This is a genomic window from Paraburkholderia sp. RCC_158 (assembly GCF_041355255.1).
Taxonomy (GTDB): Bacteria; Pseudomonadota; Gammaproteobacteria; order Burkholderiales; family Burkholderiaceae; genus Paraburkholderia; species Paraburkholderia graminis.
Genome location: NZ_JBFUPM010000008.1, coordinates 115,344 through 346,029, shown reverse-complemented (window position 1 = coordinate 346,029; position 230,686 = coordinate 115,344). Strand labels below are relative to the sequence as shown.

At 63.4% G+C, this 230,686-nt stretch carries 196 protein-coding genes, 6 pseudogenes and 1 riboswitch (1 of these 203 running past the window's edge); of the genes and pseudogenes, 89 read left to right on the top strand and 113 right to left on the bottom strand.

Features of this window, described 5'->3' with window-relative positions; all coding sequences use genetic code 11:
- Window positions 1-73 precede the first annotated feature (73 nt).
- The 6 genes from AB6809_RS18615 to AB6809_RS18590 all read left to right on the top strand — a co-directional run bounded on the left by AB6809_RS18615 (window position 74) and on the right by AB6809_RS18590 (window position 3,991).
- The gene (locus AB6809_RS18615) at window positions 74-598 is read left to right on the top strand and encodes a helix-turn-helix domain-containing protein (RefSeq protein WP_371026922.1); all 525 of its coding nucleotides are present in this window, start codon (window positions 74-76) and stop codon (window positions 596-598) included.
- A gap of 86 nt (window positions 599-684) precedes the next feature.
- Window positions 685-1,596: a PhzF family phenazine biosynthesis protein gene (locus AB6809_RS18610; RefSeq protein WP_029969362.1), complete on the top strand. Its 912-nt coding sequence runs from the start codon at window positions 685-687 to the stop codon at window positions 1,594-1,596.
- Window positions 1,593-2,111, top strand: coding sequence for a RidA family protein (locus AB6809_RS18605; RefSeq protein WP_044021598.1), 519 nt, complete (start codon window positions 1,593-1,595; stop codon window positions 2,109-2,111). The genes AB6809_RS18610 and AB6809_RS18605 overlap by 4 nt, the downstream gene beginning before the upstream one ends.
- A 79-nt stretch (window positions 2,112-2,190) precedes the next feature.
- Entirely contained in the window at window positions 2,191-2,811 is a 621-nt protein-coding gene (locus AB6809_RS18600; RefSeq protein ID WP_006050987.1) for a transporter substrate-binding domain-containing protein, read from the top strand.
- Between the two features lie 133 nt (window positions 2,812-2,944).
- Complete coding sequence (locus AB6809_RS18595; RefSeq protein WP_371026926.1) at window positions 2,945-3,301, top strand: cupin domain-containing protein; 357 nt, start codon at window positions 2,945-2,947, stop codon at window positions 3,299-3,301.
- 309 nt (window positions 3,302-3,610) lie between these two features.
- A complete protein-coding gene (locus tag AB6809_RS18590) occupies window positions 3,611-3,991 on the top strand; it encodes a hypothetical protein (protein ID WP_029969354.1) in 381 nt (126 codons plus the stop codon).
- A 309-nt stretch (window positions 3,992-4,300) separates the two neighbouring features.
- On the opposite strand, the gene AB6809_RS18585 is transcribed toward AB6809_RS18590, so the two are convergent.
- From AB6809_RS18585 to AB6809_RS18575, 3 genes are all read right to left on the bottom strand, one after another.
- The gene (locus AB6809_RS18585; RefSeq protein WP_371026921.1) at window positions 4,301-5,320 is read right to left on the bottom strand and encodes an aldo/keto reductase; all 1,020 of its coding nucleotides are present in this window, start codon (window positions 5,318-5,320) and stop codon (window positions 4,301-4,303) included.
- An 81-nt stretch (window positions 5,321-5,401) separates the two neighbouring features.
- On the bottom strand, window positions 5,402-6,268 hold the full coding sequence (locus AB6809_RS18580) for an NmrA family NAD(P)-binding protein (protein WP_371026920.1): 867 nt from the start codon (window positions 6,266-6,268) through the stop codon (window positions 5,402-5,404).
- Window positions 6,269-6,330: 62 nt separating this feature from the next.
- Entirely contained in the window at window positions 6,331-7,644 is a 1,314-nt protein-coding gene (locus AB6809_RS18575) for a serine hydrolase domain-containing protein (RefSeq protein ID WP_371026919.1), read from the bottom strand.
- Between the two features lie 288 nt (window positions 7,645-7,932).
- Here AB6809_RS18575 and AB6809_RS18570 point away from each other — a divergent pair, with 288 nt between their 5' ends.
- The 9 genes from AB6809_RS18570 (at window position 7,933) to AB6809_RS18530 (ending at window position 18,226) form a co-directional block, all read left to right on the top strand.
- Window positions 7,933-8,865, top strand: a complete 933-nt coding sequence (locus tag AB6809_RS18570) for a LysR family transcriptional regulator (protein ID WP_044021605.1) — start codon at window positions 7,933-7,935, stop codon at window positions 8,863-8,865.
- Window positions 8,866-9,188: 323 nt separating this feature from the next.
- Window positions 9,189-9,509 carry a hypothetical protein gene (locus AB6809_RS18565; protein WP_006050994.1) on the top strand — a complete coding sequence of 107 codons (321 nt, stop codon included), beginning with the start codon at window positions 9,189-9,191 and terminating at the stop codon, window positions 9,507-9,509.
- 78 nt (window positions 9,510-9,587) lie between these two features.
- On the top strand, window positions 9,588-9,782 hold the full coding sequence (locus tag AB6809_RS18560) for a hypothetical protein (protein WP_371026918.1): 195 nt from the start codon (window positions 9,588-9,590) through the stop codon (window positions 9,780-9,782).
- Between the two features lie 137 nt (window positions 9,783-9,919).
- Window positions 9,920-10,951: an acetamidase/formamidase family protein gene (locus AB6809_RS18555; protein ID WP_006050995.1), complete on the top strand. Its 1,032-nt coding sequence runs from the start codon at window positions 9,920-9,922 to the stop codon at window positions 10,949-10,951.
- A 139-nt stretch (window positions 10,952-11,090) separates the two neighbouring features.
- Window positions 11,091-13,466: an acetamidase/formamidase family protein gene (locus AB6809_RS18550; protein WP_371026917.1), complete on the top strand. Its 2,376-nt coding sequence runs from the start codon at window positions 11,091-11,093 to the stop codon at window positions 13,464-13,466.
- A 136-nt stretch (window positions 13,467-13,602) separates the two neighbouring features.
- Entirely contained in the window at window positions 13,603-14,505 is a 903-nt protein-coding gene (locus tag AB6809_RS18545; protein WP_029969342.1) for a polysaccharide deacetylase family protein, read from the top strand.
- Between the two features lie 166 nt (window positions 14,506-14,671).
- The gene (locus AB6809_RS18540) at window positions 14,672-15,433 is read left to right on the top strand and encodes an ABC transporter substrate-binding protein (protein WP_254597473.1); all 762 of its coding nucleotides are present in this window, start codon (window positions 14,672-14,674) and stop codon (window positions 15,431-15,433) included.
- A gap of 59 nt (window positions 15,434-15,492) precedes the next feature.
- Window positions 15,493-17,196 (top strand): amino acid ABC transporter permease/ATP-binding protein, encoded by a 1,704-nt coding sequence (locus AB6809_RS18535; RefSeq protein ID WP_371026916.1) that lies wholly within the window; start codon window positions 15,493-15,495, stop codon window positions 17,194-17,196.
- A gap of 13 nt (window positions 17,197-17,209) precedes the next feature.
- Complete coding sequence (locus tag AB6809_RS18530; protein WP_371026915.1) at window positions 17,210-18,226, top strand: alpha/beta fold hydrolase; 1,017 nt, start codon at window positions 17,210-17,212, stop codon at window positions 18,224-18,226.
- Between the two features lie 125 nt (window positions 18,227-18,351).
- Here AB6809_RS18530 and AB6809_RS18525 read toward each other — a convergent pair whose 3' ends face one another.
- Window positions 18,352-19,431 (bottom strand): LacI family DNA-binding transcriptional regulator, encoded by a 1,080-nt coding sequence (locus AB6809_RS18525; RefSeq protein WP_232292323.1) that lies wholly within the window; start codon window positions 19,429-19,431, stop codon window positions 18,352-18,354.
- Window positions 19,432-19,773: 342 nt separating this feature from the next.
- Here AB6809_RS18525 and AB6809_RS18520 point away from each other — a divergent pair, with 342 nt between their 5' ends.
- The 3 genes from AB6809_RS18520 to AB6809_RS18510 all read left to right on the top strand — a co-directional run bounded on the left by AB6809_RS18520 (window position 19,774) and on the right by AB6809_RS18510 (window position 23,600).
- Window positions 19,774-20,976 (top strand): CaiB/BaiF CoA transferase family protein, encoded by a 1,203-nt coding sequence (locus tag AB6809_RS18520; RefSeq protein WP_371026925.1) that lies wholly within the window; start codon window positions 19,774-19,776, stop codon window positions 20,974-20,976.
- A gap of 158 nt (window positions 20,977-21,134) precedes the next feature.
- Window positions 21,135-22,496: an MFS transporter gene (locus AB6809_RS18515; protein WP_371026914.1), complete on the top strand. Its 1,362-nt coding sequence runs from the start codon at window positions 21,135-21,137 to the stop codon at window positions 22,494-22,496.
- Window positions 22,497-22,610: 114 nt separating this feature from the next.
- The gene (locus AB6809_RS18510) at window positions 22,611-23,600 is read left to right on the top strand and encodes a D-2-hydroxyacid dehydrogenase family protein (RefSeq protein ID WP_107708285.1); all 990 of its coding nucleotides are present in this window, start codon (window positions 22,611-22,613) and stop codon (window positions 23,598-23,600) included.
- On the opposite strand, the pseudogene AB6809_RS18505 reads toward AB6809_RS18510, so the two are convergent.
- The 3 genes and pseudogenes from AB6809_RS18505 to AB6809_RS18495 all read right to left on the bottom strand — a co-directional run.
- A pseudogene (locus AB6809_RS18505) lies at window positions 23,579-23,866 on the bottom strand (CoA transferase); the annotation flags it as partial. The gene AB6809_RS18510 and the pseudogene AB6809_RS18505 sit on opposite strands and share 22 nt — an antisense overlap.
- A 48-nt stretch (window positions 23,867-23,914) precedes the next feature.
- Window positions 23,915-25,600: a hydantoinase B/oxoprolinase family protein gene (locus AB6809_RS18500; protein WP_371026924.1), complete on the bottom strand. Its 1,686-nt coding sequence runs from the start codon at window positions 25,598-25,600 to the stop codon at window positions 23,915-23,917.
- A gap of 59 nt (window positions 25,601-25,659) precedes the next feature.
- A complete protein-coding gene (locus AB6809_RS18495) occupies window positions 25,660-27,699 on the bottom strand; it encodes a hydantoinase/oxoprolinase family protein (RefSeq protein ID WP_371026913.1) in 2,040 nt (679 codons plus the stop codon).
- A gap of 312 nt (window positions 27,700-28,011) precedes the next feature.
- Here AB6809_RS18495 and AB6809_RS18490 point away from each other — a divergent pair, with 312 nt between their 5' ends.
- The gene (locus tag AB6809_RS18490; protein WP_044021608.1) at window positions 28,012-28,947 is read left to right on the top strand and encodes a LysR family transcriptional regulator; all 936 of its coding nucleotides are present in this window, start codon (window positions 28,012-28,014) and stop codon (window positions 28,945-28,947) included.
- A gap of 79 nt (window positions 28,948-29,026) precedes the next feature.
- Here AB6809_RS18490 and AB6809_RS18485 read toward each other — a convergent pair whose 3' ends face one another.
- The 6 genes from AB6809_RS18485 to AB6809_RS18460 form a co-directional block, all read right to left on the bottom strand.
- Window positions 29,027-29,926, bottom strand: a complete 900-nt coding sequence (locus AB6809_RS18485; RefSeq protein ID WP_371026912.1) for an MBL fold metallo-hydrolase — start codon at window positions 29,924-29,926, stop codon at window positions 29,027-29,029.
- Window positions 29,927-30,004: 78 nt separating this feature from the next.
- Complete coding sequence (locus AB6809_RS18480; RefSeq protein ID WP_006051010.1) at window positions 30,005-30,964, bottom strand: hydroxymethylglutaryl-CoA lyase; 960 nt, start codon at window positions 30,962-30,964, stop codon at window positions 30,005-30,007.
- A 42-nt stretch (window positions 30,965-31,006) separates the two neighbouring features.
- Window positions 31,007-32,374: an MFS transporter gene (locus AB6809_RS18475; protein ID WP_107708291.1), complete on the bottom strand. Its 1,368-nt coding sequence runs from the start codon at window positions 32,372-32,374 to the stop codon at window positions 31,007-31,009.
- Between the two features lie 72 nt (window positions 32,375-32,446).
- Complete coding sequence (locus tag AB6809_RS18470; RefSeq protein WP_006051012.1) at window positions 32,447-33,262, bottom strand: enoyl-CoA hydratase-related protein; 816 nt, start codon at window positions 33,260-33,262, stop codon at window positions 32,447-32,449.
- An 863-nt stretch (window positions 33,263-34,125) separates the two neighbouring features.
- Window positions 34,126-35,244, bottom strand: a complete 1,119-nt coding sequence (locus tag AB6809_RS18465; protein WP_029969333.1) for an FAD-binding oxidoreductase — start codon at window positions 35,242-35,244, stop codon at window positions 34,126-34,128.
- Between the two features lie 107 nt (window positions 35,245-35,351).
- Window positions 35,352-36,743, bottom strand: coding sequence for an MFS transporter (locus AB6809_RS18460; RefSeq protein ID WP_029969331.1), 1,392 nt, complete (start codon window positions 36,741-36,743; stop codon window positions 35,352-35,354).
- 120 nt (window positions 36,744-36,863) lie between these two features.
- On the opposite strand from AB6809_RS18460, the gene AB6809_RS18455 reads away from it, so the two are divergent.
- Entirely contained in the window at window positions 36,864-37,733 is an 870-nt protein-coding gene (locus AB6809_RS18455; RefSeq protein ID WP_006051015.1) for a LysR family transcriptional regulator, read from the top strand.
- Window positions 37,734-37,757: 24 nt separating this feature from the next.
- Here AB6809_RS18455 and AB6809_RS18450 read toward each other — a convergent pair whose 3' ends face one another.
- Window positions 37,758-38,543 (bottom strand): IclR family transcriptional regulator, encoded by a 786-nt coding sequence (locus AB6809_RS18450; RefSeq protein WP_006051016.1) that lies wholly within the window; start codon window positions 38,541-38,543, stop codon window positions 37,758-37,760.
- 192 nt (window positions 38,544-38,735) lie between these two features.
- Here AB6809_RS18450 and AB6809_RS18445 point away from each other — a divergent pair, with 192 nt between their 5' ends.
- A complete protein-coding gene (locus AB6809_RS18445) occupies window positions 38,736-40,019 on the top strand; it encodes an MFS transporter (protein ID WP_029969330.1) in 1,284 nt (427 codons plus the stop codon).
- A 4-nt stretch (window positions 40,020-40,023) separates the two neighbouring features.
- Entirely contained in the window at window positions 40,024-40,470 is a 447-nt protein-coding gene (locus AB6809_RS18440) for a type II 3-dehydroquinate dehydratase (RefSeq protein WP_006051018.1), read from the top strand.
- A gap of 12 nt (window positions 40,471-40,482) precedes the next feature.
- Here AB6809_RS18440 and AB6809_RS18435 read toward each other — a convergent pair whose 3' ends face one another.
- Window positions 40,483-41,403 carry a helix-turn-helix transcriptional regulator gene (locus AB6809_RS18435; protein ID WP_006051019.1) on the bottom strand — a complete coding sequence of 307 codons (921 nt, stop codon included), beginning with the start codon at window positions 41,401-41,403 and terminating at the stop codon, window positions 40,483-40,485.
- Window positions 41,404-41,636: 233 nt separating this feature from the next.
- Between AB6809_RS18435 and AB6809_RS18430 the strand changes: the two genes are divergently transcribed.
- From AB6809_RS18430 to AB6809_RS18385, 10 genes are all read left to right on the top strand, one after another.
- Window positions 41,637-42,791: an ABC transporter substrate-binding protein gene (locus AB6809_RS18430; protein ID WP_307253906.1), complete on the top strand. Its 1,155-nt coding sequence runs from the start codon at window positions 41,637-41,639 to the stop codon at window positions 42,789-42,791.
- Window positions 42,788-44,362, top strand: a complete 1,575-nt coding sequence (locus tag AB6809_RS18425; protein ID WP_029969327.1) for a sugar ABC transporter ATP-binding protein — start codon at window positions 42,788-42,790, stop codon at window positions 44,360-44,362. Before AB6809_RS18430 ends, AB6809_RS18425 begins: the two co-directional genes overlap by 4 nt.
- Complete coding sequence (locus AB6809_RS18420) at window positions 44,346-45,299, top strand: ABC transporter permease (protein WP_029969325.1); 954 nt, start codon at window positions 44,346-44,348, stop codon at window positions 45,297-45,299. Before AB6809_RS18425 ends, AB6809_RS18420 begins: the two co-directional genes overlap by 17 nt.
- Entirely contained in the window at window positions 45,296-46,267 is a 972-nt protein-coding gene (locus AB6809_RS18415; RefSeq protein ID WP_029969322.1) for an ABC transporter permease, read from the top strand. The genes AB6809_RS18420 and AB6809_RS18415 overlap by 4 nt, the downstream gene beginning before the upstream one ends.
- A 56-nt stretch (window positions 46,268-46,323) precedes the next feature.
- Window positions 46,324-47,394 (top strand): 2,3-butanediol dehydrogenase, encoded by a 1,071-nt coding sequence (locus AB6809_RS18410; RefSeq protein WP_029969320.1) that lies wholly within the window; start codon window positions 46,324-46,326, stop codon window positions 47,392-47,394.
- A 4-nt stretch (window positions 47,395-47,398) separates the two neighbouring features.
- The gene (locus tag AB6809_RS18405) at window positions 47,399-48,307 is read left to right on the top strand and encodes an NAD(P)-dependent oxidoreductase (RefSeq protein ID WP_029969318.1); all 909 of its coding nucleotides are present in this window, start codon (window positions 47,399-47,401) and stop codon (window positions 48,305-48,307) included.
- A gap of 29 nt (window positions 48,308-48,336) precedes the next feature.
- Window positions 48,337-48,621 (top strand): YciI family protein, encoded by a 285-nt coding sequence (locus AB6809_RS18400; protein WP_006051026.1) that lies wholly within the window; start codon window positions 48,337-48,339, stop codon window positions 48,619-48,621.
- A 20-nt stretch (window positions 48,622-48,641) separates the two neighbouring features.
- Window positions 48,642-49,505 carry an intradiol ring-cleavage dioxygenase gene (locus AB6809_RS18395; RefSeq protein WP_029969316.1) on the top strand — a complete coding sequence of 288 codons (864 nt, stop codon included), beginning with the start codon at window positions 48,642-48,644 and terminating at the stop codon, window positions 49,503-49,505.
- Window positions 49,502-50,581, top strand: coding sequence for a maleylacetate reductase (locus AB6809_RS18390; RefSeq protein ID WP_006051028.1), 1,080 nt, complete (start codon window positions 49,502-49,504; stop codon window positions 50,579-50,581). The genes AB6809_RS18395 and AB6809_RS18390 overlap by 4 nt, the downstream gene beginning before the upstream one ends.
- Before the next feature lie 70 nt (window positions 50,582-50,651).
- On the top strand, window positions 50,652-51,722 hold the full coding sequence (locus tag AB6809_RS18385; RefSeq protein ID WP_006051029.1) for an SDR family oxidoreductase: 1,071 nt from the start codon (window positions 50,652-50,654) through the stop codon (window positions 51,720-51,722).
- Between the two features lie 10 nt (window positions 51,723-51,732).
- On the opposite strand, the gene AB6809_RS18380 is transcribed toward AB6809_RS18385, so the two are convergent.
- Window positions 51,733-52,632: a LysR family transcriptional regulator gene (locus AB6809_RS18380; RefSeq protein WP_029969312.1), complete on the bottom strand. Its 900-nt coding sequence runs from the start codon at window positions 52,630-52,632 to the stop codon at window positions 51,733-51,735.
- 101 nt (window positions 52,633-52,733) lie between these two features.
- On the opposite strand from AB6809_RS18380, the gene AB6809_RS18375 reads away from it, so the two are divergent.
- Entirely contained in the window at window positions 52,734-53,597 is an 864-nt protein-coding gene (locus AB6809_RS18375; protein WP_029969310.1) for an SDR family oxidoreductase, read from the top strand.
- A gap of 47 nt (window positions 53,598-53,644) precedes the next feature.
- Here the strand turns inward: AB6809_RS18375 and AB6809_RS18370 are convergent, their stop codons facing one another.
- The 7 genes from AB6809_RS18370 to AB6809_RS18340 all read right to left on the bottom strand — a co-directional run bounded on the left by AB6809_RS18370 (window position 53,645) and on the right by AB6809_RS18340 (window position 64,707).
- Window positions 53,645-54,922 carry an FAD-binding oxidoreductase gene (locus AB6809_RS18370; protein WP_029969308.1) on the bottom strand — a complete coding sequence of 426 codons (1,278 nt, stop codon included), beginning with the start codon at window positions 54,920-54,922 and terminating at the stop codon, window positions 53,645-53,647.
- 103 nt (window positions 54,923-55,025) lie between these two features.
- Window positions 55,026-56,597: an ABC transporter substrate-binding protein gene (locus AB6809_RS18365; RefSeq protein WP_006051033.1), complete on the bottom strand. Its 1,572-nt coding sequence runs from the start codon at window positions 56,595-56,597 to the stop codon at window positions 55,026-55,028.
- Between the two features lie 241 nt (window positions 56,598-56,838).
- Window positions 56,839-58,866 (bottom strand): hydantoinase B/oxoprolinase family protein, encoded by a 2,028-nt coding sequence (locus tag AB6809_RS18360; protein ID WP_029969306.1) that lies wholly within the window; start codon window positions 58,864-58,866, stop codon window positions 56,839-56,841.
- Window positions 58,867-58,897: 31 nt separating this feature from the next.
- A complete protein-coding gene (locus AB6809_RS18355) occupies window positions 58,898-60,937 on the bottom strand; it encodes a hydantoinase/oxoprolinase family protein (protein ID WP_029969304.1) in 2,040 nt (679 codons plus the stop codon).
- Between the two features lie 52 nt (window positions 60,938-60,989).
- Window positions 60,990-62,324 carry an FAD-binding oxidoreductase gene (locus AB6809_RS18350; protein ID WP_029969302.1) on the bottom strand — a complete coding sequence of 445 codons (1,335 nt, stop codon included), beginning with the start codon at window positions 62,322-62,324 and terminating at the stop codon, window positions 60,990-60,992.
- A 65-nt stretch (window positions 62,325-62,389) separates the two neighbouring features.
- The gene (locus AB6809_RS18345) at window positions 62,390-63,826 is read right to left on the bottom strand and encodes an aminotransferase (protein WP_307253894.1); all 1,437 of its coding nucleotides are present in this window, start codon (window positions 63,824-63,826) and stop codon (window positions 62,390-62,392) included.
- Window positions 63,823-64,707, bottom strand: a complete 885-nt coding sequence (locus AB6809_RS18340) for an aldo/keto reductase (RefSeq protein WP_029969297.1) — start codon at window positions 64,705-64,707, stop codon at window positions 63,823-63,825. Before AB6809_RS18340 ends, AB6809_RS18345 begins: the two co-directional genes overlap by 4 nt.
- 162 nt (window positions 64,708-64,869) lie before the next feature.
- On the opposite strand from AB6809_RS18340, the gene AB6809_RS18335 reads away from it, so the two are divergent.
- Entirely contained in the window at window positions 64,870-65,601 is a 732-nt protein-coding gene (locus AB6809_RS18335) for an IclR family transcriptional regulator (RefSeq protein WP_029969294.1), read from the top strand.
- Between the two features lie 28 nt (window positions 65,602-65,629).
- On the opposite strand, the gene AB6809_RS18330 is transcribed toward AB6809_RS18335, so the two are convergent.
- The gene (locus AB6809_RS18330; protein WP_029969293.1) at window positions 65,630-66,553 is read right to left on the bottom strand and encodes a LysR substrate-binding domain-containing protein; all 924 of its coding nucleotides are present in this window, start codon (window positions 66,551-66,553) and stop codon (window positions 65,630-65,632) included.
- Window positions 66,554-66,655: 102 nt separating this feature from the next.
- Between AB6809_RS18330 and AB6809_RS18325 the strand changes: the two genes are divergently transcribed.
- The 5 genes from AB6809_RS18325 to AB6809_RS18305 all read left to right on the top strand — a co-directional run bounded on the left by AB6809_RS18325 (window position 66,656) and on the right by AB6809_RS18305 (window position 72,580).
- Window positions 66,656-67,801 (top strand): FAD-binding oxidoreductase, encoded by a 1,146-nt coding sequence (locus tag AB6809_RS18325; RefSeq protein WP_029969292.1) that lies wholly within the window; start codon window positions 66,656-66,658, stop codon window positions 67,799-67,801.
- On the top strand, window positions 67,785-68,087 hold the full coding sequence (locus AB6809_RS18320) for a (2Fe-2S)-binding protein (protein ID WP_029969291.1): 303 nt from the start codon (window positions 67,785-67,787) through the stop codon (window positions 68,085-68,087). The genes AB6809_RS18325 and AB6809_RS18320 overlap by 17 nt, the downstream gene beginning before the upstream one ends.
- Window positions 68,084-69,553, top strand: a complete 1,470-nt coding sequence (locus AB6809_RS18315) for an NAD(P)/FAD-dependent oxidoreductase (protein WP_029969290.1) — start codon at window positions 68,084-68,086, stop codon at window positions 69,551-69,553. Before AB6809_RS18320 ends, AB6809_RS18315 begins: the two co-directional genes overlap by 4 nt.
- A gap of 68 nt (window positions 69,554-69,621) precedes the next feature.
- Window positions 69,622-70,416, top strand: a complete 795-nt coding sequence (locus tag AB6809_RS18310; RefSeq protein WP_006051045.1) for an ABC transporter substrate-binding protein — start codon at window positions 69,622-69,624, stop codon at window positions 70,414-70,416.
- A gap of 205 nt (window positions 70,417-70,621) precedes the next feature.
- Window positions 70,622-72,580: a phosphatase PAP2 family protein gene (locus AB6809_RS18305; protein ID WP_029969288.1), complete on the top strand. Its 1,959-nt coding sequence runs from the start codon at window positions 70,622-70,624 to the stop codon at window positions 72,578-72,580.
- 69 nt (window positions 72,581-72,649) lie between these two features.
- On the opposite strand, the gene AB6809_RS18300 is transcribed toward AB6809_RS18305, so the two are convergent.
- The 7 genes from AB6809_RS18300 to AB6809_RS18270 form a co-directional block, all read right to left on the bottom strand.
- Window positions 72,650-74,206: a DHA2 family efflux MFS transporter permease subunit gene (locus tag AB6809_RS18300; RefSeq protein WP_029969287.1), complete on the bottom strand. Its 1,557-nt coding sequence runs from the start codon at window positions 74,204-74,206 to the stop codon at window positions 72,650-72,652.
- Window positions 74,207-74,311: 105 nt separating this feature from the next.
- Entirely contained in the window at window positions 74,312-75,652 is a 1,341-nt protein-coding gene (locus tag AB6809_RS18295) for an HlyD family efflux transporter periplasmic adaptor subunit (protein ID WP_029969285.1), read from the bottom strand.
- Between the two features lie 46 nt (window positions 75,653-75,698).
- Window positions 75,699-77,201, bottom strand: a complete 1,503-nt coding sequence (locus tag AB6809_RS18290) for an efflux transporter outer membrane subunit (RefSeq protein ID WP_029969284.1) — start codon at window positions 77,199-77,201, stop codon at window positions 75,699-75,701.
- A 37-nt stretch (window positions 77,202-77,238) separates the two neighbouring features.
- Complete coding sequence (locus tag AB6809_RS18285; RefSeq protein WP_029969282.1) at window positions 77,239-77,676, bottom strand: MarR family winged helix-turn-helix transcriptional regulator; 438 nt, start codon at window positions 77,674-77,676, stop codon at window positions 77,239-77,241.
- A 151-nt stretch (window positions 77,677-77,827) separates the two neighbouring features.
- On the bottom strand, window positions 77,828-78,265 hold the full coding sequence (locus AB6809_RS18280; RefSeq protein ID WP_006051051.1) for a MarR family winged helix-turn-helix transcriptional regulator: 438 nt from the start codon (window positions 78,263-78,265) through the stop codon (window positions 77,828-77,830).
- Window positions 78,266-78,367: 102 nt separating this feature from the next.
- Window positions 78,368-80,236: a serine hydrolase domain-containing protein gene (locus AB6809_RS18275; RefSeq protein WP_029969281.1), complete on the bottom strand. Its 1,869-nt coding sequence runs from the start codon at window positions 80,234-80,236 to the stop codon at window positions 78,368-78,370.
- A gap of 283 nt (window positions 80,237-80,519) precedes the next feature.
- On the bottom strand, window positions 80,520-81,308 hold the full coding sequence (locus AB6809_RS18270; protein WP_029969280.1) for a phytanoyl-CoA dioxygenase family protein: 789 nt from the start codon (window positions 81,306-81,308) through the stop codon (window positions 80,520-80,522).
- A 165-nt stretch (window positions 81,309-81,473) separates the two neighbouring features.
- Here AB6809_RS18270 and AB6809_RS18265 point away from each other — a divergent pair, with 165 nt between their 5' ends.
- The 5 genes from AB6809_RS18265 (at window position 81,474) to AB6809_RS18245 (ending at window position 87,268) form a co-directional block, all read left to right on the top strand.
- Window positions 81,474-82,571 carry a LacI family DNA-binding transcriptional regulator gene (locus AB6809_RS18265; RefSeq protein ID WP_006051054.1) on the top strand — a complete coding sequence of 366 codons (1,098 nt, stop codon included), beginning with the start codon at window positions 81,474-81,476 and terminating at the stop codon, window positions 82,569-82,571.
- 108 nt (window positions 82,572-82,679) lie between these two features.
- Window positions 82,680-83,690 carry an ABC transporter substrate-binding protein gene (locus tag AB6809_RS18260; protein WP_006051055.1) on the top strand — a complete coding sequence of 337 codons (1,011 nt, stop codon included), beginning with the start codon at window positions 82,680-82,682 and terminating at the stop codon, window positions 83,688-83,690.
- A gap of 83 nt (window positions 83,691-83,773) precedes the next feature.
- A complete protein-coding gene (locus tag AB6809_RS18255; RefSeq protein ID WP_029969278.1) occupies window positions 83,774-85,336 on the top strand; it encodes a sugar ABC transporter ATP-binding protein in 1,563 nt (520 codons plus the stop codon).
- A complete protein-coding gene (locus AB6809_RS18250; RefSeq protein ID WP_310034291.1) occupies window positions 85,326-86,306 on the top strand; it encodes an ABC transporter permease in 981 nt (326 codons plus the stop codon). Before AB6809_RS18255 ends, AB6809_RS18250 begins: the two co-directional genes overlap by 11 nt.
- Before the next feature lie 5 nt (window positions 86,307-86,311).
- Window positions 86,312-87,268, top strand: a complete 957-nt coding sequence (locus tag AB6809_RS18245) for an ABC transporter permease (protein ID WP_029969275.1) — start codon at window positions 86,312-86,314, stop codon at window positions 87,266-87,268.
- A 36-nt stretch (window positions 87,269-87,304) separates the two neighbouring features.
- On the opposite strand, the gene AB6809_RS18240 is transcribed toward AB6809_RS18245, so the two are convergent.
- Window positions 87,305-88,267 carry a zinc-binding alcohol dehydrogenase family protein gene (locus tag AB6809_RS18240; protein ID WP_029969274.1) on the bottom strand — a complete coding sequence of 321 codons (963 nt, stop codon included), beginning with the start codon at window positions 88,265-88,267 and terminating at the stop codon, window positions 87,305-87,307.
- On the bottom strand, window positions 88,264-88,548 hold the full coding sequence (locus AB6809_RS18235; RefSeq protein WP_029969273.1) for a hypothetical protein: 285 nt from the start codon (window positions 88,546-88,548) through the stop codon (window positions 88,264-88,266). The genes AB6809_RS18240 and AB6809_RS18235 overlap by 4 nt, the downstream gene beginning before the upstream one ends.
- Before the next feature lie 95 nt (window positions 88,549-88,643).
- Between AB6809_RS18235 and AB6809_RS18230 the strand changes: the two genes are divergently transcribed.
- The 3 genes from AB6809_RS18230 (at window position 88,644) to madM (ending at window position 90,906) form a co-directional block, all read left to right on the top strand.
- Complete coding sequence (locus AB6809_RS18230; protein ID WP_029969272.1) at window positions 88,644-89,471, top strand: helix-turn-helix domain-containing protein; 828 nt, start codon at window positions 88,644-88,646, stop codon at window positions 89,469-89,471.
- 257 nt (window positions 89,472-89,728) lie between these two features.
- Window positions 89,729-90,124 (top strand): malonate transporter subunit MadL, encoded by a 396-nt coding sequence (gene madL / locus AB6809_RS18225; protein WP_006051063.1) that lies wholly within the window; start codon window positions 89,729-89,731, stop codon window positions 90,122-90,124.
- A gap of 14 nt (window positions 90,125-90,138) precedes the next feature.
- The gene (gene madM, locus AB6809_RS18220; RefSeq protein ID WP_006051064.1) at window positions 90,139-90,906 is read left to right on the top strand and encodes a malonate transporter subunit MadM; all 768 of its coding nucleotides are present in this window, start codon (window positions 90,139-90,141) and stop codon (window positions 90,904-90,906) included.
- A 45-nt stretch (window positions 90,907-90,951) separates the two neighbouring features.
- On the opposite strand, the gene AB6809_RS18215 is transcribed toward madM, so the two are convergent.
- The 11 genes from AB6809_RS18215 to AB6809_RS18165 all read right to left on the bottom strand — a co-directional run bounded on the left by AB6809_RS18215 (window position 90,952) and on the right by AB6809_RS18165 (window position 103,066).
- Window positions 90,952-91,866, bottom strand: a complete 915-nt coding sequence (locus AB6809_RS18215) for a LysR family transcriptional regulator (protein ID WP_006051065.1) — start codon at window positions 91,864-91,866, stop codon at window positions 90,952-90,954.
- A gap of 132 nt (window positions 91,867-91,998) precedes the next feature.
- Complete coding sequence (locus tag AB6809_RS18210; RefSeq protein ID WP_006051066.1) at window positions 91,999-92,166, bottom strand: hypothetical protein; 168 nt, start codon at window positions 92,164-92,166, stop codon at window positions 91,999-92,001.
- 48 nt (window positions 92,167-92,214) lie between these two features.
- Window positions 92,215-92,412, bottom strand: coding sequence for a hypothetical protein (locus tag AB6809_RS18205; RefSeq protein ID WP_006051067.1), 198 nt, complete (start codon window positions 92,410-92,412; stop codon window positions 92,215-92,217).
- Window positions 92,413-92,876: 464 nt separating this feature from the next.
- Window positions 92,877-93,080: a hypothetical protein gene (locus tag AB6809_RS18200; protein WP_029969270.1), complete on the bottom strand. Its 204-nt coding sequence runs from the start codon at window positions 93,078-93,080 to the stop codon at window positions 92,877-92,879.
- A 36-nt stretch (window positions 93,081-93,116) separates the two neighbouring features.
- Complete coding sequence (locus tag AB6809_RS18195) at window positions 93,117-95,954, bottom strand: nitrate reductase (protein ID WP_051153987.1); 2,838 nt, start codon at window positions 95,952-95,954, stop codon at window positions 93,117-93,119.
- A 13-nt stretch (window positions 95,955-95,967) separates the two neighbouring features.
- Window positions 95,968-97,257 carry an NAD(P)/FAD-dependent oxidoreductase gene (locus tag AB6809_RS18190; RefSeq protein WP_371026910.1) on the bottom strand — a complete coding sequence of 430 codons (1,290 nt, stop codon included), beginning with the start codon at window positions 97,255-97,257 and terminating at the stop codon, window positions 95,968-95,970.
- On the bottom strand, window positions 97,254-97,601 hold the full coding sequence (gene nirD, locus AB6809_RS18185; RefSeq protein WP_006051071.1) for a nitrite reductase small subunit NirD: 348 nt from the start codon (window positions 97,599-97,601) through the stop codon (window positions 97,254-97,256). Before nirD ends, AB6809_RS18190 begins: the two co-directional genes overlap by 4 nt.
- Before the next feature lie 396 nt (window positions 97,602-97,997).
- Window positions 97,998-98,378 carry a DUF3579 domain-containing protein gene (locus AB6809_RS18180; RefSeq protein ID WP_029969264.1) on the bottom strand — a complete coding sequence of 127 codons (381 nt, stop codon included), beginning with the start codon at window positions 98,376-98,378 and terminating at the stop codon, window positions 97,998-98,000.
- 6 nt (window positions 98,379-98,384) lie between these two features.
- Window positions 98,385-99,770: a sigma-54 dependent transcriptional regulator gene (locus AB6809_RS18175; RefSeq protein WP_029969263.1), complete on the bottom strand. Its 1,386-nt coding sequence runs from the start codon at window positions 99,768-99,770 to the stop codon at window positions 98,385-98,387.
- On the bottom strand, window positions 99,760-101,700 hold the full coding sequence (locus AB6809_RS18170; protein ID WP_310034297.1) for an ATP-binding protein: 1,941 nt from the start codon (window positions 101,698-101,700) through the stop codon (window positions 99,760-99,762). Before AB6809_RS18170 ends, AB6809_RS18175 begins: the two co-directional genes overlap by 11 nt.
- On the bottom strand, window positions 101,690-103,066 hold the full coding sequence (locus AB6809_RS18165; RefSeq protein WP_006051075.1) for a 2-hydroxycarboxylate transporter family protein: 1,377 nt from the start codon (window positions 103,064-103,066) through the stop codon (window positions 101,690-101,692). Before AB6809_RS18165 ends, AB6809_RS18170 begins: the two co-directional genes overlap by 11 nt.
- Before the next feature lie 597 nt (window positions 103,067-103,663).
- Between AB6809_RS18165 and AB6809_RS18160 the strand changes: the two genes are divergently transcribed.
- The gene (locus AB6809_RS18160) at window positions 103,664-104,671 is read left to right on the top strand and encodes a sulfonate ABC transporter substrate-binding protein (RefSeq protein WP_029969261.1); all 1,008 of its coding nucleotides are present in this window, start codon (window positions 103,664-103,666) and stop codon (window positions 104,669-104,671) included.
- Window positions 104,672-104,733: 62 nt separating this feature from the next.
- Here AB6809_RS18160 and AB6809_RS18155 read toward each other — a convergent pair whose 3' ends face one another.
- The 11 genes from AB6809_RS18155 to AB6809_RS18105 all read right to left on the bottom strand — a co-directional run bounded on the left by AB6809_RS18155 (window position 104,734) and on the right by AB6809_RS18105 (window position 115,072).
- Entirely contained in the window at window positions 104,734-105,207 is a 474-nt protein-coding gene (locus AB6809_RS18155; protein WP_029969260.1) for a VOC family protein, read from the bottom strand.
- Between the two features lie 284 nt (window positions 105,208-105,491).
- On the bottom strand, window positions 105,492-105,917 hold the full coding sequence (locus AB6809_RS18150) for an organic hydroperoxide resistance protein (RefSeq protein WP_006051078.1): 426 nt from the start codon (window positions 105,915-105,917) through the stop codon (window positions 105,492-105,494).
- A gap of 181 nt (window positions 105,918-106,098) precedes the next feature.
- Complete coding sequence (locus tag AB6809_RS18145) at window positions 106,099-106,665, bottom strand: TetR/AcrR family transcriptional regulator (protein WP_029969258.1); 567 nt, start codon at window positions 106,663-106,665, stop codon at window positions 106,099-106,101.
- Between the two features lie 128 nt (window positions 106,666-106,793).
- Window positions 106,794-107,060: a hypothetical protein gene (locus AB6809_RS18140; RefSeq protein ID WP_029969256.1), complete on the bottom strand. Its 267-nt coding sequence runs from the start codon at window positions 107,058-107,060 to the stop codon at window positions 106,794-106,796.
- Between the two features lie 79 nt (window positions 107,061-107,139).
- Entirely contained in the window at window positions 107,140-107,982 is an 843-nt protein-coding gene (locus AB6809_RS18135; RefSeq protein WP_006053140.1) for an IclR family transcriptional regulator, read from the bottom strand.
- A 70-nt stretch (window positions 107,983-108,052) separates the two neighbouring features.
- On the bottom strand, window positions 108,053-109,594 hold the full coding sequence (locus tag AB6809_RS18130) for an AMP-binding protein (protein WP_029969253.1): 1,542 nt from the start codon (window positions 109,592-109,594) through the stop codon (window positions 108,053-108,055).
- A gap of 26 nt (window positions 109,595-109,620) precedes the next feature.
- Entirely contained in the window at window positions 109,621-111,402 is a 1,782-nt protein-coding gene (locus AB6809_RS18125; RefSeq protein ID WP_029969251.1) for an ABC transporter permease subunit, read from the bottom strand.
- Window positions 111,403-111,413: 11 nt separating this feature from the next.
- A complete protein-coding gene (locus AB6809_RS18120; RefSeq protein WP_029969249.1) occupies window positions 111,414-112,514 on the bottom strand; it encodes an ABC transporter ATP-binding protein in 1,101 nt (366 codons plus the stop codon).
- Window positions 112,515-112,523: 9 nt separating this feature from the next.
- A complete protein-coding gene (locus AB6809_RS18115) occupies window positions 112,524-113,585 on the bottom strand; it encodes an ABC transporter substrate-binding protein (RefSeq protein WP_006053144.1) in 1,062 nt (353 codons plus the stop codon).
- Between the two features lie 104 nt (window positions 113,586-113,689).
- Window positions 113,690-114,451, bottom strand: coding sequence for an enoyl-CoA hydratase/isomerase family protein (locus tag AB6809_RS18110; RefSeq protein WP_006053145.1), 762 nt, complete (start codon window positions 114,449-114,451; stop codon window positions 113,690-113,692).
- A gap of 300 nt (window positions 114,452-114,751) precedes the next feature.
- Window positions 114,752-115,072 carry a hypothetical protein gene (locus AB6809_RS18105; RefSeq protein WP_310034307.1) on the bottom strand — a complete coding sequence of 107 codons (321 nt, stop codon included), beginning with the start codon at window positions 115,070-115,072 and terminating at the stop codon, window positions 114,752-114,754.
- On the opposite strand from AB6809_RS18105, the gene AB6809_RS18100 reads away from it, so the two are divergent.
- The 3 genes from AB6809_RS18100 to AB6809_RS18090 all read left to right on the top strand — a co-directional run bounded on the left by AB6809_RS18100 (window position 115,064) and on the right by AB6809_RS18090 (window position 116,641).
- Window positions 115,064-115,258: a hypothetical protein gene (locus AB6809_RS18100; RefSeq protein ID WP_310034309.1), complete on the top strand. Its 195-nt coding sequence runs from the start codon at window positions 115,064-115,066 to the stop codon at window positions 115,256-115,258. The genes AB6809_RS18105 and AB6809_RS18100 overlap by 9 nt on opposite strands.
- A 229-nt stretch (window positions 115,259-115,487) precedes the next feature.
- Window positions 115,488-115,895, top strand: coding sequence for a hypothetical protein (locus tag AB6809_RS18095; protein WP_029969247.1), 408 nt, complete (start codon window positions 115,488-115,490; stop codon window positions 115,893-115,895).
- A 119-nt stretch (window positions 115,896-116,014) separates the two neighbouring features.
- Window positions 116,015-116,641, top strand: coding sequence for a dihydrofolate reductase family protein (locus AB6809_RS18090; RefSeq protein WP_029969245.1), 627 nt, complete (start codon window positions 116,015-116,017; stop codon window positions 116,639-116,641).
- Between the two features lie 34 nt (window positions 116,642-116,675).
- Here AB6809_RS18090 and AB6809_RS18085 read toward each other — a convergent pair whose 3' ends face one another.
- Window positions 116,676-117,578: a LysR substrate-binding domain-containing protein gene (locus AB6809_RS18085; RefSeq protein WP_029969244.1), complete on the bottom strand. Its 903-nt coding sequence runs from the start codon at window positions 117,576-117,578 to the stop codon at window positions 116,676-116,678.
- A 97-nt stretch (window positions 117,579-117,675) separates the two neighbouring features.
- Between AB6809_RS18085 and phnA the strand changes: the two genes are divergently transcribed.
- From phnA to AB6809_RS18070, 3 genes and pseudogenes are all read left to right on the top strand, one after another.
- Window positions 117,676-118,905 (top strand): phosphonoacetate hydrolase, encoded by a 1,230-nt coding sequence (phnA, locus tag AB6809_RS18080; RefSeq protein WP_029969242.1) that lies wholly within the window; start codon window positions 117,676-117,678, stop codon window positions 118,903-118,905.
- Between the two features lie 51 nt (window positions 118,906-118,956).
- The gene (locus tag AB6809_RS18075; RefSeq protein WP_029969241.1) at window positions 118,957-120,246 is read left to right on the top strand and encodes an MFS transporter; all 1,290 of its coding nucleotides are present in this window, start codon (window positions 118,957-118,959) and stop codon (window positions 120,244-120,246) included.
- 421 nt (window positions 120,247-120,667) lie between these two features.
- Window positions 120,668-120,940 (top strand): annotated as a pseudogene (locus tag AB6809_RS18070) (cation transporter); the annotation flags it as partial.
- 243 nt (window positions 120,941-121,183) lie between these two features.
- On the opposite strand, the gene truB reads toward AB6809_RS18070, so the two are convergent.
- From truB to AB6809_RS18025, 9 genes are all read right to left on the bottom strand, one after another.
- Window positions 121,184-122,122, bottom strand: a complete 939-nt coding sequence (gene truB, locus AB6809_RS18065; protein ID WP_006053157.1) for a tRNA pseudouridine(55) synthase TruB — start codon at window positions 122,120-122,122, stop codon at window positions 121,184-121,186.
- 111 nt (window positions 122,123-122,233) lie between these two features.
- On the bottom strand, window positions 122,234-122,599 hold the full coding sequence (gene rbfA, locus AB6809_RS18060) for a 30S ribosome-binding factor RbfA (RefSeq protein WP_371026909.1): 366 nt from the start codon (window positions 122,597-122,599) through the stop codon (window positions 122,234-122,236).
- Between the two features lie 278 nt (window positions 122,600-122,877).
- Window positions 122,878-125,826: a translation initiation factor IF-2 gene (infB, locus tag AB6809_RS18055; RefSeq protein WP_029969240.1), complete on the bottom strand. Its 2,949-nt coding sequence runs from the start codon at window positions 125,824-125,826 to the stop codon at window positions 122,878-122,880.
- Window positions 125,827-125,920: 94 nt separating this feature from the next.
- A complete protein-coding gene (gene nusA / locus AB6809_RS18050; RefSeq protein ID WP_006052963.1) occupies window positions 125,921-127,396 on the bottom strand; it encodes a transcription termination factor NusA in 1,476 nt (491 codons plus the stop codon).
- Window positions 127,393-127,851: a ribosome maturation factor RimP gene (gene rimP, locus AB6809_RS18045; protein ID WP_006052964.1), complete on the bottom strand. Its 459-nt coding sequence runs from the start codon at window positions 127,849-127,851 to the stop codon at window positions 127,393-127,395. Before rimP ends, nusA begins: the two co-directional genes overlap by 4 nt.
- A gap of 482 nt (window positions 127,852-128,333) precedes the next feature.
- On the bottom strand, window positions 128,334-130,241 hold the full coding sequence (gene rluB, locus AB6809_RS18040; protein ID WP_371026908.1) for a 23S rRNA pseudouridine(2605) synthase RluB: 1,908 nt from the start codon (window positions 130,239-130,241) through the stop codon (window positions 128,334-128,336).
- Window positions 130,242-130,305: 64 nt separating this feature from the next.
- The gene (gene scpB, locus AB6809_RS18035) at window positions 130,306-131,460 is read right to left on the bottom strand and encodes an SMC-Scp complex subunit ScpB (RefSeq protein ID WP_029969238.1); all 1,155 of its coding nucleotides are present in this window, start codon (window positions 131,458-131,460) and stop codon (window positions 130,306-130,308) included.
- A 337-nt stretch (window positions 131,461-131,797) separates the two neighbouring features.
- Window positions 131,798-133,027 carry a pyridoxal phosphate-dependent aminotransferase gene (locus AB6809_RS18030; RefSeq protein WP_029969236.1) on the bottom strand — a complete coding sequence of 410 codons (1,230 nt, stop codon included), beginning with the start codon at window positions 133,025-133,027 and terminating at the stop codon, window positions 131,798-131,800.
- 331 nt (window positions 133,028-133,358) lie between these two features.
- Complete coding sequence (locus tag AB6809_RS18025) at window positions 133,359-134,261, bottom strand: LysR family transcriptional regulator (protein ID WP_006052968.1); 903 nt, start codon at window positions 134,259-134,261, stop codon at window positions 133,359-133,361.
- A gap of 408 nt (window positions 134,262-134,669) precedes the next feature.
- On the opposite strand from AB6809_RS18025, the pseudogene AB6809_RS18020 reads away from it, so the two are divergent.
- Both AB6809_RS18020 and AB6809_RS18015 read left to right on the top strand, forming a co-directional pair.
- Window positions 134,670-135,065 (top strand): annotated as a pseudogene (locus AB6809_RS18020) (transposase); the annotation flags it as partial.
- 383 nt (window positions 135,066-135,448) lie between these two features.
- Window positions 135,449-135,703, top strand: a complete 255-nt coding sequence (locus tag AB6809_RS18015) for a hypothetical protein (RefSeq protein ID WP_006052970.1) — start codon at window positions 135,449-135,451, stop codon at window positions 135,701-135,703.
- A 320-nt stretch (window positions 135,704-136,023) separates the two neighbouring features.
- Here AB6809_RS18015 and AB6809_RS18010 read toward each other — a convergent pair whose 3' ends face one another.
- Window positions 136,024-136,347 (bottom strand): hypothetical protein, encoded by a 324-nt coding sequence (locus AB6809_RS18010; protein ID WP_006052971.1) that lies wholly within the window; start codon window positions 136,345-136,347, stop codon window positions 136,024-136,026.
- A gap of 267 nt (window positions 136,348-136,614) precedes the next feature.
- On the opposite strand from AB6809_RS18010, the gene AB6809_RS18005 reads away from it, so the two are divergent.
- The 3 genes from AB6809_RS18005 to AB6809_RS17995 all read left to right on the top strand — a co-directional run bounded on the left by AB6809_RS18005 (window position 136,615) and on the right by AB6809_RS17995 (window position 138,328).
- A complete protein-coding gene (locus AB6809_RS18005) occupies window positions 136,615-137,334 on the top strand; it encodes a YdcF family protein (RefSeq protein WP_006052972.1) in 720 nt (239 codons plus the stop codon).
- Window positions 137,335-137,592: 258 nt separating this feature from the next.
- Window positions 137,593-137,838: a hypothetical protein gene (locus AB6809_RS18000; RefSeq protein WP_006052973.1), complete on the top strand. Its 246-nt coding sequence runs from the start codon at window positions 137,593-137,595 to the stop codon at window positions 137,836-137,838.
- A 232-nt stretch (window positions 137,839-138,070) separates the two neighbouring features.
- Window positions 138,071-138,328, top strand: a complete 258-nt coding sequence (locus tag AB6809_RS17995) for a hypothetical protein (RefSeq protein WP_006052974.1) — start codon at window positions 138,071-138,073, stop codon at window positions 138,326-138,328.
- Window positions 138,329-138,443: 115 nt separating this feature from the next.
- Here the strand turns inward: AB6809_RS17995 and AB6809_RS17990 are convergent, their stop codons facing one another.
- Complete coding sequence (locus AB6809_RS17990; protein ID WP_006052975.1) at window positions 138,444-138,734, bottom strand: putative quinol monooxygenase; 291 nt, start codon at window positions 138,732-138,734, stop codon at window positions 138,444-138,446.
- A gap of 604 nt (window positions 138,735-139,338) precedes the next feature.
- Between AB6809_RS17990 and AB6809_RS17985 the strand changes: the two genes are divergently transcribed.
- On the top strand, window positions 139,339-140,649 hold the full coding sequence (locus AB6809_RS17985) for an EAL domain-containing protein (protein WP_035570127.1): 1,311 nt from the start codon (window positions 139,339-139,341) through the stop codon (window positions 140,647-140,649).
- Here the strand turns inward: AB6809_RS17985 and arfB are convergent.
- The gene (arfB, locus tag AB6809_RS17980) at window positions 140,646-141,050 is read right to left on the bottom strand and encodes an alternative ribosome rescue aminoacyl-tRNA hydrolase ArfB (protein ID WP_029969227.1); all 405 of its coding nucleotides are present in this window, start codon (window positions 141,048-141,050) and stop codon (window positions 140,646-140,648) included. The two genes, AB6809_RS17985 and arfB, sit on opposite strands and share 4 nt — an antisense overlap.
- Window positions 141,051-141,189: 139 nt before the next feature.
- On the opposite strand from arfB, the gene AB6809_RS17975 reads away from it, so the two are divergent.
- A complete protein-coding gene (locus AB6809_RS17975) occupies window positions 141,190-141,831 on the top strand; it encodes a VC0807 family protein (RefSeq protein ID WP_029969224.1) in 642 nt (213 codons plus the stop codon).
- Window positions 141,832-141,933: 102 nt separating this feature from the next.
- Here AB6809_RS17975 and AB6809_RS17970 read toward each other — a convergent pair whose 3' ends face one another.
- Genes AB6809_RS17970 through recC form a run of 3 tightly spaced genes read right to left on the bottom strand, consistent with a single transcriptional unit; the run spans window position 141,934 to window position 151,360 of the window.
- The gene (locus AB6809_RS17970; protein WP_371026907.1) at window positions 141,934-144,252 is read right to left on the bottom strand and encodes an AAA family ATPase; all 2,319 of its coding nucleotides are present in this window, start codon (window positions 144,250-144,252) and stop codon (window positions 141,934-141,936) included.
- Complete coding sequence (gene recB, locus AB6809_RS17965; protein ID WP_371026906.1) at window positions 144,249-147,950, bottom strand: exodeoxyribonuclease V subunit beta; 3,702 nt, start codon at window positions 147,948-147,950, stop codon at window positions 144,249-144,251. Before recB ends, AB6809_RS17970 begins: the two co-directional genes overlap by 4 nt.
- Entirely contained in the window at window positions 147,947-151,360 is a 3,414-nt protein-coding gene (gene recC / locus AB6809_RS17960; RefSeq protein ID WP_029969221.1) for an exodeoxyribonuclease V subunit gamma, read from the bottom strand. Before recC ends, recB begins: the two co-directional genes overlap by 4 nt.
- Window positions 151,361-151,604: 244 nt before the next feature.
- Here recC and AB6809_RS17955 point away from each other — a divergent pair, with 244 nt between their 5' ends.
- Entirely contained in the window at window positions 151,605-154,250 is a 2,646-nt protein-coding gene (locus AB6809_RS17955; RefSeq protein ID WP_029969220.1) for an FUSC family membrane protein, read from the top strand.
- Between the two features lie 93 nt (window positions 154,251-154,343).
- Here AB6809_RS17955 and AB6809_RS17950 read toward each other — a convergent pair whose 3' ends face one another.
- Window positions 154,344-154,577, bottom strand: a complete 234-nt coding sequence (locus AB6809_RS17950; RefSeq protein ID WP_029969219.1) for a hypothetical protein — start codon at window positions 154,575-154,577, stop codon at window positions 154,344-154,346.
- A 245-nt stretch (window positions 154,578-154,822) separates the two neighbouring features.
- On the opposite strand from AB6809_RS17950, the gene AB6809_RS17945 reads away from it, so the two are divergent.
- From AB6809_RS17945 to AB6809_RS17935, 3 genes and pseudogenes are all read left to right on the top strand, one after another.
- Window positions 154,823-155,560, top strand: coding sequence for a saccharopine dehydrogenase NADP-binding domain-containing protein (locus tag AB6809_RS17945; protein ID WP_006052934.1), 738 nt, complete (start codon window positions 154,823-154,825; stop codon window positions 155,558-155,560).
- Between the two features lie 15 nt (window positions 155,561-155,575).
- Window positions 155,576-156,250 (top strand): annotated as a pseudogene (locus AB6809_RS17940) (saccharopine dehydrogenase C-terminal domain-containing protein); the annotation flags it as partial.
- Window positions 156,251-156,272: 22 nt separating this feature from the next.
- Entirely contained in the window at window positions 156,273-157,583 is a 1,311-nt protein-coding gene (locus tag AB6809_RS17935; RefSeq protein ID WP_006052937.1) for an FAD-binding oxidoreductase, read from the top strand.
- Between the two features lie 49 nt (window positions 157,584-157,632).
- Here AB6809_RS17935 and AB6809_RS17930 read toward each other — a convergent pair whose 3' ends face one another.
- A complete protein-coding gene (locus AB6809_RS17930) occupies window positions 157,633-158,100 on the bottom strand; it encodes an Lrp/AsnC family transcriptional regulator (protein ID WP_006052938.1) in 468 nt (155 codons plus the stop codon).
- A 132-nt stretch (window positions 158,101-158,232) separates the two neighbouring features.
- Here AB6809_RS17930 and AB6809_RS17925 point away from each other — a divergent pair, with 132 nt between their 5' ends.
- Complete coding sequence (locus tag AB6809_RS17925) at window positions 158,233-158,865, top strand: cysteine dioxygenase (RefSeq protein WP_371026905.1); 633 nt, start codon at window positions 158,233-158,235, stop codon at window positions 158,863-158,865.
- A 73-nt stretch (window positions 158,866-158,938) separates the two neighbouring features.
- On the opposite strand, the gene AB6809_RS17920 is transcribed toward AB6809_RS17925, so the two are convergent.
- The 4 genes from AB6809_RS17920 to AB6809_RS17905 form a co-directional block, all read right to left on the bottom strand.
- On the bottom strand, window positions 158,939-161,650 hold the full coding sequence (locus AB6809_RS17920; RefSeq protein WP_029969214.1) for a mechanosensitive ion channel family protein: 2,712 nt from the start codon (window positions 161,648-161,650) through the stop codon (window positions 158,939-158,941).
- A 188-nt stretch (window positions 161,651-161,838) separates the two neighbouring features.
- Window positions 161,839-162,486, bottom strand: a complete 648-nt coding sequence (locus AB6809_RS17915; RefSeq protein ID WP_006052941.1) for an NAD(P)-dependent oxidoreductase — start codon at window positions 162,484-162,486, stop codon at window positions 161,839-161,841.
- Window positions 162,487-162,649: 163 nt separating this feature from the next.
- Window positions 162,650-163,105 (bottom strand): Rrf2 family transcriptional regulator, encoded by a 456-nt coding sequence (locus AB6809_RS17910; RefSeq protein ID WP_006052942.1) that lies wholly within the window; start codon window positions 163,103-163,105, stop codon window positions 162,650-162,652.
- Window positions 163,106-163,228: 123 nt separating this feature from the next.
- The gene (locus AB6809_RS17905; protein ID WP_006052943.1) at window positions 163,229-163,705 is read right to left on the bottom strand and encodes a hypothetical protein; all 477 of its coding nucleotides are present in this window, start codon (window positions 163,703-163,705) and stop codon (window positions 163,229-163,231) included.
- 210 nt (window positions 163,706-163,915) lie between these two features.
- Here AB6809_RS17905 and AB6809_RS17900 point away from each other — a divergent pair, with 210 nt between their 5' ends.
- On the top strand, window positions 163,916-164,497 hold the full coding sequence (locus tag AB6809_RS17900) for a DJ-1/PfpI family protein (RefSeq protein ID WP_029969212.1): 582 nt from the start codon (window positions 163,916-163,918) through the stop codon (window positions 164,495-164,497).
- 117 nt (window positions 164,498-164,614) lie between these two features.
- On the top strand, window positions 164,615-164,941 hold the full coding sequence (locus AB6809_RS17895; RefSeq protein WP_006052945.1) for a hypothetical protein: 327 nt from the start codon (window positions 164,615-164,617) through the stop codon (window positions 164,939-164,941).
- Window positions 164,942-165,114: 173 nt separating this feature from the next.
- Here the strand turns inward: AB6809_RS17895 and AB6809_RS17890 are convergent, their stop codons facing one another.
- Complete coding sequence (locus AB6809_RS17890) at window positions 165,115-166,815, bottom strand: ATP-binding protein (protein WP_029969211.1); 1,701 nt, start codon at window positions 166,813-166,815, stop codon at window positions 165,115-165,117.
- 418 nt (window positions 166,816-167,233) lie between these two features.
- On the opposite strand from AB6809_RS17890, the gene AB6809_RS17885 reads away from it, so the two are divergent.
- The 3 genes from AB6809_RS17885 (at window position 167,234) to AB6809_RS17875 (ending at window position 169,637) form a co-directional block, all read left to right on the top strand.
- Window positions 167,234-168,436, top strand: a complete 1,203-nt coding sequence (locus tag AB6809_RS17885; RefSeq protein ID WP_371026904.1) for an ammonium transporter — start codon at window positions 167,234-167,236, stop codon at window positions 168,434-168,436.
- A gap of 89 nt (window positions 168,437-168,525) precedes the next feature.
- A riboswitch (Fluoride riboswitch) is annotated at window positions 168,526-168,631 on the top strand.
- Window positions 168,632-168,706: 75 nt separating this feature from the next.
- Window positions 168,707-169,087: a fluoride efflux transporter CrcB gene (crcB, locus tag AB6809_RS17880; protein ID WP_029969207.1), complete on the top strand. Its 381-nt coding sequence runs from the start codon at window positions 168,707-168,709 to the stop codon at window positions 169,085-169,087.
- A 76-nt stretch (window positions 169,088-169,163) separates the two neighbouring features.
- Window positions 169,164-169,637, top strand: coding sequence for a PRC-barrel domain-containing protein (locus AB6809_RS17875; RefSeq protein ID WP_006052949.1), 474 nt, complete (start codon window positions 169,164-169,166; stop codon window positions 169,635-169,637).
- 123 nt (window positions 169,638-169,760) lie between these two features.
- On the opposite strand, the gene AB6809_RS17870 is transcribed toward AB6809_RS17875, so the two are convergent.
- Complete coding sequence (locus tag AB6809_RS17870) at window positions 169,761-170,039, bottom strand: YqjD family protein (protein ID WP_029969205.1); 279 nt, start codon at window positions 170,037-170,039, stop codon at window positions 169,761-169,763.
- A gap of 235 nt (window positions 170,040-170,274) precedes the next feature.
- Between AB6809_RS17870 and AB6809_RS17865 the strand changes: the two genes are divergently transcribed.
- Window positions 170,275-170,727, top strand: a complete 453-nt coding sequence (locus AB6809_RS17865; RefSeq protein WP_029969203.1) for a DUF3597 domain-containing protein — start codon at window positions 170,275-170,277, stop codon at window positions 170,725-170,727.
- A 66-nt stretch (window positions 170,728-170,793) separates the two neighbouring features.
- Here the strand turns inward: AB6809_RS17865 and arsN2 are convergent, their stop codons facing one another.
- Window positions 170,794-171,228, bottom strand: coding sequence for an arsenic resistance N-acetyltransferase ArsN2 (arsN2, locus tag AB6809_RS17860; protein WP_029969200.1), 435 nt, complete (start codon window positions 171,226-171,228; stop codon window positions 170,794-170,796).
- Between the two features lie 39 nt (window positions 171,229-171,267).
- Window positions 171,268-172,530 (bottom strand): MFS transporter, encoded by a 1,263-nt coding sequence (locus AB6809_RS17855; protein WP_029969199.1) that lies wholly within the window; start codon window positions 172,528-172,530, stop codon window positions 171,268-171,270.
- A gap of 304 nt (window positions 172,531-172,834) precedes the next feature.
- Between AB6809_RS17855 and arsH the strand changes: the two genes are divergently transcribed.
- The 8 genes from arsH to AB6809_RS17815 all read left to right on the top strand — a co-directional run bounded on the left by arsH (window position 172,835) and on the right by AB6809_RS17815 (window position 185,176).
- Window positions 172,835-173,536: an arsenical resistance protein ArsH gene (arsH, locus tag AB6809_RS17850; RefSeq protein WP_310035342.1), complete on the top strand. Its 702-nt coding sequence runs from the start codon at window positions 172,835-172,837 to the stop codon at window positions 173,534-173,536.
- 9 nt (window positions 173,537-173,545) lie between these two features.
- Window positions 173,546-173,896, top strand: coding sequence for an ArsR/SmtB family transcription factor (locus AB6809_RS17845; RefSeq protein ID WP_371026903.1), 351 nt, complete (start codon window positions 173,546-173,548; stop codon window positions 173,894-173,896).
- A 64-nt stretch (window positions 173,897-173,960) separates the two neighbouring features.
- Window positions 173,961-174,476, top strand: a complete 516-nt coding sequence (locus AB6809_RS17840) for an arsenate reductase ArsC (protein WP_029969196.1) — start codon at window positions 173,961-173,963, stop codon at window positions 174,474-174,476.
- Window positions 174,477-174,478: 2 nt separating this feature from the next.
- Window positions 174,479-175,552 carry an ACR3 family arsenite efflux transporter gene (gene arsB / locus AB6809_RS17835; protein ID WP_029969194.1) on the top strand — a complete coding sequence of 358 codons (1,074 nt, stop codon included), beginning with the start codon at window positions 174,479-174,481 and terminating at the stop codon, window positions 175,550-175,552.
- 464 nt (window positions 175,553-176,016) lie between these two features.
- A complete protein-coding gene (locus tag AB6809_RS17830; RefSeq protein WP_006052958.1) occupies window positions 176,017-176,853 on the top strand; it encodes an IclR family transcriptional regulator in 837 nt (278 codons plus the stop codon).
- A 429-nt stretch (window positions 176,854-177,282) separates the two neighbouring features.
- Window positions 177,283-178,710, top strand: coding sequence for an MdtA/MuxA family multidrug efflux RND transporter periplasmic adaptor subunit (locus AB6809_RS17825; RefSeq protein WP_035570098.1), 1,428 nt, complete (start codon window positions 177,283-177,285; stop codon window positions 178,708-178,710).
- A gap of 18 nt (window positions 178,711-178,728) precedes the next feature.
- The gene (locus tag AB6809_RS17820) at window positions 178,729-181,851 is read left to right on the top strand and encodes an MdtB/MuxB family multidrug efflux RND transporter permease subunit (RefSeq protein WP_029969190.1); all 3,123 of its coding nucleotides are present in this window, start codon (window positions 178,729-178,731) and stop codon (window positions 181,849-181,851) included.
- A gap of 4 nt (window positions 181,852-181,855) precedes the next feature.
- Window positions 181,856-185,176 carry an efflux RND transporter permease subunit gene (locus AB6809_RS17815; RefSeq protein ID WP_029969187.1) on the top strand — a complete coding sequence of 1,107 codons (3,321 nt, stop codon included), beginning with the start codon at window positions 181,856-181,858 and terminating at the stop codon, window positions 185,174-185,176.
- A 44-nt stretch (window positions 185,177-185,220) separates the two neighbouring features.
- Here the strand turns inward: AB6809_RS17815 and AB6809_RS17810 are convergent, their stop codons facing one another.
- From AB6809_RS17810 to AB6809_RS17800, 3 genes are all read right to left on the bottom strand, one after another.
- Window positions 185,221-185,685: a hypothetical protein gene (locus tag AB6809_RS17810; protein WP_006051081.1), complete on the bottom strand. Its 465-nt coding sequence runs from the start codon at window positions 185,683-185,685 to the stop codon at window positions 185,221-185,223.
- Between the two features lie 22 nt (window positions 185,686-185,707).
- Complete coding sequence (locus AB6809_RS17805) at window positions 185,708-186,268, bottom strand: peroxiredoxin (RefSeq protein ID WP_006051082.1); 561 nt, start codon at window positions 186,266-186,268, stop codon at window positions 185,708-185,710.
- A gap of 157 nt (window positions 186,269-186,425) precedes the next feature.
- Window positions 186,426-187,760 carry an EAL domain-containing protein gene (locus tag AB6809_RS17800; RefSeq protein WP_029969186.1) on the bottom strand — a complete coding sequence of 445 codons (1,335 nt, stop codon included), beginning with the start codon at window positions 187,758-187,760 and terminating at the stop codon, window positions 186,426-186,428.
- Window positions 187,761-188,058: 298 nt separating this feature from the next.
- Here AB6809_RS17800 and AB6809_RS17795 point away from each other — a divergent pair, with 298 nt between their 5' ends.
- Together AB6809_RS17795 and AB6809_RS17790 are read left to right on the top strand one after the other, a co-directional pair.
- Window positions 188,059-189,897 (top strand): bifunctional diguanylate cyclase/phosphodiesterase, encoded by a 1,839-nt coding sequence (locus tag AB6809_RS17795; RefSeq protein ID WP_006051084.1) that lies wholly within the window; start codon window positions 188,059-188,061, stop codon window positions 189,895-189,897.
- A gap of 91 nt (window positions 189,898-189,988) precedes the next feature.
- Window positions 189,989-191,446: an HDOD domain-containing protein gene (locus AB6809_RS17790; RefSeq protein ID WP_029969185.1), complete on the top strand. Its 1,458-nt coding sequence runs from the start codon at window positions 189,989-189,991 to the stop codon at window positions 191,444-191,446.
- Between the two features lie 154 nt (window positions 191,447-191,600).
- On the opposite strand, the gene AB6809_RS17785 is transcribed toward AB6809_RS17790, so the two are convergent.
- The 15 genes from AB6809_RS17785 to AB6809_RS17715 form a co-directional block, all read right to left on the bottom strand.
- On the bottom strand, window positions 191,601-192,998 hold the full coding sequence (locus tag AB6809_RS17785) for an HDOD domain-containing protein (protein WP_029969184.1): 1,398 nt from the start codon (window positions 192,996-192,998) through the stop codon (window positions 191,601-191,603).
- Between the two features lie 307 nt (window positions 192,999-193,305).
- Window positions 193,306-194,100: an ABC transporter substrate-binding protein gene (locus AB6809_RS17780; protein WP_029969183.1), complete on the bottom strand. Its 795-nt coding sequence runs from the start codon at window positions 194,098-194,100 to the stop codon at window positions 193,306-193,308.
- A gap of 299 nt (window positions 194,101-194,399) precedes the next feature.
- The gene (astE, locus tag AB6809_RS17775) at window positions 194,400-195,452 is read right to left on the bottom strand and encodes a succinylglutamate desuccinylase (RefSeq protein ID WP_029969182.1); all 1,053 of its coding nucleotides are present in this window, start codon (window positions 195,450-195,452) and stop codon (window positions 194,400-194,402) included.
- Window positions 195,436-196,776 (bottom strand): N-succinylarginine dihydrolase, encoded by a 1,341-nt coding sequence (astB, locus tag AB6809_RS17770; protein ID WP_029969180.1) that lies wholly within the window; start codon window positions 196,774-196,776, stop codon window positions 195,436-195,438. The genes astE and astB overlap by 17 nt, the downstream gene beginning before the upstream one ends.
- Window positions 196,777-196,785: 9 nt before the next feature.
- A complete protein-coding gene (gene astD, locus AB6809_RS17765) occupies window positions 196,786-198,249 on the bottom strand; it encodes a succinylglutamate-semialdehyde dehydrogenase (protein WP_029969178.1) in 1,464 nt (487 codons plus the stop codon).
- 2 nt (window positions 198,250-198,251) lie between these two features.
- A complete protein-coding gene (astA, locus tag AB6809_RS17760; protein WP_006051091.1) occupies window positions 198,252-199,289 on the bottom strand; it encodes an arginine N-succinyltransferase in 1,038 nt (345 codons plus the stop codon).
- On the bottom strand, window positions 199,286-200,362 hold the full coding sequence (aruF, locus tag AB6809_RS17755; protein WP_029969176.1) for an arginine/ornithine succinyltransferase subunit alpha: 1,077 nt from the start codon (window positions 200,360-200,362) through the stop codon (window positions 199,286-199,288). The genes astA and aruF overlap by 4 nt, the downstream gene beginning before the upstream one ends.
- A 68-nt stretch (window positions 200,363-200,430) precedes the next feature.
- Window positions 200,431-201,666 carry an aspartate aminotransferase family protein gene (locus AB6809_RS17750; RefSeq protein WP_371026902.1) on the bottom strand — a complete coding sequence of 412 codons (1,236 nt, stop codon included), beginning with the start codon at window positions 201,664-201,666 and terminating at the stop codon, window positions 200,431-200,433.
- Between the two features lie 141 nt (window positions 201,667-201,807).
- Window positions 201,808-202,857, bottom strand: coding sequence for a GlxA family transcriptional regulator (locus tag AB6809_RS17745; RefSeq protein ID WP_006051094.1), 1,050 nt, complete (start codon window positions 202,855-202,857; stop codon window positions 201,808-201,810).
- A 49-nt stretch (window positions 202,858-202,906) separates the two neighbouring features.
- Window positions 202,907-203,698: an ABC transporter ATP-binding protein gene (locus AB6809_RS17740; RefSeq protein ID WP_006051095.1), complete on the bottom strand. Its 792-nt coding sequence runs from the start codon at window positions 203,696-203,698 to the stop codon at window positions 202,907-202,909.
- A 44-nt stretch (window positions 203,699-203,742) separates the two neighbouring features.
- The gene (locus AB6809_RS17735) at window positions 203,743-204,456 is read right to left on the bottom strand and encodes an ABC transporter permease (protein ID WP_029969172.1); all 714 of its coding nucleotides are present in this window, start codon (window positions 204,454-204,456) and stop codon (window positions 203,743-203,745) included.
- Between the two features lie 4 nt (window positions 204,457-204,460).
- Window positions 204,461-205,150, bottom strand: a complete 690-nt coding sequence (locus tag AB6809_RS17730) for an ABC transporter permease (RefSeq protein ID WP_006051097.1) — start codon at window positions 205,148-205,150, stop codon at window positions 204,461-204,463.
- A gap of 325 nt (window positions 205,151-205,475) precedes the next feature.
- The gene (locus AB6809_RS17725) at window positions 205,476-206,429 is read right to left on the bottom strand and encodes a patatin-like phospholipase family protein (RefSeq protein WP_006051098.1); all 954 of its coding nucleotides are present in this window, start codon (window positions 206,427-206,429) and stop codon (window positions 205,476-205,478) included.
- Between the two features lie 47 nt (window positions 206,430-206,476).
- Window positions 206,477-207,028: an outer membrane protein assembly factor BamE gene (gene bamE, locus AB6809_RS17720; RefSeq protein ID WP_310034362.1), complete on the bottom strand. Its 552-nt coding sequence runs from the start codon at window positions 207,026-207,028 to the stop codon at window positions 206,477-206,479.
- 610 nt (window positions 207,029-207,638) lie between these two features.
- The gene (locus AB6809_RS17715; protein ID WP_029969164.1) at window positions 207,639-208,616 is read right to left on the bottom strand and encodes an ABC transporter substrate-binding protein; all 978 of its coding nucleotides are present in this window, start codon (window positions 208,614-208,616) and stop codon (window positions 207,639-207,641) included.
- A 179-nt stretch (window positions 208,617-208,795) separates the two neighbouring features.
- Here AB6809_RS17715 and AB6809_RS17710 point away from each other — a divergent pair, with 179 nt between their 5' ends.
- Entirely contained in the window at window positions 208,796-209,761 is a 966-nt protein-coding gene (locus AB6809_RS17710; protein WP_371026923.1) for a LysR family transcriptional regulator, read from the top strand.
- On the opposite strand, the gene AB6809_RS17705 is transcribed toward AB6809_RS17710, so the two are convergent.
- From AB6809_RS17705 to AB6809_RS17690, 4 genes are all read right to left on the bottom strand, one after another.
- On the bottom strand, window positions 209,749-211,350 hold the full coding sequence (locus AB6809_RS17705; RefSeq protein WP_006051103.1) for a rhodanese-related sulfurtransferase: 1,602 nt from the start codon (window positions 211,348-211,350) through the stop codon (window positions 209,749-209,751). The two genes, AB6809_RS17710 and AB6809_RS17705, sit on opposite strands and share 13 nt — an antisense overlap.
- On the bottom strand, window positions 211,347-211,955 hold the full coding sequence (locus AB6809_RS17700) for a cysteine dioxygenase (RefSeq protein ID WP_029969158.1): 609 nt from the start codon (window positions 211,953-211,955) through the stop codon (window positions 211,347-211,349). Before AB6809_RS17700 ends, AB6809_RS17705 begins: the two co-directional genes overlap by 4 nt.
- 193 nt (window positions 211,956-212,148) lie before the next feature.
- Window positions 212,149-212,997, bottom strand: a complete 849-nt coding sequence (locus AB6809_RS17695) for a class II aldolase/adducin family protein (protein ID WP_029969156.1) — start codon at window positions 212,995-212,997, stop codon at window positions 212,149-212,151.
- Window positions 212,998-213,008: 11 nt separating this feature from the next.
- Window positions 213,009-214,085 (bottom strand): LLM class flavin-dependent oxidoreductase, encoded by a 1,077-nt coding sequence (locus AB6809_RS17690; protein ID WP_371026901.1) that lies wholly within the window; start codon window positions 214,083-214,085, stop codon window positions 213,009-213,011.
- A 316-nt stretch (window positions 214,086-214,401) separates the two neighbouring features.
- Between AB6809_RS17690 and AB6809_RS17685 the strand changes: the two genes are divergently transcribed.
- Complete coding sequence (locus AB6809_RS17685) at window positions 214,402-215,397, top strand: LLM class flavin-dependent oxidoreductase (RefSeq protein WP_006051107.1); 996 nt, start codon at window positions 214,402-214,404, stop codon at window positions 215,395-215,397.
- A 65-nt stretch (window positions 215,398-215,462) separates the two neighbouring features.
- On the opposite strand, the gene AB6809_RS17680 is transcribed toward AB6809_RS17685, so the two are convergent.
- The 7 genes and pseudogenes from AB6809_RS17680 to AB6809_RS17650 form a co-directional block, all read right to left on the bottom strand.
- Window positions 215,463-216,233: an alpha/beta hydrolase gene (locus AB6809_RS17680; protein ID WP_029969154.1), complete on the bottom strand. Its 771-nt coding sequence runs from the start codon at window positions 216,231-216,233 to the stop codon at window positions 215,463-215,465.
- A 165-nt stretch (window positions 216,234-216,398) separates the two neighbouring features.
- Window positions 216,399-217,802 carry an NAD-dependent succinate-semialdehyde dehydrogenase gene (locus tag AB6809_RS17675; protein ID WP_029969152.1) on the bottom strand — a complete coding sequence of 468 codons (1,404 nt, stop codon included), beginning with the start codon at window positions 217,800-217,802 and terminating at the stop codon, window positions 216,399-216,401.
- 97 nt (window positions 217,803-217,899) lie between these two features.
- Window positions 217,900-218,706: a helix-turn-helix transcriptional regulator gene (locus tag AB6809_RS17670; protein WP_029969150.1), complete on the bottom strand. Its 807-nt coding sequence runs from the start codon at window positions 218,704-218,706 to the stop codon at window positions 217,900-217,902.
- Between the two features lie 277 nt (window positions 218,707-218,983).
- Window positions 218,984-219,067, bottom strand: a pseudogene (locus AB6809_RS17665) (oxidoreductase); the annotation flags it as partial.
- Between the two features lie 14 nt (window positions 219,068-219,081).
- Window positions 219,082-220,239 carry an alkene reductase gene (locus AB6809_RS17660; protein WP_371026900.1) on the bottom strand — a complete coding sequence of 386 codons (1,158 nt, stop codon included), beginning with the start codon at window positions 220,237-220,239 and terminating at the stop codon, window positions 219,082-219,084.
- A gap of 162 nt (window positions 220,240-220,401) precedes the next feature.
- Window positions 220,402-221,091, bottom strand: coding sequence for a type 1 glutamine amidotransferase domain-containing protein (locus tag AB6809_RS17655; RefSeq protein ID WP_371026899.1), 690 nt, complete (start codon window positions 221,089-221,091; stop codon window positions 220,402-220,404).
- 162 nt (window positions 221,092-221,253) lie between these two features.
- Entirely contained in the window at window positions 221,254-221,559 is a 306-nt protein-coding gene (locus tag AB6809_RS17650) for a DUF4148 domain-containing protein (protein ID WP_029969147.1), read from the bottom strand.
- Between the two features lie 175 nt (window positions 221,560-221,734).
- Between AB6809_RS17650 and AB6809_RS17645 the strand changes: the two are divergent.
- Together AB6809_RS17645 and AB6809_RS17640 are read left to right on the top strand one after the other, a co-directional pair.
- Window positions 221,735-222,052, top strand: a pseudogene (locus AB6809_RS17645) (5'/3'-nucleotidase SurE); the annotation flags it as partial.
- 240 nt (window positions 222,053-222,292) lie between these two features.
- Window positions 222,293-223,741 (top strand): sialidase family protein, encoded by a 1,449-nt coding sequence (locus AB6809_RS17640; protein WP_029969145.1) that lies wholly within the window; start codon window positions 222,293-222,295, stop codon window positions 223,739-223,741.
- Window positions 223,742-223,828: 87 nt separating this feature from the next.
- Here AB6809_RS17640 and AB6809_RS17635 read toward each other — a convergent pair whose 3' ends face one another.
- Window positions 223,829-224,338: a DUF2867 domain-containing protein gene (locus AB6809_RS17635; protein WP_029969144.1), complete on the bottom strand. Its 510-nt coding sequence runs from the start codon at window positions 224,336-224,338 to the stop codon at window positions 223,829-223,831.
- 129 nt (window positions 224,339-224,467) lie between these two features.
- Window positions 224,468-225,748, bottom strand: a complete 1,281-nt coding sequence (locus tag AB6809_RS17630; protein WP_371026898.1) for a hypothetical protein — start codon at window positions 225,746-225,748, stop codon at window positions 224,468-224,470.
- 366 nt (window positions 225,749-226,114) lie between these two features.
- On the opposite strand from AB6809_RS17630, the gene AB6809_RS17625 reads away from it, so the two are divergent.
- Window positions 226,115-226,858, top strand: coding sequence for a hypothetical protein (locus AB6809_RS17625; protein WP_310034380.1), 744 nt, complete (start codon window positions 226,115-226,117; stop codon window positions 226,856-226,858).
- Between the two features lie 258 nt (window positions 226,859-227,116).
- On the opposite strand, the gene AB6809_RS17620 is transcribed toward AB6809_RS17625, so the two are convergent.
- Window positions 227,117-228,265 carry an alpha/beta fold hydrolase gene (locus tag AB6809_RS17620; RefSeq protein WP_029969140.1) on the bottom strand — a complete coding sequence of 383 codons (1,149 nt, stop codon included), beginning with the start codon at window positions 228,263-228,265 and terminating at the stop codon, window positions 227,117-227,119.
- Between the two features lie 541 nt (window positions 228,266-228,806).
- On the opposite strand from AB6809_RS17620, the gene glgC reads away from it, so the two are divergent.
- Window positions 228,807-230,072, top strand: coding sequence for a glucose-1-phosphate adenylyltransferase (gene glgC / locus AB6809_RS17615; RefSeq protein WP_029969138.1), 1,266 nt, complete (start codon window positions 228,807-228,809; stop codon window positions 230,070-230,072).
- 90 nt (window positions 230,073-230,162) lie between these two features.
- Window positions 230,163-230,686 carry the 5' end (the start) of a glycogen synthase GlgA gene (gene glgA, locus AB6809_RS17610; RefSeq protein ID WP_006051119.1) on the top strand. The gene runs 937 nt beyond the window's last position, so only the first 524 of its 1,461 coding nucleotides appear in the window; its start codon is at window positions 230,163-230,165; its stop codon lies off the right edge, out of view.

Genomic DNA, 230,686 nt, shown 5'->3' with positions numbered 1-230,686 from the left:
GTCTACGTGACGGGAGACGCGCTGCGCAAGCTTGATACCAAAGTCGGCTTGCTCGGGCGAATTCCGCCGGCGCATGCGCACACCCATCCTCGCGTGTCAAACCTCAGCCATTCGCGCCTTACAGGACCTCTCGCTGCGCAACGATCTGAGCGACTATGGCAACGCAGCCGTTCGCCAGGCTTTGTCATCGGCCTTGCTGATGCAGTGCATCGGCGAGATCGTCACCGGCAAGACGATGTCGGGCACCTCGCCGCGTGAACATGGCATGGCGCTGGTCGCCGATCTCGAGGCGTTTGTCACTCGCCATGCCGATCAGGCCATCCCGCTCGATACGCTGGAAGGACGCTTCGGCATTTCACGCCGCCACATCACGCGCTTGTTCCGTGAAGGCACCGGCATGTCGATCGGCGAGTTCCAGCAACGCACGCGCTACGAGAATGCCTGCCGGCTGCTCGCCGAAACGGATCTGCCCATAGGCGAAGTTGCGTTTCGCGTTGGGTCCGAAAGCGGCGCGGCGCTCGCGCGTGCGGTGCGACGCATTGGTGGCCATTCACCTTCGGCTCTGCGCACTACCATGGCCCGTTCGGTCAAGAAGTAAGGCCCATAGGGCCGCGCGCCACCGCGCCGATCTCCGTAATCTGACCGGATGGAAACAGATTCCCGGTCAGACGGGTTTGAACGGTCATGCAAGAACGTCACATAGTCGAACTCGTAAGCGTGTTCGCCGCCGGTCCCGGCGGCGGCAACCCGGCGCCCATCGTGGCCGACGCCGCCGGCATGTCCGACACGCAAATGCAGGCAGTGGCCCGGCGCTACGGTCATGAAAGCGGCTTCGTATTGCCGGCGCCCGCCGGTTCCGGCTGCGACTACGAGTTTCGCTTCCGGGTCCCCAACCACGAAATGTCGATGTGTGGCCACGCCACCATCGGCGCAGCGTGGCTGCTCCACCTGACCGGCCGCTTGCAGCGCGACCGGCTCGTCGTCCTGACGCGCAGCGGTCGCGTGTCGATCCGTATCACGGGGCGGGCGGGCGACGGCACCGTGGTCGAGATATCCCAGCCCGCTGGCCGTATCGAACCCTTGCCGGACACGCCAACCCTGCGCGACGACATCCTCGACGTGTTGGGCATCGACGCCGCGCAGCTTGCGCCGCTGCCAATCCAAAACGCCAGCACGAGCCGGGTCAAGACCCTGATTCCGCTTGCCAGTCCCGCGCATGTCGACGCCCTTCGGCCGCGCTTCGAGAGAATCGAGGCGCTGTGCGAGCAGCTCGGCTCGACCGGGCTCTATACGTACGCCACGTTCGACGCAGACCGTCAGATCTTCGACGCCCGGCAATTCCCGCGTGCCTCGGGTTATCCGGAAGATCCGGCCACCGGAATCGCGGCCTCCGCGCTGTCGTTCGGCCTCCTCGCCAATGGCATGGTCGAACCGTCCGCGCGCCTCATTACGATTCGCCAGGGACGCGCAATGCAGCGTCCGTCGCAGATATCCGTGCACTTCAATCACGAGACAGGTTCCACACGCGAGGGTCTGGACGGCTGCTGGCTCGCCGGCACAGTCCGGTTCGAAACAGACCTTGGCGCGGCGTCATGACGACCCGGTTGCTGGCGCGGATTGCGCAACTTGGCCTGACTTTGCCACCCGTGCCATCAGCACGAGGTGCATACGTGGGCGCGGTCGTCCACGACGATGTTGTGTACGTCAGCGGCCAGGTCAGCCGTGTCGGCGACGCGATCATCGCCGGTCCGGTCAGTGCCGACACGCGGCCCGATGTCTTGCGGCACGCAGCGCGCACCTGCGTGTTGCGTGCGCTGAGCGCGCTCGTCGCGACGCTGCCGCATGCGACGGCGATCGACCGCATTCTTTTTTTGCGCGGCTTCGTCAATGCCGTACCCGACTTCGCGAATCACAGTCAGATCCTGGACCATGCCTCAGCCCTTCTCCACGACATCTTCGATGAAAGCGGCCGGCATGCGCGCTCGGCACTCGGCGTCGCCAGTTTGCCGGAGAACGGCCTGCTCGAAATCGAACTGGTGGTCGCGCTCGCGCCAAGGTTTCGCATGGGCCGGCCAAAACGCGCTGGCCCCCGTCACGAGAACGGACGCTGACGCTGCACCCGTTCACCAAGGCACCGGACCGGCCTCGACGCGCTGGCCCGGCACGATCACCCAGCGTATAGGAAGCACCATGAACCGCCGTCAACTGTTGCAACTCGGCGGCGCAGTCGGGCCCGCCATGCTGCTGTCCCGTTCCGTGCAGGCAGCCGACGCCGAACTGGTCGTCGGCTCCAACGTTGGCGCTCCGCCATTCGCATTCAAGCAGGGCGACACCTATTCCGGCTTCGACGTGGAAGTGTGGGATGAAGTCGCGAAAGGCCTGAACCGCACGTGGCGCCTGCAGCCCATGGAGTTCGGTGCGCTGATCCCCGCACTCCAGACACATAACATCGACGTGATCGTGTCGCAGCTTTTCATCAAGCCGGAGCGCCGGCAGGTCATCGATTTCTCCGATCCGTACTACAAGAGCGGACTGATCGCGCTCACGCGTATCGACAATACGACGATCTACTCGGCGGGCGACCTCGCCGGCAAACATCTCGGCACCGAAACTGGTACGGTCGCCGTGGGCTACATCAAGGAGCACATCAAGGACGCCACACTGGAACAACTGCCGAGCATCAACAACGCACTTCTCGCGCTGGAAGGTAACACCAGACGGAACCATCAGCCGCGCGAACCGCGCGAAGACGAACTAGCCGCGAGCTCGCACAAACTCTTTTCCTCACCGACCGACCATCGAATTTTTTGATTGGAAAGGCAGATTGATATGAGCACGACGACTGAAAATCTTGCATCTATGGACGGCAAGTTTTGTCTTTCCCGAGCAGATGGACCGTTCGAAGCAGACCCGTTCCGCGACTGGCTGATCGCGCGACTTTGGTCTGGTCGAAGCGACCAACGGCGCCTACGGCGGTCAGATCACCCGCGCGAAAGAGCTCGGTCGTACCACCGGCCCGCACTGGCACCCGATGACGTTCCAGATGATTTACGTGCTGAAGGGCTGGGTCAAGTTCTGGTACGAACGTGAAGGCGAATTAATGCTCAAGGCCGGCGACTTCGTGTATCATCCGCCGCGTGCGGCGCACGACCTCCTGGAATACAGAACGGACTGCGCGCAGATGGCCCCCCCCTTGATACCGACATACGCCGCTTTTTCACAGCCTCCGGGCTTCGTCCACTGCGCCAACGAGTTTTCGAAACCGGTAAGCGCACGCATCGTACTTTTCCTTCATGGCTAACTACGCGGGTCTGATACGCCGAAAGCCGGTGCACGCGCTGAAAAACGAATAGTGCAATGCCAGGACGCTAAAGACCTGTCGTCCATAGCCGATATTCAGTCACCGCGCGACCGTAGAACGTGGGTAAGTCCGGGCAAATACGCCGACTCCACCGCAAGCCTTTGACCCGGATTTTCCGCCGGCCCCACATCCCTAAACTGGAAACTATCAATGCGTCTCGTCCCAATTTTAGCCATCTGCGTCGTCCTTCTCTCAGCGTGTGCGGGAGCTCCGACCACCAATCCACTACCCGCCGACCGCGGACACGAAGTGGGCACGGTGCTCACTGCCGGTGTAAGCGATCTGCAGATCGATGCAGGATCGTTCGACATTTCTGCCGAAGCGAAGCAGGAAGTCGTCGGGGCATTCCGTGCCGAGTTGACGAAGATCGGCGTGCCCGTCGCTGCGTCCGGTGCGCCGGTCGTTCTTCACGTCACGGAATTCAAGACGCGGCCCGCCGCGGCACGAATCATGTTTGGTGCACTGTCCGGCAGCGACCACATCAAGGGAACAGTGACGGTCGCGGGAGCCACGTTTGAGGTGGCCGACACAGGCGTCACCATGATGGGCGGCCTGGGTGTCGTCGCGAGAAACGTGGGCAAGCAAACGGCAGACGGCGTAGGACAACTCGCCGGTGTGGCCACCCGATAGCAGGCGGAACATTCGCGCGCGGTCAGCGCATCCGCAGACCGCGTATAACCGTTGAAGACACGATGAGAAGGAAGCCGTCACCGGACATAAGGCATGCGCAAACCGAATCGTCGGTCGATGCGGCGATGCTTCGACGGGCGCTCGCTCTGGGGAACGTCCCGACAGTCCTCATGAGGCCGCAGTCGCCCCTTCCGGTCGGCCAGCCGCGGACTTCGAGCGGCGGCTATTCGAGGATGAGCTGCCGCACACGGCCACAGGCACTCCCCATTCAACCGCCTCGCGCAGGCAAGATTCCGGACGCCCCGCCACTCATCCGCAGATGCGATCCCGGTCATGCAAGCGTTGCATCCAGGAGGGAAAGGGAACCGACGGCTCAGATACTTTATCGAGCCGCGCACACTGTTCGGCGGTTAATGCGAAATTCTGTGCGTCGAGGTTGGCTGCGAGTTGCTCGCACGTGCGGGCTCCGACGATGACAGAAGTGATCGGCTCGCGCGCAAGCAACCAGCCCAATGAGACTTGAGCCGGCGTGGCCGCCAGTTCGTCGGCGACTTCACGCAATACTGCGAGGATCGGCTCCGCCCTGACTAGATCGACCGGCGGAAAGTCGAGTTTCGCACGCCGCCCGGCAGCTTCGCCATTCTGCGCGTACTTGCCGCTCAGGTAGCCACCTGCGAGCGGACTCCAGACCAGAAGGCCCATTCTGTTTGACGCGGCAACCGGCATGATTTCGTGTTCGATATCCCGGCTCGTCAGCGAATAGTGCACCTGATTGCTCACGACATGAGCCCGATCGGTACGGGACGTTATGCCGACGGCTCGCTCGAGATCGGCTGCACTGAAATTGCACACGCCAATGTGACGGACCTTGCCTTGGGTGACGAGATCGTCCAGCACACGAAGCGTCTCGTCGAGCGGAACGAGCGCGTCACGGTCATGCAACTGGAACAGGTCGATGTGATCGCGACCGAGTCTCTTCAGGCTTGTCTCGACCGAGCGCATGATGTGCGAGCGGCCCAATCCCACTTCGTTCTGGCCCGTGCCGGTGCGTAACCGAACCTTGGTCGCGACGAGCATTCGATCTTCGTCCAGCCCCAGCGCTTTCAGCACATGACCCACGACCTCCTCTGAGCGGCCCTGCGAGTAGGCGTCCGCCGTGTCGATCAGATTGACGCCGCGCTCCACGGCCATCGCGACGAGCCGGGCGGCCTGATCGCTGTTCAAGCCGGCAATATTGCCCCAGATGCCCGAGCCGGCACCGAAAGTCATTGCGCCCAGGCTCAGCCGTGAAACGCGTAGGCCAGTTCTGCCAAGCGTGCTGTATTCCATCGTGTATTCCTTGTTTGAACGAAAACCTGATGCATCGGTAGAGCAAGGCCCTGAGTCCACGCGCCCCGCTATCGGCTCTGGTCAGGTTCGACGCGACACCAGCTCGCCCAGAACGGTCTCCAGTTCGACGTGGCCGCGCAAGATTCCATCGGAACTGTTTTCGAAATCGATCCAGCCTTCGTTGAAGCCGTCCAGCATGCGCATGCGCGGTAGAGGATGCTTCATGCCCTGCGTGCGGAACAGCGCTTCCCACGTCTGCCTTTCGACGACTTCCGCACGTACCTGACGACGCAACACGCCGGCGAAAGCCGCTGCGAGATCGTTAGGACTCGCCCGGCGTGGACCTTCAAGCTCGACGACGCGCACTCCGCGCCACGTCTGCTGCAGCAGTTCGGCAGCAACGCGGCCCACGTCCGCGGTGGCGACCATCGGCACCGGCTTGTCGAGCGGCTGCAGGTAACTGGCGATGACGCCATCGTCGCTTGCACACGCAACATCCCATGCGGCGTTCTCCATGAACCAGCCAGGCCGAAGGAACGTCACGGGCATCGGCATCTCGCGCAGCGCCTGCTCCATCAGCGTGCGTTGAGTGAGCAGGTTGACTTCGTCGGCCTGTGCGCCGATCGTCGAGAGGCAAACGACCTTGTCGGGCCGTGCCTTCAGTAGTGCTGCGGACACAGCCTCAATCACTGTGCGCGCTTCCGGAAACCCGGGCTCCGGATCGAACTCCGAAGGCGGCAGGATGAAAACGCCCGTCGCGCCTTCGAACGCGGCGGCGAGCGACGAAGCGTCTTCCATGAAAGCCGTCGCGATCTCGCAACCTCGCTCTGCCCACGCCTGTGCCCGCGTCGCATCGCGCACGACTGCGCGCACCGGCTGACCGGCAGCCAGCAGTTCGCGGGCCAGTGCGCCGCCCACCTTGCCGGTGATTCCTGTGATTGCATACATTGCTCGTTCTCCTGTGTGGATATATCGGGTGACGCAGCGTCGACGTGCCGACGGCCAATCGCTCACGCGCGACGCAAACCGTCGTAAAACGCCTGCTCGAACTGTCCGTAGAGGTTCACTACGCGCGCATCGTAGAAGGGCAGCATCTGCGTAAAGAGTGATCCGGCGACACGCTTGACCGGATCCATCCAGAAGTAGGTGTTCAACAATCCGGCCCAACTCACGCTGCCTGCGCTTCGTCCGTGGGGTCCTTGTTCTGTATTGATGTCGAACGACAGCCCCCACTTGTGCGCGGCGCCCGGAAACTGATCGAAGCTGTTCGACCACGACGGCTGCGCCGTCCTCATTTCCGTGACCTGCAGATCGCCAATGTGATTGCGGAACATCGTCGCGACGGTGTCGCCGCGTAGCACGCGTTCGCCGCGATATGTGCCGCCGTTCAACAGCATCTGCAGGAACGCCATGTAGTCGCGCGGCGTGCTGAAGAGCCCGCCTCCGCCCATGAAAAATTCGGGGCGCTGATTGATCTCGAACGGCTCGGGCGCGAGTGAGCCGTCCGCCTGACGCCTATGCATGGTGGCGACGCGCTGCTTCTGCTTGCTGCCGATGAGAAAGCCCGTGTTGCGCATGCCCAGTGGATCGAAGATGTGCTCGCGGAAGTAGACTTCCAGCGACTGATCGGTCACGGCCTCGACCAGTTTGCCGACCCAGTCCATGCTGATGCCGTACTCCCAGCGCTCGCCCGGCTCGAACTCCAGCGGCGCCGCGAATGCACCGTTCATCGAATAGCCGATGTCCGGCATGCCCGTTACCCTCTCGTACCGGCTGAGCTCGTCGCTCCAGATGCTGTACGTGAAGCCGGAGGTATGCGTGAGGAGATGGCCCACGGTGATCGCATTGCGCGCAGGCCGCAGCCTGGGCTGCCCGGAGACGTCGAATCCGTCGAGGATTTGAGGCGACTTCAACTGCGGCAGGATGTCGCCCGCAGGTTGATCCAGCCGCAGTCGGCCCTGTTCGATGAGCTGCATGCACGCGGTTGCGGTGATCGCCTTTGTCATCGACAGGAGCCAGAAGACTGTGTCAGGACTAATGGCCTCGCCAGTGCGGGCGTTCGCGCGGCCACACGCTCCCTCGTAAACCAGTCCGCGGTCGGTTGCGCCCATGGCGACAACAGCGGCAACCGTGCCGTCGTCCACCGCCCGTTGCAGGCATTGATCGATCGAACTGTAGGCCGGGTGATGCGCCAGCGCGGCGTCGCCACGAGCGCGCTGCGATACTGCCCGCGCGTCGCGGCTCGCGACGCCACCAAGTGTCGCGAGAGCCAGCAGGCTCGACGCTCCCTTCAGAAGACGGCGACGATCTGTTTGAACTGCCATTTTTCGTTTCTTCCCGAATGAGTGAATGAAGCGCGGCATCACAGTGCATCAGTGATTGGCGAAAAACGCGCGCTGTGAGCGGTTCCCGTTGAGGCGTCCAGCGGATGTCTCGGTGACACGTATTCTGGACAAGCACAAAACAAAACAAAATGACATGGATGTCATCAGATAAGTGACAATGAGTCACCTATTTGGCATGATCAACGGAGACTCCAAACTGCTGCGCGGCGCAGCGTTCGCTTTCACCTGGTCGATCGCGCTGCGCCACGCGCATTAACTCGAGTAACCATGAGATCCAGTAGCGAGAAGCTTTCCGGCAGCATTAGCGTGTTCGCCGCCGTAGTGGATGCGGGAACGTTTGTGGCCGCTTCGGAGGTGATAGGAATGACGCCGCCGGGCGTCAGTCGGGCGATTGCGCGGCTGGAAAAAAGGTTGAACATCCGGCTCTTCAGCCGGACAACGCGCTCCGTCTCCCTGACTGAAGAGGGCCGCCGCTTTTACGAGCAGGTCATGCCCCATCTCGCCGGATTGGAAGAAGCAGCGGCCGCTGCGGCAGGTGGCGCGTCCGCTGTGCGTGGAAAGCTGAGAATCAATCTGGATCCTGTCGTCTACCGGACCATTCTCGGGCAACAACTCGATGCGTTCATGGACGCACACCCGGAACTCGAAATCGAGTTCATCGCGCGAGACAGTCTTGGCGACCTCGTCATGGACGGCTTCGACCTCGCCGTGCGATTCGGCGAACCCAAAGCGTCTACCCTGATCGCGAGAAAGCTGCTCGACACCCGCATCGTGACGGTCGCAGCGCCCTCGTACATCGCCCGCTGGGGACGGCCGTCAAGACCCGAGGACCTGGAAGGTCGAAGCCACCGATGCCTTGAATTTCGCAACCCGGAGACAGGCAAGCCGTTCCAGTGGGAATTTCATCGCAAGCGAAAACGCATTGTGGTCGACACTCAGGGACGACTCACGGTCAACGACCCGGGCGCCTTGCTCAACGCATGTCTCGCCGGTTCCGGCATTGCGCAGATGTTGCTGCTCGGCGCCGAGCCCCTGATTGCCGACGGCCGGTTAATCAATCTCTTTCCCGAATGGGTAGACGAACGGTATCCGTTATACGTCTACTACGCATCGCGGCACCACGTGCCGGCAAAGACCCGCGCTTTTCTTGACTTCGTGATCGAGCTGACGCGCAATCACTCGCGCCTCGGCACGCGCTAGCGCTGTTGCGGCGTACCTCGGCACGAACGTCTATCGCCGGACCTCGTCAAAACCTGGCAGCGCCCGTCCGTTGAGCAGGTCATGCGGGAGTTCGGCAATCTCTACGACGCGTACGACGCAGTCGGGTACGTGCCGAAGCTGGCCCCGGAGCGCTCTGCAAACAGGCATGCAGAAAGGAAGTCTGGTCCTGGGGCATTCACGTTGTCTGTCGGCACGGACAGACGTTCCACCGCGCGGCGTCCGGCACGTGGATTGCTGCATACGTAATAAGAATGCGGCCAACGGCTGCATCCCTATTCTCTATCACTAAGGAGGCAGAAATCATGAGCAAGGCAACGAGCGCGTTACTCGCGGCTGTCGCCGCACTCACGCTGTCCGGCGGCGCCTACGCCCAGGCCGCCGGTGGCTCCAGCGGTAACGGTTCGACAGGCAGCACGGCTAGCCCCGCAAACCAGGTGAATAGTGCAACGGGCGGCTACGGCACACCGGGCACCACCAATTCGGACAGCGGCATGTCGGGGCGTCCCAACTCGGGTCTGCCGAGCAGCGTCAACAGCGATTCGACTTCCGGCGCTACCGCACCCGTGGGTGGCAACAACACCTTGGCGACGCCGAGTGTGAAGTCGCCGGCATCGGGTAAGTAGAAGCAATTTCGTTGACTATCGGTGGCGATGAAGCCACCGTCGGGACCCGCTGTCGCGGTCTGGCACGAAATGAGACTGTTGCCCGCGCGACAGCGGGCCGCCCCCCGCGTCGTCGTGAAATGCCCCCATTTCGCATCGAAGGCGGCGGTCGATGATCTGTTACTCCTCAAGCTCGATCCTTCCTACCGCAGCGAACTGCTGCGCCGTTGCGGCGCAAAGGCGCATATCGAACTGCCGCTGCGCGCGCGTTCGCTGAAGTCGCTACTGAAGTAAGTCAGGGCCGGTAGACGTGATTCGCTCATGCACAAGCTTTTGTGCGCAGCCGCCCAAGTCGTTGCATTTTGTCGCCCGTACGATCTGCCATCGGTAGCGCCGCACCGACCGCATACTCTTACGGAGCCAAGCCAAGCATGCTTCACGAACTGCCAGCCATTACACGGAATGTCCACTGGGGCTACTTTGACGCGGCGCTAGCGCCCGCACTGATCGTCGAGAGCGGCGACTTCGTGCGCGCCGAAGCAATCACGCATCATGCGGGCGACGCACCGGACCTGATGATGGACGACACGGTGCGGGCGCTTTACGACACGATTCCGGAATCTGACCGGCAACCTGGTGTGCATCTTATGACGGGGCCGATCTTCGTGAGAGACGCAAGGCCCGGCGACCTGCTCGAGGTGCGTTACCTGCAAATGAACCCGCGCTTCAATTACGGCTCGAATCTCGCCGCGCACTGGGGTCATCTGTTTACCGACTTCGACAAAGAGCGCGTCACGATCTATGAACTCGATCAGACGTCCAATACGGCTCACGCATTGTATGCATACGACTACCCGGGAAAATATCTGGTGCCGGGCAAACGATCGGAGGTTCGGGACTGCTGCCGCGAACTCGCGCTCGAAGGCATTCGTGTGCCGGTGCGCCCTCACCTGGGCACTGCAGGCGTCGCGCCCGACGTGGCTGGCCGCGTGAGCACCGTGCCTCCCGGCGCGCATGGCGGCAATATCGATAACTGGCGCATCGGCGCTGGATCCACCATGTATTACCCGGTCGCGGTGGACGGCGGTCTCTTCTCGATTGGCGATCCTCATGTATCGCAAGGCGATGGCGAGATTAGCGGCACCGCAATTGAGGCCTCGCTCAATGTGATGTTCCAGATCGTGCTGCGGCGGGACTTTACATTTCCTTCACCGCTGCTCGAGACACCGGATTACTGGATCGTCCACGGTTTCGATGAAGATCTGAATATCGCAACCAGAAACGCTTCACGCGACATGTTGCTTCTGCTTACCGAACGGCAAGGCTTATCACGCGACGACGCCTATTCGCTGATGAGCGTTGCGGCCGATTTCTCCGTGACGCAGGTGGTCGATGGCCGTCAGGGCATTCACTGCAAAATCCCCCGCAGCATTTTTCCTCCGAAGAAACAACCTCGCGCGTGAGCTGTGCGTGCGCGCTACGGCGGTGCGTCCACGCACTGCCGTAGCGCAGCGCTGCGGCGCCAACCGGGCTGTTATCGATGGCACGGACATTGCCCTTGAACAACTCGACTGACGTTCGTCAGCGTACGGGAGCCTTGGGTTGGATCTACAGCGTTTCACCACCGAGTCATACGCCGAGACAGATCGCCTGCGAGCATGGAAAGCGGAGCTGGGCCGATTTGGCCTGCGTTCCGGCGCGCCTGGGGCAGCCGCGCCCCACTTGCATGGCACGATCAGGTCACGCACGTCGACCAACGGCTTCGAGTTGATCGCACTCGCCGCTTTCGCGCAAACCATCGAACTCAACGTCGACGGCGCCGACAGTCTCCTGATCGCGCTGCATATCGACGGCTGCCTGACGCTTGTCGCCGACGGTGCGAGCGAGAGCGTTGCTACCGGCGATATCGTCTATGCTTCCTCGCGCGAGGAAGCGCTCCTGTCGTTCGCGTCAGACTTTCGAGCGTTTGTGATCCGCGTGCCCCGCGCTGCGATCAACGCACGTCTTCTTACACCGTTTTCATTGCGTGCCGGGCGGTTGCCAGGAGACGCCGGTATCGGCCATGTGTTTTCCGGCTTTCTGCGCTCGGTTGCGGAAAGCGTGGAAACGTTGTCGCTCGACGAGTTGCGTCCGCTGGAACTCGCGCTTGCGGAGTTCCTCGTCGCGTCTCTCGTCGGTCATGACAAGGAAGGCAGCTTCAGTGGCCTCACTCCCTCTCAAGCCGCCCTTTTTTCGCGGGTGTGCCGAACCATCGAGGCCAATTTAGCGGATCCGGATCTGGGGCTGACATCGATAGCAAAACAGGAGCGCGTCTCGCCGCGTTATCTACAGAAGCTATTCGAAGCCGTCGGACAGAACTTCTCGACTTATCTGCGCTCGCGCAGGCTGGAGCGTTGCCGCGCGGATCTGGTCAATCCTCTATACGAAAAGCTTTCCATTGCCGATCTCTGCTTCCGCTGGGGTTTCAACGACGCTGCGTATTTCAGCCGCGCCTTCCGGGAGCAATATCGGGCATCGCCGCGCACGTTCCGGCACGAAGCGGGTCTCGAACTGGCGCGCCATCTCGTGCAGCGTATCTCGCGCGGCTTGCCCGTCAACGCGGGGAACCTGCTCGTACATGCACAACTCGCCGGCCAGGGTGCCGTTCAGGAAACCGCGGACGAGCCGTACTTTACGACGCAACCCGAAGCTCCTTCCCCATCGCCCACCCGCGAGTCCAGCAAGCCGCGTCATCATCTATTGCGCGCGACGGCCAATACAATTCATTGGGGTTACTTCAGTCACGATCTGAAGCCCGTGCTGGAAATCGACAGCGCAGACACCGTGACTATCGAAACACTCACGCAACACGCGGCGGATGACTGGGAGCGGATGGTGCGTGGCGATCCTGGCGCAGAAAGCGTGTTCCACTGGACCGCCGCGCGCAAGAACGTGAACCGCCGCGGCGCGGGTCCCATGGACGCGTCCATTTACGGACGTGGCGCAGGAGAAGGCTTCGGCGTGCACATCTGCACCGGACCTATCGCCGTGCGCGGAGCGCAACCCGGCGATGTGCTGGAAGTGCGCATCCTCGACATTCACCCGCGGCGTTGCGCCAATCCAAAATTCGCCGGCCGTGCGTTCGGCAGCAATGCTGCCGCGTGGTGGGGATTTCACTATCGCGAGCTGTTGACCCAGCCGAAACCGCGCGAGGTCGTCACCATCTATGAGCTCGATGCGGACGCAACCGACAGTGAGACCGCCTGCGCCCGCGCCGTCTACAACTTCCGCTGGACGCCGCAGCGTGATCCTTTCGGCGTGATGCATCCGACAATCGATTATCCTGGCGTGCCGGTCGATCATTCGACAGTGGTCGAGAATCACGACATCCTGAAGAATGTCCAGATTCCGGTGCGTCCGCATTTTGGCGTGATCAGCGTCGCGCCGCAGCAGGATGGGCTAATCGATTCGATTCCGCCTTCCACCTTCGGCGGAAATCTCGACAACTGGCGCGTCACCCGCGGCGCTAGCGTGTTCTTGCCGGTCGGGGTGCCCGGCGCCCTCCTCTCCATTGGCGACCCGCATGCGTCGCAAGGAGACTCGGAACTCTGCGGCACCGCGATCGAGTGTTCGCTCACCGGCGAATTCCAGGTCGTGCTTCACAAGAAAGAAACGCTCGGCAACGAGGTGTACGCCGACCTCACGTATCCATTAGTAGAAACCGCAGACGAATGGGTACTCCACGGCTTCAGCTATCCGAACTATCTGGCCGAGTTCGGTACGAGCGCGCAAAGCGCCGTGTACGAGAAATCCACGCTCGACCTCGCGATGCGCGACGCTTTCATCAAAACGCGGCGCTTCCTGATGACGACCAAGGGCCTGTCCGAGGACGAGGCGATTTCGCTGATCTCAGTCGCGATCGACTTCGGTGTCACCCAGGTGGTAGACGGCAATTGGGGGGTGCACGCGATCATCCGGAAATCGCTGTTCTCCGCGTGACGTAGCAAGCGACGGCCTCGATACGCGCGCGTACAAGAGTTTGTTCGCAGCAAGCTCGATGCGGCGATTTTGGCTTCCGTACGATGGGTCCTGACGTGAACACAGGCGTACGCGCCGTTCGACAGGACACTGCACCATGGATTCTCCCGCATATCGCGCGCTGGCCGGCCACGGGCGCTTTGATTATTCGCCGATCGGCGGCCGCCCCGTGTATCGCTGGCCCGACGGTTCCCGCCTCGCCGTCTACATCGGTTTCAACATCGAACACTTTGCGTTCGGCGAAGGACTTGGCCCGACCATCGGTCCAGTGATGCCTGAGCCAGACGTACTGAATCACGCATGGCGCGAGTACGCCTTGCGCGTGGGAGCATGGCGCTGTCTCGATCTGTTCGATGAGCTCGCACTGCCGGTAGCGGGCATCATCAATACGGCGCTCTATGATCACTGCCCTGACCTGGTCGCCGCGTTCGCCCAACGTGGCGATGAACTTGTCGCCCACGGCCATACCAATTCAGAGAGACAGGCAACGCTGTCCGAGGCCGAAGAACGTGCGCTGATCGTGGCATGTCGCGAGCGGATCGCCGCGGAAAGTGCACAGCAGCCAGCGGGCTGGTTATCGCCATGGTTGTCCGAGAGTCATGTCACCAGCGATCTCGTGGCGGAAGCGGGTTACCAGTACACGCTCAACTGGTGTCACGACGATCAACCCACGCGCCTCGTTACACGCAACGGTCAGCCGCTGTGGGCAATTCCGTATCCGGAAGAAGTCAACGATATTCCAATGATCCTCGCGCGTCAGATGGACGCCAGATCGTTCGCCGATCTGGTGATAGATCACTTCGAGGAGATGCTGCGGCAATCCGCCCGCGAGCCGCTGGTGATGGGCATTGCCTTGCATGCGTACCTGGCAGGACAGCCGCACCGCCTGCTTCACTTGCGGCGGGCGCTCGAGCATATCGTCCGCGCGCGCGACGAAGGCCGGATCTGCATCACTACGCCGGGTTCGATCGCAAGTCACATGGACTTCCTTGGCCACTGACTCCCCCTCTTCCCGCATCGCCATATCAGCCGTTTAACCGATGTTTTGTTCAACCTCATCAAGGTTCGCCATGTTCATGCCAAAAGCATTCAAGCTTCTCTTATGCGCTGTCACCAGCCTTCTTCTCGCACAAGGCGCGTCCGCGCAATCGTGCGAACCGTCCAAAGTGGCTCAGAAATATCCGTCGCTGGCCGGAAAGACCATCAAGATCGGCGTCGATCCGGAGTCGCCGCCTTATGCATTTCGTGACAGCAAGGATTTCAACAAGATTATCGGCGCCGATGCCGACATGGCTCGCGCCGTGTTCGATTGCGCGGGCGTGAAAACGGAGTTCTTCACCGCCGGCTGGCCCGGGCTGCTGCCGGCCCTGCGCGCCGGACAGATCGATGTCATGTGGGACTTGCTGTACTACACGCCCGAACGCGCGAAGGAAACGACTTTCGTCACGTATATGCAGGCCGGTACCGGCGGCCTGGTGGCCGCCGGCAACCCGAAAAAAATCGATGACATCTCAAAGCTCTGCGGCCTCACCGTCACAGCAGGCATCGGCACAGTCGAACTCACGATGGCGCAAGCGCAGGCCGCGAAGTGCAAGGCCGAAGGCAAATCCGACGTGACCATCATGACTTCAGCCGATATCGCCTCGGGTGCGCGCCTCGTCGCCAGTCATCGTGCCGACGTGATGATGTACGACCTCGCGCTCGTCGACGGTCTCGCGAAACAGAACCCGCAGCTCTATACCCGCGGCTTCATGGTGACGAGCGGCATGAAGATCGGCGTGGGCGTGAAAAAAGGCAACGCCGACATGATCGCTGCGGTGTCCGATGGACTCAGAATCATGCAGGCCAATCAGACTCAGAAGAAAACGTTCCAGCAGTACGGCGTGGATCCGTCGCTGGAAATGTCGACCACGTTGCTTACTCAATAAAGGCTGCCTGCGCGGCACACCGTCCAGTGTGTCCGTAGCGTCATGAATCAGGTTCTGACATGAAGGCATCGCGTATCAAACAAAACGTCGTCGGCACGCTCGTTGCGGCCGCCATGCTGGTCTTTCAGCCGGCCATGGCGGCCGGCCTGAATGGCGTCCAGGTGCTCGACGGGTTCAGGGAACTGGCGGGTTATGTCGGCTCGCCGTTCCTGCTCGGCGGCGCGTGGATCGCGGTGAAGATCACGCTGATAGCAATGTCGATCGGGCTCATGCTCGGCCTCGGCCTTGCACTGATGCGGCTCTCGCGATTCAGGACTTTGAACTCGGCGGCGTGGGGCTATATCTGGTTCGTGCGCGGCACGCCGCAACTGCTGCAGCTCGTATTTATTTTCGATGCGTTGCCGCTGATCGGTCTGCGCTTCGACGAAGTCTCGACTGCTGTTATCGGCTTCGCACTGAACGAGGCGGCGTTCAGCGCCGAACTGTTTCGTGCCGGCATTCTGTCGGTGAACCGCTCGCAGTCCATCGCGGCCGCGGCGCTCGGCATGGGACCGTTGCTGACATTACGCCGCATTATCCTGCCGCAGTCCATGCGTGCGGTGATCCCCGGCCTCGCCAACGACACCATCGGCATGTTGAAGCTAACGTCGATCGCCTCGGTCATTTTCGTCAACGAACTCACCTTTCGCTCACAACAGATCGTCGGCCAGAACTTCAAGTTTTTTACCGTGTTCGGCGCTGCGGCGGTGATCTATCTGTTCCTCACGAGCGGAATTTCACTGGTTCAGGTGTGGCTCGAACGCATCTTCGATCACGAGCGCGACCGGAAACTCACATTCTCGTGGTTCGGACTGCGCGTTTCGACGCCCGATGCGAAACCGCCCGGCGCTCCGGATGTCGCGCCAGTCGCCGCTCAGGAGATGGAACCGAATGGTCACGCGTGGATCGGCACGCTGCTGCCCGCAGAAAGCCGCACGCCCCGGCGTCGCGACGAACCGTTTGTCGCATGCAGGAACGTCTGGAAGTCGTATGGCAAACGCGAGATTCTGCGGGGCGTCGATCTGTCGATTGCGCATGGCGAAGTGGTCGTCATTCTGGGTCCGAGCGGCTCAGGCAAAAGCACGCTGCTCAAGCTCATCAACCATCTGGAACCGCTCGACTGGGGAACGATCAAGGTCGATTCACGGTATGTGGGTTATCGGGAAGTGCCGGGCGGCGGCGGCACGGTTCGGCCTCTGCACAACCTCGCACGCGCACGCGCCGAAGCGCGCGTCGGCATGGTATTTCAGCACTTCAATCTGTTCAGTCATTTGAGCGCGCTGGACAATATCGTCGAAGCACAGCGGCAGGTCTATGACGTGCCGCGCGCCGAAGCACAAGCGCTCGGCCGCGACCTGTTGAAAAGCGTCGGCCTCGCCGCCCATGCGGATTTTTTGCCGCATCGGTTATCAGGCGGACAGCAGCAGCGGGTGGCGATTGCGCGGGCGCTCGCGATCAAGCCCAAGCTGATGCTGTTCGACGAGCCCACTTCGGCGCTCGATCCAGAACTTGTCGGAGAAGTGCTTGGCGTGATGCGTGGCCTCGCCGATGCCGGCATGACGATGATCGTGGTCACCCACGAAGTCCGCTTTGCCCGCGATGTCGCCGACCGCGTCGTTTTCATGGATGGCGGCGAAGTCATCGAGCAGGGGACGCCGCAGCAGGTCATCGACAACCCGGTTCACGAGCGCACCAGAAAATTCCTTAACGTCGTCGCTAATTGAATATGAGGCTCTCATGACGGACTTCGAAACTTTCAACCTTGGTCGCGTCGTGCTGCAGTCCGGCGCGACGCTGCCCGACATGCTGCTCAGCTACAAGACCTATGGCCGGCTGAATGCGGCACGCGACAACGCGATTGTCTACCCGACGTTTTATAGCGGCAGCCATCTGGACAATGAATGGTTGATTGGCGAGCACATGGGACTCGACCCGCGTGAGTACTTCATCATTGTGCCGAACATGTTCGGCAACGGCGTATCGAGTTCGCCGAGCAACAATCCGCCGCCTTATGACCGTGGACGCTTTCCGCGCGTCACGCTATACGACAACGTCGCGATGCAATATCGCCTTGTGACCGAGAAGTTCGGCATTGAGTCGCTCAGGCTCGTCACCGGCTGGTCGATGGGCGCGATGCAGGCGTTCCACTGGGCGGCGATGTATCCGCGAATGGTCGAGCGCATTCTGCCGTTTTGCGGAGCGGCACGGTGCTCGCGGCACAACTCTGTGTTTATCGAAGGGCTCAAGGCACCGTTGCTGCTGGACCCTGCATTCCACGACGGGTTCTACGACACACCGCCCACGCGCGGAATGCGTGCCGCTGCCCGTGTGTTTGCGGGCTGGGGATTTTCGCAGGCGTTTCTGCGCCAACGGCTCGACATGGAAGCAATGGGATATGGCTCCCTGGAGGACTTCATTACCCACTTCTGGGAGGGCGATTTCCTGAAGAAAGACGCGAACAACATCCTGTCAATGATGTGGAGCTGGCAACACGGCGACATATCCGCGAATTCGCTCTATAACGGCGATTTCGATCTGGCGTTGGGCAGTATCACCGCCAGGGCAATCGTGATGCCCGGGCGCACCGATCTATATTTTCCGCCGGAAGACAGTGAGTATGAAGTGTCGAAGATGCCCAATGCACTGCTGCGGCCTATCGAGTCAGTCTGGGGGCATTTTGCAGGCGGCCCAGCGGCCAATCCCGTCGACGTCAAGTTCATCGACAATGCAGTAAGGGAAATTCTGGCTATGTAACGCTCCTGGAACATATCGACCTATCCGCTGATGATCGAGCAGTTCGCTTGCCGGAACTCAGGAGACTCGGAGACCGTTAAGTTGATGATGCAGCGGTTCGCCGGAACGCCAGGGGGAACGGTACTTCAGTGCCGTATGCGCGGTGCCGCGCACGAGCCTCGCATCACCAGTTCCGCGTCCACCGTCAATCTTCGTCGCGGCAGTTTTGGGTTGTCCAGCCGCTCCATCAGGAACCTCCCCGCCGCCTTGCCCAACTGGTCATGACTCCAGCGCACCACGGTGAACGCAGGCGTGGCGAGAAGCGCAACGTCGCTGTCGGCCCCCGCGATGACCGATAGGTCTTGCGGTACCACAAGTCCGCATTCCCGCGTCGCCTGCATTACACCGGGAAGCAGTGACGTTCCGCCGGCAACGATGGCCGTGGGCGGCTCGGCCAGCTCGAGCAGATGGCGTGTCTCTGTATAGCCGGCGTCGCGTGCAAACGTGGCGTGTCGAATCAATTCCGGTTCCAGCGTCAGCCCGCGCTCGTTGAATGCATCGCCGAACCCCTTCAGGCGGCTTTGAGTCGGATGCACGCCTGGCTCGCCAGAAATGAGTGCAATGCGACGATGCCCAAGGTCGGCAAGATGATGCACCGCTTGCCGAACACCCGCGGCATGGTTGACCGTGACCGAATCGAGCTCGGCAGGCATCTCACGGTCCAGCAGCACGACTGGAAACTGCACCTCGCGCAGCATTGTCAGAAGGGCCGGGTCTTCTTCCGACGAGGTAGCGATAACGAGGCCATCAATCCGCCTCTGCTGGAATCCGAGCAGCAGTTCCAATTCCCGCTTGATGTCGTGATAGCTGGACGCAACCATCAGTGAGAACCCAAACCCCTCGATCTCCTTCTGCATCGAGTCGACGAACATACTCAGCACGGGCACGGTGAAGTCGCGCATCACGCAGGCGAATGTCATCGACCTGTGATTGCGCATGCTTTGGGCCACCATGTCCGGCACATAGCCGAGTTCGACGATGGCCGCCTTCACGCGCTTGCGCGTATCCTCGCGGACGTTCGGGTGCGCGTTTATCACGCGCGAGACGGTTCCGAGACTTACGTCGGCCAGAAGCGCTACATCACGGATTGAAGGCTTGCGCTCGTCGTCAGAAGCCGTATCCGCCGAAGTCCGGCGTGGAGAAGTGCCTTTCGATTCTGTGCTCATTGGTTGGAACAGGCCTTTGTCAAGCCATTGGAAGAAGCGCCTTGGACTCACTCGCCCGGCCTGCCTCGGTACGAGCTTGCGGCTTTTGCCAGCGTGGCTCCTGCCCGCCGGTTTGCCGTGCGGCATGAAACGTTCCCAATGTTCCGGGCTCGGCCGGCTTTGTCAAGCAGGCTGTAAAAAGCCGCTTTTCCAGGGAACCACCGCCTTGACAACGATAATTGACGCTCTATATTGGAAACGTTTCATTGAAGATCCGCATCGAGTGCAAAAGCTGCTTCTCTTCAGATCTTTTATTTTGGAAACGTTTCATTTCAATAGCGAGACACCGTGACGGGCATTACCATGACTGAACAACGAAGCACCCGAGGGCTCCCGCTCGAAGACATCTGTGTGGTGGAGATTGGGCACAGCCTTGCGGCACCGTACGCGGGCATCATCCTGGCTCACCTTGGCGCCCGGGTCGTGAAGATTGAGAACGCTGCCCAGGGAGATTACGCCCGCGGATGGGGGCCGCCCTTCATCGACGGCGCGTCCGCGCTCTTTCACGCAATGAACCACGGCAAGCAAAGCATCAGCGCCGATTTTGGCGACCCGGCCTGCGCGAGATCGATTCGGGACTTCATCGTCGAGAATGCGGACGTGGTCCTTCAGAACCTGAGGCCCGGCAATCTCGACCGTTATGGCCTGGGTGCACAGGACCTGACGGAACTCTGTCCGTCGCTCGTCTATTGCAACCTTGGAGCCTTCGGAGCCACAGGCCCTTTGCGCAACAAGCCCGGTTACGACCCGTTGGTGCAGGCCTATAGTGGAATGATGAGCATCGTCGGACATGCAGACGATGCGCCCAGCCGCGTCCCCGTTTCGATCAACGACATGGGCACGGGGATGTGGGCCGTCATTGGAGTTCTGGCCGCGCTGCGAGATAAAGGCCGTGACGACCCAGAACGCGGTCGGATTGTCGACGTGTCGCTCTATGAAACCGCCCTCGCCTGGATGACGGTACCTCTGTCGGACTGCCTCGCCGGCGGTCCGGAGCCCACCCGCATTGGTTCCGGTAGTCCGAACATCGTGCCTTATCAGGTCTTCGACTGCACCGATGGCGCAATCCTCGTCGCCGCGGGTAATGACACGCTGTATCGGCGTCTGTGCAATGTCATGGACCTGCCCTCGCTCGCCGACGATCCTCGATTCTCCACCAACGGAGACCGCGTTCTGAACCGGAAGGTGCTCATTCCGCTTCTCGAAGCCAGGTTCGCGCAGAAGCCCGCGGGAGACTGGCTTAATGCGCTCGAGGCCGGATCGATTCCATGCGGCCCGTTGCAAACGGTCGATCGCGTGGTCACGAACGAACAGACCGCGTCTCTCGACATTCTGCGCCGGACACCCGACGGACGCACTACGACCGTCGCGCTTCCCGTTTCTTTCGACGGCCGGCGCCCACCGTTGCCCGGCAATACACCGGGGCTCGGCGAACACAACCATCTGCTGATCAGGACGCCGGCACACGACCGTGCTGACGACCTGTTGCGGCAGGAAAGCGATTGACGCCAGTTGCATCCTCAAAGAGGCAGATAAAGACCCAGGTAAACGCCGAAGTGAAGGTCCGGATAACGATTCAATAGAGTTGCACACACACTTCCATCAAGGATTCCCGGACGTCGGCCTCATGCGGCAGGCGAACCGGGACAATCAGGAGACAGCAATTGAGCCAGACCTTTCTTGAACCCACGCCGGCGCCATCGGACGAACTGCCGGCCGTCACGGCCGTGAGCGCGGATGAACACAAGCTTTATCTCCGCGTCGCGCTTCGCATCGTGCCGCTGCTCTTCGTTTGCTATGTGGTCGCATTCCTCGACCGCATCAACGTCGGCTTCGCGAAGCTGCAAATGCAGGACGCCCTTGGTTTTAGCGATGCGGTATATGGTCTGGGCGCGGGCATCTTCTTTCTTTCGTATTGCCTGCTCGAAGTGCCCAGCGCTTTGCTTCTGAAGCGCATGGGTGCGAAGAAAACCATCGCCCGGATCATGATCTGCTGGGGGATTGTGGGGATGTGCACGGCATTCGTCACCAACGTGACCGAGTTTTACATCGTCAGGCTGCTGCTGGGCGTATTCGAGGCGGGCTTCTTTCCTGGCGTTATTTTCTATCTCAGCTCCTGGTTTCCGGAGAACCGGCGCGGCGTCATCATCTCCTGCTTCATGGTTGGATTCCCCATCGCCGGTCTTGTCGGCGGTCCCGTTTCCGGCTGGGCGATGACGGGGCTGGCGAACGTCGCGAACATGGCGGGATGGCAGTGGCTTTACATCGTCGAGGCACTGCCCGCGGTCGCGCTCGGCATCCTCACGCTCTTTATCCTCGACGACAACATCGACAAAGCCAAATGGCTGAGCGACGCGGAAAAGAACACGCTGCGGGAAGGCTTCCGGGTCGAAACCGAACGCAAGCGCAAGAACCACCAGGACGGGCACGGCACTCTTGCGCAGGCTCTCGCGGACCCGAAGGTCTACATGCTTGCGTTCATCGACTTTGCGTTTGTTTGCGGCACCTATTCCGTCACGTTCTGGTTGCCGACCGTCATGAAGAGTTCGGGCATATCCAATCTGTCGCAACTCGGGTGGCTATCGGCCATTCCTTACGGAATGGGCGCGCTGGGAATGATCGTTATCAGCCGAAGTTCCGACCGGATGCTCGAGAGGCGCTGGCATGCAACCATCGCCGGCGTGATAGGCGCGATAGCGCTTCTGCTGGTATCGCAGTCGATGAGCTCGGCCGTCGTGACCCTCGCGCTGCTGACCGTCGCGTGCGTCGGCATCTTTTCGATAAACGTGCTGATCTGGTCGATTGCTGCCGACTATCTTCACGGTTCTGCCGCGGCAGCGGGCAGCATCGCGTTCGTGAACTGCATAGGTTTGCTTAGCGGGTTTTGCAGCCCATTCGTCATCGGATGGTTGAAGACAATGACAGGCACGCTCAATAGCGGCCTCTACGTCATGACGGCCGTTCTCTTTCTTGGAATCGTCGTCATGTTCGCAGGATTCAAGCCCAGGGCGGTCATGTCAGCGTAGACGCCCCAGAGGCCGCATCCAGACCTAAGCAGCAGCAACCGGCCTGTTTTCCCTGAACGATTCACCGGGTGGGCCTTCGCAAGCCCATCCAGGATCAACGGTAAAGAAACTCTCATGCACAAAATCGCCATCCTCGACGACTATCAGAATACATCGATGAAGTTCGGTAACTGGCACGGTCTACGTGAGCATGCCGAAATAACGGTCATCACCGACCATATCGACAATGAAGACGCTCTGGTCGAACGGCTTGAGCCGTATGACATTCTGTGCGTCATGCGGGAACGGACCTGGTTTCCGGGAAGCGTCCTCTCGCGACTCAAAGGCCTCAAATTGCTGGCAAGCACCGGGCCGTGGAACGCCGCGATCGATATCGAAGCCGCGGACGAACTCGGCATCACGGTCTGCGGGACGGCCTCGTCGCTCACCGCCGCGGCTGAACACACATGGGCGCTGATTCTGGCCGCGGCACGCCACATCCCGACAGAAGTAAGCTCGTTCAGAAACGGAGGATGGCAAGTTACCGTCGGCCGGGACCTGAACGGCAAGACGCTCGGTGTGCTTGGACTAGGCTATTCGGGAAGCGTGACCGCACGCGTCGCACAGGCCTTCGGCATGAAGACAATCGCATGGAGCCAGAACATGACTGCGGAGTCCGCGGCGAGCCATGGGGCTCAGTACGTATCGAAAGAAGAATTGCTCGCCTCCAGTGACATTCTGTCTATTCACGTTCGCCTTTCGGAGCGCACACGCAATATGATCGGTGAACACGAGCTTTCTCTGATGCAGCCTCACGCGCTGCTCGTCAACACCGCGCGCGGCCCGATCGTCAACGAGCAGGCTCTGATTGCCGCGTTGAACCGCAAGCAGATTGCGGGTGCCGCCATGGACGTATTCGATGTCGAGCCATTGCCCGCGAATCATCCATACCGGACCATGGACAACGTCATAGCAACTTCACATATCGGCTACGTCACCGAAGGTTCTTACGAGTTCTACTATGGCGAATCGGTGGAAAACATCCTTGCCTGGATTGAAGGCAAACCGATTCGCACGCTGACCGCAGCGAAGCGGGAAATCAGCTACCAGACGGTTCCCTCCTGACAAGGTAATCTACCGGAAAAAGCGGCGGTGTCCCGCCGCCTTTCTTCGACAGGCAGGCCGACAAACGTAGCTGCACCGTCTTGTGTCGTCCGCTGGATATCGAGCGCCCTTGTCTGTTCGTGCGCGACCACCTGATCGACCGTTTGAATCGGGCCACAAGAAATACCGGCCTCGTCGAGGCGTTCAAGCCAGTAAGCAGCGGCCTTCTTGCCGAAGGTACGCTGCAACAGGTCGATAAGTTCTACACGGTTACTCACTCGTCGAGTGGAAGCTGCCTGGTCATCTGCATACTCCGTTTATATGCTGTCACCGGCTTACGTTGCCTCCACGGCGACTTCATATTTCTCCGGCTGGATCGGCCCCAGGTCGAGCTGATAGATGCGGACTGCCGCCTCGCGACTGATGTAGCCGTCGGCAACATCGGCGAGCACCCGCGCGCGCTCGCGCTGCCGTGGCTCGCCGAAACCGCCGCTGCCTGCCGGCTGCACGACGACCCGGTCATTCCGGTAGACCACCGTCTGGCCGCCCTTTGCAGGTACGGCCACCTCCTGGCCGTCCGCGCGCCGTACCTTGCACAAAAACGGGCTGCCGGCGAGGCCGCCAAAATGTCCTTCAGGCGCCGTATAACCGCGCTCTCCCGAGACCGTAAAGGTGGCTTCGTCATATTCGACCCGGTACACGCGGCGAGAGGTCAGCCCACCGCGCTGCCGGCCGGCGCCACCCGTATCCGATACGAGCGACCACTCTTCCACCAGCAACGGCGATGTCCGTTCGATCATCTCGATCGACTGGCTGCCAGCGTTGCCGACATAGACCCGGATCCCGCTGACCCCGTCCTTGTCTGCCCGCGCACCCATGCCGCCGGCGTGAACGTCATGCATCGTGACGAATTTTTCTCCAGTCTCCGCCACTCGCCTCTGATTCGTATCGCGTCCGCTAAAGATTCCCGCGCAGGCCGCGCAGTTGCTTTGTCCGAGGATGCGATCCGGGACGGCAGGCGCAAGAGCCTTGAGAAGAAGGTCGATCACTCGCGGCGAGGTTTCGGTGTTGCCCGACACGACAGAGGCCGGGTACTCGCAATTGAGGACACTGCCTTGCGGAGCAATGATGGTCACGGGCCGATAGCAGCCCTGGTTGATTGGAATGCTCAGGTCCGTCAATGCCTTGACTGTGAACCAGGTGCTGTTGCAGGTGACTGAAAACGGACAATTGATCCCGCCGCGCACCTGAGCGCCTGTCCCCGTGAAGTCGAAGATAATGTGGTCGCCCTTCACGGTAACGTTCACCTTCAGGAGCGGTCGCTCGTGCTTCCATCCTGGCGCCTCGATCGGGTCGAGGAATTCCTCAGCTTCATAGACGCCGTCCGGGATCTTCGCAATCTCCGCGCGGATGAGCCTCTCCGAATGGTCGAGACTCTGGCTCATGACTTCGCGCAATGCATCGGCGCCATATTTCGCCACCAGCTCGGCAATGCGCCGATCGCCCACGTACGTGCCGGCGTACTGCGCCTGGATATCGAGCCTTAATTCATGCGAGTTTCTGCTGTTGCGCGTGAGTATTTCCAGTACGTCGCGCACCGGCTCGTCGTTCCGGTACAGCAGAACCGGCGGAATCCGGATTCCCTCGGCGAAGACGTCCCACGTCGCAATCGCATAGCTGCCCGGCGACTGACCGCCAATATCGGTCCAGTGGCCACGCGTCATCACGAAGGCGACGATCTCGCCGCCGACAAAGACAGGGCGCGTGAACTGCACATCCGGCTGGTGATTGCCGCCCCCCACGTACGCGTCATTGCTGACGATCACATCGCCAGGCCGCAGATTGTCGCGGCCGATCGCCTCCACCGACACGCGCGTGGAGATCACGGCCGAACCCAGCATCGTTGGAATGTCGTTGCCTTGAGCCACGAGTTGCATATCCGCGTCGAAGATTGCGGCCGACGAGTCGCCACTCGCATGCATCAGCGGACTTCCCGCCGTGCGCATCATTGCAATCTTCATTTCGCGCGCAACCGCATACAGGCTGCTACGGATGATTTCGTATGTCACGATGTTCATGTTCAGGCCGCCAGTTCGATCACAAGGTTCAGGTCGTCGTCGACGCGTGCTGTATGCGATTCTTTCAGGACCGCGCAACTGCTGTGCTCTTCGATGACGGCCGGGCCGTCGATCTGGGCGCCGACCGGAAGCCGGCTGCGAGCAAAGACCGGCAGCGCCCTGACAGTTCCATCGATGTACACATCGCGTGTTCGCACAGGAGTAACCGCTGCTTCCTCATCCGAATGCGCGACGCCGCCTTGCCAGCCGCTCGTCGCAATGAGTTGCAGCCGCAAGTTGGCGACCATGATCGGCTTGTCCTTGCTTACGAAGTTCCATAGACGCTGATGCGCCGCCTCGAAGTCGCTCGCGAGCGCAGCGCACGATGTGCCTTCCGGGACTTCCACCGTGATGACATCCGGTTGACCGACGTAGCGGCAGTCCGCGAGACGCACAGCGCGGGTCGCATTTGCCTCGACACCGTGGCGCCCTGCTTCGCTTCGCCCGAGCGCAAGCAGTTCGCTGAATTCCGCGTGCAGTCTTTCGTCGCCGAGCTTGGCGAGGTCGCATTCGACCGGGCGTTGATAGTCGTACTGCTGGTCGGCGACCATCATGCCGAACGCGCTGAAGAGGCCCGGCAGCGGCGGAATCACAACGCGGCGAATCCCCATTTCATGAGCGAGGTCTACCGCATGTACAGGGCCCGCGCCGCCATAACAGATGTACGAGAATTCACGCGGGTCGTAACCCCGCTCCACCGTCATGATGCGAACCGCCTGCGCCATCAGTGCGTTGGCGACGGAGCGAACCGCCTGCGCCGCCTCCGGCACGCTCATGCCCAAAGGTTTGGCAATGACTTCGTCGACGACGCGCCACGCCGCCTTGGCGTCCAGCTTGAATTCGCCCCCGAGAAAATTGTCCGGGTCGATATAACCAAGCACGAGATTGCAGTCGGTGACGGTCGGTCGGGTACCGCCGCGGCCATAGCATGCGGGACCCGGGTCGGCGGCGGCGCTCTCGGGTCCGATGCGTACGCCGCCACCCGCGTCGATCCAGACGATGGAGCCGCCGCCCGCACCCACGGAGTCGATGTCGATGCTGGGAGAGCGCACTGTGTAGCTGTGCAACAGGCTTTTGTTCCGGATCTCCGGTCTGAAGTCGCGGATGAGCGAAACGTCGAACGTCGTGCCGCCCATATCGCCAAGAATCGCATTGCGCAGGTTGCCCCGCTCGCAATTGCGGATTGCGGCGCTAACACCGCCCGCAGGCCCCGACTCGAGCAGCACGATCGGACGGTCAGCGACGCGCGCCGGGCTCGCGAGCCCACCGTTGGATTGCATGAACAGAAACTTGCCGGCAAAGCCAAGCTGCGCAAGCGCATCCACCAGACGGCCGATGTAGCGCCCGCACACCGGTCCGAGCATTGCGTTAATGACGGTCGAACTGGTCCGCTCGTACTCCATGGCTTCAGGGTTGACTTCGTGCGAGGCGCACACGAACCGGTCCGGCAGCATTTCCCGCAGCGCGCCAACGGCAGCCATTTCATGCTCGGGATTGACGTGCGCGTGCAGGAAACACACAGCGACCGCTTCAACGTCTGAGTCACGGATGCGCGCGGCGATCTGCGTCAGTTCCTCGTGCGAGAGCGCTGTCTCGACGCTCCCATCGAAACGCAGGCGCTCCGTTACCTCAAGTCTCCAACGACGCTCGACCAGCGCCCTTGGGTTGTCGAACAGCAGGTCGTACAGGTCGGCACGGTCGTGACGGGATGCACGCCTCAATTCAAGAATGTCCCTGAACCCGCGCGTGGTGACCAACGCAGTTTTCGCGCCCGTGCCTTCGACCACCATGTTCGTGGCCATTGTCGTTCCGTGGCCAAGGAATGAAATATCGCCGCTCTTCGAGCCTGAGATTTCGAGAATCCTTCGAAAACCTTCGACCGTCCCCAGGACGCGGTCTTTAGGCGTCGTCGGCACCTTGGTCGACCACACTTTTCCGGTCGAGTCGTCCACCATGACGACGTCGGTGAAGGTCCCGCCGACGTCTATTCCTATTCGTTTCACGCTTCGTTGTCTCCGTTGACAAACATGAGCCTCCTCGAATACCGGTCGGACGTCGACGAGCCATTCGCGGAATGAGCCTCCCGGCGCCGTCTGCATGCATCGAGGCGGAAATCGCGAGTACACTGCGCGACAGTGATTCGCGTGAGTTATCGCCTGGCGTCGAATGCATCGTGTGATCCGTCCGAATACGTTGCATCGACGTGCGCGCCTTGCAGATCGCGTACTCGTCCACCGGCAGGTCCAGTGTACTGATGCGTCGTCCAAGGCAGATAATGAAAGGTTTGAATCAGGTGAACGTCTGAGGTTATATCCGTGATAACCAGTAACGATGCGATTCTCAGGCGCCTTCGGGGAGCCCACATTGCGCTGCTGATCGCGCTCGACGACCACGGGTCTTTGCGCAAGGCAGCGCAGCAGATCTCCTTGTCGCAGCCGGCGATAACCAAATCGCTGCAAGAGCTCGAAGCCATATTCGGTGTTGAACTGTTTTCCCGCTCGCCACGTGGGATTGTTCCCAACGACCTGGGGCGATGCGTGATACGTCACGCACGAACGCTTCGGGCGGACGTCGGAACGATGCGCGATGAGATGGCGGCAATCCTGCGAGGCGGCGGCGGAACACTCGCCGTTGGCGCAGTGATGGGCTCGTTGCCGGTGTGGCTGGCGCCTACTGTAAAAGCGCTACGCGAGAGTCAGCCCGATACCTCGATCGAGGTATGGGAAGACAACAGCGCGCGGCTGCTCGCCATGCTCGACCAGCGGCTGCTGGACCTCGTGATCGGGCGGTCCAGTGTCAGCGTTCATCCGGAGGCCTACGACTTCATTCCGCTAGAGGTGGAAGAGATATGCGTGGTGGTAGATGGCGCCGACCCTCTGGGCGATAGAACCGGCGTGCAACTAGCCGACATTATTGGTAACCCGTGGATCGTTCCGCAGGCAACACTGCCGATGCGGTCACTCTTCGAGCAGCTTCTCGATGACGAAGGTCTCGGCTTTCCACGCTACGCGATGGAAACCTCGTCCACCTTCGCCACACTCGCTCTGCTCCAGACCGGAGGCGGCACGGTGGGCCTGATACCTCGCAAGGTCGCGGAGTATTTCGCGGTGGGCGGGCTCGTAAAGATATTGCCGATTTACATCGAGCGGCGTGGAGCGCCATACGGCATTGCAACGCGTCGTGGCGCCACGCTGACGCAACCTGTGTTGAAGTTCATCGAACTTTGCCAGAGCCGCATCGCACAAAAGTGAGGGGCGGTTATTCACGGCTAATCCCGGCTCACGATAGGCGCACGCAATCTGCGTCTTGCGCGCGCATGCCCTCTACTGCTTATTCCTTGTCGAAAGCAAAGCGGAAGCTGTCACCGTGGCTCACCACGCGACCGGCCGTTGGCGACGGGAAGTGAGCCGTCAGGATTTTCGTTGACGTGTCCGCGTAGCGGCTCATCACACCCAGCCGCGCCTGATGGGCCAGCCCGGCGTCGAAATCCGCCGCGTTCGGGAGCGAAGGGTCGACAAACTGGATTGGATGGTGGATCACGTCGCCGGTCATTACGGCATGTTCGCCATGCTCATGCCCGACATGAATCAGCACATGGCCCGCAGTGTGGCCCGCTGCCGGAGTGAGCCACACGTTCTCGCCGAGTTCGTGCTCGAACGAATGGTCCATTTCGACAAACTTCGCCTGGCCGTGTTCGACGACAGGCAGCACGCTATCGACGAACGAGCCGCGATTCACCGGCAATTCAGGATTCGACTGATGCAGTTTCATCAGATGGTCGTACTCGGTGCGCGAGAAGATGTATTTCGCACGCGGGAAGGTGGGGACCCAGCGGCCATCTTGCAGACGAGTGTTCCAGCCGACATGATCGGTGTGCAGATGCGTGCACATCACGTAGTCGATGTCTTCCGGACGGATGCCCAGCGCCGCCAGGTTATCGAGGTATGGCGTCTGCAGGTTGCTCCATGCCGGCATCGACGGACGTTGCTTGTGATTTCCGTTGCAGGTATCCACAAGAATGGTGTGATGGCGCGTTTTGACAACGTAGCTGTGGAAGCTGAGATACAGCTTGAGCTCGGTCGGTTCGATCAGGCGCGGACCGAGCCAGCTGCGCTGCTCCTTCACGAAGTCGCGCTCGACCGTGGGGAAAAGCCAATTCGGTTCAAACTCCAGGCTATCGATCTCGCTGAACTTGCTGATCTCGACGTCGCCGATTTTCTGCACGTGCACTGCGTTCTCCTTCTTCCGCTTCAAAAACATTTCATGCCGGGGCGCGGACCGACGCGCACACGTGGCAATGCATTACCGTCACTGCCCCGCCGGGAGCATCTCCGCCTCGCGCAGATCGAATGTCTTGGGAACGCCTGCTCGCGCAATGGCACCCGTGAACGGCTCACCTGGTAACCAGCCCGCAATCGTCTCCCTGATTGCAAGCAGCGCATCGATATTTATGCCCGTATCGAACCCTTCGGATTCCAGGAGAAAAACAGTGTCTTCGGTATTGATGTTCCCAGTGGCATTCGGCGCGAACGGACACCCGCCAAGACCGCCTAGCGAAGAGTCGAAGCTGCGCACACCGGCATCGAGCGCGGCGACGACATTGGCAAGACCGAGGCCCCGGGTGTCGTGGAAATGACAGGCGACCGGCACATCCCTGGTGATCGCGAGAACCTCGCGCATCAGCGCCTTCACCTGGCGGGGATTCGCATAACCGACCGTATCGGCAATCGTGATCTCGTCAGCGCCTGCTTCGAGGAGTGTTTCCACGAGACCGAGCACCCCGCTTTCTTCGACGCGGCCGGAGATCGTGCAGCCGAACGCGGTCGCCACGCCCGCGCCGAGCGTGATTCTGCGCGCTGTGCGTTCAACGGTGTCGCGCTCGAGGACAATCCGCGCGAAGTCTTCCACTGACTCCGCCGTCGTCCGGCGCACATTTTTCAGGTTGTGTTCGTTACTTGCCGACAGCACGTAATGCACCTTGCTCAGACCGACTTCAAACGCGCGTTGCGCCCCCTTCAGATTCGGAACCAGCGCCGCAGCGTGCAGTCCGGTTATATCGAGCGCGCCCCGAGCCACTTCCACTGCATCGGCAAACTGCGGGACGATTTTGGGAGGCACGAAGGACGTCACTTCGATTTCGACCGAGCCGGCCTCCACCATTCGCCGGCACCACTCCAGCTTCTGCTCTGTCGACAGAATCGTCCGGACCATTTGCAGGCCATCGCGCAGCCCTACTTCCCGCACTGTCACCTTTTCACGCGTCGTCATTCCTGAATCTCCTTTGTCACCAGATGACCGCATGGGCATCTGTCAAAGCATTACGTTCGCTGCTGCGGAGTCGTCCAGCCTGTCAGCGGCAAGCTCCTCGAGCGACCTGGCACCCGTCGTTTTCGGAGCGAGCACAATTGCAGCAAGCGCGCCGATGAGCATGAGCAGGGAGATGGCGCCGAGTCCTCCAGCCATGCTGTTGGTCGCCGTCTTGATCGAGCCGATGATCATGGGACTGACAAACCCTCCGAGCAGACCGATACAGTTCACGACGGCGACTCCGCCTGCTGCTCCGCTGCCGCGGATGTAGTCCGTCGAAATCGCCCAGATCAGAGGATTGGGCGCAAGAATCCCCGCCGTCGCGATCGAAAGCGCCACCAGCGACCATGCAAGGCTGCCGTGAATCAGACCCGCCGCAAACAGACCGAGGGCACCGATAATCATCGTGATGCCGCAGTGCCAGCGGCGCTCCATCGTGCGGTCGGAGTTCCAGTTCATCCCGATCAGCGCAATCCAGCTCACGAAGTACGGAATGGCCGAATAGATACCGATTTCTAGCGGACTCGTCAGCCCCGTACTCTTGATCAGCGTGGGTAACCAGAAGCCGATCGCAAACACACCCGCAATCTGTGCAAACCAGACGAAGCCCATCACATACACGCGTGGGTCGCGAAGTGCATTCATGAAGGTGTGTTCCGCGTGCGTCCCGCTCACACCTGAACTGTGCTTCAGGTCCGCGAGAATTTGCGCCTTCTCGGCGTCACTCAGCCACTTTGCTTTTTCGGGGCCGTCGTCCAGGAAGAAAAATGCGGCAATGCCAAGGAAGCTTGCCGGCAAGCCCTGTACGATGAACATCCATTGCCAGCCATGCATGGCGCGGATGCCCTCCATGTGCGTCATCAGCCAGCCGGACATCGGGCCGCCAAGCAACCCGGCTATGCCCGTTGCACAAGTGAAGATAGCAATGGCTTTGGCACGGCGCTCGACGGGGTACCAGCGCGTCAGATAGAAAATGATGCCCGGATACAGACCGGCTTCGGCAAGACCGAGCAGAAAGCGTACGGTGTAGAAATGCGACGGGAGGGTCACGAATGCGGTCGCCGCAGCCAGGATACCCCACAGAACCATGATTCGCGAGAAGGTCCGCTTTACGCCGATTCTCGTCAACAGAAGGTTGCTCGGCACTTCCATCAGCACGTAGCCGAGAAAGAAAATGCCTGCGCCAATGCTGTAGGTGAAGTCGCTGAAGCCGACGTCGTGTTTCATGTCGAGCTGCGCGATTCCGACGTTCACACGGTCCAGGAAAGCGAACACGTAACAGAGGAACAGGAAAGGAATCAGGCGCCGCGTGATTTTTCGATATGCTTGCTCTGCCAGCGGACTAGCCGCGGCACTGATGGGCGAGTTCATGCATGTCTCCTCCGGCGAAAGGCCGGTTAGTTGGCCGCCACGCGCGACTGGCGGCTTTCCTGTGCGGTGCGGCTAGCGTCCCTTGAAGACAGGCTGCCGCTTCTCGTTATATGCACTGATACCTTCAAGACGGTCTTGCGTCGGGATGAGCCGGTTGTAGGCTTCTATTTCGATGAAGAGACCCGTGTTCAGATCGCTTTGCATCCCGAGGTCGATCGCCTTCTTCGCCTGCGCAACTGAAAGAGGTGCGCTCGTGCAGATGTCACGGGCGGCTTCGATCGCGCGTGCCAGCACCTGGTTCGGCTCGTACAACTGGTTCACGACACCCCACGCGAGCGCTTCTTCCGCTGAGAACTTCGAGCCGCGAAAAATCAGTTCTTTCGAGCGTCGCGTACCGATCGTGCGAGGAAGCTGCTGGGTACCACCGCCCCCCGGCATGATTCCGCGTTTCACCTCTGTAAATCCGAAGACGGCCTGATTCGATGCGTAGGCGAAATCACACGCCAGCAGCAGTTCGAGGCCGCCTGCAACTGCCGATCCATTGACGGCGCAGATAAGCGGAATCGGGCAATGGGTGATTGCGCGCACCATGCGTTCGAACAGATAGTGCTGCGTGCCGAACTGCTCGTCCGTCATGCCTTCGCGTTGCTTGAGATCCGCTCCACCGCAGAAGGCCCGCTCACCCGTACCCGTGAGAATCGCGCAACGATATTGAGTGGGGTCGACCTCCAGCGCACCGAAGACCTTGATCAGCTCCTGGCCCATTGGTGTGCTGATTGCGTTCGACACTTCTGGACGGTTCAACCGGATCACGAGAATCTGGCCATCGATTTCTTCAAGCGCCAACGTCCTGATCGTGGCCGGGTCGAGGTGTTGAGCTATCTTCAATGTGACTCCTGATGCGTATCTATCAATGAAAAACTGCACCGGCGAGACGTGGGCTGCTCACCGCTCCGATGCCTGTCACTACTGGATGCGGGCAGCGCTGAGCGCACCGGCGCCGGATCGTTTCATGTTGTGAGCGGATCAGCAGGCCGGAACCATTTCCGTGATATCGGTAAGCTGCACGGTCACGGACTCGGCGACTGATAGCCGCGCCTCGCACTGACAATCCGAGTGTACTGATGCGCCCTATGTGCGGGTAATGAAACGTTGCAATCACGTGAACGTAATAGGTTATATCCGTGATAACCAGTAGCGATGGCCCGGCACTGGCAAAGAATCTTTCCCCGTCTATCGGACAAGTGCGACGAAAACCGGCGTATCGCATGCCGCACGGGCCGCATCGAAGTCAGCCGCCGCGCGATCGTACTCAGCTATTGGTGAGTCCATTTCAGCCTTAAGCGCAGGCGTAGAGGTAGGCGTAGGAACGTAGTTCATCTGCTGAATTTGCCGTCCAGCACGGCACTTGTTCTTGAGCCTAACAATGCAGCGTGTTCGCGCACCGCTGCTTATGTTGAAGTGCTGCGTTGCTCATGATTTTCCGCTCTCAGTTTGCCACCGGCACGGCGCTCATGATCGCCACGCTCGTTACCTTCGGTTTTCACGGCCGCGACGATCGCGTTCGTCATGGTTTGGTTTTCCTGGCGTGCCTCAGTCCAGGATTCAATCCAAAACCGGATGCCGCCGGATAGACGACGTCCGGTCTCCCGAGCAAAGGTTGAGCGGAGCGGGCGGCCGCGCGGCCTCGGCAAGTTCATCCACCGAGGCCGCTTCATGGCGATGCGCCTGGGCAGACGTCAAAGCATTGCTTAGCCGACAAAGCGCTCTGAGCGATAGGGGTCCAATAGCTTCACAGTCACGCCGTCAAGCAGTTCCGTGGTGATCAGTTGCGACAATCCGGCTGCCAGACTAATGCCTGCGTTCGTCGTAATAGAAAGCACGCCGGGAAGTTCTTTAGAGCGGCTCACGACAGGCAACCCGTCAGCCGGAATGACGCGACGCGTTTCGGTGACTTTCTCGACAATGGCGTTCTTCAAACCTGGTAGCACTCGGGCGGCGACACGCACGAGCTCCTCCGGGTCGGGCGTGCTTGGATCTCCAACGGGTGAACCGGAGAAGTGCTTGGCGATGACCACGCGACCGTCGATGCGCTGAATCGCATGAACGTGTGCGCCAAGAATGACCGAATCGAAAAGCCGCGGCAACGGCGCGAGGTGGACGACGCTGCCCGTGCTGTGGATGAGCGGTGCCTTAAGCCCCGTACCTTCGACGAGCTCCGGGTTCGCAATGCCGCCCGCGAAGATGAGAATATCGGCCTCGCGCTTGCCACTTCCGCTCCGGATTTCGTAACCGCCCGCCGTCTTCGTAAAGCCCTGATACGCGTCGTGCGGCGAATACTGCGCCCCGTGTGCGACCGCGGCCTCGAGCATCATTGACGTCAGTTGCACAGGCGACATCATCCCTTCGTCAGGCGTGTAGAAAATATCCGTCTCGGCGCCTGGTTCAAACCCCGGCTCAATGTCGCGTGCCTCGGCCGTGGTGACGCGATAAGTCGGGCTGCCCCACCGCAGGCGCCGGTCGAGTTCCGCCGCGAGTTCCGCTGCCTCAGCGGTATCCGGCTCGGCGCTTTGCAAGCAGCCAGACCAGCGGATCGGCAGACCGTCGATCTCGCTTTGCAGATAACGCCAGCACAAGTGCGACAGTCGATGCAGATTGAAGTAATGCTGCGCGCCGACTTCGCCGAGCGAGTCCGCGTTGCGGAACTTCGTCTGGTTCGTAATCCACGCGAAGGATCCCGATGTCGCGCCTTTCGCGACCTCGTGCTTGTCGAGCACGGTCACGCGCGCGCCGCGTTTCGCGAAATCATAAGCGAGCGTGGTGCCGATGATGCCTGCACCGATGATGACCACTTTAGGTGCCGAATTCATAGAGTGCCTCTTTTCGTTGATGCAAATAGCGTTGCCAAGGTGAGATTCTTAAAATTTGAGTTTCCGTGGCTCCCCAGTGTCAAGGAAGGCTGCGCCGTTCCTACCGGTCAGCTGCGAGCCTCTCTTCGCTGCAGAGCGTGTTCGCCGGCGCTCGCGTCCACCGTCGGAGCGTTTGCCGCGCCAAGCGACACATGACGGGTCTCGGGAGCCATGCGAGCAGATACGAGCAGGCCAACCAGGCTGATCCCGCCCGCGATAAGCAGACCAGTCGCGCTTCCGAAATGGACGAGTACCGTAGGAAGGAGGAAGGTTCCTGCCGCGGCTCCGATGCGGCTCGCAGACATGGCGAGTCCCATACCGGTTGCTCGAAGGTCAGTCGGGAAAATCTCGTTCGGGTAGATGAACTGCAGCCCGGAACCGGCAGCTTCGGCCACCGTGAAGAGAATGAATAAACCAATCGCAACAGTGGCAATGCCCGACATCGGCGTCGCGAGAAGAAACAGCGCGAGCGTTGCAAGAACGAATGAGGCAAGACAAAGCGTGCGTCGACCGACCCGGTTGACGACGAACATGCCGATCGCGGTTCCGACGATCGCAAACGAAATGATTACGAGCGAGCCGGCGAGTGGCCTGGTGACGCCGAGCGACTTCAGCAACATCGGTTGAAACGTCTTGATTGCGAACGAGGGCGCAATCTGGCACATCCAGAAGATCGAGCAGAACACCAGCATGCGCCCATAGCCCCGCGAAATCAGTTCGCGGATTTTTGACAGTCCGAGGCCACGCCTTGAAGTGCTGACACGCGTCTCAGCAACGAGCGCATCAAAGTCAACCTGGGGCCCAAGATGCTGTTCCACGATGCCACGCGCCGCCTCTACCCGTCCTACGGAAATCAACCAGCGCGGCGACTCGGGGATGTTAAGGCGCAGCAGCAGGAAAAGTGCTGAAGGGATGGCAGCGCTCGCAAGAATGTAGCGCCATACACCGCTTTCGCTACCGCTCACGATCAAACCCGTTGCAAGGCTTAACGTGTATCCGACCCAGAGCAGAAGCACGAGGCTCGCGAGAACCGGCCCGCGAAGCTTCCGGGGCAGGAATTCAGCTGCGAGCGCGGTGGCGATGGGATAGTCCGCGCCCAGCGCAACCCCCATGATGAAACGAAGGATGAAGAGCGTCGTCACGTCATGCACGAACAAGTGCGCGAGTGAGCAGATAACGAATACGGCGAGATTGAGCACATACATCTTCTGGCGGCCGAAGCGGTCCGTCATTGGTCCGAAAACGACGCCACCCGCGAACATGCCAATGAGGCTGGACGCGCCGATCAGACCGATCTGCAGCGCGCTCAGCGCGAGATCCTTTGCAATGAACGGCAGCGCTACAACAATGATCCCTAGCAAATAGCCGTCACAGAACGGCCCCCCTGCCGCCACAACGGCAATCCTCCTGTGGAAGCGGCTCGTAGGTAAATCTTCGATGCCGACGAGTGTCTTTGCCATATGTGCCTCCAAACGTTGCGGAATCAGATGACGGAGATGTTGTTCTGTTCGAGTAGGCTAAGGTTCGGCACAATATCGGTCAATGTCGGATTTTATTCACCGAATATCGAAGGACTAGATATGTTGTTTAGCGAGGAGATCAACACATTCCTGGCGGTGGTCCGCTCGGGAAGCCTGCTTCAGGCGGCCGAGATCGTATCCACGACGCAGTCGACTGTCTCGTATCGGATCCAGTCCCTCGAACGCCGGATAGGACATCTGCTGTTGCTGCGCTCGCGGGGAGCGCGGGGCATATCGCTGACCGCCGAAGGTGAGCGGTTTCTCGACATTGCCGAGCGCTGGAAAATGCTCGAAGTCGAGGCTGAGCAACTTCAGGGCAATCAGGTAAGACACCTTGCCGTCGGTTCGGTCGACGCGGTTGCGATCAACGTCCTTCCGCCGTTCATCGCTGCGCTCTGCGACGAGACACCGCCCGTTCGTCTGCACATGGAAAGTTCGCGCTATTTCCAGCTCGCTAACCGCGTTGCATCTGGTCACCTGGACGTAGCCTTCACACTGACCCCGTCCGAACACGTCGACCTTGTCTCAAGAAAGCTCCGCGATTACGCGATGCTTGTGGTCTATGCTGCGTCGGGTAAGACATCTTTGCCTGAAGCGCTCGACATGACGGATCTCGACCCATCGAGAGAAATTCATTTGCCGTGGTCGCCTCAGTTCGATTTATGGCGCATTCGGCGCGGGTTTTCGCGGCACGTAAATTGGGTTGAGAAAGCACACATGCTCGCGCCGATGCTCAGAAATGCGGCGTGGGCAATCGTCCCGAGTTTTTTGACGGCGCCATTGGCGAAGGAGACCGGATGCACGATCCACCGGATCGCGGTAGATCCCCCCGAGCCCCTTTCTCTTTTCATGATTTCGCGCAAACAGAGTAGCGACGCAACCAGACGTCACGAGCAACTCATCGAAATGGCGCTCGCCGCCCTCGACTGATTGGGTGATTTTTCGAGGAGTCGATCACCCCTTCCCAAGCGGCGGCCGACCAGGAAACCCGGCCATGTTACTCAACTGCGCAAGTTCGTTCGCAGCCTCGCGCAGCGGCACCGAGTACTCGTGAATCTTCTCGGCGGTCAGCCGCACCCGCGGCCCCGCCAGACTGATCACGCCCACGCAGCGCGAGCCACTCACCACGGGCACCGCCACCGCCGACATGCGCGGCGCAAACACCTCGTCGATCATCGCGTAGCCGCGCACTCGCGCAGCGTGCAGGAAACCGAGCAGTGCCTTGATCGTGGTCGGCGCATTCGGCCCGAACTCGTTCGGCTGACCGAAGCCCTGCTTGATAACCAGTGCCACCGCCTGCTCGTCGGTCATTGTCATGAGCCACGCGTGACCGGTCGACGTGCATGACAGCCGCGCTGCGTGGCCCATGTCGGGATCGTAGCGAAAGCCGACGCGCTGCCCGTCCGCCTTGCCGACCCAGATAATGGCGTCACCGTCGACGAGCGACAGCCGCGCCAGTTCGCCGGTCTTTGCGGCGACGCGCTCGATAATCGGCTGGGCGATATCGGCAATGCCGGTGAGGCTCAGAAACTCGAGTCCGTTCGACGTCATCCGCATGGTCAGGATATAGCGGCTGTGATCGACGAGCTGCCGCACATACCCGCCTTCGACGAGGTCCGTGAGCAGACGGTGGCACGTGCTGCGCGGCAGGGACAAGGCGTCGGCAATCGCCACGAGGCCTGCGCCCTCGCCTTGCGAGGCCAGCCAATCGAGAATCCTGAGACCGTTCTTCAGCGACATGTCGCGTCCGCTTCCATCATGTGAAAAGCAGTTCCAGCGTGGAACGCCTCGTTTGGAGAGCGCAAACAATAGCATTTGTTCGTCGCCAGAACGAACGTTTCAACACATCGGGATTGAGGAGACAACATGTCGTCGTTCGCAGATTCAGACTCAGACGTGGCCGCGGGGAAACAGTCCGCGCAGGCCCATTTGATGGCGCGCCGCGCGGTAGCGGGCGCAACCGTCGGCACCGCACTCGAATGGTTCGACTTCGCGCTGTATGGCGTGGTCGCGGCCACGATCTTTCCAAAGCTGTTTTTCCCTTCACTCGACCCGACCGCGTCGCTGCTCGCATCGCTGGCGAGTTTCTGGGCGGGGCTCGCCGCACGGCCGCTCGGCGCGGTGATCTGCGGGATGCTCGGCGACCGCTGGGGACGTCGCAAGCTGATGCTGATCACTGTCTCGGTGATGGGCGTGTCGTCGTTTCTGATGGGCTTGCTGCCCACTTACCAGCAGGTCGGCATTCTCGCGCCGACGTTGCTGGTGTCGCTGCGTATCATCCAGGGCTTCGCGCTCGGCGGCGAATCGACCGGCGCGCAACTGATGGCAGTGGAGCACGCATCAGCCAACCGGCGCGGCTGGTATTCCGGACTGCTTGGCATCTGCTCGCCGCTCAGTCAGATTCTCGCCAATCTGTCGCTCTTTACGATGGCCGCCCTGCTTTCATCGGACGACTTCAACGCCTGGGGATGGCGCGTTCCGTTCCTCGCAAGTTTTGTCCTCGTGCTGCTCGGCATCTACATCCGCAGGAAGGTCAGCGAGACACCGGCCTTCGAGGCGCTCAAAAAGACGGGCGCTCCGGTGCGCGCCGCCAATCCGCTCGGCACCGTCTTCAGGTATCACTGGCGCACCGCCCTTCGCCTGACGCTGTTCTTCTGCGGCCCCGCTGCGCTCTTCTATCTGATCGTGGTCTTCTCGCTCAGCTACCTGACGAAACATTTGGGCGTGCCCAAGCAAACCGGCTTCATGCTGCTGATGGTTGCAAATGTCTGCGCGATTGCCGGCGCGCTGCTGGGCGGCTATCTGAGCGATCGGATCGGACGCAGGCGTGCGCTGATGATCGGCTCGTTCTGCACGCTGATCTGCTGCCTGATCTATTTTCCGGTTCTGAACCAGAACTCGATTGGCATGACGATGGCGGTGATGGGCGCCTTCCTCGGCTTCACACAATTTCAGAGCGGCATCCAGCCGGTCTGGTTTGCCGAGTCCTTTCCGACCGAGGCACGCTACACCGGCTCTGCCCTATCGTACTCGGGCGCCAACCTGCTCACCGGCGGGCCGATGCCGATTGTCGCGGTGGCGCTGCTCAATGCATTTCACGGTTCTCCGTGGGCCATCGTCGCGGTGTGCGGCTCGCTGAACCTGCTCTCGTTCCTGATGATCGCGATATCGCGCGAAACCAGAGGCACCGCGCTCGAAAGCTCTTCTACACATTGAAACCATGACCCGCAAACTCTATATCCTCAACGGCTCCAATCTGAACATGCTGGGCGCAAGAGAGCCCCATATTTACGGCAGCACCACGCTCAAGGAGATCGAACAGAACTGCCTGACGTTGGCCGACACGCTCGAGTTCGACTGCGTATTCCGTCAGACCAACAGCGAAAGCCAGTTGATCGACTGGATTCAGGAAGCATTCCTGCAGGACGCCGCGCTCATCATCAATCCGGCGGGCTTCTCGTTCGGCCGGATTCCGGTGCTCGACGCAGTCAAGCTGATTCGCCGGCCGGTGGTGGAATTGCACATCACCAATATCCATAAGCGCTCGGAAGAATACCGTCACTCGACCATTTCGGTGGCGGCCACCGCCGTGATCTGCGGGGCCGGCGCAAACGGCTATTTGCTGGCGATCCGCGCAGTCGACGATCTGTGGGGCAGCCCGACTTAAGCCAGTCCTTTCTTATCCGCGATGTCCTGCTTTCGGTGCCCGTGCTTTCCGAAAAGTATCGAGTACCGTGGCAGCCGGAAATGGAATGGCATCGACGTGGCCGGTTCTCATCAACGCCTCGATACGCTGCGCCGTATCCGTCGACGGCGCGGGCGTATAGACCATGATGCGCATGCCGGGCGCGTCCGGCACCTCGAGCGACAGTGCATCGAGTTCGAGCACGCCTGCAACAGGGTGCTCCATAACCTTGCGCCAGTCGCTTCGCTTGAGCACCTCATGCTCCGCCCACCAGCGGCAGAAGTCAGCATCGGTATCGTTCAGTTCTTCGACGAGATCACGCAAAAACACTTCACCCGACGGGCGAAGAATATAGTCGCCGCGAAACTGCGCAAGCACGCATTTTGCGTAGGCGTCCCAACCTTGAAAGAGCGAGCGCGCACCGTCCTGCTGGAACGTGAACCACAGCAGATTGCAGCGGCCCGCAGGCATCTTGCGGAAGTCGGTAAACACACGCACCGCCGCTTCGTTCCACGTCACATAGTTCCAGTTGCCGTCAACCACGTAGGCCGGCATGTTGCCGAGCTGATCGAGCATGCGTCGAACGGTATCTGTCACGTTTTGAGCAATCGGATACGGACCGGGCGGCGTGTAGTGGTTAGCCAGTTCGAACAGATGTGTGCGCTCGTGCGGCGATAGCTTCAACGCATTCGCAAGACTTTCGATCGTCTTGAACGACACGTTCACTTCCCTGCCCTGTTCGAGCCACGCATACCAGGTGACGCTGATGCCGGCGCGCTCGGCCACTTCTTCGCGCCGCAGCCCCGGCGTCTTGCGACGGCTGCCGCTTGGAAAGTCGATGTCCTCCGGTCGAAGACGGGCGCGACGCGTCCTCAGAAAATCGGCCAGTTCGTTCAGACGCTGCTGCTTTTCCATGTTTCGTGTCCTCCTGCGTTCCCTGTTACTGCCATTACTAGTAATGGCAATTGCTAGATGCGCTCCGTCAACCATGCGACATTGGCGCCGTCGGGAAGCACGCTGTATCCAGCATCGGTAACGCCAGATTATAGAACTCGTTACCCGCGTAGGTGCCAGCCAGCCGCGTCGAAAATTGGCGGCCACAACGCGTGCGTCTCCCGACAGATATCAGAACATTTACGGAGACATTCATGCGTCGTTCGACCCGCTTTCACCGTGCGAGCGTATTCGCCGCCGCGGCCTTCATTCTGACAGTTTCGTGTGCCGCGCGTGCGGATTACACCGGTGCGCCGCGTACGTTTCTGTTCAATCCCGCCGTGCAGATTCCGTTCGCCGACACGGCGAAGTTCAAGAAGAAGCCGCCCTATGTGATCGGCTTTTCGAATGCGGGACTCGGCGATAGTTGGCGCGTCGTGATGCAGCACTCGCTGATGAAGGCGGCGGCCGACCATCCCGACCAGATCAGGCAACTGCTGATCACAAACGGAAACATGGACGACGCGAAACAGGCCGCCGACATTCAGGACTTGATCTCGCACGGCGTGGATCTGCTGATTGTCAGCGCGAATACGCAGAAGGCACTCGACCCCGTTGTCACGCGTGCGATGAAACAGGGCATACCCGTCGTGATGGTCGACCGGCGCATTTCATCCGACAACTTTATTTCGTTCGTGACGGGCTCCGACGCGATGATGGGCCGCGTGTGGGCGCAATGGATCGTCGAGAAGTTGCATGGCAAGGGCAACGTCATCATGCTCGCAGGCCAGGCGGGGTCGAGCGTCAGCGCTGACCGCGAGGCGGCCGCGCATCAAGTGTTTTCGCAATATCCGGGCATCAAGGTGCTCGACACGGTGTATTCCGACTGGAGCCCCGTGAAGGCCAAGCAGCAGATGCAGGCCATGATCGCAAAGTACGGGCACAACATCAACGCCGTGTGGTGCGCACACGGCTTGCCCGTCGCGGGCTCGATCGAAGCGTTCGTCGCGGCCGGATTCAAGCCAGGCGAAATTCCGCCGCATACGACAGCCGATCTGAACGGCCCATTGCAACTCGCGTTGAAGTACAAGATTCCGATGCTCGAGATCGGCTATCCGCCTTCAATGGGCGGCACGTCGCTCGATGTCGCGCTCAAGGTGCTGCAAGGTCAGCCCTTGCCCAAGATCTACGAGATCAGTCCGCAGATCGCATTGACGCGTGGCGACGAAACGGCATCGGTCCCGCATCCCGACCAGTACATCGATCAGGTGGTCGACGCGAAGGGTCCGCCCGACAAGATCATCGACGGCGGCATGGGCGCGGACTATAACCCGTCGACCTTCAAGATCAAGTTGCCGGGTGAAAAATGAACCAGCCCACATCCAGTCCGGCAGGCGAAAGCCTCGACGCGCGGCCCGACGTGATCGAAGTCACCGGCATCACGAAGCAATTTCCTGGTGTAAAGAGCCTCGATGCCGTGAGCTTCGGTGTGCGTAGCGGTGAGATTCACGCACTCGTCGGCGAGAACGGCGCAGGCAAATCGACGCTGATGAAAGTGCTTGCGGGTGCCTATGTCCCCGACGAAGGCGCATTGCGATTCGACGGTCAGCCAATGGTGTGGAAGTCCCCCGCCGACGCAAAGGCGCACGGCGTTCACATCATCTATCAGGAACTCGTGCTGTTTCCGCAATCGAGCGTGGCGCAGAACATCTTCGCCGGAATCGAGCCGCGCACGCGGCTGGGCACGATCGACCATCGCGCGATGAACGAACGCGCCGCCGCCTTGCTGCACGAACTCGGCGTACAACTCGATCCGCGCGAGCGTGTCGGCGCGCTTTCGGTCGCCAGTCAGCAGATGGTCGAGATCGCGAAGGCGATGGCCAGCGAGATACGCGTGCTGATACTCGACGAACCGACAGCAGTCATCGCGGGCAAGGAAGTTCAACTGCTGTTCGCACGGCTGCGCGTGCTGCGCGAGCGCGGCGTCGCGATCGTCTATATCTCGCATCGGCTCGATGAAATCTTCGAACTGTGCGACCGCGTGACCGTCATGAAGGACGGCCGCAAGATCGGCGCACAGCCCGTTTCCGAAACGACGCGCGCCGATCTCGTGCGCATGATGGTCGGCCGCGAAATGAAGGACATCTATCCGCCAAAGCCCACGCTGCAACCGGGCGGCACGGTGCTGATGAAGGTCGAAGGGCTGCAGGTCGGCAATCGCGTATTCGATGCTTCGCTTTCGGTGCGCGCCGGCGAAATCGTCGGACTCGCCGGCATGGTCGGCTCCGGCCGCACCGAACTCGCGTCGGGCGTATTCGGCGCGCTGCCCGCGCGCGGCACGATCGAAGTGCGCGGCGCGCGCCATACGCGCATGACACCCGCAACGGCAATCCGCCTCGGCCTCGGCTTCGTCACGGAAGACCGCAAGTCCGAAGGCTTGCTGATGTACCTGAACGTCGCGCAGAACGTCACGGCGACAACGCTCAAGCATGTGTCCCGTTTCGGATTGCTGAAAGCGAAACACGAGCGAAGCGCGGGCGTCGATGCAATCCGCGAATTCGGCATTGCGGGCGCGCGCCCCGCGGGCAGCGTCGCGACACTGTCGGGCGGCAATCAGCAGAAGGTGCTGATCAGCCGATGGGTGCGCGTGTGCACCAGCGTGCTGATTCTCGACGAACCGACCCGCGGCGTCGATATCGGCGCGAAGGCGGAAATCTATCGCCTGATGCGCGAACTGACGAATCGGGGACTCGGCATCCTGATGATCAGTTCCGAGTTGCAGGAAGTGATCGGCATGTCCGACCGCGTCCTCGTGATGCGCGAAGGACGCATCGCGGGCGAAGTCAGCGGCAACGAGATGACCGAGCACGGCATCATGGCGCTCGCAACCGGCGGCGGGCAATTCGTTCGAACGGGAGGCGCACATGCATTCGCTCATTAGGCGTCATGTTCCGCTGAACGCAGCCGCGTATATTGTGGCCGGTTTGATCGTCATGCTGTTCGTCGCCGGGGCCAGCGTGAATGACCGCTTTTCGACGCTGTCCAATCTGCTGAACGTCCATCAGCAGGCGACGGGACTTGCGCTCGTCGCACTGGGGCAGACACTCGCCGTGCTGACGGGCGGCATCGATCTGTCGGTCGGCTCGCTGATCAGCGTGTCGGCGACGCTCACCTCCGGTTTGTCGGAAGCCACACAAAGCGGATGGGGCGTGGCGATCGCAGTCGCGATTGCGCTGTCCGTCCTCGTGGGATTGGTCAATGGCCTGCTCGTGCTCTGGCTGCGCGTGCATCCGCTGATCGTCACGCTCGGCATGGGCGCCGTCCTGCAAGGCGGCATTCTGTACTACGCGAATGGCCCGGCGGGCGGCGTGCCGGACGGCTTCGACGCACTCGCTTACGGCCGCTACGCCAACGTGCCCGTGACCGCCACCGTCGTGCTGCTGCTCTACGGCTGCGTATCGTATTTCATGCGCAATACGCGCCTCGGGCGATACGTCTACCTCGTGGGCGACGACGACAACTCGGCGACGCTGTCGGGCATTCCCCGCAAACGCGTCATTCTGTTCGTCTACACGTTCTCGTCGCTCTGCGCGGGTCTCACGGGCATCTATCTGGCTGCCCAGTTCGGATCGGGTCAACCGTATCTCGGCGCCAACTACACGCTCGCGTCGATTACGCCGGTTGTCGTCGGCGGCACGATTCTGAGCGGCGGGCGCGGCGGCGTCATCGGCACGCTGCTCGGCGTGTATCTGCTCAGCATGCTCAACAACCTGATCAACTTCGCGGGCGTGCCGTCGCAGTATCAGCTTATCGTGCAGGGCGTCGCGATCATTGCCGCCGTCTGCGTGAATGTCCAGCAGAAACGGAGGCTCGCATGAACTCGGTTGCTCCACGCACGGACGCTTCGCCTGCGCGCAAGCTCTCGCTCGGTGTCGCGCGACGCTATGGAATCTATCTGTTTCTCGTGGCGCTGATTGCGCTTTCGGGTGCAAGGTCGCCGACGTTCCTTCGTGCCGACAACGTCGTCAACATGCTGGTGCAGTTCGCGCCGCTCGGCATCGTCGTGATCGGCCAGGTGTTCGTGATTCTTGTCGGCGGACTCGATCTGTCGGTTGCCTCGGTGATGGCCACGGCAGCCGTCATCGCCACCGCATTCGACGACACGAACCATTCGGCGCCCGCCATCTTCGGCGTCACGCTCGTGCTGTGCATCGGCGCGGGTCTGCTCAACGGCCTGCTCGTGACGAAGCGCCAGGTGTCGCCGTTTCTCGCGACATTTGCCACGGCGGTCGTGCTCGACGGCCTGCGCTTCGCCTATACGCAAGGCGCGCCTTCGGGCAACGTGCCACCGCTTTTTCACACGCTGGGAACGGGATCGGTCGCGGGCGTGCCCGTCAACGTGCTGTTGCTGCTCGCGTGCGCGATCGTGTTCGGCACCCTGCTGCATCTGTCCACCTTCGGGCGACGCGTGTACATGGTGGGCGGCAATGCCGTCGCCGCGAGACTGGTCGGCGCGAGCCCCGACACCGTGCGCATCGCGTGCTACGCGATCAGCGCGCTGCTTGCCGGGCTGGCGGGGCTGATCCTGTCGGGCTACGTCGGCATCGTCGACAACTGGGTGGGACGCGGCTTCGAGCTCGATTCGATCGTCGCCGCGGTGATGGGCGGCCTCGCCCTTTCCGGCGGCCGCGGCTCGCTGCCAGGCGGACTCGCGGGCGCAGCGATTCTCGTCGTCGTCTTCAACATCGTGCTCTTGATCGGCATGCCCGTGCAGGCGCAGATCATCGTCAAGGGCGTCATCATCATCGGCGCATCCGCGTGCTACGTGAGCCGCCGGCAGCGCTGAATTTACTCATTCACACGAGGCCATACGAAATGGCCCGGCTAACCAAGGAGTCGAACATGAGAGCAGTGCGTTTTCACTGTGCGCACGATGTCCGGGTCGAAAACGTACCGGACCCGACGGGCATGGGCGCGAACCAGATGATCGTCAAGCCGCTGTGGTGCGGCATCTGCGGCACCGATCTGCACGAGTATCAGGCGGGGCCCATCGTGGTGCCGACCGAACCGCATGCGCTGACAGGCGCGAAAGCGCCTCAGGTGCTTGGCCATGAATTCAGCGCGGAGGTCGTCGAAGTCGGCAAGGACGTGAAGAACGTGCAACGCGGCGACCGCATCTCGGTGATGCCGCTCGCGTCGTGCGGACAGTGCTATTACTGCGCGCGCGGCATGCGCCATCTGTGCTCGAAAATGGGCTGCGTCGGGCTCAGTTGGGACGGCGGCGGAATGGCCGAATACACGCTGCTCAACGACTATCACGCGAACCGCTTGCCCGACACCGTGAGCGACCAGCAGGGCGCGCTGATCGAACCGGCCGCTGTCGCGCTGTATGCCGTCGACCGCGGCGGCGTCACGGTCGGCTCGACCGTGCTGATTACCGGCGCAGGCCCGATCGGCGTACTTGCCGCCCTCGCCTGCCATGCAGCGGGCGCCACGAAGATTTTCGTGAGCGAACCCAATGCGGCGCGAGCCGACAAGATGGCCGGCTTCGGCGTCACGACCGCAATCTTCGATCCATCCGACGGCGAACTGCCGCAAAAGATTCGCGACCTGACAGAAGGCGTCGGCGTGGACGTGGCGATCGAATGCGCGGGCAACCAGCATGCGCTGAACGCATGCGTCGACGCGGTGCGATCGGCGGGCGCTGTGGTTCAGGCGGGTCTGCACGTGGGCACAGCGAGCGTCGACCCGATGAAATGGTCGCTGAAGGACATCCGGATCGAAGGCACATGGTGTTACCCCGTCACGATCTGGCCGCGCATCATCGGCATGATCGCGAACGGCAAGTTCCCGGTTGAAAAGCTCATTCACGATCTGATCGATGCCGACGAAGTCGTCGAGAAAGGCTTTGACGTACTGAGCGACAAAGGCAGCGACAAGATGAAGATTCTCATCAATCCCCAGACACGGTGACGACATGCCGCACACGCAAGAGAAGCAACACACACAAACGGTAGGCTGGATCGGGCTCGGCAAGATGGGGTCGCCCATAGTGCGCAATCTGCTCGCCGCGGGGTTCGACGTGACCGTGTACGACGTCGATACAGCACGCGTCGACGAGGCCGTTGGACTCGGCGCGCGCCGTGCAGAGGATGTCGCGAGTGTCGCGCGTTCGGCACCGCTCGTGTTCTCGATCATCCCCGACGACGACGTATTGCGTAAAGTCGCGCTCGGCACACATGGCGTGATCGAAAATGCGAACGACGGCGCCGTTTATATCGACATGAGCACGGTGTCGCCCACGGCATCGGGCGAAGTTCGCGAAGCAGCGCGTAAGCGCGGCGTCGGCTACATCTGCGCGCCGGTATCGGGCAGCACGGTCCTTGCCGGCAACGCGCAGTTGACGGTATTCGCATCGGGCGCGAAAGAGGCATACGGGCGCGCGTTGCCCGTCTTCCAGGCCATGTCGGCGCGTCAGTACTATGTCGGCGAAGATCAGCAGGCGCGTTATCTGAAGCTCGCCATCAATCACCTCGTCGGCTCGACGGCCGTGCTGCTTGCCGAAGCCTTAACGCTCGGCACGAAAGGCGGCCTCGACTGGGCCGAGATGCTCGATGTGATCGGCGACAGCGTCGCGGCATCGCCGCTCGTCAAATACAAACTCGATCCGCTGAAAAAACGTGACTTCTCTCCCGCGTTTTCTTCGCGGCAGATGCTCAAGGACATGTCGCTCGTGGTCGACGCCGGCGTCGAAGCCGGCGTCCCGATGGCAGCCGCGGCACTCGTGCGCGAGCAGTTTTCGCACTACGCCCAGGGCGATGGAGCGGAACTGGACTTCTTTTCCATCGTGCGTGCTGTCGAAGCACAAGCCGGCCTTACCCGCTAAGTACGCTTTCACCTTACTCCGGAGTCACGATGCACTACACCGTCTACTGCCTCGACCACGACAACATGGTCGAACGCCGCCTTGCCCATTACGAAGAACACAAGGCGTACCTGGCCACGTCGCCAGTCAGAATGGTCATGTCGGGCCCGCTGCTGGCCGGCGACGAGGAAACGATGATCGGCAGTTTCTTTCTTTTCGAAGCCGACGAGATCGGCGACGTGATGCGCTTTAACAGCAACGACCCGTTCAACAAGGCTGGAATCTGGCGTACTGTCGATATCCGCCCGTTCCTCAAGCGCGTCGACAACCGCTAGGCAGATCAAGGAATCGATTCATGCGAAACCTCGACGAAAACACCATCACGGATGCCGTTCTTGCACGCCACGAACACGCACCCGATGAGCGGCTGAAGACGATCGTCACGAGTCTCGTGCGGCATCTGCACGACTTCGCCCGCGAAGTCGGCTTGACCGAACGCGAATGGGAAGCCGGTATCCGCTTTCTCACCGAGGTCGGCCATATCACCGACGAGCGCCGTCAGGAATTCATTCTGCTGTCGGATACGCTCGGCCTTTCGATGCTCGTGACCGCGATGGCGCATCGCAAGCCTCAAGGCTGCACGGAAGCCACGGTTTTCGGGCCGTTTTTCGTCGACCATGCGCCCGAGTATCGCAACGGCGACGACGTGGCCAACGGCGCGCGAGGCGAACCGTGCTTCGTGTCGGGCGTGGTGCGCGGCCGGGACGGCGAACCGGTGAGCGGCGCACGCATCGAAGTCTGGCAGGCGGACGCCGATGGTTTCTACGACGTCCAGCACAGCGACGCCGACACGCACCGCGCGCGCGGCGTGTTGCATAGTCTTTCCGATGGGCGCTATCACTTTCGCTCGATCGTCGCGGTGCCCTACCCGATTCCGCACGATGGTCCGGTGGGGCGAATGCTCGAAGCGCTGGGGCGCCATCCGTGGCGCCCTGCGCATCTGCATTTCATGATCACGGCGCCCGGCTATGAACGGCTCGTCACGCACGTGTTCCGCGACGGCGATCGTTACCTCGATTCAGACGCCGTGTTTGGCGTGCGCTCGTCGCTGATTGCGCAGTGGATTCATCACGAGAGCGGCACGGCGCCCGACGGCACCGCAATGACGACGCCCTTCAGCACCCTCGAATTCGACTTTGTCTTGAGCCGATCGTCATGATTGCCTTCACCTACACCAGCCGGCCCGGCCGCATCGTGTTCGGCGCGGGAGCGATCGAGCGCGTCGCGGAGGAACTCGACGAACTGTGCATTCGGCGCGCGCTCGTGCTCTGCACACCGGAGCAACGTTTTCTCGCCGACCGCGTGCGCAGGATAGCCGGCGAGCACTGCGCAGACGTGTTCGATCGGGCCGTCATGCATGTGCCCGTCGAAACCGCGCAGGAAGGCGTTGCGGCCGCGCTCGCAGCGGGCGCCGATGGACTGGTCGCGGCGGGCGGCGGGTCGACGCTGGGGCTCGCAAAAGCCATCGCGCTGGAAACGTCGTTACCGATCCTCGCGATTCCGACGACCTACGCGGGCTCCGAAGTCACGCCGATCTACGGCATGACGTCCGCCGGAGAGAAAAAGACCGGCAAGAGCTACCGTGTACTGCCGCGCACCGTGATCTACGACGCGTGCCTCACGCTGACCTTGCCGGCAGCGCTGTCGGCCACGAGCGGCCTCAACGCGATCGCGCACGCCGCCGAAGGGCTCTATGCGCAGGACGCCAATCCCGTGATGTCGCTCTTCGCGGAAGAAGGCATCCGCAGTCTCGCGCATGCGTTGCCGCGCATCGTCGAACAGCCGGACGACATCGCGGCACGCGAAGCCGCCCAGTACGGTGCATGGCTATGCGGGACCGTGCTGGGGAGCGTCGGCATGGCGTTGCATCACAAGCTGTGCCACACGCTCGGCGGTATGTTCGATCTGCCGCACGCGGAAACTCATGCGGTGATGCTGCCGTACTCGATGGCGTTCAATCTGCCGGCAGCGCCAGCGGCACACGAACGTCTGTGCAGAGCGCTCGATACGCCGGAGCCCGCGACCTCGCTCTACGACCTTGGCCGCTCGCTTCATGCGCCGGCGTCTCTCAAAGCGCTGGGCCTGCGCGCAGCGGATATTCCGACGGCTGCGGCCGCCGCAATGCAGGCGCCGTATTACAACCCGCGGCCACTCTCATACGAAGCGGTACACCGCTTGCTCACTTCAGCTTTCGACGGCATGCGGCCCGACAGCCGCACGTTCGAAAGCGTATAAGCGCTTCCCTTACCGAAGCGCGGCTCCGCAAATACTCCTGCAAACAGACACTTTTCAATTTCAATTCGCTATGAAAAAACGGGCACTCATCATCGGCGCGACGGGCATCGTCGGCGGCAATCTCGCGCAACATCTACTCGCGTGCGGAGACTGGGACGTGACAGGTCTTTCACGCGGCCGGAGCGCAGCGAATCGCGCGATGGAGTCCGTCACTGCCGATCTGACTTCCGCCGCATCCGTCGCCAATGCGCTTCAGGGCCGGCAGTTCACGCACGTTTTCTTTACTGCTTGGTCGCGACAGGCGACCGAGCGCGAGAACATCGAAGTGAACGGTGCAATGGTCCGTCACGTACTGGACGCGCTGGGACCGTCCGGTACGCTGGAACATGCGGCTCTCGTCACAGGGCTCAAACACTATCTCGGACCGTTCGAAGCGTATGCGCAGGGCACTGTGCCGCTTACGCCGTTTCGCGAGGAACAGGGCCGCCAACCCGTCGACAATTTCTATTACGAGCAGGAAGACCGGCTATTCGAAGCAGCGCGTCAGTATGGCTTTAACTGGAGCGTGCATCGGCCGCATACGATTATCGGCTTCGCGCTCGGCAACGCGATGAACATGGGCGTGACGCTCGCCGTGTACGCGACGCTGTGCAAGGAAACGGGACAACCGTTCATGTTTCCCGGTTCGGCCGCGCAATGGAACGGTCTCACGGATATGACCGACGCGCGCCTGCTTGCGCGACATCTCGAGTGGGCTTCAACGTCGCCCGCCGCGCGCAACGAGGACTTCAACGTTGTGAATGGCGACGTGTTCCGCTGGCAATGGATGTGGTCGCAACTGGCGCAGTACTTCGGCATCGAGCCTGCGCCTTTCGACGGTGAGACGCGTCCGCTTGAACATCGCATGCAGGGAGCCGGCGAACAATGGGCGACAATCGCGGCCCGCTATCAATTGAGGGAAGCGAGCATCGAAAAGCTCGTGTCGTGGTGGCATACGGACGCCGATCTCGGACGTCCGATGGAAGTGCTGACCGACATGAGCAAGAGCCGCAAAGCCGGCTTCCTCGACTATCAGAGCACGCCGGATGCGTTCTTCGCACTCTTCGACAAACTGAAAGAGGAACGCGTCATACCTTCGTAGAGGGCACGCCTCACGGATCCAACCCAATAAATCCCGCCAGTTCCTCGGGCTTTCCGAGAGGAAACGCTTCCTTGATGTGATCGAGAAAGGCGGAGACCCGAGGGCTTAGCAAGCGTCGCGAAGGATAAAGCGCCCATAGCGGGATGTCGGGACCGTCCACATCGCCCCAATGCGCAAGCCTGCCGGCCGCGATGTCATGACTCACGAGCGACAGCGGCAGCCTTGCGGCGCCTACGCCAAGACGCACCGTATCGCGGACCATGAGCAGCGACGAAAGGTGCGCAACCGGCGTGATCGAGATGCGCGATTTTCCCTTCGGGCCCGTGACGTCCCACGCGGCGATCCGGTCAGGCGTCCCGCGAACGACAGCCGGAACACTCGACCCATCCGTCGGCCGCGCCAGGCCCGGTGTGGCCACGACGACCAGCCGGTCGCGCAGGAACACGCGGCCGATCAGGCTCTCGTCCACATCGGGGTTCACGCGGATCACCAGATCGTAGCCTTCCTCGACCATATCGACGGGACGATCTTCGGTCGTCACTTCGAGTCGAATGTCGGGGTATTTCAGCGCAAAGGTGGCGACCAGCTTGCCCATCGCGATCTGCGAAAAGAGCGCCGGCGCGCTGATGCGCAGTCGGCCGCGCGGGTGTTCGCTACCCGACGTGATGGCGGCGGCGCTGTCCGCAAGCTCAGCGAGAAGCGCACCGGTCCGCTCGTAAAGCGCGCATCCTTCCTGCGTGAGTTTCACTCCGCGGGATCCGCGTTCGAACAACCTGAGACCCAGGCTGTCCTCGAGTTCGCTGACCCTGCGCGAGAGCGTGGCCTTCGGACGCTCGGCCACGCGGGCGGCCTCGCCGAAGCTCCCGTGACGGGCAACGAGATTGAAATCCGCGAGAGCAAGAAGGTCCATGTGTTCCACCAGTGAGATACCCCGTCTCTTTATAACATCTTCCGGACCACGCATGGATCACTTACCTTGGAGGCGTCCCAACCAACCCAAGGAGTAACACCATGACTATCCTCGTTACCGGTGCCACCGGCCGTGTCGGCCGCCAGGTCGCCGACCAGCTCGTCAAGCGCGGTGCCAAAGTGCGCGTGCTTGTCCGCGATCCGTCGAAGGCCGACTTTCCTGCCGATGTCGCCGTGGCCCAAGGCGACATGCTCGATATCGACTCGCTGCGCAGCGCGTTCAGCGGCGTGCGCACGCTGTTCCTGCTCAACGCCGTGGCAGCCGACGAATTCACTCAGGCACTCATCACGCTCAACGTTGCCCGCGAGTCGGGCGTCGAGCGCGTGGTCTACCTGTCGGTCATGCACGCTGAGCGCTCCGTGAACGTGCCGCATTTTGCGGTGAAGTCCGGCGCCGAGCGGATGATCGAACAGATGGGCTTTAACGCGACTATCCTGCGTCCGGCGTACTTCATCGATAACGATCTGACGATCAAGGACGTCATCCTGAACCACGGCGTCTACCCGATGCCGATCGGCAGCAAGGGCGTCGCGATGGTCGACACGCGCGACATCGCGGAGGTCGCGGCAATCGAACTGCTGCGTCGGGATCAGGCGCCCGGCAAACTGCCTGTCGACGTCATCAACCTCGTTGGGCCTGACACGTTGACGGGTCCGGGCCTCGCGTCCATCTGGTCGGAACTGCTTGGCCGGCCGGTTGCCTACGGCGGCGACGATCCCAGCCAGTTCGAGCAGAACCTGACGAACTTCCTGCCGAAGTGGATGGCGTACGAAATGCGCCTGATGGCCGAGCGCTTCGTCAGCGACGGGATGGTGCCGGAAGCCGGCGACGTCGCTCGGCTTGTTAGCATCCTCGGCCGGCCACTGCACTCATACCGCGACTTCGCCGCCGGCCTCGTCGGCTGAGTCTCACGCGCCGTTGCATGCGGTGCGCGAGCGCGCACCGCATCGGCTCAGTGCAGAACGTCCTGCAGCCGATAGTAGACGCCGACGAGCGGCAGCATCCACCGGCGCGCGGCATGCGCCGGCACGGGCGGCCACGGCAGCGCGCGCCACGGGTTGGCATCGGCGGAACCGGACATCACGTCCGCCATCACGCGGCCCATATGCGTGGACATCTGCACGCCGTGCCCGCTGTAACCCATCGAGTAGTAAAGCCCGTCGTGTTGTCCGGCGCGCGGAAGACGGTCCACGGTGATGTCCACGAGACCGCCCCAGCAATAGTCGACTCTCGTCGTGGCCAACTCGGGAAAGTACTTCGCGAGATTGGCTTGCAGCACGTGGCCGCTTTTCGCATCGGAGCGCGGATCGGACATTGCGAATCTCGCTCGCCCGCCCCACAGCAGCCGGTTATCAGGCGTGACGCGAAAGTAGTTGCCGATGTTCAGCGACGTCACATAGTTGCGCCGCTGCGGAAAAAGCGCGTCCAGTTGCCCCTTCGAAAGCGGCTCTGTCACGACGATAAAACTGCCGACAGGCGCCATTCGTTGCTGGAACCATTGCAGCGGACCTTGCCGCGAAGGCCCTGTCGCCACCAGCACGTTGTCCGCCCGAACCACGCCGCGGGCACAAGTAATCTCGTAACCGCCACCGGCGATTCGCCTGATCTGCGTGACCGCCGCGTTCTGGAAGATGCGCGCCCCGTGACGCGCCGCCGCCTGCGCGAGCCCCACGCCGAACTTGCCCATATGCATCTGCGCGCCGTTGCGTTGCAGCAGTCCGCCATGAAAACCATCGGAGCCGACTTCGGTGCGCATGCGCGCCGGCCCAATCAGTTCGATATCCTGATCGACTTCGCGATGCAACACGTCGTAGGTCCGCGCGAGCTTGTCGAAGTGCTTCGGCTTGGCCGCGAGTTTGAGCTTGCCGCTACGCACGAAATCACAGTCGATCCGATGTTGCGTGACGATGGATTCGACCGTCTGTACCGCGTTTTCGTACGCACGGTAAAACGCGCGCGCTTGTTCCAGCCCGACGCTGGCCGCGAGCGAAGCGAAGTCTTGCGCGACGCCGGTGTTGCATTGTCCGCCGTTGCGCCCCGATGCCTGGCCCGCGATCCGCCCCGCCTCGAGCACCGTGACCGACGTCCCACGCAACGCAAGTTCCAGCGCGGCCGATAGACCTGTAAAGCCGCCGCCGATCACGACCACATCGCTGCGCCCCTCGACGGGACCGTCGGCGCCCTCGTTGAAGTCAGGAGCGGTGTCCAGCCAGTACGAATCTAGCTTCATTGCATTTTCTAATTGAATGTCGGAGCAGACCGGCTTTGCCAGCGAGCGAAGCGTCGGCGGCGAGCCGGTCACCATAGCGATCAATAGCGAGCGCCCGCCTCGCTCATGCCGACCACCACGCATATTCGGCGAACGAAAAACCCATCATCGCGCCGGTCGGAATCGCGCCGAGCCCTTTAAGGCGCTTGTCGTTTGCATCGATCAGACTGATGAACGACGGGATGCCGATGCCGCCTTCGTCCGTGACCAGCGCCTGCATTTCGCCGTACATCTGCTTGCGTTTCGCGTCGTCGGTCTCGCCGCGCGCGCTCACGAGCAATTGATCGAACTTCGGGTCCTTCCACGCCGATTCATTCCACGGCGCATCGGATTTGAAGAACTGCGTGAACAGCACATCCGCGCTAGGCCGCGGGTTGATGCTGCCGAAACCGAGCGGATGCTTCATCCAGTGATTCGACCAGTAACCGTCGGACGGGACGCGATTCACGCTCAGATTCACGCCGATCTTCGCGGCCGTTTGCTGGATCAACTGCGCCATTTCAATGGAGCCGTTGGCGTCGGTGGTGGCATAGATCGGCGGCAATGTAGTTCCGACCGCGCCGGCCTTCTGCATATAAAACTTCGCCTTGTCGAGGTCGAAGCCGCGCTGCGGCAGCGAAGCATTGAAGTACCGATGACCCGGCGGAATCGGCTGATCGTTGCCGGTCACCGCATAGCCGAGAAACACCGCGGAGCGGATCTGCTCGCGATCGAACATGTACTTCATGCCCTTCACAAAATCGGGGTTGCCCGTCAGCGTGTTGTCGCGACGCATGATCAGGTCCGTGTACAGGCCGGACTTCGTCTCCTTGACTTCGTACCCCGGCGTCGACGAGATGCGCCGCGTCGAACGGGGATCGACCGAGTTGATCAGATGGACGTCCCCGGCGAGCAGCGCGCTGACACGCGCTGCGTTGTCGCTGATGCTGATCAGTTCGATCTGGTCGAGATACGGCTGCCCCGGCTTCCAGTAGTTGGCGTTGCGCACGCCCACCGTGCCCGCGCCCGGCGCGAAACTTTTCAGCTTGTAGGGACCGGTGCCGATCGCCGAGTTGAAGTTGGTCGTGCCGTCCTTGACGATGACGAGTTGCGGCGTCGCGAGAATCACGGGCAGATCGGCATTCGGCACCTGCAGCGTCAACGTCACTTCGTTCGGCCCGCTCGCCGTCACGCTCGCGAACTGGTCGGCGAGTGTCTTCACGCGCGAGGCCGTTTGCGGATTCTTGTGACGCATCAGCGAGTACACGACGTCGGCGGAAGTAAGCGTCTTGCCGTCGTGGAAAGTGACGCCTGAGCGCAGTTTGATGATCCACGTCTTCGCGTCCGCGCTCGACACCGACTCCGCGATGTTCATGCGCGGCGTGAGGCTTTCGTCAAGTTGCGTCAGGCCGCTGTAAAACATGAAGAAGCGGATATAGTCGCCGCCGGTCGAGCCCGCTGCGGGATCGAGCGTATCCGATACGGAGCCCGCGTTATAGGCGACGCGAATGCTGCCGCCCTTCTTCGGAACCTCGGCGGCAAGCGCGCCCGGCGCGGCCGTCAGGAGTCCCCCGCCGGCTACCATCATGCCGGTCCCAGCCAACATGCGCATCATGTCGCGGCGGCTGATGCCGCGGCTATTCGTTTCGTCGTTCATCTGAATTGGCTCCGCAGAGGTAAGTGATCCTGGCAATGTTGCATAGAAGTTCGTATAGGCAGCGAGAAGATTTTTTCGCGGCTCGTTAGCAGCATCGTATGCCTGCAGAAACCGCGTAAAGCGCCGACAAAAAAGGGCAGACGGCATAAACAAACTGTTCCTGCGGCGCTAACGCGGCAATTTGCATGGTCGCCGGTTATGCGCGAAAGACTCACTGCAAGCGCGGCATCAACGGGCGATATCAGGCGCTCGCCGATGCCTCGACTTCAAGCAACTGCGGATAGCGTTGCAGCACTTCTTCATACAGTTGCGTGATCACTGTTGACCCCGGCTCCAAGGTGCCGGCCGCTTCTCTTGCATCGAGTGCATCGAAGATCTTGTGCTTGAGAAAATGCCGCCATACCACCGGCGCACGCGAAAGAATGCCGGTCAGCACGTCGTAGCGCTCGCGCGTCCATTTCGCTTCGTACGCGTTGCGCTCCGCGCCATAGTCGAAGTGAGAGGCCGGCCGCCGCTGCGCGTCGCTCTTCGCGGTGGCGCGCATATGCAGGGTCGCGGCTGCATCGATGGCACCGGTTTCGGCTTCTGTGGCAAACACCACGCCATACAACTCGCGCGCCTGATCGACGGACAGATAGCCGCGTCGCACGTCTTCGAGCACCTTCTGCACGTCTCGTTCGTACGGATCGCCATAGCCGCCGCCACCGCAGCCTTCGAGACGGATCACATCGCCGGGGCCGCACATCACGAGATCGGTCACGCCGAGATCTTCTTCGCTGTCCGTACCAGGGTTGCGGGTAAACCGCGATACGGCGCCCGCCTTGCCGCCCAGCACGCCCCACGAAGCGAAGCGCGAGCGGTCGCGATTGCGCGCCGTGACGAGCGTACCCGGCGACGACACGCGAAATTCCATCACCGTTCCAAGCCCGCCGCGAAACTTGCCGGCGCCGGCGCTGCCAGGCACCACGCCATAGCGCGTGATGCGGATCGGCACTTCGGCTTCGTTGATTTCGACCGGCGTGTTGCGCAGGAACGCGACATTCGCACCCGATGCGTCCGAGCCGTCAGCCGACGCCATGCCGCCCGCGCCGCCGCCCACCGGTCCGATCGACGCGATCACCGTGCGGCCGTTGCGGTCGACGGTCTTCACGTTGAGAATCGACATGCCGCCCGCGGGACAGGCCGGCAGGCGCTCGGGGCACACCATCGAAAATGCGCCGAAGGTGACGTACTGTGCGACCTTCGCAGTCAGACTGCGCATGCCGACCGCGGCCGGCGGCACGCAGTTCATGATCGTGCCTTCAGGCAGGATGCAGCGCGCGACTTTCAGCATGCCCGCATTCAGCAGCAGATCGGGGTTCAGCGAATACAGCACGTAGTTCAGGCCGACGAGCGCGAGCACATGGCGCTCCTTGCCGCCCGTGGGCATATTCAGCGACGAACTCAGTTGCGGATCGCTGCCCGTGAAGTCGAACACGAGCGAGCCGTCCTTCACCGTCAGCGTCAGCGCAACACGCAACGGCTTGCCGTTGACGGAATCTTCGTCGGCGTACTCGGCGAAGAAGTACTCGCCATCCGGCATGCCGCGCACGATCGTGCGCGCCTGCTCCTCCGAATAGTCGAGCAGCGCGTCCATGCCGGCGCGAAACTGCTCGATGCCGAAGCGCTCGATGATTTCGAGCACACGCCGCTCGCCGGTCATCAGCATCGCGATCTGCGCCTTCAGGTCGCCGCGATTCTGCTCGGCCGCGCGCACGTTGATCGCCATATGTTCGAGCAATGCTTCATCGAGCACGCCCGCGCGGACGATCTTGGTCGGCGCGAAACGAATACCTTCCTGATAGATCTCAGTGAGCGTGCGCGACAGCGACGCGGGCACCGCGCCGCCCATATCGGTGTTGTGAATGTGCCCGCCGACATAGCAGACAATCTCGCCGCCGAAGAACACCGGCTTCCACATCATCACGTCCGGCGTATGAGTGGCGACGTAGCCGCTATACGCGTCGTTCGTCATGCAGATGTCGCCCGGCTCGTAGTGATCGATCATGTCGATCACCGCGCCGAAGTCGAGTCCGGGATACCAGGTCGCGCCCAGCGTTTTCGGCGATGCGAAAGTCAGGCCGCGCGTGTTCATCAGCGTGCAGGAGAAGTCTTCCGTCTCCTTCACGAACGCCGAGTGCGCGGTTCGCACGAGCGTGTACGCCATGCTTTCGGCGGCCGCGACGCAATAGTTCGCGAAGATCTGAAGGACGGATTTATCGAATGTCATGGTGTGTTTCCTGGATCGATCTATCGATCTATCAGACCGCTTCGAGAAAGAGGTTGCCGTATTCGTCCACGCGTCCGTCGAAACCCGGCAGCACGCATGTCGTGGTGTCGTCCTGCGCGACGATCGCGGGCCCGGCGAACCGGTGTCCGGCGAGCAGCGCGGAGCGCCGGTAAAGCGGGACGCGCCGCCACGCGCCGTCCAGATACACGTCGATCTCCGATTCCGCGCGCGGCGCACCCTCGCCTGTCGCGATGCGCGGCAGCGCGGGCTTCGGCGTGGGCGCGGTGATGACGAGCCGCAGCGCCACCACCTGAATCGGCGACTTCTCGTCGCTATGCCCGAAGAGGCGCGCGTGTTCGCGGTGAAACGCCTGCGCGATTGCATCGATATCGCCGCCGGTGATCGCTTCCCGCGCGAGCGGCGTGTCGATTTCAAACGATTGCCCGCGATAGCGCATATCGGCCGATACGACGATGTCGGCGCTTGCGTCCGTTCCCGCCTCGCGAATCACCCATGCGCGCGCGTCGGCTTCCAGATGCGCGAGATCTTGCGCGAGCAAGGCGAGCGAAGCGCGGTCGAGCGGATAGTACGTCGTCCGAACAAAATCGTTTTTCGTATCGGCGATCAGGCCGCCCAGCGCGCTCAACACGCCCGGCGTGGTCGGCACCAGCAGATTGCGCACGTTCAGCGCGCGCGCAAGAAAGCAGCCGAGCATCGGCCCCGCGCCGCCGAACGGCATCAGCGCGAACGTGCGCGGGTCGATGCCGAAGCGCGAACTGAGCCGGCTCACGCCCGCATACATGCCGGAGATCGACACCTCGATGATGGCCGCGGCCGTCTGATAGATGTCGAGACCCAGACGCCGGGCGAGCGGTTCGATTGCCCGCCGCGACGCGTCCACGTCGACCTTCACCGCGTTGTAGCCGAGCGCCGCGCTCCCGAGCACGCCGATCACGGCGAACGCATCGGTGATTGTCGGGCGCGTGCCGCCACGGCCGTAACACACTGGCCCAGGGCTCGAGCCCGCGCTTTCGGGCCCGACCTTCAGCACGCCGAATTCGTCGACCCACGCAATCGAACCACCGCCGTCGCCGACCGATGACACCGACACGGACGGAATATGAATCTGGAATTCGCCGATGTATTCGCCGGTCGCGTACTGCGGCTGGCCATCCACGATCAGCGCGATATCCGCTGTCGTTCCGCCGATGTCGAGGCTCATGCAATCTTTCACGTTACAAAGGCGCGCGAGATACGCCGCGCCGATCACGCCCGACGCGGTGCCGGACAGAATCATCTGCACGCAGTTCTGTTTGCCGTGCTCGGCGCTCATCACGCCGCCGTTCGATTTCGTGACTTTCAGATCGGCCGCGACGCCGCTTTCCGCCAACGCCGCCTGCAACTGCGTCAGATAGTTGGACACGCGCGGCTGCACATAGCCGCCGATAGTCGCCGTCACCGTGCGCTCGTACTCGCGGATGATGGGCCAGACCTCATGCGAGCACGACACGAAAAAGCCCGGCAGAGTGGCCTCGATAATTGCTTTCACCTGCTGTTCGTGCGCCGGGTTGCGGTACGAATGCAGCAGCGACACCACCACGCCTTCGCAGCCCGCCGCCTGCAAGCCGCGTATCGCATCGAGCACGCTTTGTTCATCGACCGGTGTCTCTTCCTCGCCGTCAGCGCCGAGTCGCCCGATCACACCGAACACGCGGTCGCGCGGAATGAGCGGCGCGGGACGGCTCGACATCAGGTGATACATATCGGGGATCTTCAGGCGCGCGATGTCGAGCACGTCTTCGAAATTGCGCGTGGTGATGAGGCCGAGTTTCAGTCCGCGGCGCTGTACCACCGCATTCACGCCGACCGTCGTGCCGTGCGTGAAATAGGTGACATCGTGCGGCTCGATGCCGTAGCGCTCGCGCAGTCCTTCGACGCCCGCGAGCACTTCGCTGCCCGGGCTGTCCGGGCGCGAAAACACCTTTAGCGTGCGGATGCTGCGCGTGTCCTCGTCAAGCACCGCGAAGTCGGTGAACGATCCACCGATATCGACTCCGATTCTCAAGCCCATTGTCGTGCCCTTGCCTGTGTTAAATGGTATGCGTCAAGCGATGTGCGGCCGTTCATGCGTGCCGCCTGCGTTTGTCGATGACGTCGCGAATCTGGTAGTAACTGCCGAGCGCGGGCATGAACCACGGCTTGCCGCTATAAAGCGGATGCGTGACCATCGGCGTGCCGTAGGCGCTTGTCTCGGGCGCTTGCCCTTCGACGATCAGCCGCGCGACCTTGTAGCCCAGGTACGTCATCATCACGACGCCGCTGCCGTTGCAGCCGAGCGCGTAGTAAATGCCATCGGCGGTGCGGCCCAGATGCGGGAGAAAATCCAGCGTGAGCGCCACGGTGCCGCCCCAGCTATACGCGACCTTCACATCGGCCATCTGCGGGAAACGCTCGACCATCTGCGCGTGCAGCACCGCAGCCGACTGGCGGCGATCGAGGTGATAAAAGCGCGCGCGGCCGCCGAACAGCAGGCGTTTGCCGTCGGGCGAATAGCGGTAGTAGTTGACGACACGCCGTGTCTCGGAGATGCCGCGACGCTTCGGTATCAGCGAGGCGCGCAGGTCGGCCGGCAATTCCTCGGTGGCAATCTGGTGCGATACGACCGGCACCACGCGACGCTGCAAATCGGGCATCGACGAACCGGTATAGCCGTTCGTGCAGATCACCACATGCCGGCTCGTGAGCACGCCGCGCGACGTTTCCACCCGGTATTGAGCGCCGCTTCGCGCGATGCTTCGAACCGCCGCGCGGCTGCATACGGTCACGCCCGCGCCGCGCGCGGCGGCGAGCAAACCGGCGAACATCATCGACGGATGAACCTGACCCGCGCGTTCGATCAGCACGCCGCCCGCATAGATGTCGCTCGCCAGTTCGCCGCGTAATTCGTCGCGCGACAGCATGCGTGCGCCGGCGCGCGCATAGGCGTTCAGATTGACGATGCGCTTGCGCCAGGCGGCCATGTGCGCATCGGTCCACATTGCGTTGATGCGCCCTGCCTTGACGTAGCTGCATTCAATCGCGTTGTCGCGCAGAATGTTTTCAAACACTTCGTACGACACGGACGCTTCGCCGAGCAGCCTTCTCTGTCTTTCTTCGGATACCGAACTATCCAGCTTCTTGCCCGACGGCGCCTTGCCGACGTTCACGCCTCCCGATACCTGGCCGCCGCTTAGCGTGCTTGCGCCGATGCCCGGAACGTCCGCTTCGAGCACCGCCACGCGCAAGCCCTGCTTCGCGAGTTCGAGCGCGCACGACAAGCCCGCATAACCGGCGCCGACAATCGCCACGTCTGCGTCGCGAGGCACGTCCGACATCAGTTCGTCATGAGGACGCCAGTCTTGCCACCAGTACGGCGTGTCGGTGAAATCGGAAGAGAAAACCTGCTTGCGCGTGGACACGGTCGAGTCCCTGGTTGAGTTGAAGAGCCCCGCTCGCGAGGCAAGCGAGGGCGTGAAATTTGCGGCTACAGCACGGATAACGCGTCGCTAACATCATCCAGCGCATGGCGCGCGATCGCGACAATTTCGTCGATGTCCGCGCGCGTGGCGACAAGCGGCGGCGCAAAGCCGACGATGTCGTTGGTGCCGAGCGCACGCACGATCAAACCGCGCGCAAGCGCTGCCTGCGCTACCCGCTGGCTCGCCTTCGCCGCGGCCGGAAACGGGCGGCGCTCGCTCTTGCCGGCCATCAGTTCGAGCGCGGCGAGCATGCCCACGCCTCTGACATTGCCGACGAGCGGATGCGCGTCGAACGCCTCATGCAAACGCGCCTGGAAATAAGCGCCAACCTGCGCTGCGTTGTTCACGAGCTGCTCGCGCTCGATGATGTCGAGATTCGTCAACGCCGCCGCCGCGCACACCGGATGGCCCGAATAGGTCCAGCCGTGATTCATCGCGCCCTGCTCACGCGAGCCGCGCTCGATCACATCCCACACGCGCTCGCTGACGATCACACCCGACAGCGGTAGATACCCGCTCGTCAGGCCCTTCGCCACCGACATCAGATCCGGCTCGAGACCGTAGTGCTCGCTGCCCGTGCGCGAACCGAGCCGGCCGAAACCGCACACCACTTCATCGACGGCGAAGAGAATGTCGTGACGCCTGAGCACCGCCTGAATCGCGGGCCAATAACCTGATGGTGGCGGCACGATGCCGCCCGAGCCCATCACCGGCTCGCCGAAAAATGCGGCGATCGTGTCGGCGCCTTCACGCGCGATCAGTTGCTCCAGGTGCTCGACGCAATCCGCGACGAACTCCGCTTCGCTCGCGCCGGGACGTGCATCGCGATAGAAGTCGGGACTAGCCGTGTGCAGCACTTCGCGCATCGGCAGATCGAAACCGGCGTGAAACTTGGGCTGCCCCGTGAGACTGCCGGTCGCGATGCCCGAGCCGTGATAACTGCGCTGCCGCGCGATGATCTTTTTCTTGCGCGGCCGCCCCAGCACGTTGTTGTAGTACCAGGCGAGCTTGATCTGCGTTTCGTTCGCGTCCGAGCCCGACATGCCGTAGAACACTTTCTTCATGCCGGGCGGCGCCCACTCTTCGATCAGGCGCCGCGACAGTTCGACAGCGGGGTCGTTCGAGAAGCCCGCATACGTGTGATAGAACGACAACTCGCGCGTCTGCGCGGCGATTGCGTCGGCCATTTCCTCGCGTCCATAGCCGATGTTCACGCAGTAGAGTCCTGCGAACGCGTCGATGTACGAGCGTCCCGCGTGATCCTCGATGCGAATCCCTTTCGCCCGCGAGATGAGGCGCGCATCGAGTTGACCCGACGCATGATCCGACGCATGCGTGCCGGGATGCATCAGATGCCGCCGGTCGGTTTCGAGCGTCAGTTCGCCATGCGTGCGCATCGCGGGGTTCATGGCGGGGTTCATGGCGGTGTCGATGAAGTTCATGGTTTGTCCGCCGCTGATGAATGCGCAGGTGCGTCCCACTCGGGATGCCACGCGGGCTTGCTCACGCGGCCGTCGGCGCGAGTGAGCGCGCCGATGCGCGCCATTGCGCCCGCATCCAGTTCGAAATCGAACACGGCCAGGTTTTCGCCGATGCGCAGCGGATTCGACGACTTGGGAATCGCCGCCACGCCAGGCTGCTGCACGAGCCAGCGCAAGATGATCTGAGCCGGCTTGCGCCCGTATTCGCGTGCGATCTCCGCGATGACCGGATCGGCGAGCAGCTTGCCGCTGCCAAGCGGCGTATGCGCAATGAGCACCATGCGATGCCGCCGGCACGCGTCGAGCACGCGCGTCTGATCGAGATACGGGTGGTATTCGCACTGATTGGCGGCCAATGGCACAGAAGCAAGCGCGACCGCGCGATCGAGCAGCGCGGCCGGAAAGTTCGATACGCCGATATGCCGCGTCAAGCCGCTGCGCTGCGCGTCGCAGAGCGCGCCGATGGTCTCTTCGAGCGGCACATCCGGATTGGGCCAATGCACCAGCAGCAGATCGACGTGATCGAGCCCGAGCCGCGCGACGCTCGCCTCGGCGGCACGCCTGAAATCCGCCGCGCGCAATTCTGTGTGCCACACCTTGGTCGTGACGAACACTTCGTCGCGCGGCAAACCGCTCGCCGCGAGCGCCTGCCCGACCGCCTGCTCGTTCTCGTAACGCGCCGCCGTGTCGATATGGCGATAGCCCGCTGCGAGCGCCGCGCGCACCGCTTGCACCCCTTCGTCATGGGTGGAGCGCCAGGTGCCGAGGCCGATGGCGGGCAAGCGCGCGCCGTGCGCTTCGATAACCGGCGCAGCGCCGGGCGGCTGAAAAGAGAGTCCCATTGCCTTGATCGTTCTCCGATGCTTTGCAACTCTAAAAGAGGTGTGCCACAATACGGCACGGCGTGCCACTAACAGTGCACGAAAAGTAACACGCGCTTTTTTGCGTTGCAAGCGCAGCGTGGGCGCGCGCTCGCCCGTCGCCGTCACTCATCGGAGACCTGCATGAAAAGTTTGTTGAAGAGCCTCGAGATTCTCGAAGCTGTGTCGAAGAACCAGCCGGTCAGCGTCGGCGTGCTGGCGCGCCTGCTCGACATGCCGAAGTCGAGCGTGCAGCGCGCGCTGCTGACGTTTCACGAGGCCGGCTGGCTTCGCCAGACGAGCGGCGACCTGACACGCTGGGAAGTGGGTCCGCGAATCCTCGGCGTGCGGCCTGCCGCGCTGCGCGGCGGTGCGCTGTATGCGGCCGCGCGCGGGCCGATGCGCGAGTTGCGCGATTTGACCAACGAGACAGTTCATCTGTCGGTGCCGGACAGCACCAACTCAATGGTCCTGATCGATCGTGAGGACTGTACGCAAACAGTGCGCACCTTCAGTCCGATTGGCGATCTGAGTCCGTTTCATGCGACCGCGACGGGCCTGGCGGTACTGGCGTACATGACGGAAGCCGACGCCGACGAAATCCTGAGCCGCGATCTGCCGAAGTTCAGTGACACCACGCCATCCGATCCGGCCGAGATACGTCTCGAACTCGAGCGCATCCGGCAACGCGGCTATTCGGTGAATCTCTCGCAGTATCGTCCGGCGGTGTGCGCGATTGGTGCGCCGGTCATCGACTCGGACGGCGCGCCGGCGGCGAGCATCTGCATCTCGATGCCGGAATCGCGCTATGACCCGGCACGTCTTGAAGAGTGGGGGAACGCGGTGGCGAAGGCCGCTGCCGCGATTGGGGTGTAGCAGCCGGGCGGCATGTGGATTTCACCCGTTATTTTTTGCGGATATCAGGTTCAGCTATCGCGCGCTCGAACGCTTCCCGCATCGCGCCGCAAAACGTCTCCGCCACGAGCGATAACGGCCGTGACCCATTGGTCACGAGATAAAAATGATCCGGCACGGCGGGCGTGAACGGCCTGACGGCCACACGCTGCCGCGCAAATTCAGCGGTGACCGGATCGATCAGCGCGACGCCCGCGCCATTCGCGACGAGCGCCACGATGGCTTGCGAGAGTTGCGCCTCGATCACGAGATCGCGCGCGATGCCTGCATCGACGAAAACGCGGTCGATCGCGCTGCGTGCATCGAAGCTCTGCGGAAACGACACGAAGCGCTCGCCGCGTAAATCCGCGGGAGTCAGCGACGCCTTGCGCGCCAGCCGATGCCCGCGCGGCACGATGCAACGCATGACCGCATTCGCCAGGCGTTCGCTCCGAACGGCCGGATGCGGAATCGGCTCCGCGATCACGCCGACATCGCATTGCCCGGACGCGACTTTCTCGACGACCGTCGTCGCGCTATGCGTGAGCAGGCTGATGTCGATACCCGCATGCCGCTCCACGAACCGCGCGATCACGGAAGGCAGCAAATCGAGCGCCACGGCGGGCGAGCCTGCCACGCGCAACGAGCCGCGCCGCATCGCGCGTATCTGCCGCGCCGCCTGCGCGATGCGGTCCATGCCGACGAATGCGCGCTCCACTTCTTCCGACAACACGCGCGCTTCCGCCGTGGGCGTGAGCCGCCCCTGCTGACGATCGAACAGCACGAAGCCGACGCGGCTTTCCAGATCGGCGATAAGACGGCTCACCGCGGGTTGCGAGATATGCAGCGACTCGGCGGCGCGGGTGACGGTGTGCCGAAGCATGACGGCGCGAAAGGCCTCGATCTGGCGGATCTTGAGTTCGGATGTGTCCATAACATTGGATTATAGATGACCGACAAACTGGCATTTGACGCAGTTTTTTGCAGCGCCCAAAGTTCGGTCTCGACTCGTAAAAACAGGCAGGAAACGCATTTCATGCAGCATAAGCTGGCTCATAACACGGCACGCCGCTTCGACATCGTGGTCGCGGGCGGAGGACTCGTCGGCATGGCCATCGCCTATGGGCTCGTCCGTGCAGGCAAACGCGTGGCCGTATGCGACGGCGCGGACTCCGCGCATCGTGCCGCACGCGGCAATTTCGGGCTCGTCTGGGTACAAGGCAAGGGCGGCCGGTGCCTGCCCTACGCGCAGTGGTCGCGTGAATCGTCCGAGCGCTGGGGCGCGTTCGCCGCGCAATTGCAGCGCAAGACCGGCGTCGATGCGGGCTTCGAGCGCCCAGGCGGCATCGAGTTGTGCGAAACCATCGAGCAGCTCGAAGCGGGCCGGCAGTTGCTGGAATCGATTCGCTTGCGCGACGCGTCGCTCACCTACGAGGTGCTCGATATCCGTGCGCTGAAGGCGCGCGTGCCCTCGGCATCGGACAAACTGGCGGGCGCGCTGTACTCGCCGCATGACGGACACGCCAGCCCGCTCTATACGTTGCGCGCGATGCAGCAGGCCTTCGCGCTCGCGGGCGGCACATATCTGCCGCACCATGAAGTGCGTGAAATCCGACCATATGTGGGCCGCTTCGAAATCGATACGCCGCACGGCACGCTGGAAGCCGAACGCGTCGTGCTCGCCGCGGGCCTCGACAATCAGCGCCTGGCGCCAATGGTCGGCATGCTCGCGCCAATCACGCCCCTGCGCGGTCAGATCATGGTGACGGAGCGGCTCGCGCCGTTTCTCGACTATCCGACGCTGGTCGTGCGGCAGACGCCCGAAGGCTCGGTGCTACTCGGCGATTCTGCCGAAGCCGTCGGCTTCGACGACGGCCAGACGCGCGCCGTCATGGCCGATATCGCGCGCCGCGCACGCACCGCATTTCCGGTGCTCGGGCATGCGCGCATCGTGCGCGCGTGGGGCGCGCTTCGCATCATGACGCCCGACGGCCTGCCGGTCTACGAGGAATCGTCCACGCATCCCGGCGCGTTCCTCGCCATCTGCCATAGCGGCGTGACGCTCGCCGCCGCCCATGCCGACGTGATCGCGCCGTGGATCGCGGGCGGCGCGCGACCCTCAATACTTGATCCCTTCGTCGCCACGCGTTTTTCGAATTCGACCGATGCCCACGTACTTTGAATCTCTCGTCACCTTGCCGGCGTCCACGGTGCGCGTCGATATCGACGGCACGCACCGGCATGTGCCGCAGCACTATACGGTCGCCGCGGCGTTGCTCGAAAGCGGCGCGCTCGCCTGCCGGACCACGCCCGTCAGCGGCGCCCCGCGCGGACCGTTCTGCATGATGGGCGTGTGCTTCGACTGTCTCGTCGAAATCGACGGCGTGCCTAACGTGCAGGCGTGCATGACGCGCGTCTGCGACGGCATGCGGGTCCGCGCGATGTCCGGTAAAGCGAGGCTCGCATGATGCAGCCTCCAGTGCAATCGACGTGCGATCTGCTGATCATCGGCGCGGGACCGGCGGGCATGTCGGCGGCGATCGCGGCGCGCCGTGCGGGTCTCGATGTGATCGTCGCGGACGAAGGCGAAGCGCCCGGCGGACAGATTTATCGCAATGCCGCGCAGTCTCCGCTGAGCGATGCACACGTGCTCGGCGACGAGTATCTCGGCGGACGCACGCTGATCGCGGCTTTCGATGCCAGCGGCGCGAAGCATCTGGCGCGCTGCGTCGTATGGCAGATCGCGTTTGAAAACGGCCGCGCCGTCGCGATGCTCACGCGCCGCCCGCAAGGTGCACAAGGTGCGCAACCTGGCGGCACGCTCGACATCTCGGCGCGCGCGGTGCTCGTCGCGACGGGCGCGCAGGAGCGTCCGTGGCCGGTGCGCGGCTGGACGCTGCCGGGCGTGATGGGCATCGGCGCGGCGCAAACGCTGCTCAAGTCGTCGGGACTCGCGCCATCGCAGGACGCGGTGCTCGCGGGTTGCGGACCGCTGCTGTTGTTGTTCGCATCGCAGTTGCTGAATGCCGGACGCCGCGTGCGCGCCATCATCGATACGACGCCGCGCGATGCCTGGCGCGCCGCCTTGCCTCATGCGCTGCCCGCGCTCGCAGGCGCCGATTATCTGCTGAAGGGTCTGCGCATGATGCGCGCGGTAAAGCGCGCGGGCATCCCCATTTATCGCGGCGCAAGTGCGTTCTCGATCGAAGGCGAAGAGCGCGCCGAACGCGTGCATTTCGCCGATGAACACGGCACGCGTCGTTCGATCGACACCTCGCTCGTGCTGCTGCATCAGGGCGTGATTCCGTCGACGCAACTGCCCCGCTCGCTCGGTTGCGAGCACGAATGGGATGCGTCGTCGGCCTGCTGGCGCCCTCGCATCGATGCGCACGGACGCAGCACGGTCGGGCACGTATGGATTGCGGGCGACGGCGCGGGCATCGGCGGCGCGAAAGCGGCTGCGCACGCGGGCACGCTTGCGGCACTCGATATCTCGCGCGACCTCGGCGCGCTCGATGCCGCGTCGCGCGATGCACGCGGCCGCCGCTCGCGGCTCGCGATGAAACGGCACCTCGCCGTGCGCCCGCTGCTCGATGCGCTCTACACGCCGCCTGCCGCGCTGCGCCGTCCCGCCGACGACGTCATCGTGTGCCGTTGCGAGGAAGTCACCGCAGGCGAGATTCGCGCGATCGCGGCAATCGGCTGTCAGGGGCCGAACCAGATGAAGGCGTTTTCACGCTGCGGCATGGGCCCATGTCAGGGCCGATGGTGTGGCGCGACGGTCGGCGAGCTCATTGCGCAGGTGCAGGAACGCGCGGTCGGCGACGTCGGCTACTACCGCATTCGCGCGCCGATCAAACCGGTTACGGTCGACGAAATCGCCGACTCCATCGCGCTCGGCGACGACTTCACTCGCGGCGAATTTCCCAGTTGATCCCATCCATCGCAGACGAAACGAATCGCACCACAACCACACCACACCACATCACACACGGAGCCTCTATGAAGACCACACGCGTAAAGACGATGTTGAGCGCCGCCCTGCTCGCCCTGATGGCCGCGAGCACGATGGCATCGGCCAAGGAGTGGACCACGATCCGCATCGGCGTCGACCCGACGTACCCGCCGTTCGAATCGATCGCAAAAGACGGCACGGTCGTGGGCTTCGACGTCGACCTCGGCAATGCAATCTGCGAGAAACTGAAGGCGAAGTGCGTCTGGGTGCAAAGCAGCTTCGACGGACTGATTCCCGGCCTTCAGGCGCGCAAGTTCGACGTGATCCTTTCGTCGATGGCGGCAAACGCCAAGCGCCGCGAACAGATCGACTTCACCGACCGGCTGTACCGCAACCAGACGCGTCTGATCGCGAAGGACAGCGCGCATCTGCTGCCCGAAGCGTCGAAGCTCGCGGGCAAGCGCGTGGCGGTCGAGCAAGGCACCGTGCAGGAAACGTATGCGCGCGAGAAGTGGGCGTCGTCGGGCGTGGAAGTGGTCGCGTATCCGAGCTACGACCAGGCTTATTCCGACTTGACGGCGGGGCGCGTCGATGCGGTGCTGATGGACGCCGTGCAGGGCAAGCTGGGTTTTCTCGCGACGCCGGCCGGCAAGGGATTTTCATTCGCAGGCGATGTGGTCTACGACGCGAAGATCATGGGCGACGGCGACGCGGCGGGCGTGCGCAAGTCGGAGCCGCAACTGCGCGATGCGTTGAACGGCGCGATTGCCGAATTGCTCAAGGACGGCACGTATCGCAAGATCGAAGCGAAGTACTTCGATTTCGACATGTACGGGAAGTAACAACCGTTTTTCTCGCTTGTTGCGTATGTACGCGCCGGATAGCCGCATCCATTGAACACCGGCGCATCGATCCAGCTACAGAGTAGCGAGCGTCGCCTCGCTCTTCCCCACCCCAACACCAAATCCCCACTAAACGGCTCCGTAACCTCCACGTCACGTTCGCCCACGACAATGCGCCATCTTTGACCCTCAGGATGGAGTTTGCATGTTTGCGTCACGAAGCCGTTTTCCGCTGCACGTCGCAGCGTTGTCGAGTGCGATCGTTCTGGCTGCCTGCGGCGGCGGCGGCGATGTCGTCGCCACTAATACGCCCGTCGCGGCCGTGCCGGCGCCGCCGGCCGATCCCGGTTTCGTCGACAGCGCGCCCGTGCCTGGCGTGCCGGCCTTCGTCGATAACATCGCGACCAACCAGCGCGGCGACGCGCGCTATGCAACGCTGTCGACCAACGCCGCGGTGCGTGTCGTGAGCCGCTTTCTCGACCTGTGGCAGCCGTCGACGATGCTGGTCGACGCGGGTGTGAGCGCGCCGGCCAACGGCGCGTTTCCGGCGATCGTGCCGTCGACCTGCTCCGGCCTGCCCGCCAGCGGCACGCCGTGCGGCACGATCCTGAACAGCACGGTGCTGGGCGCCAACGTTCAATACGTGATCGACGCGACGACCGCGCGCACGCCGCAGCAGGCCGACGCCGCGTATTTCGACGACCGCCGCGGCAAGGGCTACAGCGTGACCGACGGGATGGGCCCGCTCACCGCCGCATGGCGCACGGCGGCGCAGCAGACGACCAGCATCATCAGCGTGCCGTCCGATGCGACGACCGTGCTGTACAACGACTCGGGCAATAACGTCGGCGTCGGCGGCAGCACGAACGCGAGCTTCGGCAAGGTCGTCGATCTCTTGAACGAGATGGGCAACAACGCATCGACGGAACCAGCGAAACGCTTTTACAAGTACGCACGGCCGTATCGCTGGAGCGCGAGCGTCGTGGTCGCGCCGACGCTCGTTCCCGCGGAAAGCACGACGCCCGCGACCGACGGCGGCTTCATCAGCGGCCATGAGGCCGAGGCGATGCGCGATGCGACGACGATGGCGTGGCTCGTTCCCGAACGATTCCAGGAAATGGTGAGCCGCGGTCTCGAACTCGGCGAGAACCGGATTCTCGCCGGCATGCACTCGCCGCTCGACGTGATCGGCGGCCGGATGCTCGCGCTCGCCGTCAGCGCGGCGAACCTGAACACGTATGCAAGCGACGCGCAGGCCGCCTACGTTCAGGCTCACCAGGCGCTGCAGCAGCTCAGCGGGACCAACGGCGCGAGCTTCGCCGCATTCGCTCGTTCGGGCACGGCGGCAACGGACCGCTTCGCCGATTACACCGCAAATAAAGCGGCATTCATGCGCCGCATGACGTTCGGCTTCGGCCCGATCGCATCGACCGATGCGCCGCCGCTCGTGCCCAAGGGCGCGGAAATTCTGTTGCAGACGCGCTTCCCGTACCTGAGCGCGGACCAGCGGCGCGTCGTGCTGAAGACGACCGAGATGCCGTCCGGCTATCCGGTGATGGACGACGCCGAAGGCTGGGGCCGCCTGAACCTGTTCGCCGCCGCCGACGGCTATGGCGCGTTCAACGGCAACGTGATCGTGTCGATGGATGCGTCGCAGGGCGGGCTCAATGCGGCCGACGTGTGGCGCAACGATATTGCCGGTGCAGGCAAGCTGACGCTGCAAGGCACAGGCACGCTGACGCTGTCGGGCAACAACCGCTACACGGGCGGCACACAAGTGAGCGGCGGCACGCTCGCGGCGGGCTCCGCGAACGCGTTTGGCAGCGGCGACGTGTACGTCGGCTCGGGCGGCAGCGTGAGGATCGCGGCCGGCGCGCCGGTGACGATCTCGACGCGCTACACGCAGCTCGATAACACGACGCTCGAACTCGACATCGACGGCAACGGCGGCGGGCGTCTGCGCGTGGGTGGCACGCTGAGCGTCGCGGGCGGCACGCTGCATGTGAAGTTCGTGAACGGCTATGCGCCGAAAGCCGGCGACACCATCGCGCTGATCGACGGCGCGGCCGGCTCGGCGAAGTTCTCGACGGTGACGGTCGACGGCTTCAAGGCGACGCCGGTTTATACGGGGACGGGCGTGTCGGTGAGGTTGTCGGCGGCGTAATGGTTGTGGCTGTGCGGTGAACCGCGACGAGACGTTCGCTACTTCGAACGTCTCGTCTCCTCGCGCATCCTAGTGCGCACCTGCCGCCGCCCCGCCGCCACCGCCCTTGCCCGGCTTCGTGAGCCAGATCAGCGGAATGATCACGATAAAGATCATCGACGAAAGCCAGAAGATGTCGTTCAGCCCGAGCATCGCGGCCTGTGCATTCAGCGAGCGCTCGAAGAATGCCGCCGCCTGATCCATGTTGCCGCCGAGCGTCGTATGAATGTCCGCGAGCGCGGACGTATAAGCCGGATTGTTGACGCCCGACTGTTCCGCGAGTTGCGCGTGATGCAGGATCGTCCGGTTGTTCCAGCCCGTCGTGATCAGCGACGTGCCCACGCCGCCGGCGAATACGCGCACGAAGTTCGACAGGCCTGCGGCCGCAGGAATTTTATCGGGTGAGAGTCCCGACAGAATGATCGCGGTAAGCGGCGTGAAAAAGAGCGCCATCGGAATGCCTTGCAGCAGCGTCGGCAGCACGAGCGTATAGGTGTCGACGCCCGTCGTGTAATGCGAGCGCATCAGGAAAACCGCGGCGAAACCGACGAAAGCCAGCGTCGCGAGCACGCGTGCATCCGTCTTCGGCATGATCTTCGCCATCACGGGCGCGAGCAGCACCGCGAAGATGCCGAGCGGCGCGGTGACGAGACCGGCATCCACCGAACGATAGCCCAGATAGCCCTGAATCCATTGCGGCAGAATCACGAGGTTCGCGAAGAACACCGCATACGCGACCGAAATCGCAATCGTGCCGCCGCGGAAATTGCGTACCGCGAAAAGCCGGAGATCGACGATCGGATTCTTTTCCGTGAATTCCCAGATCAGGAAAAACACGAAGCTGACCGCCGCCACGGCCGCGAGAATGCAGATCACCGGCGAGCTGAACCAGTCGAGGTCCTTGCCCTTGTCGAGCATGATTTGCAGCGACGCGACCCATGCGATCAGCGACATCAAGCCCACTTTGTCGATGGGCAGTTTGCGCGCTGGCGTCTCGCGGTCGCGATAGATGAACCACGTCACGGCCGCAGCAAAGAGACCAACCGGAATGTTGATGTAAAAGATCCACGACCAGCTATAGCTGTCGGTGATCCAGCCGCCCAACGCCGGACCGGCAATCGGGCCGACCGTGGCCGTCATCGCCCATAACGCCAGCGCGGTCGAGCTCTTTTCCTTTGGATACGAGCCGAGCAGAATCGCTTGCGACAACGGAATCAGCGGACCGGCCACGGCACCCTGCAACACGCGCGCGGCGAGCAGGATCACCAGGTTCGGCGCGACCCCGCACAGCCACGAAGAAAATACGAACAGCACGATCGCGGCGACGAACAGCTTGATTTGACCGACGCGCTGCGTGAGCCAGCCCGTTAGCGGAATGGCGACTGCATTCGCTGCGGAAAACAACGTGATGACCCACGTGCCTTCATCGACGGATACGCCGAGATTGCCCGAGATAGTCGGAATCGCAACGTTGGCGATGGACGAATCGAGCACGTTCATGAACGTCGCGAGGGCGACGGCGAAGGTCGCGAGAACCAGCTTTGCGCCGCTCAACGGCGGGAGTGCGAGTTGCGTCGAGGAATTCATCTCACTTCCAGTACGAAGTCGCGAACAGGCCGGCAATATCTATCTGACCTGTCAGCTAAATGGATAAATGAAGACGCGATAACGAACGGCGTCACGTTCTGCACTTCAGCCCGCGCGTTTTGGCATGGCGGTGCTGTTGCGCTTGTCACGCGTGCCCTGTGCCGACGATACGACACGCTCCGTCGGTCCCGCATGCGTGACAACACTATTCCGTTCGATGATCTTCTGAATCTCCGCATCGGCCTGAGCCCCGTATTGCGCGAAGACATCGGTGCGGTACGTCGTATTCACGGCCGCGCCGAGTTGCGCGCCGGTGCTATCGCGCGTATCCACATCGACCTGCATCGACAAGCCGATTCGCAGCGGATGCACTTGCAGTTCCTTCTGATCGAGTTCGATGCGCGCGGGCAAACGCTGAACCACCTTGATCCAGTTGCCGGTCGCGTTCTGCGCGGGCAACGTCGCAAAGGCGCTACCCGTGCCCGCCGAGAAGCCGACCACGCGGCCGTGATATTCGACCTTGCTGCCGTACACGTCGGCCGTCAGCGTGACAGGCTGGCCGATACGCATGTTGCGCAACTGGCTTTCCTTGTAGTTGGCATCGACCCAGACGCCGTTGAGCGGCACTACGGCCATCAACGGCGTGCCCGGCGATACGCGCTGGCCCACCTGCACCGAGCGCTTCGCCACATAGCCGGTGACGGGCGCGGGCAACGTGTTGCGTGCATAGGCGAGGTACGCGTCGCGTACTTTCGACGCCGCGGCCTGCACGCTCGGGTGCTGTTCGATCGTCGTGTGGTCGGTCAGCGCGCGGTTGGCTTCCGCCTGCTGACGCGCGGCGTCGAGCGCGGCCTGCGCGGCGGTCACCGTGTCGCGTGCATGCGCGATGTCTTCCGCGGACACAGCGCCCGTGTCGGCGACGGCCTGGCGGCGGCGCAGATCGTCTTGCGCGCGAGCCAGATCGGACTGTTTCTGCGCGATGTTGGCGGCGTAGAAATCGTTGTTCACGTACAGGCTGCTCACCTGGCGAACGGTCTGCCCCAGCATCGCTTCGGCGTTGCCGAGCGCGACTGTCGCGTCCGCGTTATCGAGCGTGACGACAGGGTCGCCCGCCTTCACGATCTGCGTGTCGTCGGCGTTCACCCCGACGACCGTACCGGTTACTTGCGGCGTGAGTTGCACGAGATTGCCGCTTACGTAGGCGTCGTCGGTCGTCTCGTGATAACGCGCATAGGTCATGTAATAGGCACCGTATGCCGCAACCGATACGACGACGGCTGCACCAAGCAGCGTGAGCAGCAGTTGGCGCTTGCGCGAATTCGGCTCGCTCGCGGCGGTGGGCGCGGTGGCCGCGGTGGCCGCGGCGGCATTGGGTGCCGTCGCTGTGTCTACGTTGGCGGGCGCCGCATGCGTCGCGGCGCGCTCCGGCGTGTTGATTTCACTCATGTCGATTCTCCAGGCAGATTCGGTCGTGGGTTATTCGGAAGGCCGCTCAACGCGCGGCGTCAACGGATGGGTTCGATGCTTGCGTGCGCCCCGCATCGGTGTTCGATGTATCGACGAAGCCGCCGCCAAGCGCGGAAGCCAGCGCAATCTGCTGATCGCGGCGGCTCATGCGCAGGTTCGCCACGGCCTGATCGGCGGAAAGCGCGTTGACGTCGGCGTTCAATACGGTCAGTTGATTCGTCAGGCCCGCCTTGTATTGCACGAGCGCGAGTCTGTCGGCCTCGCGCGCGGCGTCCTGTGCCGCCTGTGCATCGACAAGCTGTGCATCGGTCGAACGCACATTGGCCAGTTGAGATGCGACCTCGCTCAGCGCCGTCACGAGCGTCTGGTTGTAGGTCGCGACCGCATAGTCGAAGTCGGCGTAGCGGCCCTTCAACTGCGCCCGCAGTGCGCCTGCGTCGAAGATCGGCAAGTGAATTGCCGGGCCGGCCGATGCCGTTCGGCTAGCCGCCGTCAGAAAGCGGCCAAAGCCGAACGCGTCGAGCCCGATTGCCGCGCTCAGGTTGATGTCGGGATAGAACTCGGCCTTCGCTTCCTTCACGTCATGCGTCATCGCGTCGACGCGCCAGCGCGCGGCCACGATGTCGGGGCGCCGACCCACCAGATCCGCAGGCAGGTTGTCGGGCAGACGGACTTCGTCGCCGAGACCGAGCGACGGCCGCGCAATCTGCAACCCGCGGTCCGGACCCGCACCGAGCAGCGCGGCGATCTGGTAGCGCGTCGCGAGAATCTGTCCGTCGAGCGACTTCAGCGCGGCACGGCTCGTCGCGAGATTGGCCTGCGCCGTCTTGCGTTCGACTTCGGTATCGAGCCCGGTCGCAATGCGCCCCGCGGTAATGCGCTCGATCTGCTCACGCTGCGTGACCTCCTGCTGCGCGATGTCGCGCAACAGATAGAGGCGCGCAAGCTGGTTGTACGTGCGTGCAATCGACGTCGTCAGCGTCAGTTTCACGACCTCGGCATCGGCCTGACTCGCTTGAAGTTGCGAAATCGCGGCCTTCAGCGCTTCGCGATTCTTGCCCCACAGATCGAGATCGTATGAAGCATTCAACAAGCCCTTGTTTTCCGTTTGCCACGAGCCGCCGTACGGAGGCGGAACGAGCGCCGTGCCCGAGAATTGCTGACGCGTCAGCGAATAACTCGCGTCGACGCGCGGCATCGTGCCGGCTTTCGCAATTTCGCTATAAGCAGCGGCCGCCGAGACGCGGGAGCGCGCCTGATCGAGCGTCGGGCTGCTCTTCAGCGCTTCGTCGATCAGCGCTTTCAGTTGCGCGTCGCCGAACTGGTCGGCCCAGTCCGCTGCGGGCCAGTGACCTTGTTCGGCGGGAATGCTTTGTTGCGTGGCGTACTGCTGCGGGCCGGCCGTCTTTGCGTCGCTGTGGATGCCCGCATAATTCGCGCACGCCGACAGCACCGCGGCAAACATGATCGACACACCCGCTTTCAGCAGCCGTGAAGCGCGCCGTTCTTTCTTTAACTCGTTTCTCATTTGCTGACCTGTCAGATATATGGTTAAAAAAAAGCGCTCAGTCGTTCAGAAACTTGCCAAGCAGACGGCGCAGTTCATTGAATTCGTCGTGAGTGAAGCCTTCGAGCCGGGCATTCAGCACATCCGGCACAATCTCGGCGATACGCAGCGCAACGTCGCGGCCCGCTTTCGTGAGTTCGACGTTGACGACGCGGCGGTCGCCCGTGCTGCGCGAGCGCGTCAACAGGCCCCGCGTCTCGAGTTTGTCGAGCGTGCGCGACATCAGGCCGGTATCGACGCCGAGATGACGCGACAGCGCCGCCGGTGTCGTGTCGATGCCCTGCAGTAGCGACAGCAAAATGCCGACGTGATGCGCGCGCACATCCAAGCCCTTCACCGCCGCGTCCATGTGCATCGCCATCAGATTGCGCGCCTTGCTGATCGCAAAGCCGACGCTATCCGTCAAATGAAAATCGGCCTTTGAATAGTGCGACATGCGTTGCTCCTCGTTGCCTGTCGACACAATAGTTGACATGTCAGATACTATCAACGGCGCCGCATGGAACTCATTGTTTCATTGGCGGCGACAGTCTTTAGTTTTGCGGAGGCACGGGCGAAGCAGACGGAGCAGACGGCGAGCGCCGCGTTCAGTCGCTCAGGAATTTACGCAGCAAACGGCGCAATTCAACGAGTTCGGATTTTGTGAAGTCGTTCAGCCGTGCGTTCAGCACAGCGGGCGCGACGTGAGGAATCTGATCGGCGACGGCGACGCCCTCTTTCGTGAGTGAAAGATTGACCACGCGGCGGTCCGTCTCGTCGCGCGAGCGCACCAAAAGGCCCTTGGTTTCGAGCTTGTCGAGCATGCGCGTCATCAGGCCCGTATCGATGGCAAGCATTTTCGACAGCTCGAACGGCGTCGACGCGAGGCGCTGGCGAAGCGTCAGCATGATGCCCATTTGCTGGCTGGAGATGTCGAGTTCCTTGAGCGCCGCGTCCATTTCGGCGACGATCAGGTTGCGCGCCTTCACCAACTGGAAGCCCACGCTCTCCGTCAGCCTGAAATTGTCTTTGGTGTAGTGACGCACGCGAGGCCTCCTGAACGATCCGATATAACTGACCAATCAGATATTATCAAATCAGGCCTCGGGACATCGGCGTTCGGTTTACCGCGGCGCGTGCACTCAGTGTCAGATACGAGCGTAAATCGAACTGCCGATCGTCAGCGTCGTCGCGCCAGGCGACGCAAAGCGAATCTCGTACAGGTCGCGTCCAAAGTTGCCCGGCACTTTAACGGACATGCCGCCGAGCGTATCGCTCACCGGCACGAACAGTTCGTAGCGAAGATCTTCGTTGCCGAACAGCACGTAGCCGGGAAGTTCAGCCAGGGTCGCGAAAAAGGCCGGCGGATTGCCAAGAACGACAATCGGCACGGCGCTCGGTGAATCGTTGGTCAAGGTCCATTGCGTGCCGACGCGTTGCTGCCACGCGCTGTCGAGCGGCGCCAGCGGTGCGAGTTGCTGGCCGACCGGCAGCGTCAGATACGCGTAGCCCGCGCCCGGCACGACCCGCTTCATCAGATAGCGATAGTTGAATGCATTGCCCTCGCTGTCGTTGCCCGACACGACGGTGAAGCGGTACGACGCCGTATCGGCAGCGCTCCACCACCAGCCATCGCTGCGGTACTGGTATGCGCCGATCTCGGCCCAGCCTCGGGTATCGGCGTCCCACTGGTTGATCTGCAGACTGCCGTCCGCATTGGCGAGCACCTGATACGGCGAATCGGAATTGCCGTAAATGCCCGCGCCGCCCGCGATGCCCGGCCCCGATGCGGCCGGCGGCGCCGTGTTGGCGAGCTTCGCCGGCAGCGACGCAATCGTGCCGTCTTCCTTCAGCGCCGACAGCACCAGCGTTTCGGCAATAGCGCGAGCGTTGTATCCGGCATTGCCGGTCACCATCAGCGCGAACTTCGCATTGGGGACGACGAAAAATTCGGTCGAGTAGAACGCCGTGCCGCCGTCTTTTTCCCAGCCGAGCACGCCTGCGGCGTTGAGCGCGGGCTGGACCACGCTGTCCCAGCCCAGACCCCAGCGCCATTCCGGCGACGGGTTGATCGTCAGGCTTTTCGTCTGGTCGGCGCCCATCTCCGCGATGCCCGCCGCGGACACGATGCGCTGTCCCTGGAATAGGCCACCGCCGTAGATCATCTGCGCGAGGTTCATCATGTCGACGGGCGTCGAACTCAGTCCGCCGGTCGCGTATGCATTGACGAATTCCTGATGCTGCGCGCCCTTCACGTACGGCAGCGAGAACGATCCATCGGACGGCACACTCGTCAGATAGCTGGAGTGCGTCATCTTCAGCGGCGTGAGAATCTCCGACTGCACGAAGTCCGCGAAACTCCGGCCCGTCACGGCGAGCACGATCTGCTCGACCATCGTGAAGCCGTCGTTGCAATAGACGGCCAGCTCGCCGGGCAAATGCTTCAGATGCGAGTTGGCGAGTTCGGCTTGCGTGTCGGCGGCGTAACCGGCGACCGGCTCAAACGTGAAGAGATTGCGCCCGTTCGTGCCGGGCAAACCGGATGCGTGCGACAGCAGATGACGCGTGGTGATCCGCGCGTATTCCGGAGACAGCATCGTGAAGGCCGGCAGATATTTGACGATCGGTGTGTCGAGCGTAATGAGCCCGCGATCGACGAGGATGGCCGCCGCCAGCGCCGGAAACAACTTGCTGACGGAGCCGATGTTAAAGCGCGTTTGCGGCGTCGCCTTGATCTGCCCCGGCACCGACGCCACACCGAACGCCTGCTGCCAGACCACCGCGTTGCCCTTGACCATCGCGACGGAGATTGCGGCGACGGGCGTCGACGGATCGCTGACGGCCTGCTGGATCATCTGCTGACCGAGTGCAATGGTCTGCTGATAAGGCGTCGACTGCACCTCGTCGCTGCCGCAACCGGACAGCATCGCGGCGAGCACGCCGGCGCCGGTGTAGCCGAGAAACTGCCGCCGGCCTGTGTTGAACGGAACCTCGTGATTGCGATCGTAGCTGGCCACGGCATTCCCCTTCGTTCTGGTTTGTTTCCAGGACCTGCAAAAGGCGCTTTGTTCAACCGCTTGTTCAACCGCTTGTTCAACCGCTTTGTTCAACCAAGGGCCGCCGACGCGGCAAACACAGGCTTCACCAGTTTCGACGCAGCGGGACGGCGCTTTTGAATAGGCCAGGCGCCGCCCTGCTCCAATCATAGCTGCGCGGCGCGTGCGCGAATAGCGGCGTGTCGAGATGCTGCGAAGCTATGGCTCAATAGAGCGTCCTTGCGCCTCGCCGCTCAATACGCGCTCAATAAGCAAATTGCCGGTAGTTTTCATCGAACGTGCGCGCGGTTTCTTCGACGACCGGATTAAAGCGCAACAAACGCCGCGCGCGCGGCGGAAGTTCGGCGAGCACCTTGCACGGCACGTCGATATGCACTTCGGGCCGGAAATACCACCCGCGGCTATAGCCGATCACGACCATCGGACGCGGCACGCCGGTCAGATTCGGCGTGCCGCGATGCAGCCCGCGCACGTCGCGGATCATCACGTCGCCGACCTGCATCGGCACGCGCTCGGCTCGGAAGCGCCCCGCTTCCAGACCTTCCAATGCTTCTTCCCGCGAGATGCGATGCGTGCCGCGCGTCGTCTCGAGCGGCCCATTGCTATCGTCGACATCCACGAGCGGGAAGTTCACTGCAAGCTGAAACGACGGCGTTTCCGGCGCGTCGTCAAAGAGCGGCGGCGTATCGCGATGCCAGTCCTGGAACTGCGAGCCGAGCACCGGCGTATCGGTGGCAAGCTGGCACATCACCGGATCGTGGCCCGCCACACGCTCCACGATACCGACGATGTCTTCATCGCAGACAATGGCCGGATCGGCAAAGAGGCCCTCGAACGGCAGCGTCACGTAATAGCGGCCGGGGCCGCGATTGCCGTTCGCGTCAGATTCGACATGAGGCGCGAGCAGCGGCGCAAATGCGTCGCGCCACCCTTCGATCGTCGCGCGCGGAAAGTGATTGCGCAACAGCACGAAGCCGTCGCGGTTGAACGCATCCGCGAGTGCGTCTCTCGTGCTTTCGTCGTAACGGGCCATGCGCGTCTCCTCCATGTCGGTTTGCAAAAAAGAATCGCATGCGTCGCTTTGGGTCGTCAATATTATTAGTAATACTCGGTGAAAACCCCGATCGAATGGGCGCCGATGCGCGTTGTTCATCGCTAATATTAGTGGTAAGTTTGCTGCACTCCAGCCGGCAAGCCCATGAAGAAGACGACCCAACGCCGCCCTACCATGACCGACATTGCGAAGCTCACCGGAGTCTCGCAATCGACGGTTTCACTCGTGCTCAACAACGCGAGCGGCGCGAAGTTCTCCGACGCCACGCGCGACAAGGTACTGCGCGCGGCCCAGGAACTCGGCTACCGGATGACGCAGCGCGAAACGAGCGCGCTGCCCTCGTTCGACACGGCACAGGGCGAACGCAACCTGATCGTCTATCTCGCCGATGAGATCTCCACGAGCCCGCATCCGGTCGTCAGCATCGACGGCGCGCGCGATGCCGCGTTCGCTCACGGCCGGATGCTCGCCGTGTATTCGACGCACGGCAACGCGGAGATCGAAGCCCGCGTGCTCGAAGCGACGCTCGGCAATGCGAACGTGCTCGGCGTGATCTACGCGACCGTGTACACCCGCCGCGTGACCGTACCCGCGGCGCTCGCGCGCGTGCCGACCGTGCTGCTCAACTGCTATTCGAGCGATGCCGATGTGTCGTCGGTCGTGCCCGCCGAAGTCGCGGGCGGCCACACGGCGACAGACTATCTGCTCGCGGCGGGACACAGGCGGATCGGTTATATCAACGGCGAGCCGTGGCAGGATGCGGCGCGCGATCGTCTGAAGGGTTATCGCACCGCTTTGGCGACGGCCGATTTGCCGTTCGCGCCGGAACTCGTGCGCGAAGGCGACTGGGGACCGGCGACCGGCTTCGAGGAAACGCTCTCGCTGATGCGCGAGCCGAATCCGCCGACGGCCATTTTCTGCGCGAACGATCTGATGGCGCTCGGCGCCATCGAAGCGCTCAAGCAGCTCGGCCTGCGCGTGCCCGACGATGTGTCCGTGCTCGGTTACGACGATCAGGAAATCGCGCGGCACACGCATCCGCCGCTATCGACCGTCGTGTTGCCGAACTACGAGCTTGGCAAATGGGCGGTCGACACGCTCTTGCAGGAAGAACACAACCGCGCGGCGGGCGCGCCCGTGCGGCGTCGCACGGTCAAGCTCGACGGACCGTTGATCGAGCGCGGCTCGGTCAAGGTCATCGCCGAAACGAAGCAACTCGCTATTAATAATATTAACGACTAGCCAGTGCATCTAGCTCTCTAGTTGGCGCTCTCGCAGCAAGCAGTAGACCGGGCATCACAAGCATCGGCATTGACAAGAAGAGGCAAACCATCCTTATCGGAGGAAGACATGCTGTCGCTCACAAAGAAAACGGGCCTGCGCCCGATCGCTGCATCGTTTATCGCACTCGCTGCGCTCACCTTTTCCGCCGGCTTCGGCATCGCGCATGCCGCGGACGACGCGCTGCCGAAGATCCCGAACAAGAAGCCGCTGAGAGTCGGCTTCGCGCAGACGGAAAGCAATAACCCCTGGCGCCTCGCTGAGACCCGCAGCTTCAAGGAGATCGCCTCGAAGTGCGGCTGGCAGATGGTCATGACCGACGCGAACAGTTCCGCCGCCAAGCAGGTCGCGGATATTCAAAGCATGATCGCGCAGCACGTCGATCTGCTCGTGTTCCCGCCGCGTGAAGAAAAGCCGCTCGTGCCCGTCATCATGCAGGCGAAAAAGGCTGGCATTCCGGTGATTCTCGTCGACCGCAACGTCGATCAGTCGATGGCGAAAGCCGGCAAGGACTACATCACCTTCATCGGTTCGGACTTCATCGATCAGGGACAGCGCGCCGCCGACTGGCTCATCAAGGCGACCAATGGCAAGGCGACCATCATCGAACTCGAAGGCTCGACGGGCGCGTCCGCCGCGAACGATCGCAAGAAAGGCTTCGATGAAGTCATCGCCAAGAATCCGGGCATGAAGATCGTTGCATCGCAAAGCGGCGACTTTGCGCGCGACAAGGGCCGCCAGGTGATGGAGACGCTGTTGCAGGCGCATCCCGACGTGACCGCCGTCTATGCGCACAACGACGAAATGGCGCTCGGTGCGATCGCCGCGATCAAGGCCGCGGGCAAGCAGCCGGGCAAGGACATCCAGATCGTGACAATCGACGGCACCAAGGGCGGACTCGAAGCGATCAAGGCCGGCGAACTCGGCGCGAGCGTGCAATCGAGCCCGTTCTTCGGACCGCTCGCCTGCGACGTCGCGCAGAAGTACGCGAAAGGCGAAACGATCCCGCCGTGGGTCAAGGTCTCCGATCGCTTCTATGACAAGAGCAACGTCGACGCGAGCATGCAGTACGGCTATTGAGCGACAGCTCTGTGCCTTCGCGGGCGCTTTTTCCAAAGCGCCCGCTTTGTCGTTTCAGTTCTTTCGATGATGGATGACGCACGATGGCTCAAGCTCCGTTGCTCGACATGCAGGACATCGACATCTCTTTCGGCGGTGTCGCCGCGTTGAAACGCGCGCGGCTGACCGTGACGGCGGGCGAAGTGCATGCGCTGATCGGTCAGAACGGCGCGGGCAAATCGACGCTCATCAAGATCCTCACCGGCGCCTATCGGAAAAGCGCGGGCACGATTCGCTTCGACGGACGCGAAGCCGATTTCCGCACGCCGAAGGAAGCGCGCGAGGCGGGCATCAGCACGATCTACCAGGAAATCAATCTAGTGCCGTTCCGCTCGGTTGCGGAGAACATCTTTCTCGGACGCGAGCCACGCCGCTTCGGGCTGATCGACTGGAAAACCGTGCAGCACCGCGCGGACGAACTGCTCGAATCGTTCGGACTGAAGATCGATGTGAAGAAGCCCGTGCGCGAATATTCCACAGCGATTCAGCAGATGGTCGCGCTCGCACGCGCGGTGTCGTCGGATGCGAAGATGGTCATCATGGACGAGTCCACCTCGTCGCTCGATGAACGCGAAGTCGAGTTGCTGTTCAGCGTCGTGCGCCGTCTTCGCGATGACGGACGCGCGGTGATTTTCGTCTCGCATCGGCTGGACGAACTGTATGCGTTGTGCGACCGCGTCACCGTGATGCGCGACGGGCAAACCGTCGCCGAAAGCGCGATGCAGGACATGGACAAGCTCAGGCTCGTCACGACGATGCTCGGCCGCACGCTCGCCGCCGTCGTGCATGAAGACAGCGCGGTCAAGGAAGCGAATCTCGCGAAGCGCGGCGGCCTCGCGCTGAGTGCGCAAGGACTGTCGGCCGGCGCAAGAGTCGCGGACGTGTCTCTCGATGTGCACGCGGGCGAAGCCGTCGGCCTCGCCGGACTGCTCGGCTCGGGCCGCACGGAAACGATGCGTCTGTTGTTCGGCGCGGATCGTCCGGAGAAAGGCACGCTGTCGATGAATGGCGAGACCGTCGCGTGGAAGTCGCCGAAGGATGCGATCGCGCATGGCGTCGCGTATCTGACCGAGGACCGCAAGGCCGAAGGCATCGTGCCGGAGTTGTCGGTGCGCGACAACCTCACGCTCGTGTGTCTGCCCGCGCTCACGAAACGCGGCATCGTGGATGTCGCGCGGCAAAAAGAAATTGTCGATGGCTTTATCGAGTCGCTCGGCATCAAGCTGCGTTCCGCCGATCAGCCGATCCGCGAACTCTCGGGCGGCAATCAGCAGAAGGTGCTGCTCGCGCGCTGGCTCGCGACGCATCCGCGTCTGCTGCTGCTGGATGAACCGACGCGCGGCATCGACGTCGGCGCGAAGGCCGACGTCGCGAAGATCGTGCGCGAATTGCGCGATTCGGGCCTGGCGGTGCTGCTGTCGGCGTCGGAACTCGAAGAGCTCACGGCGGTCGCGGATCGCGCGGTCGTTATCCGCGATGGCCAGACCGTCGCGCAGCTCGACGGCGCGCAGATGAACGAGGCCTCGATCATGGACGCAATCGCACACGGCGCGGGCGAGCGGTCGACGCTGGCCGAAGCGGTGGAGGAAGCCAAACATGATCGATGATACGCAACGCGCGGCGCAAATCGTCCACGCGCCCGCGAGGAAAAAACGCAGTGTCGCGATTCAGCGCGAGATCGTCGTGCTCGTCGCGATGATCGTCTTCAATCTGCTTTTCACGCCGCACTTCGTGTCGCTGCAAACCTTCAACGTCAACTTGACGCAAGTGGTGACGATCGTGATCGTCGGCATCGGCATGACGCTGGTGGTGGCCACAGGCGGCATCGATCTGTCGGTGGGCGCGTCGATGGCGATTGCCGGCGCACTCGCGCCGATGCTCTTCATGAACATCGCGGGACCGCCCGGCATTGCCCTCGCCTTCACGCTGCCGATCGTCGCGGCCGCGCTATGCGGCGTGTTCAACGGCCTGCTCGTCACGCGGCTTCGCGTGCAGCCGATCGTCGCGACGCTCGTGCTGTTCATCGCGGGACGCGGCATCGCGCAGGTCGTCACCGACGGCAGCCTGCAGGCCTTCACCAATCCGGCGTTTCAATGGATCGCGCTCGGCAAGGTCGCGGGCGTGCCCTTCCAGATTCTGTTGATGCTCGCGCTCGTCGCCGTATTTACGTGGATCGTGCGCAAGACGCTGTTCGGCAAGTATCTGCTGGTGACGGGCGGCAATGAAGACGCGGCGTATCTGTCGGGCATTCCGACCGTGCGCGTGAAGATGATTGCCTATACCGTCTGCGCGGCGCTCGCCGGACTCGCCGGTCTGATTTCGATTTCGGTGAATTCGTCGTCGGATGCAAACGTCATCGGTCTGGGCGTCGAGTTGGATGCGATCGCGGCGGTGGCCGTCGGCGGCACGGCGTTGACAGGCGGCAAGGCGTACATCACCGGCACGCTGATCGGTGCGCTCATCATCCAGTTGCTGCGTTACACGCTGCTCGCGCACGGTATTCCCGATGCGGCGGCGCTGGTGCTCAAGGCGGCGATCATCATCGTCGCGGTGTACGTGCAACGCAAGCGAGGCTGACGCTCATGAAGAAGAATCTGCCCATTATCAGCGCACTCGTTGCGCTGCTCGTGCTAGGCGTGACGCGCTACGAGCATTTCGCCGACGCGTACAACGTGCTTTCGTTCTGGCGCTACAACTCGATGTTCCTGCTGATCTCGATCGGCATGGCATTCGTCATCATCACGGGCGGCATCGATCTTTCGGTCGGCGCGGTGGCGGCGCTCGCGAGTGTCGTGTCGGCGCTGGCGAGTCCGCATGGCGGCGTGGCCGCCGTGCTGGCGGGATCGTTCGCGGGCCTTGCGGTTGGCGTGCTCAACGGACTCGTCATCACGCGCATGCGCATTCTGCCGTTCATCGTCACGCTCGCGACGAGTCTCGGCGCGCATGGTCTCGCGCTGCTGCTCGGTCACAACGACGCGGTCGGCATCGCGTCCGATTCGAGCTTTGCGGGCTTCGGCCAGGGCGATCTGTTCGGCTTGCCGATTCCCGGCATCGTGTCGGCAGTCGCTGCGATTCTCGGCTGGATCGCGCTGCGCTCGTCGCGCTTCGGGCGGCATGCGCTGGCTATCGGCGGCAGCGAGGAAGCGTCGCGGCTCATGGGGCTCAACGTGGATCGCACGCTGGTCGCCGTGTATGCGGTGAGCGGTTTGCTCGCGGGCATCGCCGGCAGCATTCTCGCCGCGCAGTTCGGCGCGGGGCAGCCCAACGAGGGCGTCGGCTGGGAGCTGTTCGCGATCTCGGCGGTCGTGCTCGGCGGCACACGGCTGACGGGCGGCGAAGGCTCGATTGCGATGACGATTGCGGGCGTCGCACTGCTCGCGCTCGTCTTCAATCTGCTCAACTTCGAGAACGGGCTCGGCTATATCAGCTTGTCGGCTTACTGGCAGTCGGTGATTCGCGGCATGTTCCTGCTGCTTGTCATCGTGTTGCAGGCGCGCGTGCTGAACCGCAATCGCGGCGCGGTGAAACTCGCGCATTGAGTCACAGCGCCGCGCAGCCGCAGCCGCAGCCGCCCGTTAACCTTGCATCGTGAAGACGGTGCGCAAGCGGCTGCCGCTTTCGTTCCAATGCGTCGCAAGTTCGGCGAGAGGAACGGCCTGCGTGGCAATCTCGAAGCGGGATGGAATCGCGGCATGCAACACCTCGCGCGTCGCGTTGAACAGCCGCTCGAGAGGAATGCTGCCAATTCCGCTGCCCATCAACATAATCGCCGATGCACGCAGCGCCGCGCCCGGCAGCGAGATGGTTGCGCCGCCAACCGAGCCGATCTGCACGAAGCGCATCGGATAACCACCCGGAAGCGACCGCGCCGCGCCCGTCAGCAGCGTGAGCGCGCTGGCGCCCCAGAGGTAATCGAGCACCACGTCCACACCTTCATGAAAGTGAGGCTCGAGCGCGCGCTGCAATGCGGACTCTTCCTGATCGAGCGAAAGCACGTAATCCGCGCCCACGGATGCAAGCGTGCTGAGCGTCCGCGGATGCCGCCCTGTTGCGATCACCTTCGCGGCCCCGAGATGTCTGGCGATCTGCACAGCCAGCCGTCCCGACGCGCCCGTCGCGCCGTTGATCAACACGGTCTCGCCGCGAGCGAAGTGCGCGCGTTCGGTGAGCGCTGCCCACGACGACATGCCGGGAATCGCCATCGCCGCGGCGATGACGGGATCGAGCGTCTCGGGGATTTCGATGCACTGGCTTTGCGCGACGACGGTTCGCTCGGCGAGGCCGCCTGACGGCTGCTTCGGCGCGAAGAAATAGACGCGCTTGCCGTCCTCTCGGCGGCGGCCCACGCCGTCGATGCCCGCGATGAACGGCAGACGCGCCGATGACGAATAGTGCGTGCCGGACGCCCTGCCGCGCGTGATGTGACTGAGCGCCGAAGCCTCCACGTCGATTATCGCGTGACCTTCCGCGGGCGCAGGCTCGTCGATGTCGGAATACACCGGCATCTGACCGGCTTGCATGACGACCGCTGCTTTCATGACCGCGCCTCGGTAGCCGAATGAGTCGGTGCCCCGCTATCGATCCACTCGCGCAACTGTGGATCGCGAATCATCACGAAGTCGAACAGGCCGGACGCGCGCAACGCCGGCAGCGCCTCGCGAATATCGGCGGCGGCCTGGCCGCGTGCGGTCTCGCTTGCGCTGGGATCGGTCCGCACACGCGCATTGGCAAAAAAGGCCGCGATCGTGCCCTTGCGAATCGTCACGCCGCCGACATCGACGGAATCGGCATGGTCGGGAAGAATCTGTTCGGCTCGCATCGTGATGAACTCCTCGAAGTGGTAGTGAGTTCAGTCTAGAGATGCAGTGCCGGGTCGTCTCAGGTATAAATGCCATTCGATACGGATTTCGAGCCATGACTATTCCGCTGATTCGTCCAGAACTGCTCACAGCGCCTGACGTGCCCTTTCTGATGGCGGGAGAACTCACGCAACGGGCGTCGCGCGAAGTGGCCTCGCACGCGCATGCGCGTGGGCAGTTGATGGGCGCGTTGAGCGGCCTGGCGTCGGTCGGCGTGGGCCGGCAGCAATGGGTTGCGCCCGCCATCTACGCCATATGGGTGCCGCCGTATTGCGAGCATTCGATGCGCTCGCATGGTCCGTTTTCCGGCTGGAGCGTGTTCATTGCCGAGGAGCGGTGTGCCGGGTTGCCCGCGCAACCGCGGGCGATCCGCACGACGCCTTTGCTGCGCGCGGCCGTGCGCCGCGCGGCGAGCTGGACCGGCGCATTGCTCGATGCGCAGCAGGCGCGGGTTGCCGAAGTCATCATGGATGAACTGGCGGCGTCGAAGGCCGAGTCGCTGAATTTGCCGAGCCCGGAAGACCCGCGGCTCATGCGCATCACCGACGCGCTGGCCGCCGATCTGTCCGACTCGCGACGTCTCGAGGAATGGGCCGAGTGGGCGGGACTGTCGCCGCGCACGCTGAGCCGGCGCTTCGTCGCCGAGACGGGACTCAGCTTTGCGCAGTGGCGCGCGCAGGCGCGCCTGCTTCGCGCGCTGGAACTCGTCGCCGAGGGCGTCAGCGTGACGACCATCGCGCTCGAACTCGGCTATGAAAACGTGAGCGCGTTTATCGACATGTTCAGGCGCGCGACCGGGACCACGCCGGGGCGCTATGCGGCGGCGGCGACGTCAAATCAAGAACCGGGCTGCGCCGCGTCTCGCGCGAGGGAAAACCCCTAAACCGCGCCACGTCCCCGCCCCACGCTGCTTTCACCGCTTCTTGCCGCGAATCGTTAGCCTCGCGATAACAAATGCTTGCCGAAGGTGATTGAAACCGGGTCTCTGTGTCCCATAGACTCGGCCATGCCCTAAAGAGCCGCGTTGTGCACGCAATGCTGGCTCGTAAGCGGTCAACCCCACCCGTCAGCAGCCCTTGCACAAAACGCGGGTAAGACACTAAAGCAAGAGAGTCGACCGCGGTCGACAGGAGACAACAGATGATCATCTACGGAACGGCGCTGCTCGCTTTCTGCCACCTTGCGGGACTCTTTCTCGGCGATCTGCTCGGGGTCGCGATCGGCGTCAAGACCAACGTCGGCGGTGTCGGCATCGCGATGCTGCTGCTGATTTTCCTGCGGCTCTATCTGCACGGCAAAGGACTGCTGCCGAAAGAAACCGAGGCCGGCGTCGGCTTCTGGGGCGCGATGTACATCCCCGTCGTCGTGGCGATGGCGGCGAATCAGAACGTGGTTGCCGCGCTCAAGGGCGGACCGGTCGCGCTGCTTTCCGCGTTGGGCGCGGTGGCTGTGTGCGCCGTGTGCATCGCGGTGCTCTCGCGCACCGGACGCGACAGCACCTCGTTCATCAGCAGCCCGCAACCCGAAGAGATCTGACGCAGGAGCCAGCCATGATCCATATGATCGACAAAGTACTGATACAAAACGGCCTCGTCACTGCGTTCGCGCTCGTGGGACTCATCATGTGGGTGTCGTCGATGATCTCGCGCAAGCTCACGTTCGGGCGCGTGCACGGCTCGGCGATCGCCATCGTGATCGGCCTCGTGCTCGCGTACTTCGGCGGCGCGTTCACCGCGGGTCAGAAAGGTCTCGCCGATTTGCCGCTGTTCGCGGGCGTCGGCTTGATGGGCGGCGCGATGCTGCGTGACTTCGCGATCGTCGCGACGGCCTTCGAAGTGCAGGCCACCGAAGCGCGCAAGGCCGGGCTCATCGGCGTGCTGTCGCTGCTGCTGGGCACGGTGCTGCCGTTTATCGTGGGCGCAAGCGTCGCGCATGCGTTCGGCTATACCGATGCGGTCAGCATGACGACCATCGGCGCCGGCGCGGTCACGTACATCGTCGGACCGGTGACGGGCGCGGCGATCGGCGCGAGCTCCGACGTGATCGCGCTCAGCATTGCAACGGGTCTCATCAAGGCGATCATCGTGATGATCGGCACACCGCTCGCGGCCAACTTCATGGGTCTCAAGACGCCGCGCTCGGCGATGATTTTCGGCGGCCTCGCGGGCACGGTCAGCGGCGTGAGCGCGGGACTCGCGGCGACCGATCGGCGGCTCGTGCCCTACGGTGCGCTGATCGCCACGTTTCATACAGGCGTGGGCTGCCTGCTTGGACCGTCGCTGCTGTTCTTCGCGACGCGCGCGCTGGTCGGCGGCTGAGCGGCGACGCAAATGCGCAGCCCTGGTTTATGTGTCAGCCTTCGTTTAGCCTTCGTTTCGCGTACGAAGACGGCACACGGCCATCAGCGCGAGCAGATTCGGGTCGCGCTCGCGCGCCCGCAAAAAACTCACGCCGATGGTCTGGCGCATCCGGTATGGCGGTTTGAGCGCGATGAGTTGGACCTTGTCGCCGAACACGTCACGCACGCGGCCCGGCAACAGCGTATAGCCGACGCCGCCGCTCACGAGGTTCATCAGCGAGAAAATGTCGCCGACTCGCATGGTCACGTTGGGCGTGAACTCCGCGACGCGAAACGCTTCCTGAAAGCCGTGATAGGTCGCAAAGCCCTCGCCGAGCGAAACGAAAGTTTCGTCACGGCAGTCGCGCAGATCGACCGCTTCGAGATTGGCATACGGCGAGTTGGCGGGCGCGGCAAAGAAAATGTCGTCTTCGAAAAGCGGAATGGATTCGATCTCGGGCTCGGCGTCGGGCAAGGCCATCAGCGCGGCGTCGATGGCGCCCTGCTTGAGCTTCTCGATCAGTTCGGCATTCGGGCCGAGCACGAGTTCGACCTGAAGCGCGGGCCGCCGCACCTTGATGTCGACGACGATGCCCGGCACCGTCCTGATGGTCAGCGAATAGAGCGAGCCGATCTTCAACCGGTCCGATGAATAGCCCGCCGCTTCGCGCGTCGCACGAATGCCGTCGGACATCAGCGTGATGACTTCCTGCGCGACGTCGGCGAGCATTTGCGCCGCGTCGGTCGATCTGAGATTGCGGCCTTCGTGGCGAAACAGCGCGCAGCGCACGCCCTGTTCGAGCGAATGCAACGCGCGATGCACGCTGACCGTGCTCACGTTCAGCGCTTCGGCCGCCTTCGCGAGACTGCCGGTCTGCATGAAGGCGAGCAGCACTTCCAGTTTACGAAAGGTGATTTCGTCGTCGATTCGGTCGCGCATGTCGAGCTATGGAACGGTCGGAACCGTCCATTATCGGCTCGTGCGCGCCTGCTGCAAATAGCGTTAATCCCTCACGCGCCGGCGAGCTTGCGGCGCGTGCCTGCATACGTCACGTCGGGGCTGGCCGCGTTGTCAGTGGCGATGCTGATGATGCCGCAACCAGTTCCACACGGGCGCGTGGTCGAGTTGGCGCAGCAATTGTGCGCGGCGATGCTCCCGCCGATAGTGGCCGACCGCGAAGATGATGCCTATCGCGAGCACCGCGCAGCCCATTACGATGCTTACCAGTTGTTCGTCCATGACTACTTTCTCGTCAATATTTCGATGCAACGATGAGAGGTTCGCCGCCTAGCGTTTGCGCGCCACCGCGTTGAGCATGGAATGACCTGCACAAGTGACATGCAGGCGCTGGTGTCCGGAAGCGAGGTCTTCGAGTGCGACGAGTTGCCGTTCAAGCAGCGTGTCGAGTTCTTCGCGACACATATCGATCTGATCCGGAGCAGCCTTGACCAACATGAGGGTGGCAAACTCCTTGGGGCTTAGCATAGTTGTCTCTCTCCAATGTTCTATTAATGCAGACGGAAGAATCAATTACCGGCCGGTCTATCTGAAAAGATAAAATGGCGGGAAGTCTTTCCGCTTTATATTGTTTGCGGCAGCGATGTGCCGGGGAAATAATTGTAAACTGAAATGATGCAATTCCGCCGCATGAATAAATGGATCGGCGTGTGGGGGCCGATAGCGATGGTTTAAACATATGATATGCAATCGGCGACCAGGCGGGCACGCGGTGGATCGGGATAGGGCGACCGGGTAATTGAACGTTTGAAGCTGAAAACGGCTATTTATTTTTAATTCGCCCGCTTTCATTAAAACTTCTTAAAACGCGTTATTAGCTACGTGCATTTCGCGAATCGCGAATTACATCGCCGCATTCGAATTACGCGAATTTTTTACGCCGCTATGGCGAGTTAATAGCCGCGCGTGACGCCCGCGCGACCGACTATCCGTTATCGCGGCACGATCCTCGGCCGACGCGAACGTGCGGCACGCCACGGGCCGCGCAAGCGCGCCGGACGAGGATTGGCCGCATGCCGTTGTTGCAGGCCGCCCTCGTTTTGCACCGGAGACATCCCGATGCCGGCGTCATGCTCGTCGTTGAATCCGCGGGCCGAGTCGATCGCGCGCAGCATCGTTTGCAGTTTTTTCAGCATCGCAGAAGAGGTTCCTCGTTAGGCCCACTCAATCACTCAAGCCGCATTAAGCCGCGCCAGCTCCGTATCGACCAGGAGCTTCTTCAACTCCGGCACGCACGAGCCGCAGTTGCCGCCGGCCTTCAGACACGCGGTGATGTCCGCGGCGCTCTTCAGGCCGTGCTCGCGTATCGCCGTGCATATCGTATTGCGCCCGACGCCGAAGCACGAACAGATGGTCGGCCCCGTATCGGCGCCCTTGCCGATCGACTGGCCGGAGAGCACGCCGATGCGGTCCGCGTCGTCGAGCTTGCCCTTTGCAAAGAGGCTCGCGAGCCATTCGCGCGCCGGCAGATCCGGGCGCGCCGAAAGAAACACGCAGTTCTCGATGCGATCGTCGACGAGATGCACCGCGCGATAAACGCCTGCCGCGCGATCCTCGTATTCGAGCCAATCGGCGTGTGCATCGTCGACACAGAAGAGCGCACGCGCCCACGCGCCGCGATCGCCCTCCTCTCCAGGCGGATTGCGGCCGGCCAGTTCATAGCGCACGAACTGCGTGCCCTGCACGCGCGTCCAGTACGTGACGCCGTCGAGAACCGGCGCGCGGCGGCTCAGCGAAAAGCCATGCCACGCGACATGAAACTTGTCGACGCGCACGGGCGTGTGCTTGAACTCGGGCTCGCCGGAAACCGGATCGACCGACGGATTCACCACGGCCCCGACGCGCGCGTCGGACGCCACCTGATCGTTCCAGTGAATCGGCACGAACACGCTGCCGCGCGGCATGCCGCCGCCGTATTGCACGCGCGCGACCATCGCGCCCCAACGGCTCGACACTCGCGCGAGGTCGCCTTCGCGCACGCCGCACAACAACGCATCCTGTGGATGCATGTCGACGAACGCCTCGGTCACATGGCCCGCGAGTTTTTCGGACCTGCCCGTGCGGGTCATCGTGTGCCACTGGTCGCGCACGCGGCCCGTGTTGAGCGTCAGCGGATAGTCGTCGTCGGGCGCATTCGCGGGCGCGCGCGGCGGCGTGGCGATGAAACGCGCGCGGCCGTCCGCGTGGCTAAAGCGGCGATCGTCGAAAAGACGCGCGGTGCCGGGTGCGGCCGTGTCGCTGGCCGTGTCGCTGGCCGTGTTGTTATTGGCGCGTACGGGCCATTGAACAGGCTGCAACGATGAGTAGCCGTCGCTGCCGAGGCCCACCAGCCCCGCCAGATTGAACGCGCGACGCACGCTGTCGCCGTGTTGGCTATGCGATTGGCTTTCGCTCTCGCTCTCGCCGTTGCGCCATGCGCTCAACCGCGCATGCTCGTCGAAGATCTCCTGCTGGCTCGCGAATTCGAAGCCCGCATAGCCCATGCGCTTTGCCACATCGCAGATGATTTGCCAGTCCGCGCGCGCCTCGCCCGGCGCGGGCAAGAACGCGCGCTGACGCGAAATCCTGCGCTCCGAATTCGTGACGGTGCCGTCCTTCTCGCCCCAGCCGAGCGCCGGCAACAGCACATGAGCGAACACATTGGTGTCCGTGCGCTCGACAATGTCGGAGCTGACCACCAGTTCGCAACGCGCGAGCGCGCGCTTTGCCTGATCGCCGTCGGGCAGGCTCACGACCGGATTCGTGCCCATGATCCACACGGCCTTGACGCGTCCTTCCTCGATCGCCTCGAACAGCTCGACTGCTTTGAGCCCCGCGCGCGATGCAATAACCGGCGCGCCCCAGAATTGCTGAACGAGTTCGCGATGCTTTGCATCGTCGAGTTCGAGATGCGCGGCGAGCGTGTTCGCGAGACCGCCGACCTCGCGCCCGCCCATCGCATTCGGCTGTCCGGTGAAAGAGAACGGCCCCATTCCCGGCTTGCCGATGCGCCCCGTCAGCAAATGGCAATTGATGATGCTGTTGACCTTGTCGGTGCCCGCGCTCGATTGATTGACGCCTTGCGAATAGACCGTCACGACGCGCTCGGTGCGCGCGAACAGGCGGTAAAACTCGAGCAGATCGTGCGGATCGACCTTGCACGCCTTCGCGCATTGGGCGAGATCGAAGGCCGCTGTCGTGCCCGATACTTCACCCTCAGAAGCAGCGGCCAGTGCCTGCGCAAAACCGTTGGTATGCGCATCGACGAACTGCGCGTCGATCGCACCATGCTCCGCGAGAAAACTGAGCAGCCCGTTGAAAAGCCGCACGTCGCTGCCGGCGCTCAACGGCAGATGCAGATCGGCCATCTCGCACGTCGCGGTATAGCGCGGATCGATCACGACCACTTTCATGTCGGGCCGCGCTTCCTTGATCTTGACGATCCGCTGGAACAGGATCGGATGACACCACGCCGTGTTCGAACCAACCAGCACGACGAGATCGGCGAGTTCGAGATCTTCGTAGCACACCGGCACCACGTCTTCGCCGAAAGCCCGCTTGTGTCCCGCAACGGAAGACGACATGCAGAGCCGCGAATTCGTATCGATGTTCGCGCTGCCGACGTAGCCTTTCATCAGCTTGTTCGCGACGTAGTAGTCCTCGGTCAGCAACTGGCCCGATACGTAGAGCGCGACCGCATCCGGCCCGTGTTCGTCGACGATCCGGCGAAAGCCGTCCGCGACCGCATCGATTGCTTCGTCCCACGAAACATCGCGCAACGCGCCGCTCGCGCGCTCGCGCATCTTCGGATGAAGCAGCCGTCCGTCGAGCCCGATCGTTTCGCCGAGCGCCGAGCCTTTCACGCACAGGCGTCCAAAGTTCGCGGGATGCTGTTCGTCGCCGGCAATGTCATGGCCGCCGTCGGGGCGCGCTCGCGCGCGCACGCCGCAACCGACGCCGCAATACGGACAGGTGGTTCTGACAGCATCGCCGCTGCCGGACGTGCTCGAAATAGCGATGGGAAAACTCACGGTGTGTTCCAGGTCAGGCTGCCTGCGTCTCGCAGAGGGCTTTGCCGAACAGCAACTGGCTGCGCAGCGAGGAAATGTCGGTCCGGTTCTGGATCAGCTCGAAGTACCACGCGCCTTCGTTGACGTCGCCATACAGCACGGTGCCGATCACGCGGTTCTCTTCGATCACGAGGCGCTTGTAGACGCCGCGCCGCGGATCGCGCAGCACGAGGTCTTCGCTGTCCCGGCCGCCGATGAAGTCGCCGGCCGAATACAGTTCGACGCCGGTGACCTTGAGCTTGGTGGCAGTCGCGCGCTGCACGTAGCGGCGATGGCCCGCGCCCGCGAGATGCGCGCCGCACACGCGCGCCTGATCCCAGATCGGCGCGACGAGGCCGAAGGTCGCCGTGCGGTGCTGCACGCATTCGCCGACCGCGTAGACGCGCGGATCGTAGGTCTGCAACGTATCGTCGACGACAATCGCGCGCTCGCAATGCAGCCCCGCCTGTTTCGCGAGGTCGATGTTCGGGCGCACGCCGGCCGTCATCACGACGAGGTCCGCGGGAATCTGCGTGCCGTCGGCGAAACGCACGGCGCTCACACGATCCGGTCCGACGATCTCCGCGGTGTTCGCCTTCAGCAGGAAACGCAGGCCCTTGCGCTCGAGCGCCTGTTGCAGCAGGACCGACGCGCTGCGGTCGAGTTGGCGCTCCATCAGGCTGTCCATCACATGCACGACGGTTACCGACATGCCCTGGCGCATGAGTCCGTTGGCGGCCTCGAGCCCGAGCAATCCGCCGCCGATCACCACGGCATGCCGATGATTGCGCGCCGCCTCGAGCATTGTTTCGACATCCTGAATGTCACGAAATGCGATTACGCCAGGCAGATCGTGGCCCGGCACCGGAATCAGGAAAGGCTTCGATCCCGTCGCGATCAGCAGACGGTCATAGCCGACTTCCACGCCGCCTTGCGAACGCACGACGCGGCGCCTGCGGTCGATCGCGATCACCGGGTCGCCCGCATAGAGGCGAATGCCGTTCTCGTCATACCAGTCGCGCGTATTGAGGATGATGTCGTCGACCGTCTTTTCGCCCGCGAGCACCGGCGACAGCAGAATGCGGTTGTAGTTGCCGTACGGCTCGGCGCCGAACACGGTGATGTCGTACAGATCCGGCGCGAGCTTCAGCAGTTCCTCGACGGTGCGCATGCCGGCCATGCCGTTGCCGATCACCACGAGCCGCGGGCGGGCGGGCGCGGCGTGGGAGGCGTGCGCGGCGTGTGAGGCGCCTCCCGACAACTGTGCGTCGATCTCGTGTCTCATGCCGCGACCCACACCTTGCCGCTTTCCACCCGCACCGGATACGCGCTGACCGAATTCTCGGGCGCTTCGAGGCACTCGCCGGTGCGCAGATCGAAGTGATGCTTGTAGATCGGCGAGGCCACGACGATGCGCTCGCCGAGGCTGCCGATCAGCCCGCGCGACAGCACGGCCGCGCGCGAACCCGGATCGAAGTTGTCGATCGCGTACACGCCGCCCTCACCGTCCGCGACGTGAAATACGGCGACCTGTCCGCCGTTGACGAGCGCGCAGACGCCCGTATTCGGAACGATGTCGTCGAGCGTGCAAACAGGCGTCCAGGTTTGCGGCAAGCGGTCGTGACTCATGGCGGAGTTCCTCTCGGCAACGTTCATGACAAAGGCTTCCTTCATTTGCGATGCGGTACGCGGCATGATGTGTCCGGCAATAAAAAAGCGTCCCGCGGATGCAATCGCCAGTGCGACTGTATTCGGGGGACGCCGTTGTCCAAAACCAGTGATCTAAAACAGAGTGCGTGCTGCAGATGAGCCGGATCGCCTTTGATCCGCAGCCACGTTAAATGCAAGGCTCATGCCATTAGGCGAGAACGCCGCGAAGGCCCCGCGCGGTGGGCTTCTGGCGAGTATTGGAGCGCGCGCCGTGCGCCGTGGGCTGGCGCATTCCGATGCATGAACGCGCGATGATGGTGCGGCGCAGCACCTTGGGCGTGCAACGCTGCCTGGCCGATTGGGCCATGCTCCGGGTCAGCAACGCGACGTTGTAGAAGCCTCGGACGCAAGAACATCCGGCGAAGCGAGCCTCTGCGCGCGACGCACATCGACCGGCAGATCATTGTCTTTCGCGAAGCGCATCACGAAGTCGAATGCGTCGGCACAGACTGCGCGCAGTTCGTCGGAAACGAAAAAGCATTTGATCCCGGCGTCGATCACAGGCATCGCGAGACGCGTGCACGCGATATGAATGCCCGGCCGCTTTTCGCCGACGAAAAGCGTGATGACGCCGGCAAGACGCTCGGGCCAGTCGCCTGGCCGAAAGGTCTTCTGCGAATGCGTGATGCCCTTGATCAGATAGCCCTGAATCGCCCCTTCAATCGGCTCTTGTGTAGTCAGAGGTAGACGGTCCATGCGGGTCTACTCGCCTCCCGATGACGACCGGTCGACGTCGCTCTCGTCGCCCGGCACATCGCGAGCGGCGATCTTGAGTTGCCGGAGCTTGTGATACAGCGTCTTTTTCGGCATGCCGAGCTCGACGCTGGCTTCCGCGACGTTGCCGTTGTGACGCCGCAGCATGTCTTCAATCAGCATGCGCTCGAAGTACGCAAGCTGTTCGCCGAGCGTGCCGCCCTTGCTTGCGTTGCCGCCGGGGGTCAGCAGACTATCGCCGGTTAGTCCGAGCACGAAGCGGTCGGCGACGTTCTGCAACTCGCGCACGTTGCCGCGCCACGAATGCGTCATCAGTTCGGAAAGCTGCGACGCCGATACGATCGGCGCGGGCTGCCCGAAACGGCGCGCGGCCGCGAGCACGAAATGCTCGAACAGCAAGGGCACGTCCTCGCGCCGTTCGCGCAACGGCGGCAATTCGATCTGCGCGACGTTCAGGCGATACAGCAGGTCCGCGCGAAACTGGCCCTCGGTGGAAAGCTGCATGAGGTCGGCCTTCGACGCCGCAACGATCCGGCAATCCACCGATATAGGTTCGTTCGCGCCGAGACGCTCGACGGTGCGTTCCTGCAGCACGCGCAGCATCTTGATCTGCAACGACACCGGCATGGTTTCGATTTCGTCGAGAAAAAGCGTGCCGCCATGCGCCCATTCGATTTTGCCGATGCGCTTTTTGATCGCACCGGTGAAGGCGCCCGCTTCATGCCCGAACAGCTCGCTTTCGAAAATCTGTTCCGGCAAGCCGCCGCAGTTCAGCGCGACGAAATGCTTGTCGCGTCGCGCGCCGAACTCGTGCAGGCTGCGGGCGATCAACTCCTTGCCCGTGCCGGTCTCGCCGGTGATGAGCACCGACACCGACGTATCCGCCAGACGCAGTATCTTCTTGCGCACCTCGGCGATGGCGGGCGACTTGCCGAGTACGAGCGCCTCGATGCCTTGCCAGTTATCGAGCGCGGCGCGCAAGCCTTGTACTTCGAGCGTGAGGCGGCGCTTTTCGACGGCACGCGCCACGCGCCGCGCAATATGGTCCGACGAGAACGGCTTCTCGATGAAGTCGTACGCGCCTACCTGCATGGCGCCGACGGCGGTGGAAATATCCGCGTGTCCGCTGATCAGAACGACCGGGATTTGCGGGTCGATCGCCATGACCTTGTCGAGCAACTGCAAGCCGTCGATGCCCGGCATTCTCACGTCGGATACGATCACGAGCGGCGCGCCCGGCGCGACTTCGGCGAGCGCGTCGGCCGCGCCCGCGTAAGCGGACACGGGCAGGCCCGCGAGCTCGACGGCCTGCTGGACACCGAAGCGCACGTTCTCGTCGTCCTCTACCACGAGAACGCGAATTTCATCTCCCATCGACAACTCCCTTCGCTGACGCAAACTCGATATTGAAGCGCGCGCCGCCTTCATCGCGATTGACGGCGGAAATTTTCGCGCCGAATGCTTCGACGATACGCGACGTGATCGCGAGGCCAAGCCCGAGGCCGTGGCCTCGCGGCTTCGTCGTGACGAACGGCTCGAACAGATGCTCGAGCACTTCGGGCGCGATGCCGGTGCCGCTGTCGGCAATCGAGAACAGCACGCGGCCATTGTCGGCGGAATCGGTTGCTTCGAGCGTAATCACGCGCTGCTCCTGTTCGCGGACCGCGTCGAGCGCATTGCCGAGCAGATTGACGATCACCTGTTGCAACTGGCTCGCCTCCGCACATACCAGCGTGCCCGGCGCGATTCGCACGTCGACTTGCACGGCCTCGTCGCGGATTCGCGCATCGTAGATAAGCCGCGCGTGCGCCACCGCTTCGTTGAGCGACACGGCCACGCGCTCGACAACCGGCTTGCGCGCAAACGCTTTCAATTCGCCGGTGAGCGTGGCCATGTTGTCGACGAGACGCGACACGCGCTCAAGATTCGTGATCGCGTGCGCCGGCTGATCGCGTTCGAAAAACGTGCGCGCGTTATCGCACAGCGTGCGGATCGCGACGAGCGGCTGACTCAGCTCGTGCGTGAGACCCGCAGCCATCTGGCCGAGCACCGCGAGCTTGCCCGCATGCACGACTTCCTGCTGTGACTCGCGCAAGCGCTCTTCAGTCCGTTTGCGCTCGGCGATCTCCTGCTGCATCCGTTCGTTCGTTTGCGTGAGCGCCGCGGTACGTTGCGCGACGGTCGCCTCGAGTTCGTCGTTGGCGCGGCGCAATGCGTCCTGCGCTTTCAGCTTCTCCGCAATCGTGCGACGGCGCTGCACCGCGTAAAGCGCATAGAGGCCGGCGATCAGAAAGCCGCCCGTCACGAAGCCGAGCGCAAGCTCCTGCTGACGCCGCGCGCCCGCGACATCGAGCAGCACCATGATCGAGTCGCCCGCCTGTGGCGCGGGCCGCGACATCGCGAGATAACGCGTGGTGTGACCGGGGCGGCGCGGGTCAGGAAAGCGGCCGAGCCACGCACTTGCGCCCCACTCGCCGATGCGCCGATATTGAAGCGGCTCCACGAGGCGGCCCGCGTATTGCCGCGACGCCTGAATCTCGCGCTGCTGTTCCGAAGTGATGGGCCGCAGCGCAGTGAATTTCCACGCCGCCACGGTCGAGATGACGATCACGCCGTTGTGGTCGATGACCATCGCCACCTCATTCGGCCGGCGCCACGCCGACTCGAGTTCGTCGACGCTGATCTTCACCGCGGCCGCGCCGATCGCCTTGCCGCCGTCGCGCACCGCGCTCGCGAAGTAAAGCCCCGGAATGCCGGTATTGGTGCCGATGCCGAAGAAGCGCCCGCTGCCGCGCGCGAGTGCATCCTTGAAGTAAGGCCGGTACGACACGTTAGTCCCGACGAAGCTCAGCGGCTGGTTCCAGTTGCTCGCCGCGATCACCGAGCCTTGCAGATCGATCACGTCGACCGCGACGCTGCCCGCCTCCTGGTTGACCGCTTCGAGATACGTATTGACGCCCTGCACCAGCGCTGGGGACGCGTGCGGCCCGGCGTTGAGCAACGCACGCACGCTGTCCTGTCGCGCGACGATCGCGGGCATCATCTCGAAGCGCCCTAGTTCGCTTTTCAGGCTCGCGCCGTACAGGTCGAGCTGATGCGCGCCGGCCTCGGCGAGCGCGTCGATCGCGCGATTCCACGCGAGTTCGATTGCCGCCGCGGCCATGCCGGCATACAGCAGTGCCGCGACCGCCCACACCCACAGCGGTATCCCTCTTATTCTCACTTGATGTTCGACCTCGCGAATACCCGATGCCCGACGACGCCAGCCGCGCGCCGCACCGGAACGCGACGCGTCAGACACCATGCGCGACCGCGATCAGCGTAACCGTGACGACGATCGCACCGCCGATGCGCGTGGCGATCTGCGCGAACGGCATGAGTTGCATGCGGTTGGCCGCGGTCAGGATCGCGACGTCGCCGGTGCCGCCCTGCCCGCTGTGACATGCGTTCACGATCGCGGTGTCGATAGGGTACATCTTAAGCTTGCGGGCAACCAGAAAACCGGTGCCCATCAGCGTCGCCACGGTCGCGACGATCGTCACGATATTGGCGATGGTGAAGGCGGCCATCAGCTTGTCCCACGGCGTCATCGCGACGCCGATGGCGAACAGCAGCGGATACGTGACCGCGGTCGAGAAGAACTTGTAGACGACGAACGCGCCTTCCTGCAATTGCGGCGACACGGCGCGCGCGAGCTTGACGAGCACGGCGAGAAACAGCATCGCGACCGGCGCGGGCAAGCCGAACAGATTGCGGCACATCAGGCCGAGCAGATACAGCGTGATCGCGGTGATGCCGGCCGCCGCGATATGCGTGACGTCGATATGGCCGCGGATTTCTTCTTCGGCGGGCGCCATTTCGTCGGTCTCGCCGACTTGCAGACGTCCGTCGCCGGTGAGGTGCGGAAAGCGCTTGCCGAGCATGTCGAGCGCACCCGACAGAACGATCGCAGTGAGGCTGCCGAGCATGACGGGCGGCAGCACTTGCGCGAACAACTCGCCTTGCGGCAAGTGCATGATTTCCGAATAGCCGATCGACAGCGGAATAGCGCCTTCACCGACACCGCCGGCCATGATCGGCACGACGATATACAAAAGCGTATGGCGCGCGCCGAGCCCGAATGCCGCGCCGACCGCAATGCCGACAATGGCCGCGGCCAGCGAACCCAGCGCAAGCGGCACGAAGATCTTCACGAAGCCGCGGATCAGCACGCGCCGGTCCATGCTCAGAATGCTGCCGACGATAATCGACGCAATGAACAGATACAGGAAGTTCGTCGACTTCGTGAACTCTGTCGTGAGATGAAGAATCGGCTTGGGCAGCACGTGGTAGTACGTGAGCGCCGACGGCACGAACGTCGCGCAGATTGCGGCCGCGCCGATGTTGCGCAGAAGCGGCAGACGCTTGCCAAGCTCCGCGCAGGTGAAGCCGAAGAATGCGAGCACGGCGATTGCCATCGAAATTTCGCCCGGCATTTTGCCCGTCACCGCAAAGCCGACGATCAGCGCGAGAAGAATGAAATAGACCGGCAGCGGGATGATGCCGATGCGGTATTCCATCAGCTTCCACCAGCCTTCCGGCCAGAAGCGGGTCTTTTCGTTGGACAACGGCGCGGCTTCGAGCGCGGGCGTGGAACGCGAAGCGTCCTGGGTATGGGCGGGTGTGGACAAAACATGTCTCCTTGCTTTGGCGCGCCGCGGTGGCATGGCGGCGTCGCGTTTCGATGCGGATGTCGGCGCATCCGGCTGCGGCTCTTCGAGCCAGGTGCTGGATAAGCTCGGGGAAAACCCGGGCCGATCCGTGGAAAATATTGTGGAAAGCGGGAAGCGATGCGCGCGGGTTAGCGCCGCGCGGGTCGATGAGAGTTGGGCTGGGTCATGAGTGTCTCCGTGAGGATCTCGAATCTTGTGGATTGCGCTCTGGGCGCTCTTGTAGGGCTATAAGGCAAGGCCTATGCCAATGGCGGACTGATTGCGGATATGTTTTAAGCCGTTGATCTAGCGGGCTTTTTTGTGACGTGAGCAGACACCGCAAGCCCCGCGTTCCGAGACTTCAGAATTCGCCGCGGTGGGCAGGCTGAGAGTTCAGCCGTGAGCGTGTGGATGAGCGCGATCCTCTGACGAAAGGAGCGAGCGGCGCGAAGGCCATCTTCGATTGCGTGCTTTCGATATGCGCAAACATTGGTTGGATTTGCGCGGGCGTCGCTTTAACGTCGCGAGTTCAACGCGCACGGTGCGCCGCATCTTTCACGCAGAGAGCAAAGACCGATGACCACACGCAAAGATTCGATCGATACACGCAGGCGCCGCCTTCTGCACGGCGCCGCAGCCGGTTTGACGGGCGCCGCGCTCGGCGGCGTACTCTCGCCGATCGCGCCGTTCACGGGCGGCTTCGCGCAGGCGCAAGGCGACAGCAAGCGCATCCGCATCGGTTATCAGAAGTACGGCAACTTTGTCGTGCTGAAGGCGCGCGGCACGCTGGAAAAGCGGCTGGCAAGCGAAGGCGTCGCGGTGCAGTGGCTCGAATTTCCGGCCGGCCCGCAGTTGCTCGAAGGATTGAATGCCGGTGCCGTCGATGTCGGCACGGTCGGCGAAACGCCACCCATTTTTGCGCAGGCTGGCCGCGTGGACTTCGTTTATATCGGCAACGAGCCGCCCGCGCCGCGTGGCGAAGCGATCGTCGTCCCGCAGGATTCGCCGATTCGCACGGTGGCGCAATTGCGCGGCAAGAAGGTCGCCTTCAACAAAGGCTCGAATGTGCACTTCCTGCTCGTGAAGGCGCTGCAGCAGGCGGGACTGACGTACGCGGACATCGAGCCGGTCTACCTGACGCCCGCCGACGCGCGCGCCGCGTTCGTGCAAGGCAGCGTGCACGCGTGGGTGATCTGGGACCCGTACCTCGCCGCTATCGAACGGCAGGCGAATGCGCGCACCATCGCGAACGGCGACGGGCTCGTGCGCAATACGCAGTACTACGTCTCGGCGCGCAAGTTCGCGACGGCGCAACCGCGCCTGCTGAATGCGCTGCTGGAGGAAGTGAACGCCGTCGACAGTTGGGGACGCGACAACGTGGCCGAAGTGGCGAGCCTGCTGTCGCCGCTCGTGGGCCTCGACGCGGCCACGCTCGAAGTCGCGCTCAAGCGCACCGGCTACGGCGTACAGCCGATCACCGATGCAACCCTCGCCTATCAGCAGCAGATCGCCGACACGTTCAGCGCGCTGAAGCTGATTCCCGGCAAGCTAAGCGTGGTGGACGCGCGTTGGAAGACGAGCTGATTTGAGGATGTGCGTCCGCGCGCGCCGCATCGTGTGGCGCGCGACGCGCTGCACGTGTGAGACTACCCGGCCGTTCCGTTGTACGCTGCGCGCAGCGCCGCGACGTCGAACTTCACCATTTTCATCATCGCCTCGGCGGCGCGCCGCGCCTTCTCCGCGTCGGGGTCGCCCATCATGCCGATCACATCGTTCGGCGCGATCTGCCATGAGACGCCGAAGCGGTCTTTCAGCCAGCCGCATGCCTCGGGCACGCCGCCGCCTTCCAGAAACGCGTCCCAGTAACGGTCGATTTCCGCCTGATCGGCGCAATTGACCAGAAACGATACCGAGTGATTGAACGGGTCTTTGCCGCTCGAACTCATCGCGAGAAACGGCTGCCCGAACAGCACGAAGTCGACGACTTTCGTGGAGCCGGCGCTCGGCACCTCCGTGACGCGAACCACGCGCGAGTCCGGAAAGATGCTCGTGTAGAACGCCGCGGCCTCTTCGGCCTCGTTCAAGTACCAGAGAAACGGGGTGATCTTCTGAATCGTCATGGCGAGTCTCCTGTCAGGATCGGTCAACTGGCGGCCGAGCCGCATGCCGCTATTAGAACGACGAAGGAGGATCATCGGAATCGACACGACGGCAATAAAAAATTTTCGCCTGCCGTGCTTTCGATTTGACGCGCCACCTTCGTCGTTGCATCCGGCCGATTATAGACAGCGGAGCACTGCGCGATGTTGATAGCGATCCGGCATGATCCCCATGCACCAATCTTCATGCGGCGGCAAGGGGTTCGCCCTGGCCGCCGCTTGCGATCATGCCGTGAAGCGACGCATTAAACGATCGTCAGCGTCACGTCGATGTTGCCGCGCGTTGCGTTCGAATACGGGCAGACGATATGCGCCTTGTCGACGAGCGCCTGAGCGGCGTCGCGCGGCATGCCGGGCAATGCGATCTTCAGTTCGACTTCGATGCCGAAACCGTTCGGAATTGCGCCGATACCCACGCTGCCGTCGATCGAAACATCCGCGGGAATCGCGATCTTGTCGCGCGCGGCGACGAATTTCATCGCGCCGAGGAAGCACGCGCTGTAGCCGGCCGCGAACAGTTGCTCGGGATTCGCGCCGTCGCCGCCTGCGCCGCCGAGTTCGCGCGGCGTGGTCAGCTTGAAGTCGAGCTTGCCTTCGGGGACGATGGCGCGGCCATCGCGGCCTCCGGTAGCGTGAGCATGAGCGCGATACAGAACTTTTTCGACCGACATGGTGAAGCTCCTTAGTGAACAGGTTTAAAGTCGCCTATCTATGTACAGATAGATACGATTGCACAGTCAAACGGGTTTTATAAAACTACCACTTACATCATTCAAAGTCTATCTATCACAAGATAGACAACACACCGAAAAAAAACAGACGTGCCGCTTTCGGATATGCCCGCCTCACGTCTTACCGAGCTATCCTTACCGACGCCTCGACATCATCCAACCGGGCCTTGGTATTGAATAACCGGCTCGCCAACACGCTACCTTGAAACGCCGCAAAGAGCGCGCGCGCCGCGTTTTCAGGCTTGCCGTTCACTGCGAGCGTACCCGCTTTCGAGCCTTCCGCGAGCACCTTCGCGAGCCACTTCTCGTTCGCCTTGAAGAATGCCTGCACCGCTTGCCGAATATTGTCCGGCAATGTTTCGATGTCCGACGCCAGCATGCCGCACAGGCAGATCTGGTGCCCGTCGCCCAGCGTGCGGCCGAACAGCTTGGTGTACTTGCCGAGCCTGGCCTCAGCGGGCAACGATTCGTCAATGCCCTTGAGCGTGTTGAACACTTCGCTGCTATACGCGTTCACCGCTTCGAGAACGAGGTCGTCTTTCGACGGGAAATAGTAATGAATGCTCGACGTCTTGACGCCGACCAGGCTCGACAGGTCCCGATAGCTAAAGCCGTTATAGCCGCGCATCATAATAAGCGTGATGGCGTGCTCGAGAATCTGTTCGCGCACTGAAGTCGTCGTGTCCATGAACCGAACTCTATCTACCTGCAGATAGATTGTCAAGCACGATTGAATCGGCGGACAGCGTTGCCCGATTGGCATCGGCGAATGGTGTCGCGCGCGGCGACGGGACCGCCGCCGCGCTCTACCCTGCGCTACTGCTTGACCTCGCCAGTCCGCGGCGGCGCCGACGCGCCTTCCGGCGACATGGCATTCGCCCGCTTGTCCATCAGCGTGCCCGGCTTGTTGCCTGGCGCGCCGACGTCCGCCGGCTTATCCACGGCCTGCCCTGCCTGTCCCGGCTGGATCTGTTTTCCGCTTTGCGTACCGCTGTTCGCCGGTGCGTTACCGCTCTGTTGCGAGTAAGCCACGCTGCTCATGCAGACGATCAACGCGATGCCGGCAACCTTGAAGGTTCTCATGTCTGTCTCCCAGTTTCACGGCGCTTGCCGCCTTTTAGAAGCACAGCATGGAGCGTGCCGCGTGCGGAAGCAGGCGCGGTTATTCGATCCGCCGACGTGTGGAAATAGCCGAAGCGGTCGAAATCACGAGATCGGCGAAGCGTTTTTCGTCGCGATCGGCCTGCCAGCGCGAGCGCGCCACCGCGATATTCACCGCGCCGATGCCGCGTCCGTGCGCATTTGTAATAGCCGCCGCCGTCGAAATATCGCTCACGAAGTACTCGTCTTCCGTATGCGCGTAGCCCTGCTTGCGGATCTGCACGATCCGCTCCTTGATCTTGCGCGGCTGATAAACCGTGGAAGCCGTATAAGCGACGAGGTTCGTGCGCGACAGAATGTCGTCGATTTCGCCGTCGGGCAGCGTCGCAAGAATAGCGAGACCCGGCGCCGTGCAATACGCGGGCAGCCGCGAGCCGGTAATGACGTGCGCGTTGAATACATTGCGGCTGACGATGCGCAGCACGAACACAATGTCCGTATCGTCCAGCACCGTGAGGTTGGTCGCCTCTTCGGTCTCGGAGCCGAGTTGCTGCAGATAAGGCGTTGCGCGGCTCACCAGATCGTTCGACGTCAGATAGTGGTAAGTGAAGTCGAGAAGCCGCGGCGAGAGTTCGTATTTGCGGCTGTCCGCGTCCTTGAAGAGATAGCCGAGCGCCGCGAGCGTGTAAGTGAAGCGCTGCGTCGCACTCATGTCGAAGCCCGTGGACGCCGATATCTCGGAGAGCGACAACTGACGCTTACTGCCGTCGAACGCGGTGAGCACCTTCATCGCCTTCTCGACCGACTGCACGTAAAGCGGCGACGCGCTCGGGTCGGCTGCCTCCGCGGGCAGCTTTGCCTGCGAAGTGTTGCGCTTGCGTGCGGCTTTGGGCTCGTCGCTCATCACGTCAGTGTCTGTCTGGTTCGAACGGGAAATTATCGCATAGCCCTAATAATCCACCTCTATACGATAGCTATTGCTTGACCGTCGCGAGACGGTCCCACGCGTCTTCGGTATTGCGCGACAGCAGATGCTTCTTCACGCGCTCGCTCGCGGTCAACTCGAACGCGGAGACCGCGCGGTAATAGCGCGGCAACTGGAAGCTCGCAAGACGTTCTTGCGCCCACGCGTGCAGCGCCGGCCACGCGACCGGCTCGTCCTTGAACTGGACGTTGAGCAGGATATCCTGCTCGCCGATTGCCGACGCGACGCCAATTGCCGCGCTGGCGCGAATCGCCGGATGCGCCGCAAAAATACGCTCGATTTCCCATGCGGACACGTTCTCGCCGCGCACGCGCATGCTGTCCGTCTGCCGGCCGATGAAGAACAGATCGCCGTCCGCATCGCGCCGCGCACGATCGCCGGTGTGAAGCCGCCCGTCGCGCAGCGCGGCTTTCGTCGCATCGGGATTGTTCAGATACGTCGGCAAAAACGTGCCCTCCACTTTGCTCGACAGCACGATCTCGCCGGCTTCGCCGTCTTGCACGCGCTGCCCGTTTTCGTCGAGTAACTCGATGTCGATCCACGGCAACGCGCGGCCGATCGAGCCCGGCTTTCCCGTGAGATTGGCGGTCGCGAAGCTCGAGCATTCGGTCATGCCGTAGCACTCGCGCAGCGACACCTTGAGCCGCGCCTGAATCGCTTCCCACGACGCCGCGCTCACACCCGCGCCCCACGCGACGCGCAGCGTGTGCGCCGCCGGCTGCTCGCTCTCGGGCAACTGCATCAGAATGTCGAGCACGCCGCCGAGATAATGCAACTGAGTCGCGCCCGCGCGCTCGATCTGCGGCCAGAACTGCGATGCCGAAAAACGCGGCACCGCATGCAACGTCACGTTCTCGAGGAACGGCAGCAGCAGCATTTGCGCGCCGCCGATGTGACACAGGGGCTCCCACAGAAACAGCCGGTCGCCGTCGCGCACATCGGCGACACGCAGCGCCGCCTCGCTCGCGATGCGCATCATCCTGTGCGTGAAGACGACGCCCTTCGGCGCGCCCGTCGTGCCCGACGTGTAGATGATGCACAGCGGATCGTGCACGCCGATCGCGGGCGTCGCGAACGCCGCATGGGTGTCGCTTGTATCGAACGCAGGCAGACGCGTGCGTTGCGCCGCGCCGCAATCGAGTTGCGCGGTCACCGCGTCGAATTCATCGTCGATCACGAAGAGCTTGGGCTGTGCGTGTTGCAGCAGATAGTCGAGGCCCGCTGCACGCAGCTTCGTGTTGACGGGCACCCACACAAGCCCGCTCACATGCAGCGCGTAAATCAGGTGAATGTGTTCGGGACTATTGCCGAGCATCACGGCGACGCGATCGCCCTGTACGAGACCGCGTTCGCCGAACCAGCGCTGCAACTGCGCGACGTGCCGTGAAGCGTCTTCGCAGGTGATCGCGTGATCCTCGAAATGCACGACGGTGCGCGTGGGATCGCGGCGCAATCCTGCCGCGAGCAGCGGCACACAGTCGAGCTCGTCGTTGGCGTGCCGGTGAGCAAAATATTCTGGATAACGATGCATGTGTGAACCGGTTGAATGACCGAAAATTAGCGCGCCTTGCGCTTGAGCCAGGAAGAAACCGCGACGACGAGCGCGATCAGTATCACGAGCGTGGTTGACACGGCCGCGAGCGTCGGTGTGATGGCGAGCTGGATGTCGTCCCACATCTGCTTGGGCAGCGTCGAGTTAATGCCGCCAGAGACGAAGATCGCGATAGTCAGGTCATCGAACGAAACGAGGAATGCGAACAGGAACGCGGCGGTCACGCTTGCCATGAGGAGCGGCAACACGATCGACGTGATGCGCCGCAACGGCGACGCGCCCATCACGCGCGCGGCGTCGTCGAGGCGCCAGTCGAAGCGCTGGAAGCCTGCGGCCAGCGTCACGACGACATACGGAATAGCGAGCACGGTATGGCCGATCACGAGACCGAGGTTCGTGCCTGTCAGCCCAAAGCGCGCGAACAGATACAGCAAACCGACAGCCACCACGATACGCGGCACGATCAGCGGCGCAACCAGCAACGCGAATACGGGCTTGCTCACGCGGCGCGGCATGCGCGTCATCGCGAGCGTCGCGCCGAAGCCGAGCAGCAGCGACAGCAGCGCGGTGCCGAGACCCACTTCGAACGAACGGATCACTGCGCTTTGCCACACCGGCGAATCCATGAACGTGCCGAACCAGCGGATGCTGAAGAGCTTCGGCGGAAACGCGATGTAGTCGCTCTTCGTGAACGCATACGGGATCACGGAAAGCACCGGCACGACCAGCACGAGCATCACGACACAGGTGTAAAAACCCAGCGGGCCGAGCGCGCGCGATGCTTCGCCGGCGTGCACCTTGCGGCGCATCGTCAGCGGTGCGAAGACGCGTCCCGCGGTCATCAGCAGCGCGAGCTTGAATCCTTGCGCACGCGAGCCGCGTTGACGCTCGGCGACTTCGCCGGTCAGCGACGTGAGGCCCACCATCCGGTCGTAGATGAAGAAGATCACGATCGAGCAGACCAGCAGCACGGTCGAGAGCGCGCCGGCAAAGCGCATGTCGAAAAGCTCGAGCACCGACGAGATCACGAGTTGCGCGATCATCGTTTCCTTCGGTGAGCCGAGAAGCGCGGGCACGATAAAGAAGCCGAGGCTCGAGATGAAGACGAGCAGACCCGCTGCCGCCACACCGGGCGACGACAGCGGCAGATAGACGGTAAAGAAACTCGTGCTGCGTTCGGCGCCGAGCGTTTCGGCGGCTTGCGTCAAACGGTCGTCGATGCCGCGCATGACGGGCAGCATCGTCATCACGGCGAGCGGCAGCATCGAATGCACCATGCCGATCAGCACGCCGGTCAGCGACGGAATCGTGCCGCTCGTCTCGCGCACGAGTCCGAGCGATAGTGCGATGGTCGACAGCACGCCGGTCTTCGACAGCAGCAGCATCCACGCATACGTCTTCACGAGATAGCTGGTCCAGAACGGCAGCATCACCCACAGCAGCCAGCGTTCGCGGGCGCGCTCCGACAGACGGCTCAACAGATACGCGACCGGATAGCCGAGCACGATGGAAAGCGCCGCTGTCATGAACGAAATGGCGAAGGTGATCCATAAAACCTTCGCGTAAACCGGCGTGCGCGCGATGCGCTCGAACTGCGTGAGCCCGATCTGCCCGTCCGCGCCGACGAGTCCGCCTTGCAGAATCTCGCCGACAGGTACGATAAAGAACACGAGCAGAAACAGCAGCGTCGGCACGATAGGCAGAAAGCGCAGGCAGCGCGCGAGCCACATCGAACGGCCGCGCCGCGAGGCTTCGTTTTCGCGATGCGCGTGAAGAGCGATGGTCATTCCGATCCCTTTCAGCTATGCAGAAGCGTCGTGCGATACGGGTCCCACACGAGGCCCACCTTGTCGCCGATACGCGGCGACAAACTGCGTTCGCAACGCACGGTGAGCTCGCTGCCGTCGTTCATCGCGAGCTGCACGCGCGTATCGCTGCCGAAGAACACGACGTCCGCAATCGTGCCGTCGACAAAACCGCTGCGCGGCTCGACGAGACGCGGCGCTTCGGGCCGCACGAGCAGCGTGTGGCGCGCAGCGGAAGCCGCGCCCTTCCCGTTCGTCGCCTTCTTCGTATTCATTGCGTTCATTGCGTTCATCGGCAACGGAATGCGGCCGCCGGCTGCGAGCAGGATCGGTTCGCCGCTCGCGCCGCGCGTGTCGTCGATCGCGCCTTCGAGCAGATTCGAATGACCGATGAAGCCGGCCGCGAAACGCGTCGCGGGGCGGTCGTACAGATCGGCAGGCGTGCCCACCTGCTCGATGCGCGCCTGATTCATCAGGCAGATGCGGTCGGATAGCGTGAGCGCTTCGTCCTGATCGTGCGTGACGTACACGAACGTTGCGCCGAGCTCCTTATGCAAGCGGCGAATTTCGCCCTGCATGTGCTCGCGCAATTTTTTGTCGAGTGCGCCGAGCGGCTCGTCGAGCAGAATCACCGACGGCCGGTAGGCAAAACAACGCGCCAGCGCGATGCGCTGCTGCTGCCCGCCCGACAGTTCCTTCGGAAAGCGCTTCGCGTAGTCGGTCATGCGCACCATCGCGAGCGCGCTGTCCACAGCCGCGCGTACTTCGTCGCGCGACTTGCGGCGCATGCGCAAACCGTACGCGACGTTGTCCCACACGCTCATGTGCGGAAACAGCGCATAGCTCTGGAACACCATGCCGATGCCGCGCTTGCCCGGCTCGACGTGCGTGACGTCGCGCCCGTCGATTTCGATGCGTCCCGCGCTCGGCGCGACGAGCCCCGAGATCATCTGCAGCAGCGTCGTCTTGCCCGAACCCGAGGGACCGAGCAGCGTCAGGAACTCGCCTGCCTGCACGGCGAGATCCGTCGGTTCCAGCGCGAGAGCCTCGCCGTAGCGCTTCGCAATGCCTATCGCCTCGAGTTTGGAGCTCATCGTGCGTCCTTACGAAATGATCCACGAATTGAACCGTTCGGTGACTTTCTGGCGGTTCGCTTCCCACCATTGCGGACTCGGCAGCCGCATGTCGCGAAGATTGTCGGGCGCCGTGGGCAGCAACGTCGCACGCTCTTTCGAAATCGTCTCGAACGCTTTTTTGTTGGTCGGCCCGTAGGCGAGCGTGCGCGTGAGCAGCGCCTGGCGCTTCGCGTCGGCGCAAAAACGCACGAACTGCTTCGCCGCATCGGCACGCGGCGTGCCCTTCGGAATGCCCCAGCCTTCGATCGAATACAGCCCCTGATTCCACACGATCGTGACCGGCGCGCCCGCGTCTTTCGCGGCTTGCGCGCGGCCGTTCCATGTCGAGATCATGTCGACGTCGCCGCTCTGGATCGCCTGCATGGCTTGCGCGCCCGAGGTCCACCAGATGTTGACGTGCGGCTTGATCCTGTCGAGGCTTTTGAACGCGCGGTCGACGTCGAGCGGATAGAGCTTGTCGAGCGGCACGCCGTCGGCGAGCAGCGCCTGTTCGAGCGTGTCGAGCGGACTGCGACGCAGGCAGCGGCGGCCGGGGAATTTCTTCACGTCCCAGAAGTCGGCCCACGATTTCGGGCCGCCGTCCTTGAACTTGTCGGCGCGATATGCAAGCACCGTCGAATACACGTCGACGCCGAGCCAGTTCGGCGTGATCGCTTCGGGCATGAGCTCCGGATAATCGCTCGCTTTCAGGCCGATCGGTTCGAGCAGACCTTTTGCTTCGAGGTACGGAATATCGGCGGAGAGCGTCAGCGTGGTGACGTCCCACACGTAGTTCTTCGTCTGCACCATCGCCGCGAACTGGGCAACGGGCTGCGATTCGCGCGCGACGCTCACGACCTTGATGCCCGTCGCTTTCTCGAACGGATCGTAGAACGCTTCGCGATAGGCGGTCGTGTAGGGACCGCCCGGGTCCGACACCACGATCTGCTTGGCCTGCGCACGCGCGGCGAGCGGCAATGCGCTCGCCACGGCAAGCGCGCCGGCGCCGTGAAGGATGCGGCGGCGCGCCGCGTTAAAGTCTTGCGTCATTGTTCAGGTCTCCGCACTACGGTTGAGATTGGAACGGCTGACTTGCGGTTGCTGTGGGACGGGCCTGACTCGCAGGCCTGATTCGCGAGCTTCGTTCGCGGCGGCTACTTCGCGCGCTTGCTGAAGAACTCTTCCATCATGCGTGCAGGCTCGCCGGAGTCGTACGCTTCGCGCTGAATCCGCTCGCCCGCTTCGATGCAGTCGATGAAACCCGGCTCCGTCATTTCGCGAAAACGCTGCTTGTCGAGGCGCATCGCGACGGGCGGCTTCGCGGCGAGTTCGGTGGCGATTTCGAGTGCCTTGTCGAACACCTTGTCTTCGTCGACGAGGTGATGAATGAGGCCGATGCGATGGCACTCTTCCGCCTCCATCAAACGGCCGGTCAGCGTGAGCTCGATAGTGCGCGACATGCCGAGCATCGCGTTCATGATCCACGGGCCCGTGGTGCTCGCGATGCCCGCGTTGATCTCCGGCTGCCCCATGCGCACGCCGGGATGCCCGACGCGAATGTCGCCGAGCAGCGCCACCTGAAATGCGGAGCCGGCGGCCGTGCCGTTCAGCGCCATGACGAGCGGCTTCGACAGGCTGCGCAGCGCCGTGTAGTAACGCTGCCATTCCTTGACCCACGCGACCGCGCGTTCGCCGTCGAAATCATGCGCTTCCGACAGGTCCTGGCCCGCCGAGAACGCGCGATTGCCCGCGCCCGTCATGATGATCGCCGCGACCTCCGGGTCACGGTTGAAGCGCTCGAGCGCGTCGATGATCGTCTCGCGCATCGGCGTCGTCCACGCGTTCAGGCGCTCGGGACGGTTCAGGGTGATGACCGCGACGCGGCCGTGATTCGAGAACAGCACGTCATTGCTCATGATTTATCGCATCGCAATAGTTGATGGTGTATAGCAATATAGGCGCGTCAAAATCATGATGCAACCGGGTTTACCAGAGAGATGGAGAGGTCGACGAAAACCGGGCGGGTGCGCGTGAAGCGCGGGCGCCGGGATAGACTCAGTCGTGTTGCGAGGAGGAAGGCGCGCCGCCTGTCGTCAGATCAAAGGCGTCTGACGAACGCAGAGACTTGCGACTGCGAGGCGCATAGAAAAAAGCCGCAGACAAAGCTGCGGCCAAAAAACAAACACACACGCCGAACGTTTGGGAACGCTGACGCCTTACAAATCGTAGCCATGTTTACCCGCGCTGGAAATCGGGTATTTCGTATGAATGGTTAGCGTTGTGCCGTCAAATGCTTCTGGCGCGTGCTGTTCCCGCATGCGGCGTTTTGTGCAGGTCGCGAAAAAACAACGATCCACTCCGACGTCGGGCGCGGCGCGTCGAGCGGCCAGGCCGGAAGCTTGCTTTTGAACCTGCATTCGCGACCGGACGGCAAAACGCGAACCGGTCTCAGCGGCCGTGGCAGCCGACGAAATAGCAAGCGACGCGACGCTTTGCATTTCAGCGGCCACAGCGTGCACGAAACGCTGATGGGCCATGCAAGCGGCGGACGGACTGAAGCGCCGCTCGTTCATCATACGTTCGAGACCACAGCCGCGATGATGCAAAAGCTCGATCTCTATACCGATCTCGCTTCGATCGATCTGCTCGACAGCAACGACCCGGCTGCGATGCTGTGGCTCAAGAGTTGCATCAGCCCGCTCGGCGCGTTCGTGAAGTGGTAGGTTCGCAAGGGGAAGATCCGCGACGGTCGCGTCGGTCTGATATTGGCGCTTTACGCTTGCGCTTATACGCGGCGCAAGTACCACAAAGCGCTGGCGCTGGCGCGGCGGCGTCGCGAGCGATGACGCGCTTACTGGCAACGCTCGCAAGCGAAATGAAAAGTGCCCCGCCGATACTGGACCATGCCGCGCGATCCGTATCGCAGTGAGTGAAGACTACCGGGAGTGAGCCATGACGGTATCGATGAATGCGTGTTTCGAGGGTCCGGGCAGTTTGCGCGCGGGCACGATCGGGCTAACGCTGGCGCTCTTCGTGTCCAGCGCCGACGCCACGTCGAGTTGTCCGACGGTGATCACGACGCCCGCCGGCAGCGCGTTCGACGTCGCTTCGCTCATTTCGGACAACGGCTCGCCGCAAGCGGCGCTCGCGAAGCTGCGCACGATGTTGTCGAAGCTCGGCGGCGGCGCTCGCTGCAAGCTGCTGAGGGACGTGGTCGCGTGTAACGAAACCGTTGAGCTTGCAAAACGTGCGGCGGTCGCGCTCGAGGCATGCGCGGGGTCCGCGCCGCCAGGACCGAGCGTCGACCGGCGAGACCAGAAGCGTCCCGATCGACGCGAGTCCGCGGAATTGAGCCGATGAAGCGGTGAGGCAGCGCGGGGCTCGATCGACGGCGCAAGGATGTCGCCTGGTTGTCGATCGTGATACGACTCGCTCGTCGTATGGATGGGCCGATCCGGTCCGTCAACCTGGAGAACCCCATGCGCAAGCTCACTGTTTCGGCATTCATCAGTCTGGACGGCGTCATTCAGGCGCCCGGCGGTCCGCGCGAAGATCTCAGCGGCGACTTCCGCCTCGGCGGCTGGATCGTGCCGTATGGCGATGAAGCCATCGGCGGATATGTGCAGGAACTGCTCTCAAAGCCCTTCGAATTGCTGCTCGGACGTTGCACCTACGACATTTTCGCGGCGCATTGGCCGCAGGTGCCGGCTGGTTCGCCGAGTCGCGGCATCGCCGATCTGTTCAACAGCGTGCGCAAGCATGTGGCCACGCATCGGCCCGAGACGCTCGAGTGGCAAAACAGTCATGCGCTCGAGGGCGGTTTGGCCGATGCGCTGCGCGTGCTTAAACATGATGACGGTGCGGATCTCTTGACGTTTGGCAGTGGGAATATGGTTGGGCAATTGCTCGCTGCCGGTTTGGTGGATGAGCTGAGGCTGCTTGTGTATCCGGTGATACTTGGGCGGGGGAAGCGGCTTTTTGGTGATGACGCTGCGGCGTGCGCGTTCAGGCTGGTGCAGTCGGTGGGGACGTCGCGTGGGGTGATTATCACGCGGTATTTGCGCGACGGTGAGGTGCGGACTGGGGCGTTTGGGGAGGAAGGTTAGGTTGCTGGGCGGTTCTTGGGTACTTTGCGAAAGCTCATCTTTTATCGGAATGGCCGTCGTCGCCACCTGATCGCAACCAATCGACGAAATCCCTCATATGCACAGGCTTGTCGGCATCCAGCGGTACCAATGCAAAGTAAGTCGCTCCCTTCGAAGTCAGATCGGGAAACGGTTTTTGTAGACGCCCTGCAGTGCAATCGGCATCGAGCGTTGGGAACGGTCCGATACCAAAACCCAGGCCATCGACCACGGCCTGCAACGTCACAAAAAAGTGATCGAATCTCAAGGTACGACTGGCCCGGAGCGTGGGTTGACCGACGGCCTGGGTCCATCTCTCCCAATCGCTCGGACGCGATTCCGTGGTGAGCCATGTTTCGGCGGCAAGTTGTTCGACCGACGAGATTGTGGTTTGCGCGATCAGCGCCGGACTCGCGATCACCGTGTTGCGCTCCTCAAATAATGGCCACGCCTGATATTGCCCGGCTGCGGGTACTTCGCGACGAATCGCCAGATCGAAACTGCCACGCAGTGCGGAATCGGTCGTCAGCGTCGTGGAGACGCGCACATCCACATCCGGGCAGATCGCCGTGAACAACGGCAGGCGAGGAATCAGCCAGCGCATTGCGACCGTCGCCGCCGCGCTGACCCGGATCACTTTACGGTGCTGGCTCTTGCCATAGCGTTCCGCCGCGTCCGCAATGTGGTCGAAAGCCGCGCTGATTTCTCGGGCCAACGCTCGTGCATGCCCGGACGCGACCATGCTTTGCCCATCGCGCACGAACAGTGGCTGGCCGAGCCAGTCTTCAAGGATGGTGATATGACGGCTCACGGCGCCGTGCGTCAGGTTGAGCTCACGCGCGGCTGCGGAGTAGCTGCCCGCGCGCGCGGCGACTTCGAACACGCGCAGGGCGTTGAGTGGGGGAAGCTTCGATCGCATGTGTGAGTTTATTTAACGCAATCCGGACAATTTTGTCGGTTGTGTGAGTAGATTGATCATCATACGCTGCCGTCATTCCACTCAGAAAGGTGTCCCCATGACCCAGCAGATCACCGTCAACTCCCGAACTTATCAATTGCCCTCCGCGCCGACGATTGTGGTGTGCGTCGACGGTTGCGAGCAGGAATACATTAATCAGGCGATCCTGGCCGGCAAAGCGCCGTTTCTGGCCAGCCTGCGTTCGTTCGGCACAGTGCTGACCGGGGACTGCGTCGTGCCGTCGTTCACCAACCCGAACAATCTGTCGATCGTCACAGGCGCGCCGCCGTCGGTACATGGCATTTGCGGCAATTTCTTTTTCGACGAGGAGACGCAGACGGAAGTCCTGATGAACGACGCCAAATACCTGCGCGCGCCCACCATTCTTGCGGAGATGGCTCGCGCGGGTCAGCGCGTCGCTGTCGTTACCGCGAAGGACAAGCTGCGCAGTCTGCTCGGACACCGGCTGGAAGGGATCTGTTTTTCGGCTGAGAAAGCTGACGAAGTGACGCGGCAGGAGCACGGCATCGACAACATCCTGGCAAGAGTCGGCATGCCTGTGCCGTCCGTGTACAGCGCAGAGCTTTCGGAGTTCGTGTTTGCCGCCGGGCTTTCCCTGTTGCGCGAAGAGCGCCCTGATCTCATGTACCTCTCTACAACAGATTACGTCCAGCATAAACACGCGCCGGGCACGTCAGAGGCAAACGCCTTCTACGCGATGATGGACGACTACCTGCTGCGTCTGCACGCCGAAGGCGCCGTGTTGGCGCTCACCGCCGATCACGGCATGAATGCGAAAACCGATGCGATCGGCCGGCCCAACATCGTGTTTCTGCAAGATAGGCTCGATGCGCAATACGGCGCGCGCACGACGCGTGTTCTCCTGCCAATCACTGATCCGTATGTCGTGCATCACGGCGCGCTCGGCTCCTACGCTACGGTGTACCTGCGCGATCACGACGAACAGAAGCAGCGCGACGTGGCAGCGTTGCTCGCGGCTATCGATGGCGTCGAGGCGGTATTGACCCGTGCACAGGCTAGCGAGCGATTCGAGTTGCCGTCAGACAGGATCGGTGAACTCGTGGTGCTCGGCGAAAGGCTCACGGTGCTCGGCAGCGCAGCCGACAAACATGACCTGTCCGGGCTCACCGTGCCGCTGCGCTCCCACGGCGGTATGTCCGAACAGAAAGTGCCGCTCATTTTCAATCGCAAGCTCAGTGGCAACGACGGCACCCGGCGCTTGCGCAATTTCGATGTCATCGATCTCGCGCTCAATCACCTCGTCTGATAACGAAAAACGGCCAGCGCGGCAAAGACCGCGCTCCGCATGGAGACAGCAATGCCCACAGATACGCCTGACGCGTTGCAATACGCGTCGATCAAAGGGAGCACGACGTTCGCGCAATATAAGTGGCGTGCGTTGATCGGCGTGACGTTCTGTTACCTGTTCTACTACACCGGCCGGCAGACGCTGGGTTTTGCCGTTGCCGGTATTCAGCACGACTACGGTCTATCGAAGTACGAGATTGGCTGGATCAGCGCGACCATGCTCTGGTGCTATGCCGGCGGCCAGTTCATCAACGGCAATCTGGGTGACAAGCTAGGTGGCAAGACGATGATGATCGCCGGGGCCGTCCTGTCACTGGCGGCGAACTGGCTATTTAGTTTCGGTCACACGTTCGTGTTCTTTCTGCTGGCGTGGGGGCTCAACGGTTATTTCCAGTCGATGGGTTTCGCGCCTGGCAGCCGCCTGCTATCCAACTGGTGGGGTCACAAACATCGCGGCTTTGTCTATGGCGTTTATGTGGGCTTCTCCGGATTCTCTTCGGTGCTCGCCTACGTTTTTCCGGTCATCATTCTGGGCACGATGCAGCTCGGCTGGGTCTGGATCTTCCGTCTCGCGCCGCTGTCCATGCTGCTGGGCGCACTGGTGTTGTTGCTATTCGTTTCCGAACGACCGGAGGCTCAGCATCTGCCCGCTGCTGAAAAACCGGAAGACGCGGCCTCTCCAGCAGAATCGGAGGATGAGCTGACGAGCGCGCAGCGATACGCGCTCGTGATGAAGAACTGGAGGCTCTACATCACGGGTCTCGCAATCGGTTTCCAGAACGCGGCACGGTACGCATTGGTGGTCTGGGTGCCGGTCCATTTTCTCGGCATGGACTGGAAGACTTCATCGGCGCTGATCGACCCCAAGTGGATCACGGTCGCGTTACCGGTAGGCATGGCGCTCGGCTCGCTGTCGAATAGCTGGATATCCGACGTACTGTTTCAAGGGCGCCGCTATATGGCGATCGTCTGGTACATGGTGCTGGCCTGCGCGACGGCGATCGTCATGATGTTCGTGCCGCACGGTAGTATGTTCGCGATCGTGCTTCTGTTTTTGTGCGGCTTTTTTGTCTTCGGGCCGGCGTCCTCTTTCTGGGCCTTGTGTCCTGATATTTTCGGGCGCCGCGCTGCGGGGACAGCAACAGGTGTGCTCAACACCATGTCGTACATGTTCGCTGGCATCGGCGAACCGGTTATCGGCCACATTATCGATGCCACCGGCCATACGTCGATCATCTTTCCGATTGTCGCGGGGCTTTGCGCAGCAAGCGCAGTGCTTTCGATGCTGATCAAGCGCTGAGGAGTCGCGTCGCGCGAACCGGGATGGACTTATGACGCTTCACTGGAGAGGCGCTGCCGCGGTCTTTATGCGGTCAACCAGTGCGTCTTGCGACCCACGTCCGCTTTGATCTCAGATGTCGAAGAGGGAGACGGCTTGCGCGACGCCGGCCGCTTTCAGACGGATTTCTTCGGATATCGAAGCAAAGGGGTCCACCAGTGCCGAACTTCTTGCGGTGCTTCTGGATCTCGTCCGGCAGTTCCTGAATATTATCGAGACCTGAGCGCACAGCAACAGAAACTCTCAGTGGCGCAATGAATGGGCTTCTCGACGAAATTATCCAGGCGCATGCCCGCGAGCATGTTGTCCACCCTGACTTGACCGCTAAAGAGCGAGAAAGCGGGCTTGACGCACTGATTGAAGCCATTCGGCGATACACGAAATGACAGACTCAAAGAACCAGGCACTCGGACACGAGCACTCTTTTTTAGGAAGCTCCCACGACGAGAACGCACGCCGGACGCGCTCTGTCGTCGCACTGACGTTCATCATGATGGTCGGCGAGATAGTCGCTGGGTACGTCACCGGCTCAATGGCGTTGCTCGCTGATGGGTTTCACATGGCAACCCATGCAGGGGCGCTCGGAATCGCGGTCCTTGCATACGGATATGCAAAGCGAAACGCTGATAACCGTGCCTACAGCTTTGGGACTGGATTCGGGCCATACAGCCTTTCAAGCGGCAAACTACTCGATCGAGCGAATGACCGAAGCTGGCCGATCACGGTCCGACGTTGCACTGGCCGAGTAAGCCGCGATTGACCGGTCCGCGTCGTGCAGAAGTCGGCCCTCAACGGGCCTTCAAGTTTCTACAAAGCGGACATTGCCGCGCCGACAGATTTTTCAAAGCGCCGCTTGCGCGACTTCTGTCAGACGCGTTGCCGCCCCGAACCCTGGTTCCTAGTTTTCCGCCGTGACCACGAGCCGTTCGGGCGCAAGCACTCCCTCGCCCGGCTTCGCGACACCGAGCAGGCGGCCCTGCGCCGCCGCGTAGACTCGCACGCGCGACGCGTTCATCGCCTCGCGGCTAACGTTCAGTTCCGCGAGTTTCAAGCGCTGGCCGTGCAGAAAGCGGCGCGTCGCGTCCTCGTCGAGATGCACGGACGGGAACGTCGACAGCAACGCGTCGACCGGTTGGAGCCACGCATCGCGTTCGCTTTCCGTTGCGTCCGACAACGCGTCGAGCGTCACCGAATGCTCGAGCGTCAACGCGCCGACGCCGGTGCGCCGCAACGCGACCAGATGCGCGCCGCAGCCGAGCGCCTCGCCGATGTCCTCGGCCAGCGTGCGCACGTACGTGCCCTTGCTGCACGTGACGCGAAATGTGACGTCGGGCAGCGCGCATGCGAGCAGTTCGAGCGCGTGGATCGTCACCTCGCGCCCTTCCCGCTCGACGGTCTGACCCGCGCGCGCATATTCATAAAGCGGCTTGCCGTCGCGCTTGAGCGCCGAATACATCGGCGGGACCTGAACGATGTTGCCGAGGAATCCGGGTAAGGTCGCCAGCACCGCCGCTTCGTCGCAGGTCACCGCGCGCGTGTCGACGGGCTCGCCTTCGGCGTCGCCGGTCGTCGTGCGAATGCCGAGGCGCATGGTCGCCTCATAGGTCTTGTCGGCCTCGAGCAGATCCTGCGAGAACTTGGTGGCTTCGCCGAAACAGAGCGGCAGCAGGCCCGTGGCAAGCGGATCGAGCGTGCCGGTGTGGCCCGCCTTCTTCGCCAGATAGAGGCGTTTGGCGCGAATCAGTGCGTCGTTGCTCGACAACCCGAGCGGCTTGTCGAGCAGCAGCACGCCGTCGAGCGCGCGGCGCGGCACGCGGGGGCGTTGAGGTGCGGTCATGTCGGAAGAGGAATTTGATAGTGAAGCCGGATCGGTGCGCGTCAGGTGCGCTGGGTTGCCGCGCCGCGGCCGTTGCAACACGCGGCGCAACGCGAGAACCCCACGCAGCGCTCAGTCCTCTTTCGCGCGACTAGCGTTAGCCTCGTCGATCAGGCGCGACATTTCGACAGCGCGCTCGATGGTCTTGTCGTAATGGAAATGCAGCGTCGGCACCGTATGGATATGCAGGCGCTTGAACAACTGATTGTGCAGATGGCCGGCCGCGTGCGTGAGCGCCGCGAGCGTCTGCTGCGGATCGCCGGTCAAGGTCGTGAAATAGACCTTCGCGTGCGCATAGTCCGGCGTCAGATCGACGCTTTGAATCGTGACGATGCCGATGCGCGGGTCCTTGACCTCGCGCAGCAGCTCCGACAGATCGCGCTGGATCTGATCGGCGATCTGCACGTTGCGATTGGGTGAAGAACGTTTTTTAGGCATGGTGTTGTGTGATCCGTTGTGACGGATGCAAAAAATGGTTCGCGGCCGCGGCGTGCCGGACAAATCGCGGCGTTCGCGCGGCGGCGCCGCTCACGGCGCCAGAAGCAGCAGGCCCGAAACGGAAGAGCCCTAAACGGAAGGCCCCAAGCGGCAGAGCCCAAACGGGCCGCCCCAAGCGGGTCGCCCCAAGCGGCAGGCCCCAAACGGGCCGCCCCAAAAAACAACGGGCGGAGCGGGCGTTGATGCCCGCTCCGCCCCCTGGAACCGTGCCGCGTGATTTACAGCGTACGCGCGACTTCGGTGACCTCGAAGACTTCGAACTGATCGCCTTCGACGATGTCGTTGAAGTTCTTGACCGACATACCGCACTCGAAGCCCTGACGGACTTCCTTCACGTCGTCCTTGAAGCGCTTGAGCGAATCCAGCTCGCCCGTGAAGATGACGACGTTGTTGCGCAGCACACGCACCGACGACGAGCGCTTCACGAAACCGTCCGTGACCATACAGCCGGCCACCGTGCCGACCTTCGGCACCTTGAATACCTGGCGAACTTCGACCGTACCGGTCACGACTTCGCGCTTCTCCGGAGCCAGCATGCCCGACATCGCGGCCTTCACCTCATCCACTGCGTCGTAGATGATGTTGTAGTAGCGAATGTCCACGCCGTTGGACTCGGCCAGCTTGCGAGCCTGAGCATCCGCCCGCGTGTTGAAGCCGATGATGACCGCCTTCGAAGCCGTTGCCAGGTTGACGTCGGACTCGCTGATGCCGCCCACGGCGCCGTGCACGATCTGTACGCGCACTTCGTCGGTGGAGAGCTTGAGCAGCGACTGCACCAGCGCTTCCTGCGAGCCTTGCACGTCGGCCTTGACGATGAGCGGCATGTACTGCACTTCGCCTTCGCCCATTTGCTCGAGCATGTTCTCGAGCTTCGCGGCCTGCTGCTTCGCCAGCTTGACGTCGCGGAACTTGCCTTGACGGAACAACGCGACTTCACGCGCCTTGCGCTCGTCCGGCATGACGATGACTTCCTCGCCAGCCTGCGGCACTTCCGACAGACCCTGGATTTCGACCGGGATCGACGGACCCGCCGACTTGGTCGGCTTGCCGGTTTCGTCCAGCATGGCTCGCACGCGGCCATAGGCGCTGCCTGCCAGCACGACGTCGCCACGGTTCAACGTACCCGACTGGACGAGGATGGTCGCAACCGGACCCTTACCCTTATCGAGCTTCGCTTCGATGACGAGACCCTTGGCCGGCGCTTCGACCGGTGCCTTCAGTTCCAGCACTTCGGCTTGCAGCAGCACGTTTTCCAGCAGATCGTCGATACCCGAGCCGGTCTTGGCCGACACGGACACGAACGGCGAATCGCCACCGTATTCTTCCGGCACGACGCCTTCGGCGACCAGTTCCTGCTTGACGCGGTCCGGATTCGCATCCGGCTTGTCGATCTTGTTGATCGCGACGACGAGCGGCACGCCGCCTGCCTTCGCGTGGGCGATCGCTTCCTTCGTTTGCGGCATCACGCCGTCGTCGGCTGCGACCACCAGAATCACGATGTCCGTTGCCTTCGCACCGCGGGCACGCATGGCCGTGAAGGCCTCGTGACCCGGCGTGTCGAGGAACGTGATGACGCCACGCGGCGTTTCGACGTGATAAGCGCCGATGTGCTGCGTAATGCCGCCCGCCTCGCCCGCTGCAACCTTCGCGCGGCGGATGTAGTCGAGCAGCGAGGTCTTGCCGTGGTCGACGTGACCCATGACGGTGACGACCGGCGGACGCGGCAGTGCTTCCGCATCCGACACTTCGCCTTCCACCAGCATGGCTTCCGGATCGTCCAGCTTGGCCGCCACCGCGTGATGGCCCAGTTCCTCGACGATGATCATCGCCGTTTCCTGGTCCAGCATCTGGTTGATCGTGACCATCTGGCCGAGCTTCATCATCGACTTGATGACTTCCGACGCCTTCACCGCCATCTTGTGCGCCAGATCGGCGACCGTGATGGTTTCCGGCACATGCACTTCACGCACGATCGGTTCGGTCGGCGCCTGGAACGTGGTGTTCTGGTCCTGATGCTTGCCACGACCCTTCGGGCCGCCGCGCCAGCCGCGGTCGACGCCGCCGCTCGTGTCGCCGCGCGTCTTGATGCCGCGGCGCTTGGCTGCGTCGTCCTGCCAGCCGCCCTTGCCGCCCGGCTTCTTCTTGTCGCCTGCCGACGGCGTGGTCGTCGTCGCAGCCGGAGCCGCGGTAGCGGGCTTGCGGGCTGCGGGACGCGCGGCCGCTTCGCCAGCCGGACGCGCCGGCTTGTGCAGCGTGCCCTTCGCTTCGGCGGCCTTGGCCGGCTCGGCGGGCTTCGGTGCCGGTTCCGGCGCCTTCACCTGCGCCTTGCGCGGCGTGTTCATCATTTCGCGGATCGCACGCGCTTCGGCTTCCGCCGCGGCACGGCGCTTGGCGATCTGTTCCTGCTCGGCACGCGCCTTTTCAGCAGCCTGACGCGCTGCGTCTTCCGCCTTCTTCGCCGCTTCGCGTTGTGCCGCGCGTTCTGCTGCGGCACGCTCGTCGTCCTGCTCGGTGTCTTTTGCGACAGCCGGTTCGGCCGCGCTTGCAGCCGCCGCCTCGACCTTCGCCGTTTGCGTGGCCTGCTGCACTTTCTCGCGAGCCGTTACCTCGGCCGCAGCCGCTGCGCGCTTCTTCGCCGCTTCTTCTTCCGCGCGACGACGCTCCGCTTCAGCAGCCTGCTCGCGCGCCTGGCGCTCGGCCTCTTCGCGTTCGAGCTGCTCCTGACGCGCCTTCAGTTCCTGAGCCTGCTTCTCGAGCAGTTCGGCTTCATGACGCGCTTCTTCTTCGCGGCGCTGAAGTTCGAGATCGTCGACTTCCGCTGCCTCGGCCACATGATTCGATGCCTCTCCGCCTTCAGCGGAGGTTTCGTCGCGGCGGACGAAAGTGCGCTTCTTGCGCACCTCGACCTGAATGGTGCGAGCCTTGCCCGTCGCATCGGACTGCTTGATCTCCGACGTATGCCGTTTCGTCAGCGTGATCTTGCGCTTGTCTGCATCAGTCGAGCCGTGTGACTTGCGCAAGTGGTCGAGCAGACGCGCCTTGTCCGTTTCGGACAAGGAGTCGGCTTCGCTCGCTTTGGTGACGCCCGCCGCCTGCAGCTGCTCGAGCAGCACGCCTGCAGGCATTTTCAGTTCCGCGGCAAATTGGGCTACGTTGTTACTCGCCATTCATTCCTCTTAATGCAAGGACCGATTCCTTGCGGTTAGCATCGGGTCATGCGGCCTGACGGCCGCGTTCAATTTAGTGCGCCATGGTCATTTCTCACTGGAACCAGTGTTCACGTGCTTTCATGATCAACGCCTTAGCGGCATCCTCTTCCATTCCGGTCATCTCGACCAGTTCGTCCACAGCCAGCTCGGCGAGTTCGTCGCGCGTCTGGATCTGATGTTCGGCCAGCTTTGCGAGCAGGTCGGCGTCCATGCCGTCCAGGCTCTTCAGGTCGAGCGCTACATTTTCGACCTTTTCTTCATTCGCGATCGCCATTGTCAACAACGCGTCACGCGAGCGGTTACGCAGTTCGTGGACGGTGTCTTCGTCGAATGCTTCGATTTCGAGCATTTCGTTGAGCGGCACGTAGGCGATCTCTTCGAGGCTCGTAAAGCCTTCGTCGATCAGGATGTCAGCGACTTCCTCGTCGACGTCGAGACGCGCCATGAACAGGTCGCGCAGAACACCGCGTTCCTGATTCTGCTTTTGCGCAGATTCGTCCGGCGTCATGATGTTGATCTGCCAGCCGGTGAGTTCGCTGGCAAGACGCACGTTCTGGCCGCTGCGGCCGATCGCGACCGCCAGTTCGTTTTCGTCCACGACGACGTCCATCGAATGCTTCTCTTCGTCGACGACGATCGATTGGACGGCTGCCGGCGCGAGCGCGCCGATCACAAACTGGGCGGGATCCTCCGACCATAGCACGATGTCGACGTTTTCGCCACCGAGCTCGTTACGCACCGCCTGCACACGCGAACCGCGAATGCCGACGCAAGTGCCGATCGGATCGATGCGCTTGTCGTAAGCGACCACGCCGATCTTGGCGCGCACGCCGGGATCGCGCGCCGCCGCCTTGATTTCCAGCAGGCCCTGTTCGATTTCGGGCACTTCCATTTCGAACAGCTTCATCAGGAATTCGGGCGCCGTACGCGACAGTTCGATCTGCGGACCGCGCGCGGTGCGATCGACCTTCGCGATATAGGCGCGCACGCGGTCGCCCACGCGCAGGTTTTCCTTCGGAATCAGCTGGTCGCGGCGCAAGAGCGCTTCGACACGGCCGGTTTCGACGATGAAGTTGCCCTTGTCCAGGCGCTTCACCGAGCCGGTCATGATGTGCTCGCCGCGCTCGAGGAAGTCGTTCAGGATCTGCTCGCGCTCGGCGTCGCGCACCTTCTGCAGGATCACCTGCTTGGCGGCCTGCGCGCCGATCCGGCCGAATTCGATGGACGGCACCGGTTCTTCGATGTAGTCGTCGATCTGGATTTCAGGCTTCTGCTCGCGTGCTTCGAACAGCAGGATTTCCTGATCCGGCTCTTGCAGACCGGCTTCGTCCGGCACCACTTTCCAGCGGCGAAACGTTTCGTGCTCGCCGCTTTCACGGTCGATATGGACGCGGATGTCCGCGTCTTCTTCGAAGAGTTTCTTGGAGGCCGAAGCGAGAGCCGCTTCGAGCGCGGCAAATACCACGTCTTTGTCGACGTTCTTCTCGCGTGCCAGCGCATCCACCAGCATCAACACTTCGCGACTCATTGTTTGCGGCTCCTAAAGTCAACTTTCGGAACGAGGCGTGCTTTGTCCATGTCCGCGAGCGTGAAATCGAGCATCGCGGCGCCTTCCTTCCCTTCAAATTCCAGACCGATGGTCTCGCCTTGCGGGGCATGCAAAATACCCCGGTACGATTTCCGTCCGTCCAATGGCTTTTTCAATGTGATTACCGCTTCGCTGCCTGCAAAGCGTTCAAAATCCGCCAGTTTTTTCAGCGGACGGTCGAGCCCCGGCGACGATACTTCGAGCCGCTCATAATCGATATTTTCGACCGTCAGTACGTGCTGGAGCTGACGCGTGACTTTCTCGCAGTCTTCGATCGCGATGCCGGCAGGCTGGTCGATATAAATACACAGCATGCCGCGCCCGGTGCGCTCGAGATCGACGAGCTCGTAGCCGAGTCCCACGACCGTGGTTTCAATCAGTTCCGTCAGTTGCACAGTGCCCTCTTAGATGTTCGCGCAGCGAGCCTGCCGCTTGTTCTGCAAACAACCAATGCGGGCCGCGCGCCTGGCCGGCGCACGTTCGTGCTACCCGAGATGACGAACCACGATGAACTGAGCGGCAAAAAAAAAATGGGCTAAACGCCCATCATCTTATTACCGGTGGTCGCACCTGAGCCGCACATGAAAAGCCGCACGCCCAGCGACTCCGCGATTGTAGCCATTTTTCAGGACAAACGCAAACCGCAGAGCGCCGCGCCAAGCGGATTCCCGCTTGATTTCATGGCGATCTTTCGACGATATGGCGGCGCTTGCGGGACTTTGCAAGGCGGCGCCGCGCGATGTGGCCCGAGTTCGGCCTGCGCGGCGTTTCATACGCCTCGCGGTCTGCGACCGCGACGCCCGTCGATTGAATGATTAAGACGGCACTTTGTGGCCGGCTCGATGAAGCCGGGCCGCAATGATCGTCACGCTCGCGATCAGCGCCCGCGCGAACGGCCGCGCGGTGCGCCGCCGCTACGGTTTGCACCGCCGGCGTTGGGGTTGCCGCCACCCGAGCGGTTGGCGTTGCCGCGGTTGCCCGCGGGCGCACGATTGCCGCCGCCCGCATTCGGACCGTTGCCGCCAGCGCGCTTGCCGCCGCCCGAAGGAGCCCGATTGCCGCCGCCCGAAGGCGCGCGATTTCCGTCGACGTCGCGGCCGCCGCGCGGACCGCCTGCACCGCCGCCTGCACCTCCCGCTCCTCCGCTAAATCCGCCAGCGCCGCCCGCGCCGCGACCCGTGCCGCGATTGCCGTAGCCGCCGCCGAACCCCGTGCCCGCACCCGCGCCGCCGCCGAAGCCGCCGCCTGCCGCACCGCGCCGGCCCTGGCCGCGCGGCTGCTGCTCGAAGCGGCTATGCGACATCAGCACCGGTTCGCGGTTGATGAAGCCCATCGACGTCTGCATCGGATCGGGTTGCTTGCGCTCAGGCGCCGCATTGCGGCCGCCGCGCTCTTCGCTCGGCGCCTTCAGGCCAACCGACCCCATCAGCGCGCGCACCTGATTGTCTTCAAGCTCTTCCCAACGACCGCGCTTCAAGCCCTTCGGCAACGAGATCGGGCCGTGACGCGTGCGGATCAGACGGCTCACCATCAGACCGGCCGCCTCGAACATACGACGCACTTCGCGGTTACGCCCTTCGGCGAGCGCGACGTGATACCAATGATTGGTGCCTTCGCCGCCGCCGTCGCGAATGCGCAGGAAGTTCGCCGGGCCGTCGTCGAGTTCGACGCCGTTCAGCAGCTTTTGACGCATGCCTTCGGCCAGTTCGCCGACCACGCGGACCGCGTATTCACGCTCGACGCTGTAACGCGGATGCATGAACCGGTTCGCCAGATCGCCCGAGGTGGTCAGCATCAGCAGACCTTCGGTATTGAAGTCGAGACGGCCAACCGCGAGCCACTTGGCGGTTTTCATCGGCGGCAGTTTGTCGAACACCGACGGACGGCCTTCCGGATCGGCATGGCTGACGATCTCGCCGGTCGGTTTGTGATACAGCAGCACGCGCGGCGGCTTGTTGGCGAGCTTGCGCTTGACCGGCTTGCCGTTGATGCGGACCTGGTCGGTCGGCATGATGCGCTGGCCGATGTGAGCCGGCTCGCCGTTCACCGACACGCGGCCGGCGACGATCAGTTCTTCCATGTCGCGGCGCGAACCCATGCCGGCCTCGGCCAGCACCTTGTGGAGCTTCGGCGCGTCGTCGTCGGCGGACAGCACGCGCTTCGGCGCAGCCGGCTTGCCACGGCGCAGCATCGGCGCGCGCACGCCGCCCGTCGTGCTGTTGTCGGCATCGAAGGCCGGCGACGTGACGTAGGAGAACAGGTCGTCCTGATTCCCTTCGGCCGCTGCGCCCGCTGCTGTGGGAGCTTCGCCGCCGCGGCGATTCTGCCGCTGGCCGCCTGCGCGCGGCTGACGCTCGCGCTGGCCTTCGCGGGGGGCGCCTTCACGGGGGGCGCCTTCACGCGGCGCGCCGTCGCGCTGCCCTTCGCGTTTAGCGCCGCCTGCATTGCGTCGCGGCCCTTGACCCTTGGCGCCCGCGTCCTTGCGCGGCGGACGCGCTTGCGCCACCGCTTCGCCTTCCGGCGCAGCCTCGCCGGCGACCGGCGCGGCCTGCCCCGGCGCGCCTTCGACGGCCTTCGTCTTCGCGCCGGCACGGCGCCGGGCGATCAGGCTGCGCGGTCCGCGACGCAGGCCGCGGCGCGGACGGTCCTCGCCGTCTGCTTCCGTGGTCTGCGCCGGGCGCTCATGCTCGCCTGCCGACGCTTGCGTGGTGCGCGTTTCGTCAGCGCGCGCCGACGGCACGGCGCGCTCGGATTCGGACGAATCGGTGTCGTGGGTATGTGTCAAAACAACCTCAAAATGTCAGGTCGCGCGCGCCCCTTGCAGGCGCGGCAAAAAATGTTCGGTTACGTCAGGCGCTGCGCGACTCGGTTTCGTCGTCGGTCAGAATGCCTGCGTCCTGTGCGGCGTCGCGACGATCTTCCTGATCGCCGTGCGCCGCCCTGGTCGGGTTCGATCCGGCCGCATGCTCCGCGTCGCGGAGAACGTCCGAACCATGTGCGGCTGCTGCCGGATCGGCCTTGGCGGCCGGATCGCGATTCTCTTCGGATGCCACGGCGGCGGGCAGCGGTGCAACGTTTGCCGCTTCGGCGCCGGCCTCGCGGGCGTGTTCCGCACGGTCCGCGTTGTCCGCGTGTTCCGCGTCGTTCATCACGTCCGCCTGCTCCGCGGGTTTTGCTTCTTCTGGTGCTACGTCGGGTTGCGCTCCGAAAGCCTCATTCGCGGCGACTTCAAGAGTGTCGACGCCATCAGCCGCGATGCCCGTTTGCGTGCCATCGGCCTGCTGCGCCGGATCGCCCTGAGCCTCTTCGCCAGCGATTTCCGTTCCTGCCGCGAGCTGCGCGCCGCTTGTTGCTTCCGCGTGAGCCATGTCCGGCTGTTCGGACGCGCTCGCTTCGCCTTCTTCGTTCGATGCCGGCGTCTCGCCGACCTCGGCGTCCGCATCGGAAAACTCGATTGCATGCTGTCCGAGCAAGTCCGCGTTCAGTTGCGCCGACGGGTCCGCGAGCGGCGGCAATTCGTCGAGCGCGCGCAAGCCCAGGTCGTCGAGAAACTGCCGCGTGGTCGCGTAGAGCGCCGGGCGGCCCGGCACGTCGCGATGGCCGATCACTTCGATCCAGCCGCGATCCTCAAGCTGCTTGACGACCTGCGTGTTCACCGTCACGCCGCGAATCTCTTCAATATCGCCACGCGTGACCGGTTGCCTGTATGCAATGATCGCGAGCGTTTCGAGCACCGCGCGCGAATATTTCGGCGGCTTTTCCGGATGCAGACGATCCAGATACGAACGCATCGCGGGCTTGCTTTGAAACCGCCACCCCGACGCCAGCCCGACCAACTCCACACCGCGCCCCGACCAATCCTGTTTCAGGTCTTCGAGCAGAGTCCTAACGGTGTCTGCCGACACGCCGTCGGCAAAGAGCTTGCGCAAATCGCCGAGCTTTAACGGCTCCTGCGCGCAGATCAAGGCTGTCTCGAGGACGATCTTCGCCTCTTGGGTATTCATGCAGCTAGGTCAGACCCTGTGGTCAAAGAACCGGATCAAACAGACGATGTGGAACTGAAGACGCGCTCGCCCGATTCTGATCGGTCATATTGATGGGAGCACGCACCGGGGGGAGGCGAAACAGACTATCGAGCCAAACCCAGCCGGACGGAGCAGCGATATTCCGGACAGGAATCGCGTGACTGAGCGCCATATTACGCAAAAACATCCGGTGCGTAAAGCCAACCGCCGCCAGGCGCCGGAGAACATGCCCGGCGCATTGGTGCATATGCGCGAATGCGGGTGCATCCGTGAGAGGCGCTCGTCGCACGCGAGGTTCCCGCGCGTCTTTGCCGCATCAGCTAAGCGCGGCACGCCGGGCGAGAAAGCGCTTCAGGCGCTCGACGCCCGCATCCAGCCGCGCGACGTCGCACGCGTAGCACCAGCGCAGGAAGCCCTCGCCCTCGGGACCGAACGCGCTGCCGGGCGCGATTCCCAGGCCGACTTCGCGCACCATCGCCTTGCACAGTTCGAGGCTGCGCGAGGCGCCCGTCATCGAGAAAAAGAGATACATCGCGCCGTGGGGCGCCTTCACGTCGACGCCGGGCACGGCAGACAACGCCCGCACCAGATGGTCGCGCGATGCCTTCAGGTCGCGCACCAGGTCCTGCGTGAAGCGCTCGCCCTGCTGCACGGCGGCGATCCCGGCCTGCTGGACGAACGACGGCGCGCACGAGGTGTTGTACTCGACGAGTTTGCCGAGATCGTCCATCAGACGCGTCGGCGCGACGATCCAGCCGAGACGCCAGCCTGTCATCAGCCACGCCTTCGAGAACGAGTTCACGCAGATCACCCGCTCGTCGCGCGAGGCCAGATCGAGAAACGACGGCGCCGTGCGGGCGGGAGCGGCGCCTTCGCTTTCGACGGAAGCGTCCGGGTAATAAAGGCGCTCGTAGACTTCGTCCGCGACGATCCAGATGCCGTGCCGCCGGCAATGCGCAAGCACCGCGCGCTGCTGCTCGCGGCTCATCACCCAGCCGGTCGGATTGTTCGGCGAATTGATGAGCAGCATTTTCGTGTCGGGCGTGAGCGCCGCGAGCAGGCGCGCCAGGTCGAGCTGCCAACCCCGTTCGCCGTAATCGAGCGAGACGGTTTCCACATGAGCGCCGAGAATTTTCGGAATCTCGACGAGATTCGGCCACAGCGGCGTAACGGCAACCACGCGGTCGCCCGCTCCCACGACCAGTTGCGCCGCCAGCATGAGCGCATTGACGCCCGCGCTCGTCACCGCAATGTGGTCCGGCAAGGTGGCGCCGTGCAGTTCGCCGACGTAATCGGCGAGCGCCGCGCGCAACGGCGCGATGCCCAGGTTATGCGTGTAGAAAGTCGCGCCCGCCTGCAGCGCGGCGCTGGCGGCATCGCGGATAAAGGCCGGCGTCACGCGGTCGGACTCGCCGAACCAGAACGGCAGCACGTCGGCGACGCCGAAGCCGGCGTTCGCCACTTCGCGAATCTGCGACGGACGCAGCGCGCGCACCGCCTCGCGTGCGTTGGGCATGGATGACACGGAGAGGTCCGGTTCGCTCATCGAGGCTTCCAAGGTTAGAAGAAATGCAGAGGTCGGGCTGGCGCGCCACGAGGCGATGTATGTCGTCGGGAAGCGCAGCCGGGAGTTTATCCCAGCGTTCGGTTGCGTTCGGTTGCGAAACGTCGTGCCGCGCGGGGGTTATGAGCGGCGAGGTGTTGGGGCAAGGCATTGAGAACCTACTGCGGCCTTGTTGCGGGAACACCCGAAAGACCTGCCACGACGAATGCGACCCGCCGTGCGCCGGGCCACACCCTTCAGCCTCGGGCGACCGCACCGGCCGCACCGACCGCGCCCGCAATCGGGGAGCTCAAAAGCATCCAGGCCCCCCTCCTCAAACCAGATCTTCCGCCCGCGACGGCAGTTCGCGGATCAACTCCCACACCGCCTCGGCCGCCGGCGACAGCGAGCGGTCGCGCCGCCGCACCAGTTCGACCGTGCGCTCTGCCCGCGGCACGAGAGGACGCGCGGCAAGCGCAGCGCCCGCCGGCAACGGCAATGCGAGCCACGGCAGCACGCTCACGCCGATGCCCGCCTCGACAAGACCGAACACCGTCGCCGAATGCCCGAGCTCCTGCACCACCGTGGCGTTCACGCCGTGCTCGTGCATCACCGCGTCAATGAGGGGACGGCTCCCCGATGCGTAGTCGAGCATCACGAGCCGCTCGCCTTCGAGATCCGCCCACGCGACCTCCTTCTGGCGGGCAAGCGGATGATCGTCGCGCGAGACGAGGCAGAAGGAGTCGGTCATCAGCGATTCGCTCAGCAGATCGTCGGCGGCGAACGGCCCAATGATCACGCCGAAATCCACCTCGCCCGACTTCACCTTGCGCACCACGTCGCTCTGCACGTCGTCGCGCAAGCCGAGCGCAATGTGAGGAAAGCGCTCGCCGCACGACGCGAGCACGCCCGGCATCAACCGGCAGGCGATGGTCGGACTCGCGGCCACCACCACCCGTCCGCGCCGCTGCTCGCCGATTTCGCGGATCTCGCGCAGCGCGTCGTCCAGATCGCCTAGGAGCCGCGACACGCTCGAGACGAGATTCCCGCCGACGTCCGTGAGTTGCACCTCGCGCGTCGTGCGGTCGATCAGTTTGAGGCCGATTTCGCCCTCCAGCTCGCGCACGCAACGGCTCACCGCCGATTGCGTCAGCCCGACCTCGTCGCCCGCGCGGCTGAAGCTCTGCAGGCGCGCGACCTCGATGAAAACCCTTAGCTGGCGCAGCGTGACGTTCATTTCTTCGGCTCATCAATGGCATGTTTTGATGCGCATTGTACGCGCCGGCGCGCGGTGGCACGGGCTTTCGACGCACTCGCTGCAATGCAGCATTGAGGCGCAAACGCACGCCCTGCGGGCCTCGTTGCACAAGATTGGTGATTGTCCCGATTTGCGAGATGGGTTTTTTGGATTCTCATACGGCCCTAGCTAGCGCCCGCGCTGGCCCGCTGTTACGGGGCTTCGAGGCGGTTGGAGTCAACTTGGCATACATCCTGCATTGACATGCTCACAGGATCGGCGCCACGACTTCTGACCGCATGGCAGACCGTGGCAAACCCGACCCCCTTGGCACTCGCCTATCGAGTGCATGGAGAGTGCGCGGCGCGGGGCAGCGCACCGGAGTTAGCTTCGCTGAGGTGAAACATGATGCTGTTCGACGATTTGAGAGACAACGAGTGGGCGCTGGTCGAGGCGTTGTTCTGTGCGGAGCCTGCACGGAGCGAGCGTCGCGGTCGGCCGCGTGTCGAAGCGCGCGCGGTCGTCAACGCGGTGCTGTGGGTGCTGTCGACAGGCGAAGGCTGGTCCAAACTGCCGGGCCGCTATCCGTCGCCGCCGACTTGCCGCCGCCGTTTCGACGAGTGGCAAGCCGACGGCACGCTCGCCGAAATTGTGAAGCGACTCGGCACGAGCGGCCGCGAGATTTCGCTGCGCGGACGCATCGGCGCAACCGCAGCCAAGCCGCCCGCACCGCCGAGCCGCGACCGTCTGCGTGGCGCATTCTGGACGAATCCGGAATCGTGGCGCGCGCCGGTGAAGATGGCTTAAGCAACCTCGTTTTTCTCCGGGCGCCTGCGGGCGCCCGAAGCTTATCTGGACCCGCCCGGCGCACGCCCGGCGGCTTGTTCCCGACGGCCTCGTTTCCAGGGAACTGGGCGGCCGCCACGGTTCACGTGGGCCGCTCGGCCCGTATCTCCAGACGGTCGCCGGGGAGGCGGCAGTGCATCGGCAAGCCACCGCGCCGCTGGGCGCGCTCCTCCTCGCGTGTGCCGCCGCATTACGTGTCTCGAATCGAACACTCCCCGCAACCACTGAGTTGCGGGTGAAACATCCATTTACTATTACTTACAGCGTGCTTTCGTCCATCCGCATACCTTATACGTATGCAAACAGGCCTGGTAACCAGGGGGCTTGGACGGGAGCTCAGCATGAAACCAATGTCACTGCTTCTGTGCGGCATTGTGCTTTCATCAATGGCCGCATCGGCGCTTGCCCAACAGCGCCCGCAAGGCTGGAACTGGCGGCCCGACCGCACGGCTTCCGTAGAGGCCTGGCAGCGCAGCGCCGAGCGTGGCCGCAACTTCACGCCACCGGCGCCGCGGGGCGACTTGCGCGGCGATATTGCGAGCAATGTGCGCACGCGGCCTGAAGCGCCGCATGGCGACGCGCCGCGGCGCCGTTAACATGCCGGCTTCGGTAGCTGCGCAGTGCGAACCGCAGCTCGCGCGAAGATCGGCGCGAGTCGCCGAAAGACAAGCGAATCTCGGGGAACCACGGCTATCCGTATCGGTCTGACTTAACGCCATTAGCACAGCGTGGCAGTAGTAATTCCGGTACGCCCGTATCCTTGCGATACGGGCTTTTTTTCGCCGGCGAGAAAGGAAAAGGAAGGAAAGGGAAAAGGCAGGAAAGGACGGAAAACGACGGGCCGAACGCGCACACGCGTCACGTGTTTCGCGCTTGTGCGTCGCTCGACCAGCGGGATTGGCTAAATGCGGCGCAGCTAGGTGCGCGCTTCGAGCGGTGCGGCGGCGTGCGTCTCGGCGGCAGCCAGGACGTAGTCGTTCATGCGCTGCACGGTCCAGGTCAGGCGGGTTTCGTCGTGTGAGAGCCGCGCAAATTCGGCGCGGCCGCGATCCGTGAGGACGGCGATGTCGACAGGAGCATGAAAGCCAGGCGCCGGCGCGACGGTACGTTGCCGAACGGTGTCCATCAGGCCGAGCGCGCGAAGATATTGGAAAACGCCCGGGCGCCTGGCCCACGGCACTTGACGATATTGCGCTCGCCGCAGCGCTTCGAGTACTGCTTCGTTGGAATACGTGGTCATCTCACTTCTTTCTTAAAGTGCAGCCATGACACATTTATGCCAACACGTCGCCGCGCCACCAGCGACGCGCCTGGCACCCGCCCATGGCTGGAAGCTGGCCGTAAGCACTACGGCCGAATTCCGCCAGGTGCTGCCTGGTCTAATGTTTCAGGACCCCCGTCAGAACGGCATGTTAGCGTTCTACCTACGAACCGACGATGCAACCGCTGCGGCGCGATAGCAGGCCCGAAGATTTAATCCCGAAAGACATACGTTACCCCATCTAAATTGATTCTATTCACTTTATTGGCGCTTTTTTTTGCAGCAATTGCTATATGGAAGCGCGCTCGACGGCCTCTCCTCTTTTGCACAATCGCCATTTTCTGGCTGCTTTCTGCCGGCTGGCTGACGGCTCCGCTCTTAAGCCTTGCGCAGCCGCAAGCGCAAACCAGCACGCCCGCCAGATTCGCGCCGCGCACCGCCATCGTCCTGCTCGGCGGCGGTACGGTGTACAACCGCGACAAGGTGCTCGTGCCGCCGCGCGAAGTGCTCGCGCGCATCGCGGTCAGCGCGAAAAACTACGCCGCATGCAAACGCAGCGCGACGGTCTGCAGCGTGATTGTCAGCGGCGGCAATCCGCAGCGGCATGCTGCAACCGAGGCCGACACCTATCTGCCCTACCTGCTGCGCGAACAGGTGCCGCGCTCGGACATCGTGCTTGAAAACCAGAGCCTCACGACATACGAGAACGCCCGCAACGTGTCGGCCATTGTGGGCCAGTCACGTTACGATTCCTTGATACTGGTCACGTCCGCGTATCACATGCCGCGCGCCATGCTCGACTTCAGACATTTCGGGCTCGAGCCGCAGCCGTTGATCTCGAGCGCGCGCCGCGCGCGCCTGGGCGTGCTGCCGCGCTACTCGAATCTGGCGAACGCTGAGATCGCGTTGCATGAACTGATCGGCATCGCGCAATATCACGTGTATAGCGCCATTGGCCTGTTCTGACATGTGTCTGACATGTGTCCGACATACGCGGCAGCGGCTTTGCTTAGCGATGCCAATCAATCTGACAGAGCGGCCTCGCTCGCGCGACAAGGACGCCGCATCTAAGCAACGCGCATCAAGAAGCCAGTAACAAGATGTAACCAATGGCGCGCGCGGTTACAAACCGTCCGCTGGAGCGGAGATTGCTGGCTAGAATGCACTGTCTCTCCGAATGGATAGACAAGTACTCGGGTCCACAACCACTCTGCGGAGGTAGCAATGAAGAAAGTGTCCCTCGCGATTCTGATTTCTCTCGGTGCCCTATCCGGCGCGGCCTATGCGCAACAAGGCGGCGTCACGATGAGTACCGATCCGGCGCGGGCCGCCGACGTCGAGCAGCGCGCGCAAGATTTGCAAAACCGCCAGCAAACGATGGAAACCGCGCCCGCCGCGCCGATGAAGCATCACAAGGGCTCGCAGCATCATCACAAGAAGGGCGCGAAGGCCGACGCCTCGGGCTCCTGAGCGCAGTGCGCGGCCTTTGGTGAGAGCGGGCAACGCGGGCCATTTTGCCGACCCGCAGCAACGCCCCGCGGCCTCGCCGGCGCAGTGGAAAAGCCGAAGCCGGCAGCGCCGGTTCCGGCTTTTTTATTGTCCAATGGCCCGGCCGGCGCACGATGCCCGGTATGCTAAAGTCGCGCACCGACCGGCGCCTGCCGGAACCCTAACCCGTGCGCACCCTGGTGCGGAGGACAGCATGAGCAACATCCAGCTAGATATCGAATGGACTGAAGCAGCATCCCGCAAAATCGAAAAACTGATGCCGCGCGGCGGTCAGGAAGCGTTCCTTGCGCTGCCGCCCGTCGAATGCCTGCCGATGGAAGGCGACGTGCTGTTTCTCGGCCCGGACGGCAAGCAGCAACCGTTCATCGTCGCCGAGCGTCAGTATCATCACGATGGCGAGGCCGACTGGACGATCATTCTGATCCTCGACGTGCCGCAAGCCACGCATTGATGTGCGCGTCTAGCGGTGCGCAGCGCGCGCCGCGCTAGCCCACACCGCTGATCGCACGAAAACCGCACGATCAGCGCGTCGAACCGCCAGGCGCTCCGCGGAGCGCCCGGAAGACTTACAGAATTTTCGACACCACGCGAATCTCCGCGTGTTCGACCCAATCGGCCACCGCCTGCTTGTAGGCCGTGATGTGCGCCGACTTTGCGTGTGCGGCGAGCGCTTCCTGACTTGTCCAGCGCTCGAAAAAGACGAACCGGCGCGGCTCCTGCATGTCGCGGTGCAAATCGTACTGAAGCGCGCCCTGCTCTTTGCGCGTCGGCCCGACGATTCCTTCGAGCGCTTCGCGCAAGCGCTCTTCGTAACCGGGTTTCGCTACTGAAATGGCGACCACCGCGATCTCCGACATCTTGACTCTCCGTTTTTACGAAAGCAGCAGCATACCCGCCACCCGCCGATGTTGCAGGCGGCCGCGCACCGCCGCCGCGCCGTCCGGCGTAGAAGCCATCGAGCGCGCGAAGCTAACGTCTGAGCACCGTCGCCGCCTGGAGTTTGGCGGGCATTCACGGGCCGCCCTGATACCCTCGGCTCATGCAAGCTTGCAGATACCTCACGACGGCCCGCGGCCCGCCACAGCCGGCGCGCGGGGCGAAGCGATGCAAGCGCGCATCGCAGCGAACGCCGGCGAATCCACCGCGACACCGCGCGCGCCGCGCCGTTTGCCCGCGGCAACGCAAATGTCATGCGTTGCATGCGCGGTTCGCGCCTCTGTGACAGCCCGCACATTCATGCGAAATGCAAGCTGCTAGACTCAATTTGACCACTCCGCCGGAGTCCCGCATGGCTGGCACCGCTCTCCGCGTTCCAGGGTTCGATCCGGTCCGCCGTGCGGGCGCTCCGGTTGAGTATTCCGTTGCGCATCCGCCGCGCGCCGAACTCGCGCGCGTGCCCCGCCACCCGATTGCCGCGATGCCACCATGTCCGCTCTCATGCCCGCCGTTATGCCCGCCGTTATGCCGTCCGTCAGCGAACTGAGTCTGAGCGGCCTGCTTCCGCATCTGGTCCGCGACGAGTCCGGCTGGACGGCGACGTGGCGCGCGCTCACGCTGCACAGCGTGTTTCAGCCGGTGCTGTCGGTCACGCATCAATGCGTGGTCGGCTACGAGGCGCTGCTGCGTGCATTCGATCCGGTCGGTTTGCCGGTGTCGCCGGAAGTGCTGTTCTCGGGCACGCGCTCGGCGGCCGACGCGCGCGAGCTCGACCGCATCGCGCGTTGCCTGCACGTCGCGAATTTCATGGAGCAACGCGTCGCGAGCGGCTGGCTCTTTCTGAACACGCGGCCGCAGGTGTTCGAAACCGGCTGGCCGCAGCGGACGTTCATCGACGAACTGTCCGCGCATTTCGGCTTGCCGCAGGAGCGCATCGTGATCGAGGTGCTCGAGCAGCCCGCCGATGACGAATCCGCCGTCGCCAGCATGCTCGCCGCGTCGCAGCCGCGCGACTTCCTGATTGCAATCGACGACTTCGGCACCGGTTTCTCCAATTTCGATCGCGTCTGGCGCTTCCGGCCGGACATCGTCAAGCTCGACCGGTCGCTCGTCGCGCGCGCGGGCAAGCGCGAGGGCGACGACTCGATGATCGGTCATCTGATCGCGATGCTGCATCAGTCCGGCACGCTGGTGCTTGCCGAGGGCGTCGAAACGGATGAGGAGCTGATGATCCTGATGCAGGCCGACGTCGACTTCGTGCAAGGCTTCTGGCTTGGCCAGCCGAACGGTTCGATCGAGGCCGCCGTCGCGAGCGTGCCGGCACAGATCGAGTCGATGTGGGGCAAGTTCGCGGACTACGAGCGAGCGCACGCGCGCCACAAGCAGCTCGGTTTCGAAGGCTTCGCGGAAGCCGTCACAGCCGCCGCCGACGCATACCGGAACACCGGCGATCTGGATCAGGCGGCGCAGAAAGTGTGGCATCTGAGCGAGGCGCGCCGCGTGTTCATCACCGACGAGCACGGTCAGCAGACCCAGGCATCCGTCACGGCCGCGTCGGTGCCGCTGCCCGAACTGCGGCTCGCGCCGCTCACGAGCAGCGCGCGCAGCAACTGGTCGCGGCGCGCCTATCTGAAACACGCGCTCGCCGCCCGCGGACGCGTCGCGATGATGGGTCCGCACTACTCGCTCGCCGACGGCGACGACTGCTACACCGCCGCGCTCGCGTTCGAGCGTGACGGCAAGACGCACGTGCTGTGCGTCGACTTCGTGCCTGCTGGATCTGCTGGATCTGCCGGCCCTGTTGCAGGACCGCGCGCCGGCGGACGGGCTCGCTAATCGTCGATCCGGCCACGGCCGGCCTTGATCTCGCCGCGCCGCGTTTTGCTCTCGAGACGCCGCGTATTCGATGCGCGCGTCGGCCGCGTTGCGACGCGCGGCTTGCGCGTCACGCTGACGCTTTCCACCAGTTCGTCGAGCCGCGCGAGCGCCGCCGCGCGGTTCAGATCCTGCGTCCGATGCTCCTGAGCCTTGATGACCACGACGCCGTCACGCGTGATGCGGCGATCGGGCAACGCAAGCAGGCGCATCTTCAGCACCTCGGGCAGCGACGAAGCGCGCACGTCGAAACGCAACTGAATGGCGCTCGATACCTTGTTAACGTTCTGACCGCCGGCGCCCTGCGCACGAACCGCGGTCAACTCGACTTCGTTCAACGGAATGGGATAGCGGGATGTCATGGCGCTCAAAGTGTACACAGCCGCGCGATGCGGCGCGCGTCGGGGGCGGGCGAAAACCGGCGTGCGAGTTGATCCGGCGCCGCGCAATCGTCGATACTGGGCGCTGTCTCTTTCCCTTTCTCCTTCGACGGATCTTTGCATGAAGCTTCGTCCCGGTTTCGTGGCCGAACTGGCCGTCAATTTCGTGTTGCCCTGGCTCGCCTATCGGCTGGCCCTGCCGCATCTTGGCGAAACGCGCGCGCTGCTCGCCTCCGCCGCGCCGCCCGTGATATGGAGTCTCGTCGAACTGGCGCGGTTTCGCCGCGTCGACGCACTCAGCGTGACGGTCGTTGCCGGCATCGTGCTCTCGGTCGGCGCGATGGCGCTCGGCGGCAGCCCTCGCATGTTGCTGTTGCGCGAATCGCTCGTGTCCGGCGCTGTCGGCGTGGCCTTCCTGCTGTCGCTCGGCATGCGCCGGCCGCTGATTTTCTACCTTGCGCGCGCGACCGTCGCCCGCGAGATGGAAGGCGGTGCGCAACGCTTCGAAACGCTATGGCGCGAGCGTCCCGCGGTGGTCAGCAGTATGCGGCTGATGACCGTTGTCTGGGGCATCGGGCTCACCGCCGAAATGCTGCTGCGAGCATGGCTGGCAATGACCTGGCCGATCGAGCGGTTTCTCGCGATGTCGCCGTTCATTGGCTACGGCATCTACGGAGCGTTGGCTCTGTGGACGCTGCACTATCGCCGGACGATGCGCAGGCGCGCGGAGGAACCGGTCGAAGCGGCGCCGAGTGCGAGTTGAGGCGACGCGGCGGTTGTGCGATGTGGTTGCTGCGTGCGGCGCGAAGCACCGAGCACAGCGCATCGCGAATCCCTCGCTTTTCACACGGATGCGGCCTTACCGCTAACGACCCCGCGACGCCTCCGCAATCCTCGCGGCAAGCCCCGAGTCGCGCTGCGTCGGCGTGGCGATCGCCTGCGCCAGCACCGCGCGCGCCCCGATCACCTCGACCCGTTCACGAGCGCGCGTGATCGCCGTATAAACCAGTTCGCGTGACAGCACCCTGCTGAATGCGGACGGCAGCATCAAAACCGCATGCTCGAACTCCGAGCCTTGCGACTTGTGCACCGTCAGCGCGAACGCGGTGTCATGCGGCGGCAGCGCGGCGGGCGACACGGCTCGCAGACCGCCGTCGCTGGTGCGAAAGTAAACCCGCAGCGCGCCGCCCGCGCCCGGCAGCGCAATGCCGATGTCGCCATTGAAAAGCCCCAGCGCGTAGTCGTTGCGCGTGACCATCACCGGTCGCCCGGCAAACCACTGCGCACCGACCGCGAGCGTGACGCCGGCCACGCGCCGCACCTGCGCCGCCATCAGCGCGTTCACCTGATCGACGCCGCGCGCGCCCGAGCGCGTCGCGCACAAAACACGGAAGCGATTGAGCGCGTCGAATAGCGGCAACGGGTTCGGCGTCGCCTCGGCGAGCGCTGCGGCCAGCGCTCGCGCATAAGGCGCGAAGCCGGTGGCGAGGCGCTCGACGGTGCGCTCGGTCAGCGTCGCCTGCGCGTCTTCGTGAAGCACGGCGGCAGTTTGCGTTGCGTCGGCGAGCAGCACGTCGAGCGCGGCGCTCGCCGCGCCATTGCGAATCGCCAGCGACAGGCGGCCGATCGGCGATTCGAGCCCGAACCGATAATTGCGCTCGAGCCACACGACGCAATCCGCGAGCGGGCTTGGCGGCTGCTGAATGGCCGGCGCGGGGCGCAAGTTGTTGCTGGAGACGTCGGCGTCAAAGAGGTCCGCAGTGACTGGTTGGGCAGCGGAACGGGCCACAACGGGCTCTGAGAAAACGTCGTCTTCGGGGCCGCGGAAAAGATCGGGGACGTCATCGCCATCGCTGTCGGGCAAGTGCGAGCCTTTCGTGAAACGCCCGGCGTCCGCGTCGATGTCCTGCGCGACTCGCGGCAGCGACCGAACCAGCCGCGCCTCGTCAATGCCCAAAGCGCCGGCAATCCGCTTCACCCCTTGCGCGGTAAAAGTCGGCTGGGCGCTCAATTCCGCGAACACGGCGCCGGCCTCGACCGCCGCGAGCTGATCCTTGTCGCCGAGCATCACGAGCCGCGTATGCGGTGCAATGGCGTCGAGCAGATGCGCGGCCATCGCGACGTCGATCATCGACGCCTCGTCGATCACGACGACGTCATACGGCAATGGATTATCCCGATGATGCCGGAAGCGCCCGCCCGGCCCCGAGCCGAGCAGACGATGCAGCGTGTACGACGTCTGCGGCAAACGGGCGGCCAGCTCGGGCGGCAGATCGCCGGCGCGCGCGAGGAGGGCTTCCTGCATGCGCTGCGCCGCCTTGCCGGTAGGCGCGGCAAGCGCGATCCGCAAATCGGCGCGCGTATCGAGCAGACACGCGAGCACGCCGACCACCGTCGTCGTCTTGCCCGTGCCCGGGCCGCCGCTGACAATCGTGAGCCGTCCCGACAGCGCCATCACGGCAGCCACGCGCTGCCAATCGACCTGGTCGTCCTTCGGCGGGCCGAAGTAGCGTAGGAGACGTTCGTTGAGGGTTTGGGTGTCGTCGGCGTTGGTGGTGGCGTTGGTGATCGCGCCAGTGGCTGCTTCGGTGGCTGCGTCGGTGGCCGCGTTCGAGGTGGCGTCGGCATCGCCGCCCGCCACCTTTCTTGCACCGACCGCCTCGTCGCTACGCGCACCGCCCGCTGTGCCGGAACGCCCGGCGAGCCACGGCGCCGCGGCATCGGAAAAACGGTGAGCCGCGCCCGCATGCGCGACCAGCGCCCGTGCGAGACGCCGTTCGTAATCGTAGTAGCGCGCGAGGTACAGCCGCCCTTGTCCGTCGATAACAAGCGGCCGCAGCGCCGCAGCGCCGCTCGCGCCGTCGCTCGCCATACCGCTCGCGAACAACGCCGCGCGTACTTCGGCAGCGGACGCCTCGAAGCGCTGCGCGAGCGACGCAAGCGGCACACACACGTGCCCTTCCGCGGTCGCGCGACTCGCGGCGAAAGCAGCGCGCGCCGCCCACTTGACCGCGTCGCCGGATGCGCCGCCGCGTCGCGCCAATGCGCCAATGCGGCGTGCGAAACCCTCCGCGAGCGCAATGCTGAAATCAGCCGGCGCAGGCAGATTGACGCCGATGTCTTCGAGTTGCAACGACGGCACCGACGCCAACGGCACCGATGCGTCCCGATCGAACGTGCTCATACGCCGCCTCCGATCATCGCCGCGTCGAGCAACGCGACCAGTTCGAACGACGGCCGTCTGGCATGCACGCCGGCCGGCCCATCGGCATCGCGCCAATGCGGACGCACGCCGCGCACGAACAGATACAGATAGCCGCCGATATGTGAGTCGTACGAATAATCGCGCAACCGCGTCTTCAGATAGCGATGCAGCGCGACCGTATAAAGCAGCGCCTGGAGGTGATAAGCATGGCTCGCCATCGCCGCTTCGAGCGGCACGGCCGAGTAGTCTTCGGCGGTCTCACCCAGATGGTTCGACTTCCAGTCGACGATCCAGAAACGCCCGTCGTGCTCGACGATCATGTCGATGAATCCTTTGACGAAACCGCGCAGCGCGCCCGGCTCCAGCGCTACATCTGGATAGCCGTGCTCGATCAGCAACGCGCGCAGCGCGGCGAAATCGAGCGAAGGCGCGGCGAACAGAAATTCGAGCTCGTTCAGACGCCGCCGTGGATCGAGTTGCGCGAGCGTCATGCCGGGCACGAGTTCCGTGCTGACCACGTCCTCCAGCAGCTTATGCATCATCGCCGGCAAACGCGGCGCGAGGTCCGGCGACGCCGGCGCAGGACGCTCGCGCAACGCACCGCGAATCGCGTCGGGCCACGTACGCGGATCGCCGAAATCCGCGAGTTCGAACATCCGGTGCAGACACTCGCCGGCCGCGGCGCCGCGCGGAAACGCGAGAATATCGTCGGCGGCAAGCGAGGATACTTGCAGCGCGGGCGCGGGTGCCAACAACGTCGGCGCTGCCGCCAGCACATCGGCTATCTCGTCGTGATCGGGGCGCACTTCCTCCAGCGGCGCTTGCGCCTCTTCGGCCTTGTCGCCCGCGGCGATCAGACCGCTAAAGCTCGCCATGCGCCACTGATCGCGTAAAGACCGGCGATGGCTCCGTGCGCGTTTGTGCGCGCCGCTTTCCTGCATGCTCTCGAGCGGCCTGCGGCGCTCCACCTTCGGCAGCGGCTGCAACGCAATCGGGCCGCCTGCCAGCGCTTGCCAGCGCGCGGACAACGCCGCTTCGTCCGGCGGATCGGCGAGCCAGTCGTCGAATTCGTAGCCGCTGCCGGCCACCAGCCAGTTCAACACGCTGCGCCGCGACTCTTTCGTGGAACGCGACGACAGGTAGGTGCCCGCCACGAGATAACAGCGATACACCGCACGCGTCAGCGCGACGTAGACGAGCCGCGCCCGCTCGGCCGCCTGCTCGCGCGCCGCGTGACGGGCCGCGCGTTCCACCTCTTCGTCGTCGCAGCCGTAATGCAGTACCGCGTCGCCGCCCGGATCGTGATATTCGCGTGCATCCGGCAAACCCGACGACGGCGGTTCGCGCAATCCGCCGTCATTCAGAAATGGGCAGAACACGACTGCATATTCGAGCCCTTTCGACTTGTGCACCGTGACGATCTGCACGAGATTGCGGTCGGACTCGAGCCGCAACTGCGCTTCCTCGCCGCCGCCCTGCGCGCGCTGCGCGGCAAGCCAGCGCAAGGTCGGCGCGATGCCCGGCTGCGTGGCCGCGCGCGCCTGCACGAGTTCGGCAAGATGGTTGACGTTGGTGAGACGCCGCTCGCCGTCCGGCGCGGCGACGAGCCGTTGTGCGACCCGCAGTTCGCGCATCAGCGTGCGCCACATGACGGCAAAGCCGCGCTCGTGCCAAAGCATGCGATAGCGCGAAAACCGCTCGACCCAGCCCATCGCGTCGGCCGCGTGCGCGGGGTCGTCGGCGACAGCGGGCGCGTCGGCGACCTGCTCCAGACGCCACAGCGCCGCGGCGTCGAGCCCGAGCCAGTCGGTCGCGAGCGCGGCGCGCAGACGGCGCAAGTCGCCGGGCGTATCGACGGCGGCCAGCACGCGCTCGATCTGCTCGGCGTCGAGCGTCGCGAACACCGAGGCCTGCGCCAGTTCCACACTGCCGACGCCCCACGCCGCCAGCACGCGTTTGATGAGACTGCCCTGCTTGTGCGTCTGCACGAGCACCGCGATATTGCCCGGCGCAAGCGGCGCGTCGCCGATCGTCACGGTGCCCTCGCGCGCGCCGCGCAACAGCCGGACGATCTCGGCCGCGCACGCTTCGCTCGCTTCGCGCTGAGCCTCGCGCTTGGTCAACGCCTGCTCGCCCGGTGGCAAGGTCCAGATGCAAAAGTCGCCGCCGCTCGAATCCAGATCGGAGAACGGCGGCCTGCGCCGTTCGCCCGCGCGCACCGGCTGATAGTCGAGCCCTTCGAGCACGAAGGCCTGCGGGTTCGCCTCGAACACGCGATTGCAAGCGTCGACGATGGGCGCCGTGGACCGCTGATTGACGGCCAGCGTATAACGCGCCAAAGCCGACGCGCGCGCCGCCAGATACGTATGCAGATCGGCCGCGCGAAAACTGTAGATGGCCTGCTTCGGATCGCCGACCAGAAAGAGCGGCCCGGCCGGCGCGAAAATGCGGCTGAAGATCGCGAACTGCAGCGGATCGGTGTCCTGAAACTCATCGATCAAAGCGGCGGGATAACGGGCGCGCAACGCATCGGCGAGCCACGGATGCGCGGCCAGCGCACGGTACAAATTCGACAACAGATCGTCGAACGAAACGACGCGGCGCGTGCGCTTGCGCGCCACCAGTTCGGCGGGCGCATGGTCGAGCCAGGTTTGCACGAGCGTGAGCCAGCGCGCGCGTTGCGCCGCTTCCGCCGCGACGACGGCCGCAGCCAACGCTTCCGCGTGCTCGAAGAACGCGTGTTGCGGCGGATCGAACTTGACCTTCGTGGCCTTCTTCAACGCCGAGGCCGTCAGTTTCAGCGCGGCCCGCGGCGGCGGCGCATGGCAATCGCCTTGAGCGAAGTACTCGGTCCATGCGGCAATCGCGGCGCTCACGTGATCGGGCTTGTGTGTGGTCTTGCTCAAGCGGTCCTGTGCCTCGGCGAGCAGACTGACGATCGTATCGCGCTCCGCATGCCACAACTCGCAGGCGGCGTCGAAACCGGCTTGCGGATCGGCGCTCGCGTCGGCGCTCATGCTTCCCCAACGCAATTGCGCCAACGGCTTCTTCAGGCGCCGCGCGAGTTGTTCGTCGAGCGATGCGGGCCCGGCGCGCCTCGCCACCAGCCATGCGGCGAATGCGGGATGCGCATGGGCGACGGGCTCGACCTGCTCGCGCCAGAAATCGGCGGCCATTTCGAAGCGGAGTGCGGCGTCGTCGGCTTCCATCTCGAACGCGAACGGCATGGCGGCCGCAAACGGCGCCTCCTGAAGCGCGCGCTGGCAGAACGCGTGAATCGTGTGGATGGCTGCCTGATCGAATGTGCGCAGCGCGCGCCGCACGACCTTCAGCGCCGTCTCACGGTCGATGCCGCGCTCCGGCGCAAGCGTCGTTTCGAAGAGCCGGCGGATAAACGGATCGCCGCCGTCGTCGTCAAGTTCGATCGCGCGATGCAGTTCCGCAAGCCGGCCGCGAATGCGCTCGTGCAGTTCGGCGGTCGCGGCCTTCGTGAAGGTTACGACGAGAATCTGATCGGCGTTCAGGTTCTTCTCGAGCAGCAGGCGCACATACAGCGCGCAGATGTTCCACGTCTTGCCGGTGCCCGCCGAGGCTTCGATCTGATTGACGCCGTCGAGCGAACACGCGAAGACGTCAAGCTCCTCAGCCGCCAGCGTATGACGATGCAGCGCGCTCATGACGTGCTCCGCAGATGCTGCATCAACGGCTTGAACACGATCGACGCGAGACTGCCGAACGGTTCGTCGAGCGTGAGCGGCGTACCTCGCAGCGCGATGCGCAAGGCCGGGTCGTCGGACTCGCCGCGCACGCGGTCGTTGATCCACACGCCCTGCGCTGCGGAATCGCTTTCGCTGACTTTGGCCCACGCGCTCTTCGGGAAAAAGCGCAGCGGCAATCTGCGCCCTGCCCTGAACAGCGCGGCGAGCGGCGCGAGTTGATCGAGCGGCGCGGCGACCGGCGCAAGCTCGAAGCTCTCGCCGCTGCCGTGCCAGACGGTGCGGCGCGGACCGTCCGGCCGGGCCGCGCAATAAGCCAGATGCGCGAGCCATGCCGACAGATAGTCGCGCGCGGTGGGTTTGGCGTAGCGAAAAATCACTTGTCCCGTATCGGTCAGCAGGTTCAACGTGCCGTGCAATTGCAACGGCGCTTCGGCGGCTTCGCGAAGCGCTTCGTCATGCGAGCCGAACAGGTCGCCGGCGATGTCCGCAGCGTCCGGCCAGCGCGGCGCGATGTCGAGCACGAACGGCAAGCGCTCGATGCCCGACGCCACTTCGCGGCGCACGCTGTCGGCCAACTGGCGCAGCGCGCCCAGTTCGCGCGCGCGCCACACCGCGCCGGTCGCGCCGCCGGGCAATTCGGGGCTCGCCTCGGCGACACGCCGCACGCGGTCGAACATGAGATCGCCGTCTTCATCGTCCGTGTCGAGCAGCACGGGCAACAGACGCCCGGCCAACGCATCGCGACCGGCGTAGTCGAGTTCGAACGGCTCGGTGTCGAGCAGTTCGGCCTGCGCGTCGGACAACACGATGCCGAGGCGATCGCGCAGCACTGCTCGCGCCGGATGGCGCCAGAAACGCACGAAATCGTCGAACGCGACGGGCGCGGCGTCTTCGGGTGGCAAGGGCTGGTCGAAGAACGGCGCGGCGGTTTTCTGCTGCGGCGCGGCCAGCAAGGTCGCGAGTTCCGCGCGATCGGCGTCGTAGGTGAAAAGCTCGGGCTGCGCGGCGAAGTACTCCGACGCGAACGCCTGCAACGGATGATCGACAATGAACGCGCGGCGCGCCTCGTCAACCTCCGCGGGACTCGCGCCCTCGCCCGCCGACACTTGCGCGAGATAGTCGAGCAGTTCGTCGACGAGCGCGGCCGGCGGCAACGGTGCGTTGTCGCGAATGCTACGTCCCGTGTACGCGATAAAGAGACGGCTGCGCGCGGCGAGCAGCAGATCGAGAAACAGATTGCGCTCGTCGTCGCGGCGCTGGCGGTCGCCGGCTTTGCCGAACGCGGCCATCAGATCGAACTCGTCGGCACGCGCGAGACTCGGCAGCACGCCGTCGTCCATGCCGAGCAGACACACCACGCGGTAGGGCAAGCCACGCAAGCTCGTCAGCGATGAAAACGTCACGCTGCCCCAAGGCACGCCGCCGCGCGCCGGGTCGTCGAGCGCTTCGGTGAGCGCGCCGCGCACGACCGCGGCGGGCAGCGTGACCTCCTGCGCGCCGGCCTGCATCGCGTCGCTCATCTTGTCGATCGCGTCTCGCACGGCGGAGAGCGACTCGGCGAACCCGACGCCGCCGTCAAAACATTGAGCAAGCGTTTCGAGCAGCAACTGCGTCCATTCGGCCGGCGTCTGCTCGCTCGCGCAGCGCGTGGCGAAGCTGTCCACATCGTCAACGAAACGCGACAGACGGCCGAGCAGTTCGGCGTCCGAGCCGCCCGCGCCCTCGACGGGCAGCCACGCATCCACCGGCTCGCCGCCGTCGGGCATCGCATAGCCGAGGTACAGGCGCGTCAACGCATCGGCAAACGTGTGACGCGCGACCGGCACGTGTTCGCCGCTCGGCTCGGCAGGCGACAGCCCGCGCCGCGCGCCGGCCGCCGCGAGCCATTCCTGCGCGGCTTCGAGCGAACCCGCGTCGATGCCGTAACGCACCGCAACCGCGTCGACCCGCAACCATTCGATCAGGTCCGGCGCGCCGACGCTGCGCTCGGGCAACGCGAGCCAGTCGAGCAAGAGACGCGCGACGGGATTGGCCTGCGAAGGCGGCAAGCCGGTGATCCGATACGGAATGCGGCGCGTGTCGCCAGCCGGCGTGGTGCCGAACACGGCGTCGATCAGCGGACCGGCGGCGGCCAGATCGGACACGGCGACGAGCACGTCCGACGGTTCCAGGTTGTCGAACTCGTCGAACCAGCCAAGCAGACGATCGTGCAGCACTTCGAGCTGCCGCGAGAGGCTATGGCACACATGAACTTCGATGCCGTGCTCGTACGGCAACTCGTCCGCCTGCGTCTCGGAACGCAGATCGAGAATGCTGTTTTGCACGGCAGCGAGCCAGCTCGGTTCGGGATTCTCCGTGAACTCGCCCGTCTCGCCCGAAGCCGCGCTTTCGGTGAGTTCGTGCAGCATGTGCAACTGCGCCTGCGTCTGACGACCCCATTCGGCCAGCAGCGGATGACCCACTTCCTGATAGTCCAACTGCCCTGCCGCGTCGAGCGCCTGAACGCGGCCTTCGCTCACCACGTCGAACCAGAATTCGCGACACGGGTTCATCACATACAGACGCACGTCGACCCAACGCGACAGCGCGCGCAGCAACGCGACGTGCAATGGCGGCATGGTGGGCAGCGCGAACACGCTCACCGCTTCGGGCCACCTGGCGTTGGCAATCGCGTCGAGATCCAGCGTGCCGATTTCGTCGAGGAAACGATAGGCGGGCGGCAGCGCGGCTGCGGGCGCTTGTGCCCCCCCGGCACCCCCGGCACCCCCCGCGTCCCCGGCTTCCCCGGCGAGTTCGGTCAGCACCGCGCGCCACAGCGCCGCCTGCCAGCGTTCGTCTTCGCGCGCTGCGTCGCTTGCGCCGACAAGGCGTGGGCCCGTGTCGTCCGCTGCACCGCTCGCGAAAATCGAACCGCCCTTCTGCCATTGCAACAGCCACTCCGGGCGATAGGTCAGATAGTGATCGAGCACGGTCGCCACACGGCGCGCGAGTTCATAGCGCATGGACGGATCGGCCGCATCGAGATACGTGCGAAGACGCGGCGACGCATTCCACGGCAAGGCTTCGTTCGAATCGCCGAGCAAACGATAACAACGCCACACGAGCCGGTCCGGCGCGAACGGCGAATGCCGCGGCACCGCGATCACGCCGCCGATTTGCGCCCACAGCCATTGCGCGAGATAGCCGAAGCTGACGTTCGCGCAGACGCCCTGGCGCGCCGCGATGTCCAGTTCGAGCCGCCGCCGCACAGCAGCGCTCGGCACGATCACGGGCTGCGCGGTCCAGGGCCCGGACGGCGCTTGCGCGAGATCGTCGAGCAGCGCGCCGACGAGCGTTTCATAGCGGTTCGAGTAGAAGAGCTGGAGCATGGGTCCTGACAACGCGATGGGGCTTTGCCGCATTCGCGACGAACGCGCGAAGCTCGGCAGACATTGAAGCGACAGCATAACAAAGCCGCTCGCGGCGCAGAACCCGCCCGAATTGGGGAGGTCAGATCAGACGCAAAATCAGTTAGACTCGTCGGCAGTTTTGGGCTGTCCAAGTTGTGCCCGAAGTTGTATCCGAAGTTGTGTCCTCAACCGCTTTTTGTCAGAGAATAAAACCAGGCTGTCGATGCGCTATTCGGTCGAGATAAAAAAATTCCTTTACAGCCAGTATTTTTATGGCGGACTGCGCATCGCGGTCGGCGTGTCGTTACCAGCGGTGCTGTGCCTGATCGTGTTTCACAATCGCGAGCTGGGCTTCACGATTGCGACGGGCGCGCTCGGCGCATGTGTCGTCGACATGCCGGGTCCGCTCAAGTACAAGCACAACGAAATGCTGGCGTGCTCGGTGATCGGTTTTCTGTCCGCGCTCGCCACCGGCCTTGCCACGGTCAATCCGGTGGCGCTGTGGTGCACCGTCGTGCCGCTCACGTTCGTGCTGTCGTTGATTGTCGTGTATGGCAACCGCTGGCCGCAGATCAGCTTCGCCACGCTCTTCATGATGATCATGACGCTCGAGGAGCACTTCACGCCGATACAGGCGCTCGTGAATGCGTCGTGGATACTCGTGGGCGGACTCTGGTTCACGTACTGGTCGACTGCCGTGAGCCGCTGGATGATGCATCGGATCGAGCAGCAGGCGCTCGCCGAAAGCGTGTTCGCCTGCGCCGATTATTTGCTCGCGCGCGCCGCGTTTTACGACCTCGATAACGATCTGGACGAGTGTTATCGCAACCTGGTCGCCAAGCAGATCGCCGCGGTCGAGCGGCAGGACGCGGCGCGTGACATCGTGCTGCGCAATCTGCCGAAGTTAAAGAGCGGCAAGCTCGAGCCGCGCCGCGCGATGCTGTTCAATCTCTTTATCAACACCGTCGATTTGCATGAGTTGTTCGTCGGCACGCATACCGACTACCCGCTCGTGCGCAATACCTTCGGCGGCACCGACCTGCTGGTGTTCTATCGCGATCTGATCCGCAAAGCCGCTGAGGATCTCGAGGAAATCGGGCTCGCTGTGCTGCAGAATCATGCGCCGCGCGCACGCGTGAATGTGAAGGCGGAACTGCGCGCCATCGAGTTCGAAATCGAACTGATGCGCAAGCAGGAGTTGCCGGCGAAGAATCCCGAGGCGTATTCGGCGGTGTCGTCCACATTCCGCCGCGTGTGGAGCGCCACGCGTCTGATCGACAAGATGCGCAAGAGTCTTTCGAGCGATCCGGCCACGACCGAAACGGAACTGCGCCTCGATCAGGCGCTGAACCGCTTCGTGTCGAGCCGCCGCGTGCCGTTCGGCCAGATCTTCTCGAACCTGACGATGTCCTCACCGAGCTTTCGTCACGCGTTGCGCGTGACGATCGCGGTGGCGGTCGGCTTCTGGCTCGGCCGCCTGCTGCCGCTCACGAACGCTTACTGGATCGTGATGACCACGGTCATCATCCTGAAGCCCGGTTATTCGCTGACCAAGCAGCGCAACGGGCAGCGGATCGTCGGCACGTTGATCGGCTGCACGGCGAGCATCGCGCTGATGATCTTCGTGAAGGAGCCGCACATTCTGCTGGTGGTAATGTTCGCGTCGATGGTGATGAGCTACAGCCTGCTGCTGTTCAATTACGCGGCGAGCGTGGTGTTCACGTCATCGTATGTGCTGCTGATGTTTCATCTGCTCGCGCCGGGCAGCCTGCACATCATCGGCGAACGCGCGATCGACACCGTGGTCGGCTGCGCGATCGCGATTGCCGCGAGCCATCTGTTCCCGTACTGGGAATATCGTCTGATGGGCAAGCTGGTCAACAACGTGATCAGCGCGACGCGGCAGTTTCTCGAAGCAAGCTGGTGGTGGAGCGGCAAGCCGGCCGCGCCGCTCGCCGCCACCGTGACCGAAGCGGGCGCGCGGGCGCCGGTCGCGGCAATGGCGGACCCGGCGATCGATGTCGGCAGGCCGGCGTTGGCGGCTGCAAGCGGGCCGCTGACGAGTGATGGTTTGGTGGCTGGCAATCGGGGGGTATCGCAAGCGGATGTGTCGGCGAACGTGCGAACAGGCGCCGAAGCGAACATCGCAGGGAGCGCGGCGTTAGGCGCAACGGCAGGTTCAGCGGCAGGCTCAGCGGCAGGCGCAACGGCAGGTTCGGCAGCAGGTACATCAGCAGGCGCAACAGCAAGCCCATCGGCAACTGCACCGGCAACAACATCAAGCGCGCCCGCAAGCACACCCGCTTCCGCAACCACCAACACGACGGCGAAGCCCGTCGCCGGCGCCTCGCCCGCTGCCGCGGCCGCCGCCACTGCACTCGATCGCGATTACCGCTACCGCCTCGCGCGCAAGAACGTGCACGTCGCATTCGCGAACCTCGGCCAGGCCTTTCAGCGGATGATGCTCGAACCGAAATCGGCGCAGAAGTTCGTCCCCGAACTCAACGGTTTGCTGGTGAGCAGCCACGTGCTTGCATCGCAAATCACCGCAGCCGCGCCGCTCTTGCGCACCGCCGCGCAACACGCCGACGGCGTGTCGCTGCAGCCGCTGCAACGCGCGTTGAGTCTCGTGCGCGACAATCTCACCGAAGCAGAAGCAGGCACTGCGCCGCCTGCGGACCAGGGCGAGCAGATCAAACAGATCACGCGCGAACTGGACACGATGGTGGTCGAAGCGGAGAAATCGCAGGACTATTCGGCCGATGCGGTGCACGACATCAAACTGCTTGCGCATCAATGCAAGCAGATGCTGACGGCGGCGGCGTTGATTCGCAAGGACGCGAGCGTGATCCGCCTGCCCGATGAATGACGCGACCGGGCTTGAACTAGCGTAGTGAAGTGCGACGCCTAAGCGCGTCCGACTCAAACTCACACGCGGTCATACACCATGACCGCGACAAGCTCACTGCGCCGTGCCGCTCGCAGGCTTCGCAGCAGTAGCCGCAGCGCTCGTCGCCGTGGCCGTCGCCGCAGCCGCGCCCGATGAAACGGAAGCCGCCGGCGCGTTGTCGTTGTCGAACTCGCGCTTCTCCTTGATCGCGTTATAGAACAGCGTGGCGATGACGAACAGTACCGCGACCACGATGAATACAGCGATGCCGAAGGTCGGGTTTTTCTTGCGCGGCGGTTTGTTCATGAGGCGACTCGGACCGCGAGGCAATCGCGGAAGATAGCGGAGAAGGCGGCATTCTACGCCGAGGCGCCTTGCACTCGCCTTGCAGTCGGCAAGCGGTGGACAGCAAGGCTTGCGATGCTATCGAACCGAAATGAAAAATCCCGGCACGCGCAATGCTGCGCCGCTAATGCGGGCCGAAACATTGGAGCCACGCATCACGCCCGCACAAAGAAGCGCGACCCAACGCGCGGTAGTCGGGAGGAAAGATGGATGCGCATGTGCATTGGACGAAGCACGCTGTTTGCAACAGCGGCGTTGTAATCATCGGATTCGGCAGCATAGCGAGTTCGCTTTTACCGGTGCTTTTAAGACACATCGAGGTGAGCCCCAAAGACGTGACCGTGGTGTGTCCGCCTGGTAATGACACGGCGATCGCCCATGAATGCGGCGTGCATGTCGTCGAGCAGGCGCTCAGCGAAGACAACTTCGAGACTCTGCTTACAGCTTATGTGACGAAAGGCACGCTGCTGGTCAACCTGTCGGTCAATGTGTCGAGCGAATCGCTGATTCGCTTTTGCTGGTCTCGCGACGCGCTCTATCTCGACACGTCCATCGAACCGTGGGAAGGCGGTTCTACCGATCCCGACCGTCCTCCGTCACGGCGCAGCAATTACGCACTGCGCGAGGCGGTGCTGGCTTTTCGTCTCGACAAGCGCGACGGCCCGACAGCGGTTTTGACGCAAGGCGCGAACCCTGGGCTCGCTTCGGCTTTCGTCAAACAGGCGCTGGTCGACATGGCGGAGAACAGCGGCATCCAGCCGACCGCGCTCGACAGCTATGAAGATTGGGCCGTGCTCGCGCAGCGCCTCCACATCAAGGCGATTCACGTCGCTGAACAGGACTGGCAGTTCTCCGAGCGCCGCAAGGCGCGCAACGAGTTCGTCAACACCTGGTCCGTCGATGCATTCGTCGAAGAAGGCATGCAGCCGGCGGAACTGGGCTAGGGCACGCATGAACGTCATTGGCCCGCCGACGCGCAGCGTCACGGGTTCGGCAGCGATGCGGCGATCTATCTGCAACGGCCGGGACTTGCCACGCGAGTACGCAGTTGGACGCCGCTCGCCGGCAGCTATCAGGGCTTTCTTGTCACGCATGGCGAGTCGATCTCGATCGCGGACCATCTGACATTGCGCAAGGACGGCGAGGTCGTGTACCGCCCGACGGTCCACTATGCGTATCGTCCGTGCGACGACGCGCTGCTGTCGATCGACGAATTCGCCGGACGTGGCTGGCGCATGCAGGACAACAAGCGGATCATGCGCGACGAAATCGTCGACGGCGCCGACGAACTCGGCGTGCTGCTGATGGGCAACGACAAAGGCGTTTACTGGTACGGCTCGCGGCTGACCACGCCGCAAGCCCGGCGCCTCGCTCCGCATAACACCGCGACGAGCCTCCAGGTGGTGGCCGGCATCATGGGCGGCATCGTGTGGGCACTCGAGAATCCGCGGGCCGGCGTGGTCGAACCCGACGACATCGACTATCGGACGGTGATGCGGGTCGCTCGTCCGTACCTGGGCGAACTCGTCGGCGTGTACGACACATGGACGCCGCTCGACCAGCGCTCGCCGCTTTTCGACACGCCGTACGACGAGGACCCCTGGCAGTTTCTCAACGTACGGGTTCCGTGGTGAACCGATACCTGGAGCGCAGCCTATGTCGTCGCTGCTGAACAAGGAGCTTGGTGTCGTCGAGGACTCGTATTACGAGGCGAGCGTCACGCGTCCGCAACCGAGCGCGCCGCTGCAGCAAAAGCTGTCCGTGGATGTGTGCGTGATCGGCGGCGGCTACGCGGGCGTTTCGTGCGCGTTGGAACTGGCCGGGCGCGGCTTCGACGTCGCGCTGCTGGAAGCGCAGCGCATCGGCTGGGGCGCGTCGGGCCGCAATGGCGGGCAGGCGATTGTCGGCTTCGGCGCGGAAGGGGAAGAGGCGATCGAGCAGCAGTGCTCGCGCGAGATTGCGCGCAAGGCGTGGGACGTGTCGCTCGAAGGTCTGCGCCTGCTCGAAGAGCGTCTCGCGCGTTATGACATCGAATGCCAATATCGGCGCGGTTATCTGACGCTCGCCGTCAACGATCGCAAGGCGCGCAAACTCAAGGAGTGGATGGAGCGCACGCAGGACCGGTATGCGTATCCGCTCGAATGGCTGGATCGGTCGGCGCTTCGTTCGCATATCGCCACGCAAAGATTTGCTGCCGGCGTGTATGACGGCGGGTCCGGTCATCTGCATCCGCTGCTGTACTGCCTCGGTCTCGGCGAAGCGGCGCGGCAAGCGGGAGTCAAGGTCTTCGAAAATTCAGCGGTGTCCCGGCTCGAACGAGGCGTGCGGCCCGTTGTGAAAACCGCTGAAGGCGCCGTGTCTTGCGACCGCGTGGTAATCGCCGGCAACGTCTATCTCGGCGAATTCGGCGATCATCCGGCGCCCGAGATCGAAGCGCGGATCATGCCGGTGGGCACCTACATGGTCGCCACCGAGCCGCTTTCCGAGGCCTTCGCCAACGAACTGATGCCGGGACGGGCCGCGGCGTCGGACAACAATCTCATCCTCGATTACTTCCGGCTGAGCGCCGACAACCGGCTGTTGTTCGGCGCCGGAGAAAGCTATGACGCCACGACGCCGCGTAATCTGATCGACAGGATGCGGGATCGGATCACGGGCGTTTTCCCGCAACTCGCCGATGTCGGCATCGACTACGCCTGGGGCGGTTTCGTCGACGTCACGATGAACCGCGCGCCGGACCTCGGCCGGATCGGCGCGAACATTTACTACGTGCAAGGCTTTTCCGGGCACGGTCTGGTGTTCGCGGGAATGGCCGGGAAGATTCTCGCCGACGCGATCGCGGGCGACGCGTCGACCTTCGACGTGTTCAGCCGCATCCGGCATCGACGTTTCCCCGGCGGCAAGGCGCTTCGCACGCGGGCTCTGGTGCTGGGCATGTGGTACTACAAGCTGCGCGAGCTTTTGTAGGCCAACGCCGTCAGATACGCGAAGCCGATCGCTACGCGCCCGCTCGCCGTCACGCGCTATACCGCACCGGCAGCGCCGTCGAATATTTGATTTGCTCCATCGCGAAGCTCGAACTGACGTCGTACAGCGGCACGGCGGCGATCAACAGCTTGTACACGCGGTCGTAGTCGTCGATGTCGGAAACCACCACGCGCAGCAGGTAATCCGTCTCGCCGCTCATCCGGTACACCTCCACCACTTCGGGAATGTCCTGCACCGCCTGCGTGAAAGTCTGCGCCCACGCCTGCGTGTGCTGATTCGTGCGAACCGCCACGAACACGGTCGTGCCGACGCCCAGCTTGCGCGCATCGCACAGCGCCACTTGCCCGCGGATCACACCGGTCTCCTTCAGACGCTGCAGCCGCTTCCAGCACGGCGTTTGCGACAGATTCACGCGCTGCGCCAGTTCGGCAATCGGCATTGTCGCGTCTTCCTGCAGCAACTCGAGCAGCTTCCTGTCGATGATGTCCATTCCCATCGTCTCACCCCTTTAGCAAATTTTTCTACTTTTCAGATTGATGGGGGAATTATATGGAAACTCTTTCTCCGGACAAAACGGTATAAATCCTGATCCGAAGAAAAACACGGCAGCCAGTGCCGTTCAACGACCGTGACTCACAACCTCGCTTCCTCCGCCGCCCTCCTCGATACGTTCACACAAGCTTGCGCCGCGCACGATCTGCCTTCGCGCGCCGCTCAGCCCGCGCCTCTCGCCCGCCTGTGCGATGCGCTCGACGCCATGTTCGAAGCATGCGCCCAATTTGCCGACCCTTCGCATTCGAGCTTCTTCGCACGCAGCATGCGTATCGCGCTCGCAGAAGCGGCTGCTGATGCCGGACTGCTCACGCCCGCGCAGCGCGAGGGATCGAGTGAGAACTACCGCCGTCATCTGCTCGCCGCCGATCCGCACGGCCGCTATGCGATCGCCGCGCTTGTCTGGCAGCCGCATCAGGCGAGCCCCGTGCATGCGCATCACACATGGTGCGGATACGCGGTGATCGACGGCGCGTTGAGCGAAACGGTTTTCGAATGGAACGAGCGCGAGCAGTGTGCGAGCGCTGAACGCACGCAGGCGCGCAGGCAAGGCGCGGTGTCGTTCGTGCGAGGCGGCCGCGGCAGTATTCATCGGCTGCAAAATAGCAGCGATGCGCCGGCCGTGTCGCTGCATATTTACGGCGTGCCTGGCGCGCGCATCGCCACGCATGTCAACGATGTAGTGCGCGCCGCGCCCGTGCTTGTCTGACAGCGGCACGGCGAGCGCGGGCAAGGCACGAACACACGCACAAAACTTCGCGCCCTCTGCCCTCGCCGAATAATCAGCTCTTGCCTTCGCCCGCCGTGGGAACCTGCGGCGGAATCGGCGCCGTTTGCGCGGTCGCCGGCGGCGCCGGCCGTGGTTCATGCGACACATCGCGCGCCACCGCTACCGCCGGATGCGCGCCGCGCATCGGCAGCGTTTTCTCAGTGTGCGGGCGAGCATGGCCGGACTCGTGGCCGTGTTCTTCACGTCCGGCTTCGTCTGGCGTGCCGTCGTCGCGCCACGGCTGCCCCTCGCTGTCTTTCGACGACGTGAACAAGCGCATCTGCGGCACCGGAATCTCGATGCCGGCTTCGTCCATCTTGCGCTTGAGCCGCGCATTGAACGCCCGCGCCACGCTCCATTGCTGCAGCGGCCGCGTCTTGATCTGCCCTTTGACGACCATCCAGTTCGGATCGAAACGGTCGAGGCCCCACACTTCGATCGGCCCGAGCATCTCACGCCGGTAACGGAAGTCGGCCATCAGGTCGGCGCCGACTTCGCGGATCATCTGCGTGATTTCATCGACGTCGGTCGAGAACGACATGCGCACTTCGAACACGGCATACGCGAAGTCGCGCGACAGATTCTTGACGATCTTGATCTGCGAGAACGGAATCGCGTGAATCGCGCCCTGACCGTCGCGCAGCCGCACCGTGCGGATCGACAGATGCTCGACCGTGCCTGCATGGCCGCCGTCCACATCGATCCAGTCGCCCACTGAAATCGTGTCTTCGATGATGATGAAAAGCCCCGTGATCAGGTCGGTCACGAGCGACTGCGCGCCGAAGCCGATCGCGAGACCGATCACGCCGGCGCCCGCGAGCAGCGGCGTCACGTTGATGCCGAGATTCGCCGCCGTGACGATGCCCGCGATCGTCATGATGCTCACGAGCAGCACGTTGCGCACGAGCGGCAACATCGTGCGCGCCCGCGTGCTCGGGTTGCGCGACTTGTTGCGCGAGCTGCCGGGATTGAGCGCCTCCGTGATCGCGGTGTCGACGAGAATCCACAGCAGCCACGCGATGAACACCGTCGCGACGATCGCGGTCACCGCATGTGCGATGCCGCGCGCCGCGACGTTTTCCTCGACGACCGCGGCCAGCGACACGCCCCACAAACGCGCCGCCAGTTCGAAGAAAAACAGCCAGATGAAAAGCGTCAGCAACGTGCCGCAAAAACGCAGCAAGCGCGTGAGATACGGCGAGCGGCGCCGCGCGCGCGGACTGCGCGGGCGCGTCATGCGCAGGACGATGGCCGACAGGAAGAACGCGAGCACGAGCAACAGCGCGGTCACCACCGAAATCTGCAGCACGTTTTCGCTCGAACCCGAGCCGCCGAGCGTGGCAACCACGGACGCCGTCGCCAGCACGAGGACCGGCACGTGCCACAGCGCGGCGAGCACCTCGAAGGCGTCGGTCGCGGCCTTGTGATCGTTGCGCTGTTCGTAAGGCCGGTTGCGGATCAGGTGCGCGACCGGCCGGCGAAACGCGAGCGCGAAATAGCCGGCGAGCACGGCGGCCGTCATGTTGGCGGCGGTCGAAACGAGTGCGGCCAGGTTGGTGCCGAGTTGATGCGCGACGTCGTAATTGACCGCGGCGTCGCCGAGCGCGCCGAACACGCCGACCGCGAACAGCAGGCGCCGCGCATGATCGATCAGCAGACGCACGGCGATGCGCCGGTGCCCCGAGCCGAACAGCGAAAACATGATCAGGCAGATCGCCGAAAACACCGCGCCCGCGACGATCGCATAGGCGACCACCATGCCGAGCGTGCGGCCGAGCGCATCGGGCATCGCGCGCACGAACAGCAGCGCGGCGACGAACGCGATGATCCACGGCCCCACGCGCCGCAACGCGAAGACGAGCAGCTCGCGTGTCGTCGGATTGGGATTCAGTCCCATCACGATGCCGAGGCGCCGGTACAGCCGCTGCTGCAAATAGATCAGCGCGGCCGCGCATGCGCCCCAGCCGGCCAGCATCGCGAACATCGACAGGAGAATGCGGCCGAAGCTCTCCGGCCCCTGGCCGGAGATGATGGTGTAAAGCTCGTTGCCGGCCGCGTTGAAGCGCCCGCCCCAGTAGCGCACGGGCGTACGGCCCTGATGCATGTCCGATTCGAACGACGCGATGCCCGACGCAATCGCGCCGAGCAAGCCGGGACTCGGCTGCGCGGGCGCCGGCGCGAGCGGGCCGACGGTGCGCGAGACGTCGCGCAGTTTTTTGAGTTGCGCGACGAGCGCGGTGCGCTGGCGGTCGTTGTCGAGCGTGGCGATGACGCTGTCTAGCGAACGCGCGATTTCCGCCTGGCTCGCGGGCGACGGCGCCGACGCGGCCTCGGCCGCCGATGCGCCGGACGCCTCCGACGCGGGCGCGACCGTCGCGCTGTTGATCAGGCTCTGCAACGCGGGGATGACGGGCGTGCTGCTGGCTGCAGTGCCGGCGGCGTGCGCGCCGAGAGGCAGCGATGCAGCGCAGAGGAGAAGCGCGATTCCGATCGCGGCGGGACATGCGCTGATGACGGCACGAAGCCACGCACTGATCGAAGCGCTGATTGAACCGCTTCGCGCCGCATATCTGCGAGCCGACCCGCCCGCGCGCACACGAGCGCCGCCGCGGACGTGCGGCCATCCGACGCAAGCGGAAAGACGAACAAATGCAGCGTGAATCGAAGAAAGCCCGCCGTTTGACGGCGCAGCCTCGGATTCACGCCGCGATGGGCATGACTGCATGGCAATCCGTGAGAAAACGGGAGACGCCAGTGTAGCCTCAGTTGGCGCGCCCGCAACCGGACATGCGTAACGGATTGTTAGGACGCTTGCATGATTTCATGCGTGCAGCGCGCCGCGGACGGTGACGAGCCGCGGCCCCATGCCACCCACGCCGCGCGGCACGCACGCCGCGCAAGCACGCGGCGCCTTCAATAAGCGACCGTCGCGAGCTGACGGATGAAACGGCCCTGCTCGAGTTCGTCGACGAACGCGATCGCGTAATCCTCGGCGGAAATGCGGCTGTTGCCTTCGGCGTCGGCGATCAGCGAGTTCGTGCCGGTGCGGAACGTACCTGTGCGCTCACCCGGCGCGATGATCGCGGCCGGCGAAAAGAACGTCCAGTCGAGATCGGCGACGCTGCGGTAGTAGCCGAGCGCATCGCGATGCGCGAGCGCGACGGCCTTGTAGGCATCCGGGAAACCTTCGCTATCGACGAGCTGTTTGCCCGGCGCGACTTCGAGCGAGCCCGCGCCGCCCACCACCACGAGGCGCTTCAGACCCGCGGCGCGCACACCTTCGACCAGCGCGCGAGTCGCCTTGTCCAGCACGCCGACGTCGCCTTGCGGCGGCGCATACGCGCTCGCCACCACGTCGTGACCGCGCACCGCTGCGCCGACGCTCGCCGCGTCGAGCAGGTCGGCCTGCGCCGCTTTGAGATTCGGCACGTCGGCCGGAACGCGCGCGGGATTGCGCGCAAGCGCCGTGACCTGATGCCCGCGACGCGCCGCTTCGGCCGCAATTCGCGAACCGATCATGCCGGTCGCGCCGAACAATGCGATCTTCAACTGCTTGCTCATTTCAATGCTCCTGTCATTTGTTTATATGTAACCAAGATGATTACATATATGCCGCAAAAAAGAGGGGCCTCGGCCCCCGTCTGTCATTCCGCGCTTATTGCGCGCTCATTGCGTGCGCATTAGCAATCATCGGCGAGCGCGGTTTCAGCTTCAAGCACCCGCGTCACCCATGCGGCCGCCGCTTGCGTTCGCGCGCTCGCTCCGCGCGCAGCAAGTCCGCCGTCGCGTCGGCCAGCGTGCGCTGCGCGAGCGACGCCTCCATCGCCTGCTGCGCTTCGTCGATGATTCCGCGCAGCACGACCTGGATGTTGCGCCCCACCATGCACGCCGGATTCGGCTCCTCGCGATGAAGCGCGAAGAGCTGCGCGTCGTCGACTGCGCGGTACACGTCGAGCAGCGAAATCTGCTCGGGCGCGCGGGCGAGCAGCGCGCCGCCGCCCGCGCCGAGCTGTGAGGTGGTGAGACCCGCTTCGGCCAGCATGGTCAAAAGCCGCCGGATCAGCGCGGGATTCGTATTCACGCTGCCCGCGATCATCTCCGACGAAAGCGGCGTGCCCTCCTGCAAAGACAACAGCGCGAGCACATGCACCGCAAATGCAAACCGGCTACTGGTGTTCACAACAACCCGCCCTGCGACGACAATGTGTAACCATAGTAATTACATTTATCGGCACTGCCAAATGCGTCCGCTCTTCCCGGCCGAACGCACGAACGCGCGCGATGGAATCGGCTCACGCGCATCTCACTTGTCCATCTGCTTTTGCGCATCGCCGCCGTAGCCCGAACCGGACGACGAAGCGGCCGCACTCGTCGACGAAGCCGAGCTTTGCGCCGACCACTGCTGCAGTTTGCGCCCCGCGTTTTCCAGGCTCTCGCCGGTCAGCGACGCGGCTTTGCCGAGCTGCGCCTGCGCCGCGCTGGCGGCGTTCTGCAGATTGGCCTGAGCGCTCGACGCGAGCGCATTCGGATCGATCGTGACCGTCGGCGCCGAAGCCGATTGAATGTTCTGCTGCGCCGCGGATTTGGTTTCGTCGACCTTCTGGCCGACGTAGCTCGCGGCCTGATCGAGCTTCTGCGACGCGGCCTGCGCGGCGTCGTTGAGCTTGCCGGCAACCTGCCCCGCCGACGCATCGTTCTTCTGGCAGGCCGCGAGACCGCCGAATACGAAGAGGACCACGGCGGCACGGCGCAGCAACGGCGAACGGATGGATGAATTCATGTGTGTATGTGAACCGCGCGAAGCGGCCTCTTTGACGAAAACGCGCTCATCATACGCTGTTGCCGCCGCCTGCCGGACAACGGCTTCATGCGCGATAAATCGACGCGCACGGCGGGCGGAGGCCGTCGCGGTTCTGTCAAAGCTTGTGCGGTAGACTGGCCAACGCAATCGAGCATTGGCTGTGTTCCCTTGACCCACTGGAGGCATACGATGGCGGCAAAGAAGATTCTGTTTCTCACCGGCGATTTCGCCGAGGATTACGAAACGATGGTGCCGTTTCAGGCGCTGCAGGCAGTCGGACATGTGGTCGATGCGGTGTGCCCGGACAAGAAGGCCGGCGACCGGATCAAGACCGCGATTCATGATTTCGAGGGCGATCAGACCTACACCGAAAAGCCGGGGCATCTGTTCGCGCTGAACGCATCGTTCGAAGACGCCGATCCGCGTCAGTACGATGCGCTCGCGATTGCCGGCGGGCGGGCGCCCGAGTATCTGCGGCTCAATCCGAAAGTCATCGACATCGTGCGGCAGTTCGCCGAAGCCGGCAAACCGATCGCCGCGATCTGTCATGCCGCGCAGTTGCTCGCCGCCGCGGACGTGATCCGCGGCAAGCGCATCTCCGCGTATCCGGCCTGCGCGCCCGAGGTGAAGCTGGCCGGCGGCGAGTACGCCGACATTCCCGTCGACGCCGCGATCACCGACGGCAACTTCGTGACGGCGCCCGCGTGGCCCGCGCATCCCGAATGGCTGCGTCAATTCCTCGTTCTGCTCGGCACGCGTATCGAGCTTTGAGCCGGCTCAAATGCCGCGGGCGACCACGGCGGTCGCGCGCGGCATTTGAGAGTCGTCCTATGGTTCGCGCCGGAGGGCCTTCCTATAGTCACGGGCTGACTTGTGGAGCGCTTTTCGATGGAACTTACCGACTGGATCGTCATTCTCGCCGTCGCGTTGATCGCGATTGCTTTTCGCTGCGCGCGCACGCCGGCCGGCTGGGCTCGTGAAAACCGCGCGCGGCGCCTCGCCGGCACGCGAATGCTGGTGCTGGCAGCCTGCTCGGTCTGGGCGGCTTTGTTGATTCTGGCGCGCTGCGTGTTCGCGCTCGACGGCCTGCTCGGCCTGCGCCCCACGCTCTACCAGGTGCTCGTCGTGGTGGCCGTTCTGCTTGCCTGCGCGTGCTACTGGTCGGTTCGCGGCCGGCAACTGCTGAAGTCGCGCCGTTTGTTTGCTTCTTGCTGAGCTGATGTAGCCTGCGGTCACGCTGGCCCACCATCCTGATCGGTTCCGAGCGATCGCCTCGGTTTCCGCTTCACGCAACCCTTCCTGATTTTCGATTCGCTCGCGCCTGCGCCGTCCGCAGGCCGTCGCGGGTGCTCCCGCATCACCCGCTCGACCGCAACCCACGGCAGCCCTTACGGGCCCATCCGCAGATTCCCCGGCTTGTCCATCGCCTGATCGTTGGCCGCCACGGATAGCGGTCGCCCTCCGCGCCCTTCACCGCCTTCACGCGCTCGCCCCGCCGCCGGCCGGGCGCCCGCTTCGGGCAGCGACAGATAAAACGTCGTGCCCACGCCTTCGGCCGACTCCGCCCAGACCCGCCCGCCGTGCCGCTCGACGACGCGCCGCACCAGCGCGAGCCCAATCCCCTCGCCCGCGGCCGCCGTGCCGTGCAAGCGCTGAAACGCGTTGAACAGCCGCGGCAGCGCGATCGCCGGAATGCCGAGGCCGTTGTCGCGCACGTAAAAGATCCGCAGCGACTGAACGCCCGGCGGCGCGGGCGTCGTGCCGATTTCGATCCGGCCTTCGCGCGACGGGTCCAGATAATTCACCGCATTGCCGATCAGATTCGCGAACACCTGCTCGAGCGCGGTCGGATCGCCCCACACGGCCGGCAAGTCGCTCACCTGCACCTGTGCCCGCCGCGCGCGGATCGAGCCCTGCATCGCGTCGATCACGCGCGGCACGATATCGCGCACCTCCACTTTCTGATGCCGGTATTCGACGCGGCCGATGCGCGACAGCCGCAACAACGCGTCGATGATGTGCGACGCGCGCAGCACCGCCGTCTGCAGATAATGCAGCGCTTCGCCGATGTCCTCGTCGACCACCCGCTCGATGCGCTGCCGCATCTGCGCGTCGATCGACGAATCGCTCAGGGCCGCGCGCAGTTCGTCGCACGCGCGGATCAGTTCCTTCGAAAAGCCCTGCAGATTGACGAGCGGCACGCGCAGATCGTGCGACACGCTGTAGATGAACATCTCGTTTTCCTGCGTCTGCTGCCGCAGCGTCTCGTTGATGCGCGCAAGCTCGTCCGCGCGGCGCGCAAGGTCCGCCTGAAAGCGCGCCTGGATGCGCTCGGCCTCGAGCAGACGCCGGCTGGTCTCGTGCAAGGTCAGGTCGAGTTGCGCGATTTCGTCGTGGCCCGGCCCGATCGGCGCGAGCGGCTCGTTGCCGGCAAGGCGCCCGGCGTTGTCCGACAGGACCGCAAGCCGGCCACGCAAGCCGCGCGTAAAGAGCCACACGGCCAGCGCCACAAACAGCAGCGAGCCGAACACCGCCGCGCCGACCAGCGCCTGCTGCCGCTCGCGCGCGGCGTCGGCGGCATTGGCGCGCTGGCTGTCGAGACGCCGCTCTTCCGCCTGGAAGGCGGCCACCTGCTGGCGAAAGCGGTCGAGCACGTCGGTCTGCGCAAGATCGCCGAAGCGCTCGACGATGTCGTTGCCGCGGCCCGAGCGCAGCATGTCCTGCATGCGGTCGGACCATTGCCGGTAGGCCTGCACCGCCTGGCGCACCTGGACGACGCGTTCGACCTCGGCCGGGTTGTCAGAGACGAGTTCCGCGAGCTGATCGATCCGCCGGTCGACATCGACCCAGACGGAGAGCGGTGTCACAAAGTGGTTGTCGCCGGCAAGCACCGCGCCGCGCAGCGCGACAGACTCGCCGAGTACCGGATCGAGAATCGACGTGGTCTGGCGCAGCACTTCCTGACCGTGGACGGCCCAGCGCTCGGCGTCGGCCGCGTCGGACTGCGCCTTGACCAGTCCTGACAGAAGCGCGAGTTCGAAGACCGCCGGAATCGCGATCAGCAGCAGGCCTTTAGTGGTAAGTCGCATGCGTGCGCATTGGAAGGTGGGCCGCCAGTCGTGTACGGGACGGGACATTATGTCGGCGTTTGCTGCGGAAACAAAGGGTCGGGCTAGCGCCCAAACTTTGGCGGCAAGCGTGTCGATGCAGGCGGCCGGTCGGGCTGCATCCGATCTCCTCGCGCGGTCCGCGCGCGACGCCGCGCCCGTAAGCGGGACGAAAACTTTGGACCCGCAATGGATCATAGGAACCAAAACGGGACGTTTCCGCACATCTTTTGTGCTTGGACGCGTGCATTGAAGGTGCAGACTGCGCGACTCGGGGCTCGCCGTCGCAGGCGACAATCCCAATCCGGTGCCCGTTTGCACTGCGTTCGGCGGACAAGCACCTTTTTGGCCCGCTTCTTGCATCCAATGCCCGACTTTTTGGCATAAGCGGAAACAACCGATGGATAGCTTGAAAACCGGCATCGATACGCTCTTTCTTTTGCTCGGGGCCGCCATGGTGCTGGCGATGCACGCGGGATTCGCCTTTCTCGAGCTCGGCACGGTGCGCAAGAAGAACCAGGTCAACGCACTGGTCAAGATTCTGGTGGACTTCTCGGTCTCCACGATCGCCTATTTCTTTATCGGCTACACGATCGCGTACGGCGTGCAGTTCTTCGACAACGCCGGGACGCTCACCGCGCACAACGGCTACGCGCTCGTGCGCTTCTTTTTCCTGCTGACGTTCGCCGCCGCGATTCCCGCGATCGTCTCGGGCGGCATCGCCGAGCGCTCGAAGTTCAATCCGCAGCTTTTCGCTACCTTCGTGCTGGTCGGCTTCGTCTATCCGTTCTTCGAAGGCATCGCGTGGAACGAGCGCTTCGGCGTGCAGGCGTGGATCGCGCAGATGTTCGGCGTGCCGTTCCACGACTTCGCCGGTTCGGTCGTCGTGCACGCGTTCGGCGGCTGGGTCGCGTTGCCGGCCGTGCTGCTGCTCGGCGCGCGCCACGGCCGCTATCACCGCGACGGCGGGATTGCCGCGCATCCGCCGTCGAATATTCCGTTTCTGGCGCTGGGCGCGTGGGTGCTGGCCGTCGGCTGGTTCGGCTTTAACGTGATGAGCGCGCAGACCGTCGACAAGATCAGCGGCCTCGTCGCCGTCAATTCGCTGATGGCGATGGTCGGCGGCACGCTGACCGCCTGGCTCGCGGGCCGCAACGATCCGGGCTTCACGTACAACGGGCCGCTCGCCGGGCTGGTCGCCGTGTGCGCGGGCTCGGACCTGATGCATCCGCTCGGCGCACTCGTCACGGGCGGCATCGCCGGCGTGCTGTTCGTCTACATGTTCACGTGCGTGCAAAACCGCTGGCGCATCGACGACGTGCTCGGCGTGTGGCCGCTGCACGGTCTGTGCGGCGCGTGGGGCGGCGTCGCGGCGGGCATCTTCGGCTTGCGGGCGCTCGGCGGAATGGGCGGCGTGTCGTTCGGCGCGCAGGTGCTCGGCACGCTCGGCGGGATTGTCGTGGCGACGCTAGGCGGCACGCTCGTGTACGGCGCGATTCGCCTGACGGTGGGCCTGCGGCTCGACCAGGAGGACGAATACAACGGCGCCGACCTGTCGATCCACAAGATTTCCGCGACGCCGGAGCGGGAAAGCCTCGGCTGATGCAGCGGCTCGCGTGGGCACAAGCCGATGCCAGTGGGCGAGCCGCGGCCTGGTCCGACCTGTCCCCATAGAGCCGCCGAATGTTAGACTTGCGCGCTGGAGATGGCATTCTCCAATGGGTGTCCGGCGTGCGCTTCAATGCACACGCTCACGTCAATCCATTAACCGCCTCGTGCTGATGATGCCTGCTTCCCCGGACCCATGCGGAGGCGGCATCGCGTCTCCCCGCTCAGCCCGGCTTGTCGACTCCGGTTTCAGCAAAGTCCACTTATGTACTGGTCCATCCTGGCCGTCGCTATCGGCGGTGCGCTCGGTTCGCTGTTTCGCTGGCTTCTCGGCCTGCGTCTGAACGCGCTATTTCCGTCGCTGCCGCTCGGCACCTTCGCCGCCAATGTGATCGCCGGCTACGTGATCGGCGTGGCCGTCGCAGGCTTTGCGCGCGCGCCGCAGATCGCGCCGGAATGGCGGCTCTTCGTGATCACCGGGATGATGGGCGGACTCTCCACCTTCTCGACCTTCTCCGCCGAAGTCGTGCAGCATCTGCAGGACGGCCGCCTCGGCTGGGCCGCGGGCGAAGTCGCGATTCACGTCGGCGCATCGCTTTGCATGACGATTCTCGGCATCGCCACGGTCGCGCTTTTATCGCGTTGAGAGAGCGGTTTTGCCGCGGGGCGGGCACATCGCTTGCGCACCTTCGGACGCACCCTTTTCGTTAAGGAGGTGAAAGATGGGCTCAATCAACCCGCAAGGCGCCACTCGAGGCGGAGCGAAGATTGTCGGCGGCGGCATCGGCGAAGGTCCGGGGCCGGAAGTCATGGCGGCTGCCACGCTGGACGGAACGAAGGTGATGTCGTCGGATGGTGAACATGTCGGCAAGATCTCCGACATCATGCTCGACGTGCGCAACGGACGCATCGCCTACGCGGTGCTGTCGGAAGGCGGTTTTCTCGGGATGGGCGCCAACCTGCACGCCATTCCGTGGAGTGCGCTGACGCTCGACACCGACCAGAAGTGCTTCTTCGTCGACATCACCGCGCAGCGCCTGAAGGACGATCCGGGTTTCGACAAGGACCACTGGCCGTCGATGGCCGACCGTGCCTGGGGCGAATCGACCTACAGCTATTACAACCGGGAACCGTATTGGTCCGCGACACGCGGCGTCGTCGAGGACGACCCGGCCATCCGGCCAAGCGAACACTAATGCAGGATGACGCTCGCGAAGGATCGCGCGTCTGACTGACCATGCCACCGCGTCGCAACGCGGTGGCATGGATCGCGCGCAAGCAACGCACGATCCCTCTTCACATGGCGCAACGCGCGTGAGTTAGCGCGCAGCCAGCATGCCGATGATGAGCCCGCCGATCAGCGCCATCGTCACCGCTTTCCACGGACTGTCGTGAACGAAATCATCGGTCGATTCGGACACGACGCGATATTTCGTCTTGACCACGTCCTGCGCGTCCGCAAGTTTGTCCTTCAATTCCGAGAGTTTCATCGTGCTGCGGGCACGCAATTCGTCGCTGCCGTTGGGTCGTCCCGCGAGGCTGTCGTCGCGCGACGCATCGGCGGAACCGGAACTGGTGGATTGATAAGACTCGGCCATTTTCAACCTCCCTCTCTTTGCGTTGAGTGGACAAGGTTCAGCAAACGTTGTGCCTCGCGTGCGGCTTATCGTTATTAGTTAGGATGGCGATGCTTTTTTACTGCGCACGCAAACGTCTGATCAGTGACCGCGCCCCAGCAGACGACGGCATCTATGCCGAAGCCCGCCACACAGGCACAGCCATTGCGCTCCGTGAAGGCCGGCCGCATTGGCCGGCACGAACGAGGAGCGACACATGAGCATTTTTTCAAACATTCTCAACAAGATTTTCCCGCACGATCATCCGGCCAACACCGGCTCGGGAGCAGCGGCCGGCGCGGCGGCCTCGCCCACTGCGGCGCCCGGCAGCGCGAGCGCTCCGGCCGGCACGCCGGCCACGCCCTCCACCACGGCCGCTGGCAATTCGCAACCGCCTGTCACGCCGATGCCGACCGTCGACGTCGAAGCGGTGCTCGCGAAAATGCAGGAAAGCAGCGGCGAAAAGTTGAACTGGCGCACGTCGATTGTCGATCTGCTGAAACTGCTCGGTCTCGACAGCAGCCTTGCCGCGCGTAAGGAGCTCGCGTCGGAATTGCACTACACCGGCAGCACGGAAGACTCGGCCGCGATGAACATGTGGCTGCACAAGCAGGTCATGCAGAAGCTCGCGGAGAACGGCGGCAAGGTGCCGGACGATCTGAAGAGCTGATGGGCCGGCGCGATAGTTGGTGCGCAACGCCGCGGTCACCCGCGGCTTTTCGCGCGCGATCAACTGCTACAACGTCTTCCTCATGCAAGCCGCAGTCGCCGGACACAGTTGCGCGAACTGCGTGGTGGACTTCACTTCCGCGGCCACTTTGCTTCTGTCGACATCCACGTAGCCCATGCGCCTGAAGAACCCGGCCGCGGTCGTCGTAAGCAGCCACAAGTCGGATACGTCCGACGCTCGCGCCATCGACTCTGCATGAGCGACCAGCATCGTGCCCAATCGCTGATGACGAGCGGTCCGCGCGACTGCCAGCGAGCGTAGCAACGCATCGACTCCCAACCGCTCGAGCCCAACGCTGCCGACAATCCTCCCACCCTCGTCTTCCGCGACGAGGAAGTCCGCGAGCATGGCTGCATTCACATCGGCGACCGGCAGTTCGTTTTCTGCGAGCAATGCCTTGATGACCTCAAGGTCTTCGCTTTGTGCAGCGCGTATCTTCATAGTCGATGTTGTCCCCGGGTGATGATCCCTGAAGCGAAGTCAGGCGGTTCTAATTGTCGCGTGTCGGCTAAACCGGATAGCCGCAAAGAAAGCAATGGCCGACAGTATCGAGACGAGAAACACTGTCCACTCGACAGCCACGTAACCGTGCGTCAAGCTCCATATGCTGGCCGCGGCAATCGGCGCCACGCCCTTCGCAACATTGGACGGAAACGAAAGCATGCCGCTTACCGCGCCGTAGCCTTCTGTCCACATCAGGTCCTGAACAATGGTCCCGCGAAGGATCGTCATCATCCCATTCGCAGCGCCGTAGCACAGCGCGAAGAGCCATAGCAGCGCGGCCGAATGACCCGCGCCGATCAGGATAAGCGTCGAGACCGGGAACAACGTCACGATGACGATACCCACCGTGCTGATATGCACCCCTCGACCGAACATGAACCAGATTGCTCGAGCGGCGACCTGCGCCGGTCCGATGAGCGCCATGGTTGTCACGAGCACTGCGTTCGATATGCCGCGCTCGACCATGAGCGGCACGAGATGAAATGTGAGCGCGGCGAACGTCGCGTAGTAAGCGGTGAAGCAGACGGCGAGCGCCCAGAAAACGGGCGAACGAAGCGCGCGTTGCGTAGCAGCATCGTTCGTCTGTTTAACTTCGGCGCTGGTCGGCCGTGCTTCGACGTCAAGCCTCGATGAACGGATTGCCGCCACGTGAACAGGAAGGCATATAAACACATTCAATGCGGCCAGGACAACAAGCGACGTGCGCCAGCCGACGGCGCCAACGAGGAACTGCGTCAACGGAATAAAGACCGTGCTCGCGAATCCGGCGACCAATGTAATGAGCGTGATCTTGGTGCGGAAGCTTCGCGGATAACGGTGCGTCACGACCGCGAACACCGGGTCATAAAACGTGGCGGCCATCGAAACGCCCAGGCCAATCCACACGACGAAGAGCACCGTCAACGATTGCGCATCGGCCCACAGCAGCAGCATCGCCGCGGCGATGATGGAGCCGATGGCCATGACCCGGCGCCCAAATCCGTGGTCGATCCAGCGCCCGATCGGATAGGCCGCGAAGCCCGAAACGAGTAAGCCCACGGAAAGCGCCGCGTTCATCGCCGTCCGGCTCCAGCCCATGGCCTGCTCCATTGGCACGACCAGCAGCGAAAAGGAATAGTAGACGGAGCCCCACGATACGAGTTGAGCGACGGCTAGTGCCCACGTCACCAGTCTGTCGCGACTGTCCGTTGTTTCTGTGTCGTCTCGTGCGCTCTCGTCCGGATTCGACGTCGTGCTCAATTTTTTTGGCCTTTCATTTGGCTTCGTGGATTAAAGGTCGGGAGTGCAGCCTTTCTTTTCACGCCGTGGTCGTAACTTTGATATTTCCAGAATAGCGGAAACGTCATAGAATGCAAAGCACCAACAGTGATGTACTGCCAGTCATCCGCCGCAATGCCGGCATTGACTCGCCAAACATCCGTGTGCAATTGGAAAGACCAAATAGCAAGGTAATCAGATGACCGTTGATGCAACGAACGACGACCGCAGATTTCCGGCCGCCAGGACAGATTTTTTCGACACCGATATCGCAGCGCGCCTCGGCATGAATGGGCAACCGCCCGTGAGAATTTTGCTGCTGTATGGCTCGCTGCGTGAACGCTCGTATTCGCGGCTGCTAGTCGAGGAAGCCGCCCGTCTGCTGCAGACGTTCGGTGCCGAAACGCGGATTTTCGATCCGCGCGGTCTGCCGCATGCAGACGACGTCGACGTGAAAAACCATCCGAAAGTAAAAGAGTTGCTCGAGTTGTCGCTATGGTCAGAAGGACACGTCTGGTGCAGTCCTGAGCGCCACGGCACGATCACCGGTTTGATAAAGACGCAGATCGATCATCTGCCGCTCGTCAGCGGCGGCATCCGCCCAACGCAGGGACGCACGCTTGCCGTCATGCAGGTCAGTGGCGGTTCGCAGTCGTTCAACTCCGTCAATCAACTGCGGCAGCTCGGACGATGGATGCGCATGTTCACCATTCCCAATCAGTCGTCGGTAGCCAAGGCGTTTGAAGAGTTTGAAGAGAACGGGCGAATGAAACCGTCCTCGTATTACGACCGCCTCGTCGACGTCATGGAAGAACTCGTGAAGTTCACGCTGCTGCTTCGCGGCCGCGCCGATTATCTCGTCGACCGGTACAGCGAACGCGTGAAGGAAGACCGTCTGCTCGACCCGGCGACCGACCTGGTGACCGACCCAACATCGCAGGCAATCGCCGACCATTCGCGGAAAGAAGCACAGACGAGCAACCAATAAAGGTACGTCATGGCAACGTTCGATTCGAAGCTCGCAGTCAAGGCGCTGGCAGCGCTCGCGCATGAGACGCGCCTCGCCGTTTTCCGCCTTCTGGTTACGGCGGGACCCTCGGGCATGAGTCCGGGCACCATCGCCGAACAAATGGGACTGCCCGCGCCGACGCTGTCGTTCCATCTGAAGGAGCTTGCGCACGCGGGGCTTATCGAGGGAAAAAGTCAGGGGCGGTTCATCATTTACAGCGCCAGTTATGACCACATGCTGACGCTCATGGACTTCCTGATGGAGAACTGTTGCGCCGCGGATCAGGCAGAGCAATGCGACTGCGCGGTCAATGAGACCCAGGCGTGGAGGAAGCCTTAGTGAAGCGCTTCTGCAGATGTCGATTTAAAACTCAATCGCGGCGAGACGTCGTCAGGAGAAATGTGTGACAGAAAACCGAAAGTACAACGTCTTGTTCCTTTGCACCCACAACTCGGCGCGTTCCATCCTTGCCGAGGCTGCGCTTAATCAGCTCGCCGGTGACCGCTTTGTCGGGTACAGCGCGGGCAGTCATCCGGGAACGGCGCCGAACCCCTACGCAATCGCCTTGCTCAAATCGCAAGGTATCGAAACGGACCGGCTGCGCAGCAAGAGCTGGGACGAATTCGCTAAAGACGGCGCGCCGCAAATGGACTTCGTCTTCACAGTCTGCGACGATGCAGCCGGTGAAGTCTGCCCGATCTGGCCGGGCCATCCTGCGAAAGCACATTGGGGCGTGGCGGACCCATCGAAGGCAGAAGGTTCGGACGACGACAAGCGCGAGGCATTCTTGCAAGCCTTCGTGCAGATGAAAAAGCGCATAGAGCTTTTCACGGATCTCCCGCTCGAAAAGCTCGACGGTCTCGCCATCCAGCAGCAGATGCAAAGTATCGGCACGTCGCTGCGTGAGAAGGGAGAGTAACGATGGCGGGCAGTCAAACCGTCGCGAAAGCTACGCGGCGCGCGCCAGGCGGCATCGGATTTTTCGAGCGCTATTTGTCGCTGTGGGTCGCGCTTTGTATCGTGGTTGGCATCGTGCTTGGCAAGTTGTTGCCCGGCGCAGTCCACACCGTGTCGACGCTCGAGTTGGCTCACGTCAACATCCCCGTCGGCATTCTGATCTGGGTAATGATTATTCCGATGCTGTTACGCATCGACTTCGCGTCGCTCGGCAAGGTGCGGACTCAACTCAGGGGCATCGGCGTGACGCTGGTCATCAACTGGGCGGTGAAGCCGTTCACGATGGCCTTCCTCGCGTGGGTCTTCGTGCGGCACGCGTTTGCGTCGCTCTTGCCCGCCGACCAGTTGGACAGCTACGTCGCCGGCCTGATTTTGCTTGCCGCGGCACCTTGCACCGCGATGGTCTTCGTCTGGAGTCAATTAACGAAGGGCGACCCGTACTTCACGTTGTCGCAGGTCGCGCTGAACGACCTGATCATGGTGTTCGCGTTCGCGCCCGTGGTTGGCCTGTTGCTGGGCATCTCGAACATTGCCGTACCGTGGGATACGTTGCTGACTTCGGTGGTGCTCTACATCGTCGTGCCGGTCATCATCGCGCAGCTTGTCCGCAGGGCGCTTTTGCGCCAGGGCGAGGCGGCGTTCCAACGCGCGCTGACGAAGATCGGACCGTTCTCCATCGCGGCGCTTTTGCTGACGCTCGTGTTGCTGTTTGCTTTCCAGGGTGAGCAGATCATCGCGCAGCCGGTTGTCATCCTTCTGCTTGCAGTGCCGATCCTGATTCAGGTTGTGGTGAACGCTTCGCTTGCCTACCTGGCGAATCGGCAACTGGGCGTGTCGCATGAAGTCGCCGCGCCGTCGTGTCTCATCGGCGCGTCGAATTTCTTCGAGCTGGCCGTGGCGACAGCAATCAGTCTGTTCGGCCTGAAGTCCGGGGCGGCGCTAGCCACGGTCGTTGGCGTGCTCATCGAAGTGCCGGTGATGCTCGCAGTCGTGAAAGTCGTCAACTCGTCGCGGCGCTGGTATCAACGAGAGTCCTGAGCGAGCTCGGCCGCGCGCGCAAAAAAAAGGCGCCACGTTTCCGTAGCGCCTTGAAAAGTTCTAGCCATTCCGAGGGCCGTGCTAGAACCTGAGAGACGGTATTTCGAAGAGAACCAGGCGACCGGGCGGTCACGCGAACTACGCGGTGCAAAGCATTTGATTGCCGCGGCAGACCGGGAGCCAACTCACCGCATTCGCACGGTGGAAAGCCAACGCTCGCGGCAAGAAACCGCCAACCCTGCTACTTTCTTTCGAAATGAGGTTCCATTTTTTATGGTTATGCTGACTAAGTCAAGCAAAATCTAAGCAGCCGCCGCGCGCCGCGGAAAATAATTCCGATACAATGAATAATACGAAGAAATCTGTGACAAGGCGCTAACGGCGGCGCATCGCGGCGTGCCAAACCCGCGCGCTCCGCTGTCCGTCCCGGCGCTGGTAATCTGAAATATCGTTCCACAATTTACATGAATCCACGAACGCGATCCCGCTCCGCCGCCGAGACCGTCAAGGACAAAGACGGCTCCGGCGACGAGGTCACCGCGCTGGCGCGCGGCCTGACGGTGCTGCGCTCCGTTGCCGCGGCGGACGCGCCGCTCAGCAATCGCGAGCTGACCGAAATCACGGGCATTCCCAAACCCACGGTGTCGCGAATCACGGCGACGCTCGTCGGCACCGGCTTCCTGTTCCGGCTGCCCGACAGCGAACGCTTCGTGCTGACGTCGTCGGTGCTTGAACTGAGCAACGGCTTCTTGCGCAACTTCGACATTCGCGCGCGCGCCCGGCCCTTCCTGATCGAACTCGCCGAGCGCACGCGGCTCTCCGTGCATCTCGCGGTGCGCGACCGCCTCGACATGGTGGTGATCGACGTGATCCGGCCGCGCTCGGCCGTGCTCGTGTCGCGCCTCGAAGTCGGCGCGCGCATGAGCCTGAGCCGCACCGCGATCGGCCGCGCGTATCTCGCCGCGCTCGACGAGCCGGATCGCGCGAAACTGCTGACCGGCCTGCAGGCCGCCGAAGGCGACGACTGGGGCCACGTCGGCGGCCCGCTCGAAACGGCGCTGCAGGAAACCATCGAGCGCGGTTTTGCTGTCGCGACCGGCGAGTGGTACGACGGCCTGAACGCCATCGCGCTCGGGTTCACCGGGCCGTCGGGCGAGCGCTACGCCGTCAACTGCGGCGGCTCGGCCGACCAGTGCCCGCGCGATTGGCTCATCAGCCGCGCGGGGCCCGAGCTGCTCGATTGCGTCGCGCGCATCGTGCTGGAAATCGGCGGCACGCCAGGGCGCCGCCTCGACAACTGAAAGCGCCGCGCCGCCAGCCGCCCGCTTCAACCGGACCGCTGCGATCCACGCTGCCGACACTGTCTCCATCCTGTAACCCGCGTAATCAAAAGAAAAATACACGGGTGGACTGTTACAGAGCGCGGGACGTAGGATCATGCATTCCTGTCGCGGGGCGCCCGCGCAGTGCGGCGCGAGGCGCCTGATACAGCCTGCCGGAGCCCGGCTTGCGCGGCCGTTACTTCGGGCGCGCGGCGCAAGCCTCTTCGCTTGCATCTCCGGTAGCATCGCGGTGAGTCTCGCGGCCGGTCCGCTGTCGAGACCGCCTGTCATGCGATCCGCAAGTGTGAGCGCCAGGCACGCGCCCGGCAATCGCCCAACAAGCGCCAGGCCGCGATGCGGCACAATCGCGCGTACGCCTCACTTCCAAGCCAGTCACTGACCGAACCGATGGACGAACAACAACAGCATTCGGAAACTTCACGCCCCGCCGCTCCGGCTTCCCCGAAGTCCCCCGGCGGCGCTCCAGCCCGTCCGACGGACAGGCGGGACACACCGCCTGGCGTCGTCAAGAGCCATCGCGGCCGCAATATCGCGCTGATCGTCCTCGCGCTGCTGATCCTCGGCTTCGTGCTGTGGCGCTGGCATCCGTGGGGCTCGCCGGACGGCGCGTCGGCGCCGGGCGCGAGCGGCACGCATAGCGGCCGTGCCGGCCGCGGCGGTCCCGGCGGCATGGCCAACATGCCGCAGCCGGTTCATGTCGCGACGGCGACGCAAGGCGAAATGCCGGTCGTGCTGACCGCGCTCGGCACCGTCACGCCGCTCGCGAGCGTGACCGTTCTGCCGCAGTTGAGCGGCATCCTGCAGGACGTCTATTTCAAGGAAGGCCAGATGGTCAAGAAGGGCGACCTGCTCGCGCAGATCGACCCGCGCCCTTATCAGATCTCGCTCGACAACGCGCAAGGCACGCTCGCACGCGACGAAGCGCTGCTGCAAACCGCGCGTCTGGACCTGAAGCGCTATCAGACGCTGCTCGCGCAAGATTCGATTGCGAGCCAGCAGGTCGATACGCAGGCGTCGCTCGTGCGTCAGTACGAAGGCACCGTGAAGTCGGACAAGGCCAACGTCGACACCTTCAAGCTCGACCTCGTGTATGCGCGCATTACCGCGCCGGTGTCGGGGCGCGTCGGCTTGCGCCAGGTCGATCCGGGCAACTACGTGACGCCGAGCCTGACGAACGGCATCGTCGTGATTACGCAGTTGCAGCCGATCAGCGTGATCTTCACCACGTCGGAAGACAACCTCCAGCAGATTCTCGAGCAGACGCAAACCGGCGCGAAGCTGTCTGTCACCGCGTACGACCGCAGCAACACGAAGTCGCTCGAAGGCGGCGCGCTGGAGACGCTCGACAACCAGATCGACACCACCACCGGCACGGTGAAGCTGCGCGCGCTCTTCCAGAACACCAGCAACCTGCTGTTCCCGAATCAGTTCGTCAACACACGCCTGCTCGTCAATACGATAAAGGACGCGGTGATCGTGCCGACCTCGGCGGTGCTCAACGGCTCGATGGGCCAGTTCGTGTATGTCGTGAAAGCCGACAACACAGTCACTGTGCGGCCGGTGAAAATCGGCCCCGTCGACGGCGAGCGCACCAGCATCAAGTCGGGCTTGCAGGTCGGCGAGCGCGTCGTGATCGACGGTTCGGACCGCCTGAAGGAAGGCGCGAAGATCACCATTCCGGCCGACAAGCCGCGCGGCGCTTCGGGCGCGCGTGGCGCGTCGGGCGCATCGGGCGCGTGGGCTGCTTCGGGCGCTTCGGGCGCCTCCGGCGCGCGCGCGCATCACGGCAGGCACGCGTCGCAAGCGTCGCAATAAAGGCACGGCACTTACCGCATGAATCCATCCCGCGCTTTTATTCTGCGTCCCGTCGGCACCGCGCTGCTGATGGCGGCAATCATGCTGGTCGGCCTCGTCGCGCTGCGCTTTTTGCCGCTCTCGGCGCTGCCCCAGGTCGACTATCCGACCATCCAGGTGCAGACGTTCTATCCGGGCGCGAGCCCGGACGTGATGACCTCGTCCGTGACTGCGCCGCTCGAGCGTCAGTTCGGGCAGATGCCGTCGCTCAATCAGATGTCGTCGCAAAGCTCGGCCGGCTCGTCGATCATCACGCTGCAATTCAATCTCGATCTGCCGCTCGACATCGCCGAGCAGGAAGTGCAGGCCGCGATCAACGCAGCGGGCAACCTGCTGCCGTCCGACCTGCCCGCGCCGCCGATCTACGCGAAGGTGAATCCCGCCGACGCGCCGATCCTCACGCTCGCGATCACGTCGAAAACCTTGCCGCTCACGCAGGTTCAGGATCTCGCCGACACGCGTCTCGCGCAGAAAATCTCGCAGGTCGCGGGCGTCGGTCTCGTGAGCCTTTCCGGCGGTCAGCGGCCGGCCGTGCGGATTCAGGCGAACCCGCGCGCGCTTGCCGCGTACGGCCTGAATCTCGATGACCTGCGCACCACCATCTCGAACCTGAACGTCAACACGCCGAAGGGCAACTTCGACGGTCCGACGCGTAACTACACGATCAACGCGAACGACCAGTTGACCGACGCCGACGCCTACAAGAGCGCGGTGGTCGCGTACAAGAGCGGCCGCCCGGTGATGCTGACCGACGTCGCGACCATCGTGCAGGGTCCGGAAAACACCAAGCTCGGCGCGTGGGTCGACGGCACGCCCGCGATCATTCTGAACGTGCAGCGCCAGCCTGGCGCGAACGTGATTCAGGTGGTGGACAACATCAAGAAGTTGCTGCCGCAATTGCAGCAGTCGCTGCCCGCCGCGCTCGAAGTGCGCACCGTCACCGACCGCACCACGACGATTCGCGCCTCCGTGCGCGACGTGCAGTTCGAACTGGCCATGTCGGTCGTGCTCGTCGTGCTCGTCATGTACCTCTTTCTCGCCAACGTCTACGCGACCATCATTCCGAGTCTCTCGGTGCCGCTTTCGCTGATCGGCACGCTCGCCGTGATGTATCTGTGCGGCTTCTCGCTGGACAATTTATCGCTGATGGCGCTGACCATCGCGACCGGCTTCGTGGTCGACGACGCGATCGTGATGATCGAGAACATCGCGCGCTACGTGGAAGAAGGCGAGCCGCCGCTCGAAGCCGCGCTGAAGGGCTCGAAGCAGATCGGCTTCACGATCATTTCGCTGACCGTCTCGCTGATCGCCGTGTTGATCCCGCTGCTGTTTATGGGCGACGTGGTCGGCCGCCTCTTCCACGAGTTCGCGATCACGCTCGCCGTGACCATCGTGATTTCGGCGATCGTGTCGCTCACGCTCGTGCCGATGATGTGCGCGAAGCTGCTGCGCCACACGCCGCCGCACGAGAGCCACCGCTTCGAGGCGCGCGCGCACCGCGCAATCGACTGGGTGATCGCGCGCTACGCGGTCGCGCTCACCTGGGTGCTCGATCGCGAGCGCTCCACGCTCGTCGTCGCGGTGCTCACGCTCGTCCTGACGGCGCTGCTCTACGTGTTCATTCCGAAGGGCTTTTTCCCGGTGCAGGACACGGGCGTGATCCAGGCGATCACGCAGGCGCCGCAGTCGGTGTCGTATGCGTCGATGGCCGAGCGTCAGCAGGAACTTGCCGCCCAGATCCTGAAGAACCCGGATGTGCAAAGCCTGACTTCGTTCATCGGCGTGGACGGCAGCAATATCACGTTGAACAGCGGCCGCATGCTGATCAACCTGAAACCGCGCGACGACCGCAGCAGCACCGCGAGCGAAGTGATCCGGCAATTGCAGCAGGACGTCGCGCATATCGCGGGCGCGTCGCTGTACATGCAGCCGGTGCAGGATCTGACAATCGATTCGACCGTCAGCCCCACGCAGTATCAGTTCATGCTCACGGACCCGAACATGAGCGAGTTCACAACGTGGGTGCCGAAGCTCGTCGAGCGGCTCAAACAGGCGCCCGAACTCGCCGATGTCGCCACCGACCTGCAGGACAACGGCCAGTCGGTGTATGTCGAGATCGACCGCGCGACCGCGTCGCGTTACGGCATCACGCCCGCCACCGTGGACAGCGCGCTTTATGACGCGTTCGGCCAGCGCATCGTCTCGACTATCTTCACGCAGTCGAACCAGTACCGCGTGATTCTGGAAGCGCAGCCGTCGATGCAGCATTACACCGAGTCGCTGAATTCGATCTATCTGCCCTCTTCCACGTCGTCCGGCGGCCAGGTGCCGCTGTCGGCCATCGCGAAGTTCATCGAAAGGCCGGCGCCGCTGCTCGTCACGCACCTGAGCCAGTTCCCCGCGACCACGGTCTCGTTCAATCTCGCGCCGGGTTCGTCGCTCGGCGCGGCCGTGAAGGCGATCGACCAGGCGCAGAAAGACATCGGCTTGCCGGCGTCGTTCCAGACGCGTTATCAGGGCGCGGCGCTCGCGTTCCAGGCCTCGCTGTCGAACGAACTGTTCCTGATTCTGGCCGCCATCGTCACGATGTATATCGTGCTCGGCGTCCTGTACGAGAGCTTCATTCACCCGATCACGATTCTGTCGACGCTGCCCTCGGCGGGCGTGGGCGCACTGCTCGCGCTGCTGATCACGGGTCACGATCTGGACATCATCGGCATTATCGGCATCGTGCTGCTGATCGGTATCGTGAAGAAGAACGCGATCATGATGATCGACTTCGCGCTGTATGCCGAACGTGAGGAAGGCAAGGCGCCGCGCGAGGCGATTTACCAGGCGTGTCTGCTGCGCTTCCGGCCGATTCTGATGACCACGCTCGCGGCGCTGCTCGGCGCGCTGCCGCTGATGCTCGGCACCGGCGCAGGTTCGGAGTTGCGCCGGCCGCTCGGCATCGCGATTGCCGGCGGTCTGATCGTGAGCCAGTTGCTGACCTTGTTCACCACGCCGGTGATCTATCTCGCGTTCGACTCGCTCGCACGCCGCGCGCGCGAACGGTTCAATCGCGGCGGCCCGACGGCCGGCGCGACCGACGCAGGGAACTGATGCGATGAACCTGTCGCGTCCTTTTATCTCGCGCCCCGTCGCGACCACGCTGCTCGCAATCGGCATTGCGCTGTCCGGCATCTTCGCGTTCATGAAGCTGCCGGTCGCGCCGCTGCCGCAAGTGGATTTCCCGACCATTTCGATCCAGGCGTCGTTGCCGGGTGCGAGCCCCGATACGGTGGCCACCAGCGTCGCGAGTCCGCTCGAACGGCATCTCGGTTCGATCGCCGACGTCACCGAAATGACCTCGATGAGTTCGGTCGGCTCCGCGCGCATCACGATGCAGTTCGGCCTGAACCGCAATATCGACGGCGCCGCGCGCGACGTGCAGGCGGCCATCAACGCCGCGCGCGCCGACCTGCCGGCGAGCCTGCGCAGCAATCCGACGTACCACAAGGTGAATCCCGCCGACGCGCCGATCATGATTCTCGCGCTGACGTCGAAAACGCTGACCGCCGGCCAGTTGTACGACTCCGCCGCGACCGTCCTGCAGCAGTCGCTGTCGCAAGTGGAAGGTGTCGGCGAAGTGGACGTGAGCGGGTCGGCCAATCCCGCGGTGCGCGTCGAACTGGAACCGCAGGCGCTGTTCCACTACGGCATCGGTCTCGAAGACGTGCGCGCCGCGCTCGCCGCGGCCAACGCGAACAGTCCCAAGGGCTCCATCGAGTTCGGCGTGAACCGCGTGCAGATCTACACGAACGACCAGGCGAGCAAGGCGTCGCAATACCGCGACCTCGTGATCGCGTATCGCAACGGCTCGGCGGTCAGACTGTCGGATGTCGCCGAAGTGGTCGATTCCGTCGAAGACCTGCGCAACCTCGGTCTCTTCAACGGCAAGCGCTCGGTGCTCGTGATTCTGTACCGGCAGCCGGGCGCGAACATCATCGAGACAATCGACCGCGTCACCGCGATGCTGCCGCAACTGCACGCGTCGCTGCCCGCCGATGTGGACATCACGCCGACCGCCGACCGCTCGACCACGATCCGCGCGTCGCTCAAGGACACGCAGTACACGCTGATGATCGCCGTCGCGCTCGTCGTGATGGTGGTGTTCCTGTTCCTGCGCAACTGGCGCGCGACGCTGATTCCGAGCGTGGCCGTGCCGATCTCGATCATCGGCACGTTCGGCGCGATGTATCTGCTCGGCTTTTCCATCGACAACCTCTCGCTGATGGCCTTGACCATCGCGACCGGCTTCGTGGTGGACGACGCCATCGTGGTGCTGGAAAACATCTCGCGTCATATCGAGAACGGCGTGCCGCGCATGAAGGCCGCGTTCCTCGGCGCGCGCGAAGTCGGCTTCACGGTGATGTCGATCAGCATCTCGCTCGTCGCCGTCTTTCTGCCTATCCTGCTGATGGGCGGCATCGTCGGACGGCTGTTCCGCGAATTCGCGCTGACGCTGTCGCTCGCAATCGGCGTGTCGCTGATCGTCTCGCTCACGCTCACGCCCATGATGTGCTCGCGCCTCTTGCGCGAGCCGCACGAACAGAAAGAGGAAGGCCGCTTCGGGCGCTGGCTCGAACGCGGCTTTGCGTCGATGCAGCGCGGCTACGAACGCACGCTCGGCTGGGCGCTGCTGCATCCGCGGCTGATCCTGATGGTGCTGCTCGCGACCATCGGCATCAACGTGTGGCTCTACATCATCGTGCCAAAGGGCTTCTTTCCGCAGCAGGACACCGGGCGGCTCATCGGCGGCATTCAGGCGGACCAGAGCACGTCGTTCCAGGCGATGAAAGGCAAGTTCTCGCAAATGATGGACATCGTCGGCAAGAATCCGGCGGTGGATAGCGTGGTCGGTTTCACCGGCGGCCGGCAGACCAATTCGGGCTTCATGTTCGTCTCGCTGAAGCCCAAGAGCGAGCGCAAGATTTCCGCCGATCAGGTGATCCAGCAACTGCGCGCGCCGCTCGGCGACGTGGCGGGCGCGCGCACGTTCCTCCAAGCGGTGCAGGACATTCGCGTGGGCGGACGGCAGTCGAATGCGCAATACCAGTTCACGCTGCTCGCCGATTCCACGCCCGACCTGTACCTGTGGGGACCGAAGCTCACCGAGGCGCTGCAGGCGCGCAAGGAACTGGCCGACGTCAACTCCGACCAGCAGCAAGGCGGCCTGGAAGCGATGGTGACGATCGACCGCGCGAGCGCCGCGCGCCTCGGCATCAAGCCCGCGCAGATCGACAACACGCTGTACGACGCGTTCGGCCAGCGCCAGGTGTCGACCATCTACAACCCGCTCAACCAGTATCACGTTGTGATGGAAGTCGCGCCGAAGTACTGGCAAAGCCCGGACATGCTCAAGCAGGTCTATATCAGCACGTCCGGCGGCAGCGCGAGCGGCGCGCAGACCACCAACGCGCCGGCCGGAACCGTGACGAAGGAGACCACGTCCACCTCGTCGTCCACTAGCGCTTCGGCGGGCGGCACGGCGGGCACGACTGCATCGAGCGCCGCCTCCATTGCCGCGGATTCCGCGCGCAACCAGGCGATCAACTCGATTGCGACGAGCGGCAAGTCGAGCGCATCGTCGGGCGCAGCGGTGTCGACGTCGAAGGAAACGATGGTGCCGTTGTCGGCCATTGCGAGCTTCGGGCCCGGCAACACGCCGCTCTCGGTGAATCACCAGAGCCAGTTCGTCGCGTCGACGATCTCGTTCAATCTGCCGCCCGGCGTGTCGCTTTCCACGGCGACCGACGCGATCTACCAGACGATGGCCGAGATCGGCATGCCGGCGACGATACACGGCAGTTTTCAGGGCACCGCGCAGGCGTTCCAGCAGTCCATGTCGGATCAGCCGATCCTGATTCTGGCCGCGCTCGCCGCCGTGTATATCGTGCTCGGCATTCTGTACGAGAGCTATATCCACCCGCTCACCATTCTGTCGACGCTGCCCTCGGCGGGCGTCGGCGCCTTGCTCGCGCTGCTGCTCTTCAAGACCGACTTCAGCATCATCGCGTTGATCGGCGTGATTCTGCTGATCGGCATCGTCAAGAAAAACGCGATCATGATGGTGGACTTCGCAATCGAAGCGTCGCGCCACGGCCGCTCGTCGAGCGACGCGATTCGCGAGGCGTGCCTCTTGCGCTTTCGCCCGATCATGATGACGACCTTCGCCGCGATGCTCGGCGCGTTGCCGCTCGCGTTTGGACGCGGCGAAGGCGCGGAGTTGCGCGCGCCGCTCGGCATTGCGATTGTCGGCGGGCTCATCATGAGCCAGATGCTCACGCTCTACACCACGCCGGTGGTCTACCTTTATATGGACCGGATTCGCGTGCGGTGGGAGTCGAGGAAGGCGCGCAGAGGCGGTGTCGCACCGTCTGCGTGAGGTTCTTGCATGGGATGCGCGGCGGGCTTTGAAGCCGGGCAACGCTAAAGCTTCTGCTCCATCGCGAGCAGAAAAATGCGCTGCCATTGCTTTGCCTGCCGCTCGTTCTGCATCGGCAGCAGCCATATGCCGTGAGCGGCGTCCTTCACCTTCAGCGCGAGTTGCCATTGCGTTTCGCGACGCTCGACATCCGCGCCAAGCAGATCCGCGAAGATATACGCGCCGTGCTCGGCGCCGACGCGAATCTCGCAGAAACGCTGGCCCGAGGCGAGCCGCACCGAGCCCCAACTGCCGTCGAGCAAGTGCGTCCAGTTGCCGTCATGAATATTCGGCGCGACTTCCTTACGGCGGCGCAGCCAGTACGCAAGCGCGGCCATCAGCAGCAACGCTACGAGCACGGCGACGCCCACGGCCACCGCCGTCCCCGCCGCCGCCTGCAACGCGTCGAACGCGCGCACGGCGCCATACACGAGCGCGATCAGCGCAAGTAGTGCAATCAGAATCGGCATCGCGAACTCTCGACAAAAAGCCTTATTGCTTGTGCGCCGCGGCCCAATCCTTCACGGCCTTCAACGTGTTCTCGACATGCTTTTCGGGCGAAAGGCTCGTGTATTCGTAGATGATCTTGCCGTCCGGCGCGATCACGTACGACACGCGATTGGCCATCGAGCTATGCATCGGCAGGCCCGCGTCGTAGGCGCCGATCACCTTCGACTCCGCGTCCGCCGCCACCGGGAATTTGCTGCGGCACTCGCTGACGGAGAACTTCGTCAACGTGTCGATGTTGTCGTGCGACACGCCGATCACCGTCGCGCCGTATTTGCTGTATTCGTCGACGGCCTCGGCGAATTCATGCGCCTCGATCGTGCAGCCCTTCGTGAAAGCCGCCGGGTAGAAGTACAGCACCACCGGTCCTTTCTTGAGCTGGTCGGCGAGCGAATACGTGTACGTCTTGCCGCCGAGCGACGCCTGCGCGGTGAACTGCGGCGCGGTGTCGCCGGGCTTGAGCGTCGCGCCCGCGGTCAACGACCAGGCGGCGCATGCCACCGACACGGCAGCGGCCAGCACGGCGGGCAGGAGTTTTCGTTTCATCGGCTGATCCTTTGAGCGTTGCGTTGATGCACGGCGTCTCCCTCGCAAAGGAGTCCGTCGGCCTTGTGCTCTATTGGACCACGTACGCGAAAAACACGCGCGGAACGCAGCGCCGCATGCAGCAATCGGCGCACATCAAAGAATCAGGGGCAAAGAATCAGGCGGCTTCCTGCACATGCGCGCCGAACCACGCGGCCGCCGACAGATTCAGCTCGGCCAGTATCTCGGGCGTGAGCGCGGCGAATTCCGGCGGCGCATCCGCCGAGCGTGCGATCGACGCCGCGTCGGCGCCCTCGCCGGCCGCCTCCGCGATACGCAACAGCATGCCGAGCGGCCCACGCAGTTCGACGATCGCCTCGCGGATCTGCGCCGCGAGACCGAGCTTCTCGAGCACGGCCTTCGGCGTCGTGCCGAGCAGCACATGGACGAGCGAAAAGATGCCGGTCATGAACGCGGCGTCGGCAAATTCGTCGTCGGCGGGACGCATCCAGCTTGCCGCCAGCTCCATGAAGCGCGAGCGCGTGGCCGCGAGTTGCACAAGCGGATCGGCGCGCCACGGCAGATCGCCGCTGTCCGCGTAAAGCAGCAGTTGCGCCCAGCGCGCGATCTGCCGCGTGCCGGTCGCGATGATCGCCTCGCGCAACGACGCGATATTGCGTCCGAGACCAAACGCGCTCGAATTGACGAGCCGCAGCAGTTGCACGACCACGCTCGGATTCAGCTTCAGTTCGGCTTCGAGTTCGACGATGCCGGCATCGCGCGAAAGCAGCGCGAGCAGACGCAGCAGGCCCGGCCGCGGCGAGCGGTTGCGCGGCGCGGCCAGCACTTGCGGCCGCGCGAAAAAATAACCCTGGAACAGATCGAAGCCGAGCTCGCGGGCGAGCGCGAAGTCTTCGCGCGTCTCCACTTTCTCGGCGATCAGCGTCTTGCCCTGGCCGAGCATCGCGGCCGCCAGTTCGGGCAAATGCGCGCGCTCGGTCTGCAAAAAGTCGATCTTGACGATGTCCGCATGCGGCAGCATCGCGAGCAGTTCGTCGGACAGCGCGGTCACGTCGTCGAGCGCGACCTGGAAGCCGCCGCGCCGCAGCTCGCCGAGCCGGCGGCCGAGTTGCGCGTCGAACTGAACGGTTTCGAGGATCTCGAGCACGAAGCGCTCGGGCGGCATCACATGCACAATGTCGTCGAACAGCATGGTCCGGTCGATGTTCACGAAGCCGCGATGCGGGCCGAGCACGGCCGGCACGCCGATTCCGCCGAGCGCGCGCGCCACCACCTGCGCGGTCGCCTGCGCGTCGTTGGTCACTTCGGCGTAATTGTGGGCGCCGGCCCGGAACAGCAGCTCGTACGCGTTGAGCGCGCCCTGGCGATCGAGGATCGGCTGCCGGCCCAGATAAACGAACTGCGGGGCGGCAGCCGCGTCGGGATCGTCGCCGGACGCGTCGCGCACCTCGATGCGCCGGGCGGAGGCCCTGACCAGATGTAGTTCAGACATGGATCGTCGATGCAGCTTTCGAAGGACTGCACGGCAGCGGCGCGCGCCACCGCACAGGGGGTTTGCCGTATTAACGGACGTGAGGCAACCGCACTTTAACGGAATCGGCGGTTGGGAATTGCCGCCGCGCGCAGTCTCGTCCCTTACGGGATGTTTTTCTCGCGCAAGCACTAAAGATTCCAGGGCGCAGGCCGTTATCTAGTCCTGATGGGGCGGCCTGATAGTTTTTCACCGCCCTCACCTGGCGGACCGTCAAACCGCTCCGCCCGCAGACGAACACAGGTTGCCAGCGACAAACATGGAAGCGAACAGGATCACCGCGCCCCGCCGGGGCTCCTTGCGCACGGTCGTCGACCGGCTTCTGGCGCTTGGCCGGCGCGTCGAACAGAAGCCGCAATCCAGGCCGCAAGCCAGGCCGCAAGCCGAGCCGCCCGCCGCGCTGCACTTCGAGCACGTGGTCGGCGCCGTGGACCTGCTGGCGCACGTGGACAGCGACCTGCGCTTTATCTATGTTTCGGACGCGAGCCTGCGCTTTATCGGCTATCACCGCGAGTATCTGGAGACGATCACGCTGCATGAGCTGGTGGCGCAGGCCGACGTCGCGCGGCTCGACGCGCTGCTCGTTCGCGCCTCGGCCTCCGGCAACGTCGAGAAGGCGACGCTCGGGCTCATCAAGTCGCTGACCTATCCGATCACCGTCGAGCTGCGCGTGGTGCGCAACAGCCATAACGGCATCGACGGCTTTGCGATCGCCGGCTTCGACGTGTCCGCGTGGCGCGCGAGCGAGGAGCGCCTGATCCAGGCGCTGCATCTGGACCGGCTGACCAATCTCGCCAACCAGTCGGCGCTGATTCCCGCGCTGCTCGAGGCGCAGCAGCAGGCCGACGCGCACGGCACGCCCGCCGCGCTGCTGCTGCTCGACATCGACGATTATCAGCGCGTGAACCGTGCGCTCGGCTACGACGCCGGCGACGACATGCTGCGCGACACGGCGCGGCGCATCCTGAACATGACGGGTCCGAACGAGACGGTCGCGCGCGTGGCCAGCGACGAGTTCGCGATTCTCGTGAAGCCCGCCGCGAACCGCACCGACGCCGCGGCCGCCGCCGAAGCGCTGGCGCGGCGTCTGTTGACCGCGATCCAGCAGCCGTATGTCTTCAGCGGCCAGCAGGTGCATCTGTCCGCGAGCATCGGCATTGCGCTCTATCCGGACGTGCGTCACGCCAACGACACCGCCGCGCACGACACCCATCTGCTGCGCTGGGCCGATCACGCGCTGCTGCAGGCGAAGTCGGCGGGCGGCAATACGCTCGCGTTCTACGTGCCGGACGACAATCCCGCCGACGCCGAGCGCCTGAAGCTGGAGGCCGATCTGTACGACGGCGTGCGCAACGGCGAGTTCTCGCTGCACTTCCAGCCGATCACGAGCAGCCGCACGCACGGCGTGGTCGGCGTCGAGGCGCTGATCCGCTGGATGCATCCGGTGCATGGACTCGTGCCGCCGTCGATGTTCATTCCGCTCGCGGAGTCGGTCGGGCTCATCAACTTCCTCGGCAACTGGGTGCTCAAGGTCGCCTGCATGCAGTTGATCCAGTGGGACGCGCGGGGCATCTCGCTGCAATACGTCGCGGTCAACGTGTCGCCGCAGCAGTTCCGCGACCCGCGCTTCAAGGACGCCGTGCGCGAGGCGATCGAGCTGACCGGCATCGATCCGCGGCGCCTCGTGTTCGAGATCACCGAAAGCCTGCTGATGCACGACCCGGCGCACGCGAAGGTGCTGCTCGAGGATCTGACGGCGATGGGCATCCGCTTCGCCGTCGACGATTTCGGCACCGGCTATTCGAGCCTGGCTTACCTGCAACGGTTTCCCCTTGCAAAACTTAAGATCGACAGGAGTTTTGTCGAGAATCTGCTAACCTCCCGGAACGATCAGGCGATCGTCAGCGCAGTGGTCGGGCTCGCCCAGACGCTCGACCTCGAACTGGTCGCCGAGGGCGTCGAAACGGAAGCGCAGCGCAGCCTGCTCACCGAAATGGGATGTGACCACATACAGGGATGGCTCGTCTGCAAGGCGCTGCCCTCCGACGAACTGGCGCAGCGTTTCGAAGCGCGTTCGCTTCATCTGCACAGCGCATAGCGGTGCGGCTCAAGCGCTCAAGCAGCGGCATCAGCCGGCCTCGCGCCGGCATGGCATTCATTGGAACACGTATGGCTTTTGCGGGACTCACATGGTAAAGGCGGCGGTGCTCGACCGGCTCTGGACGCGAATGAGCGAGCGCGGCGATTTCCCCATGCTGTCGCAGTCGTTGCGCACCACCATGGCGGCAATGAACAACGACGACCTCGACTTCACCGGCCTCGTGCAGGTGGTGCTGTCGGACTTCGCATTGACGCAAAAAGTGCTGCGGCTCGCGAACTCGGCCATGTACATGGCGTTCGGCGGCAATATCACCACGGTGTCGCGCGCGTTGATGGTGCTCGGCATGGATGCGGTCGGTCATCTAGTCGTCGGCCTGAAGATCGTCGATCACTTTCATCACAGCGCGCCGCGCCGCATCGACGCGAAACTCGAACTGAACCGCACGCTGCTGTCGGGCTGCGTCGCGCGCAAGCTGACGGAGCGCGGCGATCTGCGTGCCGGCGAGGAAGCCGTGGTCTGCACGCTGATGCGGCAAATCGGCAAGCTGCTGGTGGTGTTCTATCTCGACGCGGAATGGGATCAGATTCGCCGGCACATCGAAGGCGGCACGCTCGAAGCCGATGCGTGCGTGCTGGTGCTCGGCGTGACCTTCGACGAAATCGGCGCCGAAGCCGCGGTGCGCTGGCGCCTGCCCGACATGATCCGCTCGGGCATGGGCGAGTTCGATCCGCAAGACACCGAACAGCCGCGCCAGGTGCAGTGGCTGCGCGCGATCACCAATTATTCGACGGCGGTCGCGGACGTCCTCACGCAGCAGAACATGCCCGACTTCGAGCGCGAGCAGCGCATCGCCGAACTCGCGCAGGAATATAGCCGCGCGCTCAACACCGATCCCGAAGTGCTGCTCGAAATGAGCGTGGCGTTGGCGCGCGAGGAAGGCGGCGACGGTGTGATGCGCGAGATCGTCGAGTTGCGCGCGAATGCGGACGCGATGGCGCGCGAGGCGCTCGACCCCGAGTCGCGCATTGCGGCGGGCGTCCAGGATTTGCGCAATCTGCCTGACAGCAGCTCGCTCGCGCCGGCCCTCGGCATGGCGTCGGAAACGGTGCTCGCGGCGCTCGGCTTTGCGCGCACCGTGGTATTCGTCAAGCACAGCAACGGCACGTTCCGCGCGCGTCTCGGCCTCGGCCCGAAGATCGACGCGGCGCTGCCCAAGCTCACGTTCAGCTCCGCGTTCGAGCCCGATGTGTTCCACCTGGCCATCGCGAATTCGGTGGGCATCTTCATCGAAAATGCGCGCGATCCGAAAATGGTCGCGCGGCTGCCCGAGTGGTTCCGCCGTTCGTTCGACGACGCCCGCGCCTTCGTGCTGTTACCCGTGGTGGATGAAACGGACCAGACGGTCGCGTTGCTCTATGGCGACTGGTCTCATACGCAGGAGCCACGCCGCATCTCGCAGAAGGAGATGAGCGTGCTGAACGAACTGGCCAGGGAGTTAGGCCGTTTTTTCGGCCTGGGGCAGATGCGGGAAATGGAGACGATGTAAAGACGTGGCGTGATCGCTGATCACGTCGCGTGAGTCTGCAGTTTTCTGTGTTTGCCCGACGCCAGGTGTTCTTAAGCTGATTTGCGAAGCTGTTTTCCAAGGCTGATTTAGAAGCCGGCATGCGCTGCATGCCGGCTTCGTCGCATTAGCGGGCTCAGTCCTCGATTCTTTCCAACCCTTCCGCGCTGCGGTCCGCGACGCCTGCCCAGGCGCCGGCCGCGAGTCCCATTTGCGCGACCTCTTCGATTGTCAACGGCGCAAGCTGCGCGCAGCGCGCGGCGAGCGTGTCCCACGCGCCGTTTTCCAACGCCTCGACGGCGGCGAGCAGTTGGCCGAGCACGCCCTCGCGATGCAGAATCGCCGCCTGAATCGGACGCGACAACGTCAGCACGTTAAGCGTGCTTTCGAGCGAGCCGCCGAACACCGCATCGACGAATGAAAACACACCCGTGAGAAACGCCGCGTCCGCTTCGTCGCGGCCCGCGTCCGGCAGACGCTCGATCGCCAGTTCCATGAAACGCGCGCGCGTGGCCGCGAGTTGCAGCAGAGGATCGTCTTCGAGCGCGACCTTGCGGCCGTCCGCATACAACAGCAACTGCGTCCAGCGCGCGATGCGGTCGGTGCCGGTTGCGTTGATCGCCTCGCGCAGCGTCGTCACCTTGTGGCCGACCGCAAAGCCGCTCGAATTCGCGAGCTTCATCAGATGCATCACCAGCACGGGGTTGAGCTTGAGTTCCGCTTCGAGCTGCGCGACGGTCGGGTCGCCGGCGAGCAATTGCAGCAGATTGAGCAACGCGTGGCGCGGCGCGCTCACGCGGCGCGTCAACGAGGTTTGCGGACGCGCGAAGAAGTAACCCTGGAAGCGGTCGAAGCCGAGGCCGTGCGCCGTTTCGAAATCGGCTTGCGCGTCGAGCCCCGCTGCGATAAGCAGCTTGCCCGCCGATTTGAGCACGCTCGTCAGCTTGGGCAACAGCGCGGCGGGCGCGCGCGTGATGTCGATCTTGATGGCTTCCGCATAGGGCAAGAGCTTCGCGAAAGTCTCGTTGGGCTGCGTGACGTCGTCGAGCACGAAACGATAGCGCCGGCCATGCAGCAGCACGATGCGCGCGATCAGCTCGTCGTCGACCTGCATGTCGGGCGGCAGTTCGAACAGAAAGCGCTCGGCGGGCAGCCGCTCGATTGCGTCGTCGAACAGCATGTCGCGGTTCGTGTCGATATACGCAGGATGCCCGGTCAGCGCGTTGCGCACATTGCTCTCGACCAGTCCGAGGATGATCGCGCGCGCCACGCGCTGCGCGGGCGTGGGCGCCCGGCCGGCTCGCGGGTCTTGATCGTCTTGATCGTCTGCGCCGTTTTTGGTGTCTGCCTCAGCGCCGAGGTCGGATCGCGCCTCTGCCGGCGCTTCCGGCGCGCGTATCTTGAGCTCGTAGCCGCACAGCATGCCGTCCCGATTGAGGATGGGCTGCCGCGCGAAGCTGGCGTTCAACTGCGCATCGTCCGTGGCGTCGCTGGCATATGCACGGCCCGGATTTTCGACTGCAATGGTGCTCATTGTGGTCCCCCGCGAGGCGCCGCCCCGGCGCTTGCTGCTGTCTTGTGGTTTTCGCCGCACGGCAACGCGCGCGGCGTGTTTATCGTTTGCGACGTCGCGTTGGCGACGGCCAGGTTCGCCATCGCAGCGCGCCCGGCGATTTTAGCGCAGGCTGTCTTGCGCGCACATGTCCACAAAACAATATCTGGAAATATTTGGCGGGCGGAGAAAGCCGATAGCGCCCATGACGAGGCGGACAACCACGCGCACCATGCAAAACGGCCGCAAGCAGCGGCCGTTTTTTGTCGAGGCGTCGATGTGCAACGCGTTACTTCAGCACCACTTTCACGTCGAAGTATTTCGACGCGAAACGGTCGATCGTGCCGTCGGCCTTCAGTTCCTTCAGCGCCTCGTTCAACGCGTCCTTCAACGCCTTGTCGCCGCGGCGAATGCCGAAGCCCACGCCCGCGCCGAGCAGCTTTTCGTCGGTGACGGCCGGACCGGCGAACTCGAAGCCCGCGCCTTGCGGCTTCTTCAGAAAGCCCTTCGATGCCGCTTCCGCGTCCTGGAACGATGCATCCAGACGCCCGGACGAGAGGTCCGCGTAGATCTGATCCTGCGTCTGATACGGCACGACGTCGACACCGGCCGGCGCCCAACGCGCCTTCGCATAGGTTTCCTGAATCGTGCCCTGCAGCACGCCGACGTGCTTGCCCTTCAGCGACGCGGGCGTCGGCTGCAAGCCGCTGCCCTTCTTCGCGATCATCTGATTCGGGATCGTGTAGATCGGGTCGGTGAAGTCGATGGCCTGACGACGCTGCTCGGTGATCGTCATGTCCGAGTTGATCGCGTTGAATTTGCGCGCCTGCAACGCGGGAATCAGGCCGTCGAACGAATTCTCGACCCACACGCACTTCGCCTTCAGCTTCGCGCACACGGCATTGCCGACGTCGATGTCGAAGCCCTGCAGTTCGCCCGACGGCGACTTCGATTCGAACGGCGCATACGACGCCTCGACACCGAAGCGCACTTCCTTGATGTCCGCCGCCGAAGCGGACGCTGCCGTGAGCGTTGCCGTCGCGAATAGCGCGAGCGCAGCCGTGTTTCGCCAATTCATCTTCATTACGGGTGTTCCTCTACGGTATTGAACAGGACGGAGCCGAATCCGGACAGGCATGATTGCCGCGCCAAAAATGCGATTCAAACTCGCGCGGCCGTTGTGGTGCAGCGCAACAGCCGCGAGGCGGGGATTGTACAGGCTCGTTTGCCGCGGCTGCGTGGCGTTGGGGTGAAGGCTGCGTCGCGAGCGCGGGGCAGCGCTGAAGCGCAAAGCTGCAAGTTGATGTCGCGGTGGCGCAAGCAATGCAACGAGCTCAACCGGCGCGAATAGTATGCGCCTTCGTGTCTTTACACATCGCGCCGCTAGACGAGCGCGCCGTGCGTCTCTTCAGTCGTCTCGATCACCATCAAGCCCGCGCGCAAACCGGGCTTCACCGTCGCATTCGGAAACACGAGGCGCTCTTCGTCATGCTGCACGACGTAGCGATAGTCGCCATCGCGTGCGAGCAAGGTGTGCTTCGCGAACGGCGTGAAGTTCGCGACATCGGGCGCGACCAGCAATTCGAACGCGTCGCTTTGCTTCGTGATCTGGTCGATCACCGTGAAGGCGCGCGGCAGTTCCGCTTGCGTATTGCCATTCGTGCCCGCGAGCAGATGACGCAACGCCTGATCCGCGCCCGCAAAACGCGTGAGGTCGTTCTGGCCGAACGGACGCACCTTGCCGAGTTCCAGCGTGCACGCGTCGGCAGCGCAAGCCTGCGCGGTGAAATGCGAGTACGTGTTGCCCTTCGTGGTGTGCAACAGCACTGCGCTAATGCGCGCCTCGCCGAGCCACTCGAACATCGCGCGCGAAAATGGCCTGCCCGTATGCGGCAGCAGCGCGAAGCGCTCGAACGCGGACGCGCGGATCGCCGTGTGCATGTCGATATGCCAGCGCGCGCCCGGCTCTTTCGAAGCGGCATCGAAGAACTGCACAGCGGCCCGCTCGAGCGCCGCGGCGCGCGGCGCCTCGTGACTGTGCGGCAGTTGCAGATGCCGGCCGCTGAAGAGGCGATTGAGATCGTCGTCGCGATAGCGGCACGCGTCGCGCATCGCATCGACATTGCCGAGGATCGCGAGCAGGCGGCAGGTCAACGCTGCGTCGCCGCGCGCGATGTCGCGCACGAGATGCGACAGCAGTTCGATCGGCGCGGTTTCGTCGCCATGCACGCCGGCCGATGCAAGCACGCTGCGTGTGTTGTTCAAAGACGCGGCCGGCTCGAGCAGCAGCACGCCGTCATCGAGCCACGACCAGCGCACGCCGCCGGCGCACGTGCCTTGCATGTCGTTCGCGGCAGGCCGCGTGCCCGCGAGCGTATAGGCGAGGAAATCGTCGAGCATCGCGACCGGCTCGCCGCGCTCAGCGCTGGAAGTCATAGAGCGATCCGAGGCCGAGAATCTGCGTGAGTTCATCGAGCGCGGTGCGCGACTCGACGAGCAGTTTAGGATCGGCGAGATCAGACGGTGCGAGACGGTCGCGATAATGCTTTTCGATCCACGTATCGAGCCGCCCGAACAACGTGTCGTCGATCCACACGCCGCGTGTGACCGCCGCGCGCTCCGCCTCGTTCAACACCACACGCAGACGCAGGCACGCCGGCCCGCCGCCGTTCTTCATGCTTTCGCGCAGATCGAACACGAGCACCTCGTCGATCGGACCCGTGTGCGACGTCAGATCGTCCAGATACGCGGCCACGCGCGGATTTTCGCGGCACTCCTGCGGCACCACCAGCACCTGCTTGCCGTCGGGGCGCGTCAGCAACTGGCTGTTGAACAGATACGACGAGACCGCGTCCGCCACGTTCACCTGCGCATCGGGCACTTCGATCACGTTGAAATCCGCCTTCAGGCCAACGAGCTTCGCGCGCAACTCGTCGTACACCGCCTGCTGTTCGACAAACGCAAGCTGATGACAGAACAGCGTGTTGCGGTTGCCGACCGCGATCACGTCGTTATGAAAAACGCCTGCGTCGATCACCTCGGGATTCTGCTGCGCGTAGACAGTTGCTTCTTCCTGCAAGCCATGACGATGCGCGACCGCGCGGCTCGCTTCGAACGTCTGACGCGCGGGAAAGCGTTTCGGCTCGGGTCCGCGGCGATACTCGCTGCGGCCGTACACGAAGAATTCGACGCCACGTGCGCCATATTCCGCGCTAAAGCGTGTGTGATTCGCCGCGCCTTCGTCGCCGAGTGCGGGCGTGCCGGGCAAAGCCTCATGCACGGCGAAGCGATCGGCGTCGCTGAAAATCGCGCGCAACGTGCGGCGCGTCGATTCGTGTTCGATCGCGCGATGCAGCTTGCTGCACAGATTGGCCGGCGTGAAATGCACGCGGCCGTCGTGCGTGTCGGCGGACGGACTCACGGTCGCGGCATTCGCGGTCCACATCGCCGAAGCCGAACTCGCGGCGGCCAGCAACTCGGGCGCATTCTTCGCCACGTTGGCGATCACCGTGGCGTCGTCGCCGGAAAAACCCAGCTCGCGCAACAGACGCACCGACGGACGCTCCTGCGGCGGCAGCACGCCCTGATGAAAGCCGAGATCGGCCAACTGCTTCATCTTGCGCAGACCCTGCTTCGCGGCCGCCTTCGGATTCGCAACCGACTTCTCGTTGTTCTGCGACGCGACGTTGCCGAACGACAGCCCCGCATAGTTGTGCGTCGGGCCGACCAGGCCGTCGAAATTGGCTTCAGTGGCTTGCATCGTCGATCCTTAGAATTGAAGGCCCGGCGAGACGCTCGCGGGCATTTGCAGTTGCGCGCTTTCAACCGACGCCATCGGATACGCGCAGTAATCGGCCGCGTAATAAGCGCTCGGCCGGTGATTGCCCGAACGCCCCGGCCCGCCGAACGGCGCACCCGACGACGCGCCGTTGGTCGGCCGGTTCCAGTTGACGATGCCCGCGCGGATAGTGCGCTGGAAATGCGTCCACAGCGATTCGTCGTCGGCGAGCAGGCCCGCGGACAAACCGAACTCGGTGTCGTTGGCTTTTTCGAGCGCTTCGTTAAAGCTGTCGTAACGGATGATCTGCGCGAGCGGCCCGAAGTGTTCCTCGTCGGGCAGATTCTTCACGGCGCTCACGTCGAGAATGGCCGGCGTGACGAAGCCGAGCTTCGGATCGCGCTGCTCCATTTTCAGCAACGCATGTGCGCCATCCGCGAGCAAGCGTTCCTGCGCCGCGACGAGGCGCGAGGCCGCGCGCGCCGAGATCACCGCGCCCATGAAAGGCTGCGGCTCGGCGTTATATTCGCCGACGCTGATGCGCGAACTCACCTCGACGAAGCGCGCGAGAAAGCGCTCGCCGAACGCGTCGTTCGGTACGAAAATGCGGCGTGCGCAAGTGCAGCGCTGCCCCGCCGACAGAAACGCCGACTGGATCGTGTGATGCACGGCGGCGTCGATGTCCGCGACCGGCCCGATCACGAGCGGATTGTTGCCGCCCATTTCGAGCGCGAGCACGATCTCCGGCCGTCCGCCGAACTGCTTATGCAACAATGTTCCGGTATCCGAACTTCCTGTAAAGAACAGGCCGTCGATCTGCCGATGATTCGCTAGCGCAACGCCCGTGTCCTTCTCGCCCTGCACGAGGTTCAGCACGCCGGCCGGCAAGCCGGCATCGGCCCAGATTTGCACGGTCAGCGCGGCGACGCCCGGCGCAAGTTCTGACGGCTTGAACACGACCGCATTGCCCGCGATCAACGCCGGCACGATATGCCCGTTCGGCAGATGCCCAGGAAAGTTATACGGCCCGAACACGGCGACCACGCCATGCGGACGATGCCGCAACACCGCGGTGCCGTCCGCCATCGGCGAGCGCTTTTCGCCGGTGCGCTCGTTGTACGCCTGAATCGAAATCTCGACTTTCGCGGCCATCGAAGCCGCCTCAGTGCGCGCTTCCCACAGCGGCTTGCCGGTCTCGCGGCCGATCGCTTCAGCGAGCGCTTCCTTGCGCTCGGTGACGAGCGCGGCGAAACGGCGCACCACCGCGCAACGCTCGTCGAGACTCAGCGCCGACCATGCCGCGAACGCTCGCCGCGCGCCGCGCACCGCGCGGTCCACGTCGTCCGCGGACGCACTATTGCCTTCCCACACCGTCGCGCCCGTACCGGGGTTGCGCGACTCGAATGCGGGTCCCGTGCCGGCAGCCCATTCGCCGCCGATGAAAAGCTCGCTCATGATCATCCCTGTTTATGTTTCAGCGGCAGCACCCGCACCGGGTCGCCTGCCTTGACGCCGAGTGCCGACGCTTCGATCGCGTTCATGCGGAACACGCCGTCTTGCGGCACGCCCGCCGCCACGCCCACGCGAAAATCGCCGAGCGATGTGTTCGACACCATTGAACGCGGCGCATCCTGCGGCGCGCCCGCCGGCACGTCGGCGATTTCGAGCGGCACCATCACGCTTTCGCGCACCGTGCGCAAGTCGGAGATATGGCACTCGAGCACCGGACCGGCATCGAAAATATCGACGTGGTTCTCGTAGCGCAGCCCTTCCGCTTCGAGCATGCGGCGCGCCGGAATCGTGTCGCTATGCGTGAGGCCGACGCATTGCTGCGCTTCTTCAGGCAGCAACTCGACATACACCGGATAGCGCGGCATCAGCTCGGCAAGAAACGCCTTGCGTCCATGAGAACTGAGGTAATCGGCCGCGTTGAAGTCGATCTGATAGAAATGCGAGCCGACCGCGCGCCAGAACGGCGACGTGCCTTGCTCATCGAAATGGCCGCGCAATTCCGCGCACAAACGCTGCGGAAAGCGCTCGCGAAACTGCGCAAGAAACATGAAGCGCGAACGCGACAGCAGGCCGCCCACTCCGCTCGTGCGATAACGCGGGCTCAGAAACAGCGAGCACACTTCGGCGTAACCCGTCAGGTCATGCGAGATGTTGAGCGCGCGCATGCGCGTCCAGATGCCGAGGTCCTGGCTCGCGTGCACCACCGTGCTCACGCGATAGTTGTAGAACGGCTGCTGCAGGCCGACAGCCGCTTCGATGCCGCAGACGCCGGCGACGTCGCCGGTTTGCGTGTCTTCCATCACGAAGAAGTAGCCTGCCTCATGCGGCGCGGCCTTGTCTTCCATCGTGCGGCGCGCCCGTTCGACGCGCGCGGCAAGCGCTTCGCGATCCGGCTTGAAGGTGGTGAGGCCTGGGCCGGTTTCCTGCGCGAGCCGCATCAACGCGTCCACATCGCCTCGTTGCACAACGCGAACGACGATCATTGCGCGTCTCCCGATTGTTCGTGCTGCTGTTGATCTTCTTCGTCTCCCGGACGATGCAGCGGCGCGCAACGCACCGCATTGCCGTCCTGCACGCCGAGTGCCGCCCGCGCCGCCTGCGCGAGGGGTGCCCCTTCGCTTTTCGTCGACGGCAGATCGCCGAGCACGCAGCGGAATTCGCCATCCACGCCGTTGTGCGCGATCAGATACGCAGCGCCGCTCGCGGCTGCGGCGGTCTCGCGCACGACGCGCGTTTCATTGCGCGCGACCGACGCACTGCGGTCCACTTGCGCAGTGAGCACCGGGCCCGCGTCGAAAATATCGATGAAGCGGTCCGTCTCGAAGCCTTCTTCCAGATGAATTTCATACGCCAGTAGAGCGTTCGAATCCGGCTCGCCGAGCACGCACTGCGCGGCTTCGGGCAGCAAAGGCACATAGATCGGATACGTCGGCATCACTTCGGCGATAAACGTTCGGCTGCGTCCGCCCGATTCGATTTCGATGTCGGCAAAATCGCGGCCGAAGAACTTGCGCCCCACCGCTTCCCAGAATGGCGACACGCCATGCTCGTCGGTCACGCCGAGCAGCAGCGAGAACACCTCGGACGTAAAGCGCTTCCGATTCGCGGCGATGTACATCATGCGCGCGCGCGACAGCAGATGCGCGGCGGCATCGCCACGCAGCGACGGGTCGATGTAATAGCCCGCGAGCCGGCTCTTGCCCGTCAGTTCGTGCGACATGGTGAGCGCGTGAATCTTGCGGTTCACGTGCAGTTCGCGCGACGCATGAATCAGCGCGTCGTTACGAAATGCGTAGAACGGGTCCGAATAACCCGCCGCCGCGATGATGCTCGCCGTGCCCATCAGTTTGCCCGTCTCGCTGTCTTCGAGCACGAACAGATAGAACTCCTCGCCCGGAAAGTCGACGTCCGCGCGAAACGAATCTTCCGACAGCGCGACGCGTGCCTCCAGCGCGCGCCGGTCGTGCGGCAGGGAATGCAGCACCGGTTGCGCGGTGCGCGCCATATGTTCGAGCGCATCGAGATCGGCGAGGCGGCCGGGGCGTACGAAGAGCATCATCGTTCCTGTTGAATGTGACGCATGAGTTCCCCTATGCGTCGGTGCGAGGCGTTGAACGCGCCGTTTTATTTCGACGCCGCTTCGGCCTTCGCGCCGACCACTTCGGCAATCGCTTTCGCGAGCCGTTCGAAGCCTTCGTTCATGTCGTCGAGCGGCATGATCAGCGACGGCACAAAACGCAGCACTTCCGGTCCCGCCATCAGCATGATCACGCCATGCTGGCCCGCGGCCGTGACGAAGTCTTTCGCCCGGCCCTTGTACGCGTCGGTCAATTCGGCGCCGATCAACAGGCCCTTGCCGCGCACTTCGGTGAAGAGGCCGAAGCGCTCGTTGAGCTTCGCGAGATGACCCCTCAGCACGTCGCTGCGCGTGCGCACGCCTTCGAGCAGCTTCGGATCGCTAACCAGTTCGACCACCTTCTCCGCGATGGCCGAGCCAAGCGGATTGCCGCCATACGTGGTGCCATGCACGCCGACCTTGAAATGCGCGGCCAGTTCGTTCGTGGTCAGCATCGCGCCGATCGGGAAGCCGTTGCCGAGCGCCTTCGCGGTGGTCAAAATGTCCGGCGTGACGCCCGTGTCCTGGTACGCGTAGAAGTAGCCGCTGCGGCCCACGCCGGTTTGCACTTCGTCGAAAATCAGCAGCGCGCCGTGCTGGTCGCAGGCTTCGCGCAGCGCTTTCAGGAACGCCGGATCGGCCGGAATCACCCCGCCCTCGCCCTGAATCGGCTCGACGATCACCGCGCAGGTCTTCGCGCCAATCGCCTTCTTCGCGGCCTCGATGTCGTTGTACGGCAAATGCACGATGCCTTGCGGCACCGGTCCGAAGCCTTCCGAATACTTCGGCTGACCGCCGACGCTGACGGTGAAGAACGTGCGGCCATGAAACGACTGCGTGAACGAGATCACTTCGAATTTCTCGGCGCCGTGGCGGTCGAACGCGACTCGGCGTGCGAGCTTCAGCGCCGCTTCGTTTGCTTCGGCACCCGAGTTCGCGAAGAACGCGCGGTCCGCGAAGGTGAGGTCTTCGAGACGTTTCGCAAGACGCAACACCGGCTCGTTCGTGTAGCCATTGCCGATATGCCACAGCTTGCTGCCCTGCTCCTGCAAAACTTTCAGCAGTTCGGGATGCGCGTGACCGAGCGCGGTGACGGCGATGCCGCCGGCGAAGTCGATATAGTCGCGGCCTTGCGTATCCCAGACGCGTGAGCCGAGACCGCGATCCGGCACGAAGGCGGCGGGCGCGAATACCGGCACCATGACTTCGTCGAAGGTCTTGCGTGTCACAGTCAGGTCGTTCATGGCAAATCCTCGTTACGGTGAGAGGTAATACAGACAGTGTAGGAAACCGCGCGCGATACGTCTTGCGCATACGCGACGCTTTCTATGAGCTTCCACCTCGTTGCGTGCTGCGAGCGGCGCCCGCCGCGCGCCGAGGCGCTTTCAATCCGCGAGATCCGGCCGCTCGATCAATGCGCCCGCGCGCGGTTCGCTCGCCGCCGCGCCGCCCGCGCCCGTCTGCCGGTCGAGCCAGTTGCGGCGATCCTCGCGCGGCGTCACGCCGAAGCGCTCGCGGTATGCATTCGAAAAGTGCGCCGCCGACGAAAATCCGCACGCGAGGCTGATCTGCACGACCGATTTGCTGGTGCGCTGCAATTGCGTGCGCGCTTTCGAAAGGCGCAGACCCAGGTAGTATTTGGACGGCATCGAGCCGAGATACTGGCGAAAGAGTCGCTCCAGTTGCCGCCGCGAAACGCCGACGAGACCGGCGATTTCGTCGGTGGTGAGCGGGTCTTCGATATTCGCTTCCATCAGCATCAACGCATCGTTCAGACGCGGATGGCGCTCGCCCGGCGCGGTCACGAACGGAATGCGCTGACGTTCCTCGCCCGCGCGCAACACGCCGACGCCGAGCGTATCCGCGATGCGATCCGCGAGCTCGGGGCCGTGTTCGCGGCCGATCATCGCGAGCATGAAGTCGACAGTGGCCTGACCGCCCGCGCAAGTCGCGCGATCGCGGTCGATTTCGAAAATCTGCTGCGTGACGATGGAGCGCTCGAACTGCTCGGCGAACTGCTGATAGGTTTCCCAGTTCACGCTCACGCGATAGCCGGACAATTGCCCCGCCATCGCGAGCCACCACACGCCGTGATGGATCCCCGTGACGAGCGGCGTGCGTTGCCCGACACGCGCAAGGCTCGCGAGAAACAGCCGATAGTCGGCAAATTGCTGAAAGCGTTCCGTGATGACGATCAGCCAGTCGCACGCGATCGCGTCGCCGAATGCGGCGTCGGCGGGCCACTGCGCGCCGCCTGCGAGCGGCACCGCACGGCCGTCCCACGAGCAGACCTGCACGCGATACAGCGCGCGGCCGTCGATTTCGTTGGCGAGATTGAGCGCGTCGACAATCGGCCCGACGCCCGACATCGACACGGGCGGCAATGCGACGATTGCGACCTGCGTGGTGCGTGCGGGACTGGACGTGCGGGCCATCAGCGGATCACAACGCGGCGGCGGGGCGAACGGGCGGACGCGGCGCGCGTTACTTCAGGCTGCCGGAGAGGAACTGCTTGAGCCGCTCGCTGCGCGGCGCGCTCAGCACTTCGGCGGGCAAGCCTTCTTCTTCCGTGCGGCCTTGATGCAGGAACATCACATGGTTCGACACGTTGCGCGCAAAACCCATTTCGTGCGTGACGACGATCATCGTGCGCCCTTCTTCCGCGAGCTTCTGCATGACCTTCAATACTTCGCCGACGAGTTCGGGATCGAGCGCCGAAGTCGGCTCGTCGAACAGCATCACATCGGGATCCATCGCGAGCGCGCGGGCAATCGCCACGCGCTGCTGCTGACCGCCGGACAGATGCGCCGGATACTGTTTTTCGACGCGCGGCGCGAGGCCCACCTTCTCGAGATATTCGCGCGCGCGCTCTTCGGCTTCGCGACGCGGCAGGCCGAGCACGTGAATCGGCGCCTCGACGACGTTCTCGATCACGTTCATATGCGCCCACAAATTGAAGTGCTGGAACACCATCGCGAGCTTCGTGCGAATGCGTTGCAACTGCTTGTGATCCGCGACTTCGAGATTGCCGGCGCGGTCGGCCTTGGTCTTCACCGCTTCGCCGTCGACGACAATCTGCCCCGCGTTCGGCCGCTCGAGAAAGTTAATGCAGCGCAGGAAGGTGCTCTTGCCCGAACCGCTCGCGCCGATGATGCTGATCACGTCGCCCTTGTTCGCGTTCAGCGACACGCCCTTGAGCACTTCGTTGTCGCCGTAGCGCTTGTGGATGTCCTGCACGGCGAGCTTGCAAGCCTGGGTTTGCGTGGTGTGGAGCAAGGTGCTCTCCCTTTGAAAATACGATCGAACTTGCGACGGCGCGCTCAATGCGTGCGGACCGCCAGATAACCGAGCCAGTGACGCTCGGCGCGGCGGAACAGCGCGACGAGAGCAAACGACACCACGAGGTAGATCAACGCCGCGAGGCCGAATGCGTCGAACGAACGATAGGTTGCCGAATTCGCGTCGCGCGCCACCTTCAGGATATCCGGCACGGTAGCCGTGAACGCGACGGTGGTCGCGTGCAGCATCAGGATCACTTCGTTACTGTACAACGGCAAGGCGCGGCGCAGCGCGGACGGTATCACAATGCGGCGGTACATCGTGAACCAGCTCATGCCATAGGCACGGGCCGCTTCCACTTCGCCATGCGAGGTCGCGCGAATTGCGCCCGCGAAAATCTCCGTCGTGTACGCGCAGGTGTTGAGCGCGAACGCGAGAATCGCGCAGTGAAAGCCGCTGCGGAAAAACGCATCCAGCAGTTCATGCGAGCGCACGAATTCGAGGCTGTACATGCCGGTGTAAATAAGCAGCAGTTGCACGTAGAGCGGCGTGCCGCGAAACACATAGGTGTAGAGACGCACGGGCGTCGACAGCCAGCGCTTTTTCGACACGCGCGCGACCGCGAGCGGAATCGCAAGACAAAAGCCGATGCCGACGGACACGACCAGCAGCCACAACGTGACCGCGAGGCCGGACATGCGCTGGCCGTCCCAGTAGAGAAACGCGCGCCAGAAGTCGTTGAGAATGTCGATCATGGTCTTAAAGCTCCGCGTGCCGGACGCCGATCGAATAGCGGCGTTCCAGCCAGATCAGCGCGAGGTTCGAGACGGTCGTCAGCGCGAGATAGATGAGCGCCGCGATCAGGATGAAGAAGAACATGTTGAAGGTGCTTTTGCCCGCGTCCTGCGCGGCCTTGACGACATCCGCGAGACCGATGATCGACACCAGCGCCGTCGCTTTCACCAGCACCTGCCAGTTGTTGCCGATGCCGGGCAGCGCGAAACGCATCATCTGCGGAAAGAGAATGCGCGCGAACACGCGCACGCCGCTCATGCCGTAGGCGCTGCCCGCTTCGAGCTGGCCGCGCGGCACGGCGAGAAACGCGCCGCGAAACGTCTCCGTGAAATACGCGCCGTAAATGAAGCCGAGCGTCAGCACGCCGGCGACGAATGGGTCGATGTCGAACTGCGCCACATCGAGCGCGTCGGTCAGATTGTTGACCGCGATCTGGATGCTGTAGAAAAGCAGCAGCATCAGCACGAGGTCGGGCACCGAGCGGATCAAGGTCGTGTAGCCGGTGGCGAGCGCGCGCAACGGCCGGTTGAGGGAGAGTTTCGCCGCCGCGCCCGCGAGGCCGAGCAGCACGGCGGCCGCGAGCGACAGCACCGACAGTTCGACCGTCTGGATCGTGCCGGCCAGCAGGACCGGACCAAAGCCGTATAGCACCACGCGTGTCTCCATCCAGTTTGGTTTGAGAACGCCTCGATGCAGCCGGCTCGTCGGACCCCGGCTCATCAGGCATGGCGCGGAGTCTCCCAAGCGAAAATTAATTTCTCAAAGGCCGACGCAAAGTTTGCTGCGCCGCAGCAGGCCACGCGGAAAGCGCCGGGCGGCTCGCGGCGCTTGGTGTTGGGGGACGCGGCGGGATGCAGTCGCCAGCGCGGCCCGGACGCGCCGCCGCGATTTAGCAAGTTTGAGGTCGCTTTTTCGATAGACGGCGCGCGCTTCGCGCAAGGCGAAGCGCGGCCGTGCGAAGACCAGGAGCGGGCCGCCGCTAGTCCATGCCGAGCCGCGCGCGGATCGCGGGCAGCATGTATTCGACCGCCGCGCGCCCTTCCTCGATGGCCGGCGCCGCGCGATGAAAATCGAAGATGCCCATGCCGCCCAGGCGCGGCTGGATCAGGATGTCCGCGGGCTCGCCCGCGAGGCGGCTGCGCGTGATCCGCACCTGCATGATGTCGATGCTTTGCGCGATCGAACTGAGCATCGAAGGCACGCGCGCGCTCGGCGCGGGCGGCACGCGCACGTCGTCGGTCGCGCGCTCTTCGGCGGGCGCGAGCCAGCGCGGCCAGGGCTTGCCGTTGCGGCGCATCGAAACCGGCGTCGGCGCGTTCGGGTCGATGGCGGGCGTGTCCACGACCGCGCCGCCGAAATCGCGTCCGTTGAGAATGTCGTTGTTCAGATCGACGGCAATCACGCAGTCGGCCCGCATGCCGCGCGCGACCGACACCGGAACCGGATTGCTCAAGCCGCCGTCGACGAGCCACACGCCGTTGTGCCAAACCGGCGTGAAAATGCCGGGAATCGCAATCGACGCACGCACCGCGTCGACCACGCTGCCGTCCTGCAACCAGCTTTCGCGGCCCGTGTCGAGTTCGGTGGCGACCGCGGCGAACGGCATGTTCAGTTGCGCGATGGACCGGCCGTTGAATTTGTCGGCGAATAACTGGATCACCTTGCGCCCGCCAAGCAGACCGCCCGACAAACGCAAGTCGAGCAGGCGCACGACCGTCTGCCACGTGAGCCGCGACACCCACTCCTCGAGCCAGTCGAGGTCGCCGTTCGCATAGACGGCGCCGACCAGCGCGCCAATCGACGTGCCGCATACCACGTCGGGCTTGATGCCCGCGTCATGCAGCGCGCGGATCGCGCCGATATGCGCCCAGCCGCGCGCGGCGCCGCCTCCCAACACCAGCCCGATACGGCTGTATCGACGTCGACGTATCATGATGCCCCCCGTCTTTCTTCGTCTGCTTCTCGTTGTTTACAGCGTTTCTAGCGCCCGCGCATGACGTCCGAACGCGATGTCGTGTACACCGTGTGATTCTGGTCGAAGTGCACGTTGAAAATGCCTTCTTCCGTCACGCCGCCCTCGCGCCACTTCCAGCTCCACACCGTTTCCGGCTTGAGCGGAAACACCGCGACCTGACCCGGTTTGCCGAGCAGCCGCCGCACTTCGTCCTCGCTCATGCCGATGCGGATCTTGCCGAAGTTCGCCGCGGTCAGCACTTGCGTGATGGATTGCAGTTTACCGTCACGGTCAATGTCCACCATGTACGTATTCATACCTTGCGGACCACGTGGATACTCGAAGCGCTTCGAGCCGTCCGTATAAGTGCGTTCGGTTTCGGGCTTGCCCATCTGCTCGCGGATCTGCGCTTGGGTCGTGACGCCCGGCGTCATGTCCTTGAGCAGCAGCGCGTCGGGCTTGACGGCGTTAAACAGGTCCTTGATTTTTTGCACGGCGTGCTCGCTCTGTTGGTCGTCGCACGCGGTAAGCGCGAGGCATGCAGCCAGCATGGCGACAAGAGGCAGTTTCAGGCTCACAGCAAATTTCCTGTAGCGATGCGGACGCGAGTGCCCGCATCGGTCGTGTAGTGATTCCCCGCTGGAGTTCCCGCTCGACATCCGCTGGACGTTCCTTAGGGCGCGCTACAGGATAACCGCGTGACGCAAAAACCGCGAGCGCGCACACGGCGCGCAAAGACACGGCGAAACCGGCCTCGCAGGCGAAAAATGCAGGACGTAAAGCGCTTTTCCGACGATGACGCCCTCTGCGCGCCAATTATTGCAAAGCGCAACAGACGCAACAGAAAGCAAAAAGGCGACGCTGTGCAAAGCGTCGCCCATGCCGGACGGCAGTGAAGCGATGGTCGTGACGGCGGGTACGGTCAGTACGCCGGTCTTGAAGATGTGCGGAAACCGCGTGAAGGACGACGCGCAGCGGTCCGTTCCGGCGCGGCGATGAACGGCCTTGGCCGTACACCTTGCGCCATCGCCGGAAGTGGCGAACCGCTGCTTGACTGGCCGCCCTGGTCCCCTCAATAAGCCTTCCAAGTGACGTTAATCTAACGGGATTGGAAGCGCTAGACGAGAGCGCGTTTACACCGAATTTGCAGAGGATTTCGCGGCGCCGGAAGGCTCGGCGCCATCGCGGTCAGGGCAACGGGAAACTGCGGTCGAAACTTGCACGCACATCCAGATGCGCGCGAATCACGTTGGCCGCTTCGTAGGTGTCCGCGGTGCGCTGCTGCGCGGCCACGACCGTATCGTCGATTGCGACCGGATGCACCTGGCCGCGCTGATAGACGGTCTTCAATACATCGGTGGGCAAGCCCGTCACGCGCGATTGCATCGCCGCGACTTCGTCGGGATGCGTGAGCGCCCAGCGCTGGCCGATCGCCACGCGCCGCAGGAAGTCCGCCAATTGCGCGCGTTTGCCCGCAATCGCGGCCTCGGTCGCGACCTGATAGCTGAGCCCTTCCGACAAACCCACGCCGTTCGCGATGATGCGGTCGTGGTCGCGCGACTCGCCGAGCGCCGTGTACGGGTCCCACACCGACCACGCGTCGACGCTGCCGGACGCGAGCGCGGCCTTGGCGTCGGCGGGCGCGAGGAACACGAACGCGACGTCGCTTGCGGACAGGTTGGCCTTTTTCAGCGCGGCGAGCGCGAGATAGTGGCCGATGGAGCCGCGCGTCGTCGCGAGGCGCTTGCCCTTCAGACCCGCGACGTCCGTGAGCGGCGAATGCGGACCGACGACGATCGCCAGATCGAGCGGATTCGAGCGCGTCGCGGCGACCGCCCTCACCCGCGCGCCCGCTGCGAGTGCGAAAACGAGCGGCGCGTCGCCGAGGCCGCCGACGTCCACGGCGCCCGCGTTCAGTGCTTCGCCAAGCGGCTGCGCTGCCGGAAAATTGAACCATTCGATCTTGTACGGCAGGTCTTTCAACTGGCCGGACGCTTCGAGAATGCCGCGCGTCTGCAACGACTGGTCGCCGACCTTGAGCACGGGTAAGTCGGCCGCGGCGGCGGGCCTCGCACACAACACCAACATCGCGGGAATGGCCACGATAATTGCGGCAAGCGGTTTGACAAGTGCCCGAGGCACGACGGAGAAAATCGCAAAAGACATGATGAGGATGACGTTCCAGGAAGGTGTCGAGCAATAGATTCGACGACGATAAGCGAGCGTCTTGTATAAGACAAACGCATTATCGTGCTAAGCAAATATGCGAATTTTTGTTGCTTGCAAAGTATGCGGGAACAGCGATGCAGGTATCATCGGGCGCACGAACCACCTCATCGCTCATCATGAAGATCGACGAAATCGACGCCTACGTCACCGTTATTCGCTGTCAGTCGCTGCAGCAGGCGGCGCTCTCGCTCGGGCTCACGCAACCGGCCATCACGCGCCGTCTGCAGAATTTCGAGGAAGCGCTCGGCGTCGAATTGCTCGACCGCAACACGCGTCCGCTGAAGGCGACGGCGACCGGCCGGATCGTCTACGAGCAATGCCGCGCGATTCAGCGCGAACTCGACGTGCTGCGCGAAATGGTCGCGACCGATACGCCGCCCACCGGCACGTTGCGCGTGGGCGTCGCACAGACCATCGCCGACGTCGCGCTCGGCGACGCGCTGCGCGCGGTGAAAGACGCCTACCCCGATTTGCAGGCGCGCGCGTCGACCGGCTGGGGCGGCCAGTTGCTCGAACGGCTGCAAGAGGGCGAACTGGACGTCGCCGCGATCCTGCTCCCGGCCAACAAAACCTTCGACGACACGCTGTCGGCACGCTCGCTCGGCCGCATCAAACTCGCAGTGGTCGCGCGCAAGGGTTTGCTCACGAAACGCGCGCATACGCTCGCGCAGTGTCAGTCGATTGGCTGGGTGTTGAATCCGGACGGCTGCGGCTTCCGCGACGGTCTGCAACGCGCGCTGACGGGTCTCGGTCTCGCGCTCAAGCTGAATCTGGAAACGCTCGGCACGGAGTTGCAGTTGCAACTCGTGGCGGACGGTCATGGTCTTGGGCTCGTGCCGCTGCCGCTCTTCAATGCGAGCGCCTATGCCGACAGGCTCGACGTGGTGTCGGTCAGCGACTTCAAGCCGCTCATCGACATCTGGCTCGTGCAGCCGCGCGCGCTCGGCAAATTGCAGCAGCCGGTGGAGCGGTTCGGCGCGGCGATCGCGCGGCAATTCAAGGACACGCGCGCAGCCGCGGGCGCGCGTCGTCAGTCGCCGTCCCTGTCCCCGCGATCCGCCGAACCCCGTCAGATCACATGAAAACCATGCGTGCCGTCGCGAGCCAGTTGCGCGACGAGCCCGTATTCCCACTCGAGATAGGCATTCATCGCTTCGCGCGCGTTATCGGTGCCCTCATAAGGACGCCGGTAACGGTCGATGCGCGGTGACGCCAGCCGCGTCTCGCCGCTTTCCACCGGCAGGCCCGCTTCGATCCACGCCGCCGTGCCGCCCGTCAGCACCTGCACCGGCTTGCCGGCGAGCGCCGCCACGTCGGGCGCGGCGAAGCGCGCGAGCAGACTGCTGCCGCACGTCAGCACATAGCGGCGCGCGTCCGGCAGCTTGTGCAATGCCGTTTCCAACTGACTGCGGATCACGAACCACGCGCCCGGTATGTGGCGCTTCACGTAGTTCGCGCTGCTCGTGAAGTCGAGCACCACCGTGCCCGGCGACTGAAGCAGCGCGGCCAGTTCGGCGGGGGCGATTTCATCGGCGTCGGGCGGCTGCGGGGCCAGGCGCGCCGCGGGCGCCGCGCCTTTTTCCGCGAAGTCGGCGGCCGTCAAACCGTCGACCACGTAGACCTCGATGTTCATCTGCGCGAGCCACGACGCGGTCATGTTCGCGCGCACGCCGTCGCTGTCCGCGAGAATCACGCGCGCGCCGCGCACCGGCGCGAACATTTCGGTTTCCTGCACAAGCTGGCCGCCTGGCGCGGAACGAAAGCCCGGCACGTGGCCCGCTTCGTATTCCTCCGGCGTGCGTACGTCGAAGCGGTACACGGTGCGCACCGCTTCGTCGGCCCAGCGGCGCGCTTCATCGCGTGACGTGCGGCCCACTTTCGCACGGTCGGCGACGGCGCGCGCGCCATCGGCTGCGATGAGACGCAACGCGTCGTCGACGACGGGACCAGGCCGCCGCGAACTGCCGTGCGCGAGCGGCTGCCCCGCGAGCGTCCAGCCGATGGTGCCGTTGCGCAGCGCGGCAACCGGGTTCGGCAAACCCGCGTTGATCAGCGACTGCGCGCCGATGATGCTGCGCGTGCGTCCCGCGCAATTGACGATGATCCGCGTGGCCGGGTCCGGCGCCAGTTCGCGCGCGCGCAGCACGAGTTCCGCCCCCGGCACGCTGATGCTGCCGGGAATGTTCATGGTCTGGTATTCATCGAAACGGCGCGCGTCGAGCACGACCACGTTCTCTTCGCGGTCGAGCAGCGCCTGCACCTGCTGTGCCGGGAGCGACGGCGTGTGGCGCACGCTTTCGACCAGTTCGCCGAACGCCTTGCTCGGCACGTTGACGTCCTGGAACAACTCGCCGCCGGCTTTGCGCCAGCCTTGCAGGCCGCCTTCGAGCAGCGCGACGTCGCTATAGCCGAGGCTTTCGAAACGTTCAGCGGCGCGCGCGGCGAGCCCTTCGCCGTCGTCGAGCACGACGATCGGCACGTCGCGGCGCGGCAAGCGCACCGGTGCATCGAGTTCGAGCCGCGACAGCGGCAGATTCGCGGCAAAGAGCGGATGACTGCGCGCGTGCGGATCTTCCTCGCGCACATCGACGAGCGCGATTTCCTCGCGTTCGAGCAGTGCGCGGCGCACGTCTGCATAAGATCGGGTACGAAAATCTTTCACGAAAGTCATGGGATCGGAGACTCCTTCGACACATTCCAGATGTTCGGCAACACGTCGTTCGAGTAGCCGGACACAAACTTTTTTCGACGGGCGCCGCCCGGGTACACCGAGCGGTTCACTGCGCCGATATTTCCACCGTACACGTGAATGCTGATCGACGTACGGTCACCCAATGCGTTGCTCACGCGATGAATATCGCCGATGCGTGGCGACACGGCATCCACGGCGCCGGCGCCAAGGCGCTCGGGGGCGCCCTCGGCGACGACTTCGCCGTGCGCCGCGACACGGTAACGCTGCGCAATTTCCGCGCCACGCAGCACGCCGATCAAGCCCCAAACCGTGTGGTCGTGAACCGGCGTCGCCTGCCCCGGCCCCCACACGAAACTGACGACCGAAAAGCGCTGCCGCGAGTCCGCGTGCAACAGGTACTGCTGATAGCGCTCGGGATCGGGCTGCGCGAATGCGTCGGGCAGCCAGTCGTCGTGAGCAATCAGTTCACGCAGCGCGTTGGCGCCGGCGTCGAGCAGCGCCGCTTCGCGTGTGTCGCCGTCGACGAGCGCCGCGATCTGGCCGACGAACGTGCGCAGCCGGTCCGGCCGCAGGGTCTGGGTCATCGCTAACATTGAAGGATAGGTCCGAAGATTGATGCGCGCGAGTTCTCTTCGTCTTTTACGCACATCGAGAGAGCATCGCGCGGCAGCGGCGGCCCAAAGCGGTGCAACATCGACCGCGAACGGCTGCCACCTGCACGACGTGGCGCGCAGCGTCTCGCGAAGAAACGCTGCGCGTGGCATGCGTACGCGCGCTTTAATTCAGCACGTCGGGCTCCGCTTCGACGAGCCCTTCCAGCAGGCTCTGAAACGCGAACAATGCGCCATTCGCGCGGCCCACCTGCTCGTGCGTGAGCTTGGCAACGTCGTGCGGGATACGTTGCGGCGTGCCGGCCGCTTCGGCGAGCAGTTGTGCATGACACGCATTGTCGAGCGCGATGTACCACCACGCGGCCGCCTCCACGCTCGGACCCGCCGTGAGAATGCCGTGGTTCTTGAGGATCACCGCCTTGTGCGTGCCGAGCGACGCTGCGATGCGCGCGCCTTCGCCGGTATCGAGCACGACGCCGCGAAAATCGTCGAACAGCGCGTGGTCCTCGTAGAACGCGCATGAATCCTGCGTCAGCGGATCGAGCGTGCGGCCCAGCGTGGACCACGCCTTGCCGTACAGCGAATGCGTGTGCGCCGCCGCGATGACATCGGGACGCGCCTCGTGAATCGCCGCATGAATCGCAAACGCCGCCTGATTCACGGGCCCTTCGCCCACCACGATCTCGCCTTGCGCATTCACGAGCAGCAGATCCGACACGCGGATGCGGCTGAAATGCTTGCCGAACGGATTGACCCAGAAGTGATCGGTCCATTCCGGATCGCGTGCGGTAATGTGACCGGCGAGCCCCTGATCGAAGCCGTAGCGCGCAAAGAGACGAAACGCGACGGCAAGCCGCTCCCGCCGATAACGGCGCTCGGCGGCGAGATCCGTGCGCGGCGGCACGTCGTCGAACCAGAATTTGCGCAGCGGCGCGTGGCGTTGCAGGGTCGAGAGCGTGCTGGCCGGCGAACGTGCTTCGTCAGCCCGTGGATGCGCGTGAGAAAGGTCGGTCATCGCGCCTCCGTTCACGCGGCCAGGGCAACGCGCGCCACGCGTTCGCGTGTTGCGGGAATCAGTTCGCGGCCATAGTCGATGGCGTCTTCGAGCGGATCGAAGCCGCGCACGAGGAACGTCGTGACGCCGAGCGCGTAGTACTCGGCGAGCGTGTCGGCGACCTGTTGCGGCGTGCCGACGAGCGCCGTCGAATTCGAACGTCCGCCGATTTCCTTCGCGATGCCGGTCCACAAGCGCTCGTCCGCGCGATCCGATTCACCGGATGCCGCGAGCAAGCGCCGCGCGCCTTCGCTTTGCGCGGGGCCGCCCACGCCGAGTCCTTGCAGCGCGCGCAGCCGCTTCGTCTCGGCGAGGATGCGCTCGGCGCGCTCCCACGCCGCGCTTTCTGTCGCGGCGAGGATCGGCCTGAACGACACGGAAAAGCGCACGGTGCGCCCGTGCTTCGCGGCCTCGGCACGCACGCGCGTCACCTGCTCGCGCACTTGCGCCTTCGACTCGCCCCATAGCGCGTAGACGTCCGCATGACGTCCAGCGATTTCGAGTGCGGGCGCCGACGCGCCGCCGAAATACACCGGGATATGCGGCTGCTGAACCGGCTTCACTTCGGAGAAGCCTTGTTCGAAACGATAGTACTGGCCGTGGTGATCGAACGGCTTCGCTTCGGTCCAGAGGCGGCGCAGGATCTGCAGATACTCGTCGGTGCGCGCGTAGCGTTCGTCGTGCGAGAGGAAGTCGCCGTCGCGGCGTTGCTCCGCGTCGTCGCCGCCCGAGATGATGTGCACCGCGAGACGGCCGCGCGAATAATGATCGAGCGTCGCCAGTTGCCGCGCGGCGAGCGTCGGCGCCACGAAGCCCGGACGATGCGCGAGCATGAAGTGCACGTTGCTCGTCACGCTCGCGGCGTGCGCGACGGTGAGCAATGCATCGGGGCTCGTCGAATGATGCGGCACGAGAATGCGGTCGAAGCCCGCCGCTTCATGCGCGCGCGCGAACTGTTCGAGATAGCCGACATCGATAACCGGCCCTTGCGGCGCGTGCGTTTCCGATACCTTGCGAGTCTGGATCATGCCGATGAATTCGATGGACACGCGAGTGCCTCCATGAATGATTGCTGCCCGGCGAGGCCGCGGCGTTGCGGGCCGAATGCAATGGCAGTGCATTGTTCGAGGCGTTCACGGTAGCAGGCCGTCATGCGCTTGTTAAATATTGATCGGCCATATCTATATCGAACTTGCATGTAACGGCAGAGGTGCCGGGGAAAGCGCTGCGGCGGTTCAGTGCCCATGATGCCGCCGACAAACCCTTTCGCAAACGTGGACATCCCGGCGTCGCCAGCAGAAAGCCGGAAGCTTTGCGAGAATGCCCCATCGCGTGAAAGCGCCAGAAACAGCAAGCCAACAGACAATGATCCCTTTTTCGGTCCTCGACCTTTCGCCGGTCATCGCGGGCGCCACGCCAGCGGATGCCTTCAGGAACACGCTCGATCTCGCACAGCACGCCGAGCGGTGGAACTACCGCCGCTTCTGGCTCGCCGAGCATCACAACATGACCGGCATTGCGAGCGCGGCCACTTCGGTCGTGATCGGCTATGTGGCGGGCGGCACGAAGACGATCCGCGTCGGCTCGGGCGGCGTGATGCTGCCGAATCACGCGCCGCTCGTGATCGCCGAGCAGTTCGGCACGCTGGAATCGCTTTATCCCGGCCGCATCGACCTGGGACTCGGACGCGCGCCCGGCACCGACCAAAGCACGGCGCGCGCGCTGCGCCGCGATCTGCAAAACAGCGCGGACTCGTTCCCCGACGACGTCGCCGAATTGCAGCGTTATTTCGCGGACCCCGTCGCCGGCCAGCGCATTCGCGCGGTGCCCGGCGCGGGCTTGCATGTGCCGCTGTGGCTGCTCGGGTCGTCGCTTTTCAGCGCGCAGCTTGCGGCGGCGCTCGGCTTGCCGTTTGCATTCGCGTCGCACTTTGCGCCGGATTACATGCTGACGGCGTTGCAGGTTTATCGCGCGCAATTCCGTCCGTCGGAGACGCTCGACAAGCCGTATGCGATGGTCGGCGTGAACCTCTTCGCAGCCGACACCAATGAAGAAGCGCGGCGGCTGTTTACGTCGCTTCAGCAGCAGTTCATCAATTTGCGGCGTGGCACGCCGGGGCAATTGCAGCCGCCGGTGGACCGGGTTGCGGCTTCGGAAATGGAATTGAACTCGGTCGCGCATTCGCTCGCGTGCACGGCGATCGGCGATCGCGATGCGGTGCGCGAGGGCTTGAAGTCGATCATCGAACAGACCGGCGCCGATGAGTTGATGCTCACCGCGCAGATCTATGATCATGAGGCGCGGTTGCGGTCGTTTGAGATTGGGGCGGAGATTTGGGAGGAAATGGCTGGGGGGAAGTGAGGCTTTCGAGGTGTATGAAGACGGCGGTGCGTCGACGCGCCGCCGTTTTGCTTTGGTCGATCCCCTCAGCGGCTGCCCGTTGCAGTGGCCGCCCGCTCGATCACCCGGGCGACTTCTGCCGGATGCGACAGATAGGCGACATGGCTCGACGGAACCTCCACGACCGTGCTCTTCGCGCGGCCCGCCATCCAGCGTTCGAGATCGGGATTCACAGTTCGGTCCTGAGTCGCCACGACGGCCCAGCTCGGCTTCGTTTTCCAGGCCGGCTGGCTCACCGGCGCGGTGAACGACTCATGTGCCGGCATGACCTGCGAACTCGCCATGAATGCGGCCTCCGCGGCGGGTACGTCGGCAGCGAAGTCGGCTCTGAAGTGCTCTGCGTCGAAGTAGAGGTGGCCATCGTCGGTTGCCTTGATGGCTTTTGTCGCGGCCGGCATTTTCGTCGTCAGGTCCTTGAGGCTTTCGCCCGCATCCGGTTCGAACGCGGCGATGTAGACGAGGCCCGCCACGCGCGCATTGTTGCCCGCCTCGGTAATCACCGCTCCGCCATAACTATGGCCGACGAGGATTGTCGGGCCGTCCTGCGCATCGACGATACGCGTAGTCGCGGCGACGTCTTCCTTGAACGAGGTCTCCGGCTCCTGAACCACCGAGACTTTATAGCCGTCCCGCGCGAGGATCTTCGACACGGCTTGCCAGCCTGAGCCGTCGGCGAAATAGCCGTGAACCAGGACGATGTTCTTGACAGGTGCGGCTTCGGCGAATTGCGTGGCGAATGCGCTGGCGCCAATGGTCAAGGCTGCGGCAAAACGGCGAATCTTGTTGATGGTTTTCATTTTCGACTCCAGAAGTTAACGATGATTGGACAATTGGTTGCAATGGTTCAGCTTGCAGGCTGCCGCCGATGACCCGTTAGCGTACGGGTCATGCGAAAGCCGGCACGAATGTTTTGGATGCCTTAACGATACGCGAGGTGATCGGGCGAACCGGGGAACGTCGGATCAATCGACGGTCTTGGCCCACACCGCCTGAGCGTTGGTGAACTCGCGCAGACCGAAGTGCGACAGTTCACGGCCGTATCCGCTCTTCTTGACCCCGCCCACCGGAATGCGCGGATTCGAAGCGGAGAAGCCGTTGATAAAGACGCCGCCCGTTTCCAGCCGGCGCGCGATTCGCTGCGCACGGGCGACGTCGCGCGTCCACAGGCTGCCGCCGAGACCGTAGTCGCTCGTGTTGGCAAGTTCGATAGCGTGCTCGGCGTCGTCGGCAACGGTGATTGCGGCGACCGGGCCAAAGGTTTCTTCGTCGAAAGCAGCCATGCCGGGGGCGACATCCGCGAGCACGGTCGGCGCGTAGTAATTCCCGGCGCCTTCCACCTTGCTGCCTCCGAGCAGCAGCGTCGCGCCTGCTTCGATGGTGCGTTGCACCTGCCCGTGCAGCTCGTCGCGCAAGTCGGCGCGCGCCATCGGCCCGATGGTGCTTGCCGGATCGTGCGGATCGCCCGCCACGACCTGACGCGCGGCGGCCACGAACTTGCGCGTGAACTCTTCTGCAACGGGCCGCTCGACAATGAACCGCTTGGCTGCGAGACAAACCTGGCCGGCGTTTTGAAAGCGAGCCTCGATGGCCGCTTTCACGGCCAGGTCGATGTTCGCATCGGCCAATACGATGAAGGCGTCGGCGCCGCCGAGTTCCAGCAGCGTCTTCTTTAGCGCCCGGCCCGCCGTGGATGCGACGGCGGACCCGGCCCGCATGCTGCCGGTCAGCGTGACGGCGGCAACGCGCGGATCTTCGATCACGTGGGCCACGGTTTCGTTATCGGCGTTCAGGTTGGCGAAGAGTCCGACCGGGAAGCCGGCGGCTTCATAAGCGTCCTGCAACGCGTACGCCGAGCCCATCACATTGGCTGCATGCTTGAGGATGAAGCCGTTGCCCGAGAGCATGATCGGACCCGATGCGCGAATCACCTGCCACAACGGAAAATTCCATGGCATCACGGCGAGGATGGAACCGATCGGCAGATAGGAGACATGCACCTGATCGTCGCCTTCGACAGGCGCCGGTTCGTCAGCGAGGAAAGCGGGACCATGCTCGGCGATCCAGTCGATCGCGCTGGCGCATTTTGCGACTTCGGCTCGTGCGGCGGCGAGCGTCTTGCCCATCTCCTGAGTAATCAGCGCGGCCAACGCTTCCGAGCGCTCGCGCAACGTCGCGGCCAGGCGGCGGTAAGTTGCCACGCGCACAGCCATGGGCGTCCCGCGCCACAGCCGGTAGGCCGCGGCGTTGTCCTCCAGCATGCGCTCGACTTCGTCGGCGGTCTGAAACGGATAGTGCGCGATGAACTCGCCGGTTGCGGGATTGCGCGACGTTGCGCCGATGGCGGTGGGAAGGTTCAGGTTCGACATGTTTGCCTCGATTGAGTGAAGTGACGAGCAGTGGAAAGTCGCTGCAGTGGTGTCACTTTATGCAAACCGGGGCGGGTCAAGAAGGCGTCTTGTGATCCTATGAGTCGGACTCACTGGCAGAGTGCCGGGGAATGTAAGTCACAAGCGACAGGTCCGGTCTGCCGGTGGGCGTCAATGCAACGTAAGTGAATTCGATGTGGCCGCCTGCTGGATGACGAAGCCGTTTGTCGCCTTCATCGAAACCTTTGACCTCGGTGTCCTGCCACCAGTCGCTGAACTCGGGGCTCAGTTCCGTGAGCTCGTCGATGAGGCTATCGAACGGCGCCTTGTCCGGCGCCTGCGCGCGCGCGGCGCGGAACGCGGAGATCATGCCGCGCGTCATCTGCTCCCAGTCGAGAATCAGCGTGCGATAAGGCTTGTAGAGAAACAGCAGACGCAACGTATTGCGCTCGTGCGGCTCCAGCGATCCATAGTCGACGAACAGGTCGGCAATGGCATCGTTCCACGCCAGAATGTCGAGCCGCGTGTTGCGGACATAGGCCGGAACGTTGATCGAGCGAACCAGTCGTTCGAGGCCTTCGGTGACGCCGCTGCCGGTTGCTACCTGCGAAAGCTCGCGCGATGAAAGCGCGAACAGATGTGCCGACTCCACGGTGTCGAGCTTGAGCACGCGCGAGATTCTGCGCAGCGCATCGGCGGACGGTTGAATGTCGCGGCCCTGTTCGAGCCAGGTGTACCAGCTAACGCTGACGCCCGCGAGTACGGCGACCTCTTCGCGGCGCAGGCCGGGGGTACGGCGGGGGCCGTCGGGCAGGCCGAATTCGGCAGGTTGCAGGCGGCCGCGGCGGCTTGAAAGAAACGCGCCAAGTTCGCGTCGCTGCTCGGCAGAGGGTCTTCTGGACATAGTGTCTCGGTTAACGGCGAATGGGCAGGCGGGCGGACGTACCGGGCATCGTCGCGAGGCAGCTTACGACCAGCCCACTGACGGCCCGGGCATGCCTTGCTCGACCGGGAATGCGAACACTATCACGGCAAAATGTCCAGGTTGTGCCACGACGACTAGCGGCGCTTCATACGAACGCGTCGAAACCGCTCTCGTATGAAGCGCCGCATTTGCGCGATGGCCACGCACAATGTCTTGCGCGCGGCCCTGTCGCTGGAAAGTGTGAGTCAACGTTCGCTCAGAACTCCTGGCTCGTGGGACGAAGCACGATCTCGTTGGTGCCGACGTCGTCGGGCTGCCCGATCGCACAGGCGACGGGCCGCTTCGATCCCTTGCTCATGCGATCACTTCGTGTGCCTGAACGGATAACGATTCCGCGTAGGCCGGATAGTCCGTGAGTCCTTCGTCCCCCCCGCCATACAACGTTGCCGGATTCACGGCATTGAGCGGCCAGCCGTTCGCGATGCGCTCAGGCAGATCCGGGTTCGCGATGTACGGGCGGCCGAATGCAATCAGGTCCGCAAGGTTCGCTTCGATCAGGCGCGCGCCGCGCTCGGCCGTGTAGCGACCCGCGTAGATGATGCGGCCGCTGAACACCCGGCGGACTTCCTCGCGAAACGCCGTCGGCAGATCGGGTGCGTTATCCCAGTCGGCTTCCGCTATTGACACATAGGCCGCACCGGCAGCTTCCAGCACCTTGATTGCCTCGATATACGTGCGATGAGGATCGTCTTCGACGAGGCCGATGTACACGCGGTCCTGATCGGTGCTCGTGAACAACGGCGTGAAGCGCACGCCCAGCCGTTCAGGCCCGACCACCGCGGCGACCGCCCCGACGATCTCGCGCAGAAAGCGCAAGCGGTTGTGCAGCGAGCCGCCGTACTCGTCCTCACGTTTGTTCGAGTGTGCCGAGATGAACTGATTCACGAGGTAGCCATTGGCCGCGTGAATCTCGACACCGTCGAAGCCCGCACGCAGCGCGTTCTGCGCTGCCTTTGCGTAGTGCCCGACTAACTCGCCGATCTCGGCGACGCTCAACTCGCGTGGCACCGAAGGCTCGACCAGCGTGCCGGTGCCGGGACCGGTCTCGATGAACGCCTTGACCTTCTGTGCCGCGATCGGCGAAGGCGCAACCGGCGCTGCGCCGTAGGGCTGCAACGCGGTATGCGAGACGCGGCCCACATGCCACAACTGCGCGAAGATCACGCCGCCTTCGGCGTGCACCGCGTCGGTCACGCGAGCCCAGCCTTCGACCTGTTCGTCGCTGTAGATGCCGGGCGTCCACGCGTAGCCCTGACCGCGCGGTTCGATCTGCGCTCCTTCGCTGATCATGAAGCCCGCGCCGGCGCGCTGGCCGTAATAGAGCGCGCTCGATGCGGCCGGTATGTCGCCGGGCTGGGCGGCTCTCTGGCGCGTCAGCGGCGGCAGCACGATACGGTTGCGCAAGATGTGCCGCCCGAGCTTGAGCGGCGTGAAGAGTGAGGGATATTCCATGTTCTTTTCGCTCCCGAATGGACCCAGGTCGCACGTTGCGACGGGCTCGATCGAGCCGGCTGCGCGCGATCATGGCGATCCTGCGCGATCAGCTAACTGGCTCTTTGGTGAAGATGCCGCGCGCTTGCCCGAAGGCAACGCGCGTCGGCAGACAGGCGGCTTTTATTGCGCGGCGAGCGCCGGGTGCTTCATCAGAACGGCGGCAGCGGAGGACGACGAAGCCGGGTTTTGTCCGGTAATGAGCAGGCCGTCGGTGACTACATACGGAGCCCAGTCGACGGTCTTCGAATAAATGCCGCCCTTGGCCTTCAGTTCGTCTTCAACGAGGAACGGCACGATCTCGGTGAGGCCCACCGCGGCTTCTTCCGAATTCGTGAAGCCCGTCACCTTCTTGCCTTCGACCAGCGGCTTGCCGTCCGCCGTGGTGACGTGGCGCAGTACGCCCGGTGCATGACACACGAGTGCAACGGGTTTGCCGGCGGCGATGAACGACTGGATCAGCGCGATCGAATGCGGGTCTTCGGCCAGGTCCCACAGCGGGCCGTGGCCGCCGGGATAGAACACCGTGTCGAAGTCCGCCTGCGAGACGCTGTCGAGGCGCACGGTTGCCGCGAGTTGCGCTTTGGCCGCCGCGTCGTTTTCAAAGCGGTGTGTCTGGTCGGTCTGATTGGCCGGCTCGTTGCTCTTCGGATCGAGCGGCGGCTGGCCGCCCTGCGGCGAGGCCAGCACGATCTCAGCGCCCGCGTCCTTGAACGTGTAGTAAGGCGCCGCGAGTTCTTCCAGCCAGAAGCCGGTCTTGCGGCCGGTGTTGCCCAATTGATCGTGCGAGGTCAAAACCATCAGTACTTTCATGTCGTTCTCCAATGCGTGATAGGTGAGTTGCGAATTTGAGTTGCGAATTGCCGGCAACGCTGTCATGACGACACGGCTATGTAGTCAGTGCTTCGCCTCTGCAATCGGTTAGGGCGCAGCAAGGTCCGTTCATTTCGTCGTGACATCGTTCGCAGCGTTGAATCAACGGCCGGAATACAGAGAGCGGACGCCGTTGGTCGCCGGTGCGCCACTGGCGGAGGAACCGCTGTTTGCACCGCCGAAGCCGCTCGCGGACTTTTCCTCCGCAGCCACACGTGCAGTGGCGGCCTCGATCTGAGCCGGATAGAACGCTTGATCGCCTTGGCCAGCACGGTATCCAGCCTTCTGGAGTTGCACCAGTTCATGGCGAACCTGCGCACGGGTGACCTGATCGTTCGACTGAGCGAACGATGCTGCGGGGATGGCAAGGGCGGCGGCGACTGCAACAGCATTGATGAGCGATTTCATGATTTCTTCCAAAGGTTGTCGTTGAATAAAGTGGCGAAGTAACTGTGCTTGCAGCAGTGGGACAGAAGGAAAGCTGCTGCAGTGGTGTCACTTTAAGCAAACGAAACCGAGGCAAGAAGGCGTCTTGTGATCCTATGAGTGAGGGTCACAGGCAGGAGCATCGTGGAGTTGGAAGGCACACGAAGTCTGGGTCGTCGCACCCGTACACGACCAGAGCGGAACGTCGCATTCCGTAAGCCTGCATTCGCCGCTGCGCATTTCGCGTCACGGGCAGCGGCGCTTCGGCGTGCAACGCACGCCCGGCGATTGCATCGTGATGCTCGTGAGCAGGTGCGGACCGAAACGACAAACAAGAATGTGTATCGCTTTCAATCGTTACAAAAAATTCCCGCAACGTCCGTTGCCGCGACCTAAAGTCCAATCCACGCATCTGACAAAAGACGGTCTTCGCAAAGCGTCCGCTCATACCGTGACGACGTTTTCCGATGCGTGAAAAAACCACCTGGTATTGCGTAGTGAAATCGTGACCGACGCGCTGGCGGTGATCAGCGCTCGCGGTCTGTGGCAGTTGAAGCGGTAGTGAGTATGGCGAGCGAATAATGGCGGAAACAAGGCGCGCCGACGATGCCATCGTTAAGACTTCCGGCGAAGGTGCAACGCCACTCCACTTCTTTCGCAACTGCCGGCGCGCTACCGTGGGCTGCTACAGGTCGCAATGGAGAAGGAGCCTTCCATGCGTTGCAACAAGCCCCGTGCATTTCTGAGCAGCGTTCCGCTTGCTCTTGTACTCGCCGCAACCATTCCGACCAGTCGAGCCGCGCCCGTCCTCGTGTCCGGCCCGAGCCTTTTTGCCACTTGCACCATCGGCGGCCCCGGCACGAACTACGTCAATGCCGAAGTCGAGCCGTGGGTCGCCACGAACCCGAAAAATCCGTCGAACCTGATCGGCGTATGGCAGCAGGACCGATGGGACAACGGCGGCGCACACGGCCTGGTTGCCCGCCCATCATTCGATGGCGGTTTGACATGGGCCACGCCGGCTGCACTGCCTTTCACCGCATGCGCGGGCGGGACTGATTACGAGCGCGCGTCCGATCCGTGGGTGTCGATCGGCCCCGATGGAACCGCGTACGCCGTGTCGATCTCCTTCAATCAATCCAACAACAGCAACGCGGTGCTCGCTTCGGTTTCGAAGGACGGCGGCCTGACCTGGGCAAGCCCGCGCACCATCATCGCCAACAACGAACCGACCTTGCAATTCTTCAACGACAAGGAATCGGTGACGGCCAATCCGATCAAGGCAGGCGTCGCCTACGCCGTGTGGGACCGGCTCGAATTGCCGAACGGCAATCCGTACGCCAACACGCACACGGCCGCCTTCCGCGGGCCATCGATGTTCTCGAAGACATCCGATGGCGGCCTGACATGGAGTCCGCCATCCGTGATCGTGACGGTGCCTTCCCGGCAACAGACGATCGGCAACCAGATCGTCGTCAACTCGCAGAACGGAACGCTCTATGACTTCTTCGACCTGATCTCTCCGCCGTTTTCGAAAGCGGCCGGCAAGGTGGCGTTCATCAAATCGACCGACGACGGCGCGACATGGACGAAGCCGAAAATCATCTCGGGTTTGCAGACCGTATCGGTGTTCGATCCGAACACCGGCGAAGCGGTGCGTTCGGGCGACATCATTCCCGAGCCCGCGATCGATCCGAAGACGGGGCAACTGTATGTCGTCTGGCAGGATTCGCGCTTCAATGGCGGGCTCTACGACGAGATCGCGCTTTCTACCTCAAAAGATGGCGGCAGCACGTGGAGCGCACCAATCCGCGTTAATACGCCCACGGGACGGCCGGCATTCAATCCGAGCATCAACGTCAATTCGTCGGGGACCGTTGCAGTGACGTATTACGATTTCCGCAATCTGGCGGATGGCAACACCACGACGTTACCGACGGATATCTGGCAGACGACATCGACGGACAAGGGAGCGACGTTCGCCAATGAAACACACGTGGCGGGCGCATTCGACCTCAAGACCGCACCCGATGCCGAGGGCTTCTTCGTCGGGGATTATCAGGGGTTGGCCGCGATCGGCTCGAGCTTCGTGCCGTTCTTCGTGCAGACGAACTCCGGGAACCTTGGCAATCGCACTGATGTGTTCGCTCAGCCTCAGCCGTAACGGTTTTGCGCGGGAGTGGTTGGCTCGCAGCGTGGACTTCGCGCTGCGAGCAAAAAAGGCGAAACGCGGGTACTGCGAGCGAGACGCTTAGCTTCTCATTGCTCTTACTGCCCGTTCCAGATTGGCCCGCACAATCGCGCGATGAAACGGCGCGATCGTCGCAAGATAGATTCGCCCCAATCTGTTGTGGCAATGCACCACCGTTGCCGCGAGCAGTTCTCGCCCATTTGCCGCATCGCCGCGTAGTTGGATGGTCGCGCGGAAGTCCAGATGCCGGTCATCCGCGCCGACTACCAACTCCGTCGCGCTCTTCGACAGCAGCGGCAAGTAGCCGATAACCGGCCCACGCGCCGCTGCGGCAAGACCGACGTCGAGAGACGATTTGACGCCGACCGTCGCCATCACCAGATCGCGGACACGCGTGAGCGCACGAATCCACCACGCCTGCCGCTCGAACGCGGCGCGTGCCAACACCTCCAGATCATTGCTGGCCCCCGCCGGCAATCGGATTGCAAAGGCGTCCAAAAGATCCGCGCCCGCGTAGAGCGGCGCGAGTACGCTGTTGCCAGGCATGGGTACGGCGCGCGCTTTGGTCAAGGTCGTACTCCGGGGTTGGTTCATGGTGTTCCGGGGTTGGTTTAAGGACGGGTCAAGGGGTGGCTTCGGCACATGTGGGGACCGGCCATGCAGCAAATTGCCAACGGTCTGGACGGCCCGGGTTCGAGTTCAGCTCTTCTTTTGCCGGATCAACTGCATCAGCTCCTCGCGGCCTGCTTCCAAAATGGACCGGACCGACATCGAGGGTCGGCGCCTAGCTCGATCAAGGAATGCTTCCGGCAGAAAGTAGTCCGACAACGCGCCCATGCGTTTCGGCCCAAGGCGGTTGCCCAACCACTCGGCCACATCACTATCGAAGAACGGGAAGTTCTTCTTCGAAGGCCGATGCACGGCGATCGCCCTCAACTTCGCGGTGTTGATGATGTCTGATACATCGCCGTCGAAGCTGAGCACCTCCGCCACATAGAAGTCCACGTGAGGAGCCTGGTCAGGAGTGACGGAGGTTAAGGCATCAAGGGCGCGAGGAATGTACATGTCCCACGCGCAGTTCCTGATCAACGCCAGGGGGTCGGGATGGTTCTGGATGGAATTGAGCTTTTTGGCAATTCTTGACCTGTCGCTGCGAGATAGGATGTCACCGCAGACGATCAGCTCTCGTAGCATGACCGTGCACAGTTCCTCGTGCATGTAGGCGACCAGTTGCCCCAGCTTATGCTCCTTGGCTCTATTGGAACTCAGCTCGATGATCTTGCTCCGAACCAGGACAGCCTCCATCAAATCGAGTTGCTCCGAAAGGCCAGCGAAAAGCCCTGCTTTCAGGTTGTCTTCGAATTCCGCGATTAGGCCGGTGGCGAAATTCTCTGCGCTCTCACGAAACACCGCGCGGAAACGGCGGCCCCACTCCGCACTCAGCTTGCTGCCGGAGGACGATAGCGCATGGATCGCGGCTAGTGATTCTTTGCATCGGGCGACTGTGTCATCGTTCCAAGACCTGAGCGACTCCCACAGATAGAGATAGGGGTTGAGCTGTTGCAGCCTTGGTCCGATCTGGTTGATCAGGTGGGCCCGACTCAATGCTGCCGGCGACGGGTCGTCTTGGTATGCGATCTTGCGAATATAGGAAGCCGCATTCGAGTCTACGAACATGGCCGAGCCGCCGTGAAAGCCGATCGGCCCGGATTGCGAGACAAATGGCGTATCCATCAGCCATAGCGATTTCCCGCGGAATATAGACGTCGCAACGCCCGAGGGGCCTAGTGACTGATTAAGTAGCTTAATGGATCCGGCGTCGCTCTCCTCTGCGAAGATGATTTGCCATTCTTCCAATGCGGCCGCGTGCTTCTCGAACCGGCGGTGGGCTTCCAGTGCATTGGGAGCTGAACAGATCTCCTGTACCAGTAGCAGGCCGGATAGTTTTTGGGATGGTGTTTGTTCGGGAGATTCGGACATTGGATAGGTTGAGAAGAGGTGACTGCGACTAGTGCAGTCTAAGCTTTTGCCTCTATAACGCGAAGCATTGGTACGTATTTTGACAATTCGAAGGAAACCATCAGGCTAGATGGAACAGCGTTATAAGACCTTACGACCGAAGGTTTGTTGGAGGCTCTTGGCGGCTTGTTGCAAGCACTCCCCCCAAATCACGGAAGAGTTTCCCGAATCGCCCATGAAAATTCGTGTTCAAAAGGCAAAAGCTGCCCTCGCGTGCGTTGATAAGTTCGATTATCCCGTGCGAGGGGCGGTATAGTCAGTGTAATAACCGACAAGCTCCCAAATCGTCAGATGGGCATCGATGACGTGCGACCAGGAACCGAACGCATGACCCGTGATGAGTTGTACGATCAAGCACTCCACAACATGGAACGCACCGTCCATGATCTCGCCCGACGCCTTAGCCAACCGGAGATGCTCATCGTTGCCGACATCGCCATCGGCTTTCGGTATTCCGACAAAGGCGCAGCTCAGGCAATCGTGCAGAAAATGGCCCGGGTAGTTTGCTCGCTCCGGGCGGCTCGACTTCTCCTTGCGCACGGGTTCATCGGAGAGCAGGCCGCGATGCACCGAATGATTGATGAAGCCGAAGAAGACATAAGTTTTCTTTCACTCGGCATGGTGTATGGCGAGACAGACTTGCATAGGAAGTTCCTCGAAGACTTTTATCAAGAAGAGTTCGAGGACCCAACTCGCCCTGTTCAAACGAGAATCAAGCGCGGCAATACTCCACGGGCTCGAATCCATGCATATCTGGCCCAAAACCCCGCGGCCGGCCTCGACCCGAGCACAGCCTGCGCGACGATGCAGACCATCCATAAAGCGTATTCCGGCTATATCCACGGCGCGTCACCTCATCTGATGGAAATGTATGGGGGTGAGCCAGCCCGGTTTCATATGGCAGGAATGCGACGAAGCCCACTTTGGCAAGGCCATGCAGACGATCTGTGGAACTACGTTTATCGAGGTATTTTGTCCTTTGGCATGGCCGCGAAGGCGCTCGGCGATGGAAAACTATTCAGCCAGATTCGCGCTTATGCAGATGAATTCGAAAGAACTGAGCCACGATGAAATAACACGCAATTCACTGCGCTCGCGGTGCCAACTATGCGACGAACCCGACTATTCCGCGAAGATCCGTTACTTGAGGTGGGCAGACATTCGAGTGTCTGCGAAACGGGAAGGGCCGATGGCTGCAACTGGCCGACCACACCTGTCCGCAAGCGACGTTTCCGACATCCGCGATGCGGCCGCAACTAGCCCAAGCAGTCTCGCTTGACGGTGAACAACGTAGGAGTACGAATTCCGGACAAAAGCCCGTTTGAACGATCAGTGGTTCGTCGACGCGCCCGCCAACCCCTCCAGCAGCGCCTTATGAAACGCGTCCGGGTCCTGCATCTGCGGCGCGTGGCCCAGGTCAGCGAACTCAACCAGCGTCGCATCCGGAATCGCTTTCGCCGCGGCCTTCCCCAACTCCGGATAATGACCGATCTTCGCGCGCACTTCGGGTGAAGCCGCATCCTTGCCAATCGCGGTCGTGTCCTTCTGCCCGATCAGCAACAGCGTCGGCATGCTCAACTGCCCGAACTCGTAGACCACCGGCTGGGTATAAATCATGTCGTATAGCAACGCCGAATTCCACGCGACGATCTGCTTGCCCGGCCCCCGGTACATGCCCGCGAGCATCTGCACCCACGGTTCGTAATCGGCGCGCCATTGGCCGGCATAGTACGTCGACTGCTCATAGCGGCGAATGCCGTCCGCGCTGGTCTTCAGTTCGCGCCGATACCAGTCGTCCACCGACAACGACGGCACGCCCTTCGCCTTCCAGTCCTCGAGCCCGATCGGATTGACGAGCACCAGTTGCTGCGTCTCACGCGGATACATCAGCGCATAGCGAACGGCGAGCATGCCGCCCGTCGAATGTCCGACGATGGTCGCGTCTTTCACACCGAGCGACTCGAGCAGCGCATGAGTATTGCGCGCGAGCTGCTGGAAACTGTACTGATAGTGCTCCGGTTTGCTCGACTTGCAAAAGCCGATCTGATCCGGCGCGATCACGCGATAACCGGCTTCGCTCAGACGATGAATCGTCGCCTCCCACGTCGCGCCGCAAAAGTTCTTGCCATGCAGAAGGACGACCGTGCGGCCGTTCGCGTGCGCCGGTTTGACGTCCATGTAGGCCATGTGCAGCGCGACGCCTTGCGAAGTGAAGTCGTATTGGCTGACTGGTTCGGGATAGGTGAAGCCCTGCAACTCGGGGCCGTAGGCCGGGCCGGCATTGCCGCCGGCTGCAGTGGTTTCGGATGCGCCGCTGGTTGAAGCGGCTGTGGATACGGTCGACGACGCGCCGACCGAGCCCGTCGCCAGCGTTTCGGCAGAAGCCGCAGATGCGGCACAAACCGTGACCGGCGCCGCGCCGAATGCGGCGGCGCTCAACGTTGCAAGCAATGAAAGACGGCGAAAGCTGATGGACATTTTTCTATCGAAGAAGCCGGGAAAAGGATGCGGATGGAGGCGGCTGCCAGCGCACATTAAAAGTTCGCCGCAAGCGGCCGCCGACATGCCGCGCAATCGCGGACGGTTCTACGACGCCCATCGCGACCGCGCAGCGGCACGCACACAGCCCGCTTCTCCACCAGGCGCTGTGATACGCCGCGCCGTGCGGCACATCGCGTGGCACGCATATTGCGCACGGAACCTCGCTCGCTATGTGCCGTGGCGCACGGAGCGTCGGCGCGCCTCGGCCGAAGGTTCGCAGTTGGGCGCGTCGGCGGCTCGCAGCCGAGAAACGTCGCCCGCGCGAGGCCATTCAGTGCTAGAACTACGGGACGGGCTCGCCAGCGCAGCAGCCGCAATACGCGAATCAAAAGCGAATCAAACGCGAATCAATGTAGAAGCGATCGACCAGCCGCATCGGGGAAGTAAGCGAGGCATTCATTGCATGGCACAACGGAACGATTACATGGGACCGCAGTAAGCGCTAAAGCGCTAACTGCGGTCGACAAAGGAGACAGACATGGATACGCCGGCACGGTTGAACGATCTGCAACGCACCACTCTCGCCATCGTACTGGCCGGCGGACGCGGCACCCGGCTCGGTCCGCTCACCAACAAACGCGTCAAGCCGGCCGTACATTTCGGCGGCAAATTCCGCATCATCGACTTCGCGCTGTCCAATTGCCTGAACTCCGGCATCCGGCGCATCGCCGTCGTCACGCAGTACAAGGCGCACTCGCTGTTGCGTCATCTGCAGCGCGGCTGGGGTTTTCTGCGCGGAGAGTTCGGCGAGTTCATCGATCTGTGGCCCGCGCAACAGCGCGTCGAAGGCGCGCACTGGTATCGCGGCACGGCCGACGCGGTGTTCCAGAACCTCGACATCATCCGCTCGATTCGTCCAAAGTATGTCGTCGTGCTGGCGGGCGATCACATCTACAAGATGGACTACACGCGCATGATCGCGGACCACGCGGAGAGCGGCGCCGATTGCACGGTCGGCTGCATCGAAGTGCCGCGCATGGACGCGGTGGCCTTCGGCGTGATGGCCGTCGACGAAAACCGCCGCGTCACCGGCTTCGTCGAAAAACCGGCCGACCCGCCGGCGATTCCGGGCCGGCCCGACACCGCCCTCGCAAGCATGGGCATCTACGTGTTCAACGCCGACTACCTGTACGCGTTGCTCGAACAAAACATCTCGAGCGTCGATACCGATCACGACTTCGGCAAGGACATTCTGCCGCGCGTCGTCACGCAAGGCACCGCGATCGCGCATCCGTTCAGCATGTCGTGCGTGTCGTCGGACCCGAACGTCGAGCCGTACTGGCGCGACGTCGGCACCATCGACGCCTATTGGGCCGCCAATCTCGACCTCGCTTCCACGATCCCGACGCTCGACCTCTATGACCGCAGTTGGCCGATCTGGACTTACCAGGAGCAACTGCCGCCCGCCAAGTTCGTGCGCGACCTGAAGGGGCTGCAAGGCTCGGGCAACAATCTGATCGTGTGCGGCGGCTGCGTGATCTCGGGTTCGCAGATTTCGCGCTCGGTGTTGTCGTCGAACGTCAAGGTGAGTTCGTTCTGTAATATCAATGAGGCAGTCTTGTTGCCGCAGGTCACCGTCGGCGCGAGTTGCCGCTTGCAGAAGGTGGTCGTGGACCGCGGCTGCACGATCCCGGACGGCACGGTGATCGGCGAAGATCCGGTGCGCGACGCCGAACGTTTCTATCGTACCGACGAAGGCGTCGTGCTCGTCACGCCCGAGGCGCTGCGGCAGGACGTGAACTAATGAGCGCTGGTGCCGCGCGGCCGTCCGCAGCGGCCCAGCGCAGCCCGCAAGCATCGACCGTCACATCTTTAAAGGAACGAGACCGAGCCTATGACGATTCGCGCCCTACACGTCGCCAGCGAGCTGTATCCCCTCCTGAAAACGGGCGGTCTCGCCGACGTCGCGGGCGCGCTGCCGTCCGCGCTGGTCGAGCGCGGCGCCGACGTGCGCGTGCTGCTGCCCGGCTTTCCCGCGGTCGCGGCCGGCCTGCACGACCTGCGTCCGGTCGCCCAACTGGGCCGCCGCTTCGATGCGCCGGGCGTGACGCTCGAACAGGGCACGTTGCCGTCGAACGGACTCGTCGTCTACATGATTCGGGCGGCCACGTTGTACGACCGGCCAGGCAATCCGTATCTGAACGACGAGCACGTACCCTACGGCGATAACGCACAGCGTTTCGCGCTGCTCGGCTGGGTCGCCGCGCAACTCGCGCAGCAGCTCGACCCGGCGTGGTCGCCGCAGATCGTCCACGCGCACGACTGGCACGCGGGGCTCGCCGCCGCCTATCTGAAAGCGGCCGAACGGCAGCACGGCCGGGCGCCCGCGCGCAGCGTCTTTACCGTGCACAACCTCGC

Bases quoted from the DNA above. Each gene is read 5' to 3' on its own strand.
- AB6809_RS18615 (WP_371026922.1), top strand. From the start codon at position 74: ATGCGCACACCCATCCTCGCGTGTCAAACCTCAGCCATTCGCGCCTTA.
- AB6809_RS18610 (WP_029969362.1), top strand. From the start codon at position 685: ATGCAAGAACGTCACATAGTCGAACTCGTAAGCGTGTTCGCCGCCGGT.
- AB6809_RS18605 (WP_044021598.1), top strand. From the start codon at position 1,593: ATGACGACCCGGTTGCTGGCGCGGATTGCGCAACTTGGCCTGACTTTG.
- AB6809_RS18600 (WP_006050987.1), top strand. From the start codon at position 2,191: ATGAACCGCCGTCAACTGTTGCAACTCGGCGGCGCAGTCGGGCCCGCC.
- AB6809_RS18585 (WP_371026921.1), bottom strand. From the start codon at position 5,320: ATGGAATACAGCACGCTTGGCAGAACTGGCCTACGCGTTTCACGGCTG.
- AB6809_RS18580 (WP_371026920.1), bottom strand. From the start codon at position 6,268: ATGTATGCAATCACAGGAATCACCGGCAAGGTGGGCGGCGCACTGGCC.
- AB6809_RS18575 (WP_371026919.1), bottom strand. From the start codon at position 7,644: ATGGCAGTTCAAACAGATCGTCGCCGTCTTCTGAAGGGAGCGTCGAGC.
- AB6809_RS18570 (WP_044021605.1), top strand. From the start codon at position 7,933: ATGAGATCCAGTAGCGAGAAGCTTTCCGGCAGCATTAGCGTGTTCGCC.
- AB6809_RS18565 (WP_006050994.1), top strand. From the start codon at position 9,189: ATGAGCAAGGCAACGAGCGCGTTACTCGCGGCTGTCGCCGCACTCACG.
- AB6809_RS18555 (WP_006050995.1), top strand. From the start codon at position 9,920: ATGCTTCACGAACTGCCAGCCATTACACGGAATGTCCACTGGGGCTAC.
- AB6809_RS18545 (WP_029969342.1), top strand. From the start codon at position 13,603: ATGGATTCTCCCGCATATCGCGCGCTGGCCGGCCACGGGCGCTTTGAT.
- AB6809_RS18535 (WP_371026916.1), top strand. From the start codon at position 15,493: ATGAAGGCATCGCGTATCAAACAAAACGTCGTCGGCACGCTCGTTGCG.
- AB6809_RS18530 (WP_371026915.1), top strand. From the start codon at position 17,210: ATGACGGACTTCGAAACTTTCAACCTTGGTCGCGTCGTGCTGCAGTCC.
- AB6809_RS18525 (WP_232292323.1), bottom strand. From the start codon at position 19,431: ATGAGCACAGAATCGAAAGGCACTTCTCCACGCCGGACTTCGGCGGAT.
- AB6809_RS18520 (WP_371026925.1), top strand. From the start codon at position 19,774: ATGACTGAACAACGAAGCACCCGAGGGCTCCCGCTCGAAGACATCTGT.
- AB6809_RS18510 (WP_107708285.1), top strand. From the start codon at position 22,611: ATGCACAAAATCGCCATCCTCGACGACTATCAGAATACATCGATGAAG.
- AB6809_RS18500 (WP_371026924.1), bottom strand. From the start codon at position 25,600: ATGAAGATTGCAATGATGCGCACGGCGGGAAGTCCGCTGATGCATGCG.
- AB6809_RS18480 (WP_006051010.1), bottom strand. From the start codon at position 30,964: ATGACGACGCGTGAAAAGGTGACAGTGCGGGAAGTAGGGCTGCGCGAT.
- AB6809_RS18475 (WP_107708291.1), bottom strand. From the start codon at position 32,374: ATGAACTCGCCCATCAGTGCCGCGGCTAGTCCGCTGGCAGAGCAAGCA.
- AB6809_RS18465 (WP_029969333.1), bottom strand. From the start codon at position 35,244: ATGAATTCGGCACCTAAAGTGGTCATCATCGGTGCAGGCATCATCGGC.
- AB6809_RS18460 (WP_029969331.1), bottom strand. From the start codon at position 36,743: ATGGCAAAGACACTCGTCGGCATCGAAGATTTACCTACGAGCCGCTTC.
- AB6809_RS18455 (WP_006051015.1), top strand. From the start codon at position 36,864: ATGTTGTTTAGCGAGGAGATCAACACATTCCTGGCGGTGGTCCGCTCG.
- AB6809_RS18450 (WP_006051016.1), bottom strand. From the start codon at position 38,543: ATGTCGCTGAAGAACGGTCTCAGGATTCTCGATTGGCTGGCCTCGCAA.
- AB6809_RS18445 (WP_029969330.1), top strand. From the start codon at position 38,736: ATGGCGCGCCGCGCGGTAGCGGGCGCAACCGTCGGCACCGCACTCGAA.
- AB6809_RS18440 (WP_006051018.1), top strand. From the start codon at position 40,024: ATGACCCGCAAACTCTATATCCTCAACGGCTCCAATCTGAACATGCTG.
- AB6809_RS18435 (WP_006051019.1), bottom strand. From the start codon at position 41,403: ATGGAAAAGCAGCAGCGTCTGAACGAACTGGCCGATTTTCTGAGGACG.
- AB6809_RS18430 (WP_307253906.1), top strand. From the start codon at position 41,637: ATGCGTCGTTCGACCCGCTTTCACCGTGCGAGCGTATTCGCCGCCGCG.
- AB6809_RS18425 (WP_029969327.1), top strand. From the start codon at position 42,788: ATGAACCAGCCCACATCCAGTCCGGCAGGCGAAAGCCTCGACGCGCGG.
- AB6809_RS18420 (WP_029969325.1), top strand. From the start codon at position 44,346: ATGCATTCGCTCATTAGGCGTCATGTTCCGCTGAACGCAGCCGCGTAT.
- AB6809_RS18415 (WP_029969322.1), top strand. From the start codon at position 45,296: ATGAACTCGGTTGCTCCACGCACGGACGCTTCGCCTGCGCGCAAGCTC.
- AB6809_RS18410 (WP_029969320.1), top strand. From the start codon at position 46,324: ATGAGAGCAGTGCGTTTTCACTGTGCGCACGATGTCCGGGTCGAAAAC.
- AB6809_RS18405 (WP_029969318.1), top strand. From the start codon at position 47,399: ATGCCGCACACGCAAGAGAAGCAACACACACAAACGGTAGGCTGGATC.
- AB6809_RS18400 (WP_006051026.1), top strand. From the start codon at position 48,337: ATGCACTACACCGTCTACTGCCTCGACCACGACAACATGGTCGAACGC.
- AB6809_RS18395 (WP_029969316.1), top strand. From the start codon at position 48,642: ATGCGAAACCTCGACGAAAACACCATCACGGATGCCGTTCTTGCACGC.
- AB6809_RS18390 (WP_006051028.1), top strand. From the start codon at position 49,502: ATGATTGCCTTCACCTACACCAGCCGGCCCGGCCGCATCGTGTTCGGC.
- AB6809_RS18385 (WP_006051029.1), top strand. From the start codon at position 50,652: ATGAAAAAACGGGCACTCATCATCGGCGCGACGGGCATCGTCGGCGGC.
- AB6809_RS18380 (WP_029969312.1), bottom strand. From the start codon at position 52,632: ATGGACCTTCTTGCTCTCGCGGATTTCAATCTCGTTGCCCGTCACGGG.
- AB6809_RS18375 (WP_029969310.1), top strand. From the start codon at position 52,734: ATGACTATCCTCGTTACCGGTGCCACCGGCCGTGTCGGCCGCCAGGTC.
- AB6809_RS18370 (WP_029969308.1), bottom strand. From the start codon at position 54,922: ATGAAGCTAGATTCGTACTGGCTGGACACCGCTCCTGACTTCAACGAG.
- AB6809_RS18365 (WP_006051033.1), bottom strand. From the start codon at position 56,597: ATGAACGACGAAACGAATAGCCGCGGCATCAGCCGCCGCGACATGATG.
- AB6809_RS18360 (WP_029969306.1), bottom strand. From the start codon at position 58,866: ATGACATTCGATAAATCCGTCCTTCAGATCTTCGCGAACTATTGCGTC.
- AB6809_RS18355 (WP_029969304.1), bottom strand. From the start codon at position 60,937: ATGGGCTTGAGAATCGGAGTCGATATCGGTGGATCGTTCACCGACTTC.
- AB6809_RS18345 (WP_307253894.1), bottom strand. From the start codon at position 63,826: ATGAACTTCATCGACACCGCCATGAACCCCGCCATGAACCCCGCGATG.
- AB6809_RS18340 (WP_029969297.1), bottom strand. From the start codon at position 64,707: ATGGGACTCTCTTTTCAGCCGCCCGGCGCTGCGCCGGTTATCGAAGCG.
- AB6809_RS18335 (WP_029969294.1), top strand. From the start codon at position 64,870: ATGAAAAGTTTGTTGAAGAGCCTCGAGATTCTCGAAGCTGTGTCGAAG.
- AB6809_RS18330 (WP_029969293.1), bottom strand. From the start codon at position 66,553: ATGGACACATCCGAACTCAAGATCCGCCAGATCGAGGCCTTTCGCGCC.
- AB6809_RS18325 (WP_029969292.1), top strand. From the start codon at position 66,656: ATGCAGCATAAGCTGGCTCATAACACGGCACGCCGCTTCGACATCGTG.
- AB6809_RS18320 (WP_029969291.1), top strand. From the start codon at position 67,785: ATGCCCACGTACTTTGAATCTCTCGTCACCTTGCCGGCGTCCACGGTG.
- AB6809_RS18315 (WP_029969290.1), top strand. From the start codon at position 68,084: ATGATGCAGCCTCCAGTGCAATCGACGTGCGATCTGCTGATCATCGGC.
- AB6809_RS18310 (WP_006051045.1), top strand. From the start codon at position 69,622: ATGAAGACCACACGCGTAAAGACGATGTTGAGCGCCGCCCTGCTCGCC.
- AB6809_RS18305 (WP_029969288.1), top strand. From the start codon at position 70,622: ATGTTTGCGTCACGAAGCCGTTTTCCGCTGCACGTCGCAGCGTTGTCG.
- AB6809_RS18300 (WP_029969287.1), bottom strand. From the start codon at position 74,206: ATGAATTCCTCGACGCAACTCGCACTCCCGCCGTTGAGCGGCGCAAAG.
- AB6809_RS18295 (WP_029969285.1), bottom strand. From the start codon at position 75,652: ATGAGTGAAATCAACACGCCGGAGCGCGCCGCGACGCATGCGGCGCCC.
- AB6809_RS18290 (WP_029969284.1), bottom strand. From the start codon at position 77,201: ATGAGAAACGAGTTAAAGAAAGAACGGCGCGCTTCACGGCTGCTGAAA.
- AB6809_RS18285 (WP_029969282.1), bottom strand. From the start codon at position 77,676: ATGTCGCACTATTCAAAGGCCGATTTTCATTTGACGGATAGCGTCGGC.
- AB6809_RS18270 (WP_029969280.1), bottom strand. From the start codon at position 81,308: ATGGCCCGTTACGACGAAAGCACGAGAGACGCACTCGCGGATGCGTTC.
- AB6809_RS18265 (WP_006051054.1), top strand. From the start codon at position 81,474: ATGAAGAAGACGACCCAACGCCGCCCTACCATGACCGACATTGCGAAG.
- AB6809_RS18260 (WP_006051055.1), top strand. From the start codon at position 82,680: ATGCTGTCGCTCACAAAGAAAACGGGCCTGCGCCCGATCGCTGCATCG.
- AB6809_RS18255 (WP_029969278.1), top strand. From the start codon at position 83,774: ATGGCTCAAGCTCCGTTGCTCGACATGCAGGACATCGACATCTCTTTC.
- AB6809_RS18250 (WP_310034291.1), top strand. From the start codon at position 85,326: ATGATCGATGATACGCAACGCGCGGCGCAAATCGTCCACGCGCCCGCG.
- AB6809_RS18245 (WP_029969275.1), top strand. From the start codon at position 86,312: ATGAAGAAGAATCTGCCCATTATCAGCGCACTCGTTGCGCTGCTCGTG.
- AB6809_RS18240 (WP_029969274.1), bottom strand. From the start codon at position 88,267: ATGAAAGCAGCGGTCGTCATGCAAGCCGGTCAGATGCCGGTGTATTCC.
- AB6809_RS18235 (WP_029969273.1), bottom strand. From the start codon at position 88,548: ATGCGAGCCGAACAGATTCTTCCCGACCATGCCGATTCCGTCGATGTC.
- AB6809_RS18230 (WP_029969272.1), top strand. From the start codon at position 88,644: ATGACTATTCCGCTGATTCGTCCAGAACTGCTCACAGCGCCTGACGTG.
- madL (WP_006051063.1), top strand. From the start codon at position 89,729: ATGATCATCTACGGAACGGCGCTGCTCGCTTTCTGCCACCTTGCGGGA.
- madM (WP_006051064.1), top strand. From the start codon at position 90,139: ATGATCCATATGATCGACAAAGTACTGATACAAAACGGCCTCGTCACT.
- AB6809_RS18215 (WP_006051065.1), bottom strand. From the start codon at position 91,866: ATGCGCGACCGAATCGACGACGAAATCACCTTTCGTAAACTGGAAGTG.
- AB6809_RS18210 (WP_006051066.1), bottom strand. From the start codon at position 92,166: ATGGACGAACAACTGGTAAGCATCGTAATGGGCTGCGCGGTGCTCGCG.
- AB6809_RS18205 (WP_006051067.1), bottom strand. From the start codon at position 92,412: ATGCTAAGCCCCAAGGAGTTTGCCACCCTCATGTTGGTCAAGGCTGCT.
- AB6809_RS18200 (WP_029969270.1), bottom strand. From the start codon at position 93,080: ATGCTGAAAAAACTGCAAACGATGCTGCGCGCGATCGACTCGGCCCGC.
- AB6809_RS18190 (WP_371026910.1), bottom strand. From the start codon at position 97,257: ATGAGACACGAGATCGACGCACAGTTGTCGGGAGGCGCCTCACACGCC.
- nirD (WP_006051071.1), bottom strand. From the start codon at position 97,601: ATGAGTCACGACCGCTTGCCGCAAACCTGGACGCCTGTTTGCACGCTC.
- AB6809_RS18180 (WP_029969264.1), bottom strand. From the start codon at position 98,378: ATGGACCGTCTACCTCTGACTACACAAGAGCCGATTGAAGGGGCGATT.
- AB6809_RS18175 (WP_029969263.1), bottom strand. From the start codon at position 99,770: ATGGGAGATGAAATTCGCGTTCTCGTGGTAGAGGACGACGAGAACGTG.
- AB6809_RS18170 (WP_310034297.1), bottom strand. From the start codon at position 101,700: ATGGTGTCTGACGCGTCGCGTTCCGGTGCGGCGCGCGGCTGGCGTCGT.
- AB6809_RS18160 (WP_029969261.1), top strand. From the start codon at position 103,664: ATGACCACACGCAAAGATTCGATCGATACACGCAGGCGCCGCCTTCTG.
- AB6809_RS18155 (WP_029969260.1), bottom strand. From the start codon at position 105,207: ATGACGATTCAGAAGATCACCCCGTTTCTCTGGTACTTGAACGAGGCC.
- AB6809_RS18150 (WP_006051078.1), bottom strand. From the start codon at position 105,917: ATGTCGGTCGAAAAAGTTCTGTATCGCGCTCATGCTCACGCTACCGGA.
- AB6809_RS18145 (WP_029969258.1), bottom strand. From the start codon at position 106,665: ATGGACACGACGACTTCAGTGCGCGAACAGATTCTCGAGCACGCCATC.
- AB6809_RS18140 (WP_029969256.1), bottom strand. From the start codon at position 107,060: ATGAGAACCTTCAAGGTTGCCGGCATCGCGTTGATCGTCTGCATGAGC.
- AB6809_RS18135 (WP_006053140.1), bottom strand. From the start codon at position 107,982: ATGAGCGACGAGCCCAAAGCCGCACGCAAGCGCAACACTTCGCAGGCA.
- AB6809_RS18130 (WP_029969253.1), bottom strand. From the start codon at position 109,594: ATGCATCGTTATCCAGAATATTTTGCTCACCGGCACGCCAACGACGAG.
- AB6809_RS18125 (WP_029969251.1), bottom strand. From the start codon at position 111,402: ATGACCATCGCTCTTCACGCGCATCGCGAAAACGAAGCCTCGCGGCGC.
- AB6809_RS18120 (WP_029969249.1), bottom strand. From the start codon at position 112,514: ATGAGCTCCAAACTCGAGGCGATAGGCATTGCGAAGCGCTACGGCGAG.
- AB6809_RS18115 (WP_006053144.1), bottom strand. From the start codon at position 113,585: ATGACGCAAGACTTTAACGCGGCGCGCCGCCGCATCCTTCACGGCGCC.
- AB6809_RS18110 (WP_006053145.1), bottom strand. From the start codon at position 114,451: ATGAGCAATGACGTGCTGTTCTCGAATCACGGCCGCGTCGCGGTCATC.
- AB6809_RS18100 (WP_310034309.1), top strand. From the start codon at position 115,064: ATGGGCCATGCAAGCGGCGGACGGACTGAAGCGCCGCTCGTTCATCAT.
- AB6809_RS18105 (WP_310034307.1), bottom strand. From the start codon at position 115,072: ATGGCCCATCAGCGTTTCGTGCACGCTGTGGCCGCTGAAATGCAAAGC.
- AB6809_RS18095 (WP_029969247.1), top strand. From the start codon at position 115,488: ATGACGGTATCGATGAATGCGTGTTTCGAGGGTCCGGGCAGTTTGCGC.
- AB6809_RS18090 (WP_029969245.1), top strand. From the start codon at position 116,015: ATGCGCAAGCTCACTGTTTCGGCATTCATCAGTCTGGACGGCGTCATT.
- AB6809_RS18085 (WP_029969244.1), bottom strand. From the start codon at position 117,578: ATGCGATCGAAGCTTCCCCCACTCAACGCCCTGCGCGTGTTCGAAGTC.
- phnA (WP_029969242.1), top strand. From the start codon at position 117,676: ATGACCCAGCAGATCACCGTCAACTCCCGAACTTATCAATTGCCCTCC.
- AB6809_RS18075 (WP_029969241.1), top strand. From the start codon at position 118,957: ATGCCCACAGATACGCCTGACGCGTTGCAATACGCGTCGATCAAAGGG.
- truB (WP_006053157.1), bottom strand. From the start codon at position 122,122: ATGACCGCACCTCAACGCCCCCGCGTGCCGCGCCGCGCGCTCGACGGC.
- rbfA (WP_371026909.1), bottom strand. From the start codon at position 122,599: ATGCCTAAAAAACGTTCTTCACCCAATCGCAACGTGCAGATCGCCGAT.
- infB (WP_029969240.1), bottom strand. From the start codon at position 125,826: ATGGCGAGTAACAACGTAGCCCAATTTGCCGCGGAACTGAAAATGCCT.
- nusA (WP_006052963.1), bottom strand. From the start codon at position 127,396: ATGAGTCGCGAAGTGTTGATGCTGGTGGATGCGCTGGCACGCGAGAAG.
- scpB (WP_029969238.1), bottom strand. From the start codon at position 131,460: ATGAATACCCAAGAGGCGAAGATCGTCCTCGAGACAGCCTTGATCTGC.
- AB6809_RS18030 (WP_029969236.1), bottom strand. From the start codon at position 133,027: ATGAGCGAACCGGACCTCTCCGTGTCATCCATGCCCAACGCACGCGAG.
- AB6809_RS18025 (WP_006052968.1), bottom strand. From the start codon at position 134,261: ATGAACGTCACGCTGCGCCAGCTAAGGGTTTTCATCGAGGTCGCGCGC.
- AB6809_RS18015 (WP_006052970.1), top strand. From the start codon at position 135,449: ATGAAACCAATGTCACTGCTTCTGTGCGGCATTGTGCTTTCATCAATG.
- AB6809_RS18010 (WP_006052971.1), bottom strand. From the start codon at position 136,347: ATGACCACGTATTCCAACGAAGCAGTACTCGAAGCGCTGCGGCGAGCG.
- AB6809_RS18000 (WP_006052973.1), top strand. From the start codon at position 137,593: ATGAAGAAAGTGTCCCTCGCGATTCTGATTTCTCTCGGTGCCCTATCC.
- AB6809_RS17995 (WP_006052974.1), top strand. From the start codon at position 138,071: ATGAGCAACATCCAGCTAGATATCGAATGGACTGAAGCAGCATCCCGC.
- AB6809_RS17990 (WP_006052975.1), bottom strand. From the start codon at position 138,734: ATGTCGGAGATCGCGGTGGTCGCCATTTCAGTAGCGAAACCCGGTTAC.
- AB6809_RS17985 (WP_035570127.1), top strand. From the start codon at position 139,339: ATGCCGTCCGTCAGCGAACTGAGTCTGAGCGGCCTGCTTCCGCATCTG.
- arfB (WP_029969227.1), bottom strand. From the start codon at position 141,050: ATGACATCCCGCTATCCCATTCCGTTGAACGAAGTCGAGTTGACCGCG.
- AB6809_RS17975 (WP_029969224.1), top strand. From the start codon at position 141,190: ATGAAGCTTCGTCCCGGTTTCGTGGCCGAACTGGCCGTCAATTTCGTG.
- AB6809_RS17970 (WP_371026907.1), bottom strand. From the start codon at position 144,252: ATGAGCACGTTCGATCGGGACGCATCGGTGCCGTTGGCGTCGGTGCCG.
- recB (WP_371026906.1), bottom strand. From the start codon at position 147,950: ATGAGCGCGCTGCATCGTCATACGCTGGCGGCTGAGGAGCTTGACGTC.
- recC (WP_029969221.1), bottom strand. From the start codon at position 151,360: ATGCTCCAGCTCTTCTACTCGAACCGCTATGAAACGCTCGTCGGCGCG.
- AB6809_RS17955 (WP_029969220.1), top strand. From the start codon at position 151,605: ATGCGCTATTCGGTCGAGATAAAAAAATTCCTTTACAGCCAGTATTTT.
- AB6809_RS17950 (WP_029969219.1), bottom strand. From the start codon at position 154,577: ATGAACAAACCGCCGCGCAAGAAAAACCCGACCTTCGGCATCGCTGTA.
- AB6809_RS17945 (WP_006052934.1), top strand. From the start codon at position 154,823: ATGGATGCGCATGTGCATTGGACGAAGCACGCTGTTTGCAACAGCGGC.
- AB6809_RS17935 (WP_006052937.1), top strand. From the start codon at position 156,273: ATGTCGTCGCTGCTGAACAAGGAGCTTGGTGTCGTCGAGGACTCGTAT.
- AB6809_RS17930 (WP_006052938.1), bottom strand. From the start codon at position 158,100: ATGGGAATGGACATCATCGACAGGAAGCTGCTCGAGTTGCTGCAGGAA.
- AB6809_RS17920 (WP_029969214.1), bottom strand. From the start codon at position 161,650: ATGCAGTCATGCCCATCGCGGCGTGAATCCGAGGCTGCGCCGTCAAAC.
- AB6809_RS17915 (WP_006052941.1), bottom strand. From the start codon at position 162,486: ATGAGCAAGCAGTTGAAGATCGCATTGTTCGGCGCGACCGGCATGATC.
- AB6809_RS17905 (WP_006052943.1), bottom strand. From the start codon at position 163,705: ATGAATTCATCCATCCGTTCGCCGTTGCTGCGCCGTGCCGCCGTGGTC.
- AB6809_RS17900 (WP_029969212.1), top strand. From the start codon at position 163,916: ATGGCGGCAAAGAAGATTCTGTTTCTCACCGGCGATTTCGCCGAGGAT.
- AB6809_RS17895 (WP_006052945.1), top strand. From the start codon at position 164,615: ATGGAACTTACCGACTGGATCGTCATTCTCGCCGTCGCGTTGATCGCG.
- AB6809_RS17890 (WP_029969211.1), bottom strand. From the start codon at position 166,815: ATGCGACTTACCACTAAAGGCCTGCTGCTGATCGCGATTCCGGCGGTC.
- AB6809_RS17885 (WP_371026904.1), top strand. From the start codon at position 167,234: ATGGATAGCTTGAAAACCGGCATCGATACGCTCTTTCTTTTGCTCGGG.
- crcB (WP_029969207.1), top strand. From the start codon at position 168,707: ATGTACTGGTCCATCCTGGCCGTCGCTATCGGCGGTGCGCTCGGTTCG.
- AB6809_RS17875 (WP_006052949.1), top strand. From the start codon at position 169,164: ATGGGCTCAATCAACCCGCAAGGCGCCACTCGAGGCGGAGCGAAGATT.
- AB6809_RS17870 (WP_029969205.1), bottom strand. From the start codon at position 170,039: ATGGCCGAGTCTTATCAATCCACCAGTTCCGGTTCCGCCGATGCGTCG.
- AB6809_RS17865 (WP_029969203.1), top strand. From the start codon at position 170,275: ATGAGCATTTTTTCAAACATTCTCAACAAGATTTTCCCGCACGATCAT.
- arsN2 (WP_029969200.1), bottom strand. From the start codon at position 171,228: ATGAAGATACGCGCTGCACAAAGCGAAGACCTTGAGGTCATCAAGGCA.
- arsH (WP_310035342.1), top strand. From the start codon at position 172,835: ATGAATGGGCAACCGCCCGTGAGAATTTTGCTGCTGTATGGCTCGCTG.
- AB6809_RS17845 (WP_371026903.1), top strand. From the start codon at position 173,546: ATGGCAACGTTCGATTCGAAGCTCGCAGTCAAGGCGCTGGCAGCGCTC.
- arsB (WP_029969194.1), top strand. From the start codon at position 174,479: ATGGCGGGCAGTCAAACCGTCGCGAAAGCTACGCGGCGCGCGCCAGGC.
- AB6809_RS17830 (WP_006052958.1), top strand. From the start codon at position 176,017: ATGAATCCACGAACGCGATCCCGCTCCGCCGCCGAGACCGTCAAGGAC.
- AB6809_RS17825 (WP_035570098.1), top strand. From the start codon at position 177,283: ATGGACGAACAACAACAGCATTCGGAAACTTCACGCCCCGCCGCTCCG.
- AB6809_RS17820 (WP_029969190.1), top strand. From the start codon at position 178,729: ATGAATCCATCCCGCGCTTTTATTCTGCGTCCCGTCGGCACCGCGCTG.
- AB6809_RS17815 (WP_029969187.1), top strand. From the start codon at position 181,856: ATGAACCTGTCGCGTCCTTTTATCTCGCGCCCCGTCGCGACCACGCTG.
- AB6809_RS17810 (WP_006051081.1), bottom strand. From the start codon at position 185,685: ATGCCGATTCTGATTGCACTACTTGCGCTGATCGCGCTCGTGTATGGC.
- AB6809_RS17805 (WP_006051082.1), bottom strand. From the start codon at position 186,268: ATGAAACGAAAACTCCTGCCCGCCGTGCTGGCCGCTGCCGTGTCGGTG.
- AB6809_RS17800 (WP_029969186.1), bottom strand. From the start codon at position 187,760: ATGTCTGAACTACATCTGGTCAGGGCCTCCGCCCGGCGCATCGAGGTG.
- AB6809_RS17795 (WP_006051084.1), top strand. From the start codon at position 188,059: ATGGAAGCGAACAGGATCACCGCGCCCCGCCGGGGCTCCTTGCGCACG.
- AB6809_RS17790 (WP_029969185.1), top strand. From the start codon at position 189,989: ATGGTAAAGGCGGCGGTGCTCGACCGGCTCTGGACGCGAATGAGCGAG.
- AB6809_RS17785 (WP_029969184.1), bottom strand. From the start codon at position 192,998: ATGAGCACCATTGCAGTCGAAAATCCGGGCCGTGCATATGCCAGCGAC.
- AB6809_RS17780 (WP_029969183.1), bottom strand. From the start codon at position 194,100: ATGAAGATGAATTGGCGAAACACGGCTGCGCTCGCGCTATTCGCGACG.
- astE (WP_029969182.1), bottom strand. From the start codon at position 195,452: ATGACTTCCAGCGCTGAGCGCGGCGAGCCGGTCGCGATGCTCGACGAT.
- astB (WP_029969180.1), bottom strand. From the start codon at position 196,776: ATGCAAGCCACTGAAGCCAATTTCGACGGCCTGGTCGGCCCGACGCAC.
- astD (WP_029969178.1), bottom strand. From the start codon at position 198,249: ATGAGCGAGCTTTTCATCGGCGGCGAATGGGCTGCCGGCACGGGACCC.
- astA (WP_006051091.1), bottom strand. From the start codon at position 199,289: ATGATCGTCGTTCGCGTTGTGCAACGAGGCGATGTGGACGCGTTGATG.
- aruF (WP_029969176.1), bottom strand. From the start codon at position 200,362: ATGCTCTTCGTACGCCCCGGCCGCCTCGCCGATCTCGATGCGCTCGAA.
- AB6809_RS17750 (WP_371026902.1), bottom strand. From the start codon at position 201,666: ATGAACGACCTGACTGTGACACGCAAGACCTTCGACGAAGTCATGGTG.
- AB6809_RS17745 (WP_006051094.1), bottom strand. From the start codon at position 202,857: ATGGCCCGCACGTCCAGTCCCGCACGCACCACGCAGGTCGCAATCGTC.
- AB6809_RS17735 (WP_029969172.1), bottom strand. From the start codon at position 204,456: ATGATCGACATTCTCAACGACTTCTGGCGCGCGTTTCTCTACTGGGAC.
- AB6809_RS17725 (WP_006051098.1), bottom strand. From the start codon at position 206,429: ATGATACGTCGACGTCGATACAGCCGTATCGGGCTGGTGTTGGGAGGC.
- AB6809_RS17715 (WP_029969164.1), bottom strand. From the start codon at position 208,616: ATGTCTTTTGCGATTTTCTCCGTCGTGCCTCGGGCACTTGTCAAACCG.
- AB6809_RS17710 (WP_371026923.1), top strand. From the start codon at position 208,796: ATGAAGATCGACGAAATCGACGCCTACGTCACCGTTATTCGCTGTCAG.
- AB6809_RS17705 (WP_006051103.1), bottom strand. From the start codon at position 211,350: ATGACTTTCGTGAAAGATTTTCGTACCCGATCTTATGCAGACGTGCGC.
- AB6809_RS17700 (WP_029969158.1), bottom strand. From the start codon at position 211,955: ATGACCCAGACCCTGCGGCCGGACCGGCTGCGCACGTTCGTCGGCCAG.
- AB6809_RS17695 (WP_029969156.1), bottom strand. From the start codon at position 212,997: ATGACCGACCTTTCTCACGCGCATCCACGGGCTGACGAAGCACGTTCG.
- AB6809_RS17685 (WP_006051107.1), top strand. From the start codon at position 214,402: ATGATCCCTTTTTCGGTCCTCGACCTTTCGCCGGTCATCGCGGGCGCC.
- AB6809_RS17680 (WP_029969154.1), bottom strand. From the start codon at position 216,233: ATGAAAACCATCAACAAGATTCGCCGTTTTGCCGCAGCCTTGACCATT.
- AB6809_RS17675 (WP_029969152.1), bottom strand. From the start codon at position 217,802: ATGTCGAACCTGAACCTTCCCACCGCCATCGGCGCAACGTCGCGCAAT.
- AB6809_RS17670 (WP_029969150.1), bottom strand. From the start codon at position 218,706: ATGTCCAGAAGACCCTCTGCCGAGCAGCGACGCGAACTTGGCGCGTTT.
- AB6809_RS17660 (WP_371026900.1), bottom strand. From the start codon at position 220,239: ATGGAATATCCCTCACTCTTCACGCCGCTCAAGCTCGGGCGGCACATC.
- AB6809_RS17655 (WP_371026899.1), bottom strand. From the start codon at position 221,091: ATGAAAGTACTGATGGTTTTGACCTCGCACGATCAATTGGGCAACACC.
- AB6809_RS17650 (WP_029969147.1), bottom strand. From the start codon at position 221,559: ATGAAATCGCTCATCAATGCTGTTGCAGTCGCCGCCGCCCTTGCCATC.
- AB6809_RS17640 (WP_029969145.1), top strand. From the start codon at position 222,293: ATGCGTTGCAACAAGCCCCGTGCATTTCTGAGCAGCGTTCCGCTTGCT.
- AB6809_RS17630 (WP_371026898.1), bottom strand. From the start codon at position 225,748: ATGTCCGAATCTCCCGAACAAACACCATCCCAAAAACTATCCGGCCTG.
- AB6809_RS17625 (WP_310034380.1), top strand. From the start codon at position 226,115: ATGACCCGTGATGAGTTGTACGATCAAGCACTCCACAACATGGAACGC.
- AB6809_RS17620 (WP_029969140.1), bottom strand. From the start codon at position 228,265: ATGTCCATCAGCTTTCGCCGTCTTTCATTGCTTGCAACGTTGAGCGCC.
- glgC (WP_029969138.1), top strand. From the start codon at position 228,807: ATGGATACGCCGGCACGGTTGAACGATCTGCAACGCACCACTCTCGCC.